Below are 230,686 nucleotides of genomic sequence, written 5' to 3'. Positions count from 1 at the left end.
CGTCACCCCGTTTTGCAAGCTCACGTGGCGCAAGCCGCTGAAACCGACACCTCTCAACGCCAGGGTATGCCCCATGCCCTGACCACTTCCGAGTAAGCCAACCATGTCTGATTACAAAGCTCCTTTGCGCGATATGCGCTTCGTACTCAACGAAGTCTTCAAGGTGTCCAGCTTATGGGCCCGGTTGCCTGGCCTGGCCGAGGTGATCGATGAAGAAACAGCCGCTGCAATCCTTGAAGAGGCCGGCAAAATCAGTGGCGAAGTCATCGCGCCACTGAACCGCAGCAGCGACGAGCAGGGCTGCACCTGGAGCAATGGCGCAGTCACGGCGCCAGATGGTTTTGTTGCGGCCTACCAGGCATTCGCCGAAGGCGGTTGGGTGGGTGTGGGCGGCGATCCACAGTTCGGTGGCATGGGCATGCCCAAGGCGATTTCGGCTCAGGTCGAAGAGATGGTCAACTCGGCAAGCCTGTCGTTCGGCCTCTACCCGATGCTGACCGCCGGTGCGTGCCTGTCGATCAATGCCCATGCCAGTGAAGCGCTCAAGGAACGCTATCTGCCAAACATGTACGCCGGCACCTGGACCGGTTCCATGTGCCTGACCGAGGCGCATGCCGGCACGGACCTTGGCCTGATTCGCACCCGTGCCGAACCTCAGGCCGACGGCAGTTTCAAGATCAGTGGCAGCAAGATTTTCATCACTGGCGGCGAGCACGACCTGACTGAAAACATCATTCATCTGGTACTGGCGCGGTTGCCTGATGCACCCGCCGGCCCCAAAGGCATTTCCCTGTTTCTGGTGCCCAAGGTGCTGGTCAATGACGATGGCTCGCTGGGCGAGCGCAACTCGCTGTCCTGCGGTTCCATCGAGCACAAGATGGGCATCAAGGCTTCGGCCACCTGCGTGATGAACTTTGACGGGGCGACCGGCTGGATTATCGATGCGCCGAACAAGGGCCTGGCGGCCATGTTCACCATGATGAATTACGAGCGTCTGGGCGTGGGTATCCAGGGTCTGGCGTTGGGTGAGCGTTCGTACCAGAACGCCGTCGAATACGCCCGTGACCGCCTGCAAAGCCGTTCGCCGACCGGTGCGCAGAACAAGGACAAGGCCGCCGATCCGATCATCGTGCACCCGGACGTACGGCGCATGTTGTTGACCATGAAAGCGTTGAACGAAGGCGGGCGGGCGTTCTCCAGCTACGTGGCGCTGCAACTGGACACTGCCAAGTACAGCGATGACGCCACCACCCGCAAGCGCGCGGAAGATTTGGTGTCGCTGCTGACCCCGGTGGCCAAGGCGTTCCTCACCGACATGGGGCTGGAAACCACGGTGCACGGCCAGCAGGTCTTCGGCGGCCATGGTTACATCCGCGAATGGGGCCAGGAACAACTGGTTCGCGATGTGCGCATCACCCAGATCTACGAAGGCACCAACGGTATCCAGTCACTGGACCTGGCCGGGCGCAAAATCGTCGGCAGTGGCGGGGCGCTGTACCGGCTGTTCGCTTCGGAAATCCGCACCTATACCGCCAATGCCTGCGCTGACCTCAGAGAGTTCACCCAACCGTTGAACGCCGCCGTCGACACCCTCGACGAACTGACCACATGGCTGCTGGACCGGGCCCAGGGCAACCCGAATGAAATCGGCGCGGCCTCGGTCGAGTACCTGCACGTGTTCGGCTACACCGCGTACGCCTACATGTGGGCGCGAATGGCCAAGGCGGCCATGAGCACGCATTCAAAAGACGATTTCTACGCCAGCAAACTGGCCACCGCGCGCTTCTACTTCGCCCGTCTGCTGCCACGCATCCACTCGTTGAGTGCATCGGCCAAGGCGGGCAGCGAATGCCTCTATCAATTGGACGCAGCGCAGTTCTGAGCCCACGTAAAAAGGACCGGGAACCACAACCATGATGGCGACAAAAATAATTCCGCCCGCCGACGGCGCCTATGCCTACCCCTTGCTGATCAAGCAATTGCTGCTGTCCGGCGTGCGCTACGAGCCGGGTCGGGAAATCGTGTATGCCGACAAACTGCGCTACAGCTACCAGACCCTCAACCAGCGGATCCGTCGGCTGGCCAACGCCTTGACCGCTGCCGGCGTCAAGGCCGGGGACACGGTGGCCCTGCTCGACTGGGACAGCCACCGCTACCTGGAATGCTTCTTTGCGGTACCGATGATCGGTGCGGTGCTGCATACCGTGAACATCCGTCTTTCGCCGGATCAGGTGCTGTTCACCATGAACCATGCCGAGGATGACCTGGTGCTGGTGCATGACGACTTCCTGCCTCTGGTAGAACAGATTCACGGGCAGCTCAAAACCGTCAAAGGCTACCTGCAGTTGACGGACGACACCGCCATCCAGACGTCGCTACCGGTGCTGGGGGAATATGAAAACCTGTTGGCCGGGGCGGCTGACCAGTACGACTTTCCCGATTTCGATGAAAACTCCGTGGCGACCCTGTTCTACACCACGGGCACCACTGGCGACCCCAAAGGCGTGTATTTCACCCACCGCCAACTGGTGTTGCACACCTTGAATGCCGTCGGCACGTTGGGCGTCTATCAGGGGTTGCCGCTGCTGCGCTCCGATGATGTCTACATGCCGATCACGCCGATGTTTCACGTGCATGCCTGGGGTGTGCCGTATGTCGCTACCCTGATGGGGATCAAGCAGGTCTACCCCGGTCGCTACGAGCCCAACAGTCTGGTCAGGCTGTATCGAGAGGAGAAAGTCACGTTCTCCCACTGTGTACCGACCATTTTGCAAATGATCCTGAACTGCGAAGAAGCTGAACGAACTCGATTCGATGGCTGGAAAATGCTCCTGGGCGGCAGCGCGCTGACATTAGGTATTGCCAGCGAAGCGAGTGCCAAAGGCATTCAGGTGCACAGCGGCTACGGCATGTCGGAAACCTGTCCGTTGCTGTGCCTGACTTACCTGCGTGACGAAGACCTCGCTCAATCCACACAAGCCCAACTGGCTATCCGCATCAAGACGGGCACACCTGTGCCGATGGTCGACCTGAAAATCATCGACGCCAGTGGCAATGAGGTTGCCCATGACGGCGAGTCTTTGGGCGAGATCGTGGTGCGCGCACCCTGGCTGACCCAAGGCTATTTCAAGGAGCCGGAAAAGGGCGCCGAGTTGTGGCACAACGGCTGGCTGCACACCGGTGACCTGGCCTCTATCGACCCGCTGGGAGGAGTGGAAATCAAGGATCGCATCAAGGATGTGATCAAGACGGGCGGGGAGTGGATCAGTTCTCTTGAGCTGGAGAGCCTGATCAGCGAACACGTGGCCGTCATGTCGGTCGCGGTGGTAGGCATCGCCGATGAGCAATGGGGCGAACGGCCGATGGCGCTGGTGGTGTGCGAGCCCGGGCAGTACCTGGACCGCAAGATCCTGGAGGCGCACCTTCAAGGGTTTGTCGAGCGTGGTCGCATCAACAAGTGGGCGATTCCCAAGCAGTTCAAGTTCGTTGCCGAGATCCCTAAAACCAGCGTCGGGAAGATTAACAAGAAGCTCATCCGGGAAAGTGAATTGGGCTGAAGCCTTGCCGATATCCCTCAGGGATTTGCGCGGCCAGTGCCCACAGCAACACGCGTGGTTCTGGCCGCTTCACTGATAACGATAGAAAAGCGCGCCCGGATCACTCCAGATGTTCTGGTTTGACCGGGTCGCCTGATTTCATATCCAGCTGCTCCCTCATGTCTTCGAACATCAAGTCGTAGAATTTGTGATTTGACCCAAGGCTGCTGTGCACTTTGGGGATACCGTGCTTTTCAAGAATTTTCGTGACATTCCTGGCGAAGTTGTAGGCTTGATCCTTGGGGAGGAAGAACGTTTCCGTCATCTCCTTGCCCTGGATCGAACCGTGCAATGTGAACTGCATCCCTTTGCCTTCCTTGGGATCCTTGAACACTTCATAGTCCAGGTGCAGGTTGTAGTTGACATCGTCCTTGGTCAGCGCGTGGCGCTCGATGTGCAGATGTCCGGGGTCGAACGTTGCCATTGTCGTCTCTCCTCACAAATAGGTAATGCCAGATGCCTTGGTGCTGATACGGGTGCCCGCTGTGCCCTGAACGATAGCCTCGATGTCCGCGAGTGAACCGATTACCGCGACTTTGCCGGTATGGCGGGCGAACTCGCAGGCGGCCTGGACTTTCGGCCCCATGGACCCAGCCGCAAAGCCGAGTTTTTCCATTTCGTCGGGGTGAGCCTGAGCGATGGCTTTCTGGGTGGGTTTGCCGAAATCGATGTAGGCGGCATTGACGTCGGTGGCGATCACCAGCAGATCGCTTTCCAGCTGTTCAGCCAGCAGCGCCGAGCACAGGTCTTTGTCGATCACCGCTTCCACGCCCTGCAGTTTGCCGCTGGCGCCGTACATCGTCGGGATGCCGCCCCCCCCCGCGCAAATCACAATACTGTCTTTTTCCAGCAGCCACTTGATCGGGCGAATTTCAAAAATACGCTTGGGTCTTGGGCTGGCGACTACGCGACGGAACTTGTCACCGTCCGGGGCAATCGCCCAGCCTTTTTCGGCCGCGAGTTGTTCCGCCTCAGCCTTGGTGTAGACCGGGCCAATGGGTTTGGTAGGGTTCTGGAACGCCGGGTCATTGGCATCGACTTCGACTTGAGTGAGCAGGGTGGCGAAGGGCACTTCGAAGTCCAGCAGGTTGCCCAGTTCCTGTTCGATGATGTAGCCGATCATCCCTTCGGTTTCGGCACCCAGCACGTCCAGCGGATACGGCGAAACCGAGGTGTAGGCCGCGGCTTGCAGCGACAACAGGCCGACCTGCGGACCATTGCCATGGGCGATGACCAGTTGATTGCCAGGATGAATCTTGGCGATCTGTTCGGTGGCGATCCGGATGTTGGCGCGCTGATTGTCCGAGGTCATGGGTTCACCACGGCGGAGCAGGGCGTTACCACCCAGAGCAACGACGATACGCATAATGCAGTCCTTCTAAACAGTGAGGCAACGGACGGCTCGGTCTCCTGTGGGAGCGTGGCTTGCCCGCGATACAGGCAAGCCACGCTCCCACAGAAAGGCAAACCGCATCAGCCGTTACAGGTCAGCCAGGGTCGACACCAGAATCGCCTTGATGGTGTGCATGCGGTTTTCCGCTTGCTCGAAGGCAATGCAGGCTGGCGACTCGAACACATCGTCGGTGACTTCAATACCGTTGCTAAGGTGCGGGTATTGTTCGGCGATCTGTTTGCCGATCTTGGTGTCGCAGTTGTGGAACGCCGGCAGACAGTGCATGAACTTGGTGCGCGGATTGCCGGTGGCTTTCATCAATTCCGCATTGACCTGGTATGGCAGCAGTTGTTTGATGCGTTCGGCCCAGGCTTCAACCGGTTCACCCATCGATACCCAGACATCGGTGTGAATGAAGTCCACGCCTTTGACGGCGGCTTTAGGGTCTTCGGTCAGGGTGATGCGAGCGCCGCTTTCCTCTGCGTATTTTTTGCAGCGAGCGACCAGATCGTCCGCCGGCCACAGGGCTTTCGGCGCGCAAATGCGCACGTCCATGCCGAGCTTGGCGCCGATCAGCAGCAGCGAGTTGCCCATGTTGTTACGGGCGTCGCCCAAATAGGCGTAACTGATCTCATGAATCGGCTTGTCGGCGTTTTCACGCATGGTCAGCACGTCGGCAATCATTTGCGTCGGGTGGTACTCATCGGTCAGACCGTTGAACACTGGCACACCGGCGAACTTGGCCAGTTCTTCGACGATTTCCTGCTTGAAGCCACGGTATTCGATGGCGTCATACATGCGACCCAATACGCGGGCGGTGTCCTTCATGCTTTCCTTGTGGCCGATTTGCGAAGAGTTCGGGTCGATGTAGGTGACATTGGCGCCTTGGTCATAGGCTGCCACTTCGAAGGCGCAACGGGTCCGGGTCGAGGTTTTTTCGAAGATCAACGCGATGTTGTTGCCTTTGAGGTGTTGCTGCTCGGTGCCGGTGTACTTGGCGCGCTTGAGGTCGCGAGACAAGTCCAGCAGATAGCGTAATTCGCGAGGCGTGTGGTGCTCCAGGCTCAGCAAATTACGGTTGTGAATATTAAAGGCCATTTTGGATCTCCTTGGATGTCGGTTATCCCAACGCCTGTGCTTTATAAGCGCAGGCGCAGGTGGGCAAATTAATAGTCGATAGGGTCGCGAATGATCGGGCACGTCATGCAGTGGCCGCCGCCTCTGCCGCGACCCAGTTCGCCGGCGCTGATGGTGATGACTTCCACGCCAGCCTTGCGCAGCAGCGTATTGGTGTAGGTGTTGCGGTCGTAACCGATCACCACACCCGGCTCCACAGCGACCACGTTGTTGCCGTCATCCCACTGCTCGCGTTCGGCGGCGAAGCTGTTGCCGCCGGTTTCGACGACGCGCAGCGCTTTGAGGTTGAGGGCTTTGGCCACGGTGTCGAGGAAGTTGGTCTCTTCGCGACGGATGTCGATGCCACCGGGTTTGCTTTCGTCAGGGCGAAGGGTGAAGGCCACGATCTGGTTCACCACTTCCGGGAAGATGGTCACTACATCGCGGTCGCAGAAACTGAACACCGTGTCCAGGTGCATCGCTGCACGGGATTTCGGCAGGCCGGCGACAATCACTTTCTCAACAGCTTTGTTCTTGAACAAATTGACTGCCAGTTGGCCGATAGCCTGACGAGACGAGCGTTCGCCCATACCGATCAAGACCACGCCGTTACCGATCGGCATGACGTCACCTCCTTCCAGGGTGGAATTGCCGTGGTCCTTGTCCGGATCGCCATACCAGATCTGGAAGTCGGCGTTGGTGAACTGCGGATGGAACTTGTAGATGGCCGTCGCCAGCAAGGTTTCCTGACGGCGCGCCGGCCAGTACATCGGGTTCAGCGTCACACCGCCGTAGATCCAGCAAGTGGTGTCGCGGGTGAACTGGGTATTGGGCAGTGGCGGCAGAATAAAACTGGAGTGGCCAAGGAAATCGCGGAACATTTCGATGGTCTTGCCACCGAAACTGGTCGGCAGGTCATCGGCAAACACCCCGCCAATCAGAAACTCGGCGATCTTGCGTGGCTCGAGGCTGCGCAGCCAGGAACCGGTTTCGTTGATCAAACCCAACCCAACCGAGTCGGCGGTGATCTTGCGTTCCAGGATCCAGTCCAACGCTTCGGGGATGGCGACGATATCGGTCAGCAGGTTGTGCATTTCCAGCACATCGACGTTGCGCTCGCGCATTTTGGTGACAAAGTCGAAATGGTCACGCTTGGCCTGGGCGACCCACAGCACATCGTCGAACAGCAGTTCGTCACAGTTATTCGGGGTTAGCCGCTGGTGAGCCAGGCCTGGGGAGCAAACCATGACTTTACGCAGTTTGCCGGCTTCGGAATGGACGCCGTACTTAACTTTTTCGGTGGTCATTGCAGTGATCCTCCAGATGACAAAACACTTAGGCGTTACAGGGTCAGGAAGCCGTCATACAGCCCGTAGGCTGCGACCAGGGCGCCGACGACGACTGCTGCGAAAATCAACTTCTCGACGTTGGTGAAAACCGGTTTATTGACTTCAAGTTTAGCCTTGGCGAACAGAATGACGCCGGGGGCGTAGAGCAGGGCGGAGAGCAGCAGGTATTTGACGCCGCCGGCATAAATCAGCCAGATCGCATAAATCACCGCAATGGCGCCGATGAACAAGTCTTTCCTGCGTTCGGCCAGAGCGTTTTCATAGCTCTCACCGCGCATCGCCAGCAGCAGCGCATAAGCCGCAGACCACAAGTACGGCACCAGAATCATCGAGGTGGCGAGGTAGATCAGCGACAGGTAGGTACTGGCCGAGAACAGCGTGATGATCAGGAACAGTTGCACCATCGCATTGGTCAGCCACAAGGCGTTGACCGGCACCTGGTTGGCATTTTCCTTGCGCAGGAAGGCCGGCATGGTGTGGTCCTTGGCGGCGGCAAACATGATTTCCGCACACAACAACACCCACGACAGCAGCGCACCGAGCAACGAAATGATCAGGCCGACGCTGATCAGTACCGCGCCCCACTCACCGACCACGTGTTCCAGCACCGCGGCCATGGACGGGTTCTGCAGTTTGGCCAATTCCGGTTGGGTCATGATCCCCAGCGACAGTACATTGACCAGCACCAGGAACAGCAGCACGGTGATGAACCCGATGACGGTGGCTTTACCCACATCGCTGCGTTTTTCCGCACGGGCCGAGAAGATGCTCGCGCCTTCGATGCCGATGAACACCCAGACGGTAACCAGCATCATGTTGCGCACCTGGTTCATTACACTGCCCAGATCCGGGTTTTTGAGCCCCCAGATATCAGCGGTGAAGATATCCAGTTTGAAGGCGAAGATCGCGATCAGGACGAACAGTAACAGCGGCACGACCTTGGCGACCGTGGTCACCAGGTTAATGAACGCGGCTTCCTTGATCCCGCGCAGCACGAGAAAGTGCACCGCCCAGAGCAGCACCGACGCACCGATTATCGCGGCCACCGTGTTGCCTTCACCGAAGATCGGAAAGAAGTAACCGAGGGTGCTGAACAACAGAACGAAGTAACCAACGTTACCCAGCCAGGCACTGATCCAGTATCCCCAGGCAGACGAGAAACCCATGTAGTCGCCGAAACCCGCCTTGGCATAGGCGTAGACACCGCCGTCCAGATCGGGCTTGCGGTTGGCCAGCGTCTGGAAAACAAAGGCCAGGGTCAGCATGCCAACGGCCGTAATTGCCCAACCGATTAGAACGGCACCGACGTCAGCACTGGCGGCCATGTTCTGCGGCAGGGAAAAGATCCCACCCCCGATCATGGAACCGACGACCAATGCAACCAGCGCGCCGAGTTTCAGTTTTCCCGGGGATTCAGACATTGCATGACTCCATTGCAGGGGAGGAGAAACAACATTGGTTTCGTTATGTTCTTTCGATTAATGCATATCTATATTTCATTGTTATTTAAAGACTTACGAAAATAAGGCTGTTCGTAATAATCTTGTTGTCGTGACTGTTTTTAAGCGGCCAGGGAGAAAATAATTGCTGACTTCACGCTAGTTGGTTTCCAGTGTTTGGCAAATTTTAATTGCTGTTTCATGGGTGCCCAATGAGGTGCTGATAATTACACTGCTGTTTTTATTGCGAAAAGTTATAAAAAATCCTTTGCCTGGCGTTAATCGGTAACCCCTATTACGCTTTGCCAATTGGTTAATACCGACTATGAAAGTCCCCGCGGGTAAACGGAGGCGCAAAAAAATGTCACAGACGACACAAAAGCTCCGCTTGAATGCGCTGATTGCCTTAGTAGTGGGATCGATGATCGGTGGCGGGATCTTTTCCCTGCCGCAAAATATGGCCGAGAAAGCCGACGTAGGCGCGATATTGATCGGATGGGCAATCACTGCCGTTGGCATGCTGACCCTGGCCTTCGTCTTTCAGACGCTGGCCAATCGCAAACCTGAGCTGGATTCCGGGGTGTACGCCTATGCCAAGGCCGGGTTTGGCGATTACATGGGTTTTTCTTCCGCCTGGGGTTACTGGATCAGCGCCTGGCTAGGCAACGTCGGTTACTTCGTGCTGCTGTTCAGCACCCTGGGTTATTTTTTTCCGGTTTTTGGCCAAGGCAACACGCCGATCGCCATCGGCTGCGCCTCGATCCTTCTGTGGTCGGTGCATTTTTTGGTGATGCGCGGAATCAAAGAGGCCGCCTTCATCAATCAACTGACCACCATCGCCAAGATCGTGCCGTTGATCATGTTTATCGTGATCGCTGCCGTGGCCTTCAAGGCTGACATCTTTACCCGGGATATCTGGGGCCGCAGCAATCCGGATTTTGGCGGTGTGATGGATCAGGTGCGCAACATGATGCTGGTAACGGTCTTCGTCTTTATCGGCATCGAAGGCGCCAGTGTGTATTCGGCCCGGGCGGAAAAGCGTTCGGATGTAGGTCGAGCGACGGTCATCGGTTTCCTCGGGGTGTTGGCGCTGCTGGTATTGGTTAACGTGCTGTCCCTCGGCGTCATGAGCCAGCCCGAATTGGCCAAACTGCAGAATCCGTCACTGGCGACGGTGATGGAGCATATCGTCGGTCATTGGGGGGCGCTGTTGATCAGCATTGGTTTGGCGATTTCGCTGTTGGGGGCGTTGCTGTCATGGGCGCTGCTCTGTGCTGAAATCCTCTTTGCCACGGCCAAGGACAAGACCATGCCGGCCTTCCTGAAAAAGGAAAACGCCAACCATGTACCGGTCAACGCCTTGTGGCTGACCAATGTGATGATCCAGATTTTCCTGCTGATAACACTGTTCTCTGCCGGCACCTACACCAGTCTGATCTACCTCGCGTCATCGATGATTCTGGTGCCCTACCTGTGGTCGGCGGCCTATGCAGTATTGTTGAGCGGGCGCGGCGAAACCTACGAACACGCATCGGCCGAGCGCACCAAAGACTTGATGATTGGCGGGATCGCACTGTGTTACGCGGTGTGGTTGTTGTATGCCGGCGGGGTGAAGTATTTGCTGCTCTCGGCATTGTTGTATGCGCCCGGAGTGATTTTATTTGCCAAGGCAAAACATGAGCAGGGCGAGCCTTTGTTTTCGCCTGTCGAGAAAGGGATTTTTGCCTGCGTTTTCGTCGGGGCCGGGTTGGCAGCGTATGGGTTGTACAGTGGATTGCTGTCGTTGTGAGATGTCTGGAGCGAAAAAGCCCGGCGCCAGGCCGGGCTCTTTATACACGTGGCCAAATCCCTTTGGCTGCCTGCAGTGTGCTTGGTCGGTGTGACGAAGGCATGACAGGCAGATACGAAAAGCCCGGCGCTGGACCGGGCTTGAACCCTGTCAGATAAATGATTAATGGGCCTGTGCTACCCCCCGCAGAACAGTAGCAGAAGCGGTTTGCGACCTGGCGCTGGCAATGTTCCCTAACGACACCACGCCAACCAGGCGCTTGTCCCGGTTGAGTACAGGCAAGCGGCGCAGTTGAATATCGGCCATGTTTTTGGCCACATGTTCAACGTCCTCATCCTCAAAGCAATAGCGGATGCCATCACTCATTATTTCGCTGATCGGGGTGTCCGCTGCGAGTCCTTTGGCTACGCCTCTGACTGCGATGTCTCGGTCCGTGATCATACCAACCAGGCGTTCTTGCTCCTCGATCATGATCGCGCCGCTGTCGATCCTGGCCATGAGGCTGGCGGCTTCCTGGATTGTGTGGCCGGGCTTGGCTGTTTTAACGTCCCTCGTCATTACTTCCGAAATCTTCATGAAAAGACTCCTCTCAAGTGATGATTCAGTGGGTAAGGGCTGCCATTAATTTCGACTGAAAGAGGACGAAAGGGGTTCAGACTGTTTCCCACCCACTGGTCGACACCTGGGCCGTGTGACGAAGGCATGACAGGTGCAAAGCCCGGCGTGGGGCGGTCAGCCAGCCATCGCAATTCTCAGCGCCACCGCAGCCTCAAGCAGCTTATTCGCCTGACTCGAGACCGCCGTCGCTAAGGCATCGTTTCCATCGTCTTTCAGCATTGCCGCCAAATCGAGCAGTTTTCCAATCTCAATCTCAACCACCCGAACGGATTCGGTTATCTGGTATTGAAGTGAGTGCGCCATGCCATCAACCCTCGATAAGATCGCCTACAGATCTCCGCCGCGCTTACTTAGCCTTTGCGTTCTTGATGTCGCTTATTATTTGCTGCGCAATAGCCTCTACTTGCTCTTGAGTCATCGCTGACATAACCCCCTCCCAAGCAGATGAAGAGGTGTCATACGTCCGGGTCCCGATCAAGCGTCCAGACTTCAGGTCGGAGTAATCGGCACTAGAGTTAATCCAAGCGTTGCCGACCATCACGCCAGCGGCATAGCGCGCACCTGATGTCAGATATCGGAAATTCGTAACGTTGATCTTGATGGCCACACCATCTTTCTCTGCGGGGTTCGCTACATGAGACTCAGTGAGGCGGTATCCAGCGCGGTCAGCTTCATTTTTCAGGGCTTCATTCCATTCTTGCCTCAGGCGAATCCAGTCAGTGTTCTGCCGGACCTTGCCGTTCCCCTGAATATTTACCACTAAGTTGTTCTTAGTGGACTCTTCAATCATCAGTGCTTCAGTGCCGCCGCTTTTTACGGAGGCCGCACAGCCGCTCAGCAGTGAAACTGCAACGGCGCACGAAAGGGAGATAAAAAACTGGGTGCTTTTCATTGAATTTCCATATCCAAAAAGGTGTGCATGCACACATAGAGTCAAAGGGTAATGTGTATGGGGCTTTCAATGAGTCCATGGGGGACTTCAATGAAGAGTCACAACCTTGCGGCTTTCACCAATCCTGATCCGGTCCAGCGCCCGGTTTAACGCATCCAAGGCATCGAGGAGGGCTTTCGCCTCGCTCTCTCGACCATCTCCCCAAAGGCGTTCAGCCATTTTGTTCAGGGCTTGGATCGATCTTTCGATATCTGCAGCACTGGCTGCAGTGTCGACTGGGCGCTTCTTTGGCATTGTCAGTGAGGGTCCTTTTAGCGAGAAGTCCAGACCCAGTAGGGACGGAGCTGATTCAGTTCGCACCGTGAACGCCGTCGCTGCCCTGCCGGGTCAATGAACTGCCGAAGACCTGGGAACCGGGACGTGATCAAATCTGGAAATTTCTTTGATCCAGAAGCGACGGTATTTGGTTTGGTCTGGTGACAACGGTTTGTGATTTGACCAGGGATGCTCAGCTTTCAAGCTGGCTCGGTAAACCTCCCACTCTTTCTCCTCGGCCACTTCCTTGGCCCTTTTCTCGTCATCGAACCAACCCAGTACGTAAACTTCGCCCTGATCCATACCATGCTCGATCAGTAGATAGATATCTTTCATAAGCCTGAACTCGCTACTACACGTTCTAAAATCCCATGATGCTGGGGCATTGTTTTGACTATCGGCAGGCACTTTCGATTATTTAGTTTTATCGATGAGTGGTGCGAAATCGATCCTGAGTCCGAATCGCTTGACCGATTGCTCGATCAGCCTTCGTCTCGGTCAAGGGGGGTGATGAGCTCCCGCCCCTGATTCCGTACGTTGCCGACAGCATTGTCAACCTTGAACCACTCGAAGGCCTCGGCAGGTTCTCCCTCAAGAAGGACCATTTGCTCGGCGCGCTCTTTCGGCAGGGCCGGGTCCAGCCATTCTCGGGCCAGCTCCGGGCTCAATGTCACCGGGCGTCGGTCGTGGATATCGACCATGCCTCCGGCGCTGTCGGCGGTGATGATCACGAAGCCATCGTGCTCGCCCGGTTCACGCTCAGCGATGGGGTACTGACCGATCGCGGCACAGAGGATCGGCGTCCGGTCACGGTGGCGAATGAGGTAAGGCTGTTTCTTTGGCCCGCCTTCATAAACCCACTCAAACCAGTTGTCGATCGCAATGATCGCCCGATGAGGCCAGATCGCTTTGAAGAACGGTCCGTGGGCAACTTTCTCAACCCGGGCATTGATCGGCGCGACGCGGTCTTTGGCCCAGTGCGGGCGCCAGCCCCAGCGAACCATGTCAGCGCGCAGAAACTGACCTTCTTGGTGAATGAGGGCAAGCTGAGTGGTCGGAGCGGCGTTGTAGCGCTCGAAAGGCTGGTCGCCGGCATAGTTGATCAGTGCATGGGGGATACTGAGCGCCGCGACGAAGTCGTGAATTCCCCGGTACTGTGAAAGGCGTCCGCACATGATTGAACCCTCCTGCTGTTCATTCAGGGTAGACCAGCGGGTGAAGGCGTCGTTACAAAACCTCTTCCAGCGCATGTCTGGCAATCTTCATGGCGGCGGGGCAGGCGTAGAACCTGGCCAAATCGAGACGCGGCTATCGCGGCGCGGACGAGGCGACGAGCTGTCGCTCCAGGTCACTCCGGGGTCATCAGCACTGCCAGTGTCAGCTTGATGAACTCCTCGTTCTTGTCGATGGTGTCCAATTCGGCGCGCACGTTGTCTGCAATGTCAGCCGAGCCGCGCGCCTCGACCCAGTTGGAAATTTCCAGGATGGCGGCCTCCAGGGCGAGTTGGTTTTCGTTGATCTTGTACAACAAGGAGGGGAGCAGGTCTGAATGTGGCATCGCGATTCCTCGGTTTTAAGGACAGCGTAGCATCGCGTTACCTGAAGGATGTTTAACGATAGGCAGGGCGCCAAACTGACTCACTTCCTGAGTTGGTAGTTGACAGGCGTCAGCACTGCTTTAGCAGTTTTTTCAATATCACTACCCGATTCTCTGTGAGCATAGGTCGAGACTGAGCGGCGTGGCATAGATGGCCGCCTTGGCGCAATCCAAGTGTAAAGGCTGAAAAGATCCATGCCACCGTTAGCTCACTGCAAACAGGCGTACACCACCATCTCAACCAGCATCTCCTCGCGTGCCAGCCCCGCCACCACAATGGCCGCGCGATTGGGGTAGGGCGCCTGGAAATACTGCGCATAGGCTGCGTTGACGGTGGCCAGGTAGCTGCGGTCGGTGACGTAGATCAACACCTGAGTCACCGCATCCAGCGAGGTGCCCGCCGCCTCCAGGGTATGGCGCAGGTTGGCAAGGGTCTGATGCGCCTGGGCCTCAATGCCGCCGGCAACCACTTGGCCTCTGGCGTCGATGGGGATCTGGGCGGTGTAGAGGGTGCCGTTGCCGACGACTGCCCATTCAAGCGGGGCTTTAGACGCGAATAGGTCGGTCTTGATCGCATATTTCATTGGGATGTTCCTGAATATGAAGGGACGGGTTTTCAATCGGCATCGCTGCCGCCACCTGCGCCATGGCGGCGCGAGGCTTCGGTACTTTCGACCAGTATCTGTTCGGCCAACTGCTTAAGCCGTTGCCAGGTGGCCTCGCCGACGGTAAGGCCCTGGGTAAGTGCAGCTTGCGCGCAGACCTGATGACGCGCAGGCACTGCCGGGCGACTGAAGGTTACGGTGATGCTTTGCTCCACATCCCTGGCGCAAGGTCGCTCGTCGACGTGCAATTCAGGGCGGCTGTTGCCGGCGCGGAAGGAGGCGATGCGAACCTGGCGGGCATCGCCCCAGCGCGCCTGGATGTCCATTCCTTGCTCTGCGGCCTGGCCCAGGTAACCGAGCAGTAGCAGTCGGTTGTGGCAATGATGAATCCGCAACACGGCCTGGCCGCTGCTCAGCGCTTTGCTCAGCGCCAGCTCCACCGCGGTCGCCGCGCAGCGCAGCACGCTCTGGCCCTTGGCATCGATGACCAGCAGGGCGCTGTCTTCGTAGCGCAAGGCAAAGGGTTGATCCGCTTCGCTCTGCAGATAGTCCAAGGCTTTTTCCAGCTCACCGACGCCGTCCAGCCCTTGCAGTTGCAGCCAGCCAACCATGTCGGCGGCATCCTCGCAGTCGCCGGCGGCGAAGCCCATGCCTTCGAAGGCCTTGCGGCACATCACCTGAAGTTCGTTGAGGGATACGCGCATTGTCACTGATCTCCGTTGGGCATGACCGCAAAGTTCCAGTCGTCGGCGAACGGCTGACCAATTTCGCCCACCAGCGGTGCGCCCTGGAACAGGGTAATGCGCACCCATCGGCTGGACTTGGGGTCGAATTTGCCCGCGCCGAAGAAAGCCAGTTTGCAGCGCAACAAATGGATGGGCAGCATGTCGCGGGCCAGCAGGTTGGCGCGGATCTCGCCATAGGCGCACTCAGCCATGCCCTGCAAGCGCCGGATCGTGCCCTTGAACGCCGGATGGGCAATCAGAAAGTGCGCGGTCAACTCATCGGGATGTGCGCCCAGGTGGTCGAGCAGTGCGCAATGGCAGCGCTGGATGTTGCGTGCGATGCCCAGTTGCATCTCCTTGTCGGCGCCCGGTTCTTCAGTACGCATGCCCAGGCGGGGCTCTTCCTTTTCGGCAGAGCGATACCAGAAGAAATGTTCGGCATCGGCGTTGCTGAAGTCGTAGGCCAGGGCCCAGGCATAGTGGTGTTCAATAAGCTCGCATAGCTGCGCCAAGGGCATTTGCGCATCCAGGCGCCAGCCTTCGACGACGCCCATCTGCTCAGCCAGCGGCGTCACGTGCTCGGGATACAGTTCCAGCAAAAGGCTGACCAACAGCTCTTGGCAGCCGATGCTCGCGTGCGCTTCGCTCCAAGCCAGCAAGCGTGACCAGAGATCGTCGCTGCAGGGCTGGCAGTTGAGCCATGTGGCCAATGTGGTGAGGTCAGCCAGGGTCTGTCGGTCTTGCTCGTGCTGGCGAAAGTCTTCCGTCTGGGTTTGCTGCACGTGCAGGTGTGCGCGATGCAGGAGTTCATGCAAACGCTGCAAGCGGACCGGGTCCGCCGGTTGTGTCAGGACCCGGGCCAAAGCGGTTTCCCGCGCCAGGATCCACTGGTCGATCAGTTGCGGATGATTGAGCAGGAAGGGTGCCATGCCTAGCCCGGTAGCGTTGCCGACGCCCAGATAACGCTGCAGATTCACGTCGAGTTTCGTTGCGCGCTGTGGATTGCGCACCTTTGCCATGTGCTCGATCTGTTCGATGCTGAAATGGCGCAACAGGTACACCGTGAACATCTGCGCGCTGAACGGCTGATTGAAGTCAGCGTTGTCCTGCAGGCAACCGAAGTCGGCGATGCCGAACTTGCCATTGCCGTAGACGGCGGTGGTGCGGTAAAGGTAGCCGACGTCGGCCAACTGGCGTGGGTCCGGCTGATTGCCTTCAGCCAGTGCCACGAGGAAGCGTTCGAAATTGCGCAGGCTGCGGTTGGCGCGGGACAGTACCAGCACCCGCGCATCGAAGCGGCCGGCTTCCTGTAACGGGACGTTGTGTTGCAGATCGCGCAGTTGCGCCTCGTCGACGTCTCCGGCTACCAGTACGAAACAGACGTCCCATTGATCGGCGATCACCCGGTCGCTGCGTTTCTCCGGCGGCAGGTAGGCCGATAAGATCACGCAATGGTAGTGCGCGGTCGGCGTGTCTATACGGTAGATGACGGTGCCGAAGCCTTCGTCGTCCAGATCGAACCGGCTACGCTGAATCCGCCACTGCTGGTTCATCATCCGGCGCATGCTGCTGCGCACGAAGCTCAATGGGCTCTGGAAGTGGCTGCCCAGCCGAGCCAGGTCCATGACCTGGCTGGCGGGGCGCAGCGTCGGCGCTGCAAACGGGGAGTCGGACATTGTTATTGTTCCTGGATGCATCATGTTCAAAGACCTTGCTCGCGGGCCATGTGCCGGGCAATGCGTACTGAATCCCACAGAGCCGGCAGGATCACCAGTGACACTGGCACCGCGGTGATGACAATGAAGGACTGTAGGGCTGTCACGCCGCCGGCACCGATGGTGATCAGCACCACCGCCGCGAGACCCATGCCGATGGCCCAGAAACCACATAGCCACTTCTTCGGCTTGTCGGTGCTGGACATCGCCAGCGCCACGGTAAAGGCCATGGCATCGCCGTTGGTCGCCACCGATATGAAGCTCAGAAACAGGAACAGTGCGCTGATCAGGCCACCGAGCGGCAGGTTCTGAGTCACGCCCAACAGCAAATCTTCAGGCTGGGTGCCATGGGCCGTCACAATTGCGGGTGACTGCAGCTCCAGGCCGATGCCGGTGCCGCCGACTACCGTGAACCAGAACATGGTCACCAGCGGGGCGATGATCGATAACGTCATGATGATCTCGCGAATAGTGCGACCCCGTGAGATCCGTGCGACGTATAGCGCGACCATGGGTGCATAACCGATGAACCAGCCCCAGTAGAACACTGTCCACCAATCCAGCCACTTGGGATCGGCACGGAACATCGTCAGCGGGATGAACTGTTCCACGTGCAAGGCAAAGGCCGACGGGAAGCCGCCGAGGATAAACAGCGTCGGCCCGAACACCACCATGAACACGGCCAGCCCCAGCATCAGCCAGACATTGATCTCGCTGACGAAGCGGATGCCCTTGAGCCCGACCAGGCATGACGTGGTGTACATCAGGGTGACCAGGACGATGGTGATCGACTGGGTTACGATCCCATTGGGCACGCCCCACGCCGCGTGCATCGCGCTGCTGATCTGCAGGCCGAGGAATCCGATCGGACCGATGGTGCCGGCGACCACGGCGATGATTGAGGTGGCGTCAGCGAAGATGCCAATCGGACCCTTCAAGGCGCGTTCACCAAACAGCGGGTAAAGCAGGGTTCGCGGTGCCAGTGGCAAGCCCTTGTCGTAGTGCAAGTGCATCAGCACGATCGCCAGCAAACTGCCGAGCACCGCCCAAGCCAGGAAACCCCAGTGTATGAAGGCCTGCGCCAATGCGGCAGTAGCCGCCGCTTCAGTGTGCGGCTGCACGCCGGCAAAGAACGGTGGTGGGCTGGCAAAGTGCATCAGCGGTTCAGCGGCCGCCCAGAAAGCGCCGCCGCCGGCGAGCAATGCGCACATAATCACGGCAATCCAGTTGAAGGTGCTGATGTCCGGACGCTGCTCGATACCTCCAAGGCGTACGCGCCCGCATTTCGAAAAACCGATGCCCAGGCTGACCACGAAGGTCGAGAACATCAGCACCTGCCAATACAGGCCGAAGGCCTTGGTCGACCAGGCGAATAGGGTGTTGACCAGTGCCGACACCGCGTCGATATCGACCAGTGCCGCGATTAGGAATGCCCCTAAGAACCCGCCACTGATCAGGAACAGGGGCCAGTCGATGTCTCGGGCGATTGGCAGGCTCACGGCCTCGCCGTCAGCCTGTAGGGTGCTTGGATTTTTCATGAAAGCCTCCGGAACCTGCGATTGTTTTTATTGTTCATGCTGTCCGTGCAGGGATGGTTCAGGTCTGCGCCGTGGTGGCGGTTTCCAGCAGGCGCAACCAATTCATTCCCATAATCTTGCTTACATCGTCTTCGGCAAATCCGCGGGCACGCAGGCCCTTGGCGATGTTGGGGAAGTCGCGGCTATCGCGGAACCATTGCAGCGGAGTCGGCCAGTTGGCGTTGTCCTTGGAACCTTCGCCATAGTCCTTCTCTTTGCTCCAGCGCCCGTTGCGCATCCATTCGAGTACTGACAACGGTTGCGACTGGCACAGGTCGGTGCCGATGCCGATATGATCGACGCCCATCAGGTCGGCGGTACGGGCAACCATGTCGCAGAAGCTCTCCAGGCGGCAGGCCGAAGCACCCTTGAGGTGAAAGGGATAGGTGCTGAAGCCCAGCAACCCGCCGGATTCGGCGATGCCGCGCAATACGGCATCGGACTTGTTGCGCTTGGCCGCATGGAAGCTCGATGGGTTGGCGTGGGAGATGATCACCGGCCGGGTCGACAATTCGATGGCCTCCAGGGTGCTGCGCTCAGCACTGTGTGACATGTCGATCAGCATGCCGACCCGGTTCATCTCGGCGATGACCTGGCGGCCGAAGCGGCTGATGCCGTTGTCTGCATGTTCATAGCAACCACTGGCGAGCAGGCTTTGGTTGTTGTAGGTGAGCTGCATGACGAATACGCCCAGTTGGCGAAAGATTTCCACCAGGTCAATGTCGTCCTCGATCGGCGAGCAGTTCTGGAAACCGAAGAACACACCCACTCGACCTTCCTCGTGGGCCAGGCGGATATCGCTGGCCGAGCGCACCGGGCGGATCAGCTCGGGCCAGGTTTCGAAGCGACGGTTCCATTCGCCCAGGCGGGAGAGGGTTTCACGCGCGTTCTCGTGGTAGGCGATGGTGGCATGTACTGCGCTCAAGCCGCCGGCCTGCATCTGCTGGAATATTTCCGGGCTCCAGTTGGAGTATTGCAGGCCGTCGATCATTAGAAGGTTGTGCATGGCGGGTTCTCCATCAAGGCCGGACGTAAGTGGTCTTGACCACGGTGTAAAAGTCGCGGGCGTATTGCCCTTGTTCACGTGGCCCGAAGCTTGAGGCTTTACGGCCGCCGAACGGAACGTGGTAATCGGTGCCGGCGGTGGGCAGATTGACCATCACGCAGCCCGTTTGGGCGCGGCGCTTGAATTCGCTGGCATGGCGCAGCGATTGGGTGATGATCCCGGCAGTGAGGCCGTACTCGGTGTCATTGAGGGTCGCCAGGGCTTCCTCGAAATCGCGTACACGGATGACGCAGGCGATCGGCCCGAACACTTCTTCGCGGTTGATGCGCATGTCATTGCGACTGTGGATGAACAACGCCGGACGCATGAAGAAGCCGTCGGTGTCCAGATGCAGGCGCTCGCCGCCTTCGACCAGTGTGGCGCCTTCGGCCTGGGCCAGGCGCAGGTATTCCAGGTTCTGTTCCAGTTGCCGTGCCTCGGCGACCGGTCCGATCTGCACGCCGGCTTCCAGGGCATGGCCGACCTTGAGCTGGCGCATGCGCCCGCGCAGCGCTTCGACAAAGCGGTCGTGGATACCCTCGCAAACAATCAGCCGCGAGGACGCCGTGCATTTTTGTCCGGTGCCAAAGAACGCACCGTTCAGGGCGCATTCCACGGCCACATCGAGGTCGGCATCGTCCATGACCACCAGGGCATTCTTGCTGCCCATCTCCAGTTGGCAACGCACCAGATTGCCGGCTGTGGCGACCGCGACACGACGACCGGTAGCCAGCGAACCGGTAAAGGTCAAGGCGTCGATGTCAGCTGACTGCACCAGCGTCTCGCCGACGCTTGCGCCGCTGCCCATGACCAGGTTGAACGTGCCATGGGGCAGGGCCTGGCGACTGATAATCTCGGTCAATGCCCAGGCACTCGCTGGCACCAGGTTGGCTGGTTTGAACACCACCGCATTACCGAAAGCCAAAGCCGGGGCGATCTTCCAGGCAGCGGTGGCCATGGGGAAATTCCAAGGGGTGATGATGCCCACCACACCTACCGGCTCGCGGTGTACTTCGATATCGATACCGGGGCGTACGGACGCGGCGGTCTCGCCCATCTGGCGCAACACCTCGGCGGCGTAGTAGTGGAAGAACTGGCCGCTGCGATTAACTTCGCCGATACCCTCGGCCAGTGGCTTGCCTTCTTCACGGGAGAGCAGTTGGCCGAGTTCTTCCTTGCGGGCGATCAGTTCGTCGCCGATGGCCATCAGTATCAGCTGTCGAGCTTCCAGGCCAGTGGCCGCCCACTGCGGCTGCGCGCTGCGGGCGGCCTGGATGGCCAGGTGGGTCTGTTCGACGCTGGCCTGGTGGTATTCACCGATCAAGTCGTGGCTGTCTGATGGATTGTGGTTGCTCAGCGTGGTGTGACCTTTGCACCACTGTCCATCGATGTAGTTTTTGTAGGGCGTGAGTGACATGAGGAGCCTCCATTTGCGTGGCTCTCATCTTGCGAGCAATATGGGGCAAATAAAAATTAATAATAAATATGATTTGATAAGGATTACTAACCATGCTGCCCGAACTGAAAATCGCCCAGTTGCGCTACTTTCTCTTGGTGGCCGAGCTCAAGAGTTTCCATGCTGCCGCCCGTCAGGCCTACCGCACACAGCCGGCAATGTCCCTGGCTGTGCGCGAGTTGGAGCAGAAGCTGGGCCAGGCACTGATCGAAAAGGGCGGCGGTCGGGTAGAACTGACACCTTTCGGCGAACATTGCCTGCCGCTGTTCCGCGGCCTGATCGATCAGCACGACCGCATCGCCCGCGAGGTCACTCTGTTGGTTCAGCATGAGATCGGCCAGGTCAGCATCGCCACCGTGCCTTCGGTGGCCAGCCGTTTGTTGCCCGGTCCCTTGGCGCGCTTCGTGGTCGAGCACCCGAACGTGCAGATCAGCATCCAGGACGGCACCGCTGACAGCGTCCAGCAACTGTTGGCCCAAGGGCAGGTGGACTTCGCCATCAGCAGCGTATGGCTGGCCGACGAGCAGATCGAGTTTTCACCGATCCTCAACGATCAGGTGGGTGTGGTGTGCCGCGCCGACCACCCGTTAGTGCACGTGGAAGGCGCGTTGCATTGGTCCCAGCTGCAAGGCGTGCCCATGATCCGTAACGGCACCTCACGACTTTTGGAAGGCACCGATGCCGAATGCTTGTTGGAGCACAGTCGGTTATTTATCTCCAACATGATTTCCCTTATCGCCATGCTGGAGGAGGGCGTCGGGATCAGCACCTTGCCGTATCTGGCGTTTCCACAGGAGAACAACAAGCTTGCGTTTCTGCCCTTGACTGAGCCAAAGGTCGAACGCCAGATTGGCATGCTCACCCGTAAAGGGCGAAGCCTGTCGCCAGCGGCGGGAGCGCTGATGAAGTTTTTGAAGGCGAATACGGCGCCTTGGGGGCCACAGTTATCCTAATGGCCTTCACTGCAACTATCGGTTGCAAGCGGACACCACATTGGGCGAACTGCACGGGTGTAAATAGTCCAACAGGCTGCTTTTGGCCCGTTTTCTGCCTGTGTCGATCGGATGAAAACAAGTCATAACAGCCTGTCTGTAACGGGCATCCATTGGGTGCCAACAGGCTCAGCGCATGTGCACGTAGGTTCCCGGCGCAGCCTCGGCAGCTGCATAGGCTCGGTTGCCCAGTCTACGCGGAGCTTTTTTGTGATCACCCGAGCGTGTCTGCAGCCATTCCAGCCAGTGGGGCCACCAGGAGCCGGCCTGTTGACTGGCGGCGTCCATCCATTCCTGAGCCTCGTCCGGCAGATGACTGCCGGTCATGAAGCGTGCCTTGGGGTTGCCCGGCGGGTTGAGGATGCTCTGGATATGCCCGCTGTTGGACACCACGAACTCGCCCTGGCCGCCAAACAGATGCATGGAGCGGTAGCAGGCGTCCCACGGGGTGATGTGGTCGCTCAGGCCGGCGATGCAGTAGAAGTCACTGGTGACCTGGCCGAGGTCTATCGATGTGCCGCAAACTTCCAGCGCACCGGCGCGGGCGAACGGATTGCTCTGGTACATATCGATGAATTCGCCGTGCAGCGTGGCGGGCAGGTTGGTGGTGTCGTTGTTCCAGTAGAGGACATCGAAGGCCGGCGGCTCGTTGCCGAGCAGGTAGTTGTTGATCCAGTAACTCCAGATGAGGTCATTAGGGCGCATCCAGGCGAAGACCTTGGCCAGCTCGCGGCCCTCCAGCACGCCCGCTTTCCAGGAACGACGCTTGGCTGCCTTGAGGGTCTTTTCGTCGGCGAACAGCCCGAGCTGGGTGTCGGGTTGTATGTCCAGCATACTGACACCCAGGGTAAAGGCATTGATCTTGTTCTCGTCCAGGGCGGCGTAGTGACCCAGCAGCGAGGACAGGGTGCAGCCCCCGGAACAGGCACCGAAGGTGTTCAGGTCGGCGCTGCCGGTTATCGCAAGCACCGCGTCGATTGCTTCCTTCAAGGCTTCCACGTAGCTGGACAAACCCCATTCACGCTGTGCCTTGCCCGGATTGCGCCAACTGATCGCGAAGGTCTGGATACCGCTGTCGAGGAGAAAACGGATCAGGCTCTTCTCCGGCGTCAGGTCAAACAGGTAGAACTTGTTGATTTGCGGCGGTACCACCAACAACGGACGCACTTGCACCTGCGCGGTACGGGGCTTGTACTGGATCAACTCCAGCACGTCATTGCGAAACACCACTGCACCTTCAGTGATGCCCAGATTGTGGCCCACCTCGAACGCCGTCTTGTCCACCTGGCTGGGCATGCCGCCGTTTTTGATCAGATCCCGGGTCAGCTGCGAGAAACCATCGAGGATGCTCTTTCCACCGGTTTCAAAGAAACGTTTGAGCGCTACCGGGTTGGCCAGGGTGTTGGTCGGCGCCATGGCATCGGTCAGCAGGCCGATGACAAACTGACCACGCTGAGCGTCCTGTTCGCTGAGGTTGCTGGTGCTGATCCAGTCGTTCATCTCCTGGCACCAGGCCAGATAAGTCTTCAGGTAGCGACGGTAGAGCGGGTTGCGCTGCCAGGCCAATTCGTCGAAGCGCTTGTCGCCCGCCGCCGGCTTGAGCGGCGAGCGGTTGAGCAAGACATTTTTCAGCTCGATACCGAATGCAGCCATGTGCCGCGCGCTATGCACCGGCTGCTTCAACACCTGTCGAAGGACCATGCGGGCGGTGCCGAGCAGGTCGCGCGCGCGAGGACTGACCGCCGGATTCAGGTTCAACGTGTGCGTTGCAGCTAGCTGGGACAAATCTTTATTTTTCTTGTTCATTGCGCCACTCCGGTAAGGCCCAAAAGACGGGCACTTTGCGGTTATAGGGCTACGAGCAAGTCGTGCATTGGGAAAATGCAGGGCTTGCCACGCAGATCTTGAGGAGCAGCTTATAGACGGGGGAGCGGTGGACATTACATTTGGCGACAACGCCTTTTCACTTCATGACAATCCCGTGACCTTTGATCCGCGATTGTGCGGCGAATATGACGCTTATCGCCCGGACGTGATGTTACAACCAGCCCTCCCGGAATTCACAAGTTCGATGCGGGCAAGATGAGGGCTTAGTTAACCATCACCTCGTCCAGTGCCTGCTCAAGGGTGCTGACCGTGCGCTCGATGTTGTGCAGCTTTTCGAGTCCGAACAGACCGATGCGGAAGGTCTGGAAGTCGGCCGGCTCGTCGCATTGCAACGGCACTCCGGCGGCGATCTGTAGGCCGTGGTTGGCAAATTTCTTACCGTTCTTGATGTCGGCATCATCGGTGTAGCTCACCACTACGCCAGGAGCCTGAAAGCCGGCTGCGGCCACGCTTTTGATGCCTTTGCCGGCCAACATTGCGCGCACCCGATCGCCCAGAGCCTGTTGGTCGCCGCGGACCTTGTCGAAACCGTAGGCTTGCGTCTCTTTCATCACGTCATTAAATCGCGCGAGGGAATCGCTGGGCATGGTCGCATGGTAGGCATGTCCGCCCTGTTCGTAGGCCTGCATGATCTGTAACCATTTTTTCAGGTCGCAGGCGAAACTGCTGCTTTGCGTCTGTTCGATGCGCTCGAGAGCCAGAGAACTGAGCATCACCAGGGCGCAGCAAGGGGAGGCGCTCCAGCCTTTCTGCGGTGCGCTGATCAGCAGGTCGACTGCGCATTTCTGCATATCGACCCAAAGCGTGCCTGAGGCGATGCAGTCCAGGACGAACAGACCACCCACCGCATGCACGGCGTCGCCGACGGCTCGCAGGTACTCGTCGGGCAGGAGAATCCCTGACGAGGTTTCAACGTGGGGGGCGAAGACAATCTGCGGCTTCTGCGCCTGAATGGCTGCCAGCACTTCGTCCAGAGGGGGTGGGGCGTAGGCAGCCTGACGACCCGTGTCGACCGGTCGGGCTTTCAGCACCGTGGTGGCCGCCGGGATGTTGCCCATCTCAAGGATCTGGCTCCAGCGATAACTGAACCAGCCGTTGCGTATCACCAGGCATTGCTGGTCGGTGGCAAACTGTCGCGCCACCGCTTCCATGCCGAATGTGCCGCTGCCCGGCACCACCGCAACAGCCTGGGCGTTGTAGACCTGTTTCAGGGTTTTGGAAATGTTCTTCATCACGTCTTGAAATGACTGTGACATGTGGTTGAGCGAGCGGTCGGTGTAGACCACTGAATACTCGACCAGCCCCTCGGGATCGACACTGGGATATAGCTTTGACATGGGGTGACTCCTTTGACAGAGATCTCAGTGGTATCGACCCTGCCCTAAGCCTTGGCAAATGACAAGATTGCTGGGGATTGAATGGCGACTTCTTTCGAGCGGCTGGCATCATCAGGTAGGTTAATTGGCTGGCCTGTGGGCGTCGTGTGGGTTAATTCAAGGGTCGCTAAACGCGCAGACCTGAGCCGTCGCCACCAGGTGCTCCGGCTGACGCGGAACAGCACGGCAAGGCGTGCTGTTCCCCCGTCACCTAGAAGTCCACGGATGCAGAAAGCTGCACGGTGCGAGGGGCGCCAAGCCCCAGCGTGGTCAATAGCGGCATGCCCCAGTAATCCTTGTTCGTCACGTTGTTCACTGTGCCGCGCAATGTCACGGGATGGCTGGCGACCCGCATCGCGTAACGGGCGCCGACGTCATAGATGGTGTAGCCCGGAATGGATTTGGAGTTGTCGGCATTGATGTACTGCTTCGACACGGAGGTCGCGTTGGCAGTAAGGGTCAAACCATCCAGGATCGGGGTGTCCCACTCGACTCCCAGCTTGCCTTGCAGCTTCGGCTGACCGGTGGCGAGCTTGCCTTCGTTGACGCCGCCGGCAGTCTTGGTGACCTTGGGGTCGACACGGGCAACACCGCCCATGAGGCGTACATCGGTTACCGGCGTGCCGAAGAAGCTCCACTCGACCCCACGGTTACGTTGCTCGCCGCCAAAGGAAAAGACGTTGGTGGCGGGGTCGGTATAGCTGTTGGGACGCTCGATCTGGTACAGGCTGAGGGTGTGGGCGAAATCACCCAGGTCAAGTTTTACCCCGACCTCTTTCTGCTTGGACTTGTAAGGCGCGAACACTTCGCCGGCGTTCGCTGCGGTCAGCGGCGCAGTGGCACCTTTACTCAGGCCTTCGATGTAGTTGGCATAAAGCGACACTTCATCGGTCACCTTGAGCAGCACCGCCGCGGCGGGTGTCGTGGCGCCCTCGTCATAACGCGAGGTGTGCGCGCCGGTAGTGACGCTGAACGTGTCGGTCAATACTTGCTGGCGACGAACACCGAGGGTGATCTGCAGCCGCTCATCGAGGAACGATAAGGTATCTGCAAAACCGTAGCTGGTCAGGCTCGACTCGGTGTGCAGCAGGGCAGGCCAGCTCTCCGGCGCCTCCGGCCCCCAAACCGGGTTATAGATGTTGGTAATCCAGTTCGCACCTGGCACCGAGCGACGGCCATAGTCTTTTTCCTCGTCGGAATAGTGCGTGGCGTTGATCGACCACTGGTGACCGATGCCGAAGGTGTCCATTTTCCCTCTAAGCCCGGTCTCGCCAGAAGTCTTCTTCAGGTCGATCTTCAGCTGGCCCATGGTGGTGGTGAAGTCACCGGCAGTATTGATCACCTGGGAAGAGATGGTGCCGTTGTAGGTGTAGTCGGTCTTGCTGGTGCCTGCCGCCGCATAGGCCGTGATGTTGTCGTTGAGATCGTATTCGCCCCGTACGATCACGCCTTTGTCCTTGGTCTCGACGTAGCCCCAGTCAGGGTTGAGCAGGGTGTCGGATTTAGGCGGCTTGGGGACCGGTACACCCGCGGCAAGGCCTACACCCCGGTTCTGGCCGTTGACGCGATCTTCACTCTGATAGAGGTCGACCGACAGGCGCGTCCGCTCACCATTCCAATCCAGGCCCAGGGAGTTGAGCTGGACTTTCATTTGCTGGTGCTCGGTCGCGGTATCGCCGTCGCGGTAGACGCTATTGAAGCGCACGCCGAACTGCTGCGCCTCACCGAAGCGGCGGCCGACATCCAAATGCCCGCCAATCTGTGCATCCGACATGTAGGTCGTGGTCAACCGTGTCAGCGGCTCGGCGCCTGCGCGTTTGGGTACCAGGTTGATGGTGCCGGCGACCGAACCTCCCGGCGGCATGCCATTGAGCAGGGCGGAGGGGCCCTTGAGCACTTCGATGCGCTCGTACATTTCGGGGGAGATTCGATAGTAGGGCGCCATGCCATACAGCCCGCCGAAGCTCACGTCGCTGATATTGGAGGTGAAACCGCGAATGGAGTAGTTCTCGCTGTGGGTCCCGGTCAATCCGTTGCTGAACACCGCAGGGTCGGTGGCGGCGATCACATCGGTGATGTTCTGGGCCTGGACGTCCTCGATGTACTTTTCGGTGTAGCTGATGGTGCTGAACGGGGTCTCCATGAAGTCCTTGTTGCCCAGCAAGCCGACGCGGCCGCCCGAGGCAACCTGGCCGCCGGCATAGACGGGAGGCAATGCGCCGGGGGCATCCAGCTTGCCTTCGATCATGGTTTCGGACAGCTCCAGTGTTCCGCCGCCTGAACCCTGTTGCTGCACCTTTTCAGCCGGTTCAGTCGCGTCGGCCTGTTCGTTGGATTGAGCAGCGGCCACCGTCATGCTTGCACTGCCCAAGCTGAGCAGCAGGGCCATGTGTACAGCGATGAAGGTGCGGTTGAATTCAAATGGCGACGCAGCGTGTGTTGGCGGGGGGCTGACGTGCTGTGTTTTACAGCGTTGCGACATGCTGGATTCCTTTCAATGCACAGAAAAGTGAAGAGTGTTCATAAAGGTCTCCGGCTCAGAAAGAAAAACCCTCAATAAAAATCATTAGCATTTACAAAAAAGGCCAGTGCTTTGATGGCACTGGCCCGGGGGGTAGCTGTGGAGCGAGGCGAGCTCAGCCCTTGTAGGCTTGCATCACCTCATCAGCCATGCGGTTCAGGCAGGTGACACTCGCAGTGCATAGGTACCAGGTTTGCGCATCGACGAAGATCACCCGGCCGTTGTTCCAGGCTTTGGTCTTGCGCAACAACGGGTTGTCCAGGCTGTCGAGTGTGAGCGCCGGGCGTCGTTCCATGACGGCGGTGCGGTCGATGACGTAGAGAATGTCCGGGTCGGCCTGCTGGATGAACTCGTTGGAGATCGGCTGGCCGTGCAACCCGGCGGCGGTGTCGCTGCTGGCTGACTTCACGCCGAGGGTGTCGAAAATGAAACCATAGCGCGACTGGACGCCATAGGAGGTGAACGCGCCGTTGTTGTGCAGCACGATCAAGGCCTTCTCCGGACGACCTTCAGTGACCTTGCGCGTCTGCTCGACCTTGCTTTGCATTTCGGCGACTTTCTGGCTGGCCAGCTCTTCCTTGCCGAAGATGCGCCCAAGCTGCGTCAGGTGATTCTTGGCGGTCTCGATGTAGTTGCCGTTCTTGTTGCTCAGGTCCACATCGTCGTAAACGGTTGGCGCGATCTGGCTCAGTTCCGCATAGCTCTGCGCCTGCAAGGGCGAAATGAGGATCAGGTCGGGTTTCAGTGCGTGCAGCCGTTCGAGGTTGGGCTGGATAGTCGTGCCGACATCGGCGACAGCGGGGTCGTCGCGGTATTTTGTGAGGAAATCGGCCACATAATCCTTGGCCATTCCCACCACCGGCGCGCCGAGCTGGTCGAGGCTATCGAGTTCGCTCATGTCGAACGCCACCACACGCTGCGGCAGTCTGTTGATTTCGGTGATGCCTAACGGGTGCTTCAGCGTAATCGGTTGGTAGGCGGTTGCGGACGCTGCTTCAGGTGGCGTCACGTTGGCTTCGGGCTGGGGTTTGTCGCAGCCTTGCAGGGCAGCGGTCACGGCCATGGCCAGCAGCGCGCGAGTGAGCTTGTTGCGGTAACCAGCATTCATATCAGTTCCCTTGAGGTCGATGGGTTGAAGTAGTTGCAGACGAACCCCGGCCCGCCGCGCAGGATCTCGAAGTCGAGGTCGAACAGTTCGCGCAGGCAGTCTTCGTTGACCACCTCTGCAACGGGGCCACTGCGGTGCACGGTGCCGCGTTTCATCGCGACGATGTGATCCGAGTAGTTGGCGGCGAAGTTGATGTCGTGGACCACCAGGATCACGGTGCGGCCTTGTTCATCGCACAGGCGACGCAAGGCACGCATGATCATCACGGCATGTTTCATGTCGAGATTGTTCAGTGGTTCGTCCAGGAGCAGGTAGTCGGTCTGCTGGGCGATCGTCATGGCCAGAAACGCCATTTGCCGCTGCCCGCCACTGAGTTCATCGATATAGGCGTGGCGCAGCTTCTGCAGCGACAGAAAGCAGATGGCGTCATCAACGGCCTTGTGGTCCGCGCTGGTCATGTTGCCCCGGCTGTAAGGGAAGCGACCGAATGCCACCAGTTCATCTACGGTGAGGCGCAGATTGAACTCGGGGGCCTGGCGCAGCGTGGCCACGCGTTTGGCGTAGTCGCGCACCGGGATCGTGCCAATGTCGCGCCCGTCGATACTCAGTTCGCCACCTGATGCAGCCTGCAGGCGGGCTATCAGCATCAGCAGGGTCGTCTTGCCGGCGCCGTTGGGGCCGATCAGCGAGGTTATCTGCCCGGACGGAAAGCGGACGCTGACATCGGTCAGCACCGGTTTGTTGCCGTAAGCCTTGTAAACGTGGCTGAGGGAGATCATGCGGTGCCCCGTGTGCGAGCCATCAGCGTGAGGAAATACACGCCGCAGACCAGGTTGATGAGGATGCTGACGGAGGTGTTGTAGTTGAACAGTTGCTCGACCAGGTGCTGGGCAATGATGAAGAGGCCGATCGCAATCGCGCTGGCGATCGGCAGCGTCACCCGGTGGCGGTTGGTGCGGGCGAGGCCATAGCTGATGTTGGCGACAAAAACGCCCATGAACGCGGTCGGCCCGACCAGGCTGGTGGACAGGGCTACCAGGATGGCAATCAGCGCCAGAAGCAGGCGCACGCTGGTCAGGTAGTCGATCCCGAGCGAAAGCGCCTGGTCACGCCCCAGCGCCAGCACATCGAGGGTCGGCAGCAAGCGCTGGATGGCCAGGCACACGGCAATCGCCAGCAGGCCTGAATACAACACCTGGGCGGGTTGTGCCTTGTTGAACGAGGTGTAGTTGAAGCCCTGCAGGATCGAGAATTCGCCAGGGCTGATTTTCAGTTGTATGAATTGCGTGAAGGTGGACATCACCATGCTCAGCACCAACCCGAGCAAGAGCAACAGGTAGACATTGTTGCGTCCGTCGCGCAGCAGCCAATGGTGAATCAGCCAGGAATAGCCGAGCATCAACGCTATCGACATCGCGACATTGGCATCGCGCCCCAGCAGCACCAGGCTTTGCGAGCCCAGCAGGAGGATCAACAACGCCTGGAACAGCAGATAGATGGCCTCATACCCCATGATGGCCGGCGTCAGGATGCGGTTACCGGCGATGGTCTGGAAAATTACCGAGGAATAGGCGATGCACAGGCCGGCGATGACCATCGCTGCGAGCCGGGTGAGGCGCTTGGGGATGATGTACTCGAAGTCCAGGCCCGAGCCCAACAGCAGGAATCCTGACGCCAGGAGCAGGACCAGCAGCCAGACGCCGTAACGGATGAAAGTGCTCATCGGTATTGCCTGATCAAAAGGATGAGGAAAAGAACGCCGCCCACACTGCCTGCGGTCAGGCCGATGGGGACCTCGAAGGGGTAGATCAGCAGGCGCCCGAGGATGTCGCAGGCGAGCAGTAGCGAAGCGCCGCACAAGGCCACGATGGGCAGGGTGCGCGCCAGGTTCTCGCCGTAGTGCAATGCCACCAGGTTAGGGATGACCAGGCCAACAAACGGAATGGCCCCCACGGTAATCACCGTGGCCGACACGGTGACAGCCACCAGCATCAGACCCAAGGTGGCGTTGGCCGTGTAGTTCAAGCCCAGACTGCTGGCCATGCCTTCACCCATGCCGAGCACGGTGAAACGCTGGGCAAAGAGGTAGGTAAGCAGGACGATCGGCAGGATCAGGTAGATGATCTCGTAGTTGCCCTGAACGATCTTGGAGAAGTCTCCCAATAGCCAGCCTTGCATGCTTTGCAGAAAGTTGTGGCGGTAGGCGTAGAACTCGGCAACCGCGCTGAGCACGCTGCCATACATCAGCCCCACCACCGGCACCAGCACGGTGTTCTTGAAGCGGATGCGGCGGATGATCGTCACATACAGCAGGCTGGCGACGAAACAGAAGGCCAGCGCGAACAGCATCTTGCCAGTGGTGCCCACTGACGGCAGCGTGGTGAGGGCGATCAGGATGCCCAGTTTCGCGGCATCCAGCCCTCCGGAAGTGGCCGGCTCGACAAAGCGATTGCGCACGATCTGCTGCAGGATCACCCCGCACACCGCCAAGCCGACACCCGTGAGCACCAGCGCGGCCAAGCGTGGCAAGCGGCTGGCGGTGAGGGTCAGCCAAGCGTCGCCGGAGAAACTGAACAAGGAAAGCCAGGATACTTGCTTGACCCCTATCACCAGCGACAGGCAACAGAGCACGGCGAACAGGCCCAACAAAGCTGCACGGTTCAAATACTGGCCTCACTCACGGGCTCGGCTGCAATCCGCCAGCCCTTCGCGGCGCGGCGTTGAGCGAGGAAGTGGGCGTACAGGCCGGGCGTTTCGCTCAGCTGAGCGGGTGAGCCTTGCTGGCAGATGCTGCCGTTGTCCAGTACCACGACCTGGTCGGCCATCGCCACCGTCGACAGCTGATGGGCGATCACAATCACCGTGCGCTTACCGTGCAAGCGCGCCAGGGTGTCGGTGATCGCTGCCTGGTTTTCGGCGTCGAGTGCGGCAGTGGCTTCGTCGACCAGGAGGATCGGTGCATCCTTGATCAGCGCCCGGGCGATGGAGATGCGCTGGCGTTCGCCTCCCGACAGGCGTGCGCCACCCTCGCCAACGGACGTATCCAGCCCTTTTGGCAGGCGCTCGATGATTTCCATGACACCGGCGGCCCGTGCCGCCTCCATGACTTCGGCCTCTGTGGCGTCGGCTTTGCCGATACGGATGTTGTCGGCAATGGTGCCCTGGAACAGGTATGCATCCTGGAAGATCTGGCTGATCTGCGCCGACAACTGCGCATTGGACAGTTGCCGCACGTCCACGCCGCCAATCAGTACAGCGCCTTGGGTGACGTCGAAGAACCGGGCAATCAGCCTTACGAGGGTGGTCTTGCCCGAGCCGGAAGCTCCCACGAGGGCAACCATGCTGCCGGGCAAGATCCGCAGATTGATGTTTTGCAGTACATCCGGTTGCTGTTCGGCATAGCGAAAGCTCACTGCCTGCAAGTCCACACTGCCATCGCCCGGCGCCCGTTTGCCTGGCGCCTGCGGCAATGGCTCGACTGCGAGCAACTCGCGCACTACCGCCAACTGGCTTCGTGCGCTGCGTAATACCTCGCTGTAGCTGGCCACCTCCAACAGCGGGTCGATAAAGCGGCTGATCAGCAGCAGCGCCAACACCACCGATACCAGCGAAGCCGGGGGCAGGGCGCTGCCCGACAGGTCGCCGAGCCACAGCGCGGCGGCGACCAGCAGTACGGCGAAAACCACCTGGACAGCCCAGCTGTTGACCACCACCGACATGGCGGAGACATGAATCAGGTGCCGGGTCGACTGTTGCTGGCGGGCAATGGCCTGTTCGAGAAAGTGGATGCCGCCGTCTTCACCGTTGAACGCGCGTAGCACCGATTGCGCCTGGGCGAACTCGACCATGCGCTGGCTGGCTTGCGCAGTGTGCGTGTGGTAGCGATCATCGGCGTTCTGGCCCAGGCGTGCTGTCAGGACGAATACGCCGAACAGGAACGGCAGGGCCAGCAGGGCGATCAAGCCCATCTGCAGGTTCAGCGTGAACAGTGCCGCGATGACCACAAGCGGGGTGATGACGCCGCTGATCAATGGAGTAAAGACGTGAGCCGGCAACTGCGCCAGGGCCATCATGCCTTGCGAGGTCACATGGCTCAGGCGCGCGGTATTGTGTGCGTTGAACCAGCCGACGGGCAGTTGCGCGATGTGGTCGCCAAGCCGGTGGCGGCCACGCTGGAGCACAGCGACGCCAACCCGAATGCCGGCTTTCTCCACCGTGCGTCGAAGCGCCCAGCACAGCACTACACCGACCAGCAACACCAGCAACCACTGTTTGCTGGTGTGAAGTTCGTTGTTCAGCAAGCTGCCGAGCACCGGCAGCACGCTGACGATGCTCAGCCCGCAGACCAGGCCGTACAGCACGGTCAGGCAGAGGTAACGCAACAGGATCGATGTGTCGTCACCTAGCAGTTGAGTAAAGGTTTTCAGCATGGCGACTGCGCCTCTTCCGTGGGCTGTTGGTAGCCACCCAGCGCCCACAGGCGGGCATAGTGGCCATTGCGCGCGAGCAATTGCTGGTGGTTGCCTTGTTCGCGGATGCGTGCGTTGTCCAGCACGATGATCTGATCGGCGTGCATCACCGTATCCAGACGGTGGGCGATGACCAGCACGGTCCTGCCCCGGGCGAAGCGCGACAGTGCGTGCTGGATCTGTACCTCGTTTTCGGCATCGGCAGACGCGGTGGCTTCGTCGAGCACTAGCACGGGTGGGTCGAGCAGCACCGCACGGGCAATGCTCACGCGCTGCAGCTCGCCACCGGAAAGCTGCGCATCTTCGCCGATGACCGAGGCGTAGCCTCGCGGCAAGGCCAGGATGCGCTCATGGATATTGGCGGTGCGCGCGGCGTGCTCGATTTCCTGCTGGCTGGCAGACGGGCGGCCCAGGGCGATATTGTCGCGCAGGCTGGCGTGGATCAGCCGGACGTCCTGGAGTACAAAGCCGATGTGGCGATACAGGCGGCTGCTGTCGATCTGGCGCAGGTCTGCTCCGCCAATACTGATGCGGCCGGCGCTCGGGTCGAAGAAGCGCAGCAGCAACCGCGCCAGCGTCGATTTGCCTGCCCCCGAGGCGCCGACAATGGCGGTGACCGTCCCAGGCTTGAGGCTGAAGTTAATGTCATCGAGTACCGGGGTGTCGCCGTCGTAGCTGTAGCTCAGGTGCTCGACGCGAATCTCGGCCTTTGCGTCCAGCTCCATCGGGCCGCCCATCAGGGTCTCAAGGACTGGCGTGTGCAATAGAGCGTGCACGCGCTGCGCGGCGCCGGTGGCGTTGTGCAAGTCATGCATGACGTAGCTGAGCAGCAGCAGCGGGGCGCACATGCCCGGCGCCACCAGGGCAAAGGGCAGTATGTCGGTGGGGTGGATCCAGCCCAGGCTGGTGAACAGGGTGCCGAACGCCAGGACCACCCCCAGCACCGCCACCGGCGTGAGCATGGCATGGGCATTGGCGATGGCACTGACCAGTGGCCGGGTGAAATCGGTGAACGCCGCGGCAAATGTGTCCACCGCCTCGCGGTAGCTGCCGTGCGCCTTGCCCTCGATGCCAAAGGCCTTGACCACAGGAATGCCATTGATGAATTCGACCACGGCATTGTTGATGCGCGTCATCCCCGCACCAAACGCTTGCATGTTTTCGCCGCTGGCCTTGGTGGCCCTGAAGAAGAACAGCAAGAACAAGGGGAAGGGCAGCAGCGAAACCAGCGCCATGCGCCAGTCCATGACAAGCATGTACAGCACCGAGACAACGACCGCGCCCAGGGTTCGGCCAAGGGTGGTGTAGAAGTGCGCAGTCAGGCTGTGCAAGGTGTTGATGTCATCTTGCATGGCCTGCTTGACCTCGCCCGAGGCTCTGCTGGTAAACCAGCCCAGCGGTACCTTGGCCAGGCGCCGGGTGATCGCCAGGCGCAAATGGCGGGTGATGCTGTTGTCTGCCAGGTGGGCAAGCATTTCGCCCAGCGAGACCAGGCTCATGCCGACGAACAGGCAGGCCAGGCTGATGCCCGCCACCTGCCAGATCTGTGCCTGGATCTGCGCGTCGGTGCCGCTGGCCTCCGGTGTCAGCAGCAGTTGTGCGACATGGGCGATTCCCGCCAGGGGCACCAAGCTCAGCATCGTGCCGAAGGCGGCGAGGGTGCCGGCGATCAGCAGGCGACCGCGAATCGGTTGCAATACCTCAGCCACGGTGCCGGCTGATGTGGGGGGGGACGTGCTTACATCTTCAACGCTCATTGAATCTCCTGAATTACCACGACAGGCAACCTGGGGGTGTGCCTGATGTCCTTAGCGTCCGGGCGTTCTACGCTGTGCGTACTGTGTATTCCGAACGTCCCGGCAAAATCCTCAATCCCGTGTGGTGTCACGCACCGTGCACGGAAGCGAATGGGGTGCAGGCGCGCACGCCTGAAGAGATGTACTTCTCGACGGACGACACCGATACCTTCAGTTCAGTCGCGATAGCGCGATGGCCCATGCCGTTCAATTTGTACAGCAGCAGTGCCTGGCGGGCCTTGGCGGGCTGGGCGTGCAGGGCGGCATCGATCTGCGCCAGTGCTTCGAGCATCAAGGAACGCGCTTCTTCGGAGGGGGCCAGCGGTTCGCACAGCTGCTTGAGGCCTTCGAGATGCCCAGCTTCAAGCTGGCGCCGGCGATAGAGGTCGATCACCAGACCCTTGGCAATCTGAGTCAGGTAGCAGCGGGACACTTCTGCAGCGGGAACACTGCCGCGCTTCAAAAGCCTGAGGTAGACGTCTTGAGCGAGGTCGGCGGCGTCGAAGGAGTTGCCCAGCATGCGCCGCAGCAGGTTATGCAGCCAATGGTGATGCTCAAGATACAGTCGCCCAAGTTGCTGCTTGAGCGCGAACGTTCCGTTGTCCACGACTTCTCCGATATCGGCATCAGTGCAATTTTGACTAATGCGAATAGTTATGATTAGTATTGGCAGCATACAGGCGTTTCTGCACCCCGTGCAATGCACCTGCTCGCACCTCACTCCGACGCTCAGAACACCTGGGCGTTACCACCAGACCGAGGATGGGTCTGTCGGCACTCGCGGCCGTGTCTACCACCTACTGTTTTGTTCGTTAAGGCGGGAAATTCCATGATGGAACGCAATCCAGATACAGCGACTCAGCTATCTGTCAGCGATTTTGAAGAGCATGCGTGGCTCTTGCAGCAGCAATACCCTGAACAAGCCCTCAAGCACTTTAGCGCATGGCGATTCACCGATGAGGTGGATCCGGCCAGGCTCGAGGCGGCGCTCAAGGCAGTCATTACCCACATACCGGAGCTCAACGTCCGCTATCGATTCAACGACGAGGGCGAGCTGCTCAAAGTGCGTGAAGATGATTGGCGGGCTTGCGTTGCGATGTTGCAGGCCGATGACGATAGTCAGGCACAAGAACTGTTGTTGGCGCACCAGTCCCAGCCGTGGGACGCTGAAAACCAGCCGCCTTTGGCTGCACTGATCGTGCAGATAAAAACCGATGTAATCCTGGCCTTTGTACTGCATCAAGTACTCGACCAGACCTGCCGCGAAGATGACCTGTACCGAATGACCCTGGATGCTTACGCCGGGCGCTCCGTGGGGGCTCCGCATTTGCCTTGGTTGCAGCGTCACGGCACAGCCGGCGCCGACGCAGCGGACACGGTCGCTGTGGCCCCGCCCGCTGATGCCGGTAAGGTGGTCACGGTCATCCTCGAAGAGTTTCGCAGTGCCCTGGGCGAGCCGACCATGGCGCAGGATGACGACTTCTTCGATTTTGGCGGCCACTCGCTGTTGGCCACCCGCATCATTGGCAAGCTGTTGAGCAGTCACGGCATTGAAGTCCAGTTCAACGACTTTTTCAGCACACCCTCGGCTGCGGCCCTGGCTTCGCGGGCTCAGGTCATTGGGACGGCGGGTGCATGTGCCTTGTCCGAGCAGGCTCACGAGGTGCAGAAAGCGCCGTTCGCCCTGGCCCAGGCTTCGCTCGGCCGCGCTTATGCCGCCTTTGAATTCGGTACCATTTTCAACTTGCCGTTTGCCCTGGATTTCCTCGACGAGGTCGATGAGCGTTTGTTCGAGCAGGCTTTTACCGACTTGATCGAGCGTCATGCCAGCCTGCGTACCACCTTCCATTTCGAGGCGGGCGAGGCTTATCAGCAAAGGATTGCGCCTGGTCAGTTGGGCCGCTTCAAGTGGTTCTGGTCCAGCGGTGAGAGTGAAGGGGCCTCACTGGCCAGCGAAGCAAGCTACCAATTCGACCTGTCCCGTGAACTGCCTATGCGCGTGCGGTTCTTGCGCGATCCGCAGAGTCAGCGGCAGACCTTGTCGCTGCTGGTGCACCACATGGCGATCGATGAATGGTCGCTCAACGTGATGATGGAAGAGCTGGGCAAGGCCTACCTGGCCCGTGCTGTCGGCAAGGCGCCTGTATGGGAAGCTCCAGCACCTTCGTTCCACGAATATTCGGTGCATGAGCAGGCCAAGGGGATGAATCAGCAGCATCTGGCCTACTGGACCGACATGCTTCGCCCTGCCACGCTCGGGCTGGCCCTGCCGGCTGTCGATGGCGCCTCCCGCGCAGCGGTGGGCGAGATTTCAACCAGGGCCGAGTGGTTCGAGATCAAGCCGGACCAAGCCCTGATCGACCACCTGTACAGTTTCGCCCGACAAAACAATTCGTCGCTGTTCGGTGTGGTGTACAGCGCGATTGCGTTGGCCTTGCACAAAGTCGGGGGATTGCAGGACCTGGTCATCGGCACGTCTGCTTCCGGGCGTACCGACCCTGCGTATTATGAAACGGTCGGCTACTTCACCACGATGGTGGCGCACCGTGTGCAGTTCGATTCCCGGCAGACCGTTGGCGCACTGATCGAAAACACCAGCCGCCTGATCAATGAGTCGATGGCCTATGCCGATGTGCCCATGGAGCACATCCAGCAAGCCTTGGGCATGACGCCCGCGGACGGCCTGTTGTTCGATGTCTACGTCCAGATCCACGCCAACAACGCGCTCAACGGTGCGTTGCCGACACCTGACGCGAGGTCGATCCGTTATCGGCACATTGACCCGGACAAGAACCAGTCAATGTTCGGTATCCAGTTCGAAATCATGGAAAACATGCTCGATGGCCAGCGCTCGTTGCGGCTGGTGGTGACTTACCGCTCGGACCGTTACAGCGCCGAGCAGATGGCACGCGTCAGCGCTGCCATCGAGCAGGTGTTCGCACTGTTCGTGAGCCCGGAAGGTGCTGCGGTGAAGGTTGAGCATGTGCGGGCCTGAAGCGTGATCGGGTAGCCGCTGCACGATAGTTTCCGGGGCGCCAGGCGCCCCGGATTTTTTTTGCGTGGGAGAAGAGCTTATTCCTCGTGCATTCCGTAACGCTGGAATGCCGAGCGCTTGGGCAGGCGGTAGTGCGATCGGCCCAGCAGTTGGTTGATTATCGTCGCATTGCGAATGGCGGCGATGCCCAGGTCGGGCGAGCCGACCCCATGCTGGAAGATCTCCGCGTTCTGCACGAAGATGCGCCCTTGACCGTTGTCGCAGCGCCGTGCGGTGAAGTCTTCCTCGACGATGCAGTCGCCGTGCTCGTCGGTCGCCAGCACGCTGCCCTTGAGGCGCTCGAACCATTGTGGCCAGGCATGTGCATACCCGGTCGCTGCAACAAGCGCATCCGCCTCGAAGCTGCTGGCCTGGCCCAGTTCGCGATGGCGATACATCACTTTCAGCTTGCCGGCGTTAGCCTCGACACGCTCGACCTCGCAATTGGACAGGAGCGTCAGCCCGGGGTTTGCGCCGCCGATCGAGCGCTCGTAGATCAGGTCGTAGAGGTCGCCGATGGTCGAGAAGCTGATGCCCTTGTACAGCAACCCTTGCCCAGCGACGATATCGCGGCGGCGCTCGCGGGGGATACTGTGGAAGTACTCCATGTAGGACGGGGTAAAGCACTCCTGGCCGAGCTTGGAATACTCCATCGGATGGAACCCGGGAGCACGGGTGATCCAGCGGATGGAAGCGCCAGCCGCGACCCGTTCCGGGGTCAACTCGTTGAACAGCGCCAGCACACATTCGGCAGCGCTTTGCCCGGAACCGATGACCGTCACTTGTTGGCACTGCGCCAGCTGCGCCTGGCGCTTGCCAAACTCCGCCGAATGCATGATTGGGGCCGAGCTCTTCACTTGTGCCCAATGTGGCAGGACCGGCGAGGTACCGATGCCCACCGACAGATGCCGGCTGTAGTAATGCCGTTTGAAGCCGGACACAGACTGGCTTTCGATCAGGAAACGGCCGGCATCGGCGTCATAGTGCACATCGCAGACTTCCTCGCCGAAGTGGCAGGCAGCCAATTGCTGAGACGCCCATCGGCAATAGTGGTCGTATTCCCGGCGCGGCACCTGGAAGTTGTCGTAGTAATAAAACTGGTAAAGGCGATCGTGCTGGTGCAGGTAATTCAGGTAGCTCAGTGGGTGAGTGGGGTCGGCCATGGTCACCAGGTCGGCCAGGAACGGCACCTGCAAGGTAGTGCCTGGCAATAGCAGCCCTTCGTGCCAGCGAAACTCGGTCTTGCGTTCAAGAAAGATGCCGCTCACCTCGGAATGGGTGGCGAGCAGTGCGGCGAGGCCCAGGTTGAACGGGCCAACGCCGACACCGGCGATATCTACAATGGGTGCATCCTTCATCCAGTACTTCTCCTTACATCCTGCTGTCAGAAAGCGGGCGTCACGTCGGCGCCCGCTCGGTTCATGGCAAAAAACAATCGGCTCAAGCGCCTGCTGCCGTAAGCAGTTGCGCCACCTCTTCGGAGTTGCGGCAACGCAACAGCTGTCCAGGCGATAGCGTCACGGCGAACTGCTCCTGCATCCGCGCCGATATGGCCTTCAAATGCTGTGGGCGCAGACCCAGGCTAATGAAGTCCGCTGGGGCAGCGTTATCGGTCCGCCCCAGCACCGTCAGGTAAATGTCCAGCACCTTGTCGTGCGCCGTTGGCAGGGCAGGGGCGTCGCCCGCGGGCTGAGTGCAGAGCAGCGCCCGTGCCCGCTGTCGGTCGACCTTGCCATTTTGCGAAAGCGGCAGCTCGGCAACGCTGATGAAGCGCGTGGGTACATGCGATTGCGCAAGGTGCAAGCGAGCGTAGTTGCGCAGCTCGGCTGCGCTCGGTGCTGCGCCAGCGGGGTCGCTGACGTAGAGCGCACCAAGGCTTACCTCGCCTTGGCGCGGGTCACCGAAATCAACCACCAGCACCTGTCGGAGCGAGCGATGCGTGCTCAATGTCATCTCGATATCCGGCAGCGAAACCCGGACCCCACGTACTTTCACGTAGCCATTGACCCGGCTGTCGAAGAGCAAGGTGCCATCGGTGCGATAACGCCCGCAGTCACCGGTTCGGAAAGCGCGGACCGGCAAACCTTGTAGGTCGTTGACGGTGATGAAGTCGGTTTGGACTCGCTCGCTACCTTGCAAGTAGCCCAGGGCCAGATTGACGCCGGCGGTGTGAATGCGCCCGACCACGCCCGCTGGGCAATGACGGCCCTGGTTATCCAGGACGTAATAGCTGTTGCCAGGCAGCGGTCGGCCATAAGGGATCTGCCCACGATCCTCCTCGCCGATTTCGTGCCAGATGCTCCAGATAGTGGTTTCGGTCGGGCCACCCAACGAGATCAACCGCGCGCCAGGCAGCAGGTCGCGCAATTGGGCAATCACCGTCGGTTTGAGGTAGTCCCCCCTTGGGCAATCAAGCGCAAGCTCTGCAATGCGTTGCCCGCGCGGCAGGCGAGGAGCATTTCCAGCATGGCCGGCACGGAGCACCACAAGCTGACCCGATGCTGGGCGATCAGCTGGTTCCAGCGCACTGCGTCCTTGTCCTCGCCCGGGCCAGGCAGCACCAGTGTGGCGCCAGCGGTGAGGCAGCCGAACACATCGAAAACCGACATGTCATGGTGCAACGGCGTGACCGACATGAATACGTCACTGGCGGTCACGGCCCAGTTGGCCAGGGTGCTGCCGATCACGTTGCTGGTGGCGCGATTGTTCAGCACGACGCACTTCGGTTGGCCTGTCGTGCCGGAGGTATACAGGTAGTACCCCGGGGCATCGTTCATGGACAGGTCGGCCAGCGTATCGGGTAGTGCCGCAGGCGTTGCAAGCAGCTCGCTGCTGGTGGCTGTTGGGTGCCCGACGGCTTCGGCATCGTTCAGCACCACCAGATCGGGCTGGCAATTGTCGAGCAGGTAGCGCCTTCTTTCTTCCGGCGCTGCGGCATCGATCGGTACCCACATCAGCCCCGCCAGTGCGCAGGCCAGCGTCAGTTGGGTGTGTTCGAAGCTACGCGGCAGGCAGATGGCGACCACCTGCCCCTGACGCAGCCCGCGGGCTTGCAGTGCGGCCATGATCCGGGCCACGCCGTCACCGAGTTCGTTATAGCTCAGTTGTCGGTCTGCGCAGATCAGGGCGATTTTGCGATTACCTGGCGTAAACAGATTGCGCGCTATCTGACCGAGGAACCCGTCACCGAAAGCCTCGCCAGGCGGGCTGTTCAAACGGTAATGGCTGGTGTCAATGATCGACGCTGCTTCCACCGCGAAATCGCTATTGCTAGCGATCCGTTCGATGGCGCGCCCCAGCGTATGCAGGATGTCGGTGACCAGCGGTTGCGCGAGCATCTGGCGGGCATAGTCGATGTCGAGCAGCAACGCCCCTTCGGCATTGGCGCAAAAGCGGATGTCCATGGCTACCTGAGGCGTCTGGGTCAGCCCGTCGTGCAGGCGCATGGCGCTGCTGGCGGGGGCCGAGGGCCAGGACAGGCCATTGGTGATGACCACGGGTAATACCGGGCCCGGACCGCACCTGTCGAACAGCAGGCGCGCCAAGTCCACACCGGAAAATGCCAGGTGCTGCAAGCCTTTCATCACGTCCACCTGCAAGCGGGTTGCACGCTCGATGAAACGCACGTCGTCCGCTGTCCAGTTGATCGCAATAAAGCTTGAGCGGTTGGCGAATGCAGCATCCGACAGTGGCGCAACGGGAATTGCCACGCACAGGTCACCTTCATTGACCCAGTGCGAAAGCACTTCGAGCACGACCGCCATCAGTGCGGAGTTCTTGAACAGCCCTTGGCGGGCGCCGACCTTGCACAGTTTTGCAAAGCTTTCCTTGGGTACAAGCAGGCTTTCTCGTGCGTAGCGCGAAGCGCCAACCCGGTCCAGGGCCACGAGCCAGGGCAGGCGTGGGGCGCCTGCGACGGGCGTCAGTTTGGTTGCCCAGTAGGCGGCGTCGACTTTTCGCTGCTCGCCCACATTCGCCTGTGCGGCTGTTGTCTCGCCCGACGGCTCTTGCGGTGTTAAGCCTTCGAACAATTCCAGCATCAACGTGGCGATCGAACGCCCATCCAGAATCAACGCATCCATGCGGGCGAATACCACCAACTGCCCCTCGGCCAGCTTGAATACGGTGATGTTCCACGGCGCACGGTCCAGATCGAAGAGGGCATGCGCAAAGTCGTCCCGCCGGGCATCGATATTGGCCAGCGCATCTTCGATCGAAAGGTGGCGAAGGTCGACTTCATCCAGATTCAACTGCACGTCTTCGCTGACGTACTGCACCCGTTTGTTCGGATCGATATGCGTGCGCAGGCCGGGATGGCGCCGGACCATTTCAGCCAGGCGGCTGTGCAGCAGGTCAAGCGCCATTTCGCCACGGTATTCGCGAAACTCTTGCATGGCCACGCCGCCGAGCGGCATCTGTGTGCTGCGCCCCAGGAGGTAGGCTTGTTGCAATGCATTCAGTGGCTGCTTCGATACCTTGCGGGGCAATGGCTGGTCGAAGGTAGCGGGGTTCCTGGCGATGTCGGTCACCAACGACAGGAATGCCTCGAACAGTCGCGTTACCCACGTCTGCGGCAGGGCGTCCAGGCGGATATCCCAATTGATCAGGATGCCGCCGTCGGCGCAGGCAAATTGTGCGTCGAGCGCGACCTGCGGACCTTGCGAGATCAGCCAGTTCATTGATCCAAAGCTACGTCGAACGCGTTCGGAAAGCAGCTCGCCACCGGGCATATCGAGGGCGGCGGTAAAGACCACGGGAGACAACTGTGGTGAGCCATGATGGCGAGAAAGGTCGCGCATGACGTTCACGCCGGAGTAGGCGCAATGCTCGAGCAGGCTCACCATCTTTTGTGCCAGCTGAGTGCTCAGCGCTGCCGGGCTGGTGTCGGTCTGGTTCTCCACGTCGAGGATCAGCACATTGGCGAAATCGCCAATGATCTGGTCGACGCCGTCCAGCAGAGGGGGGCGCCAGAACGTCGGTACGTTGAGGCGAAACCGAGGGTCGTCGGTGTGCGCGCCGAGCACGGCCGCAAACAACCCGAGCATCAGGTTGGACAGGGTGATCCTGCGCTGCCGTGCCAGCTGCGTCAGCGCCTGGCGTTGCTGCGGGTCAAGCCAGGTGCTCAGGCGTTCGCTGCGGGCATGTGCTGGTTGCTGGTCGAGCAACGGCAGGCTCGGCGCCGGTGCGATGTTGCCCAGGCGCTCGCGCCACCAGTGGCGATCGCGCTCATGGGCGGCCTTGAACAGGGCATCCGTGCCCGCACGGTCCCACCAGTCGAAGAAGGTCGGCCGGGCTCCCGCTGGCTGCTCGTGGTTTTCATACCTGTCGGCCAGGTCTTCCATTAATGTGCGGAAACTCGAGGGATCGACGCCGATCATGTCGGTATCTACGTGCAGACGGAACTGCTGGTCGGCGAGCAGGCTGATACTGAAACGCGCAGGATTGGCGTGCCGCAGGTCCAGCTGTTGATGGCTCCACTGTTCACGTTTGCGCAGCAGGTGCTGAGTTGCCTCCTGCGCGGTCATCGAGCGCAGGTCGTCGACCTCGAGCTGGGGTGCCTGGTCGACCGAGGCGACGCTTTGTCGGCCGTCTTCGCTGATTCGCAAGCGCAGCATGGGGTGCATCGAAGCGATTTGGGCCAAGGCTGTGCGCAGCCTTTGCAGGTCAATCGCATGGCCGTCGAACTCAGCGTACAGATGAGCTGAAACTTTCCCTAGTGCCGCATGAGCAGTACGCCCGATCCAACAGGCGGCTTGCATCGAAGTTAACTCTCTCATGGATCACTCATATCACGTCATTGACAAGCCACAAGAAATGGCGTCCTCTATTATTAAGAACGAGAATGATTAAGATTCAAGAAAAATTTTAACCAGCTAGCATGGAGGCTGATGCAAGATGAGAACAAACGTCCTCAGGGCGGATGACATCGACAAGGCACAACAGGAAACGAGTTTCTCTTTCACTTCAGGTGATCGGGAGTTGGTGGTCAGTGGTGCGATGCAGCGGGTTGAAACCCCTGCCGTTGGTGGCGATGACCCAGAAAGTGTGTTTCAGAAGGCGGTCGCGCGGGCTTTCGAACGTGCCCGCCAAGCAGGCCAGGCGAACCCGATCATGGTCGGCGCCGTTCCGTTCGATCCCGCCGAGGCTTCTTGCCTCTATATCCCCGAACACGCCGAATGGCGTACACGCAATGCAGTAGCGGAAGCAGAGGGCGCGAGCGCCGCATTGCCCGAGCTGCTCGAACAACACGACATACCCGGCGAACATGCCTTCAAGTGCTCGGTAGAGCATGCCATCGTCAATTTCCGCCACAGCGATGTGCGCAAGGCGGTGCTTTCCACTCAACGTGAGCTGGTGTTTGCACAGGACGTCGATGCTGAGGTTGTCGAGCGCAACCTGCGTGCGCAGAACCCAAGCGGCTACCACTTCCGCGTGCCGATGGACGATGGCGGGGTACTGCTAGGCGTCAGCCCGGAGCTGCTTGTGCGCAAGGAAGGGCCGAGCTTCATTTCCAATCCGCTGGCCGGTTCGGCCAAGCGCATGGCCGATGCCGAGGCTGACCGCCGTAATGCCGCGTGGTTGGCGGCCTCGGAAAAAGATCACTACGAGCATCAATTCGTTACCAGCGATATCGCCTCCCGGGTGGGCGAATGGTGCACCCGCCTGGAGGTGCCCGAGCGTCCCTCCCTGATCAGTACGCCGGCGCTGTGGCATCTGTCTACACGCATAGAGGGCAACCTGATCGACCCGGGCGTGACAGCCTTGCAGCTCGCCTGCCGGCTGCACCCTACACCGGCCGTATGCGGTTTCCCTACCGAGCGCGCGCGGCGTTTGATCCGCTTCGTCGAAGCGGCCGAGCGCGGGCTTTTCACCGGCATGGTGGGATGGTGCGATGCACAGGGTAACGGGGAATGGGTCGTGACCATTCGCTGCGGCACGATCAGACGCAATCGTGTCCGGCTGTTTGCCGGCGCAGGCATCGTCGAAGCCTCGCAGCCTGACATGGAATGGGCGGAAGTCCAGACCAAGCTACGCACCATGCTGCGTGCTTGCGGATTGCCCCACTGAACCGAAACTTCTGAAGTGTGAAACCTTATGACTCTTGAATTCAATCACTGGCCCCAGGACAGAGCGCAGCGCTATCGCAATCATGGCTACTGGATCGACCAGCCACTTACGCAGATTCTTCAGCAGCGTTGCCAAGCCCAGCCGAATGCGCTGGCGGTAATCTGTGGAGAGCGGAGTTTCACTTACGCCGAACTCGATCGCCTGTCCTCCAACCTGGCTTCGCGCCTGGCGGCGCGAGGGCTTGGCCAAGGCGATACGGCGCTGGTGCAATTGCCAAACGTTGCCGAATTCTATGTGACGCTGTTTGCCCTGCTCAAAGCCGGCATTGCGCCGCTCATGGCGTTGTACAGCCACCGCAAGCTGGAGCTGACCTCGTACGCCAGCCAGATTCTGCCGAAACTGTTGATTGCCTCCCGCGATCATGAAGTGTTTCGCGATGACAGCTACGTTGCGTTCTTTGAGCAAGCCGGCGCCCAGCCGCAGGTCACTTTATTCCTGGGCGAGCCCGAGGCGCAGCGAAGCCTTGCGCAGTGGCTCGACAGCCCCAGCGACCGCCCGGTGCACTACGCACCCACGGCCGCGGATGAAGTGGCGTTGTTCCAGTTGTCGGGCGGCAGCACCGGTACGCCAAAGCTCATCCCGCGCACGCACAACGATTACTATTACAACGCCCGCGCCTGCGCCGACGTCTGTGCACTGACGACCCGTAGCCGTTTCCTCTGCGCGGTGCCCGCGGCGCACAATTTCCTGCTCAGCTCCCCAGGCGCCCTGGGCGTCATGCATGCCGGAGGCTGCGTGGTCATGGCCGCGAACCCGGAGCCTTTGACGTGTTTCGAGCTGATCCATCGGCACGAAATCAATACCGTGGCCCTGGTCCCCAGCGCTGTCGCGCTCTGGCTGCAGGCTGCACCGCAGCACCGTGAGCAGCTGCAATCGCTGGAATACTTGCAGGTCGGCGGCGCAGTGTTCGCCGACTCTCTGGCGCGCCAGGTACCCGAGGTACTCGGTTGTAAGTTGCAGCAGGTGTTCGGCATGGCCGAGGGGCTGATCAACTACACCCGCCTGGACGATAGTGATGAACAAATCTTCACCACCCAGGGACGCCCGATCAGCGCGGCAGACGAAATCAAGATCGTGGACGAGGAGGGCATGCCCGTCGCACTGGGCGAAACCGGCATGCTCGCCACCCGCGGCCCTTACACCTTCTGCGGTTACTACAAGAGCCCGGAGCAAAACGCCAAGGCGTTTGATCAGGACGGTTTCTATTACTCCGGCGATCTGGTGCAGATGACTGCTACCGGCGACCTGCGAGTCGTCGGGCGGATCAAGGACCAGATCAACCGCGGTGGTGAGAAGGTGGCCTCGGAAGAGATCGAGAACCTGCTGGTGCTGCATCCGGAGGTCACCCATGCCGGGCTGGTGGCAATGCCCGATGAAAAACTGGGTGAGAAGAGCTGCGCATTTGTCGTGACGCGCAACCCCAACCTCAAGGCGCCGGCGCTCAGGCGTCACTTGCTGGATCTGGGCATCGCCGAATACAAGTTGCCGGATCGTATCCGCATGATCGAGGTCATGCCGCTCACTGCCGTGGGCAAGATCGACAAGAAACAGCTGCGTCACCTGTTGGCGGTGGACACCACTCGCCAGTGGCTGCAGTCGCGGCTGGTGCAATTGCTCGAGGATGGCGATGAGCTTGATCCAGAGGAAAACCTGATCTTCTACGGCCTGGACTCTCTGCAAGTCATGAAGCTGGCGACCGAGCTCAAGGAGCGTGGCATTGCGGTGAGCTTTGAAGAGCTGGCCAGCGCCCCCACCCTGACGGGTTGGTGGTCGCTGGTGGAGGCGCGCCAAAAGGCCGCCTGACAACCAGCAATGGGCCGCACCGATTATGGCGCGGCCTTTAAGGTCAGTTTAAAAGGAGTTGGATATGACTTTGTCTTTCGCCGATAAAACCCGGCTGGATGAATTTTGGCAGCATTGCCTGGAACATCAGTTTTTCAACATTGGCTACCCGGAGAACGCCGACTTCGATTACTCGGCGCTGCATCGCTTTATGCGCTTTTCCATCAACAACTGCGGGGATTGGGCGACCCCCAGCAACTATGTGCTGAACACCTTCAACTTCGAGAAAGACGTGATGGCGTACTTCTCCGAACTGTTCGACATTCGCCTGGAGGACAGCTGGGGCTACGTCACCAACGGCGGCACCGAAGGCAACATGTTCGGTTGTTACCTGGGCCGGGAGCTGTTTCCCGACGGCACCTTCTATTACTCCAAGGACACCCATTATTCGGTGGCAAAAATCGTCAAGCTGCTGAGGATCAAATGCCGCGCGGTCGAATCGCTGCCCAATGGCGAGATCGACTACGACGACCTCCTGGCGAAGATCGCTGCCGACAACGAGCGCCACCCGATCATCTTCGTCAACATCGGCACGACCATGCGTGGTGCGGTCGACAACATTGCAGTCATCCAGCACCGCCTGCAATTGGCGGGCATCGCCCGCAAGGATTACTACCTGCACGCCGATGCGGCACTGAGTGGGATGATCCTGCCTTTTGTCGATCAGCCACAGCCGTTTACCTTTGCCGATGGCATCGACTCGATCTGTGTCTCCGGCCACAAGATGATCGGCTCGCCGATCCCCTGTGGGATTGTCGTGGCCAAGCGCGACAACGTCGAACGCATCTCCGTCGACGTCGATTACATCAGCGCCAGCGACAAGACCATCAGCGGTTCACGCAATGGCCATACGCCGATGATGATGTGGGCGGCGCTACGCAGTTACTCGCCGGCGCAATGGCGCCGGCGCGTCCAGCATAGTCTGGTGATCGCCCGGCATGCCGTCGACCGGCTGCAGGCCGCGGGCATTGCGGCCTGGCGCAATGAGAACTCGATTACCGTGGTGTTCCCGTGCCCCTCTGCGCGTATTGCGAAGAAATACAGCCTGGCGACATCCGGTGATAGCGCACACCTGATCACCACGCCCCATCATCGAGATACCCGCATGGTTGACGCACTGATCGACGAGATCATTGCCGAAACACAGCCGCAAGCCTGGCGTGCAAAACGCGACGACAGCGATGATCCTACCGTCGGCATTCGGCTCCAGACGCACGTCCGCCTGCCTGATTCGCGCTTCGATGTCATATGAACATTCCCCGACGATTTCCACTTCTGCAGATTTGAGACACTCACAATGTTGCCACTGAAAAGCCCTGATGCCTGCACCAGCCTTAACGATATCCGGGCGGGTATTGACCACCATGACCGGCAAATCTTCGAGGCACTCGAAAAACGCCTGCGCTATGTCAAGGCTGCCACGCAATTCAAAACCAATGAGCAGGCCATTCCGGCCCCGGAACGGGTTGCCGCGATGCTTGAGCAACGCCTCGCGTGGGCCGCTGACGCCGGGTTTGACCCGGCCTTTATCAAAACGCTGTACGAACACATCATCCATTGGAACATCCAGCAGCAAATACTCCACTGGCGTTCGCTTCATCCTGCGCAATCCTGATTGCGCGGCAGCTTCGGGCCGTCAGGCGGCCCGATTCGAGAAATATTGGTTTGCGGTACGCCAGGGAGGCGTCAATGTACAGAGCGTTCGACTGCAGGAGCAGTAATGAACATATCCACGAGTTGCTTCAGCGCTACGGCTTACGCAGCAGTTTGCTGAGGCTCAAGATCATCGCCATCCTGCAAAGTGCGGTTGCGCAAGGCAGATCCATAAGCGTGCGGGATGTGCATGAAAAGCTCCATGCCCTGGAGCTGACGGTCATCAGTATCCGGGAGGCGCTCAAGCGGTTGTCTGCCGTCGGGGTGATTGTGGTCAACCCGGACAGGACTTACAGCCTGGCGGCCAAGGCGCTGCTCATGCTGGGAACGGGGCGGCAGCCGCAAGGCCGTGTGGCCGGGCTCGCAGAGGCTGATGCCTTCCCCACGTAACGCCAATCGGCACTGACCAGGTCGACGTCTTCCCAGCGCATCTGCACCAGTTCGCCAGGGCGGACCGGCAACATGACAAGCAGACGCATCGCGGTGGCAACGCTGCCGTCGTTGCAGTCATCCCGAGCGCCGAGATTTTCACCAAACCCCAGAAACGACAAAGCCCTGACTAATCAGGGCTTTGTCGGTACAAATATGGCGGAGGCGATGGGATTCGAACTCATGGACCTGTTACAGTCGACGGTTTTCAAGACCGTTGCCTTAAACCACTCGGCCACACCTCCGTTTGCGTTGCGGGCGCCATAATACCTGAATGAAACACACTGTCAAACTCTCCGCATAGCTTGTTACAGAGCGTCTGTTATGATCTTTGCGACTGAACGTTTCAAACCAACAGGAGTGTCGCCATGCGCGAACAGGATTACGCAGTTAATAACAGCGTGCAGGCTGAGCAGCTAGAGGTTAGCCGCGTCCTGCGCAACACTTACGGCTTACTCGCTCTCACCCTCGCATTCAGCGGCGTGATGGCGTATGTCGCTCAGCAGATGCGCGTCGGCTACCCGAACATTTTCGTGGTGCTGATCGGTTTCTACGGCCTTTTCTTCCTCACCAACAAACTCCGTGATTCGGCTTGGGGCCTGGTGTCGGCATTTGCCCTGACCGGTTTCATGGGTTTCCTGCTCGGCCCGATCCTCAACCGTTACCTGGGTATGCAGGGCGGCGCCGAGGTGGTCAGTTCCGCGTTTGCGATGACTGCGCTGGTGTTCGGCGGTCTGTCGGCCTATGTGCTGATCTCCCGCAAGGACATGAGTTTCCTCAGTGGCTTCATCACTGCGGGTTTCTTCGTGTTGCTGGGTGCGGTGGTTGCCAGCTTCTTCTTCCAGATCAGTGGTCTGCAACTGGCGATCAGCGCAGGTTTCGTGCTGTTCTCCTCGGTCTGCATTCTGTTCCAGACCAGCGCCATCATTCACGGCGGCGAGCGCAACTACATCATGGCGACCATCAGCCTGTATGTATCGATCTACAACCTGTTCGTCAGCTTGTTGCAGCTGTTCGGCATCATGAGTCGCGATGATTAATCGTCAGCCTTGAGGAAAAAACCCGCTTCGGCGGGTTTTTTCTTGCCTGCGATTTGAGTGAGAACTCACGCCATCGGTGGCAAGCGGCGCTTGACCGGGGTTTTCTTGACGATTGCAGTGTTGGTTTCGGCGTGGGTGTTGAGGCGGTCGAGCAGGGTGTCCAGTTGTTCCATCGAACGCACATGCAGGCGAGCGATAAAACAGTCGTCGCCGGTGACTTTATCGCACTCGGTAAATTCGGGAATGGCCTGGATCTGCCGTTCCACTTCCTGCAACTGGCCTGGCAGCGGGCGAATACGGACGATGGCCTGGAGTTGATAGCCAAAGCATTTGGGGTCGATCTCGACGGTGTAACCCTTGAGCACGCCACGCTCTTCGAGACGACGCAAACGCTCGGCGACGCTGGGCGAAGACAGGCCGCTGATTTGCGCCAGAGCCTTGAGCGAGCGGCGTGAGTCTTCCATCAATGCCGTGATCAGCACTTGGTCGATATCGTCGGTCATGACGAACCCCTATTAGGCAATTAATAAAAACCGCCTTGATAAAAAAGGCAGATTTCGAGTTTAGCCTGCTTTTTGCGCTGGAGAAGCCCCTCGGCGGATTGGCATACTTTGGGCTCAAACACAGGAGTCTGATGATGGACAAAACCATACGTCACGGGTCATTTGAAATGACCGCCGCCATGCTGATTTCCGGGACCATCGGCTGGTTCGTGCTGGTGTCCGGGCAACCGGTGCTGGACGTAGTGTTCTGGCGTTGCGTGTTCGGCGCCGGCACGTTGTTGCTGATCTGCGCGGCATTCGGCTTCCTCCGTCCCGGCATTCTTACCCGCACCACGTTCTTGCTGGCTGTGCTCAGCGGCGTGGCGATTGTCGGCAACTGGGTGCTGTTGTTTGCTTCTTACTCCCGCGCCTCGATTGCCATCGGCACCGCGGTTTACAACGTTCAGCCGTTCATGTTGGTGGGGTTGGCCGCGTTGTTCCTCAACGAGAAAATCACTCTGCAGAAACTGTTCTGGCTGGGTATTTCGTTTCTCGGGATGCTGGCGATTGTCAGCGCACATGGCGGGCAGGGCGAGAACGGTAATGATTACCTGATGGGCATCGCTCTGGCGTTGGGGGCGGCATTTCTTTACGCGATTGCCGCGTTGATCATCAAGCGCCTGACTGGCACACCGCCGCATCTGATCGCGCTGATTCAGGTCACCACCGGCGTGCTGTTACTCGCGCCGTTCGCGCACTTTTCGGCACTGCCGCAAGCGCCGAGTGCCTGGGCCAGTCTGGTAACCCTGGGCATTGTCCATACCGGCGTGATGTATGTGCTGCTCTATGGCGCGATCCAAAAACTGCCGACGGCACTGACCGGTGCGTTGTCCTTCATCTACCCGATTGCGGCGATTTTCGTTGACTGGTTTGCCTTCGGCCATCGCCTGGAGCCGCTGCAATGGATCGGTGTAGCCGCGATTCTGTTGGCCGCTGCCGGCATGCAACAGGGTTGGACCCTGAAATTTCGTCGGACGGTAACAACGCAGTAAGCCGTAAACAAACTTCAGATGTTCCAGCGCGGTGCCGTCTTGGCCAAGCGCTGGCGCATCTCGCCGATGTTGGCGGCTAGCTGTCGGACCAATAACTGATATCCGTCCAGCGGGTTGTAAACCGTTGCGGTCAGGCTTGAATCCGACGGCAGTTCGACGGGCCGGTTCAACCGCTGGGAGGCACCGGATTTCAGCGCCCTGGCCATACCGATCAGTTGCACCCGAATCAGCCGATGCTCGGCTTTCAACGCCAATTGAAGACGGGCCATCGCATCGGGGTCACTGGCGTCAGGTCGGGTGTTGCCGAGGATTTCCAGAGTGCTGACACACATGCGCAAGTGGCGCTGAATGGCATCGAGTTCGGTCATGGAAATCCGCACTTCCTTGGACACCGACGGCATCAACGAGCGCAGTTGCACCATCACTGTGTTCAGGCGGCCCACCAGTTTATGGTGTTCGTCATCGGTAACCGATTGGCCATTGATGATGCGGCCGTAGATCGTCGCGCAGTCGCGCAAGGCATCGGCCAGGTTGTAGCGCCAGGAATAAACCGCGTAGAGCGGCAAGGCGAAAGAAAACGCCAGGGCCAGGGCGATGCCGATCAGGATGTCCACCCCACGCCACAGCCCGTCGGTGATCGGGTTGTCGCCATGCCCCGCGACAATAAACACGGTAATCGCCGAGAGCAGCGCGGTGTAACCGCCCTTGCCGATGGCGTGGTAGGAGAAGAATCCGCAGACCACGGCCATCGCGAAATAGGTCAGCCACGGCATCCCGAGCCACGCCTGTTGCGCCACCAGCAGCAAGCCGACGCCGGCTCCGATCAAGGTGCCGATGGCGCGTTCGGCGGCTTTTTTGCCGATGTTGCCGTGATGCTGCAGGCCGCCGATCACCACCAGCATCGTCACCGACGCCCACTCACCGTGGGGCAGGTTGATGCCGGTGGTCAGCAGGATCGTTGCCAGCAACCCCAGCGACACACGCACCGCGTGGATCACCCGGGCGTGGCGATAGCGCCGATACGGGTCGAGTAACGGACGCAGCAGTCGGCGCAACAGAGGTGGCAGTCGATGGTCTCTGAATGTGCTCAGGCTCGGTTTCCTCAGAAAATGTAATCGGTGGTCAGGAAGCTCGAACTGCGTCCGCTGATGATCTCGCTGATGAGTTCTTTGTTGGTTTCCTGGAACTTGGTCGCCACAAGCGTGCGAATCGAAAATACCCGCAACGCATCATGCACCGATAGCGTGCCTTCGGCGGAGTTCTTGCGACCGTTGAACGGGAAAGTGTCCGGGCCGCGCTGGCACTGGGCGTTGAGGTTGATCCGGCCGACCTGGTTGGCAAAGGTATCGACCAGCCGGCCGACCGCCACCGGGTTGGTGCCGAAGATACTCAGCTGCTGGCCGAAGTCTGATTCCAGAACGTAATCGATCACCGTGTCCAGATGTCGGTAAGGCACGATTGGCACGACCGGGCCGAACTGTTCTTCCTGATAGACGCGCATCTGCGGCGTCACCGGGTACAGCACGGCGGGGTAGAAGAACGAAACGCGGGCCTCACCGCCATTGGGGTTGACCACGGCGGCGCCTTTGCTCACGGCATCCGCCACCAGCGAGTGCAGATAATCGACCTTGCTCGCTTCCGGCAACGGCGTCAGCGCCACACCGTTGTCCCACGGCATGCCGGGTTTGAGGTTGGCGAGTCTGGCGTTGAATTTGTCGATGAACGCTTCGACCACGTCTTCATGGACGAAGAGGATTTTCAACGCGGTGCAGCGCTGGCCATTGAAAGACAAGGCGCCGGTGAGCGCTTCGCTGACCGCGTTGTCCAGATCGACTTCGGGCAGCACGATGCCGGGGTTTTTCGCGTCCAGGCCCAATGCCGCACGCAAGCGGTGCGGTTTTGGATGGAGTTTTTTCAGGTCACTGGCGGCTTTGTTGGTGCCGATAAACGCGAAGATGTCGATTTTGCCGCTGGCCATCAGCGCGCTGACGGTCTCGCGGCCGCTGCCGTAGATCACGTTGATCACCCCGGCCGGGAAGCTGTCGCGGAACGCTTCCAGCAGCGGACGAATCAGCAGTACACCGAGCTTGGCCGGTTTGAACACCACGGTGTTGCCCATGATCAGCGCCGGAATCAGCGTGGTAAAGGTTTCGTTCAACGGGTAGTTGTAAGGTCCCATGCACAACGCCACGCCCAGCGGTACGCGGCGGATCTGGCCGAGGGTGTCCTGTTCCAGTTCGAAACGGCTGGAGCGGCGGTCGAGCTCCTTGAGCGCATTGATGGTGTCGACGATGTAATCGCAGGTGCGGTCGAACTCTTTCTCCGAGTCCTTGAGGTTTTTGCCGATTTCCCACATCAGCAACTTGACCACGGCTTCGCGCTGTTCACGCATGCGTGCGAGGAAGGCTTCGACGTGCTGGATGCGTTCGGCTACGCGCATCGTCGGCCACAGACCCTGGCCCCGGTCATAGGCGCGGACGGCGGCGTCGAGCGCGGTCAATGCGGTGTCGGCATCGAGCAGTGGCGTGCTGCCGAGGATTACTTGTTCGTCGCCATTTTCGCCGGTCAGGTACACCGGGCTGCGGACTTGGGCGAGGGGCCCGGACCAGGTTTTCAGCTCACCGTCGACCAGGTATTCACGCTGCTCGGTCTGGCCGTCGAGGCGGTATTTTTCCGGGATGTCGCTGGCGTCGGGAAACAGGTTGCCAAGGATGTGTGCTGTGGTCATGTCGCTACCCCGTCTGGATTGGGTGATGCAATTGATGAATCGTTTTAGCAGACCTCGGACTCGCTTGTCATGACTCATCTTAGGATTCTTTTAGCTCGACGTTGCGGATCGTCGTAGCGGCTACAGGGTTACGGGGCTGCGACCTTTTGCCCTGAAAACACACAAGTAACGATCCTGCGGTTAAACTTCGCGCTCTTTCTGAAGGAGTTCATATGAGTTACTACCAGCCGGGCATTCTCGCCACCCCAGTTCCGCCTCAAGCTCGTCATATGTTCTTCGCACTCGAATCCGCCGCTGCCTTGCCGGCCGCGCTGGAGAATCTCAAGGGCCTGGTGGACGGGAAGTCGGCCGTGGTCGGGTTCGGTGAGTCCCTGGTCAAGGCCCTCAAGGGCCAAATCGAAGGCCTGCGCGCTTTTCCAGCGTTGACCGGTGTCGGCCTCGACAACCCGTCCACCCAGCACGCGCTCTGGTGCTGGTTGCACGGTGTCGACCGTGGCGAATTGCTCAACCGTAGCAACGCCATCGAAGCCGCGCTGGCCCCGGCCCTGCGCCTGGTGCAGATGAACGAAACCTTCCGCCACCTTACTGGCCATGATCTGACCGGTTACGAAGACGGCACCGAAAACCCTCACGACGAAGCCGCCGTCGCCGCCGCGCTGGTGAGTAACGGCGCTGACGGAACGGTCGGCGGCAGTTTCGCCGCGATCCAGCAATGGCAGCACGACCTGAAGGGTTTCCACGCGATGCCGTCCGATGAGAAGGACAACATCATGGGCCGTCGTTTGAGCGACAACGAAGAAATCGACGACGCGCCGATCTCCGCTCACGTCAAACGTACCGCCCAGGAAAGCTTCGCCCCCGAGGCCTTCGTGGTGCGCCGTTCCATGCCGTGGATCGAAGGCGATCGCGCCGGCCTGATGTTCCTGGCCTTCGGTTTCTCCCTCGACGCCTTCGAAGCCCAACTGCGCCGCATGAGCGGTCTGGAAGACGGCATCACCGACGGTTTGTATCGCATCAGCCGGCCGATCACCGGCGGCTACTACTGGTGCCCGCCGCTCAAGGACGGGCATCTGGACCTGCGCGCACTGCGCGTCGGCTAAACATCTGGGAGTGAGTATGAACGTGGTGCGCTGGGGCATGATCGGGTGTGGCAGCGTCGCTGAACGCAAGAGCGGACCGGCCTTCTACAAGGCGCCCGGCTCGGCGCTGGTGGCGGTGATGGGCCGGCGTCTGGACGCGGTGTCGGATTACGCCGCGCGTCACGGCATCGCTCGGGTCTACACCGATGTCGACGCGCTGATCAATGATCCCGAAGTCGACGCGGTGTACATCGCAACGCCACCTGACAGCCATCACGCTTACGCCTTGAGAGTGGCCGCCGCCGGCAAACATTGCTGCGTCGAGAAACCCATGTCGTTGAATGCCGGGCAAAGCCGCGAGATGCAAAAGGCCTTTGCCGATGCCGGGCTGCACCTGTTTGTTTCCTACTATCGGCGTTCACTTCCCCGCTTCCAGCAAGTGCGGCAATGGCTGGAGGAAGGGCGGATCGGCGAGGTCCGGCATTTGACCTGGACCCTGACCAAAGCGCCATCCCCGACCGATCTTGGCGGTACCGATAACTGGCGCACCGACCCGGCTATTGCGGGTGGTGGTTATTTCGCCGACCTGGCCAGTCATGGCTTCGATCTGTTCCAGTACCTGCTTGGCGACATCGTCGAAGTCGCCGGGTTTACCGCGCACCAGGCCGGTTTGTATACCGCCGAGGATGCCGTCAGCGCCAGTTGGCGATTTGCTTCCGGCGCTCTGGGTATGGGCTGCTGGAATTTCGTCGCAGACCGCCGCGAAGATCGGGTCGAGCTGATTGGCAGCACAGGCCGGATCAGCTTTTCCGTATTCGATGAGCATCCGGTTCAGCTTGAAGCCGATGAAAGCCTCAGCCTGCACATCGAGAACCATGAGCACATTCAGTGGCATCACGTGCTGGGCATGAACGCGCATCTTCGGGGAGAAGCGCGGCATCCGGCGCTGGCCGAACAAGCACTGAAAACCGATTGGGTGATGGACCAGATCCTCAAGCGCGGATAACGCTCACTGAATGCCTCACCGATGTAGCAGTTGCCGAGCAGCGTGAGGCTGCGGTTCGGCGCATCTGAAAGTCGAAATCCCTTGCTCCGTTGAAACTCAATCCAAATGGAGAGCGAAGAGGCCGGCATAGCTTGCATCTGCATTGACTGAACGGTCGCCATCGCGAGCAGGCTCGCTCCCACAGGTTTCGTGGCGTAGGCAGGATTTGCGGCTGGCTTCGATCCATTGTGGGAGTGAGCCTGCTCGCGATGAGGCCGGCATAGCTTGCATCTGCATTGACTGAACGGTCGCCATCGCGAGCAGGCTCGCTCCCACAGGTTTCGTGGTGTAGGCAGGATTTGCGGCTGGCTTCGATCCATTGTGGGAGTGAGCCTGCTCGCGATGAGGCCGGCCCTGAGTAGTACGGAGCCTCATTCACCCTGTCGGCCTCCGCCGACACCGTAATTTGTGTTTACCTCAGGTTGTGTGATCGACCGCCAGCTGACTGGCGGTCCTTGCCAGGAAAAAACCAAAAGAGTACAAATGTACTCCATGACGACTTTAACTCCCCGCCGTACCGCCATCCTGACCTTTATCCGCGATCGAATCGCCGAGCAGGGCCAGTCCCCGAGCCTCGCTGAAATCAGCGAGGCGTTCGGTTTCGCCTCCCGTAGCGTGGCGCGCAAGCATGTGCTGGCGCTGACCGAGGCCGGTTTTATCGAGGTCAATGCGCATCAGGCCCGGGGCATTCGTTTGCTCGGACAACCGGCGCGGCCCGAGTTGCTGGACATTCCGGTACTCGGCCGAGTGGCGGCGGGTGCGCCGATCGGTGCCGATGCCGAGGTTCACAGCCGCTTGCTGCTCGACCCGTCGATCTTCTCGCGGGTGCCGGATTACATGCTGCGGGTCCAGGGTGACTCGATGATCGAGGACGGCATTCTCGACGGTGACCTGGTGGGCGTGCACCGCAATCCCGAGGCGGTCAACGGCCAGATCGTCGTCGCGCGACTCGACGGCGAAGTCACCATCAAACGTTTCGAGCGGGTCGGCGAGGTTGTCCGATTGCTGCCACGCAATCCGGCCTACAAGCCGATCATCGTCGAAGCCAGTCAGGACCTGGCCATCGAAGGGGTGTTCTGCGGCCTGGTGAGGCAAGGGTGATGGGCGCCGTCGTTGCGCTGGATACTCTGTTCAATGGCGGCCAGGTCTGGAAGGGCCGGCCTGCGCCACCGGCCGTCAGCCCGCAACCCACCGGGCATGCTGCGCTGGATGCGGCGTTGCCCACCGGTGGCTGGCCGGAAGCGGCGGTGACCGAAATCCTTTTGGCCGGGCAGGGTGTTGGCGAGTTGCAACTGGTGTGGCCGGCGCTGGCGCGGTTGTCCGCCGCGGGCGAGCGCATCGTGCTGGTGGCGCCGCCTTACGTGCCATATCCCCAGGCCTGGCAGAACGCCGGGGTCGATCTGCGTCAGTTGTCGATCATCCAGGCTTGCGAGCGCGATGCCTTGTGGGCAGCGGAACAATGCCTGCGTTCAGGCAGTTGTGGCGCAGTGCTGTGCTGGCCGCACAAGGCCGATGACCGGGCGTTGCGGCGCTTGCAGGTGGCGGCGGAAACCGGCTCGACCCTGGCGTTTGCCTACCGCTCGATCAATGAGGCGATCAACCCTTCGCCCGCGGCACTGCGCATCGCCATCGATGCCAGGCCTGCACAATTGCGCGTGCTCAAGTGTCGGGGCGGGTTGGCGCGTTCGGCGCCGATTGCCTTCCCCGTGGGACATTGAGGTTGCCATGCGCTGGGTGTGCATTCTCTTCCCGCAATTGGCGCTGGACGCGGTACTGCGTCAGCGTTCCGATCCCGATGAACCGCTGGCGCTGCTGACCGGCCCGGCCCAACGTCGGGTGTTGCAAGCGGTCAACGCTTCGGCCCGGGCGCTGGGCTTGCGTCCGGGCCAGTCGATGACCGCCGCCCAGGCCTTGAGCAAAGGCTTTGTCACGGCTGAATACGACGCTGCCGAGATCGAGCACTGGCAGCAGTTTCTGGCCGCCTGGGCTTATCGATTCAGTTCACAAGTCAGCGTGCATTACCCGCGTGCGGTGGTGTTTGAAATCGAGTCCAGCCTGGGATTGTTCGGCGCCTGGCCGCAATTCGAGGCGCGGTTACGCGCCGAACTCGGCGAGTTGGGGTTTCGCCATCGGATTGTTGCCGCGCCCAACCCGGTGGCGGCACGGGTACTGGCCAACGCTTATGACGGTCTGGTGGTGCCCGACGATCAAGCCTTGCAGCATCATCTAGGGCAGTTGCCTATCGACCGGATCGGGCTGGAAACCAGCGTGGCCACCGCGTTGTCGCGCATGGGGCTGCGCACCTTGAGCCAGGTTCAGGCGTTGCCTCGCCATAGTCTGGCCCGGCGTTTCGAGGCCCGGGTGCTCAAGCATCTGGACGCCTTGCTCGGGTTACGGCGGCTGGCGCTGGCGTTCTACCTGCCGCCGGACCGGTTCGATGTGCGCATCGAGCTCAACTTCGACGTGCAGTCCCATCAGGCGCTGCTGTTTCCGTTACGCCGGCTGACCGGCGACCTGTCGGCGTTTCTTTGCGGTCGGGACAGCGGCGTGCAGCGTTTTGACCTGCACCTGGAGCACGCCGGGCTGCCGGACACCGTCATCAAGGTCGGCCTGCTCAGCGCCGAACGTGATCCGGCGATGCTCTTTGAACTGGCCCGGGGCCGGTTGGAGCACGTCCAGGTCGAGGCCCCGGTGCGCGGTTTTCGCCTGCGCGCCGAAGACTTGCCGGCCTTCGTTCCCCAGTATCAGGAGCTGTTCGACGACCGCCCGCAGCAGTCCTTGCCCTGGGAGCAACTGCGCGAACGCTTGCGCGCGCGGTTGGGGGATGACGCGGTGCAGGGCTTGCGGTTCCAGGCCGATCACCGGCCGGAATGCGCGTGGCAGGCCAGTGTCGACAGTCAGCGCTGTGCAGGGCTGCCCGGCGTGCAACGTCCGGGTTGGCTGCTGACCGAACCACTGGCGGTGCACGAAGGTTCGGCGCGCATCCTGATGGGGCCGGAGCGCATCGAGTCCGGTTGGTGGGACGGCGCCGATGTGCGCCGTGATTACTTCCTGATCGAAACCCGTTCCGGCCAGCAGGGCTGGGCCTACCGTGCGGTCGGTGAGGACGGTCCGTTGTGGCTGCAAGGCTGGTTCGCATGAGCATCGACTATGCCGAGCTGCACTGCCTGTCGAACTTCAGTTTCCAGCGCGGTGCTTCCAGTGCCCTCGAACTCTTTCAGCGGGCGAAAAAGCACGGCTATCAGGCCTTGGCGATCACCGATGAATGCACCCTGGCCGGTATCGTCCGCGCCTGGCAAGCGGCCAAAGCCGTGGAGCTGCCGCTGATCATCGGCAGCGAAGTGCGCATCGAGAACGGTCCGAAACTGGTGTTGCTGGTGGAAAACCTCGAGGGTTATCAAGCGCTGTGCCGATTGATTACCCGAGCCCGACGCCGCACGCAGAAAGGCCAGTATCAAGTGCTGCGCGAGGACTTCAGCGAACCCTTGCCGGGCCTGTTGGCATTGTGGGTGCCGGACGCGGTCGATGACTTCGAACAGGGCCGCTGGCTGAAACAGACCTTCGCCAATTGCCTGTGGCTGGTCGTCCAGCTGCATCGCGGCCAGAACGATACCCGACGGCTGAACGAGCTGTTGATGCTGGCAAGGGAGCTGCGAATCCCGGCAGTGGCCAGCGGTGATGTGCACATGCACGCTCGTGGACGGCGCGCCTTGCAGGACACCATGACTGCGATCCGTCATCACGTGCCGGTGGCGGAGGCCGGGTTGCGTCTTCATCCCAATGGCGAGCGGCATGTGCGCAGTCTTGAGGCTCTGCAATCGATCTACCCGCAAACCCTGCTCGACGAAACGCTGAACATCGCCCGGCGCTGCACTTTCGATCTCGGTCAGTTGCGTTATCAATATCCCCGGGAATTGGTCCCTGAAGGCCAGACAGCCACCTCCTGGCTGCGGCATCTGACCGAAGAGGGCATCGCGTGGCGCTGGCCAAAAGGACCGCAGGCCAAGGTGCTGACGCAGATCGACAAGGAGCTGGAGCTGATCGCCGAACTGGGCTACGAAAGCTATTTCCTGACGGTTCACGACATTGTGCGATTCGCCCGTGAGCAAAAAATCCTGTGTCAGGGCCGTGGTTCGGCGGCCAACTCGGCGGTGTGCTTTGCCTTGGGCATCACGGAAATCGATCCGGATCGCACCACGCTGTTGTTCGAGCGCTTTCTCTCCAAAGAGCGCAACGAACCGCCGGACATCGACGTCGATTTCGAACACGAACGCCGCGAAGAAGTCTTGCAGTACGTGTTCCAGCGTTATGGCCGCAGCCGTGCGGCGCTGACGGCGGTGGTCAGCACGTATCACGCGGCCGGCGCGGTGCGTGATGTGGCCAAGGCCCTGGGTTTGCCGCCGGATCAGATCAACGCCCTGGCCGATTGCTGTGGCCACTGGAGTGATGAAACACCGCCCGTGGAGCGCCTGCTTGAAGGCGGGTTCGATCCCGAGAGTCCGGTGCTGCGCCGGGTGCTGAGCCTGACGGGGCAGTTGATCGGGTTCCCCCGACACCTGTCCCAGCACCCCGGCGGTTTCGTGATTTCCGAGCAGCCTCTGGACAGCCTGGTCCCGGTGGAAAACGCCGCCATGGCCGAGCGCACCATCATCCAGTGGGACAAGGACGACCTCGATGCCGTCGGGCTGCTCAAGGTGGATATCCTGGCGCTGGGCATGCTCAGTGCGATCCGCCGCTGTTTCGATCTGTTGCGCCGTCATCGTCATCGGGACCTCAGCCTGGCGACGATCCCGGCCGAAGACTCGCCGACCTACGACATGATCGGCCGTGCCGACACCATTGGCGTATTCCAGATCGAGTCCCGGGCGCAGATGTCGATGCTGCCGAGGCTCAAGCCACGGACCTTCTATGACCTGGTGATCGAGGTGGCAATTGTCCGTCCGGGGCCGATTCAGGGCGGGATGGTGCATCCGTACCTGCGCCGCCGAAACAAGGAAGAACCCGAGGTCTATCCGTCCCCGGCACTGGAAGTGGTGCTCAAGCGCACGCTGGGCGTGCCGCTGTTCCAGGAACAGGTGATGCAGATTGCGATCGTCGCCGCCGACTACAGCCCCGGCGAGGCCGATCAGCTGCGCCGCTCCATGGCGGCCTGGAAACGCCACGGCGGGCTGGAACCGCACAAGGATCGCCTGGCCGCCGGGATGAAGAAAAACGGCTACACGGCCGAGTTTGCCGCGCAGATCTTCGAGCAGATCAAAGGCTTCGGCAGTTATGGTTTCCCTGAGTCCCACGCCGCCAGTTTCGCCTTGCTGACCTACGCCAGTTGCTGGTTGAAATGCCACGAGCCGGCGGCCTTCGCCTGTGCGCTGATCAACAGCTGGCCCATGGGTTTCTACAGCCCGGACCAGATTCTGCAGGACGCGCGCCGGCATCATTTGCAGATTCGCCCGGTGGACGTGCGCGCCAGCGATTGGGATTGCAGCCTTGAGCCGATCACTGGGGCTCAACCGGCGATTCGCATGGGATTGCGGATGATCAAGGGCTTTCGCGAGGACGATGCCCGGCGCATCGAAGCCGCACGGTCGAAGGGGGCGTTTATCGACATTGCCGACCTCGGCGAACGGGCGCGACTCGACGCCCGCGCCCAGGAACAACTGGCCGATGCGGGTGCGCTGCGTGGCCTGGCGGGTGACCGTCATCGGGCGCGCTGGGAAGTGGCGGGTGTGCAGAAACAGCTTGGCTTGTTCGCCGGTCTGCCGAGTCAGGAGGAGGGCGCGGTGTCGTTGCCCAAACCCACTGTCGGCGAGGACCTGCTGGCCGATTACAACAGTGTCGGCACCACGCTCGGCCCGCATCCGCTGGCTCTATTGCGGGGTGAATTGAAAGCCCGGCGCTGCCGCAGTTCGAAGGAACTGCTGGAGGTCGAGCATGGACGACCGGTCAGTGTCGCCGGGTTGGTGACCGGCCGACAACGCCCGGGCACCGCCAGTGGCGTGACCTTTGTCACCCTTGAAGATGAGTTCGGCAACGTCAACGTCATCGTCTGGCGCGACCTGGCCGACCGGCAGCGCCAGGTGTTGGTCGGCTCGCAATTGCTCAAGGTCGACGGGCGTTGGGAAAAGGAAGGCGAGGTGCGGCATTTGATTGCCGGACGGTTGAGCGACCTGAGCCCATTGCTCGACGGCATCAGCGTACGCAGCCGGGATTTCCGCTGAACCCAACCTGATCGTTCCCACGCTCTGCGTGGTAACGCCTCCCGTGACGCTCTGTGTCACAGCGGACGCAGAGCGTCCCTGGCTGCGTTCCCACGCAGAGCGTGGGAACGATCATTTACCTGACGGCCAAAACCTTTCGCCGCCCCCCGGCGCATCCGTCCACGCCTGCAACGAGCGTGTCGGCAAATCGAAATAATCCCGCGTGCGCGCATACCCATGCCCACCCATCCGGCCAATCGCATCGAGCCCGAGTTGATCGATGTACAAGGTTTTCGGGTCGATCAATTCATCCCGCACATGCGCCATCAACACTTCGCCAAAGATAATCTCCCGTGACTGCCCGATGGACAGCGCCATCATCCGTCGACACTCCAACGCCACCGGGGCTTCGCCGATTCGTGGGCATTTGACCGTGGTGCCGGGAATGGCGGTGAGGCCGGCGGCCGTCAGTTCGTCGAAACCGGGGGCGAACGGCACGGCGCAGACGTTCATGGCTTCCACCAGGGCATCGCTGACGATGTTCACGGTGAATTCCTGGTTGAGCTGGATATTGCGCGTGGTGTCCTTGGGGCTTTGGTCGCCGTAGTTTTCCACGCCCAACGCGAGGATCGGCGGGTCGGCCGAGAGGGCGTTGAAGAAGCTGAAGGGCGCGGCGTTGATTCGGCCTTCGCCGTCGATGGTGGTGACCAGGGCAATCGGCCGGGGCACCACGCTGCCGATCAGAATCTTGTACTTGTCTCGCGGGCTCAATTGGCTGAAGTCAAAGCTTTGCATGGGCAGAATTCTCTAAAGAAGGGGATCAATCGCGCTCAGTGGCGCGTCTGCGCTGTAGTCGTCAGCGAACGGAATGGCCGGTTTGAACAGGCCTTTCCAGTCCGGTTGGCCGAAGGCCCGGTCGCTGTGGCTGCGCATCAGTTTTTCGAATTGTTGTTGCGCCTGGCGTTGCAGGGCGGGGTAGTCGACGCCTTGAACCTGACCGTCCTGCATCACACAGCGGCCGTCGATGTAGCTGGCGATGCAGTCGTCACCGCGCCCGGCCAGCACCAGGTTTTTCAGTGGATCGAACAACGGCCCCAAATGCAGGCCGCGAAGGCTGAACACCGTGATGTCGGCCTTGGCGCCCGGTGCCAGGCGGCCCAGATCATCGCGACCCAAGGCCTTGGCGCCGCCGAGGGTGGCGGCGTTGTACAAATCCAGGGTGCTGGTGAGCGAGTTTCCGCCCTCCATCAATCGCGCAATGTTCAGACCCTGGCGCATGTTTTCCAGCACATCCGCTGGCCAGGTGTCGGTGCCCAAGGCGAAGTTGATGCCCTTGGCCCGATAGCGACCGAAGGAGTTCAGCGCCTCACCGTCACGGGCAAACACCACCGGGCAATGCACCAGACTCGCGCCGCCATCCACCACGCGTTGCAGATCGTCATCGCCGCAGGTGTAGATGCCGTGGGGCAGCAGGCTGCGCGGGGTCAGCAGTTTCAATTGCTGCAACCAACCCAGCGGCGAAGTACCGCGCAGTTGTTCGACCATCGCCACCTCACCGAGCCCCTGGCAGCAATGCAAACGCATCGGCGCGTTCAGTTCCCGACTCAGCGCGGCAGTGCGTTGCAGCAGGGCCGGTGTGCAGGTCTGGATCCGGTCCGGCAGCAGCGCGCCACGAATCAAACCCTCGTGCGCACCGTCGAAATCACGGAAAAACCGCGCAGCCGCGTCGAGCCCCGCCATGCCCCGCGTTTCATCCCAGTGATGCCCGAGGCTTCCATCGGCGCGCCAGTAACTCATGCCGCTCATGTAGCAGGGACCAAGGTAAGTGCGCAGCCCCAACTCGGCAGCGACTCCGACCACCGCAGAAAACTCGTCGTAGGTCTCGGCCCATTCGCGGTAATACATCGAAGTGATCGGCATGGCGGTGGTGATGCCGTTGCGGATCAGCTGGGTGAAGGCGTAGCGGTATTTGAAGACTTCTTCATCGGGGCTGTAACTCTCCCGCGGACCGCTCGCCAGGTAATCCTCGGACCACATCCGGCCCATGTCGCGTTCATCGCCGTTGTCCAGCGTCAGCACCGTCGAATCAAGATCGCCGAGTGCATCCAGGTCGATGAAACCGGGTCCGATCAATGCGTTGCCGTAATCGACCCACTGGTCCACCGGCCCTGGATAGCCACGCCCGACAAACACAATGCGCGAACCTTCGAACACCACTTCGCCGTCGCGCCACAGCACATGCCGGGTGCCGTCGAACCCGACCACGCAACTGGCTTTCAATCCAATCCTTTTCACAGACGGCTTTCCAGCAGTTGGCCACCCGAGGCGATCAACTCACCGCCGCGATAAACCTGGCGCATCGGCCGCGACACCACCGCTTCACCCAGCGTCTGCACCGGCATCAGCAAAAAATCCGCCGGCTGACCGATCTCCAGACCATAACCCTCACAGCCCAACGCCCGAGCGCCATTCACTGTGGCGGCTTCAAACGCCGCCATCAGTTCATCGTCTTTGTTCAAATCGAAACGAAACGCCAGCAGCATCGCCCGTTCGAGCATGTCGCCGTTGCCCATGGGCGACCAGGCATCACGAATGCCGTCCGAACCCAGGCACACGTTCACCCCGGTCTCGCGCAATGCGAGAAACGGCGGCACCGCGCAATCGGCCGGCGCCGAACTCATCAGGGAAATGCCCAGGGCCGCCAAACGCTCGGCCACCGGTTTGACCTGACTCCACGGCAACATCCCAAGGCAGTACGCGTGGCTGATCATCACCCGACCCTGACGCCCGAAGCGTTCGGTGTAGTCGGCGATCAGTGCGATCTGCCACAGGCCCAGTTCGCCCTTGTCGTGCAGATGAATGTCGACGCCACGCTCGAATTCGCTGGCCAGCTTAAACACGAAGTCGAGCTGGGCGATGGGGTCATTGTCGATGCCGCAGGGGTCGAGTCCGCCAACGTTTTCCACGCCCAGGGCCATGGCTTCGCGCATCAGTTCGGCGGTGCCGGGGCGGCTGATCAGGCCGGTTTGCGGGAACACCACCAGTTGCAGGTCGATCAGGTCGCGGTAGGCTTCGCGCAGCTGTTGCATGGCCTCGACGTGGCGCAGGCCGAATTCCGGGTCGATGTCGACGTGACAACGCATCGTCAGCGAGCCACGGGCGATGCAGTTTTCCAGCAGGGCGCCGGCACGCTGGACAATCGGTGCCTGGACGTCACGCAGCACACGGCGCTCGTTGGCGATGTAGTCCTTGAGCGTCGGGCCGGCGCTGTTCGGGCGCCAGGGTTGACCCCAGAGGGTTTTGTCGAGGTGGACGTGGCTTTCGACCAGGGCCGGGGTGAGGAGCTGGTTTTGGCCGTCGATGTCGGTGGGGGCCGGCGGCGCGTTGGACGCGGGGCGTCGAGCCTTGAACAGGCCGTTTTCCAGAAGCAGGTCTTCGGCGGAGGAGCCGTAGGGGCGCACGTTGCGTAGCCAGCGGGGTTGGGTCATTGCATACCTCGAATTTTGTGGTGTTTGGGCGGGCCTCATCGCGAGCAGGCTCGCTCCCACATTGGATTAGTGGTGTTTACAAAATCCCTGTGGGAGCGAGCCTGCTCGCGATGGCCGCGACTCGGTCTCAAACCCAGCCAATCAACCCTTGAGCTTCGACCAGATCCGGTCCTGCAGCTCACGCGCCTTGTTGCTGCACTCTTTTTCCGGGCGCAGGCGCGAGGCGAACTCGTCGGGCATGTTGATCGCGTCCATCACCCGCCATTTGGCGTCGATCAGTTTGTCGCTCTGGATACCGTTGGCGTAGGCGATGGCGTTGGACACGGCGGCGGCGTTTTCCGGTTTCATCATCCAGTCGATGAAGAGCTTCGCGTTGCCAGGGTGCGGGGCGCTTTTCGGTACGGCGAAGTTGTCCTGGAACATCGCCAGGCCTTCGCGCGGGTACACGTACTTGATGGTGCTTTTTTGCAATGTGGCCCGGGCAGTGGAGCCGTTCCAGTTTTGCATCATGATCACTTCACCGGAGGCCATGCGGTCGACGGTGTTGTCCGAGCTGTACATCTTCAAGTGCGGTTTCTGTTTTTGCAGCAGCTCCAGAATGCGCTTGGCGTCCTGCGGGTTTTCGCTGCATTCGTCCACGTTCAGGTAATGGCTGGCCGCGTTGATCACACTGCTGGACGTATCGAGGGCGGCGAGTTGGCCTTCGAGTTCCTTGCGTGGTTCGAAGAACTCTTTCCAAGAGTCATCGAGCTTGCCGCCGGGCACCCGCGCGCTGTCATAGGAAAACCCGGTGGTGCCCCACAGGTACGGAGCGGAGAACTTGCGGCCCGGGTCGAAACTCGGGTCGCGGAACGCCGGTTTGACGTACTGGAAGTTGGGCAGGTTCGACGCGTCGATTTGCAGCAGCAGGTTCTGGTTGATCAACGTGCGCATGATCGACTGCGACGGCACGATTACGTCATACGCCGCGCCACCGGCCTGCAACTTGGCCAGCAGGGTTTCGTTGCTGTCGTAGCCGTCCATGGTGACCTTGATCCCGGTTTCCTTTTCGAACTTGGCCAGCAGTTCCACCGGGTAGTAGTCGGTCCAGTTATAGAAGAACAATTCCTTGGGTTCGGCGGCCTGCGCGGTGAAAACGCTGAAGCAACCGAGGGCCAGACCGGCGACGCCGTAACGCATGCTTTTGAAGATCGTGTTTTTCAACATCATGGTTTTACGCTCCGAAAGTACCGCGAAGGAAAGGGCTCATTGGTTTTTGCCGCGCTGTCCCAGCCAGAAGGCCAGCACCACCAGCACGATGGAAATCACCAGCATCAGGGTCGAGATCGCGTTGATCTCCGGCGTCACGCCGGACTTGATCGCCGAGAAGATGTACACCGGCAACGTCGTCGAACCGGGGCCGGCCACGAAGAAGGTCATGATGAAATCGTCGAGGCTGACCACGAACGCCAGCACCGACCCGGACAACACTGCGGGCCACAGCAGCGGTAGCGTCACTCGACGAAACACCTGCCACGGGTTGGCGTACAAATCGTTCGCCGCCTCCAGCAAGCTCTTGTCCAGATCATTGAGCCGCGCACGGATCGGCAGGTAGGCGAAAGGAATGCAGAAGCCAATGTGCGCGACGATCACCGTCAGCAAACCGAGCTTGATCCCCAGCGCCATGAACAGCAGCAGCGTGGCGACGGCGGTGACGATCTCCGGCAGGATCAGCGGCAGGTTGATCCCGCCCTCGACCATCTTCTGTCCATAGAACGGCCGGTACGTCGCCAACGCCGCGAGCAACGCAATGGCCGTGGCACAGACCGTAGCGATGCCGGCGACGATGATCGAGTTCAGCGCTGCCGTCTGGATCGACGGGTTGGCCAGAATCCTGCCGTACCAGGCGAACGAGAACTCGGTCCATACCGTGGCCGAACGGTTGGCGTTGAAGCTGTAGGCGATCAGCACGAAGATCGGCACGTACAGATAGGCCAGGATCAACAGGCTGACTTCGCGGGTCAGGGGCAGTTTTTTCAAGTGCAGGGCGATCATGCGGTGGCTCCCCGACGTAGAGTTTTGGCGGCGCTGCGGCTGTAGAGGGCGTAAAGCACCAGGGACAGCAGCAGAATCCCCAGCAACAGGAATGACAGCGAACTGCCCAGCGGCCAGTTGCGCGCGGTGCCGAACTGTTGCTGGATCAGGTTGCCGATCATCAGTGTCTTGCCGCCGCCGAGAATCGCCGGGGTAATGAACGCACCGAGACTCGGCACAAACACCAGCAACGCGCCGGCAATCACGCCGGGCATCGACAGCGGCAGAATGATCCGCTTCAGCGCGTGCCAGCGATTGGCGCCGAGGTCGTACGCGGCTTCCACCAGACGCCAGTCGAGTTTTTCCAGGGTCGAGTAGATCGGCAAAATCATGAACGGCAGGAAGCTGTAGACCAGCCCGACGCTGACGGCGAAGTCGTTGTAGAGCAGGGTGATGCCACCCGCCTGGGGGAACAGCGCGTTGAGGCTCTGGGCGACCCAGCCGTGCTCACGCAGGATGATCAGCCAGGCGTAGTTGCGGATCAGCAGGTTGGTCCAGAACGGAATGGTGATCAGCAACACCATGAGGTTGCGCCGCTGCGGTGTCAGGCTCGACATCCACAAGGCCACCGGGAAGCCGAACAGGAAACACAGCAACGTGGTGCCGCCGGCCTGGAACACCGAGCGCAACAGCGCCTGGGCGTAGACCCAGTTCAGCTCCAGTTCACCGTCGAAACCTTCCTGGAAAAACAGCTGCACGTAGCTTTGCAATTGCCAGTCGGCCTGCCAGTCGACGCCGCCGTACACATTGCGCGGCAGCAAGCTGATGTAGCCCATGATGCCGAGCGGAATGGCGATCAACGCCAGCAAAGTCAGAACCACCGGGCTGAGCAACAGCGCACGGCTGAGGGCGGGAGAAGTGCTGCTGACGCTCATCTCAGGCCTCCATCAACAGGCAGGCATGGGGCGGCAGGTTGACCGCGACGCGATCACCGACCACCCGGCCACGGTTCAGGCCTTCGTTGTTCTCGCGCAGCATGACCTTGATGTCGTTGTTCAACCGGCACTGATAGAGCGTGGCAGTGCCGACATACAACACCGCTTCGATCACGCCGCGCAGGTGATGCGGTTGCGCCAGGTCGACCAGTTGCGAACGTTCCGGGCGGAAGGCCAATTGCACGCTGGCGCCGTCGAAGCCTTGGGCCGGGCAGGGGATTTCCACCGGCATGCCGTTCGGGACGAACAGTTTTTCGTTTTGCTGGCCGCGCTTGATGTGGCCCGGGAGGAAGTTGATGTCGCCGATAAACTGGGCGACAAACTGATGCTTGGGTCTTTCGTAGATATCGTTCGGCGTGCCGATTTGCAGGATCTTGCCGGCGGACATCACGGCGATTCGATCGGACAGGGTCAGGGCTTCTTCCTGATCGTGGGTGACGAAAATGAAGGTGATTCCGGCTTCCTTCTGCACGCGCTTGAGTTCGACCTGCATTTCCTTGCGCAGCTTCAGGTCCAGCGCCGACAGCGGTTCGTCGAGCAACAGCACTTTGGGTTTCGGCGCCAGAGCCCGGGCCAGCGCCACGCGCTGTTGCTGGCCGCCGGACAATTCGGCCGGTTTGCGCTGGGCCAGGTGTTGCATTTGTACCAGCGCGAGCATCTCATCGACCCGTTGCGGGATGAGCTTGCGATCAAGACCCTGCATCTCAAGGCCGAAGGCGATATTCTGCGCGACGCTCATGTGCGGAAACAGCGCGTAGCTCTGGAATACGGTGTTGACCCGGCGCTTGAACGGTGGCAAATCATTGACCGGTTCGCCCGCCAGACGAATCTCGCCTTCGCTGACCTGTTCGAAGCCGGCGATGGTGCGCAGCAGGGTGGTCTTGCCGCAGCCGGAAGGGCCGAGCAAGGTGAAGAATTCATTGTCGGCAATGTCGACTGAAACGTTGTCGAGGGCTGGAGCCAGCCCCGGATCGTCGGAATACCGCTTGGAGACGTTACGCACTTCAATCGCAGTTGGATGACCCATATTGGTGCATTCCTCTAATTATTGTATGCAATATCTGGATGCAATCTACAAATAACCGGATTAATCTGCTCGTGCAACCCCCTTTTTCAAAGGCTGTTCATCGCCTGGGGCCGGTTGTTTAGCGCTAAAGGAGTGTTCAGATGACCGAGAAAAAACTCGAGACCACGGTCGACCGCGTCTACCAAGGGGTTTACGAGGCGATCAGCAAACGTTCATTGCGTCCCGGGATGAAGCTGGGCGAAGCGTCATTGGCCGAACTTTTTAATGTCAGCCGGACGTCGGTTCGTGCCGCGCTCAAGCAGTTGGAAGCCGATGGCCTGGTGACCACCGAGCCCAACAAAGGGGCGTCGGTGTCGTTGCCCAGTGATGAGGAAATTCGCTCGCTGTTTGAAACGAGGCGCCTGGTCGAGATCGGCATCGTCACCGAGCTCTGCCGCCGTCGTGATACTGCCGTGACCCAGGACCTGCGTGATCACCTGTTGCTGGAGGATGAAGCACACCGCAGTGGCGACCATGAACGGTTGATTCATTTGCTGGGTGAGTTCCACATCAAACTCGCGCAAAGCCTGAACAACCCGGTGTTGCTGGACTGGTTCCGCAAGCTGATTTCCCGCGCCTCGCTGTACGCCGCGGCACTGGATGACGACAGTCACGAAGCGTGCCGCGACGACGAACACCTGCGGCTGATCGAGTACATCGAAGCCGGTAACCAGAGCGCGGCGATCGAACTGACCTGCATGCATTTGAATGGCATCGAGAAGGCCATTCTCGACGTCGCCGCCACGTTGAAAACCGACTACCACCCGCTCAAGCACCTGATCGAGGTCTAACCACGCTGAAACCGTGTAGCAGCTGTCGAGCCTGCGAGGCTGCGTTCGGCTGCGCAGCAGTCGTAAACCCTGCATCCAAGATTGTCCTGACACACCGAGGTGTTTGTTTTCACGACTGCTTCGCAGCCGAACGCAGCCTCGCAGGCTCGACAGCTGCTACAAAGTCCTCAGGGAAAACCCACAAAAATCTGCAAGTCCAGAATCAGCTAACCTCTATGAAACCATTGGCGACGACGATGCTCGAAACAAACGGGCACGCACCGTCCTCATGCCGTTGCGATCCCTTAAGCCGGTCATCTACAGGGATACAGAGTCAGTCGATGCAGTTTCTAGACGATAGCCATGGGTGTGCAGGCTGGAACGGTGAAATGGCCGAGCGCATCCGCGCGTTCGACTGGAGCGTGACTGAGCTCGGGCCCATGCACGCCTGGCCCAGAAGCTTGTGCAGCGCGGTGCAGTTGATGCTCGCGTCGCCACTGCCGATGGTGATGTTGTGGGGCCGGCCGGGTTACATGATCTATAACGATGCGTACTCGAAATTTGCCGGTGGCCGCCATCCTTACCTGTTGGGTTCCCCGGTGGAACTGGGCTGGCCGGAAGTCGCCGAATTCAATCGGCATGTGGTCGACACTTGCCTGGCCGGCGGCACGCTGTCCTATCGCAACAAAGAGCTTGTGCTTTTGAGGGACGGCATACCCGAAGACGTCTGGCTGGATCTCTATTACAGCCCGGTGGCGGATGACGACGGGAAACCGGCCGGGGTCATGGCGATGGTGGTCGAGACCACTGAACATGTGATTTCCGAGCGCCGTCGTCAGGCCGCCGAGGACGCCTATCACGCCGACAACGAGCGGGTGCGCCTGGCGCTCAATGCCGGGGCTCTGCTCGGCTCGTTCGTTTGGGACATCAAGGACAATGTGCTCTCCGGCGATGAGCGTTTCGCCCGTACTTTTTCCTACCCGCCCGACCAGAACCTGGCCGACCTGCCAATGGACATCGCGCAGGCACGGATTCATCCCGATGACCGCATCTGGATGCAGGAGCAGATCAATCAGGCAATGAAAACCGGCGACCCCTTCAATGCCGAGTGTCGGGTCCTGCGCCCTGATGGCAGTTACCTGTGGGTACTGGCGAGCGGAGGCTGCGAGTTCAACGAGCAGGGCGAACCGTTCCGTTTTCCCGGGGTGTTGATCGATATCCACGAACGCAAGATCGCCGAAGAATCCCTGCTCAAGTTCACCCGTAATCTGGAGCAACGCGTTGCCGACGAAGTCGAAGCGCGACTGGCCGCTGAAGAACAACTGCGTCAATCGCAGAAGCTCGAAGCCATCGGCGGCCTCACCGGCGGCGTGGCCCATGACTTCAACAACCTGTTGCAGGTGATCGCCGGCAATCTGCACTTGCTGGCGCGGCATGAACCGGACAATGCCAATGTGCAGCGCCGGGTCAGCGCTTCGATTGCCGCGGTCGAACGTGGCGCCAAACTGTCTTCGCAATTGCTCGCATTCGCCCGTCGTCAGCCCTTGTCACCAGCGGTCTGTGATCTGCGCCAGGTCTTCGATGGGCTCGGGGAATTGTTGCAGCGGGCGCTGGGGGAAACCATCCAGATCAACGTCAGCGCGGCCGAAGCCCTTTGGCACATCTACGTGGACCGCAATCAACTGGAAAACGCCATCCTCAATCTGGCGATCAATGCCCGCGACGCCATGAAGGGCGAGGGGACCATTGACCTGAGCGCCGAGAACATTGTCCTTGATCGCAAGTTTTGTGCAGGCAAGGGCATCGTCGCCGGCGACTATGTCTGCGTGGCGGTGGCTGACAAAGGTATCGGCATGTCCCCGCAAGTACTCGCACAGGCTTTCGAGCCGTTTTTTACCACCAAGGCCGATGGCCAGGGCACGGGGCTGGGCCTGAGCATGGTGTTCGGTTTCGTCAAGCAGAGTGGCGGGCATATCGAGATTTCCAGCGTGATCGGGCACGGCACGCGGGTGCAGCTGTATTTCCCTCGCAGCTTGCGCCCGATGCTCAACGAAACGGTACGGCATGACCCACGACAGCGAGGCGGACACGAAACCATTCTGGTGGTCGAGGACAACGAGGCGGTGCGCAGCTCAGCGGTGGAGTTGCTGAGTGAAGAAGGTTATCGAGTACTGACGGCGGCCAATGGCGACGTGGCGATGCAGATGTTGCTGGAGGGCGCGGTGGTGGACCTGATTTTCACTGACGTGGTCATGCCCGGCCTGATCAAAAGCGCGGACCTGGCCGCCTGGGCCAAAGTGCAGACGCCGCCGGTGGCCGTGCTGTTCACCTCGGGTCACACCCGTGACATTATTTCGCGCAATCACCAGCTCAGTCCTGATACGCATTTGCTGAGCAAACCCTATGGTCCCCAGGCGCTGACCCGAATGGTGCGCACCGTCCTCAATGGCTAACTCGATTGATCGTTCCCACGCTCCGCGTGGGAATGCCTCTAGGGACGCTCCGCGTTCCAGCTCTCGAAAGGGACGCGGAGCGTCCCGGGCTGCATTCCCACGCGGAGCGTGGGAATGATCAGGTACAGGTGAACCGCATTTTTTTGAACCTTCCAATCAAGGCCGCTCATGACATCCAAGCGCACTTCCAATCCCCCCTCCGGCATGGTCAGGGTGCGTGGCGCCCGGGAACACAATCTGAAAAACGTCGATGTCGACATTCCCCGGGATGCCCTGGTGGTGTTCACTGGCGTGTCCGGTTCGGGGAAATCGTCGTTGGCGTTCTCGACCCTCTACGCCGAAGCGCAACGTCGCTATTTCGAATCCGTGGCGCCTTATGCGCGGCGCCTGATCGATCAGGTCGGCGTGCCGGACGTCGACTCCATTGAAGGCTTGCCGCCGGCGGTGGCGCTGCAGCAACAACGGGGTACGCCGAGCACGCGCTCTTCGGTGGGCAGCGTGACGACGTTATCGAGCCTGATCCGCATGCTGTACTCCCGGGCCGGCAGTTACCCGCCGGGGCAACCGATGCTGTATGCGGAAGATTTTTCGCCCAACACGCCACAGGGCGCGTGCCCCGAATGTCATGGGTTGGGGCGGGTGTATGAAGTCACCGAAGCGTTGATGGTGCCGGACCCGAGCCTGACCATTCGCCAGCGCGCGGTGGCCTCCTGGCCCACGGCCTGGCAGGGACAGAACCTGCGCGACATCCTGGTGACGATGGGTTACGACGTTGATAAACCCTGGCGCGATCTGCCGAAAAAACTGCGCGACTGGATTCTCTTCACTGAAGAAACCCCCACGGTGCCGGTGTATGCCGGGCTCACCCCCGAAGAAACCAGAGTCGCGCTCAAACGCAACATGGAACCGAGTTACCAGGGCACGTTCACCGGCGCCCGGCGCTACATCCTGCACACCTTCAGCCATTCCCAAAGCGCGTTGATGAAGAAGCGCGTCGCGCAATTCATGCTCGGCAGCCCGTGCCCGTTGTGCGATGGCAAACGGCTCAAGCGCGAGGCGCTGTCGGTGACCTTTGCCGGTTACGACATCGGCGAACTGTCGCAGATGCCATTGCTGCAAGTGGCCGAAGTCTTGAAACCAGTCGCCGCTCACAGCTACCTCGAACAGGCCGAGGCAGTGGGCGAAGTGCTGACGCACGACCAGACCCGCGAAGCCCGCGAGCAACGAGTGGCCCACGGCGCCAGTGGTCACGCCAATGCGCCGGATGTACGCCACACACCGAACTTGTCGGTGGAGAAACGCCTGGCCGCGCAGCGGATCGCTCAGGACTTGCTGGAACGGGTCAGCACGTTGACCGATCTGGGGCTTGGTTACCTGGCGCTGGACCGCAGCACGCCGACGCTGTCGTCCGGTGAATTGCAGCGCCTGCGCCTGGCGACTCAATTGGGTTCGCAGTTATTCGGCGTGATCTACGTGCTGGATGAACCGTCAGCCGGATTGCACCCGGCGGATGGCGAAGCCTTGTTCGAAGCCTTGCAACGCTTGAAAGCCGCCGGCAACACTTTGTTTGTGGTCGAGCATGATCTGGAAACCATGCGCCGCGCCGATTGGTTGATCGATGTCGGCCCGGCGGCCGGCGAGCATGGCGGCCAAGTCCTGTACAGCGGGCCACCGCCAGGGTTGGCAGGGATAACGAACTCCCAGACCCGCGCCTACCTGTTCGCCGAGCAAGTCACCCAATCACGTGTCAGCCGAAAGGCGACCGATTGGTTGCGACTCGAAGGCATCACCCGCAACAACCTGAACAACCTCAGCGCCGAGTTTCCACTGGGCTGTTTCACCTCGGTGACCGGTGTCTCCGGTTCCGGCAAATCGAGCCTGGTCAGTCAGGCGTTGCTGGAACTGGTGGGCGCGCATCTTGGGCGTGCGGCAAGTGACAGCGAGCCGCAAGAGTTGAGCCTTGAGGACGACGCACCGCAAGTCAGCGGCGGACAGGTCACGGCGGGGCTGGAATCGATCAAGCGCCTGGTGCAAGTCGATCAGAAACCCATCGGCCGCACACCGCGCTCGAACCTGGCGACCTACACCGGGCTCTTCGACAACGTGCGCAAACTGTACGCCGCCACGCCTCAAGCCCAGGCCGAGGGTTACGACGCGGGCCAGTTTTCCTTTAACGTCGCCAAGGGGCGATGCCCCACGTGCGAAGGTGAAGGCTTTGTCAGCGTCGAGTTGCTGTTCATGCCCAGCGTCTATGCCCCGTGTTCGACCTGCCACGGCGCGCGCTACAACCCCGAGACGCTGGCAATCATCTGGCAAGGGTTGAACATCGCCCAGGTGTTGCAACTGACGGTGGACGAGGCGGTCACGGTGTTTGCCGAGCAACCGGGTATTCGCCGGTCGCTGGAGGTGCTGCGCGATATCGGCCTGGGTTACCTGCGCCTCGGTCAGCCGGCGACCGAGTTGTCGGGCGGTGAAGCCCAGCGGATCAAACTGGCCACCGAACTGCAACGCAACCAGCGCGGGGCAACCTTGTATGTGCTCGACGAGCCCACCACCGGTTTGCACCCACGGGATGTCGATCGCTTGCTCGAACAGTTGAATACGCTGGTGACGGCGGGGCATACGGTGATCGTCGTCGAACATGAAATGCGCGTGGTGGCGCAGAGTGACTGGGTGATCGACATCGGCCCCGGTGCGGGGGATCAGGGCGGAAAGATTGTTGTGGCAGGCACACCCCAGAAGATCACCAAGAGTAAAAAGAGCCGGACGGCGCCCTTTTTGGCCAGAATCCTTTGATCGTTCCCGCGCGGGACGATCGGTTCACATACCGTCCCGCTTGCGCCGGATTTTGTCCAGCCGTTCACTCGAGCATAGGCGATTCATTCGATGGAACGTTGTTTGCGCAGCGGCTTCGAATCTTCAAGGCCCGACTGTTTCAGCCGCGCATGTGCAGTGATGAACGAGGTACTTATGAACGATGACAGTGATCTTGAGGAAAACGCAAAAACCCCCGAACCGGAAAGCGCAGACAAAGCGGTCGACCAGAAGCAACGCCACACCGATAACGACAACGAGTTCAGCCCGGGTTTCAAGCCGAATCCCGACCGGCCCAAACCCGGGGATGACACCGATGCCGATATCGATACTGATGGTGGTTAGTCAGGAACTGAAAAGGCCGCATCAAACGATGCGGCCTTTTCGTGGGAGGGTTATTTGTCTGGATGAGCAGCCTGGAGCTTTTTCGCCATTTGCAGATGTTTCTCCAGCGCCGGCAGCATTTTCTGCGCGAACCCTTTCAGATCAGTGGCGCCTTTGGTTTTGTCGTCCGTTACGGTGTTGGCTTCTTTCTTGAACAGCTCAATGGTGTCTTCATGGGCTTTCACCTGATTGTTGGCGTAGGCCGCGTCGAAAGATTCATCGCGCAAGTCGAGGATTTTCTCTTTCGCCTGTTTGACTATCGTCGTGCTGTCCGGTACCTCGATGTCGTGCTTTTTCGCCAGCGCCGCCAGTTCATCGTTGGCCTTGGAATGGTCGGTGATCATCATGTTGGCGAATGCCTTGATGTCCGCCGATGAGCTTTTTTCCAGGGCCAATCGGCTCGTTTCGACTTCCGCGATACCACCCGCGGCCGCCTTGTCGACGAAGTCATTGGAAGTGGCAGCGAAAGCCGTGCCCATGCTGGTGCTCAAGGCAACGGCCAACGTGAGGTAGCGCAGGGTAAATCCGTCCATTGGTTATTCTCCACACAGGTTTTCATGGGCGATCGATTGATCGTTAACTTGTGGATGCCGACGAGCGGGCAAAGGTTTTATTGCGTTTACGGCAGGGCGACGAACGGGCACCGCTGGTCTGATAGGCGGTCGACAGGAGGGGCTAACCGAGGCCATTCTGATAGTTGGTGAACGCCATTGATCGCGTTTGCCTCCGATCAACAAACGGAGGTGTTCCATGCCGGTGCCACACGACCTTTATCAGGATCTCAATCTTTCAAAGGAAGATATCCAGCAAAAACGCACCAAGGATCCATTACTGGATTCACTGATCAACAAGTATTCACAGGCGGATGCTGAGGTCGTAAAGGCCGAAACCGCCAAATCGGATGCGCCCAGCGATGACGCATTGAAGAAACTCAAGGAGAAGCGCGTGCAGGTTAAGCAAAAGATCGTTGATCGGCTCCAGACGCCGTCCTGACGCGCCCTGTCTGGTCACCGACGATCGGTGAATGAAAAATTGGAACGGCGATAAATACCGGCACCTCGAATGTTCAGGGTCCGAATCTACGGCTCCATGCGAGGTGCCCCATGAATCCAGGATTCGCCAGCTGCTACATTATTGAGCTTACTTTTGTAACGCCGTACTGAGTGGCAATCGCGCCATGTGTCTGGCCTTCAACGACCCGAAATACAACCAGTCTCCATACTCGCGAACGGTGGTGATCGGCGAATAGTTGTCGCGGCTACCGTCCTGCAAGTTGGCGATCACTTTGCCGTCCAGATCCAGGCCCAGGGCGAAGGCGCGTTTCTCCACCGGCTTAGGCAGGAAAGTCATGGCCCGCACAATCATCTTGCGCACGAATGGATGCGGCGCAGTGGCATCGAGCAAGGCATTGCGCGGCGCATAGAGCGCCACCCAGAAGCGGTCTCGACCATTGAACGCGAGGTTGTCCGGCAACCCTGGCAGGTTGTCGATGAACAGGTCCCGGGTGCCGGCTTTTGGCCCGCTCAACCAGTAGCGACTGATGCGATAGGCGCCCGTTTCGTTGACCAACACGAAGGCATCGTCCGGTCCCAACGTCACACCGTTGGCGAATTCCAGCTTATCCAGCAGGACCGCGGTCTTGCCGGTCTGGAAGTCATAACGCAGCAAGCGGCCATCGCCGCCGTGCTCGATGATCGCGTCGCCGTCACTGCCGTAGCCAAAGCGGCTGGAGGCATCGCTGAAATAGGCGTAGTGCCCGGACTTGTCGATTACCACGTCGTCGGTGAAACCGAAGGGCACGCCGTTGGCCGTGGTGGTCAATGGAATCAAGCGGCCCTGGACATCCAGAGACAGCAAGCCCTTGACTCCGTCGGCAATCACCAGCATCCCGTTGGGATGACGGGCCAGCCCCAAGGGTCTGCCGCCCGTATCGGCCAGGACCTTGGTGACCTTGCCGTCGAGGCTGGTATGGATCAATCGGCCGTCATGCAAACCCGTGATGAGCGCGTCTTCCTCCAGCAGCAACGCTTCCGGGCCGTCGATATCAGCGGCGCCAACGCGCTCCACACCTTTGAGGCGCTGATTGTCGGCATAGATGCCGCTGGTGAGGGAGGGCGCCGGTGACGGTGTCCAGGCCACCGGTTGTACCTTGGTCGGCATCAGTAGCAAAAAGGCGCCGATGGCAATGATCAGCAGCAATACCACATGGCGAAACCTGGCGGTTCGACTCACGCGCTGACTCCTGCCGGGGCTAGCTGTTTTTGCGCCATCTCGCGCAATGTCAGCATCGACGCTGCCGATTCACGATCGATGCGGCGCTTGAGCAGCAGTCGATTGGCAATGCGCATCGCCAGGCTTCTGAACTGATACTCCAGGGTGCGGACAAAGCGTGTGCTATCGCCCCGGGCCTCGCATTCGTAAGTCACTACCAAAGACAACCCGTGATCGTCATGGGCCCAGGCACTCCAGCGGCGTCCTGGCAGGTATTCGTTAACCTCCCAGTGCAGGTGTCCCTCACGCCCGCCGGCCTTGATGTCTTCCTCGAATCGCCCTCCGGCATGCAGCGGACCGCCCTGGCCATTGACCTTCAGAGACGAGGGATGCCACTCCGGCCAGCGGGTCACAGTGCAGGCATAGGCGAGCACGTCAATCGGGTCTCCAGCAATGTCGATGTGATGCTGCATGCAGGTCATGGGCGTTCTCGTCGAGTGCAGGTCAGTCGGCTCCGGTTCCCAATAGAGGGTGCCGAACAGGTAGTCCATCAGCGGCAAAACGATATTGAAATTGCGCTCCTGCATCAGCTCACGACGGTGATGCAGTTCGTGCAGGCGGCGCATCTGGCAGATCCACGGCAACCGTGTGAGGAGATTTTCCGGCGGCAGGTGCTCGCAGGCATGGAACACTTCGTAGGCCAGGTAGCCGAGGACCAGGCAGCCGCCGATCAACCCGGCGACGTTGGCATCGAACTGCTTGAACAGCCACCAGACGGGCAGGGCGATGACGAGCGTGTGCAACACGATCAGCCAGGCTGGAAACAGAACCACCCGCCAGTCTCGCGCCGTTTCGTAGGTCATATGGCCAGGGGCGAAAAAGCTGTGATGGTCGCCGGCATGGCGGGCGTAGAACATTCGCGCGAAGTTCTTTTTGTGATGCCCCAAGTGCCGATGGACCATGTACACCCCGAAGTTGAAAAACAACAACGTCAACGGCACAGCCAGCCATTGCAGTGGCTGAACCTGGTGCACCGTGCTCCAGAATCCGCCGATGGCCAGCAAGCCGAACAGCAGCACAAAAGTGCCGTGCAGCCATGGGTTGTAGAGTGGATGAATTGCAGCGCGGTAGCGGGCGCGGAATGCTTCGGTGGTCTGCCTCACTGCAATCACCTGTCGTTATTGTTATCTCCAGCAGAGTAGCCGATCCCGGCGTTTTGGCTGGCGCAACCTTGAGGACTTAACCGCCATGCTTCGGTGCAAACCGGATTCAGGTCAGCGGGTTCCAGCGTTGCGACCAGTCATCGTCGGATTTGATCACTTCGCGAAGCAGGTCGAAGGCTTGTTGCAGGGTCGCCGAGTCGCGGTCGCGGGAGTAAACCAGATAGGTCGGGTAGCTGAATTCGGGGGCTTTGGGCACTTGCTCCAGCACACCGCTTTGCAGATAACTCTGGACCACCCGGGTGCGGAAGTAGCCGCTGCCGCCGTTTTCCAGGATGTACTGCAAGCCCAGTGGGCCAAGGTTGAAGCTCAACGCGGCCTTGGCTTTTTCCGGCAGGGCCGCATCGTGTTGACGGCGGAAGTCCGGGCCCCAGTCGATGTACACGTAGGGATCAGGTCTTGCGGCCAGGCGGATGAGGACCAGTTTTTCTTCCAGTACCTGTTCGACTTGCAAGCGTGGCCAATACTCGGGCTGGTAAACCAGCGCCGCATCCAGAACCCCCAGTTCCAGCTGTCGCAGCAGATTTTCACCGTCACGAATTTCCATGCGCAGGGCATGGCTGGGGATCTTCTCGCGCAGCGCTCCGGCCCAACTGAGCATCAGCGGATTGCACAGGCTGACCTCGCCACCGATGTGCAACACGTCGCGATAACCTTCGGGTAACGGCAAGTCCCGGCGCGCCGCTTCCCAGGTTTCGACCAGTTGATTGGCGTAGACCACGAAGGCTTCACCGTTCGGCGTCAGGCGCGCACCGGCTCGGTTGCGCACGAACAGGGTGCTCCCAAGTTGGCTTTCGAGTTTTTGCACGCGCGCGGTGATCGCGGTCTGGGTGACGTGGAGTTTTTCGGCGGCTGCGGCAAGGCTGCCGTGGCGGACGATTTCCAGAAAGGTGCGGGCGAGATCGATATCCATGGGGCGGCCGGAGGGGGAGGTGCGCCATTGTAAGAGCACCGCTCAGCTGTGGCGAGGGAGCTTGCTCCCGCTGGGGCGCGAAGCGGCCCCAAAACCTGTTGCCACGATTCTCCAGATACGCTCCCGGTCGGATGGTTTACGGCTGCTGCGCATCCGAACGGGAGCAAGCTCCCTCGCCACAGTTTCCCCTTTCACTTGGCTATTCGTTCAAAACGCAAAACACGAACAACCAAACGCGCCCCAGAAACCGGCGAAATCGCTGACGGGCGCCGACGACAGCCGCGCCCGTTCATGGCGATGGGCATGCACCGCGCAAGCCCCGACACATTGATGAACCTGCGCCGTCAGCGGCGCCAGGGGTTTCCAATGGCCCGGCACTTTGGCAACGGGCGACCACTCCGGTACCACCGGGATGGGAGGCGGCCCGAGTTTTTCAAACTCGACGCTGCCGTAGACAATCTTGCCGTCAACGATGGTCAGGACCGATTCGATCCATTTGACCGCTTCATCCTCGATGTGGAAATAGTCCGCCGACAGCGCAATCAGGTCCGCGAGTTGCCCGACCTTGATCTGGCCTTTTTTACCCTGCTCGGAGGAAAACCAGGCGCTGCCGTGGGTGAAGAGTTCCAGCGCGGTATCGCGGCTCAAGCCTTGCGGGTACAGCGCCAGACCACCGACGGTGCGACCGCTGATCAGCCAGTACAGCGAAGTCCAGGGGTTGTAGCTGGAAACGCGTGTGGCATCGGTGCCAGCGCCGACCGGAATGCCTTCGGCGAGCATACGAGCGATGGGCGGGGTGGCTTCGGCAGCCTTGGCGCCGTAACGGTCGACGAAGTATTCGCCCTGGAAGGCCATGCGATCCTGGATCGCGATGCCGCCACCCAGGGCTTTGACCCGTTCGATGTTCTGCGGGGTGATGGTTTCGGCGTGGTCGAAGAACCACGGCAAACCGTCGAACGGAATGTCGCGATTAACCTTCTCGAACACGTCGAGCATGCGGCTGATGGACTCGTTGTACGTGGCGTGCAAACGGAACGGCCAGCGCTGCTCCACCAGATGGCGGACCACCGGTTCCAGTTCCTGTTCCATGGTTTGCGGCAGGTCGGGGCGGGGTTCGAGAAAGTCCTCGAAGTCGGCCGCCGAGAACACCAGCATTTCCCCGGCACCGTTGTGCCGTAGAAAATCATCGCCCTGACCGTAGTGGGAGGTGCTGGTCCAGTTCTTGAAATCGGTCAGTTCTTCTTTCGGCTTCTGGGTGAACAGGTTGTAGGCGATCCGCACTGTGAGTTGCTGGTCTTTGGCCAGTTGCTGGATGACTTGATAGTCGTCCGGATAATTCTGATAACCGCCGCCGGCATCGATGGCGCTGGTGACACCCAGGCGGTTGAGTTCACGCATGAACTGACGGGTCGAATTGACCTGGTATTCCAGCGGCAGTTTCGGTCCCTTGGCCAGGGTCGAGTAGAGAATCATCGCGTTGGGGCGGGCGATCAGCATGCCCGTCGGGTCACCATTGGCATCACGCTGGATTTCGCCACCCGGCGGATTTGGCGTATCGCGGGTATAGCCGACCACCTTCAACGCGGCGCGGTTGAGCAGGGCACGGTCGTAGAGATGCAGGACGAACACCGGGGTATCCGGCGCGGCCTTGTTCAGTTCATCAATCGTCGGCAGGCGTTTTTCGGCGAACTGGAACTCGTTCCAGCCACCGACCACCCGCACCCATTGCGGCGTGGGCGTGCGGTCGGCCTGATCCTTGAGCATGCGCAGCGCGTCGACCAGGGATGGCACGCCTTCCCAGCGCAGTTCAAGGTTGTAGTTGAGGCCACCACGGATCAGGTGCAGGTGCGAGTCGTTTAGGCCGGGAATCACCGTGCGACCGTGCAGGTCGACAATTTGTGTGCCGGGGCCTTGCAGGGCCATGGCCTGGGCGTCGCTGCCAACCACCACAAAGCGTCCGTCCTTGATCGCGACGGCACTGGCCTGAGGTTTCTTGCGATCGACGGTGTGCAGGCGTCCGTTGTACAGGATGAGGTCGGCGGGGGCGTCGGGCATGGTTTTACTCCCTGCGATTAGCGGGCTGATCCAGGCACCGACGGCGCCTGCCGTAAGGCCTTGCAGTACACGTCGGCGGTTAAATCCGTCGTGGTCGTCAGGTGGGCTCATGGGCAGTGCTCCGCGCAAAGGTTCTTGATAAAAAAGCGAGGCAAGCAGCCGATGTCTGACGCATGCGGCCAGAAGGAATATAGACGGCAAATCCACAGGTAGCCGTTTTCCAATGGCGAAAAACGACGAATCCCGCCACGAGGGGCGGGATTCATTTGCAGCCAGGCGTGCCCCCGAAGGTCGGGGGCGGCACGCTTAGGCCGGGAACAGCTCGGACAGTTTCATGGCCAGCATCATGTCGCCTTCGGCGCGCAGCTTGCCGCCCATGAAGGCTTGCATGCCGTCGGTTTCGCCGCTGACGATGCCTTCCAGGGTTTCGCCGTCCATCACCAGAGTCACCTGGGCGTCCGGGTTTTCGCCTTCCTGCAGCTCGCAGGTGCTGTCCTTGACGATCAGCGAGAAATTCTTGGTGTCGTCGATGCGGAAACCGAATACCAGGTCCAGACCGGCAGCAGCGGCTGGGTTGAACTTGGCTTTCATTGCTTGTACGGCGTCAGCTACGGAGGTCATGGTTTGATCCTTTCTTGGGTAATTAGAGCTGGGTGAATACAGCCAGGGTCACAATAGTCCGGACTCAGCGAAACGTGATGAGATCCGGGGCCTTCAACAGTTGCAGGTGCGCATGACTGTTGAAAGAAGACAGCGCCACTTCGCGACCGCGAAACTTCAGCAGGTTGAGCGAGGTGTTGACGATTTGCCAGTTCAGTTCAAACGCCTGCTTGGCGGGCATTTGCGTAATGAGATGGAGCAGGGCCGTGATAGTGCCGCCGGAGGTGAACACGGCGATTTTCTGGGTGTTGTCGGCGCTTTCGAGGATCCGCTGCAGACCGGCTTGCACCCGTTCGACAAACCCCAGCCAGCTTTCCAGGCCCGGAGTGTCATAGGTGCCAGCCAGCCAGCGTTCGATGATCAGGGCGAAGATGCGCTGGAACTCGCCGCGGTTTTGCGCGGCATTGCGCAGGATGTGCAGCGCTTCGGGTTCGTCCGGTAACATGGCCGGCAGCAGCGCGCGGATTACCGCGTCGGCGTCAAACTCATTAAAAGCGGAATCGATTTCCAGGACGGGAACCGGCAGGCCTGCCGCAGCGAACTGTTCCAGCGCGCTGTTGGCCGTGTGCTGCTGGCGGCGCAGGTCGCCCGAGAGGCAGCGATCGAAGCTGATGCCCAGCTCGGCGAGGTGCTGGCCGAGGACTTCTGCCTGGCGAACACCGGTCGGCGACAGGACGTCATAGTCGTCTGCACCAAAGGAGGCCTGGCCATGTCGAATCAAGTAGATACTGCCCACGTCCGCGTCATCCCGGTACGTTGAAGGTTCGGCGAGGTTATGAGGATGACGGTAAGCTGTCAATGAAAAAACATACGCTTGTTTGAAATGCCCGATACAGGGCTGTTGCCAGAGGTTTCACGGCTGGCCGCCAGGGCGGCGCATGGGTATGCTGGAGGCATCCCGCGCGCGTTCATGCAGCGCATCGTATTAAAGGAGTCCCTGTGGAGTTTTTTGCCGAGTACGCAGTTTTTCTGGCTAAGACCGTGACACTGGTGATCGCCATTCTGGTGGTCCTGGCCAGTTTCGCGGCGTTGCGCAGCAAAGGTCGACGCAAGTCGGTCGGCCAGTTGCAAGTCAGCAAACTCAATGATTTCTACAAAGGGCTGCGCGAACGCCTGGAGCAAACCTTGCTCGACAAGGACCAGCTCAAGGCCTTGCGCAAGGTCGAAGCTAAATCCGAGAAAAAGCAAAAGAAGAAAACCGAAGCCAAGCCACGGGTGTTTGTGCTGGATTTCGACGGCGACATCAAGGCCTCGGCCACTGAAAGCCTGCGCCATGAAATCACCGCACTGCTGACCCTCGTCACGCCCAAGGATGAAGTGGTGCTGCGCCTGGAAAGCGGCGGCGGCATGGTTCACAGCTATGGCCTGGCGTCCTCGCAACTGGCGCGTATCCGGGATGCCGGCGTGCCGTTGACCGTGTGCATTGACAAGGTCGCGGCCAGCGGCGGCTATATGATGGCGTGCATCGGCGAGAAGATCATCAGCGCGCCGTTCGCGATCCTCGGCTCGATTGGTGTTGTGGCGCAGTTGCCTAACGTCAACCGTCTGCTGAAAAAGCACGACATCGACTTTGAAGTGCTGACCGCCGGCGAGTACAAGCGCACGCTGACGGTGTTTGGCGAAAACACCGAGAAGGGCCGCGAGAAGTTCCAGGAAGACCTGGACATCACTCACCAGTTGTTCAAGAACTTCGTTTCGCGCTATCGCCCGCAACTGGCCATCGACGAAGTGGCCACCGGCGAAATCTGGCTCGGTATCGCCGCGCTGGACAAGCAACTGGTGGACGAACTCAAGACCAGCGATGAATACCTCGCCGAACGAGCGAAGAAGTCCGAGCTGTACCACTTGCACTACGCCGAACGCAAAAGCCTGCAGGAGCGCATCGGCATGGCGGCCAGTGGCTCGGTCGATCGTGTGCTGCTGAGCTGGTGGAGCCGGTTGACCCAGCAACGCTTCTGGTAATACTCGACAAGCATCACCGTTAAAAAATGAAACCGTGGATTCTTCCCCGGTTTCATTTTTTTTGGGCGGGTTTCAAGTCCATCCATTTTCCTTACGGTGTTTGCGAATTTTCCTGAGATATGTGTCGATCGCTCCCGCTTCCGGTTGATCCGTGGTCGGTTAGGCTGGTGTTCCTGAAATGCTTGCAATGGAATGCACCATGATCGACCACCCTCAAAAAGCCGACGATGTACTGACCTCTCCCGGCATGCGCCAAGTGTTGAAGTCCGCCATGGATGCTGCGCTGCCACTCACTCCCAGCCAGTTTGGCGAACACCTGATCAAAGAAAAGTGGGGTCATGATATTGATCCCGCCACCGCACAGCTGGTGACCCTCGATTACGACTACAAAGGGCATCCCGCGCAGAACGGCATCCACCAGGGACGGGTGGCGAGTGCCATGTCGCTGGTGCAGGTGCTGATTTCCAACTATCAAACCGTGGGTGACGGGCGCTTCGGTGAAACAGCGTTTGGGTTGTATACGCCGCCTGACATCGGGCCATCCATACAGATCGTGGAGCACGTCGACGAGTTTGCCGATAGTGGCGATGGCAACCACGACAGTTATGAAGGCCTCTATCGCCGAAACGTCGGGCAAATCTTCGGGCCAGCCAACCAGATCGCCGTGCGACCGGCGGACTTCAAAAAGTGGGTCTGGGAGCTGGCTCTCAAGGATCTGTATCAGGCCTATCTTGATCAAGCCTGGCCATCGGACGAAGTGATCGTCGCACCTGCCCCCCATGCACTGAAAACCTCGGCCAAAGCCGCCTTCGTCATGGCCGCTTTACTGCAGCGGGGTGAGAACAGTCTGGACCCGGAAGGGCTCGCACTGGCCATGCAGGCGGCAGGGCTGCCGTCGGATCAAGCATGGGCAACACTCACATTCGAACAATTACAGGCCCCCACCAGGGTGCCTGCGATGCTTGTTACGGGACGCTTGAAGCTTTATCGCTACACATCGAAAGACATCTGGGGCTTCCGTGAACCTGGCGGCAGGATTGTGTTGTACATCCCCGGCAACTCGTCGCCCCTGCATGCGTTTGAGGACTCCGGGCAATTGCACCAGTGGGTTGTAGAGCAGGGCCGGCGTGACGATACGAAACAGGCCTTGGCCGCTCACTTCGCCGAGGATGATCGCAAGGACGGCACTTTCCATGCCGGAGTGTTGACGGCGATGGACGGCATGGCGGTCTACCCGAGGGAACACCGGCTGACCAAAGAGGCGGGGTTCTTCAACGATGACGGCTTTTGGGAGCCTGCCCGATACATCGGCTTCGATGACTCGCCATCAGGCACCGATCCGTTTGCCCAGTTGGTCCTGACCATGAAGGAGGCCTCCCTGGCCGGGGTCAACACCATTCGTGACGATGCGCAGGTCAACCGGGATAACTTGAGTGCCGTCACCGAACCGGTTGTGCAATGGATCAACCGTTTCGGTCCTTTGGCGTTGTTCGTGCCCGGCGGAGAAGGGTTGTTGGTGCTGGCCGGTATCATCGATGCCGGGTATGGCCTTGATCAGGTTGTCAACGGTGCGACATCGAGCGATAGAGCGGCGGGCGTGACGCGCACGGTATTTGGCTTGCTTAATGCGCTGCCGCTGGCCGGCGCAGGTGCGGCGCTCAAGGGTGAAGCGGCCGAGGCCGGTGCCATTGCCGAGAGCGCTCGTGAACCTGGCGCAGCGCCGGGGGAGGAGGTTGCCAGACCGACGCCGGACCAGGCCGTTGCTCCGGCTGCCGAATTACCCAACCGGGTGCCGTCGACCCGCTTGGAGCTTCTGCGCGGACTCGGCCCGTCGGTGGCGTCTTTCAGCGATGAAATGCTGGCGCAGATCGCCAAGGTCAGTGCTGTCGATGATGACATGCTGCGACTGATGCAGGCCGGGCGTCCGCCGACGCCTTTGCTGGCCGATACCATCAGCCGTTTCAGGATCGATCAGGAACTCGAGCAAGCCGCTGTGGCCCAGGGCGAGCGAGTTGAACAGTTCAACAGCCGTTACGAAGCGCTTCAGCACTCGGAACATGAGTGGGTCCGGTTGTTTCAGCGCCAATACCCCGGCCTGCCCAAAAGCGCCATTGAGCAAATGCTTGACCGTTATGGCGTGGATATCCAGAGCCCTTCCGACGCAGTCCAGCTCCGGCAAATGTTCAGCCGTCTCGACAGCAAGGCTCGGCAATACCAACAGCATGTACGGCTCAATCGTGCGTATGAGGGGGTGTACCTTCCCTCGGTGGTCAACCCGGCGTCCGACACGCTGGCCCTGCATTCCCTCAAAAATCTGCCCGGATGGCCAAAGAACCTTCGTATCGAAATCCAGGACGGTTCTCTCGCAAGCCGAGTTCTGGACCGTAGCGGTGCGTTTGACGCCCCCGATGTTCGACGGTTGATCAAGGTGGGGAGCCGTTACCTGAGTCGCGGTGTGCAAACGGACTTTTATGCGGCACTCCTTGACGTTCTGTCCGTGGACGAACGCGAGGCGCTGCAACTTTCATCGCTTGATCCAGCCCACGAATTGCGGCTGAAACTCGGGGATCAGGCAATGCAGCGTTCCGAATTCATGCTCGGTCTGGGCAGGATGGACTCCGGCCTGTCCTTCGAGGCGCAAGGGCTGCGTGGCGGCGGTTTTCCCGGTACGCCTCAGGCCGAAGAGCTGACGCACGAGATGATGAGGTTGCAGCTCAAGGAGCTTTATCCGGATTTCTCGGATGCTGAGGCCGATGAAGTCCTACTGCGTAGCGGTGGCAGGGCCCAGGCTCATATCGACGCGCTGAAGCAGGCGTTTCAACAATTGAACATCGACCTGAGCGGCTGGATCGATCAGGTGGCGCAAGACATTGTGGAAATGGACATTCCCTTCCTGAACGAAGCTGACAACGAGGCACAGGGGCTAACTGAAGAGCAGATTGAAGTACATAACGAGAACATGGTTCAGAGCGCCATGGACTACGAGCGTGAAACCAGGATCGAGCTGGCTGACGAGCTGATCACCCTCTGGCGAAAGCGGGCATCGCAAGATCAGCGCGTCTATTCAGGCGAACAGCTTGTCGGGTTCAAGCTCGACATGGCGGGCGAGGACTATCATCGATTGCCGGTGATGAACATCCGCTTCAACGAGGTCGTCGAGTTGTCGATGCCGCACTTCCACGTGACCGAGCGTGAATCCTTGAATGGGTTCCTGGAGTGTTTTCCGAATCTGCAGACCTTGAATCTTGAGGGTGTCGAGTTGACCCAATTCGACCCCGAGGGTGAGGTGCAGGCTGTTCTGCCGACGGCCATGTTCAGCCTGACTCATCTCACGTCGCTGAATCTCAAGGCTACCGGCCTGGTCTTCACCGAAGAGACGGCGTCACAGCTGAGCGGGTTGACCAGGCTTCAAACGCTGGACCTGAGTGAAAATCCCTTGGGCGTACCCCCCATGTTGCTCGGGATGAATGACTTGCGTCGGCTGAATCTCAGCGACACCCGGATTACCCGGTGCCCGATCGGCATCAGGGATGAGCCCTATATGACCTCTCTGGACTTGCGTGATAACCGGATCACCCGCGTTCCCCCCGCGGTGATAAATCAGGCCGTCTCGGTGGATCGGGTGCTGCTTTGGGGCAATCCACTCACAGACGAGGACACGCTCCGCCGACTGATCAGCCATCGTGAACAAACGGGAATCAATTTATGGCTGAGCGCGCCAGGTGCTGACTATGGACAGCCGATTGTGTGGCTACGAGACTGCGATGAACCGCTGCAACAGTCCCGAAAAGCCCTTTGGCAGCGGCTGGTAGACAAACCCTCCGGTACGCGGTTCTTAAGCGCAATCGACAGGCTGAGCCTGACCGCCGACTTTCAGGTCAGTTATCTGTCGCTTCAGGCGCGAGTCTGGCGACTTTTGGAGGCGGCAGATGCTTCGGACGAAGTATTGAGTCGATTGAGCGCAGTGCTAGGCCGGCTTGAAAACCCATGGGTGGCGTTCAGGGCATTGGAACAGCGCGCAGGTTTTTGAACGGATTTGTTCGTGGCGTGACTGTACTAGGAGGGAGCCTTGAACCCCGCGAAGGGGTTCAAGGTTTGACGATCAGCGGCGACGGAACAGCGGCAGCGGTTCGTCGGTGGCGGCCTGATAGGTCACCGAGAAGTCCCTGAGACCTTCCAGGGCTTCGTACGGGTCTTTATCGGCGCGAATCGCAAAAGCGTCGAAACCGCAGCGGTGCAGGTAGAACAGCTGGTCGCGCAGCACATCGCCAATCGCTCGCAGTTCACCTTTGAAACCATAACGGTCACGCAGCAGGCGGGCGTTGGAGTAGTTGCGACCATCAGTGAAGGCAGGGAAATTCAGGGCGATCACCTGGAAATTTTCCACGTCGTCACCGATTTCTTCCGCTTCTTCATCGGCATCCAGCCACACGCCCAGGCCGCCATCGCGGGCCTTGAGCATACGGCTGTGTTCGCGCCACAGCTGCAACGGGACGATGTAGTCGTCGCAGTTGCTGATCTCGTCGATGTTGAAGTCCTTGGGCAGCAAGTGCCAGGTCTCGTCGACGACTTCGTTGTTCTTAATTATTCGCTGCATAGACGCGCTCCTTGAAGAGGTCGATGCCAATACGCTGATAGGTGTCGATGAAACGCTCGTCTTCGGTACGTTGTTCGATGTACACGTCGATCAGCTTTTCGATCACGTCAGGCATGGCGTCCTGGGCGAAGGACGGGCCGAGAATTTTACCCAGGCTGGCGTCGCGACTTCCGCTGCCACCCAGGGAAACCTGGTAGAACTCTTCGCCTTTCTTGTCCACCCCGAGAATGCCGATGTGGCCGACGTGGTGGTGACCACAGGCGTTCATGCAGCCGGAGATGTTCAGGTCCAGTTCGCCGATATCGAACAGGTAATCCAGGTCTTCGAAGCGACGCTGAATCGACTCGGCGATCGGAATCGATTTGGCGTTGGCCAGGGAGCAGAAGTCGCCACCCGGGCAGCAGATGATGTCGGTCAGCAAACCGATGTTTGGCGTGGCGAAGCCCTGCTCACGCAACTCGCCCCACATCGCGAACAGTTGGGTCTGCTCAACGTCGGCCAGAATGATGTTCTGCTCGTGGGAGGTGCGCAGCTGACCGAAGCTGTAACGATCGGCCAGGTCGGCAACGGCATCGAGCTGCTTGTCGGTGATGTCGCCCGGTGCAACACCGGTCGGCTTCAGGGACAGGGTCACGGCCACATAACCCGGCTTCTTGTGGGCCATGGTATTGCGGGTGCGCCAGCGCGCGAAGCCCGGGTGCTCTTTATCGAGTTCGGCCAACGCCTGGGTCTGGTTGTCCAGAGCCTTGTACTCGGGGTCGACGAAGTGTTTGGCTACACGATGCACTTCGGCTTCGGTCAACGTGGTCTGGCCACCGCGAAGGTGCTCCATTTCCGCGTCGACTTTTTGCGCGAAGACTTCAGGGGTCAAGGCCTTGACCAGAATCTTGATCCGCGCCTTGTACTTGTTGTCACGACGGCCATAGCGGTTGTAGACCCGCAGGATGGCGTCGAGGTAGCTCAACAGGTCTTGCCACGGCAGGAATTCATTGATGAACGCGCCCACCACCGGGGTACGGCCCAGACCACCACCCACCAGCACACGGAAACCCAGCTCGCCAGCGGCGTTGTGCACCGGCTCAAGGCCGATGTCATGGACTTCGATGGCCGCACGGTCGGAAGTCGAACCGTTGATGGCGATCTTGAACTTGCGCGGCAAGTAAGCGAATTCAGGGTGGAAAGTGGTCCATTGGCGGACGATCTCGCACCACGGGCGCGGATCGATCAGCTCGTCGGCAGCGACACCGGCGAACTGGTCGGTGGTGACGTTGCGCAAGCAGTTGCCGCTGGTCTGGATTGCGTGCATCTGCACGGTCGCCAGTTCGGCAAGGATGTCCGGGATGTCTTCCAGCGCCGGCCAGTTGAACTGCACGTTCTGCCGGGTGCTGATGTGGGCGTAGCCCTTGTCATAGTCGCGGGCAATTTTGGCCATCATTCGCGTCTGGCGCGAAGTCAGTTGGCCGTAAGGCACCGCCACCCGCAACATCGGCGCGAAGCGCTGGATGTAAAGGCCATTTTGCAGGCGCAGGGGGCGGAATTCTTCTTCGCTCAGCTCGCCTGCCAGATAGCGTCGGGTCTGATCACGGAACTGCTTGACGCGGTCCTCGATGATCCGCTGATCGTACTCGTCATATACGTACATATAAGTCCTGTTCTCAGGCTTGGGCCGGTCGGATCCAGTTGCGTTTTTCGCCTAGAAGTTTCCGATACTGCCTCGGCAATTCTGCGCGCACGGCCGCGCACTCCCAACGGAGCCGGGGCAAGATACCAGTTTGCAGTTATGCGCAAAAGTGATGTTTGAGTATATGTAAAGAACCAAAACGACTAATGAATACCAATTAGCCAGAACCCACATTTGTGGTGCGGGCAATCATCGTCTTAACTGTGCTCGAGTCTTTATGCAATCACCGATAAAACCGACAAGAGGCGATGCAATGAGCAACCCTACCAAAACGTCAAAACCCGATAGCACGGTCGATGCTTGGGCCATTCTGTTCCTGATCATCCTGGTCGTGGGCACAGCGGTATTTTGGGTCAGCCATCAATAACCGACCCCGTCCGGGCCCCATTCCGACGTTTGTCGGACAATAACCGGGGCAAGCGCCGTTTCCCGGGGCTTCGCTGGCTATGATGCGCGGCGAATCGCCGGGGGCTCGAACGATTAATGTTGAAAGTTTTCTACTCGTTCCTGCTGATGTGCGGCGCGGTTTACGAGCCCGGTGCACGAGCGCAATTGCGTTAAACCCCGGTCAGATGCACCACCAGTTGCACGATGCCGTACAGCGTCAACGCAAACACCGCGGTGAACAAAATCCCCAGAATCACGAAATGACTGGGCTTGCCGTGAGTGAAATCCCGGGCCCGGTTCTTCCCGCTCTGCACCCCGAACGCCGCCGCCATGACGCTGTGCAGCATTTGCCAGAAAGTAGGCGGCTTGTTGTCGGCTGGATCGTCCATAAACCCCTCGTCACCAATGTGTGAGAAGTAAGCATAGACAATGTTGCAGTGATTGATCGTTCCCACGCTCTGCGTGGGAACGATCGGGCACTCGACCGAGTTGCCTCTATTAGTTGTCGTAACCCAGGTTCGGCGCCAGCCAGCGCTCGGTTACGCTCAATTCCTGGCCTTTGCGCGAGGTGTAGCTCTGCACCTGGTCCTTGTCGATCTTGCCCACGGCAAAATATTGCGCCTGCGGGTGAGCGAAGTACCAACCGCTGACCGCTGCCGCCGGGAACATGGCGTAGTGCTCGGTAAGGAACACACCACTGCGGCCAGCTTTCATTTCCGAGGCCTCGGGGTCCAGCAACTTGAACAATGTGGATTTCTCGGTGTGATCCGGGCAGGCCGGGTAGCCCGGGGCAGGGCGGATACCGGTGTATTGCTCTTTGATCAGGGCCTCGTTGTCGAGCGTCTCGTCCTTGGCGTAACCCCAGTACTCTTTACGGACCTGCTGGTGCAGCCACTCGGCGCACGCCTCGGCCAGACGGTCGGCCAGTGCCTTGACCATGATCGAGTTGTAGTCATCGCCGGCATCCTGATAGGCCTTGGCCACTTCTTCGGCACCGATCCCGGCGGTGGTGATGAAACCACCCACGTAGTCGGTCACTTCGCTGTCTTTGGGGGCAACGAAGTCAGCCAGGGAGAAGTTCGGCTTGCCGTCGGTCTTGATGATCTGCTGACGCAGGTGATGCAGCTTGGCAATCGGCTTGCCGTCATCGCCGTAGACTTCAATGTCATCCTCGCGCACCTGATTGGCCGGCCAGAAGCCGAACACGGCACGGGCGCTGATGAGTTTCTCGTCGATCAGCTTGGCGAGCATTTCCCGGGCGTCAGCGTACAACGCCGTGGCGGCTTCACCGACCACTTCATCCGTGAGGATGCGCGGGAATTTGCCGGCCAGGTCCCAGGAGATAAAAAACGGCGTCCAGTCGATGTATTCGGCCAACACCTTCAGGTCGATGTTCTCCAGCACCCTGGCACCGGTAAACGTCGGTTTGACCGGCTCGTAAGTGCTCCAGTCGAACTGCGGCTTCTTGGCGATGGCCGCCGGGTAGCTCAGGCGCTCGGTACGGGCGCTGCGGTTAGCGGTGCGCTCGCGGACTTCGATGTATTCCAGGCGAGTCTTCTCGATGAACGCCGGCTTCAATTCCTTGGACAGCAACTGCGTCGCCACGCCCACGGCGCGGGAAGCGTCGGTGACGTAGATCACTGCGTCGTTGCTGTATTTCGGCTCGATCTTCACGGCCGTGTGTGCTTTGGAGGTGGTCGCGCCACCGATCATCAGCGGCAGATGGAAGTCCTGGCGCTGCATCTCGCGGGCTACGTGGACCATTTCATCCAGCGAAGGGGTGATCAGGCCGGACAGGCCGATGATGTCGCACTTCTGCTCCTTGGCCACTTGCAGGATTTTCTCCGCCGGGACCATTACGCCGAGGTCGACGATGTCGTAGCCGTTACAACCCAGCACGACGCCAACGATGTTCTTGCCGATGTCGTGCACGTCGCCTTTTACCGTGGCCATCAGGATTTTGCCCTTGGCTTCCGGTTTGTCGCCTTTTTCCAGTTCGATGAACGGGATCAAGTGGGCCACGGCCTGCTTCATCACGCGGGCGGATTTCACCACCTGCGGCAGGAACATTTTGCCGGCGCCGAACAGGTCGCCGACGATGTTCATGCCGGACATCAGCGGGCCTTCGATCACTTCGATCGGGCGGGCGAACGACTGACGGGATTCTTCGGTGTCTTCAACAATGTGCGTGGTGATGCCTTTGACCAGCGCATGCTCCAGACGCTTGTTGACGTCCCAGCCGCGCCATTCCTCGGTCTCGGCTTCCTTGACGCTGCCGTCGCCCTTGTACTTGTCGGCAATGGCGAGGAGGGCGTCAGTGCCTTCCGGGGTGCGGTTGAGCACGACGTCTTCAACGGCGTCACGCAGTTCGGCCGGGATCTGGTCGTAGATCTCCAGCTGGCCGGCGTTGACGATACCCATGGTCAGGCCGTTGCGGATCGCATACAGCAGGAACACCGAGTGAATCGCCTCGCGCACCGGATTGTTGCCACGGAACGAGAACGACACGTTGGACACACCGCCCGAGGTCAGCGCGTACGGCAGTTCGTCACGGATGTAGGCACAGGCGTTGATGAAGTCCACAGCGTAGTTGTTGTGTTCTTCGATGCCGGTGGCGATGGCGAAGATGTTCGGGTCGAAGATGATGTCTTCCGGCGGGAAGCCCACTTCGTTGACCAAAATGTCGTAGGAGCGTTTGCAGATTTCTTTCTTGCGCGCTTCGGTGTCGGCCTGGCCGGCTTCGTCGAAGGCCATCACGACGACGGCGGCACCGTAGCGCTTGCACAGTCTGGCGTGATGAATGAACTGCTCGACGCCTTCCTTCATGCTGATGGAGTTGACGATGCCCTTGCCCTGGATGCACTTGAGGCCGGCTTCGATCACTTCCCACTTGGAGGAGTCGATCATGATCGGTACGCGGGAGATGTCCGGCTCACCGGCAATCAGATTGAGGAAGGTCACCATGGCCTTCTTCGAATCGAGCATCCCTTCGTCCATGTTGATGTCGATCACCTGGGCGCCGGCTTCGACCTGTTGCAGGGCGACTTCCAGGGCTTCGGTGTAGTTGTCTTCACGGATCAGGCGGGCGAACTTGGCGGAACCGGTGATGTTGGTCCGCTCGCCGACGTTGATGAACAACGAGTTGCGATCGATGGTGAACGGTTCCAGGCCCGACAGGCGGCAGGCCTTTGGAATGTCCGGAATTGCACGCGGCGCGTAACCGGCCACGGCGTTGGCGATGGCTTCGATGTGGCCCGGCGTGGTGCCGCAGCAGCCACCGACAATGTTGAGGAAGCCGCTTTGGGCGAATTCTTCGATGACTTTTGCAGTTTCGGCCGGCAGTTCGTCGTACTCGCCGAATTCGTTCGGCAGGCCGGCGTTCGGGTGCGCGGAAACGTGGGTGCTGGCCTTGTTCGACAGCTCTTCCAGGTACGGGCGCAACTCGCTGGCGCCGAGGGCGCAGTTCAGGCCGACCGAGATCGGCTTGGCGTGGGCCACGGAGTTCCAGAAGGCTTCGGTGGTCTGACCGGAGAGCGTGCGGCCGGAGGCGTCGGTGATGGTGCCGGAGATCATGATCGGCAACTCGACGCCGAGTTCTTCGTACACACCTTGCACCGCGAAGATCGCCGCTTTGGCGTTCAGGGTGTCGAAAATGGTCTCGATCAGAATCAGGTCGGCGCCGCCTTCGATCAGGCCTTTGGTGGCCTCGGTGTAGTTTTCCACCAGTTCATCGAAGGTCACGTTGCGATAGCCGGGGTTGTTCACGTCAGGCGACAGCGAGCAGGTGCGGCTGGTAGGGCCGAGCACGCCAGCCACGAAGCGTGGTTTGTCCGGGGTTTCCAGGGTTTTGGCGTCTGCGACCTTGCGCGCCAGACGCGCGCCTTCTACGTTTAGCTCGTACGCCAGGCCTTGCATGCCGTAGTCGGCCTGGGACACCTGGGTGGCGTTGAAGGTGTTGGTTTCCAGAATGTCGGCGCCGGCATCCAGGTAGGCTTTCTCGATGGCGCCAATCACGTCCGGACGCGTCAGGATCAACAGGTCGTTGTTGCCCTTGACGTCACTTGGCCAGTCGGCGAAGCGTTTGCCGCGGTAATCCTGCTCTTCGAGCTTGTAGCTCTGGATCATCGTGCCCATGCCGCCATCGAGAATCAGGATGCGCTCTTTGAGGGCGTGCTTGAGAGCTTGAAGGCGAACGCTGCGATCGGACATTTGGACTACTCGGTAAGGCCATGACGAAGGGGCGGAATAATAGCAAACCTGTGCGGTTTTAGAGCATGTCCCGATTTTGCATGAATATCGCTCATGTTGGGGCGGGGTGCAGACCGGTAGAATCGCGGCGTTTTTTCATGATCGGGACCAGGGATATGTCTTATCGCGTCATCAGCATGGTTTTGCTGTTTTTAAGCTGGGGCGCTGCCGCGCAGGATCCGGCCATTTCCTCTGTCATTTCCTCTGCTATTTCCTATAGCCGCGACATACAGCCGATCTTCACCGAAAAGTGTGTGGCCTGCCATGCCTGCTATGACGCCGCCTGTCAGCTCAATCTGGGCAGTGGCGAAGGGGCGGCCCGCGGTGCGACCAAGACCCTGGTCTACGACGGCGAACGCCGCCAGGCTGCTGCGCCGACCCGGCTGTTTTATGACGCCTTCGATAAGCGCGCCTGGCAGCAAAAGGGCTTCTATTCGGTGCTCGACGCTCAAGGCAGTCAGGCCGCGTTGATGGCGCGGATGCTTGAGTTGGGCCACAAGACCCCGTTGCAACCCAATGCCAAGTTGCCGGAGGACATCGTCCTTGGCCTGAACCGGGAAAACATGTGCGCCTTGCCGGCCGAGTTCGATAGCTATGCCAAATCACATCCCCACGAAGGCATGCCACTGGCGGTCACCGGCCTGACCGATCAGCAGTACCAGACACTGCAGCGCTGGCTGGCCTCCGGTGCGCCGATTGACGAGCAAGGCCTGGTACCGAGCGCCAAGGAGGCGTTGCAGGTGGTTCTGTGGGAAAACCTGCTCAACGCCCCAGGTGCACGGCAAAGCCTGGTGGGGCGGTGGTTGTTCGAGCATTGGTTTCTCGCTCATCTCTATTTCAAGGACGGCGAGCCGGGGCATTTCTTTCAGTGGGTACGTTCGCGCACGCCGACCGGCCAGCCCATTGATTTGATCAACACCCGTCGTCCCAATGACGATCCGGGCACTCAGGTCTATTACCGTTTATGGCCGGTGCAAGGCGTGATTGTGCAGAAGACCCACATCACTTACCCGCTGAGCCCGGCGAAGATGGCGCGGATCAAAAGCCTCTTCTATAACGGCAACTGGCAAGTCGACGCCTTGCCGGGATACGGGCCGGAACGTCGGGCCAATCCGTTCACCACGTTCGAGGCGATCCCGGCCCAGGCACGTTATCAATTCATGCTCGATAACGCCGAATACTTCGTCCGTACGTTTATTCGCGGGCCGGTGTGCCGCGGCCAGATCGCCACTGACGTGATTCGCGATAACTTCTGGGCACTGTTCCAGGCGCCTGAGCACGATCTCTACATCATTGATCCGAATTACCGCGGCCAGGCCACGCCTTTGTTGGCGATGCCGGGGCAGAACGACGATGTCGGCAGCATCCTGAGCCTGTGGCATGACTACCGCGACAAGCGTAACGAGTACGAGGTGCTGCGCCGTGACAGTTACGCCGATGCGCCAGCGCCGAGCTGGTCGACGTTATGGGCTGGCAACGATAACGCCTTGCTGACGATCTTCCGGCATTTCGACAGTGCCTCGGTGAACAAAGGCCTGATCGGTGACGTGCCGCAAACGATGTGGCTGTTCGACTTCCCGCTGCTGGAGCGCACGTATTATCAGTTGGCGGTCAACTTCGACGTGTTCGGCAACGTCTCCCATCAAGCCCAGACCCGCCTGTATTTCGACCTGATCCGCAACGGCGCCGAGCAGAACTTCCTGCGCCTGATGCCGGCCGATTCGCGCGACGACTACCTCGACGACTGGTACCAGAGCGGCGGCAAATTCAAGATGTGGCTGAATTACGAGGCCATCGATAACGACAAAAAGACAGCGCTGGTGCTGGACGAAAAGGACCCGAAACGCGATTTCGCCCAGCAATTGCTGGCCCGCTACGGCGACCTCAACGCCAGGCCGGACCCGATCAACCGTTGTACTGGCGCTTATTGCTCACGGCCGAACATCGACCCGGTCTTGCAGAGTGCCGAACAGGCGTTGAGTCGCCTGACTTCGCGTCCGGCGGCCGGGCTGAAGGTTATCGATCAACTGCCGGAAGCGACCCTGCTGCGCATCGAAACCGCGAGCGGCAAGCGTGAGGTCTACAGCCTGCTGCGCAACCGCGCGCACAGCAACGTTGCGTTCCTGATCGGTGAATCGCTGCGGTATCAGCCTGGGCTCGACACCGCGACTATTTACCCGGGCGTGCTCAGCAGCTATCCGAACTTCATATTCAACATCCCGGCCGAGCAAGTGCCTGAGTTCGTGGACGAGATGGAAAACGCCAAGGACGCCAATCGCTTCGAGAAAATCGTCGAGCGCTGGGGGATTCGCCGCAGCCATCCGCAATTCTGGTTCTACTTTCATGACCTGAACCGGTACGTCCACGAGACCGATCCGGTGGAAGAGGGCGTGCTGGACATGAACCGCTATCAGAATCTCTGAGGTGTCTGTGATGCAGTGTGCTTTCCCGACAAAAATACTAGGACTTTGTGCGGCGCGTTGATTGGCGTAAACTGCGCCCAAGCCTGCGAGGAGTTTCCATGACCGCTATTACCATTACCGACGCCGCCCACGATTATCTGGCTGATCTGCTCTCCAAGCAGAACACCCCAGGCATCGGCATCCGCGTCTTTATCACCCAGCCTGGCACCCAATACGCCGAAACCTGCATTGCATATTGCAAGCCGGGCGAAGAAAAACCCGAAGACACGGCGCTGGGGCTCAAAAGCTTCACCGCTTACATCGACTCGTTCAGCGAAGCGTTCCTGGACGATGCGGTTGTCGACTACGCCACCGACCGTATGGGCGGCCAGCTCACCATCAAGGCGCCAAACGCCAAAGTACCGATGGTCAACGCTGACAGCCCGATCAACGAGCGTATCAACTATTACCTGCAAACCGAGATCAACCCGGGGCTGGCCAGCCACGGCGGTCAGGTCAGCCTGATCGATGTGGTCGAAGACGGCATCGCCGTGCTGAAGTTCGGCGGCGGTTGCCAGGGCTGCGGCCAGGCAGACGTCACCCTTCGCGAAGGTATCGAGCGCACCTTGCTCGAGCGCATTCCCGAGCTCAAGGGCGTTCGTGACGTCACCGACCACACGCAGAAAGAAAACGCCTACTACTAAGTAAGGTGTTCGCTGCAGACATAAAAAAACGGCGCTGTGGCGAGGGAGCTTGCTCCCGCTCGATTGCGAAGCAATCGCAAAGCAGCTAATGCATTTTCCCGTGATGAATGCGTTGGCTGATGTTGGGACCGCTCTGCGGTCCAGCGGGAGCAAGTACTTCAGGGTCTGTAGAGATGCGCGTGCCCCGCGCGATACAGCGACGATTCACTGAAGTGATCGCTACCCAAAACCCGACCCACCAGAATCAACGCCGTGCGCCGAAACCCCTTGGCTTCAACCTTCGCGGCAATGTCCGCCAACGTCCCCACCACCCAATCCTGATCCGGCCAGGTCGCCCGGTGAATCACCGCGATCGGGCAATCCGCGCCGTAATGCGGCAGCAATTCGGCCAGGATCTTCTCCAGATGATTGACCCCCAGATGAATCGCCATCGTCGCCCCGTGCTGCGCCAGGCTGCCAAGCTCTTCGCCAGCGGGCATCACGGTTTTGTCGGCATAGCGGGTCAGGATCACGCTTTGCGATACGTCGGGTAACGTCAGTTCCGCACCCAACAGTGCCGCGCAGGCCGCCGTGGCCGTGACGCCGGGAATGATTTCAAACGGGATGTCGAGTTCGCGCAGGTAGCGGATCTGCTCGCCAATTGCACCATAAAGACTCGGATCGCCGGAGTGCACCCTGGCCACGTCCTGGCCCTTGGCGTGGGCGGATTTGATCAGCTCGATGATCTGTTCCAGGTGCAGTTCGGCGCTGTTGACCACCTGTTCGGCGCAATGGCCTTCCAGCACGGCGGCGGGCACCAGGGAGCCGGCGTAGATGATCACCGGGCAGCTGCGAATCAGCCGTTGGCCTTTGACGGTGATCAGTTCCGGGTCGCCGGGACCTGCGCCAATGAAGTAGACGGTCATCGTCGGTTCCTGTGAAAAAAGGGGCTGGGCAAGGCTTCAGATGAAGATTGCTCATGATCGAGACGGGGATTATCGAAGATTTCAGGCAGCGCCGGCCAATGCCAAGGTGGCCTGGGCAAATTTTTGTCGCGAAATCAGCAGTTTTGCCGGTGCCTGGGCCAGGTGTTCAGCCAGGGCCAGGGCGGCACTTTCCGCTACGCCGTAGCAGCCGGTGCGTTCGAACGCGATGTCGGAGCGGTGGCTGAGTTGCGGTTGATAGACAGCCAATTGTTCGCAGCTGAAATACTGCAACGGCAACGCAAGCTGTTCGGCCAATTCGATCAAGCCAGGTTCTTCGCGCTTCAGGTCGATGCTGGCCAGGGCCTTGATCTGGTGAAGTTCGATCTTATGAGCCTGCAATGCCTGATCGAGCAGCGCCCGCAGCGTGCTGACGGGGCAGCCGCGCTGGCAGCCCAGGCCGACCACTAAAGTCGGCGCTGTGCTGATCTTACTCATGCGTGGTACTGACCATCGCTTTTGCGGCGGAACAACCAGGCACTGATCAGGCCCAGGGCCAGCCAGAATGCCACGTTGGTCACCTGCGAAGCGATTTTGAACTGAGCTTCCAGGGCATCTGGAGCCAGCATCGAGTGGACTTCCGGTTGTGGTGCGCCGATCACGTGAGGCACGGCCAGGATTGCCACGCCGAGCACTTTCATCAGCCAGTGACGGCTGAACACGATCAATGCGATGCCGACTGCGGTGGAGGCCGCCGTGCCGATCCACCAGACCTGTCGTTGCGCCAAATCAGCGGCGGCAGTGCCCGGCAGTTCGGGCGGCAGACCGAGCGTCGGTGCCAGTACGAACGTCGCATAACCGGCCAGGCCCCAAAGCAGGCCCTGGGAGGTTTTGGTCGGTGCGCGCAAGGTGTAGAGACCGGCCAGCATCAGGGCGAAACCGACCGCTATCACCAGGTTGCCGCCGGTGGTGGACAGCACGCGCTGCCAGCCGTCTGCCGGTTCCCAGGCCTCGGCATCGTGGGTGTGAGCGGCGACAGCACCTGCGGCGTGTTCGTGAACTTCAACCACGGCGGGCTCGGATTTTTCGTAAGTCTCGGCCTGCAGAATCAACGGCGCCACCCAGAAGCTTTGCAGCAGGGTCAGCAACAGGGCGGCCAGCAGCCCGGTGAACCCTGCGGTTTGCGCAATACGCTTGATCATGTCAGCAGGTCTCAATGGCACGGGAAGGCAGAGCTGTGGCGGGTATCGTGCGCGGCATTGTGCACCGCTTCGATGTGCGAGAAACCGGCGAAATACACAAGGCTGGCACCCAGGATCGACGCGCATACGGCGGCGGTCAGGCGTTGGGTCAGGGTATGGGTGGTGCTGGCGGTGCTCTTATCGGTGTTGCTGCCGGTGCTGCTGATGATCGACATGGCGCTTCCCTCTGGTCTGTCAGCGGGGTGATATAGAGCGCATGGAAGACCCCTGCGAGTCGGGCACGCAGAGGTTCAAACAGCGCCCGCCCACCGCGGGTTTGTTATTCAGTGATCGTAATGGTCACTTCGTGTTGCGGGCCGGTCTCCGGGCTCACGAGGGGCACTGGCTTTCGCCTTGACCTGCAAGCATCACCTTCCCATGCCGAACTGCTGGCACAGTGGATCTGACGCTTCGCTCGCTTACCGTTGCGGGGGCAGCACCGGACTGACATGGCTTTAGAGTAAAGCACATGATTCACCGGTTTCCCGTTTCACCCTGTGAAGGGCACCCGTAACAAGGCGTGTAGGAGAGCATGGGCGGGGGTTGGGCGTCAATTGGCAAGGGTTCTCGTTTGAGTTGATCGTTCCCACGCTCTGCGTGGGAATGCAGCCCGGGACGCTCCGCGTCCCTTTCACAGCCGAACGCGGAGCGTCCGTTGAGGCATTCCCACGCAGAGCGTGGGAACGATCATCAAAGGGGGCACCACAGAATTCAGGTCAACATTGACCCGCCCCCACACGATGCGTAGCCTTGCGCTTTCGAGGTTCTTCGGTGTCTGCCGAAGCTAAGAAGGGAACGCGGTCGATGCCGCGGCTGCCCCCGCAACTGTGAACGGTGCTGTTCGCTGCCACGCCACTGCAAACCCTGTGCAACGGGTTCGCGGGAAGGCGCAGCGAATGCCAGGCCCACAAGCCCAGCACACCGTCAGCCAGGAGACCTGCCTCGACACAGATTCTCACTACAACCGGGCGGGGTGATCCGGTGGCGGAACTCTTGCGCGCGTGCATCCGCCGCTGCGATTGTCGTCCCGTATGCCCGCCACCTTGCCAAAGGGCATCCGATGAAAACACTGGCCAAACTCCCCGTCACCATCGTTACCGGCTTCCTCGGCTCGGGCAAAACCACGCTGCTGCGGCACATGCTCGACAACGCTCAGGGCCGTCGCATTGCGGTGATCGTCAACGAGTTCGGCGAGCTGGGTATCGACGGCGAAATCCTCAAGCAGTGCTCCATCGGTTGCACTGAAGAAGAAGCCAACGGCCGCGTCTACGAACTGGCCAACGGCTGCCTGTGCTGCACCGTTCAGGAAGAATTCTTCCCGGTGATGCGCGAATTGGTCGCCCGTCGCGGCGACCTCGACCACATCCTCATCGAAACCTCGGGCCTGGCCCTGCCAAAACCGCTGGTGCAAGCCTTCCAGTGGCCGGAAATCCGCAGCGCCTGCACCGTTGACGCGGTCATCACTGTGGTCGACAGCCCTGCGGTCGCCGCCGGCACCTTCGCGGCGTTCCCGGACCAGGTCGATGCCCAGCGCAAACTCGACCCGAACCTGGATCACGAATCGCCGCTGCACGAACTGTTCGCCGACCAACTGGCCAGCGCCGACCTGGTGATCCTCAACAAGGCCGACCTGATCAGCGCCGCAGACCTGGCCCGCGTGCGCCTGGAAGTCGCCGAAGAACTGCCGCCAGCGGTGAAAGTCATCGAAGCCAGCAGCGGTCGCGTGCCACTGGACGTGCTGATCGGCCTCGGCGCCGGTTCCGAAGAACACATCGACAGCCGTCACAGCCATCACGATCACCACCATGAAGATGAAGACGGCCATCACGATGAGCATGACCACGACGCATTCGACTCCATCTCCATCGAACTGCCGCAAGCCGACGAAAGCCTGCTGCTGGACGCGCTGACTCAACTGGTGGTCCAGCACGGCATTTTGCGCGTCAAAGGTTTCGCGGCGATTCCGAACAAGCCGATGCGCCTGCTGATCCAGGGCGTGGGCACGCGTTTCGACAAGCATTTCGACCGTCAGTGGGGCGCCGACGAAGCGCGTACCACGCGTCTGGTATTGATCGGCCAGAAGCTGGACGCCACTTTGCTTGAAGCGCAATTGCGCGCTGCGCTCAGCGTTTAAGCCATGCACCTGCTCAGGACCCAGCCCGGCGGTTTCGTGTCGGATGACAACATTGCCGACCTTGGACAAACCCCCGCCGAGCTGGTGATCCTGTGCAGCGGCGACTCCAGCCTGGCGCTGCTCGCTGAAGCCGCGCAGCAGTTGCCCGACGATTACCCCAGCGTGCGTCTGGCCAATCCGATGCAGGTGCAGAATCACGCCTCGGTCGACTTGTATGTCGACGAAGTGCTGCGCCACGCCAAGGTGATTCTGATCTCGCTGCACGGCGGCATCGCCTATTGGCGTTACGGCGTCGAGCGTCTGGTGCAACTGTCGGAGCGCGGCGTGCAGCTGATTCTGGTGCCCGGCGATGACCGCCCGGACCCGGAACTCAGCGACCTGAGCACGGTGGACGCGCAAGACCGCGACCGGCTCTGGCAGTTTCTGCGTCAGGGCGGCATGAGCAATGCCCTGGATTTTTTCCGCTGCCTTGCCAATCGTTGGCTGGAACGCGACTACGCTTGGGCCGAGCCGCAAACCCTGCCGCGCACGGCGATCTACCACCCGCACAAAAGCCCCGCTGAACTGAAGGATTGGCAAGCCGACTGGCAGGCCGGTCAACCGGTGGCGGCGGTGCTGTTCTACCGCTCGCATTTGCAGGCGGCCAACACCGGTTTCATCGATATTTTCTGCCAGCGTTTGCAGGCGGCGGGGTTGAACCCGTTGCCGATTGCCGTGGCCAGTCTGAAAGAGCCCGGCTGCCTGACGGTGGTCGAGGACTGGCTGGATGAAGTCGAGGCCGGCGTCATTCTCAACACCACCGGTTTCGCCCAATCCAGCCCCGAAGCGCCGCATTTGCGACCGTTTCGCCGCAATATCCCGGTGATCCAGGCGATCTGCGCCCAAGACAATGAACCCGGTTGGCGCGCCAGCGAACAAGGCCTCGGTCCCCGCGACTTGGCGATGCACATCGCACTGCCGGAGCTGGACGGGCGGATCATCAGCCGGCCGATCAGTTTCAAGGACCTGGCCTGGCGCAGCGAGCGCAGTCAGTCAGATGTGGTCTGCTACCGGCCGCAACCTGAGCGCATGGATTTTGTCGCTGAGCTGGCGCGACGCTGGATTGATCTGGCGCGAGTGCCCAACGCTGAAAAACGCATCGCCCTGATCCTCGCCAACTACCCGACCCGCGACGGGCGCATCGGCAATGGTGTCGGCCTCGACACTCCGGCCGCGGCGCTGAACATCCTGCGTGCGCTGCATGAAGAAGGTTATCCGCTGCCGGCCGAGTTGCCTGATAGCGGCACCGCGTTGATCCAGCAATTACTCGGCGGCGTCAGCAATGACCTCGACACCCTCGACCAGCGCCCGTGTATGCAAAGCCTCGCGCTGGACGACTACAACCTGATGTTCGACGCCTTGCCCGAATCCAATCGCCAAGCCGTGCTGGAACGTTGGGGCTCGCCGCAAAGCGACCCGATGTTCCGTGGCGGGCGAATGATGATCGCTGGGCTGCGCTTTGGCCTGACCTTCGTCGGGATTCAACCGGCGCGGGGGTATCAGGTCGATCCGAGCGCGGTGTATCACGACCCGGACCTGGTGCCGCCACACGGTTACCTCGCGTTCTATTTCTGGTTGCGCAACACCTACGGCGCCCACGGGGTGATCCACGTCGGCAAGCACGGCAACCTCGAATGGTTGCCGGGCAAAGGCGTCGGGCTGTCGGAGCATTGCTGGCCGGATGCGCTGCTCGGTCCGCTGCCGAACATCTATCCATTTATCGTCAACGACCCGGGCGAGGGCGCACAGGCCAAGCGCCGTACGCAAGCGGTGATCATCGATCACCTGATGCCGCCGCTAACCCGCGCCGAAACGTACGGCCCGTTGCGCAACCTCGAATTACTCGCCGACGAGTATTACGAAGCGCAATTGCTCGATCCGCGCCGTGCCCGGGAATTGCAGCGCGACATCCTGCAACTGGTGCGCGAGACGCACATCGACCGCGAACTGCAACTGGACGAAAAACTCGACAGCGAGGCCGATGCGGCGATCTGGTTGCCGCGTCTGGACACCTATTTGTGCGACTTGAAAGAGTCGCAGATTCGCGACGGCCTGCATGTGTTTGGCGAGTCCCCGACCGGGCGCTTGCGCATCGACACCTTACTGGCGTTGTTGCGCATTCCGCGAGGCGATGGGCGCGGTGCACAATCGAGTCTGCTGCGAGCCCTGGCCAAAGCGTTCACGCTGGGCTTCGATCCGCTGGATTGCGCGCTCGCCGAACCTTGGACCGGGCCACGTCCGACTGAACTGCAAACCCTCACCGATGAAGTCTGGCGCACAGCCGGTGATACCCGCGAACGTCTGGAACTGTTCGCCGCTCATCTGATCTCCCAAACGGTGAACCAACCTCAAGCCAAACCCGACCCCTGTGGGAGCGAGCCTGCTCGCGATATCGGTGTGACAGCTAACATTGATATGACTGACCCACCGCTATCGCGAGCAGGCCCGCTCCCACAGGAGGTAGGTTGGTCTGACGTGAGCGCGATCATCGACAACCTGCGCGAAGTCGTCGCGCCACGGCTGGACGCCTGCGGTCCGGCGGAAATGCGCGGTCTGCTCGACGCCCTCAGCGGCCGCTTCGTGCCGGCCGGCCCCAGCGGTGCGCCGAGTCGCGGACGGCTCGACGTGCTGCCGACCGGGCGCAACTTCTATTCGGTGGACGTGCGTAACCTGCCGACCACCACCGCATGGCGTATCGGTTTCCAGTCGGCCAACCTGATTCTTGAGCGACACCTGCAAGACCACGGCGATCACCTGCGCCAGCTCGGCCTGTCGGTGTGGGGCACCGCGACCATGCGCACCGGAGGAGACGACATCGCCCAGGCCATGGCGCTGATGGGCGTGCGGCCGGTCTGGGCCACCGGCAGTCAACGGGTCGACGACTTCGAGATTCTGCCGCTGAGTCTGCTTGACCGTCCGCGCGTGGACGTGACCTTGCGCGTCTCCGGATTCTTCCGCGATGCCTTTGCCAACCTGATCCGCCTGTTCGACGCCGCCGTGCAAGCGGTCGCCGCCCTCGATGAGCCGGACGACCTCAACCCCTTGGCCGCCAAGGTGCGTGCCGAGCGCGAAGCGTTAATGCAATCGGGGCTGGATGAAGAGGCAGCCAAGCGTCAGGCCGGTTGGCGCATCTTTGGTGCCAAACCCGGTGCTTACGGCGCGGGCGTGCAGGGCGCCATCGATGGTCGTCTGTGGCAAAGCCGCGACGACCTGGCCGAGGTATATCTGAACTGGGGCGGCTACGCTTACGGCGGTTCTGACGAAGGCACCGCGGCGCGAGCGCAGTTCGCTCAGCGCTTGAGCCAGGTTCAGGCTGTGCTGCAAAACCAGGACAACCGCGAACACGACTTGCTCGATTCCAACGACTACTACCAGTTCCAGGGCGGCATGCTCGCGGCGGTGGAAAGCCTCAGCGGTGAAGCGGCGGCCAGTTACCATGGCGATCACAGTCAGCCGGACCTGCCGAAGATTCGCACGTTGAAGGAAGAGCTGAACCGGGTGATTCGCTCGCGGGCAGCCAATCCGAAGTGGATAGACGGCGTGAAGCGCCACGGCTATAAAGGCGCGTTTGAACTGGCGGCGACGGTCGATAACCTGTTTGCCTTCGACGCTACCACGCAGCTGATCGACGATCACCAGTACGCGTTGCTGGCGGATGCGTATTTGCTGGACCCCGCGACCCGGGATTTTGTTCGTGAGCATAATCCGCATGCGTTGCGTGACATGACCGAGCGGATGCTGGAGGCGCAGCAGCGGGGGATGTGGAAGGCGCCTGGCGAGTATCGCGAGGCTCTGGAGAATTTGTTGCTGGACATCGAAGAAGACAGTTAGCCGGATCGTTCCCACGCTCCGCGTGGGAATGCCTCAACGGACGCTCCGCGTTCGGCTCTTGGGACGCAGAGCGTCCCGGGCTGCATTCCCACGCAGAGCGTGGGAACGATCACATTACCGACCACAAACGAGACCCGACATGACCGACACCCCCCATTTCCCGCTTTCCGCCGTGGTCGGCGCCGACGATCTGAAACTCGCCCTCTACCTGACCGCCATCGACCCGAAAATCGGCGGCGTGCTCATCGAAGGCCCCCGCGGCATGGCCAAGTCAACGCTGGCCCGTGGCCTGGCGGACTTGCTCGCCAGCGGCCAATTCGTCACCTTGCCGCTTGGCGCCACCGAAGAACGACTGGTCGGCACCCTCGACCTGGACGCCGCCCTGAGCGAGGGTCGTGCACAGTTTTCCCCCGGTGTACTGGCCAAGGCCGACGGCGGCGTGCTCTATGTTGATGAGGTCAATTTATTGCCCGATCACCTGGTGGACCTGCTGCTGGACGTGGCCGCCAGCGGCACCAACCTGATCGAGCGCGACGGCATTTCCCATCGGCATTCGGCGAAGTTCGTGCTGATCGGCACCATGAACCCGGAAGAGGGTGAGCTGCGTCCGCAACTGCTCGATCGTTTTGGCCTGAACGTCGCCCTCAGCGGTCACACAGCACCGGTCGAGCGCGGCCAGATCATCCGGCGGCGGCTGGATTTCGACAGCGATCCCCACAGCTTCTGCGCCGAATGGGAACGCCAACAGCAGTCGCTGCGCGAACGTTGCCAGAAAGCACGCAGCACGCTGGCCAGCATCCCGCTCGACGATCTTGCGCTGGCGCAGATTACCGAGCGCTGCTTTGCCGCCGGGGTCGACGGCTTGCGCGCCGACCTGGTCTGGTTGCGCGCGGCACGGGCCCACGCCGCGTGGCGCGGGGCGAGTGCCATCGCCGAGGAAGACATCGACGCCGTTGCCGAGTTTGCCTTGCGCCATCGCCGTCGCGAGTCATCGCCACCGGCGCCGCAACAAAATCAGCCGCCCTCTACGCAACATTCCAACCCGAGCGAAGGCCAGGGCCAATGGGGTGAAATGCCCGCTCAGGCGCTCCCGGTGGGTGCCCGACGTGACGTGCCGAGCTGGCCAAAAAAGCCCTAGGCATTCGCCCTCGATCTGACGCGGGGGCGAATGCCAGACCCCGGGCCGGACGGCTGGACAACGGCAAACAGGGTAAACGTCACGCAGCGCGCAGCGGCTCGATCAATTGGCCCGGCACCTTGCTGAACGGTCGTCCGCGTCAACGCGACGATGTCTTGTTTCACCTGCGCACTCGCTCGCCCCACGAACTGTGGCTGGTGATCGTTGATGCCTCGGCTTCAACTCGCCGCCATCAGGCGTTGAGCGATGCCAAGGGCTTGCTCGCGCAATTGTTCGACGATGCCTATCGGCAGCGTGTACGTCTGGCGTTGCTCACGGCCAGTGGACATGTGCCGAAATGGCAAGTGCAAGGGTTGAAAGCTTCCGCGGGTTTGCGCAATTGGTTAGATGGGCTGGGAGCCGGCGGGGGTACGCCGTTGCTGGCGGCGCTGGGTGAGGCGGGGCGCTGGCTGGCGGTCAGGCAGAAACGTTTTCCGGCGGAACGGCAGCGCTTGTTGCTGGTGACCGATGGCCGGTTGAAGGACTGGTCGATGTTGCCGGCGCTTGATTGTCAGGGGCTGCTGATCGACATCGAACGCGGGCCGATCCGGCTTGGGCGGGCTAAGGTGATGGCTGCCGAGTTACAGGCCGAATATCGACATATCGATGATATGGAGTGATCCGAAAAGATCTTCACAGGAGTGAGTCATGCGCGTTCTAGCCGCCAACCTTCAGGACGATTTTCGTGTCAAAGCCTACGCCGGCACCAATGGCGTGCTGTTGGCCATGGACCTGGCCGAACACCGGCGCAAAGGCCTCTTGGGGTTCGCCATCGAAAAGCAGCAAGGCGCCAAACCCTGGCTGTTCCTGTTCAACAGCCTGACCTTCCCCGGCAAGGCGCATACCTTTCCCCAGTTTCACGCCACCCCCAGCGATATCGCGCCATTACAGAAATTTCGCTGGGCCGATTACGCGGTCAATCCGGGGATGACGATCCATTACCGAATCCACCTGGCCTATGGCAGCGTTGATGCGCCGCAACTGGGTGAATTTCTGGAAGTGACGGTCACCTCCGACAATGGTCAACCGAACAACCAAAGTGTCATCTTCAATCGCGCAGTGGCGGCCAGCCAGGCGTTCCAGCGCAAGTTTCCCGAGCTCGACGCGCTGATCAGCGCCAACAAGAACCTGCCCATCGAAGCCTGGCCGGATGCCCCGCGGCAATGGCTGGAAAACGGTTTGCTCGGGCGTTTGCTGGGGTTTATCGAGCGTGCGGTGGATGGCCAGTGGGCGCTGGACATTGCCATCTACGAGTATGAATTGCAGGCCATCGTCGATGCGGTCAATGCCGCGTTTGAACGTGGGGTGAACGTTCGAGTCTTGTATCACGCCCAGCCGGGCGATGAAGACACCGCCATGAACGAGGCCAGCCTGGAAAAAATCCCGGCAGAGAACAAACGCGGACGGGTCACCCATAACATCTTCCACAACAAGTTCATGGTACTGAGCCGGCTCGACGCTGCGGGACAGCGTCAGCCCGAAGCGGTGCTTTGCGGCAGCACCAACTTCACGCCCAACGGCGTTTACCGCCAGGCCAACGTGGTGCATGTGCTGGACGACACACGCGTCAGCACCCGCTATCTGCACACCTTCGAGCAGGTCTGGGCTAACCCTGCGGATGTCGGTGCCACCCGAAACTGGCTTACGCAAAACAACCCGATGGATTCGCTGCAGCCGATGTTCACCGGTTTCTCACCCCGCTCGGGCAAAGGGGACCTGCAAGCGTTTGTCGAGATCATCAACGCTGCAAAAAAAGACGTGCTGTTCGTCACCGCGTTCGCCTTGCCCGACGACATCCTGAACGCTTTGCTCGGCTTGCCCCACGACGACATTTTGCGTTACGGCCTGCAAAACACCGCCAGCCGCATCACCGGTTTCCACGCCGACCGCAGCGCCGAATTCGCCGCCACCGCGCTGCTCAACACCGGGCTGGAAGGCTGGCTTCGAGAGAACATGAAAGGCCAGAAGGGCAACCTGCTGGTGCACACCAAAGCCGTGGTCACGGACTTCACCAGCGATGCGCCGACGATCATCAGCGGCAGCCATAACCTCAGTGCCGCGGCCAGCAATGGCAATGACGAGAACTACCTGATCATTCGCGGTGATACCGACCTGGCAGACCGTTATGGCCTGGAACTGCTGCGGTTCTACGAGCATTACCGCTTTCGCTACTTCGCCAGAAAACTCGCGCTCAAGCAGGTCCATCCGTTGGCGGCGGATGACAGCTGGACCGATGACTATTACCTCGACGGGGACTTGCGTCAGCTGTCCCGATTGCGTTTTTCCGGACGGTAAACACACTCGCAGCGCAAACGCCGCCCTTGTGGGAGTGAGCCTGCTCGCGATAGCGGTGTGTCAGGCGATATCAATTTTTGACTGATGGGGCGCTATCGCGAGCAGGCTCGCTCCTACATTGGATTACTTCATTTCCATCGCCTGCCGGTACTGGCGAGTCCGCCGGGCGATGTACACGCGGTCGAGAATCAACGCCCATAGCGCCGAAACATCAGGGCGGGTCTTGCGTCCACGGCTCAGGCGATCGAGCTGGAATTTCACGACGGCCATGCTCGCCAGGGCTGCCAGGGGTTTGCGCTTCCAGCGAATCGGCGGCAGTTGCGGGTGGCTGTTCTGACCTTCGCGCCAGCGTTTGACCAGTTGCGGTTCAATCGCCAGCGCTGTGCCGATTCCGGCCATGGCGATGCCGCTGTCGAGCACCTGTTCGACGATCGCCAGGCGTCGAATCCCGCCGGTCACCATCACCGGCATATTCGCCACCCGGACCAATTCCCCGGCCATCTCCAGAAAGTACGCCTCACGCGCCAGGGTCCGACCATCCCGGGCCTCGCCTTGCATGGCCGGTGCTTCGTAGCTGCCGCCGGAAAGTTCCAGCAGATCGATCGATTGATCGTTGAGCCACTGGATCACCTGCCGGGCATCGTCTGCGTCGAAACCGCCGCGCTGGAAATCCGCGGAATTGAGCTTCACCGCCACGCAAAACTGCGGCGATACAGACTTGCGCACGGCGCTGACCACCGCCAACAACAAACGCGCGCGATTTTCCAGGGAACCACCCCAGCGATCGGTTCGGCGGTTGGTCAAGGGCGAGAGGAACTGGCTGATCAGATAACCGTGTGCGGCATGAACCTGCACCCCGGTGAACCCGGCCTTTTCCGCCAGGGCAGCGCTGGTGGCGAAGCGTTGGATGACCTCTTCGATGTCGTGCTCGCTCATGGGCTTGGGCTCGGCAAACATCTTCGAGAACCCACCCAGATCCAGTGCCACTGCGGATGGCGCCCACGCTTGCTGGCCGAGGTTGGCCATGGTCTGACGGCCAGGATGATTGAGCTGCATCCAGAACTGCGCGCCACCGGCCCGACCAATAGTGGCCCATTGGCGAAAGCGTTCCAGGTGCCGCTCATCTTCGAGCACCACGCCACCGGGGCCGGTCATGGCGCGGCGGTCGATCATCACGTTGCCGGTCAGCAACAGGCCGGCTTCGCCTTCGGCCCACGCCTGATACAGCCGGAACAAGGCCTCCGCCGGTGCCTGCCCGCGGTCGGCAAGGTTCTCTTCCATCGCGGCTTTGGCGATGCGGTTGCCGATGGTCTGGCCGTTGGGCAAATTCAACGTTTGGAAGGGCGACATAGTTGACTCCTCATCAGTGATGAGCAGAGGCTAAGCTTAAAGTTAACTTTAATGTCAAGCGCGCAAATGAGACCGGGATGAAGATTGGTGAATTGGCGCAGTTGAGTGGGTGGGAATGGGATTGCGCATCAGCGTGCCCACCACCAGCGCACCCAGCAATGCCAACAACCCCGCGACCCACAGCAACAGACTGAAGCCGCCGACGAAGGCTTGCCGGGCCAAAGGTTCGACCACCGTGCGCGCGGTTTCCGGCAACAGGCCCATCGCCGCCGTCATGTCACCGGCCACCACCCGCGAGGCGATGTCCTGGGTTTGGCCGAGCCATTGCGCACCTTGTGCGGTCAGGCTCGTACGCAGCAATAGTTCGGTGTGACTGGACAGCAATGCGCCGAACACGCCAATGGCCAGCACGATTGCGCTGAAACGCATGGTGGTGCTCATGCCTGACGCCATGCCGGTACGCTCCCGTGGCACGCAGGCCATGATGTTCTTCTGCGTATCGCCATTGAGCAGCCCTGCACCGGCACCCGTCACGGCAATCGCCAGGGCGAAGGGCAGGTAGCCGCCACTACTGACCGCCCAGGCACTGAGCAGATTGCCGCTGCCGACCAGGGTCAAACCGGTGGCCATCAACGTGGCGGGGGCAAATCGACGCGCAAGACGTATACCGATGCGCGGGCAAATCAACATCGTCAGGGCAAACGGCAACATCCCCAACCCTGAAGCGATGGCCGAGAAGCCCAGGCCGTTTTGCAGGTAGAACGGCAGCAGGGTCATCATCACCTGGGCGCAACCGGCGTAGGCAAACATGCCCAATAGCGCGCCGATGAAACGCGGATGCTTGAACAGTTGCAGGTCGACCATCGGCCGCCGCTGCATCCGTTCAATCACCACGAACAGCCCCAGCAACAAGGCGCCGCCGATCAGCCGAGCGTAGGTCAGCGGGTTGCTCCAGCCAATCCGGTTTGCCTCGATCAGCCCCCAGATCAGGCACAGCAAACTGGCACTGAACGCCAGGCTGCCCCAGGGATCGAGGCGTGCGGACTGAGTGTCGCGGGACTCTGGCACGGCGCGCCAGACCATCACCATCAGGAACAATCCGACGGGCAGGTTAAGGTAAAAAATCCAGCGCCAGCCCAGGTATTCGGTGATCAGCCCGCCGACTGTCGGCGCAGCGGTCATCGCCACTCCCATGCATGCGCCCCAGAATGCCCAGGCCCTGGCCCGTTCCACTTCGTCGTGAAAGGTGTGGCCGATGGAGGCGAGGGCCGAGGTCAGCAGCAAGGCCGCGCCGACACCCTTGATCGCCCGGGCGATGTCGAGGAACAGCGCGTTGGGCGCGGCACCGCAACCAATGGACGCGAGAATGAAGATGGCCAACCCGCAGAGCAGGGTTTTCTGCCGACCAAAGCGGTCGGCGATGCTGCCAGCCGGCAACAAAAGGGCCGCGAAGGCCAGCATGTAAGCGCTGACCACCCATTCGATGTCGGCGAAGTTTGCGCCCAGGTCGCGGGCGATCGCAGGCAGGGTGACGGCGACGATGTTGGTGTCGAGAACGATCAGCGAGCAAACGCCTGAGGCTGTGAGTAATGTCAGGCGCGGGCTCACCTTGGGTTTGACGGGCATGGCAGCGTTTCTCTACTGTGGAAGTCTGTGCAGCTTATCGTCTGTTGGCGTTCCCCTTGTTAGGCGTGCCTTGTCACTTCATTACCTTTGAGCTAACGCACCGATGGATATACGGCATTTCCGCTATTTTCTGGCCGTTGCCCGGCAAGGCAACTTCACCCGCGCCGCTGAACAACTCGGTATCGCACCGCCGACTTTGACTCGACAGATCCAGGACATGGAGAACGAACTCGGCACGCGATTGTTCGTGCGCCAGACACGTGAAGTCAGCCTGACCGAGGCCGGCGCCGCGCTGCTGATCGAGGCCGAGGCGACGGTGCGGCAATTCGAATACGCTCAGTACAACGCCCAGCGCGCCGGGCGCGGGGATATTGGCCATATCGAACTGGGTTACGTGGCGTCGGCGGTGTATTCGGGCGTGCTGCAGAAACAGGTGCAAGCTTTCGGCCGCGAGTGTCCTGACGTCAGCCTGAACGTGCGGGAAAGTCCCATGGCTTCATTGCCGATGATGGTGCTCGAGGGGCGTTTCGATATTGGCTATGTCCGCTCACCCATGACCTTGCCAGAGGGCCTGGAAGCCATTCGCCTGGACGCAGAAGGCTTTGTGCTGGCGCTGCCGGCCGAGTCCTGGCTGTGCCGACTGCCAGAGATTGGCCCGGAACATTTGCAGAACGAGACGTTCATCCTGCCGGAGCAAATCAGCGGCACCTTGCAAGTCGCCGCCGAGGGCGGATTTGCACCGAAACTGGGGGCGCAACCGGGCGGGCTGGTGGCGGTGATTGCGTTGGTGTCGTTGGGGCAGGGCGTTGCGGTGGTGCCCGAATCAGTGGTGGGGCATGTGGGTTTGCCCGGGGTGTTGTACCGGGCAATCAAGGGTTGCGAGGCGAGCTCGTGGTTGTCGTTGATTTATCGGCGGTTCGAAAAATCACCGGCAGTGGCGAGGTATATCGAACAGGTCAAAAATCGCTGATTACAGATTTTGTAATGATTTCCAGCTGTAGGAAATGTCGCTTTCGCCTGTACGCTCCAAGGCCTTTTTCCTTTCAGGACCTGCATGAACACCCTCTTGGAGCCTCCCGGTTATCCTTTCTCCTCGCGCGACTGCGCGGTCTTGATGCACGCGAAACACCCAGTCTTTCGACTTCTGAAGACCTTTGACATTGCAGTTCCACGGCCTCCGCGCCGCGCCTTGCCGTGCCCGGCATTCTGAATTCACTGAAGAGATCGAGACGTTTTTATGGAATGGATAGCTGACCCCACCGCGTGGCTGGGCCTGTTGACGTTGATTGTGCTGGAGCTGGTGCTGGGCATCGACAACCTGGTGTTTATCGCCATCCTCGCCGACAAACTGCCGCCCGAGCAGCGCGACCGTGCGCGGATCATCGGTTTGTCCCTGGCGTTGCTGATGCGCCTGGGCCTGCTGGCGAGTATTTCCTGGCTGGTGACGCTGACTCAGCCGCTGTTCGAGGTGTTCGACAAGAGCTTCTCGGGCCGCGACCTGATCATGCTGTTCGGTGGGGTGTTCCTGTTGTTCAAAGCCACCATGGAATTGCACGAGCGGCTCGAAGGCCATATCGGCCAACGCTCGTCCAACGCCGGTTATGCGCTGTTCTGGCCGATCGTGGCGCAGATCGTGGTGCTCGATGCGGTGTTCTCTCTGGACGCGGTGATTACCGCTGTGGGCATGGTTGATGAGCTGGCGGTGATGATGATCGCCGTGATTATTTCCATCGGCCTGATGATCGTCGCCAGCAAGCCGCTGACCCGTTTCGTCAACGAACACCCGACGGTGATCATGCTGTGTCTGGGCTTCCTGATGATGATCGGTTTTGCGCTGACCGCTGAAGGCCTGGGGTTCCATATACCGAAGGGTTACCTGTACGCGGCCATCGGCTTCTCGATCCTGATCGAGGTCTTCAACCAGATCGCCCGGGCTCGCCGCAAGAAATCCTTGCAGGGCCTGCGACCGATGCGTGAGCGCACGGCCCACGCCGTGCTGCGTTTGCTCGGTGGCCGCAAGCTGGCGGCGGAGGAGGTCGGCGAGGAGATTGCCGACATGCTGGACAACGGTGAAGCGCCGAGCGCAGAACTGTTCGATCGTCGTGAGCGAGTGATGATCAGCGGTGTGCTGCAACTCGCCGAGCGGCCGATCCGCACCTTGATGACCGTGCGCGCTGACGTCGACTACATCGACCTGTCCGACAATGCCGAGGCCATTCGCACGCGCCTGATGCATTCGTCCTATTCACGCCTGCCACTGATTCGCGATGGCGCCGTGGATGAGCCGCTGGGCTTCGTGCACAAGAAGGAATTGCTCAAGGAGCACCTGGCCGGCCACTCGCCCGGTCTTGAGCAGTTAGCGCGCAAGACCATCAACTTGCTGGACAGTTACTCGATCCTCAATGCCCTGGAGCAGATGCGCAAAGCCTCGACGCACATTGCGTTTGTGGTCAATGAATTCGGTGACTTCGTCGGTGTGTTGACCATGACCGACATTCTCGAATCGATTGCCGGCGAGTTACCTGACGCCAGCGAAATCGAGGGCCCGGATGTGGTCGAGCAGAAGGGTGGATTCATGGTCAGCGGCGCGTTGAACCTGGCGCGCGTGCGACAGCGGACCGGATTTGCGGCAGAACCCACCGACGACTATCAGACTCTGGCCGGGCTGGTGGTGAGCTTGCTGGATCGCCTGCCGATGATCGGTGACAGCCATGAGTGGGAAGGCTGGCGGATGACCGTGGTGGCGATTGAAGAGCGGCGGGTCACACGTGTGTTGCTGGCGCGTATCGACGGGTAATTCTCGCCGGATTTGAGGGGCTTTCGCGGGCTTGCTCGCGAAAGCGCTCAATCCGGCGACAGACAACTCAAGCCCTGCCCACCAGACGTGCCCGAGGTACGGTGCACAAAGTCCGCAGAGTTTGATGCAACCAGGCCAGGTCATGGCTCGGTTTGCGAGCTACGTATCTGGGTTTGACCTTGCCAATGTGCCTGGCGAAGTCTTCTTGCAGGGTTTGCTCGGTGCCGATTCCCTTGAGCTTCTTCAGCAGCTTTCCCTCCTTGTAAAACAGCACGGTGGGTGTGCCGGTGACGTCCGGGTGCCGGGGGACTCGCTGGTGGTCAGCATGTAGATCTGCGCGTGATGCCGATACGGCTCGGCAATCTGGCGAAACACCGGTCCGGCCATTTCGCAGGCGGGACAGTGTTCACTGCCGAAGTACAGGATCACTGGGCGCCAGGTTTTCAAGGCCTTGCGATAGACCGGGGCCAGCGTTGAGTGGGGGGCTGTCGAGTTCATTAAAAAACACCTTCCTCTTGGGATACATCGGCGGCGTGTTCAGGCGAAACATAACGCGAGTCCTCGCCATGCGATAACTCACGTGTCAGGCCTCCGCGGTGTACTAGAGAAGCTTCGATAACGTCACATCGCCGAAATAAGAGCCCAAAGTGCCGGAATCACCATCATTAGCTTCCAGTGTGACTTTGAACTTGATCGTTGAGATCTGGACCTCGAATTTTTTGGATAATACTGTCCAGTCTTGATTGCCATGGAGGTCAAGGTAAACCGGCTCGCCTGTGGGAAGTGGCTGCACTTGAATCCGGGCAGCAGAGCTGGGGAGCGTTTTCATTCTTGCGGACAGCATGAACTGTCCGCCGGCGCCGGGACCGGTGAGGACGTCCTGACTGATTGAATCCGGGTAACCGATAATGCAATGACCCGTTACATAGCGCACGTTATCTGAATTGGTCGCCGTCCACTCATTGCCTTGCTGAGAAAAGTCACCGTTCTTAATCAAATTAGCCATTGCAAAAATCCTTTTCGGAATCGTTCGTTTTTAGGGGGGGCACCGCATTGAGGTGCTGAGTAATTAGGCAATTCGAATAGGCATTCCACAACTGTCACTTCTGACAGGTAAGGCCGTATATCCGATGAGCGGTCACTTGCAGCAAAGAGCCTCGCGGCGTCTGTATCCAGCACACAGATGCACCTGAATGTGGCGTTACTTCCCAATGGGTTGCGTTCGGTAGCGAACGCATTGCCAGGAGTCGTGCGAGATAGTCCAAGCCGTTTTTTCTAACCAACTGAATCAACTGGATTTTCCATAACCCAGGATTTTCTGCCGATCCTGTGGCACACTTTCTGCTGTCTATTCCGTTGTTACATACCAACATCCGGTATAGCGGAATAAACATCACCCTGGAGTGCTTGCCATGCATCGCCGACCTTCCTTGTTTAAAGCGTGTGTTTTTGTTTTCGCGGCTTCGGCTGCTGTCATGGGCGTGGCCCAGGCGGCGGACAGCAAGCTCGATAACGTGCTGGCCCGCGGGAAACTGATTGTGGGCACGGGCAGTACCAATGCGCCGTGGCACTTCCAGGGAGCGGATGGCAAGTTGCAGGGTTTTGATATCGATATCGCGCGGATGGTGGCCAAGGGGTTGTTCAACGATCCGAGCAAAGTCGAGTTCGTGGTGCAGTCGTCCGATGCGCGAATTCCCAACCTGCTGACCGACAAGGTCGACATGAGCTGTCAGTTCATTACCGTCACCGCCAGCCGCGCCCAGCAAGTGGCGTTCACGCTGCCGTACTACCGCGAAGGCGTCGGCCTGCTGTTGCCGGCCAACAGCAAGTACAAGGAAATCGAAGACCTGAAAGCCGCCGGCGACAGTGTGACCGTGGCGGTGTTGCAGAACGTGTACGCCGAAGAACTGGTGCATCAGGCCTTGCCCAAGGCCAAGGTCGATCAGTACGACAGCGTGGACCTGATGTATCAGGCGGTGAACTCCGGCCGTGCCGACGCCGCTGCGACCGATCAGTCGTCGGTGAAATACCTGATGGTGCAGAACCAGGGGCGCTATCGCAGCCCGGCGTATGCCTGGAGCCCGCAAACCTACGCCTGCGCGGTCAAGCGCGGCGACCAGGACTGGCTGAACTTCGTCAATACCGTCCTGCATGAAGGCATGACAGGCGTTGAGTTCCCGACGTATGCCGCGTCGTTCAAACAGTGGTTCGGTGTAGACCTTCCAACACCTACGATCGGTTTCCCTGTCGAATTCAAATGATCCTGTGAGAGCGGGACGGTGATGTATCGCCCCGCTCAAGGTATTGCTGACCATGAACTATCAGTTGAATTTTGCCGCCGTGTGGCGCGATTTCGACACCTTGCTGGCGGGGCTCGGTCTGGGCCTTGAGCTGGCGCTGGTGTCGATCGCCATCGGTTGCGTGATCGGCCTGATGATGGCGTTTGCTTTGCTGTCAAAGCACCGCGCATTGCGGGTGCTGGCGTCGGTGTATGTGACGGTGATCCGGAACACGCCGATTCTGGTGTTGATTCTGTTGATCTACTTCGCCTTGCCCAGTCTGGGCATTCGTCTGGACAAGATCCCGTCGTTCATCATCACCCTGTCGCTGTATGCCGGGGCCTACCTGACCGAAGTGTTCCGCGCTGGGCTGTTGAGCATTCCCAAAGGCCTGCGCGAAGCCGGGTTGGCGATCGGTCTGGGCGAGTGGCAGGTCAAGGCGTACATCACCGTGCCGGTGATGCTGCGCAATGTGCTGCCGGCCTTGTCGAACAACTTCATTTCGCTGTTCAAGGACACTTCGCTGGCCGCGGCGATTGCCGTGCCGGAACTGACCTATTACGCACGCAAGATCAATGTCGAGAGCTACCGGGTGATTGAAACCTGGCTGGTGACCACCGCGCTCTATGTGGCGGCCTGTTACCTCATTGCCATGATGCTGCGCTACCTCGAACAGCGTCTGGCGATTCGCCGATAGGAGGCCCACATGTACGAATCCCCCAGTTGGTTGCATGAGTTATGGGTTGCCCGGGAAGTGTTGTGGCAAGGCTTTTTGACCAGTGTGCAGGTCTCGGCCCTGGCGATTCTGCTGGGCACGATGGTCGGCATCGTCGCCGGCCTGGTGCTGACCTACGGCAAATTCTGGATGCGCGCGCCGTTTCGGTTTTACGTCGACATCATTCGCGGCACGCCGGTGTTTGTATTGGTGCTCGCCTGCTTTTACATGGCGCCGGCGCTGGGCTGGCAGATCGGTGCCTTTCAGGCGGGCGCGTTGGGGCTGACGCTGTTCTGCGGCTCCCACGTCGCCGAGATTGTGCGCGGCGCGTTGCAAGCGCTGCCCAGTGGTCAGATGGAAGCGAGCAAGGCCATCGGCCTGACGTTCTTTCAGTCTTTGGGCTACGTGTTGCTGCCTCAGGCGTTGCGGCAAATCTTGCCGACCTGGGTCAACTCGTCCACCGAGATCGTCAAGGCTTCGACGCTGCTGTCGGTGATCGGGGTTGCTGAATTGCTACTCAGCACGCAACAGATCATCGCCCGGACCTTCATGACCCTCGAGTTTTACCTGTTCGCCGGATTGCTGTTTTTCGTCATCAACTACGCCATCGAATTACTCGGCCGGCACATTGAAAAGCGGGTGGCCTTGCCATGACTCCATCTAATAACGCTCACAACGATCAGCCCCTGCTGGACATTCGCGGGTTGCACAAAAAGTACGGCGAGCTCGAAGTGCTCAAGGGCGTTGACCTGAGCATGCAGCGCGGCAACGTCGTCACGCTGATCGGTTCCAGTGGCTCGGGCAAGACCACGCTGCTGCGTTGCGTGAACATGCTCGAAGAGTTCCAGGGCGGGCAGATCATGCTTGATGGCGAGTCCATCGGTTATGACGAGGTCAACGGCAAGCGCGTGCGTCACGCGGAAAAAGTCATCGCGCGGCATCGGGCCATGACCGGCATGGCGTTCCAGCAATTCAACCTGTTTCCGCACCTCACGGCGTTGCAGAACGTCACCCTCGGTTTGCTCAAGGTCAAAAAGCTGCACAAGGATGAAGCGGTGGCCCTGGCGGAAAAATGGCTGGAGCGGGTCGGCTTGCTGGAACGCCGCGATCACTATCCCGGTCAGTTGTCCGGTGGTCAGCAGCAGCGTGTGGCGATTGCCCGGGCGATTGCGATGAACCCGAGTTTGATGCTGTTCGACGAAGTCACTTCGGCCCTCGACCCGGAACTGGTGGGCGAAGTGCTGAGCGTGATCAAAGGCCTGGCCGAGGACGGCATGACCATGCTGTTGGTGACCCACGAAATGCGCTTCGCTTTCGAGGTTTCGGACAAGATCGTTTTCATGAATCAGGGGCGGATCGAAGAGCAGGGGCCACCCAAGGAACTGTTCGAACGCCCGCAATCACCGCGTCTGGCGGAGTTTCTCAAGAACACGCGGTTCTGATTTTTTTCAAAAGCATTTTCACTTTTCAACCAGGAGAAACACTCATGAGCATTACTCGTTACGGCACCGGCAGCACCGCCGGTGGCGGCCAGCCCCGACCTTTCGCCCGCGCCGTTGAAGCCGATGGCTGGCTGCATGTGTCCGGGCAAGTACCGGCGCTGGATGGCGAAATCATTGTGGGTGGCATCGTCGAACAGACTCACCAGACCATGAAGAACCTGATCGCGATTCTCGAAGAGGCAGGTTACGGCCTCGAAGACGTAGTGCGCACCGGTGTGTGGCTGGAAGACCCGCGGGATTTCTGGAGTTTCAATAAGGTGTTCTCCGAATACTTCAAAAGCGAACACGCACCGGCCCGAGCCTGTGTGCAGGCGAACATGATGGTCGATTGCAAGGTCGAGATCGATTGCATCGCGTACAAGAAAAAGGCCTGAACCGAGTCGCGCCATCGCGGGCAAGCCACGCTCCCACAGGGGAATGCAATCTAATGTGGGAGCGTGGCTTGCCCGCGAAGACGGCCTAACGGTCGTCGCTGCACTCTGGTTAAACTCCCGGCACTTTTATGGGAACCAATGAAATGACCGAAGACACCATCAAGCGCCGGGCTCGCGGTCTGGACCGGGCGTTCGATATCCTCGATTTCCTCAAGGAAGTCGGCAAGCCCCTGCGCCCGAACGAAATCGCCAGCGGCATCGGCAGCCCGAAATCCACTGTCTACGAATTGGTTGCTTCCCTGCTGGAGCGACGGATTCTGGAGGCCGTGGGCAAGGACGGTCACGTCTACCTCGGCCGTCAGCTGTACTTCCTCGGACAGGCACATTTACGCCATTTCGACCTGACCCGCGAGGCCGATCACGCCTTGCAGGAGATCGTCAGCCAGACCCGCGAAACCGCGCAGATGTGCCTGCTCAACGGGCGCAAATACACCGTGGCCTTGATGAAAGAGGGCGAGCGGCATTTCCGCATTTCCTCGGACATCGGCGAGAACGCGCCGATCCCCTGGACCGCTTCCGGGCGCCTGCTGCTGGCGCACTTGAGCGACCAGGAAATCGTCGACCTGATTGATCACGACGACTTCATCTTGCCTAACGGCGAGCGTCTGCCGTTGGAGCAGTTTCTCGGTGAAATCCGTCAAGCCGCTATCGATGGCTTCTTCTCTTTCGATAGCGTCGCGGACACCTTTACCCATTGCTTCGCCGCCCCGGTCAAAGACCCGAACGGCGTGGCCATTGCGACCCTGTGCATCGTCGCCCCACGGGCTGATGCCAAGAACAACTACAACGACTACCGCCGGGTGCTGATCGACAGTGCCAACAGCCTGGCCCGTCGCATCAACGAATAACAGCGGCTGCCCTGCGGCCGCGAATGTGAGGAGTTCGAGTATGTTTTCTGTGAAAAATACTGCCACCGTGGAAAAGGGCTTTGCCCACACAGGCGCCAATCTGGTGCGCGATGTCAGCCTGCCTGCGCTGGTGCTGCACCGCGACGCGTTGGAACACAACATTCGCTGGATGCAGGACTTTGTCAGCAACAGCGGCGCCGAACTCGCCCCCCACGGTAAAACCAGCATGACCCCGGCGCTGTTTCGCCGCCAACTGGATGCCGGTGCCTGGGGCATCACCCTGGCCAGTGCCACCCAGACTCGTGCGGCTTACGCCCACGGCGTGCATCGGGTGCTGATGGCCAACCAACTGGTCGGTACGCCGAACATGGCACTGATCGCTGATCTGCTGACAGACCCTGCCTTCGATTTCTATTGCATGGTCGATCACCCGGACAACGTCGCTGACCTGGGCGCGTATTTCGCCTCCCGCGGTGTGCGCTTGAACGTGATGATCGAGTACGGCGTGGTCGGCGGTCGTTGTGGTTGCCGCACGGAAGACGAAGTGGTCGCGCTGGCCAACGCCATTGCTGCACAACCTGCCCTGGCACTGACCGGGATCGAAGGTTACGAAGGGGTGATTCACGGCGATCACGCGGTGAGTGGTATTCGTGCATTCGCTGATTCTTTGGTGCGTCTGGCCGTGCAGTTGCAGGACAGCGGCGCGTTCGCCATTCCCAAGCCGATCATCACGGCATCGGGTTCGGCCTGGTATGACCTGATCGCTGAATCCTTCGAAGCGCAGAACGCTGGCGGGCGTTTCCTCAGTGTGCTGCGTCCCGGCAGCTACGTGGCTCACGACCATGGCATCTACAAAGAAGCGCAATGCTGCGTACTCGACCGCCGCAGCGACCTGCACGAAGGCCTGCGCCCGGCGATGGAAGTCTGGGCGCATGTGCAGTCGTTGCCGGAACCGGGCTTTGCGGTGATCGCCCTGGGTAAACGCGACGTGGCCTACGACGCTGGGTTACCGGTGCCGCTGTTGCGTTACAAGGCGGGCGTGGTGCCGGCGACGGGCGACGACGTCAGCGCCTGCAAGGTGACAGCAGTGATGGACCAGCATGCGTTCATGACCGTGGCGCCGGGGGTTGAGTTGCGGGTGGGGGACATTATTTCCTTTGGCACTTCGCACCCGTGCCTGACGTTCGACAAGTGGCGTATCGGGTGTCTGGTGGATGAGCAGCTGAATGTCATCGAAACCATGGAAACCTGTTTCTAAGGCTCCAGATCGCGGCGCGGCCATCGCGAGCAGGCTCGCTCCCACATTGGATCTTCAGTGTCCACAAATCCTGTGGGAGTGAGCCTGCTCGCGATGACGGCCGGCCAGACAACACAGAAACACCAGAGACTACAAAAACAATGAACACCATCAGCACCCTCGGCCCCAACACCCCGCGTATCGCCCTGATCGGCGAGTGCATGATCGAGTTGCAGCAACGCGCCGACGGCAGTCTGCAACAGAGTTTCGGTGGCGATACCTTGAACACGGCGGTTTACCTGTCCCGGGAGTTGGGCGAGGGCGGCATGGTGGATTACGTCACCGCCCTGGGTGACGACAGTTTCAGCGATGCCATGTGCCAGAGCTGGGCTGATGAAAACATCGGGCTTGATATGGTCCAGCGCTTGCCCGGCCGCTTGCCCGGTTTGTATTGCATCCAGACTGACGCTGCCGGCGAGCGGCGTTTTCTTTACTGGCGCAACGAGGCGGCCGTCCGCGACTGTTTCACCACCCCGGCTGCCGCGCCGATCCTGGCGGCACTGCCGGATTACGATGTGCTGTATTTCAGCGGCATCACCCTGGCGGTACTCGGTGCGCAAGGTCGGGAGAAGTTGTTCGAAACCCTGGTCGAAGCCCGGCAGCGGGATGCGCGGATCGTGTTCGACAACAACTACCGACCACGTTTGTGGGCATCGATCGAGGAGGCACGGGCGGCCTATCGCAGCGTTCTGCCGTATGTTGACCTGGCGTTGCTGACCGTTGATGACGAGCAGGCGCTGTTTGATTTTTCCGATTGTGAGGCGGTGTTTGCCGCATACGAGCAGATTGGCACGCCTGAAGTGGTACTCAAGCGTGGTGCCGAGGCGTGTTTGATTCGTTGTGATGGCGAGTCGTTTGAAGTGCCGGCGCAGGTGGTCGAGCGAGTGGTGGACACCACGGCGGCGGGGGATTCGTTCAGCGCAGCGTATCTGGCCAGTCGCCTGAAAGGAGGCAGCCCGGTTGAGGCGGCTGAAGCAGGGCATCGGTTGGCGAGTCGGGTGATTCAGGTGCCGGGAGCACTTATTCCGAAAAACTGAAATGCAATCCCTGTGGCGAGGGGATTCTGTGGCGAGGGGGCAAGCCCCCTCGCCACAGGGCCCTCAGCCAACCGATCAATCCCGGTAAAACACCTGCACCAGGTGATAGCCAAACTTGCTCTTGATCGGGCCATGCACCACCCGCAATGGTTTTTTGAAAATCACCGCATCGATAACCCCGACCATCTGCCCGGGCCGCACTTCACCCAGGTCGCCGCCGCGCTTGCCGGACGGGCAGGTGGAATACTTCTTGGCCAGCACATCGAAGGCTTCACCCTTGGCGATGCGTTGTTTGAGCTGTTCGGCTTCTTCCGAGGTTTTCACCAGAATATGGCGGGCTTGAGCTTTCATTCGCAGTACCTTGCAACGGTGGTGGCTATGTGGGTGCCAGCGTGAGGCGCGCGATTATGCCTGAACTCAGTCCGGTTGGCCGATCATCGCGCGAATCTTGTTGGCCATCAGGTCAATGGAAAACGGCTTGGCCACCATGTCCATGCCTTCCTCCAGGAAGCCCTGGCGCTCGGCGGCTTTTTCCGCATAACCGGTCATGAACAGCACTTTGAGCTCAGGGCGGTGCTGGCGGGCAATCTCTGCCAGTTGCCGACCGTTCATGCCCGGAAGCCCGACATCGGTGACCAGCAAATCGATCCGCAGGTCGGATTCCAGCAGGGGCAGGGCGGTCTTCGCGTCTTCGGCTTCATGGGCGTGATAACCCAACTCCTTGAGCAGATCGAGCACCAGCATGCGCACTGCCGGGTCGTCCTCCACCAACACCACGGTTTCACCGGCAATCGCGGCCGGGGCTTCGCTGGTGACCGGCATCAAGACGTTTTCGGGCTCTGCGTTGTGCAGCCGCGGCAGGTACAGACGAACGCTGGTGCCCTGACCCGGCAAGCTGAACAGGCTGACATGCCCGCCCGACTGCTGGGCAAAACCATAGATCATCGACAACCCAAGACCGGTGCCCTGGCCGATGGGTTTGGTGGTGAAGAATGGGTCGAAGGCCTTGGCCAGCACCGACGGGGTCATGCCGGTGCCATTGTCGCTGACGGCAATCATCAGATAATCCCCGGCCTTGACCGGTTCCAGGGTGTTGATGTCACTGCTGTCGAGGTACACGTTGGCGGTTTCGATCCGCAACTCGCCGCCGTCGGGCATGGCGTCCCGGGCGTTGATCACCAGATTGAGCAGGCCGTTTTCCAGCTGGCTGACGTCGGTGCTGACCGGCCAGACGTCATCGGCCAGTTGCAGTTTGAGCTCGATGTGATCGCCCGTGGTCCGACTGAGCAGGTCTTCCAGGGAGTGGATCAGATCATTGGCGTTCAGCGGCCTGCGGTCCAGTGACTGGCGCCGGGAAAACGCCAGCAGGCGATGGGTCAGGGCGGCGGCGCGGTTGGCCGAGGACACTGCCGCCTCGCTGAAACGCCCTACCTCGGCGGCGCGCCCGTCGGCGATGTAGCGCTGCATCAAGTCGAGGCTGCCGATAATTCCGGTGAGCATATTGTTGAAGTCATGGGCGATGCCGCCGGTAAGCTGGCCGAGGGCTTCCATCTTCTGGGCATGGCGCAACGCCTCTTCGGCCCGTTCGCGTTCGAACATCTCGTTCTGCAGTCGCTGGTTGGCTTGCGCCAATTGTTGAGTGCGGGCGGCGACTCGTTCCTCAAGGGTTTCGTTGAGATTGCGCAGGGCTTCTTCGGTCTGTTTGCGCTCGGTTTCGTCAATCACAAAGATATAGAAACCATTGACCGCGCCATCCGCGCCGTGGCGCGGCAAGTAGTTCATCAGGGCATGGCGGATGCTGCCGTCACGGTGCGGGGTGCTGATACTGAAACAACAAGGCTTGCCGGACAGTGCCTGTGCGATGTATTCGGCGCGCAAGGCATAGGCTTCTTCACCCAGTACTTCGCGGATGGTTTTGCCAAAGAGCTCCTGAGGCGTCAGCCCGTACCAGTCGAGGTAGGCCGCATTGTTCAGGCGAAAGCGTTCCTCGCTGTCCACGTAGCTGATCAGGATCGGCATGGCGTTGATGATCAGTTGCAGCTCGGTCTGACTTTGCCGCAAGGCTTGTTCTGTATGTTTACGTTCGGTCAGGTCCAGGGCTGCGCCGAGGAAGCGGATTGGCCGTCCATGGTGGTCCTTGTAGCAACGACCCCGGGCAAACACCCAGCGCAACTGACCGTCGGCTTGCAGCAGGCGATATTCCTCGGCGTACTCGGTGCCGTGGGTGATGGAGTGCTTGATGCTGCGGGCGACCATGGCGCGGTCTTGCGGGTGCACGCCTTGAAGGTAGGCGCTGATGGGCAACTGATTGGCGAGCAGCGGGTCGATACCGTGTAACTGGGCGAAGTGAGCGTCGGCGATGAAACGGTCTTCGTTGATGTCCCAGTCCCAGGTGCCCACGGCGTCGGTGGCCGCGAGGGCCAGTTGCAGGCGTTCCTCGGTTTCGTGCTGGGCCTTGAGGCTGGCAGCCGAACGCTGCTCGAGTTCGAGGGCGATGCGTCGGCGCTCGTTGGTTTCGATGGCGGTAACCAGAATCCCGGCGACCTGGGCGCTTTCATCGCGGATGGGGCTGTAGGTCAGGTCCAGCCAGAAGTCGGAATCCTGGCCATTACGCTGCAAGGTGAAGCGCTGTTCGCTGTAGGTCCGTACCTGTCCTTGTAGGACGGCGCTGTAAATGGGGTCGGTAAAGTCTTTTAACTCTGGCCAGACCAGGTGTGTCGGTTGTCCGAAAGCATGTGGATGTTTGCTGCCGGACAGCAGGGCGAAGCCGTCGTTGTAGATCTGGGTGAGCTGCGGCCCCCACAGCAACAGCATGGGCATCGGCGAATGAATCACGATATCCACGGCGGTGCGCAGGCTTTGCGGCCAGGTACTGGCAGCGCCCAGTGGGCTGAGTCTCCAGTCCAGTCGGGCAATCAAGGCCTGGGCATCGCTGCCGGTCGGTGTTGCGTTCATCAAGATGTCCTGCACTTAAGTCGGTGTGGCGGTGTCGACTATCCTTGTACCGCAGTAGATGCTGGCTGATCCATTTGGGTCATTTTTGTTCATTGAATGCTTCGCGGGTGCTTTTTGCCATGGAAATCGATGCACTGTTAGGGCTCCTGGCCAGCCAGAATGGCTCCGATCTTTATCTGTCCACCGGTGCGCCACCCAGCGCACGCTTCGAGGGTGTGCTTAAACCCTTGGCTGATCAGCCGTTCAAGCCGGGAGAAGTCGCGGCCATTGCCGCGTCCATCATGGACGCCGAACAGCGTCTTGAGTTCGATCGGGAACTGGAGATGAACCTGGCGATTTCCTTGGCCGGCATCGGACGCTTTCGGGTCAATATCTTCAAACAACGCAACGATGTGTCAATCGTGGCGCGCAACATCAAGCTCGACATTCCGCGTTTCGAAAACTTAAAACTACCGCCGGTACTGCTCGAGACGGTGATGCTCAAACAAGGACTGATGCTATTCGTCGGCGCTACCGGCTCGGGCAAGTCTACCTCGCTGGCGGCATTGATCGACTACCGCAATCGCCACAGCAGTGGCCACATCATCACCATCGAAGACCCGGTCGAATACATCCATCGGCACAAGAAATCGATCATCAACCAGCGCGAGGTCGGCGTCGATACCCGCAGTTTTCACGCCGCATTGAAGAACACCCTGCGCCAGGCACCGGACGTGGTGCTGATCGGCGAAATCCGTGACCGCGAAACGATGGAGCATGCACTGGCGTTTGCCGATACCGGTCATCTGGTGATTTCCACCCTGCATGCCCACAACGCCCATCAGGCGCTGGACCGCATCATCAACTTTTTCCCCGAGGAACGGCGGACACAGCTGCTTCACGACCTGGGCAACAACCTCAAGGCATTCGTGTCCCAACGGTTGGTGCACACCCGGGATGGTCAGCGACGGGCGGCGGTGGAAGTGATGATTGGCACGCCAACCGTCGGCGATCTGATCCGGCGCAATGAGTTATCCGAACTCAAGGGGATCATGGAGAAGTCTGTGGAGCTGGGGATGCAGACGTTCGACGGAGCGCTTTACGCATTGGTCGTCGAGGGGGCGATCAATGAGGAGGAAGCGTTGAAGTATGCGGATTCAGTGAACAATTTGCGTCTACGGCTGAAGCTGCACGCCGAGGCGTCACCGCAATCCCCCGCACCACCGGGTGAATGGGGATTAATGGACTGACATAAATCCCATGTGGGAGCGAGCCTGCTCGCGATGGCTGCGGGTCAGTCAGTATTGATGTCGACTGACACACCGCTTTCGCGAGCAGGCTCGCTCCCACAGTAGATCCCCGGCGTTCAGTCGTTGAGTTCGGGGCGGTTTCGGAATTGCTCAAGCGCCTCGGGATTGGCCAAGGCATCAGTGTTTTTGACCTTCTGCCCATGCACCACATTCCTCACCGCCAGTTCAACGACCTTGCCGCTGATAGTGCGCGGTATATCGGTCACCGCGACAATCTTCGCCGGCACATGCCGCGGTGTGGTGTTGGCGCGGATGACCTGGCGAATCTGTTGTTGCAGCGCTTCGTCCAGTTCGACGCCCTCGCGCAACCGCACGAACAGCACCACCCGCACGTCATCCTGCCACTGCTGACCGATGGCCACGCTGTCCAGGACCTGTGGCACTTTCTCCACCTGACGGTAGATTTCCGCGGTTCCGATGCGCACGCCGCCGGGGTTGAGCACAGCGTCGGAGCGTCCGTGGATCATCATCCCGCCGTGGGGCAATTGTTCTGCGTAATCGCCTTGGGCCCAGACACCGGGGAACTGACTGAAATACGAAGCGCGGAGCTTTTCCTGCCGAGGGTCATTCCAGAACCCGATGGGGATGGCCGGGAAGTGCCGGGTACACACCAGCTCACCTTTTTCGCCGACTACCGGCTGGCCATTGTCGTTCCAGACTTCCACCGCCATGCCCAGGCTTTTGCCTTGTATCTCGCCACGGCGTACCGGTTGCAACGGATTACCGTTCACAAAACACGAGACGATGTCGGTGCCACCGGACATCGAGGCCAGGCACAGGTCAGGCTTGAGATCGCGGTAGACGTAGTCGTAACTTTGCGGCGATAACGCGGAGCCGGTGCACAGCAGGGTTTTCAGGCTGCTCAGGTCATGGCTTTCGCGAGGTTTGATGCCGCTGCTTTCCAGGGTTGCCAGGTACTTGGGGCTGGTGCCGAAGACACTGATGCGTTCGTCGTCGATCAGGTCGATCAGGCGCTCCGGGTCCGGATGAAATGGTGAGCCGTCGTACAGCACCACCGTGCTGTCCACGGCCAGCGCCGAGACCAGCCAGTTCCACATCATCCAGCCGCAGGTGGTGTAGTAGAACAACCGGTCGCCGGGGCCGAGGTCGCAATGCAATCCGTGTTCCTTGACGTGTTGCAGCAACACGCCGCCGGTGCTGTGAATGATGCATTTCGGCACGCCGGTGGTGCCGCTGGAATAGAGGATGTACAGCGGATGCGCGAACGGCACGGGGACGAATTCCGGCTCGCCGCCCACGTCGTAGAAGTCATCCCAGAGCGTCACGTTGGCCGTGGTGTGGAAGTGTTCGATGCGCGCTTGCGGCCGGGCGTAAGGCACGACAATCAACTGCTGCAAGGACGGCAAGCGCTCGAGGATTTCATTGACCTTGGCGGTCTGGTCGATGTCCTTGCCGGCATAGCGGTACCCGGCGCAGGTGAGCAGCACTTTCGGTTCGATCTGGCCGAAGCGATCGATCACCCCTTGGGTGCCGAAATCCGGCGAAGAGCAAGACCAGATTGCCCCCAGGCTGGTGGTGGCGAGCATGGCCACCAGGGTTTGCCAGGTGTTCGGCATGCAGGCGGCCACTCGATCGCCAATGACGACGCCAGCGGCGATCAAGCTGTTTTGGAAACCGGCGACATGCTCGGCCAATTCTGCCCAGGTCAGGTGTTCGCGTTGGCCGTTTTCGCCGATGGCAATGACCGCCACGCCATCGTCGCGACGGCGCATCAGGTGTTCGGCGAAGTTCAGGGTGGCGCCGGGAAACCATTGGGCGCTGGGCATTTGCGTGCCCTCGACCAGTACTGCGTCCGGTTGATCGTGGAAACGGATGTCGAAGAAATCGACGATGGCCTGCCAGAACGCTTCACGCTGATCGATGGACCATTGATGCAGGGCAGGGTAGTCGTCGACGTGGAGGTTGTGTCGCTGATTGATGAAGCGCCGAAAGGCCTCCATGCGGGTCTTGCCGATGCGCTTGGCGCTGGGTTGCCAGAGGATGTCGGACATGGCTTGCCTCTTCTTGTTGCTCTCTCGTTCAGATCGTTCCCACGCTCTGCGTGGGAATGCCTCAGCGGACGCTCCGCGTTCGGCTCTTGGGACGCAGAGCGTCCCGGGCTGCATTCCCACGCAGAGCGTGGGAACGATCAGGGTCCGGTTGGTTACTGCGCCAACCACCCACCATCAATATTCCACGCCGCGCCACGCACCTGGCTACCGGCCTCGCTGCACAAGAACAGCACCAGTTCGCCCAATTGTGGCGGCGTTACAAACTCCAGGGAAGGCTGCTTCTCGGCCAGCAAATCATGCTGCGCCTGTTGCGGGTCGATGCCTTTGGCGATGCGGTCATCAATCTGTTTTTGCACCAGAGGCGTCAGCACCCAACCCGGGCAGATGGCGTTGCAGGTGACATTGGTGGTGGCCGTTTCCAGCCCGACCACTTTGGTCAAACCGATCACCCCATGCTTGGCTGCCACATAGGCTGCCTTGCCCACCGACCCGACCTGGCCGTGCACCGAAGCGATATTGATGATCCGTCCCCAGCCTTTGGCGCGCATGCCTGGCAGGCTCAAACGGGAGCTGTGGAATACCGACGACAGGTTGATCGCAATGATCGAATCCCAGCGCTCCACCGGGAACTCTTCCAGCGGCGCCACGTGCTGGATGCCGGCATTGTTGACCAGGATGTCCACGCCGCCGAACTCACGCTCGGCGTAGGCGATCATGTCGGCGATCTGCTCAGGGTTGCTCACGTCAGCCGGGTGATGGCCGACCTTGCCGCCGAATTGTTCAACCTCGGCGATTACCTTGGACGCATCACCGAAACCGTTGAGGATCAGATTGGCGCCAGCCTTGGCCAGGCTGAGGGCTATCCCTAAGCCGATGCCGCTGGTGGACCCGGTGACCAGTGCAGTCTTGCCCGAAAGAGTTGTCATGAATACCTCACACAATGCCAGTGGCGTAGAAAACACCGATCACCACAAAAACTGCCAGGGTCTTGATCAGCGTAATACAGAAAATGTCTTTGTAGGCTTCGCGATGGGTCAGGCCGGTGACCGCCAGCAAGGTAATCACCGCGCCGTTATGCGGCAGGGTGTCCATGCCGCCACTGGCCATCGCCGCCACCCGGTGCAGCACTTCCAGGGGGATGTTGGCGGCGTGGGCCGCTGCGATGAAGTCATTGGCCATGGCCGCCAGCGCAATGCTCATACCGCCCGACGCAGAACCGGTGATACCGGCCAGCAGGGTCACGGTGATCGCTTCGTTGACCAGCGGGTTGGGAATGCTTTTGAGCCAGTCAGCCAGCACCAGGAAGCCTGGCAACGAGGCGATCACTGCGCCGAATCCATATTCCGACGCGGTGTTCATCGCCGCCAGCAACGAACCGCTGACCGCACTTCGACTGCCTTCGGCCAACTTGCCGCGAATCGCCTGGAAGCCGAACACCAGCACCATAAGGATGCCGACCAGCAAGGCTGCCTGAACGGCCCAGATCGCCGTCAGCTTGGCAATTTCAGTGGTCACCGGCGCGGCCATGCCCGGCAGCGCGAGGCTGTGGGTCTTGCCGTACCATTGTGGAATCCACTGGGTAAACAGCAGGTTCATGATGCCCACCGCCAGCAGCGGCGACACAGCAATCCACGGATTAGGCAGTTTGATGTCGGCAGCGGTTTCCGGCTCGTTGCGCAGTTCGGTGCCATAACCTTCACCTGTGCGCTGGGCCTTGTTGCGCTGGCGTTGCAGAAACAGCATGCCGGCGCAGACCACGAAGATCGAGCCGATCAGGCCCAGCCAGGGCGCGGCCCAGGCGGTGGTGTTGAAGAAAGTGCTGGGGATGATGTTCTGGATCTGCGGGGTGCCGGGCAGGGCGTCCATGGTGAAAGAGAACGCGCCGAGGGCGATGGTCGCCGGGATCAGGCGCTTGGGAATATTGCTCTGGCGGAACATTTCGGCAGCAAACGGGTAGACCGCGAACACCACCACGAACAGCGACACGCCGCCGTAAGTCAGCAGGGCGCAGACCAGCACGATCACCAGCATCGCCTGACGGGTGCCGAGCAGGCGAATCGCCGCAGCGACGATGGAGCGGGAGAAGCCCGACAACTCGATCAGCTTGCCGAACACTGCACCGAGCAGGAACACCGGGAAATACAGTTTGATGAAACCGACCATTTTCTCCATGAACACCCCGGTGAAGGCGGGGGCGACGGCGGAAGGGTCGGTGAGCAGCACGGCGCCGAGGGCGGCAATCGGGGCAAAGAGGATAACGCTGTAGCCACGGTAGGCCGCGAGCATTAGCAGCGTGAGGGCTGCCAAGGCAATGATCACACTCATGGTGTGTCTCCTGGATTGTTATTTTTGTAGGGTGGAACTGTTGTGGGAGAGGGCTTTAGCGAGTTTCGTGCCAGATGATTAAGGCATTGAAATATATGGATTTTTTTCAGGTTTTCATGACGCGCTTGAGGTTGTTGTCTCTATTCGGAGACGTGTGTCGATTTTGAAGGCCTCTTCGCGAGCAGGCTCGCTCCCACAGGTTGACTGAGTTGCGCGCAAGAACACGGTCAAATGTGGGAGCGAGCCTGCTCGTGAAGGTCATTCTATAGATGGAGATTTGTGTCTCGTTACAGAGACTCTGCAATCCCCAACGCCACCATCTTCTTGTACAACGTCGACCGCCCCAACCCCAACCGCGCCGCCGCTTCAACCACCTTCCCGCCGCATTGCGCGAGGGCCGCTTCAATCAACTGCCGATCAAACCGCTCCCGAGCCGCACTGAACGTCTCCTGAGCAACCGGCTCAATCGTGACAGGCGCCGCGCGCTCTACCGGCGTAAACGTACCAATCGCCGCTCGGATATCTGTGGCATTCAGCATCAAGTCATCACTGAGCAGCGCCGCCCGCTCCAGCACGTTGCGCAGCTCGCGAATGTTCCCCGGCCAGGCATGTTGACCCAACAGTTCCAAGGCTTCGCGGTTCAATTCGTGCTGACTGCGCAGCTCCTCCAGAATCGCTTCACTGAGGGCCGGCAGGTCATCGAGTCGATCACGCAGCGGCGGGACCTGGATTGGCAGCACGTTGAGGCGGTAATACAGATCGGCGCGAAACTCGCCGCGTTTGATCGCCGCTTCCAGATCCGTGGAGGTCGCGGCAATTACTCGCACATCGCTCTGGATCACTTCGTTGGACCCCACCGGCTCGAATTCTTTCTCCTGCAGTACCCGCAGCAGTTTGCTTTGCAGGGGCAGCGGCATGTCGCCGATTTCATCGAGAAACAAGGTGCCGCCCTGGGCGATCTGCAACTTGCCGGCACGGCCCTTGCGATCAGCACCGGTAAACGCGCCTGGCGCGGTGCCGAAGAATTCCGCTTCCAGCAACGATTCGGGAATCGCCGCGCTGTTGATGCTGACAAAGGCTTTGTGCGCACGCGGCGAAGCCCCATGGATCGCCTGAGCCAGCAGCTCTTTACCGGTGCCGGTTTCACCCAGCAGCAACACTGGGGATTCCGCGCTGGCGCTGCGTCGGGCACGGCGCTTGACTTCGAGGCTGGCGGCGCTGGTGCCGATAAAGTGCGCGAAGTTGTACTTGGTCTGCCGCGCTCGCAACAGCGAACGGGTGGACGCCAGTTCTTCCTGCATGCTCATGTAGCGCTTGAGCATCGGCGAGAGGCTGCGCAATTCATCGAACAGCGCAAACCCGATGGCGCCGATCACCACGCCAGCATCGTCATGAATCGGCAGGCGCATCACCACCAGCGGTTCTTTGGGGGTGTCCTGCATATCGAGCAGGATCGGCCGACCGGTGCGCACCACCTCGCGCAACAGACTGCCGGGGATCACGCTTTCGCAGGCCTTGCCGATCGCCACTTCCGCCGATTCCAGGCCGAAGCGCCGGGCATAGCGCTCGTTCATCCAGACGATGTTCGCATCGCGGTCGACAATCACCGTGCCTTCACTGGACTGCTCGATGATCTCGAACAACGAACGGATGGCCAGAAGGCGAACGCGCTGGTAGTCCTTGAGGCTTTCGGTGGTGTTCATCGGATGGCCTCAGGATGCGCCGCCGCCAACAGCTCCTTGGTATACGGATGCTGCGGCGATTCGAACACGTCATGGCTGGCACCGCTTTCCACCACTTTGCCGTCCCTGATCACGATCATGTCATGCGCCAGGGCGCGCACCACCGCCAGGTCGTGGCTGATGAACAGGTAGGTCAGGCCATGTTTTTCCTGAAGTTGGCGGAGCAGGGCGACCACTTGTTTTTGCACCGTGCGATCCAGTGCCGAGGTCGGTTCGTCCAGCAGGATCAGCGCCGGTTTCAGCACCAGCGCCCGGGCGATGGCGATGCGTTGGCGTTGGCCGCCGGAAAACTCATGCGGGTAGCGATGACGGCTTTGCGGGTCGAGGCCGACTTCCTCCAGTGCCCGAATCACTTCGGCCTTGCATTCGTCAGCCGTCAACTGGCTATGCACCTCAAGGCCTTCGCTGATGATCTGCGCCACGGACATTCGCGGGCTGAGGCTGCCGAACGGATCCTGGAACACCACCTGCATTTTCTTGCGCCACGGCCGCAGCTGTTTTTGCGTCAGGCCATCCAGCGCTTCACCTTGAAAGCGGATGCTGCCTTCGGAATCGAGCAAGCGCAGGATCGCCTGACCCAACGTCGACTTGCCGGAACCGGACTCGCCGACAATGCCCAGCGTCTTGCCGCGCTGAATGTTGAGGCTGATGCCGTCCACGGCCTTCAGGTAGGTCTTGCGCTGAAACAGCCCGCCACCGACGACGAACCGCACCCGCAAGTCATCGACCTCAAGCACGTTCTCGCGCTCGTCCCGGGGCAACGCTTCACCTTCCGGTTCGGCATTCAGCAACACGCAGCTGTAAGGATGTTTCGGTTCGGTAAACAGTGTTTCGCAAGGTGCCTGCTCGACGATTTCCCCGGCCTTCATTACGCAGACCCGTTGGGCAATGCTGCGCACCAGATTGAGGTCGTGGCTGATCAGCAGCAGCGACATGCCGAGACGCTGTTGCAGGGATTTGAGCAGCAGCAGGATCTTGCGCTGCACTGTCACGTCCAACGCTGTGGTCGGCTCGTCGGCGATCAGCAGCTCCGGTTCGCAGGCCAGGGCCATGGCGATCATCACCCGTTGCCGTTGGCCGCCGGACAGTTGATGGGGATAGGCCTTGAGCCGCTCTTGGGGCTTCTGAATGCCGACCAGATGCAGCAACTCAAGTATCCGCGCTTGCGCCGCTTTACCGGCCAGGCCCTTGTGCAGCAGCAGGGTTTCGCCGATCTGCTTTTCGATGCTGTGCAGCGGATTGAGCGAAGTCATGGGCTCCTGGAAGATCATCGCGATGCGGTCACCCCGCAGTTCTCGCAACACCTTGGCCGATGCGCCGACCAGCTCCTGGCCACGGTAGCGAATACTGCCGGTGGTTTCGGTACCGGTCTCGGGCAGCAGTTGCAGGATCGAGTGAGCGGTCACCGACTTGCCGCAGCCCGACTCGCCCACCAGCGCCAGGCATTCACCGGGGCGGATGTCCAGGCACAGATTGCGCACCACGGTCTGGCCGCTGAAGGCCACATTAAGGTCACGGATTTCGATCAGGTTGTTACTCATATCAGCCGTCCGCTTCATGATCGTGGATCGAAAGCGTCACGTAACGCCTCCCCGATAAACACCAGTAAAGAAAGAATCAGCGCCAGGGTAAAAAACGCCGTCAAACCCAGCCACGGCGCTTGCAGATTCTGTTTGCCCTGACCGATCAACTCGCCCAGCGATGCACTGCCGGCAGGCATGCCGAAACCGAGGAAGTCCAGCGCTGTGAGGGTCGAGATCGCCCCGGTCAGAATGAACGGCAGGTAACTCAGGGTCGCGTTCATTGCGTTAGGCAGGATGTGCCGGACGATGACTTTACGGTCGGTCAGGCCCAACGCCCGGGCGGCTTTGACGTATTCCAGATTGCGTCCCCGGAGAAACTCGGCGCGCACCACATCCACCAGGGCCAGCCAGGAAAACAGCGCCATGATCCCCAGCAGCCACCAGAAATTGGGCTCGACAAAACCCGACAGGATGATCAGCAGGTACAGCACCGGCAGTCCCGACCAAACTTCCAGCAACCGTTGACCGATCAGGTCGACCCAGCCGCCGTAATAGCCTTGCAGGGCGCCGGCAGCGATGCCGATCAGTGCGCTGACAAAGGTCAGCATCAAGGCAAACAGGATTGACACCCGCGCACCGAAAATCACTCGGGCCAACACGTCCCGCGCCTGGTCGTCGGTGCCCAGCCAGTTGACCTTCGTCGGAGGGCTGGGCGCGGGTTGATTGAGGTCATAGTTCGGCGTGTCGTCGCTGAAGGGGATTGGCGGGAACAACATCCAGCCACCGCCCTGGTGAATCAGCTTCTGTACATAGTCACTGCGGTAGTCGGCCTGGAAGGGCAGCTGTCCGCCAAACTCCTGTTCGGTATGACGCTTCAGAACCGGGAAGTAGAGTGAGCCCTGGTAGCTGACGATCAGCGGTTTGTCGTTGGCGATCAGCTCGCCACCGAGGGTCAACAGGAACAGGCCGACAAACAGCCACAGCGACCACCAGCCGCGCCGGTTTTTCTTGAAGCGTTCGAAACGACGACGACCTAACGGCGAGAGCTTGAACATCAGGCGTTCCTCGCGGCGAAGTCGATACGCGGGTCGACGAGGGTGTAGCACAGGTCGCCGACCAGTTTTATCAAGAGACCGAACAGCGTGAAGATGAACAGCGAACCGAATACCACCGGATAGTCCCGGGAAACCGCGGCTTCGTAACTCATGCGACCCAAGCCGTCGAGGGAGAAAATCACTTCGATCAGCAGGGAGCCGGCGAAAAATACGCTGATGAACGCTTGGGGAATCCCCGAGACCACCAGCAGCATGGCGTTGCGAAACACGTGACCGTAAAGCACTTGGCGTTCACTCAGACCTTTGGCCCGGGCGGTGACCACGTACTGGCGCGTGATTTCATTGAGAAAGGAGTTCTTGGTCAAAATGGTCAGCGTGGCGAACCCGCCGACCACCAGCGCTGTCACCGGCAAGACCAGGTGCCAGAAGTAATCGGCGATTTTGCCCACGGTCGACAGCGAGTCGAAGTTGTCCGAGACCAGCCCGCGCACCGGGAACCAGTTTAGCGAAGTGCCACCGGCGAAGACCACGATCAGGAACATGGCGAACAGGAACGCCGGCATGGCGTAGCCGATGACGATCGCGGTGCTGCTCCAGATATCGAAATGGCTGCCGTGGTGCACGGCCTTGCGGATACCCAGAGGGATCGACACCAGGTAGGTGATCAGCGTTGCCCAGAGCCCGAGGGAAATGGTCACCGGCATTTTTTCCAGGATCAGGTCGGTGACGGTCACCCCACGGAAAAAGCTCTTGCCGAAGTCCAGGCGCGCGTAACTGGTGAGCATCAGCCACAGGCGCTCATGCGCCGGCTTGTCGAAGCCGTATTGCTTTTCGATGTCCTTGATCAGTTGCGGGTCGAGGCCGCGACTGGATCGGGAGGTGCCGGACATGCGTTCGCCGGAACCGCCGCCGACACCCGCGCCGCCGATGCCTTGCAACTGCGCGATGGCCTGTTCCACCGGGCCGCCCGGCGCGGCCTGGACGATGATGAAGTTGACCAGAAGAATGATCACCAGCGTCGGAATGATCAGCAGCAGACGCCGCAGTATGTAAGCCCACATCAGTGCGGCCCTCCGGGTCTGCCACGGCTGATTTGCTCAGCGGTCATCTGTTGATTGGTCAGCGGCGTGGTGCTGATTTCCCACCAGCTCTCGATGGCTTCGTCATTGCTGGCTTGCTCGTTGGGCCTGCCGAAACGATTCCACCACACGGTGGAGCTGCCCGGCGGGTAATAGTTGGGAATCCAGTAGTAATTCCATTGCAGCACCCGGTCCAGCGCGTGGGCGTAGCGCAGCATTTCGGGTTGGGTGGTGGCGCGAATCAGTCCGGCGATCAATGTGTCGACCGCTGGATTTTTCAACACCATGTAGTTATTGGCGCCAGGGTCGTTGGCCGAGACCGAGCCGAAGTAATTGAGCAGTTCACCTCCGGGCGACGTCGTGACCGGGTAGCCGGTGACAATCATGTCGTAGTCGCGGCTCATCAGGCGATTCACGTACTGGGAGGAGTCGATGCGGCGAATGTTCATGTCGATGCCGATCTGTTTCAGGGTGCGTTTATACGGCAACAGCAATCGGTCCATGCCGTTCTGGCTGACCAGGAAAGTGAAACTCAAAGACTGGCCTTCGGCGTTGACCAGTCGATCGCCATCGGGTTTCCAGCCGGCCTGTCCGAGCAAATCGAGTGCCTGCAATTGTTTGTCGCGTATCACGCCACTGCCATCGGTTTTCGGAGCCTGGAAAACCTGGCTGAACACCTCGTCGGGGACCTGCCCGCGCAGCGGTTCGAGAATCGCCAGTTCGCCGGCGTCCGGCAGGTGTCGGGCGGCGAGGTCGGTGTTGGAAAAGTAACTCTGCTGGCGGATGTACATGTCGCGCATCATCTGCCGGTTGCTCCACTCGAAATCCCAGAGCATGGCCAGCGCCTGACGCACTCGACGGTCCTGGAACAGCGGGTTTTGCAAGTTGAACACAAAGCCCTGAGCCGGTTGCGGGGCTTGGGTTGCCAGGTGCGCCTTTTGCAGACGCCCGTCACTGAGGGCCGGGCCTTCGTAGCCGATGGAGTAAGCGGTGGCGGAGAATTCCCGGTTGTAGTCGTAGGCACCGCCGCGCAGCACCTGGCGGGCGACGTCGGTATCGCCGAAGTACTCGATACTGAAATGATCGAAATTGTAGAGGCCGCGGCTGACCGGTAGATCCTTGCCCCACCAATCGGCATTGCGCTTGAAGGTGATGCTGCGACCGGAGTCGACCTTGCCTACCCTGTAGGGGCCGCTGCCCAACGGTGGCTCGTAACCGCCGCCATTGGCGAAGTCACGAGTCTTCCACCAATGCTCGGGAAACACCGGCAAGGTCGCGATATCAAGGGGGAGGGTACGGTTTTCATTGCTTTTAAAGTCGAACCGAACCGTTAGCGGTGATTCCACTTCGACGCCTTTGACGTCGGCAAATTGGGTGCGATAACGCAGGCTGCCCTGGGTCATCAACAGGTCAAAGGTGTAGCGCACATCTTCGGCCGTGATCGGTTTGCCGTCGGCGAAACGGGCCTTGGGATTGAGGTAGAAGCGCAGGGACAAACCGTCATCCGAGCGCTCCATCTTCTGGGCCACCAGGCCGTACACGGTGTAAGGCTCATCCAGCGAACGCTGGGCAAGGGGCGAGTAAAGCAGGCCGTCGACCTGTGTGACGCCAATGCCTTTATCGATGTAGGGCAACATATGATCGAAATGACCGATTTCGACGGCCGAGCGGCGCATTGTGCCGCCCTTGGGGGCTTGCGGGTTTGTGTAGGCAAAATGACTAAAGCCGGCAGGATACTTTGCCGGTTCACCGTACACGGTCAACGCATGTTGCGGTGCTGCGGTCACGCCGGTGACGCTCAACAACAGAGCCACGGCCGTGAACAATAAAGTAGGGAACGCCAGTCGCATTGTCAGCCTTAGAGCCGGGTGGTCAGTAACCGCAATTTGTACGCTAGCGGCGCGTCCCTCGCCACCCGTATCACGTATCCCAAACACAACGGCCCACCAGAAGGCGGGCCGTTATGCAGAAACTTAAAGGCTGATCAGTCCTGGCGGCTGGTCACTTCCAGCAGGTGGTAACCGAACTGGGTCTTGACCGGGCCTTGCACCACGTTGATCGGTGCGCTGAATACCACGGCGTCGAATTCCTTGACCATCTGGCCTGGACCGAACGAACCCAGATCACCGCCCTGGCGGCTGGATGGGCAAGTGGAGTTGGCTTTGGCGACTTCGGCGAAATCAGCGCCGCCTTCGATTTGAGCTTTCAATTCGTTGCACTTGGCTTCGCTGGCAACGAGGATGTGACGGGCAGTGGCTTTAGCCATGGTGAAATACTCCTTTCAATGTTCAGTAAAGTGCGGAGCCTACCGGATTCAGTGGTCTATTTCTTCTCAAAGTTCCGTCCATATTATGCAGGCCGGCACGGTGTTCCTTTATAAGCCGGCATTTCTCAGACGCTCTGCATGCTGCACATACAAGACAATCGGGTCGATGCCCTTGTGCCGCGGACCGACGGTCTGGTTGAGGCTGTCCAGATGATCCAGCGGGTAGTCGGACCGGATGACTTTGCCCAAATGGGAGCTATAGCGGCCAACCAGGCCATCGTTCTGCTCGGCTTCGGTGGTGAAGTAGTGGGAAAAGGCGCGGAGGAACCCGTGCAACGGACTCAGTGCATCAAGTCCTTTGTCGAGGAGGTCGCCCTGCAAGGTGCCGCTCCAGGAGTAATAACGCACACCGTCGACCAGTTCGCGACCCTTGCCACCCCAGGTTTTCGGCAACCCCTGGGGATATTTGTCGTTGAACGCGCCCACGCCTTCGGTGGTCAGGGCATTCAGTGCGGCGATGGCGTTCTGCGGCAGGTGACTGTGGCCGCTGAGCAACGATAGAAAGTCTGCAAACAACGTTGCGACTGTCGAGGCAACGTGTTCCGGCAGGCGCCCGGGCGTCAGCGCCTTGCGCAAGAAGTCGGCCAGTTCCGAACCGTGATTCGGTCCGCTGACGGAGGTTACCGAAGCAATTATTTGCGGCGCTGCCGCCGCCGCATAACGTGCAGCGAGTGCGCCCTGGCTGTGGCCGATCAGGTTGACTTTGTTCGCACCGGTTCCCTCCAGTACGCGTTCGATTTGCGCCAGAAGTTGGTCGCCGCGGACTTCATTGCTATGGGTAGCCGACAAGTGCGGGATAAATACTCTTGCGCCTGCACTTCGAAGTGCCTGCTTGACGTCATGAAAGAGTTCGATCTTGCCGATGCGGTCGAAGCCGAACAGCCCGTGGACCAACAGAATCGGATACTGAGTAGTTGCATTCCGTAGCATGTTCTTTCCTTTTTCGCAGTCGTTCAGAGGTGTGTTGATGGGCTCACTCTAATGCACACCCGCTGTTCGGCGTTGTATGAAGAAGCCGCTGTAACCTGATGAAAACGGAATAGAAAATGTACGAAAGTTCGAAAGTGGATGAGGTCTCGTTCGGAATATTTGGACATCTTTTGATCTGTAACAGAGGATTTTTCAGCAATGGCCTACTTCGGCAACACCCTTTGCCTGTGAGTCGTGTCTCGATTCCGACGTCCGGCCCTCAATGTGAGGGCTGGACGTTGGGTGTGTGGCTCACGCCGATTGTTGATCCCTGTTCCGAGCTCTGAGCCGATCGGTTGCCTGGCGCAGCAACAGTTCTGTTGCGCTCCAGCCAAGGCAACCGTCCGTGACTGACACGCCGTAACGCATGGACGGGCCCAGCGATTGGCAGCCTTCGAACAGGTGACTCTCGATCATCATGCCGATCAGTGATCGATCGCCTTGCAGGCGCTGTTCAAGCACATCGTTAAACACCGCCGGCTGACGCAACGGGTCTTTGCCGCTGTTGGCATGGCTGCAGTCGACCATGATCCGGGCCGGGATCTTCAGTTTGATCAAGTCGCTGTTCACCCGAGCGACGCTGTCGCGGTCGTAGTTCGGTCCGCGGTGTCCGCCACGCAGTACCAGGTGGGTGTCGGGGTTGCCCGGTGTCTGAATGATTGCCGGGTGACCCTGGCTGTCGACACCGAAATGGCGATGCGGGTGAGCGGCAGAGCGCATGGCGTCGCTGGCCACACCGACACCACCATCGGTGCCGTTCTTGAAGCCGACCGGCATGCTCAGGCCACTGGCCATTTCACGATGGATCTGCGATTCGGTGGTGCGGGCGCCAATGGCAACCCAGCTCAGCAGATCGTCGAAGTAGCCAGCAGCCATCGGTTGCAGCAGTTCGGTGGCAATCGGCAATCCCAGGCGGAGCATTTCGCGCATCAACTCGCGGGACAACGTCAAACCGCCGGCCATGTCATCGCTGCCATCCAGATGAGGATCGTAGGTCAGGCCTTTCCAGCCAACGGTGGTGCGGGGTTTTTCGACGTAGGCGCGCATCACCAGCAGCATTTCATCGCTGACGTCGGCGGCGAGGCGGGCGAGGTTGCCGGCGTATTCGAGGGCGGACTGAGGATCGTGAATCGAGCAGGGGCCGACGATGACCAGCAGACGGGAATCTTCACCATTGAGGATCGCGCGAACCGCTTGGCGGTGGGCGGCGACTTGCTGGGTCAGGACGTTGCTGAGAGGCAGTTGCTGTTTGAGTTGCAATGAGCTGGGCAGACGCAGGGTCAGCGCTTCATTGGCAGGGCTCAAGGTGGACAGCGGCAGAGCAGAGACGGACGAGTTCATATTCGGGCTTCCTGGGCTGGCGGCGGGTTCGTTCCCGCGCGCTCGGCCCTACTGGGGTGTTCGACAATTGGCCGGATTGGCTGCGTGTGTGTGCTTGCCACCTGTGGGTGACCGATCGGAGGCGGCAGGCTGTCCCGAGCGGAGGCTGCTAAATCGCCAGGCGGAAAAACTGTCGTAACGGTAATAAGTGGCGTAGTTCATTGTTGAATCCTCTGGTTGTCTGGTGTGTCGCTAAAAATGTGCGGGGCTGAAAAAACAAAACCCCCGGTCGGGAAGCCGACCGGGGGTTGAGAAATCTCTGGTGGCGACCCGTTTAAAGTGGGCGCCGTGTGGGTATCAGGCGCGCCAGTGGCTAAACCAATACCCAAAATAAAAGCTGACCGGAGCACAAACGTCATTCACCCGGGCAGCCGCCACCGAGCGCAGGGCGCTGACGGTACGAAGCTGTGAGAGGGTGCTGGACATGGTCTTTCTCCGATAAGTGCGCCGAGCTTACGCGAGGCCGGTACGTGGTTTCAATCAGAAAATGCTATCGATCGCCGACGGCATTTTCTATCGCTTGAGTGCGTCGCCGGTTGTGACACACTTTGTGCTTCACATACATGAACGTCACAAGGACGAACCATGACGCCACTGATCATCGCCGCTGCTCAATCGATCTCCATCGCCGGTGACCTTGCTGCAAACATTGTGTGGCACCAGCGCTTCATGCAGGTTGCTGCTGAGCAGGGCGTGCAATTGCTGGTGTTCCCGGAGTTGTCCCTGACCGGGTACGAGCGTGGACTTGCGGCTGAATTGGCCATTGCGCCAGACGCCAGGGTTCTGCAACCGCTACGGGATCTCGCTCGGGAAGTCGGTGTGACGGCTGTCGTCGGGATGCCGATTCGCCTGTCGGAGGATTCGCCCGTATTGATTGGCGCGCTGGTGTTGGGCGCTGATGGATCGCTCGGGATCTACAGCAAGCAACATCTGCATCCAGGCGAGGAGGTGGCATTTGCACCGGGAACCGGCGGTCCGACCCTGACCGTAGGTGCCGATACGGTCGCGTTGGCGGTGTGCGCGGATTTCTCCCATCCCAGTCATGCCGCCGCGGCGGCGCAGCAAGGTGCCGGTCTCTATGCGGCGGGCGTGCTGATCACGGAAAACGGCTACGCCCCGGATACCGCTTTGTTACAAGGCTACGCCAGCCATCATTCGATGGCGGTCCTGATGGCCAACCATGGCGGTGCGACGGGGGGCTGGGAATCGGCAGGACGCAGCGCGATCTGGGCGTCGGGCGGTTCGCTGATTGCGGCCGCACCGGGTACAGGCAACCTGATGGTCGTGGCTCGCCGCGATGCTGAGGGTTGGCAGGGGCAAATAGTGACTGTCGAGGAGGCTTGATGGCATTCGAATTACGCCCGGCGACGCACCGGGACCTCGCCTTCGCTCGTGAACTGACCCGAAAAAACATGCTGCGCTATTACATTCAGCACGATCTGCTGTGGCAGGACGAAGGTTTTGATGTTGGCTGGGCAGGGCGCGAAAACTGGTTGATTGTGCGCAATGAGACCTTGCTAGGCTTCGTCAGCCTGAGTCGTGACGCCAAAGCCCTGTACATCCGCGAGTTGCATGTCATTGAAGCGTTTCGAGGGCAGGGCGCCGGTTCCTGGACGATTGATCAGGTATTCGCCATGGCGTGCAAGGAGCGGCGTCCGGCATTGCGCTTGACGGTTTTTGAAAATAATCCTGCGCAAGCGTTGTATGCGAGAAAGGGCCTCAAGGTAGTCGGCACGGACGAGTGTTTCCTGAGAATGCAGCGTGATATCAACGCCTCGCCTGGCTGAAACACGCATACGGCAAGCCTTTCAAGATGTATTGAAACTTTTTATATGACGCTTGCCGCTAGGTCTGCCAGTTGCTTTTTGCTAAGGTGTCGGCAACCCAATAAGACCATATCGCGAGGTGTCTGCTTGATTAGGGTGCTAGTAGTCGATGACCATGATCTCGTTCGTACAGGCATTACACGAATGCTGGCTGACATCGATGGCCTGCAAGTAGTCGGCCAGGCTGAGTCAGGCGAAGAATCCCTGCTCAAGGCGCGTGAGTTGAAACCCGATGTGGTCCTGATGGACGTCAAGATGCCCGGTATCGGCGGTCTTGAAGCCACGCGCAAATTATTGCGCAGTCACCCGGATATCAAAGTCGTCGCGGTCACCGTGTGCGAAGAAGATCCGTTTCCGACCCGGTTGTTGCAGGCCGGTGCCGCGGGCTATCTGACCAAGGGCGCCGGGTTGCCGGAAATGGTCCAGGCCATCCGCCTGGTGTTTGCCGGGCAGCGCTACATCAGCCCGCAGATCGCGCAACAACTGGCGATCAAATCCTTCCAGCCGACCAATGATTCACCTTTCGATGCCTTGTCGGAGCGGGAAATCCAGATCGCGCTGATGATTGTCGGCTGTCAGAAGGTCCAGATCATTTCCGACAAGCTGTGTCTGTCGCCAAAAACCGTCAACACTTACCGTTACCGCATTTTCGAGAAGCTTTCGATCAGCAGCGATGTCGAGTTGACGCTGTTGGCGGTTCGTCACGGCATGGTCGATGCCAGCCTCTGAAAATGACTGAAGTCTTCGATCCAAGCGCCTTTCTGTCGACGGTCAGTGGGCGTCCCGGTGTGTATCGCATGTTCGACAGCGAGGCACGCCTGCTCTATGTCGGCAAGGCCAAGAACCTCAAGAATCGCCTGTCGAGTTACTTCCGCAAATCCGGTCTTGCGCCCAAGACTGCGGCCCTGGTCGCTCGTATCGCTCAGGTCGAAACGACGATTACGGCCAATGAAACTGAAGCCTTGTTGCTTGAGCAGACGCTGATCAAGGAATGGCGTCCGCCCTACAACATCCTGCTGCGCGACGATAAATCCTACCCTTATGTCTTTCTCTCGGATGGCCAGTTCCCTCGCTTGAGCATCCACCGCGGTGCAAAAAAGGCCAAGGGCAAGTATTTCGGCCCTTATCCCAGCGCCGGCGCCATTCGTGAAAGCCTGAGCCTGCTGCAGAAGACGTTTTTCGTTCGCCAGTGCGAAGACAGCTATTACAAGAACCGTACGCGTCCTTGTCTGCAATACCAGATCAAACGTTGCAAGGCGCCCTGTGTCGGATTGGTGGAGCCCGAAGTGTATGCCGAAGACGTCCGGCACTCGGTAATGTTCCTTGAGGGGCGCAGCAATGCGCTGACGGACGAGTTGTCCGCTGCCATGGAAGAGGCGGCGATCAACCTCGAGTTTGAGCGTGCGGCTGAGCTGCGGGATCAGATTTCATTACTGCGCCGGGTCCAGGACCAGCAAAGCATGGAAGGCGGGACGGGCGACGTCGACGTGATCGCAGCGTTCGTCAATCCAGGTGGTGCCTGCGTTCATTTGATCAGTGTGCGGGGCGGGCGGGTGTTGGGGAGCAAGAACTTCTTTCCGCAGGTGGGTATTGAAGAGGACGTTTCTGAAGTCATGGCGGCGTTTCTCGGCCAGTACTTCATCAGCAGTCCCGAGCGCGACCTGCCGAGCGAACTGATCGTCAACGTGGTTCACGAAGACTTTCCGACCCTGATCGCGGCCATTGATGAACTGCGTGGTCGCGAATTGACCATCAGTCATAGGGTTCGTGGTACGCGAGCACGCTGGCAACAGTTGGCGGTCACCAATGCCGAGCAGGCACTTGGAGCGCGACTGGCTAACCGTCAACACGTTGCTGCACGTTTCGATGCGCTGGCGGAAGTGCTGAACCTGGACGAACCGCCACAGCGCCTGGAGTGTTACGACATCAGTCACTCCAGCGGCGAAGCGACCGTGGCTTCTTGTGTGGTGTTCGGCCCCGAAGGTCCGATCAAGTCCGACTACCGTCGCTACAACATTGAAGGCGTCACCCCGGGCGATGACTACGCCGCGATGCATCAGGCCCTGACCCGGCGCTTCAGCAAACTGAAGGACGGGGAGGGCAAGCTGCCGGACATCTTGCTGGTGGACGGTGGCAAGGGACAGCTGTCCATGGCCCGCGACGTGCTCAATGAATTGGCCGTGCCTGATCTGATTCTGCTGGGCGTCGCCAAGGGCGCCACGCGCAAGGCCGGTTTCGAAACCCTGTACCTGAACGATGCTGCCCACGAATTCACCTTGCGCGGTGATTCCCCCGCGCTGCATTTGATCCAGCAGATACGCGACGAAGCTCACCGTTTCGCGATTACCGGGCACCGCGCCCGTCGTGGCAAAACCCGCCGCACGTCTACGCTTGAGGGCGTTGCCGGTGTCGGGCCGACACGTCGCCGCGATTTGTTGAAACATTTTGGTGGATTGCAGGAGCTGTCTCGTGCCAGCATCGAAGAGATCGCCAAAGCACCCGGGATCAGTAAAAAGCTCGCAGAGTTGATTTATGCCAATCTGCACAGCGAGTAGAATGCCCCCTCACCTCGTAGCCAGTTGTGCCGATGAATATCCCTAATCTGATTACCGTACTACGCGTCCTGCTCATTCCGATCTTCATTTTGCTGTTCTACCTGCCGTATCAATGGAGCTACCTGGCGTCCGCCTCGGTGTTCGCATTTGCCGCTGCCACAGACTGGCTGGACGGGTATCTGGCCCGCCGACTGGAACAAAGTACGCCGTTCGGGGCTTTCCTTGATCCCGTGGCTGACAAGCTGATGGTCGCCGTTGCGCTGGTATTGCTGGTGCAAGAACACGGTAACCTGTGGCTCACGCTGCCGGCCGCCGTGATCATCGGTCGCGAGATTGTCGTTTCGGCACTTCGCGAGTGGATGGCCGAACTCGGCGCCCGCGCTCACGTCGCGGTGTCTAACCTGGGCAAATGGAAAACCGCCGCGCAAATGCTGGCGCTGGTGATCCTGCTGGCCAATCCGTCGGATTTCACGTTCTGGGTACTGCTGGGTTACGCCTTGCTGCTGATATCCGCGGGCCTGACGTTGTGGTCCATGGTCCAGTATTTGCGGGCTGCCTGGCCGCATCTGAAGACCGACGTGGAAAAGAAATAAACTTTTTTGAATCAAGGGGTTGACGGGGCTTCTGGAATCTATAGAATGCGCCACACCAAGACGCGGGAATAGCTCAGTTGGTAGAGCACGACCTTGCCAAGGTCGGGGTCGCGAGTTCGAGTCTCGTTTCCCGCTCCAAGATTCACAAAAAACGCCACTCTATGAGTGGCGTTTTTTTGTGCGTGATATTTACACGAAGCGTTGAAAATAGAGGCTTAGGCCTCTTTTTTTGTTCCGCCGAGTTCTGCTGAAAATTACTACCAGCCATGCTTTTCTTGTACGTTAAAACGTACGTCGAGGTCCTGGCTGAAACGTCAGTACTACGTTGCTCATTGATCGTGCGTTCACAGAAGCGAATTCGCTACACTGAGAAGCCTTCCTATACTTCACCCTTCTCGGAGCGCCGGTTCAACTGACAGGAGTAGCGACGGCATCAGTTATCAACGGCATCCTGCCCATAGCAATCACCATTTTGGGCCGGACAGAGCACGATTCGCTTCCACGCAAACAACTGAAGATGCTCCATTCTGGTCGCCGCCGGTAGCCGGACGCTGTGGTGCAACCTCTCAAGTACGACGTCGACCGTTGAGAGCAATTCTTCACCAGCCGTGGTCAGCGCGACACCATTCGGTTTCCTTTCGAACAGCGGCATCTCCAGGCTTTCTTCCAAGGCATGCATCTGCTTACTCACTGCGCTTTGCGTGAGGAACAGCTCGGTGGCGGCCTGGGTAAAACGGATAAGGGTGAGTACCTGGTTTCCCTGCGACACAGGCAGCTCTCTCCACTGGCCCAAGTTTTCCATGATTGGATACTAGATAATACGTATAAGAGCGCCCCAGCAATGAGCAACACCGAGTATCGTCGAGGCGCTATTCCAATCGATCAGGTGGATAAGAACGCTTACTGAGCGATGCCCCCCACCCAGCGTACGGAGATGGCCAGGACTTTGCGCTGAGTTCACCTGCTTAGCTCTACGATTTGACTTGCCCACATGGGCGGTGTATCAGCCGCCGAAGGTGCAACGTGTCCCGGCCGCCTCGCGGGCAAGCCAGCTCCGACAAGGTGTTGACCATAGGTTTGTATCTCTCTGTATCTAACCGGACTCTCGATACAGTCCCTATAACTCAGGCGCATGGTCGAACACAGACCAGATACAAATCTGCGCTGAACTATGCAGGCCACCTTCCTTGGCCGCATTCATCGACGGCCGTTCGCTCCTGACTCTGTTCCGCGCCTGATGCGGTCAAGGGGACCACAATGACAACATTTGTGCCTGAAACCAGTCTCAATGCCACGCCGGTCCATCGCCTACGGGTCGATCACTACACCAACGGCATCATCGGCCCAAGCCAGCCGATGCTCGGGCCACTGGCCGACGGCGGCACCTTGATCACCGGTACACCGCCGGGCTGTTGGGGGCCGATGATCACGCCGGCCTTCGAGGGTGGCCATGAAGTGACGCAACCGGTGGCCATTGCCGGTGCGGAAATCGGCGACGCGGTGGCGATCAAGATCAAACGCATGCGCGTCACCTCGCTGGCCACTTCGTCCGGGGTGATGAGCTTCGTTGAAGGTCGCTACCACGGCGATCCGTTCGTCTCCAAATTCTGCGCCAAGTGCGGCACCGAACATCCAGCCAGCCATGTCGAAGGCATTGGCGAGGATTCGATTCGCTGTAACACCTGTGGCGCAGAGGTCAGCGCGTTTCGCTTCAGCCATGGCTATGTGATCGTGTTCGATGCGCAGAATCAGGTCAGCCTTACCGTCAATCAGGACGTCGCCAATCAACTGGCCGGTAACGCAGCCGAGATGTCGGCGTTGCCGGAATTCGCCGCGCAACATTCGATCCTGTCCCTGGCGCGCGCAGACATTCCCGGAGTGGCGGCGCACATGCGGCCATTCCTCGGCAACATCGGCACCACGCCGTCCCGTGATTTGCCCGACTCGCACAACTGCGCCGATTTCGGCCAGTACCTGATCGGCGCGCCGCACCGTTTCGGCATGACCCGCGAAGAATTGCACGCGGCCAAGACTGACGGTCACATGGACACCAACTCGATCCGCGAGGGGTGCGTGTTGATCTGCCCGGTCAAAGTGCCAGGCGCCGGCGTGTACATGGGCGACATGCACGCCCAGCAGGGCAATGGCGAGATCGCCGGGCATGCCACCGACTGCTCCGGGGAAACCGAAGTGGTGGTGGAAGTGGTGAAGAACCTGACGCTGGAAGGGCCTATCCTGCTGCAAAACCTCGACGACTTGCCGCCCATGGCTCGGCCGATGAATGCCAGGCAGCTTCAGAAAGTCCGCGAGCTGGGTGAGCGCTGGGGCCAGCACGAGATCGAGCAGAGCGGGCCGATCACGTTCATTGGCAGTGGCGAAAACCTTAACATTGCGGTCGAAAACGGCTTGCAGCGTGCGGCTGCCGTCACCGGCTTGCCTTATGACGAAGTGCTCAACCGCGCCACGATTACCGGCTCCATCGATATCAGTCGCTTGCCGGGCACCGTGCGCGTGACGTTCCTGTGCCCGATGATTGTGCTGGATCGCATCGGCATCGGCCATTTTGTGCGCGAGAAGTACGACTTGGCGTAACGCGCACCGGCGGGGCTGTACCGCAATGTGTACAAACCCGCCGGCGATACAAGTCCTGCGGTTTTCCAGCGGTGCGCAACACAGGGCCGATACACGGTTACGGTTAACTGTGAGCCCGTACCGATAACTTTGAGATCGATACCATGCACACCCTCATCTCTTGCGCCAAAGCCAAAGCCAAAGCCAAAGCCAGCGCCGGGCTCGGCTTGCGACGCGGTTTAATGAATGACCTATTGGCTGCTCCGGCCGGTCATTTCGACTTTCTCGAAGTCGCGCCGGAAAACTGGATCGGCATTGGCGGTGCCCATGGCGCAGCGTTACGCAGATTGGCCGAGCGTTATCCGTTGTCGTGTCATGGCTTGTCGCTTTCACTGGGCGGGCCGTCGCCGCTAGATATCGGTTTTGTGCAAGAAGTGAGGGGTTTCCTGGATCACTACAACGTGCCGCTATACAGCGAGCATTTAAGTTACTGCAGCGACGACGGTCATCTCTACGATCTGTTGCCGCTACCCTTTACCGAAGAGGCAGTGCATCACGTCGCCGCTCGCATCCGTCAGGCCCAGGACATTCTCGGCCGTCGGCTGGCGGTGGAAAACGTCTCCTATTACGCCGTGCCACAACAGGACATGGACGAAGTAACGTTCACCAATGCGGTGCTGCGCGAGGCCGATTGCGACCTGTTGCTGGACGTCAACAACGTCTACGTCAATTCGATCAACCACGGCTTCGATCCACATGCATTCCTGGCCGGCATCGATGCCGGGCGCGTGGTGGCCATGCACATCGCTGGACACTTCGATCAGTCGGACACTTTGAAAATCGATACCCATGGCGCCTCAGTCAAACCGGCGGTGTGGTCGTTGCTGGCTGAGGCCTACGCCCGGTTTGGTGCGCAACCGACTTTGCTGGAGCGGGACTTCAACTTCCCGGCATTTTCCGAATTAATTGCCGAACTGGACACCATTCGCCATTTGCAGGTTGGGGAGATGAACTGTGCCTAAACGTTCACTGCACGAGCAGCAAAACAGCATGGGCCTCTACCTGCGCGATCCCGACCACTGCGCGCCACCACCCGAGATGGACCCGGCGCGGGCGCAGATTTATCGCGACCTAGTATTCGCCAACCTGTCGACGTTGATCAGCGGCACTTTTCCGGTGCTGGTGAAGATCCTCGGTGACCAACAGTGGCGGGCACTGGTGCGGATTTTCCTGCGTGACTACCGAGCTCACACGCCGAAATTCGGCGAGATCGCTGAGGAGTTCGTGGAGTTTCTCGCCTCTGAGCCTGCAGCACTGGCCGGTGGGTCGTGGCCACCGTTTATGGTGGAGCTTGCGCACTACGAATGGGTGGAAATGGCTTTGCAACAGTCCGAGGCCGAGCCATTGTTATCCGGTGAAAGCGAGTCGTTGTTGGATAGTCCGTTACAGGTCTCGTCATTGGCGTGGCCGTTGGCGTATGTCTGGCCGGTGCAGTTGGTGGGGCCGGATTTTCAGCCCGATGCGCCGCTGGATCAGCCAACTTTGCTGTTGGTGCGTCGTGATCTGGACTTCAGTGTGAAATTTTCTAGCTTGAGCCCTTGGGCCTTTCGATTGTTGCAACGCATCGAGCAATTCCCCAGGTTGGATGGACGGGCGCATTTGCAAGCATTGGCAGGCGAGGCGGGAATGACCGAATCACCGGAGTTCTTCAATAACGGATTGTCAATGTTGCAGCAGTTGCATGAACAACGAGTGGTGGGATTTGGCTGATAGCCCCCGTGACGTAAGGACAGATCCTACGGCGCGTTTTGCTTTTAGCGAAACGTCCTACAGCAATCTATCTGAAAATGTAACGACCTTGATGGGCTTCACGCAGGCATCGACGAGTACATTCAGTATTCAGACTGAAGTTCAACGACCTAAGCCCTGTCGAAAACAGAAATCAGGACGCTCAGGCATAGATGAGTAATCATCCAACTTTGTTAGTCAGTTCAAATCAGGTGGACACCGTCGCCTTTGGTGCCAAGCCCAGGAAGGAGCGTTGGTAACGGTTGATGACCGAAGAAGGCTAGGTCGGGTCGTTCGACTGCGGTCGATTTATTGGCGGACTCTGCATGCACATGTCGGCGATCCGAATTGCGTCATGCGGGTTTTAACTGATGAACCTGGTAAATTCGACATCCTGTTTCGCCGAGCAACATATTGTCACCACGTGCAATCATGCTCTCACCGGCGCTTGGTGGACTGATCGCTACCCACGCCGGAGGGTGGCGCGCGGTTGTGTTCGCGACTGTATTGTTTGGCGCGCTTGCACTGATCGCCTCGCTGTTCTACAAGGAGACCAATTTGCAACGCGACCCACAAGCGGGTCGGTTAAAAACGCTTCTGAGCAACTACGCCCTGTTACTTAAAGGCTCATCCTTGCGCAGCTTTTCCATTGCCATTGCCTGCACCTACGGCGCGATGTTCTGCTTTATCGCCGCTTCCTCGCGAGTGTTTGTTGGTCAACTCGGCTTGAGCCCGACCCAGTATGGCCTAGTTTTCGGCGGCATCGTTTCGGGGATGATCGCTGGCGCGATCTTTACCAACCGTACCATCATGAAGTTTGGTCCGGAAAAAATCGTGGGTATCGGCACCAGCCTAGTTGCGGTCGGCGCCAGCCTGGTCCTGGTATTTCATGAACTTATTGGCCCATCAGTGATTGGTCTAATGCTGCCAAAGATGGTGCTGACTTTGGGCGCGGGCATGGTCTTGCCGGGGGCGGTCGCGGGCGCGGTGATTCCCAACCCGAATCGCGCAGGGCTGGCGGCGGGCTTTATCGGCTTTGCCCAGATGGCTGGCGCGACTATTTCCGGCCTATTGCTCAGTCGACTTCAGGACGTTTCTTAGCCTTCCGAATCATGCGCGCGCGCAGGACTCACACTGCGAAGGTCACACTTGCGGAGTAACCTCACCAGTCGCGCTCAATTCAGATAGATCGTTCGGCCCGAAGGATAAAGCCAGCTAATTATTGACTAATCAGTTCACAGAAAACCCGGAGTCTACATCAGGCTCCGGGTTATTTTGGAGACGCCAGGCATTGTGCTTATTTGTCCGAGGCAAACATTGGCGGGCGCTGCAACATCCAATTCAGCGGCTCTTGAGCGGGAACAGTCAGCGGCCGTCCGGATTTCACCAATAGTTTTGCCTCAACGCTTAGAAATATCGAATAGTCGATAGGAACGGCTACCAAACTTCCCATTGCAACCTCGCGATAGGCGTAACCGTCCGGCCAACACATCTTCCTGATCCCCGTGTTTAAGGCTACGGGGTCTGCCTTTGTCGATGTCAGCTACGCGGATCGAGCTTCGGCTCTAGATAGATCTACGGAAGCTCTGATGGCATCAATTACGTCTTGAGCGAGCGCCATAACTGTCGTTGTACTGATTTCAATCCGACTGATAATGTCTTCTCTCGGGCCCTGTTTCCAGGCATCGCTTGCGTAAAAAACATCTTGAGATACTTGGCGATGGCTCTCGCTTTCATAGGAACGAATCAGGTGATAGCTGTCACAATCATGTAATGAGCTGCCATAAGAAACGACATCTATGCCAGCTTCTAGGTGAAGCGGAACACTTACATTCTGCATTATTTGATGAAAGTCCAATCCCGATCCTGGCTTTAAGGTGTACATCAGGATTTCAATAATTCGAGTCATTCCAAGTCTTCCATGTGGAGTTTCAACGTGAGCATCCGTACATTCCCAGCTTACGTTATTAGGCGGGAGTCCAGCTATGCGGCAGCAGTTGCGTAATCTCACTCGCTCGCTGCGTCGGCAGGCGCGTAAGGACGTCCTTCAAATAAGCATACGGTTCATGCCCGTTGAGCCGCGCCGATTGGATCAGGCTCATGATCGCCGCCGCCCGTTGTCCGCTGCGTAGCGATCCTGCGAAGAGCCAGTTCTTGCGTCCAAGAGCCCACGGCCGGATCTGGTTCTCTGCCCAATTATTGTCAATGGGTACGGTCCCGTCATCAAGGTAGCGCGACAGCGCTGCCCAGCGTTTCAGGCTGTAATCCAATGCTCTGCTGATGGCTGAGCCTTCAGGCACGAGATCACGCTGGGCAATCATCCAAGCATGCAGCATATCCATCACCGGTACCGCTTTTTCTTGCCGTTTTCGGCGCCGTAAATCCGGCTCTAGGTCGTAGACTTCACGTTCGATTTCGTAAAGCAACTGGATATAACGCAGGGCCTGTTCGGCGGGCTGGCTCTTGTTGGTGGCGTGCAGCTCAAAAAACTTGCGCCGCGCATGGGCCATGCAACCGATCTCGGTGAAGCCGAGTTCAAAACTGGCTTTGTAGCCGCCAAAATCGTCGCACACCAGCTTGCCCTTCGAGTCTTGCAGGAAGTTACGTGCATGTTCTCCGGCGCGGCTGGGGCTGAAGTCGTAAACCACCGCTGCCAAGTCCGAGAACTGGCTGGTGGCGTAGGCTCAAACATAAGAACGGTGGGTTTTCTTTGAGCCTGGAACGAGCATCTGCACGGGTGTTTCATCGACATGGATAACCTGCTGCCCGAGCACTACGTCCCGCAACGCATCCACCAGAGGCTGTAACTGCAAGCCAGTCACGCCAACCCATTGAGCCAAAGTTGAACGTGGAATCGCCAAGCCAGCTCGACCGAAAATCGATTCCTGACGGTAAAGAGGCAGATGGTCAGCAAACTTCGCGATCATGACGTGGGCTAGCAACCCTACGGTCGGGATGCCCTTGTCGATGACCTGCGCCGGAACGGGTACCTGGATCAGCGTTTCGCAGTCATCGCATACCCATGTGTCACGGACATGGCGTTCAACGGTAAACACGCCGGGCGTGTAGTCCAGCTTCTCGCTGACGTCTTCACCGATACGTTTCAGTGCGCAGCCACATGGGCAGTAGGTGTTGTCCGGTTCGTGATGGATCAGCGTGCGTGGAAACTCTGCCGGCAACGCAGTGCGCTTGGCTGTTTTTTTCTGACCAGCGATAACATATTCATGGATTGCCTTATCCGCTGACGGCGGAACCTGAAATGGACAAGGCAGGGTAGGGGTTGCCCCAAGGGACAGAGTCAAGCGCTGGCGACAGGACCAGGCACTTTAAAGGTCATCGTTTTTGTGAAATCACACCACCCATGTATTGATTCAAATCGCGCAGATCCTTAACGCTCCATGAGTGCGGCAAAAGCTTTACACCATTCTCACGCAAGGTTCTTGGAATCAAGTCGCCATTTGGGCGAAGTATTATCGAAGAGACAATCACGCCCGGATAATCATTCAATCGCTTTTTGAAAGCGGACGTTGTTAGATCAGGCGTAGGCGGATTGCTTTTATTGGCCAGTGGTCCTGTTGCCTTGAGATCTGTTCCGTGGCACATGCTGCATCGCTGTAGATAGAGATTTTTTCCATTGGCATTATCCGCGAAGCCTATTGAAGTTTGAGTCAGCGATAAAATTCCTAGCGAAGCGATGAATAGTATTTTCATTGTTTTTATCTTCCTTGATGGGCTCAGCGTCGATCGGACGCGATCTGGTGCGCGGATAAGATATCAGCCGTCGCGTCGGCACCCACGCGGTCTGATCGACCCTTGGCTTGGGTCGATCAGGGGAGTGTCCTAAAAACTCCATTCCTCAGCCTGAACGACTCGGCAGAATGGCCCCGCCAAGGTTGCATTGTGGTGGGCAATGATGGCCTTTGCATTAAGCGTTGGAGTATCAGAGCAGGTATGTCCATCGGCGATGAGTACAGCATCGAAACCTAAATCGCGGGCAGCACGGCAAGTACTGTCTACGCAGTATTGAGTTTTCATTCCTGTCACGACGATGCCTTCACAGTCGCGTTCGCGTAGCTGACCGGCCAACCCGGTCGCCACAAAGGCGTTGGGACGATTTTTCTCAAAAATCACTTCGTCACCCATTAGCTGCAACTCTGGGACAAGCTCGGTGAGCGGACTGCCCGGCTCAATAGGAGATCCGGCCGGACCCAGGTGGCGAGCGAGAAAGATTGGGGCGCCGGCCTCCCGTGCGTTTCTGATTAGCCTGTTCAATGTATCGAGAAGCGCTTCACGGCCCCAGGGCCTGTCCGGGCCGTGAACGAGCCCTACCTGCATGTCGAGAATCAGTAGTGCATACATGTGCGTTTCCTTACGTTTGTGCCAATAAATCCGGGGGCAAAAAAAAGACCCGGTCCATCACTGGCGGGTCTTCGGGGTTATGCGTTGTTTTAACTCACACAACCTCCCACGACCCGCCTGTGGCGGTCGTGAAGGTTGTGGTCGATTCGATGCGTGGCGTAGTCATGACGCAGACCTTAACGTTGACGCGCTGGCCTTGCAAGTGAGCATACCCGGGATGGAAGTAGTTTCATGCCTGCTCTCAGGCCCGTTTGTGTGTCCCGGGCCGAGCGGCCAATTGCGAGCGGGGCGTCAAGATGGCCAAGGCAACCGTCACGATGAAGAGCGCCGGCACGTCACCTGCCAAGTGCCCCATTTGCCCCGGTTGGGTGACCGTCTGGACGGCCATGATTGCTCCGTGTACGGCGCTAGACCACACGGTGAACCAGATCAGGCTCAGATTGGCTAATGGATCACGTGCGGCCAGGATCAAGAACACGCCAAGTGTGGCGTAGATGCCAACGATCATCATCGGGTAGTCCGAGTGACCGACGTGCCAGGCCCAGCCGGACGGCCAGAACAACATAAGTGGGTAGAGAGCAAGGCAGGCGAGGCCAGCCAAAATTAGAACGACACGTAAATACCTGAGGCGATCGACTAAGGTCATGGCGGACTCCTCTTTGGGCCTGACTCTAATTGGACCCCAAGTGGGGTAATAACGCCTTCACGGGCTTGGTGGATAACAATCGGCTCAATCAGTTTCGGCAGTAGACCAAGCATAGCTACTCATTTGCTATCGCTCCGTCCACCGTCCACCGTCCGCTTCTGGCCGATTTCTGTCGGTGCTCACCGGCAGCTATGGGTCGATTTTTTCCTTTCGCCACCCTCAGATATGTGGTTTGGGGTTGGCGACAAGTTAAACATTGATAGTGGGATGGGGTGATGGTTTTAAATCCAATCCGGGATACGACTAACGCCCCTAATATTTGAGGCTTCAATCGACACAAATCTGTTGGGTGACCCGCGGTAAAGTGTCTACTTAAGCTGGGGCGATTCAGTTATTGGAAGCTTGACTAGAAAAGTGGTGCCTCCACTTGAGTCAGAACTGACATCGATTGAACCGTTATGTGATGCCACGATCTCTGACGCGATGAACAGGCCCAAGCCCAGCCCCTCTGTCGGCCCGTGATCAATTGCAGATCGCTGAGAGAAACGACCCATAGGGTTAAATATAAACGGGAGAACGTCCTCTGGTATGGGCTCTCCACTGTTATGGACGGTAAAAATAGCGCAGTCTTCTGAGGTCTCTAACTCCACCTTGATAGGGAGTTGATTATCTCCATGCTGTACAGCGTTGCTGATTACATTCGAGAAGACTTGTTCCATTCTGGCGCCATCGAATTGCCCTTGAACTGGAGTCTTCGCGTCGAACAAGACAATCGCCTCTGGATGAGACGCTCGGATTTCTTCGACAACACGTTCGCAAACGTGCGAGAGATCTAGATCCGTCGTTTTGACAGGAATGCCTGGGCCCATTTGGCAGCGTGTTAAATCAAGTAGGTCTCCAACAATTTGGCTCGCTCGCCGCACGCTTGTATATATCTGATTGGCAACCTTGGTAGCCCGGGCTCCGGCCCCTTCTGAGCGCCTCAACATATCGGCACCCAGCAAGATTGCTCCAAGCGGGGTGCGCAGGTCGTGGCCGAGAATGCCTAAAAATACGTTGCGTGACGCCTCCACCGCGCGTGAGTAACTGGCAATGGATTCGGCGAGAGCCTGATCGATGGCCTCATGGAATCGGGTCATGTCGTCGACATTAATCGGCGTGCCATCCTTCACTTGCCTCATCCACTGACTGACGACACTCGTTCTTAGTGCTCGATATTCCGACACCATTTGATCGATCGTGAAACCTGCCATTAGCCGCGTCATTGCATGCGTTTCAGCTGCGGTTTCTTCATCATCTGAAGGGGCTTGGCCTTGAGACTTGGCCGCTTGCTCTCGCTTCGTCTGCTTTGTTCGCAGGTCACTTACAATTGCCCGCAACATCTGTTCGGCATGATCTCGCAGAGCTTCACTATCGAGGTCCGCACCCGGCGTCTCAATGGTTCTGGCGAAATCTTCCCAGGCCTGCAGAATCGGCTCAAGGTTCTCAAGAATAAAATCGGACAGGCGCATGTCGGTGATCCTAATGTGAGGGCGATGCAGAGGCCGGCAGGAAAGCGAGGCTGCGCAGATACGGTGTGAGCGGGTGTTCAGCAGTGTAGGAGGTTGTTTATAGCTTTTAAAGCTCAGTGCGTATGAGGCCCGCTTTGTCGATACGCATGATCAAGGCGTCGCCAGCTTTGACACTGACCCTACCTTGATGGCTATCTTGCCGGCGTTCAAAGCCCAGAACGGTTGGCATCGTTGGGCGAGAGTTGGCACGCCACCGTGCATGAGGCAGAGAAGCGCAATGCCTTCAAAACGTTGGGTCTGGGTGGTTATTTCGATCTCAGCGACAACCCGGATCAGCCATTCCAGCGCATCCAAGGTGGCTTCCGGGCGGGGCGCAACGGCCTGCTCAATTACCTGGAACAAGCGCAATCTGCCGGTGTCTCGCATATCGCGCTCAACCCCAAGGTCAGCCGTCAACCCTATGGCGAAATCCTCGACGAACTCGGCGAGTACGTTCTGCCGTACTTCCCGTCACATTCCTGAAGTCACGCGGAGGAATCACTAAATGTCATCACTTTTTGAGTCTCGAAATTCATGCCGGTAACGGGTATCTGTTTGAACAGTTCATCAACGGCGGCTTCAACACACGTGAAGACCGTTACGGTGGTGCACCGATTGCGAGTCGCTGCTTGAGACGGTCGATGGGGTGAGTGCGCAGATCGGTAGTTCGAAGGTGGGTGTCCGCGTGTCGCCTTTTGCCCACCTGGCTGATCTGCAGCCGTTCGATAGGACCCACCGTGCAGGTTCCTTATTTTGTCGAATTACGAGGGTCGTCATGACTATCAATATACTCAAGACCTAACGGACCTGTTCCATACACTTGAGAGATGTACTCTCCTGACTTGGCCCAATGAAAATGCGGTGTATTGGCCGGGAGTACTACAACACTGCCAGGGCCGTAAGCCACTAACTTGTCTGGATCAAATACAGACCCGAAACCAATATAAAACACACCGGACATTACGGTGTAGATACGGTCTTCAGGGTGTGTATGGGGCATTAATTTAATGCCGTTAGGCACTTTGACTCGCACAACGTATGGGCCAGGCTTACTAGGGGCACCGACAAGAACTGCCAGCTTCACTTCTTTCGGGAACGCTGGAAAGTTGCGCCACTCCACGTCTTCATTATGCAAAGCCCCGGGTTCGCCGAGCGGCAAGGGTTGCGCTTGAACGAGCGACACTGTTGCACACGCGACAAGAAGGGTGGTCAGGCTAGCAGTTTTCATAATGCTCTGAATCATGAGAGACACCTTGGTTACGTCATAAATAAATCGGCGTCGTCATCTGGTTCTCTGATAAACAAGTCAAGTCGAGTCGCCGCTGAAGACACAAAATTCCTGCCAAATCTAAAGGTAGAGCACGCTTGTGATAATGCCGCTGACGCGCATTTCAGTTGATACGTAATGTAATCAATGGGTTGCGAACCCGATGTCGGACATACCGATTGCCACCCCGAGACCTCGAATTCGCCACATCTCCCTGTGGGAGCGGGCTTGCCCCCGATGGCGTCAGACCCGACGCGATCGATTTCAGCCAAGATATATTCGCCCGACGTTTGATGTCTTAAACAGGTTTCAAGGCCCCCGTCACTCGGTGTTACGTCCTAACGGTTCCAGCGCCTTGCGTCGTTACCTACGCGTGCGCCACGCCCAACCCACCAGACACCGATCCAGTGTCCCCTACGAACCCGATTCAAAAAAACTCAACGAAGCCGCCGATCGCGCCCTCGACTTCCACTTCCCATCAAACGCCGATATCAAAGCCCCCCCGCGTACCTCCAGCAGGCTGTTTTCCGTGGACCCAGAAGCTACGGCCGAAACCCTGGCGGTTTTTTGGTCGAGACGCTGGCGTCGGTCGCTGACCTGTGGTGAGGAGGATTGTTTCCACTGAGCGGCGAAACGGGTTCAACAGATGGGCCTGCTGCGCAGGCCAGCGAGAGCGAGCGCCCTCGCGACAGGTTGCTTGTTGTTTGTGCTATCTGTTTTCGCAAAAACGGGACGCTTGGCGTCCCGTTTTTTATGGTGGTGGTATCAGCCTCCAGTGCGTTTATTCAACGCCTCTGCCGCCGCAGCGATTTCCGCCCGGCGCCTGCGCGAGCCCGCAGGCAAGCAGCGGCAAGCCCGCCATCAATCAGGTAGATCGCAAAGGAGAACGTCACGATCGACAGCACGGTGCTGACCAGAATGGAGGTCGCGGCTTCGCTTTGCGCATAGCCGGCACTGGCGGCGGTTGATAAGGGGGGCTGGTTGCGCAAGCGGCCGGGTCCAGGCGCCGAACGGGCGGGGCTCAGGTCAGGCACTCGACACTCCTGTACCAGACGCAAACATCGGCAAGCGCTGCAACATCCAGTTCAGCAGCTCTTGAGCAGGGGCGGCCAACGGTCGACCGGATTTCACCAACAGTTTTGCTTCAACCCCAAGAAGCAACGGATGGTCGATCGATACCGCCGCCAGGCTGCCGTTGGCGATTTCCCGATAGGCCGCGAATTCGCCGAGCAACGAAGCAAAACCGCCGTCCTCCACCATGCGCTTGAGCGCCGCGAGGGAGTTGCTGACGAGTACCGGGCGGATCTCGATTTTCTCGGCATACTCGAGCATCTTGATCGCATGACCGATACCGAATGTCGTGGGCGTCAGGACCAGTTGGCAGGCGAGGATATCCTCGACGGTTGCCGCCGCGCCTCGCAATGCCAATGGATGATCCGGGCGAACCAACAGCATCACCGGTTGCGAAAACGTCGCGCGATAGTCGATGTGCGGATGCGGCGGCGGATTGTACGCAAGGCCGATGTGCGCACGGTTTTCGGCGACTTCGTTGAGGACGTCGTCGACGGGCAGGATGTCCAGCCGCACATCAAGCTTGGGGTACTGCTTGCAGAACGGCGCGAGCACGTTGTCGACCAACGCATCGACATAGCCTTCGCTGATGACGACGCGCACATGGCCTTGCTGCAGGCCCTTGATCGCTTGCAACTGATCTTCGAGTTTCTCCTGGTGCGAACGATAGCCGCGCCAGAACTCCAGCAGGTGCGCCGCGGCCTCAGTGGGCTGAACACCACGTGCCTGGCGCTCGAACAGTTTTGCGCCGATTTCCTCTTCTAGCAGCTTGATCTGGCGTGTGATGACCGAGGGCGACGTATTGATGCTGTCGGCCGCGCCACGAATGGATCCGTGCGTCAGCACCTCATGAAAATACCGCAGCCGTTGTTGATTGATTTCGCGCATGCCGGGGAACTCTCTCCAGAGACGTAGCGTTGCCTGTAGAGCAACACTACACGAACTTAGTTGCTCTTGCTGGTCCTGAGGTGCCGGTGCAACATTCTTGGGGACGAACGCAGACCAACAAGAATAACGGGAGATTCGCATGTCAATTCTTCAGACGCCGGCACGAAGTGATGCCATTTCAGCCCTTTACCGCAAGCTCAACTGGCGGCTGCTGCCACTCCTGTTCATCTGTTATGTATTTGCGTATCTGGACCGGATCAACGTCGGCTTTGCCAAACTGCAGATGCAAAATGACCTTGGGCTTTCCGATGCGGCCTATGGCGCGGGCGCCGGTATTTTCTTTCTGGGGTATGTATTGTTCGAATTGCCGAGCAACCTGATGCTGCCGAAGGTCGGCGCACGGAAAACCTTCAGCCGTATTCTGGTGTGTTGGGGTATCACCTCGGCCTGCATGTTGTTCGTGCGCAACGTGCCGATGTTTTACGCCATGCGCTTTCTGCTGGGGGTGTTCGAAGCCGGTTTTGCACCGGGCATGATTTATTACCTGTCCTGCTGGTACGGTCCGAAACGTATGGCGCGGGCCATTGCGATCGTGTTTATCGCCGGCCCCATTGGCGGCATTGTAGGCGGCCCACTGTCTGCGTGGTTGATCACCACGTTCGAAGGCGTTGGCGGTCTGGCCGGCTGGCAGTGGATGTTCTTGATTGAAGGCTTGCCGTGTGTCTTCCTTGGTGTGCTGACCTTCTTCATCCTTTCCAATCGACCCGCTGAGGCGCGCTGGCTGAGCCATGAAGAAAAGGCCTTGCTGGCCAGTGAGCTGGGTGAATCGACCGGGCGTGTCCATTCGTTCCGTGCGGTGTTGCGCGACCCGAAAATCTACATTCTCGCCAGCGCCTATTTCTGCATCATCTTCTCGATCTACGCCATGAGTTTCTGGCTGCCGGCAATCCTCAAGGCCCAGGGTGTCAACGACACCATGCAACTGGGTTGGTACGCCGCGATTCCCTATGTCGCCGCCGCTTGCGGCATGTACTGGATAGGGCGCCGGTCGGACCGTGTCGGTGAAAGACGCTATCACTGTGCAGTGCCTGCGGGGATCGGCGCGATCCTGCTGCTTGTGTACCCCTTTGCCGACGGCAATCTAATGGCCGCGCTGGCCCTGCTGACCCTGGCAACCGCCATGATGTTTATGGCCTACACCGTGTTGTGGGCGATGCCCTCTGAACACATCAAGGGCGAGGCGGCGGCGGGCGGCATTGCCTTGATTAATACCATCGGTCTTTCCGGCGGCTTCTGGGGGCCGGCCATGATCGGCTGGGCAAAAACCGCAACCGGCAGCGCGAATCTTGGCATCGTTATCGTGGGTTGCGTATTTTTGTGCGCAGCGTTGGTGATCCTGTCGACCAAGCCGAAAACCCGTGACGGCGCGATTCCGGAATACAGTGCGGGTTGATCTGTTGCCACCCGCGCCTTTGTCATGTTCCGCAAGGAACCCTTTAAAAGTGAGAACTCAAATGCTTTTACACCTGTCGACCTGGGCCGAGATCGGTCAATTTCTTCAACGCAGCCGCACCATCGTGATCCCTATCGGTTCGAACGAACAACACGGTCCAACCGGTCTTCTGGGGACCGACTGGATGTGCCCGGAAATCATCGCCGGTGAAGCGCAAAAAAACGCAGACATCCTGATTGCACCGACCTTCAATATCGGCATGGCCCAGCACCATCTTGGGTTCCCTGGAACCATCTCGCTGCGTCCGTCGACCTTTATTGCGGCGATCGGAGATTGGGTGCGTTCGCTGGCCGCTCACGGGTTTGAAAAAATCCTCTTCCTCAATGGCCACGGTGGCAACGTTGCATCGATCGAGGCGGCGTTCTCTGAGCTCTACGCCGAAGCCAGCTTCGCTCGACGCCCAGCAGGGTTCGCGCTGAAGTTGTGCAATTGGTGGGACCTTGAGGGGGTAGGGGAGCTTGCGCGCGAGCAGTTCCCTACGGGGCACGGCGTGCACGCCACGCCGTCCGAGATCGCGGTCACACAATGGGCCTATCCGGATTCGATCAAATCGGCTGAATACTCGCCGCAGATCGCCCCTTGGGGCCCGATCCGCGAAGCGATGGACTTCCGCGCACGCCATCCCGATGGCCGTATGGGCTCGGATCCGGCGCTGGCGACGCCAGAAAAAGGTCGTGAACTGGTGATGTTGGCAGCGCAGAGCCTGGTGCGGGAGCTGGACGCTTTCAGCCGCGAATCAATGCCTGGCTGAACCTGCGGCTTCTCAACTTGACCAACGCCCGGTAGAACCGGGCGTTGGTGCGTCCTGTTTGAGGGGATTTCATGATTGAACATGACGTTTATGCCCGCTTGACGGCAAGGTTATGCAAACAGGTTTCTTCCTGAACGAATTAATGCAACCGGTGCAGACCTTCATCGCGGCGGGTCAAACCGTCGTATTTGCCACCCCTAGCGGCAAGGCGCCAACCGCGGACCAGAAATCCAATGACGTGAGCTTCTGGGGCGGCGATGAAAAGGCCCGTCAGGAAAGTCTCGCGCTACTGGCCACGCTGAAGCTGACCTCGAAGAGCGACTCGCCGGCAATCAGCTTCGCGCAGGTTCAGAAAATCGGCTACGACAAGTTCGATGCCGTATTCGTGCCTGGCGGCCATATCCCGATGCAGGATCTGCTGAAGGACAAGCAACTGGGCCAACTGCTGACCAACTTCCATGAAAAAGGCAAGGTCACCGGCTTCACCTGCCATGGCACCATAGCCATGTTGTCGACGATCCCGGATGCGCGCGGTTTTGTCTCCGCGCTGGAATCGGGCAAACAGCCGGCAGCGCCAGCCAATTGGATTTACAAGGGCTACAAAGTCACCGCCTTCACCGACGCGGAAGAGGAGCAGGCCAAAGGTTTCCTCGGCGGTGGCCATATGAAACTGTTCCCACAGGATGGCCTGACAGCAGCCGGTGCTAACTTCTCCGAAGCCAAGCCATGGAGCGAGAACGTGATCGAAAACCGCGAAGTCATTTCCGGCCAGAACCCACAGTCGGCCAAGGCAGTCGCCGTGGCCATGCTGGCGAAACTGAAGTAATCCTGGGCGGCCGGCGAGCCGGGCCGTAGGTGCTGGGGGGCGAGCTGCTTTGGCTCCAGCACCACCGTCTATCCCGTCACACTGCAAGCTTATGTGTCGGAAGACGACACTCGCACATTACGTCCAGGCCCAAGGGCGGCTTCGTAATGCCCTCGTTTAGAGATTTAAGCCCGATAGCTTTTGTTTCCGTCTTCCAATGCCCTGCTTCAAATTCTTGTGCCAACGACGTTATCGCTTGGTAGAGGGCCTCGTACAAAGTACCGGATTGGTCCGAGCTGAAGTCAAGATGTGATCGATATCTGCTAAGTCGCATCTGGCCTAACTACTTATATGCGTTCGACCTGACCCATTATTTGCATTGCACCTGACTAACCAGATACCAAAGTTGTAAGCGGCGGGAATCGACCGGTGAGGCTGGCGACAGACAGAAATCGGCCAAAAGCAGTCATTGCGACGATGCAGTACGATACACGTCTACCGGTAGATCATTAGGGCTTACCCATGCAATTTCATGGTTTCGAATTCGGGCATATTGAGGTTGAGATTCAACACCGTGCGTTTGACCTTCATAACTTCTACCAAGCCAGCACCATTAATTACGACATCGTGGATAGGTCGGCAGTACTTATCTTTACTCGACGGACTGAAGCTTGGGTGCCGACCGAAGAAGCACGCAAGATTACTATCAGCTTCCATGAGGTCGATTACTTTTCATCAAGTGGGCGGGATGATTACCCAATTGATGGCGACGATAGTGTTATTCATTCGATCGGAGCCGTGGAGTCCAACGCAGAGACACGAGCCTTTTACCTGACGGATAACATCCAACCAGATCACCACCTTGTTATGTGCTTCGAGTCTGGTCTGACATTACGAATACAGGCCGTTGAAGCACGGTGCAAAATCGATTTTTAAACGGCATAAAATTTGGTGTTCGACGTCTGCTTTGGGTCGTTTTCTGCCCATCGCGAGAGGCAGAAAGAAACCATCACCCGCTCTGGATGATATGCAACAAAAAGAGTAATAACAGTGGCATTGGAAAACGCAAGGATAGTGAGGCTTCTATGGAATTGATTGAAGAAATTGAAAAAGCGTGGGGTTGGGCCGGGATCAAACCTGCAGAAGTAGTTGGCGATAATGATTTTGGCAACCTCATCATCAAAGATGTAGCGGGTAGCTATTGGCGCCTGTGTCCTGAAGATCTGTACTGCAATCGTATCGCAAATGATCGCGCGGAGCTTGACGCTCTCTCTCAGAACCAGGATTTTTTGCATGATTGGTACATGGAAACATTGGTCAAACAGGCAAGGGATAGACTTGGCCTGCTTCGCCCAGGATACAGGTATTGCCTGAAAATCCCTGCCGTGTTGGGTGGGCAGTATGAAGAGAGCAATCTGGCGACAATCTCACTTCACGAATAGGTGGCAATTTCAGGCTACCTTGCCAAGGAAATCGACGATTTACCAGATGGTGCACAAATCCGCCTTAAAGTTACGGAGTAGCAATTCATGCGCATTCCTTGCTGGATGTTGGACTGCTGTTGGCCGAAGGCGGCTATTTGCAGATTGCTTCTGAGCATCTGAGAAATTCCATAACCGGCAGCTTTGGGTCGACTGCTCCCCTTCGAAATAGGCAGCAATCGGCCAAAAGCAGACGTTCGTGAGTAACCGTATCCAGATAGATGCGTCTTTCGCAAAAGGCCACTAAATCGGCCAGAAGCGGTCGTTCAATCTCGAGTTGCTCGCGCTCGACATGAATTTTCGTATTGGACAATTAAAAACCTAAACTCACTTTTCCTCACACCACTTATGTTCTTTCAACTGTTTTGCTAGGCTCACACTGACCGATTTTGACGAATGGCTCGATGGCGCTGTGCAGACGGACGTAGAGGACGTGTACGCCCTCCATGAAGCCGGACTCAAAGAATGCAGTGTCTCCGCGACGATCCCAACCGGTTCGGCTAAGAATTCGGAATCACTTGCAGAAGCCCATGAGTCAGACCTATTAAAGTTGATCCACGGAAGCCCGACAGTTCCCGAAGATGCACAGCTAAAACGACTGCTTAAAGACGTTGAACGGCTGAACTTCTGGCAAGCGCATGACTGGTATGTGGGGGCGCGGACTCTCGACGGCGAATGGAGATTTTGATGCTGATGGAAACTCCTGCAAGGGCGCTAGCCTGCGCGAAGCGCTGGACCAGCTCAAGGTCATCCAGCCAGATTTGCGCGGTAAGAGGAGTGACGATGATGCCTGGGAAGATTGAGCATTCAGATCGAGGAAAAGTAGGCCCCAATCCTCGACCGGAAGCGTTGAAAAGAGACGCTTCGGCTTCTTTTTTGCTCCAGCGAGTTTTGCTGAAAACAACTACCAACCACGTTTTTCTTGTGCGTTAAAACGTACATCGAAATCCTGCCTAAAACGTCAGTACTGCGTAGCTCTTAACGTCCTGTCCTGGGGCGAGACGTTTCTGCTTCCTGATTGAGGAGGCTGCCCGAAATCAGTGATCTCTAGATCCGCCGCATCCTCTATCTCATGCCGAATATCCCTACATTTTTCCTTCTGCGCATTTGCTATGCGTCCATAACGAGCGCGGTGATTTGTTGCAGTTGAGCGCCATTGGGCGTTCAAGGTCATAGGCGAACCGTCAGCCGCGCGTCGGGTCTGGCCACGGCCGGGGAACCAACGGTATTCACCGCTCTTATGTCTGAGTCAGCGCCTCTCAGTCCGTGAAATTGAAGTCAAAGGTTATAACGAGGCTTGCCGGGCTTCGCTAAAGTGGTGCATTGCCAGGCAGACTGCCGAGCGGTCAGGGCGACAATGCCTTGAGGTCGAAGGATGTTGCGCCTGGCAAGGTTGGCCACGTCTGTGGACCTTTCATGATCTCTTGCGGGGTCAGCAGGCAGGCGTCCAGTTGCCGCTTCAACATATCCAGGTCGAGACCCTGACCGATGAAGACGATTTCCTGCCGGCAATCCCCGGTGATCTCGTCCCATTTGGCCATTATCCCTCCGCGGCGATAGTCATCCTGAGGCCATTGTGATTGCGCGATGAATGTCCACCAGCGCCCGACATAGTCCCAACGAAATTGCCCGCCACTTTGCACCAGCATGCCGATGTCCAGATGCCGACTGGCAACCCAGAAGTAGCCTTTGCAACGCAGTAGTCGCCCGTTTTGCCAGGGCAACTGCAGGAACTCCAGCAGCCGTTGCGGATGGAATGGCGCACGCTCCTGATACACCCAGGAAGCAATTCCATAGGTGTCCGACTCGGGTGGATGCTCGTCACTGGCTTCCAGGCTTTTCATCCAGCCGGGTGACTGCACCAGACTCGGCAAATCAAAGCGGCCAGTGTCGAGGATCTTCGACAGATCGACGGCACCGTGGGTCATGGGCAGGATTTCCGCCTTCGGATTGAGGCCCGCGAGGAGGGCGCTCAGTTCCAGAAAGCCTTTCTCGCCTATCAGGTCCAACCGGCTGACGAGGATGACGTTGGCGTACTCCACCTGTTCGATCAGCAGATCGGACAAGTGGCGTAATGGCGTGCCCGTTTCGTCCTCGCCGCCAACGGTGTCCCGCGAGGCCAACAGCGCCTGGAAGTTGCTACCGTCGACGACGGTGACCAAGGTGTCGAGCCGCGCCAGTTCGCTCAGACTGAAACCTTGCGAGTCGAGGAAGGCGAAGGTCTCGGCGACCGGCATCGGCTCGGAGATTCCGGTGGACTCGATCAGCAGGTAATCGAAGCGCTGCTGACGCGCCAGCAGGCTGATCTGCTCAAGCAGGTCAGCGCGCAGCGTGCAGCAAATGCAGCCGTTGCTCATCTCGACCAGTTCATCGCTGCCGCGGTGCAGCGACACATTGCGCGCTACGTCCTCGGCGTCGATGTTGACTTCGCTCATGTCGTTGACGATGACCGCCACCCGCATGCCTGCGCGATTGCGCAGGATGTGGTTGAGCAGGGTCGTCTTGCCGGAGCCGAGGAAGCCCGAAAGGACCGTCACCGGCAGCCGGCCCGACAGGGCCCCGTCAATCATGCGGCCACCGTTTTCGCATCGACGGCCTTGTCCAGGTAGCTTTCGAACAGGTCGACCACCACCAGACCATCATCCGCAGCATCGCCCCACAGATCCTTCACCTGGAATTCAACGTGGTAGGTGGGCTGATGCGCTGCGCTCAAATCGCCGTGTCCGATGGCATCCGGGAACGGCCATTTTTCCGAGGTGCGGTGTCGGACGATGCCTTCCTTGCCGCGCACATAGGCCGGCATGCGCACGTGGCCGGCCACGTATTCGTCGCGAACCACTACCCGGTCGCCCACTTCAAATGGCGGGCGGCCAGTGATGGCGGGGCGGCCCTTGTCATGGGGAGGATTGGCCAATTTGAAGGTTGAACCCAATGCCAAATCGAGTTCTTCCTGGGTAATGACGCCGGTTTCGACCAGCAACGTGGCCGTGGCGATGACGTAGCGTTCGTAATATTGCGTGCCAACGTGCTGGCGGACATCGAGTCGTTCGACGGCGTGACGTATTTCATCGACGCTGAATTTTTTCAACTGGTCGGCACCGATAAACATCAGGCTGTAAGCCAGGTGCTCCCATTCCTGTTTGAAGACTTGTTTGTAATCCTGGCTATTGATGACATGGGGAACCTTGCCAAAGCCTTGAAAACCACCGAGATCGTGAAAGCCATCCATAATAAAAACCTCCGAAAGTTAGAAGATGAAGAGTCTTTGGGTCAACGTACGCGGGGCAGGGCAACCCCGATCAGCACATCCTTGGTCACCAGTTTCTGAAGCTCTTCTTCACTCATGTGCTCGGAGCCTTCGGGCCTTAAGGGCAGGACCAGGTAGCGGCTTTCCGCGCTGGTATCCCAGACTTTGACGATCACATCGCTTGGCAACTCTGTGCCCATCTCACGCAGCACGGTGCGTCCTTCACGAACCAGGCGTGCACGGAACTCAAAACCCTTGTACCACTCCGGCGGCAACCCCAGGACCGGCCAGTTGGTGCAAGAGCACAGGCTGCAGACGATGACATTTTTCAGCAGGGGCAAATCCTCCAGGGCCACGATGTATTCGCCTTGCGGGCCGGTGAAACCGAACTGCGCGCACGCTGCAGTACCGTCTCTGAGCAACAGCTCCCGGAACTGTGGATCGACCCAGGCCTTGGCGACTACACGGGCGCCGTTTTCCGGGCTCCATTGGTGCTCCATCAAATCGGTCAGCTGCTCGATATAGCCCTCTGGAATCAGTTCCTTGTCTTTCATAACCTTGAACAAGGCCCAGGCCCGCTCGCCGGGCGTCGAAGTGGATGCTGGGGATACAGTGGCGCTCATGGTGTAACTCCTCATCGATTTAATACGGTCAAAAAAGTGAAGAACAGTCCCCGGTTTTTTATTGATGTCCGGGAGGTTTGGGGGGAGGCAGCCTTACAACGTCTTCCAGTCGACATCGGCCTCGAACGCTGCCGCCGCCTGGTAAATCGTGCCTTCGGCATAGTGTTTGCCAACGAACATCAGCCCGACGGGCAGGCCGTCCACCAGACCGCACGGGATTGACATGGCCGGATGGCCGGTAATGTCCTGCGGCGCGGTGTTACCGATCATTTCCAGTGCCCGGGCCACGTACTCAGTGATCGAACAATCGGGTTCGGGGTGGGGCTGGGCGATGATCGGCACGGTCGGCATGACCAGCAGGTCGTAGGTCTGCAGTGCCTTGTCGTAACCGGCCCGGGCGAAGCGTGCGATGTTCTGAGCCTTGGCGTAGAAACGACCGTTGTAGCGTTCCAGACCGTACTGGCCGACGAACATGCACAGCTTGAGCGATGCGGATAATGCGTCCGCTTGTTCGCGCCAACCGGCCTGTTTATCCAGCAGACCGACGTCGTAGAGCCCCTTCCAGTTAAAGCCTGCGCCATTGCCATGCATCATCTGCATGGTCAGGCCTTCGCAGCCGATGGGGTGCCACAGCGAACCTGCCAGGTTGTGCTCGGGAACGGAGACCTCTTCGACGCGAGCTCCCAAGGCTTCGAGTCGGGCGATGGCGCCGCGTACCTTGTCGGCAACGCGTGGATCCTGGTTGGCCAGCTGGAAGCCTTCCTGCAGGATGCCGATCCGCAGTCCGCTCACACCTCGCTCCAGATAGTCGCAATAGGCGTCGACTTGAGGGGCGGCCTGACGAGGATCGAGCCCGTCGGCACCGGCCATGACTTCCAGCATCAGCGCATTGTCACGCACGTTGCGGGTGATGGGACCGGCATGGTCGATGGTGGCCTCGATCGCCATGATTCCGGTGTAGGGCACCAGACCGTGGGTCGGCTTCATGCCATAGGTGCCGCAGAACGCTGAAGGGATGCGGATCGAGCCGCCTTGATCGCCGCCAACCGCCAGGTCCACCTCGCCGGCTGCCACCAATGCAGCGCTTCCGGAGGAGGATCCGCCGGCAGCGAAACCGTGCCGGTATGGGTTGTGTACGGGCGCCGGATCAGAAGTGTGGCTGCCACCGGAGAGGCAGTAGTGCTCACAAGTCGCCTTGCCCAGGATGGTCGTCCCGGCGTCTAGCAAACGGGTCACCACGGTTGCGTCAAACGACGGTACAAACCCTTCCAGGATTGAGGCGCCGTTCATCATCGGGACGCCAGCCAAGGAGATGTTGTCCTTGAGCGCAACAGTCTTGCCTACAAGCTTGCCCTCACGGGCACCATTTACTTCAGTCCTGTAATACCAGGCGTTGAGCAGGTTTTGCGGGTTAGACGGGCGGTAGCCGGAACTGCGGTCGTAGCGCACCGGTGGGGTGAAATCCGGCAACTCGTCGACCAGGTCATAGGCTTCGAAACTTGGCTGCATAAGTGCCAGGTATTCCGCTGCCTGCTCATGGGTCAGCTGCATATTCAGCCGGCCAGCGATGTCTTGCAGTTGGTCGAGGGTAGGGCGAACAATGGCCATGATTTTCCTATTCTTTTGTCTGTGATCGACAACGGCTCGGTCAGTACGGGAGCGTTCGAAGGTGTTCGTAAAACACCTCGCGCCGGGCACCTGGGGCGACATCAATCGAGTGGGTAACTGGGTTCAAGTTAGGCATCCCTCTCAACCTTTGCTTGGCTGAGAAGGACAGCCATTTGGTTGAAAAGGACAATCTGCCAAGCGTGGCGCGCTCAGAACACTTTCAAGACGCGCAGGTTCAGGCGTGCGCCTTCCTTGAAGCCTTGTTCGACCTCGATGTCGGTGCCGATCTGGGCTTGAATCTGCAGCGTGGGTTCGATGAAGTGCGTGACGGTGAAACGCCCGTAGGAGGTGGAGACCCCGTCGTGCTGATCGACACCGTTGACGGTGGTCGCCGAGCCGGTGATGTAGCCGCCGCCCACGGCGAAGGTGGTGCTCGGGGTCCAGTTGTAGCGCACGGCGGCCTGGTACTCGTAGCGGGTGTTTTCTTCCAGCTTCGCCCCGGTCGAGCCGAAGTCATTGTTGGCCGACACCCATGAGGCTTCGGCCACCGTGTCCAGCGCCCATTTCGGGGAGAAATGGTGGATGTACGCCGCCTGTAGCGTGGCGCGCCAGCGGTTCTCGCCGAGGTTCAGGGCATCGTTTTTGTCGTAGCTCCCCACCGGAAAGGACAGGTAGGGTGCCAAAGCGAAGATGTCCTTGTTCGCAGTGGGCAGCGTCCACTTCAGCGGCGCGGTGATGATCGGGTCGCCGATGCCGCGGGTATCGCCCAAGGCACCGATATCTCCCGAGGCGTTCATCTGGCCGAAAGGCAACAGAATCTGCGGTTCCCATGAGAGGTTTTCTGACAGGCCGATGGCGTGCACATACCGCAGGATGCCGATGTCCGAACTGAGCCTGGCGTCGTCGGATACCTTGTGGCCGTTGTGGTACAGATCCGAGCGGTCGGTGTGCTGGTAGTAGAGCAGCAAGGCGTTGGCGCCGGCCGGCAATGGTTCGAAATCACCGGGAGCTATCTCGATGGCCTGGCTTTTGACAAAGGGCAGCATGCACAGCACGAGTAAAGAGTGACTCAACTTCATGATCGATTTCCTGACAAAAGGCCCCCCAACCCCATGCGCTGGGGGGCCAAAAGTTGTTTGGACGCGAGATCTGTGTCAGGGCGGAATTTGGATCAAGTCCGCCCGTGGACGCCGGGTAGCGTCAGACGTCAGGTTTTAGGGATTACCGCGTCACGCAACATGCCCGTCTGCGGGTGGCAGTTGATGTACTCGAACACTTGATCCTTGGCGTCGGATACCGAGACTTCGTGATAGAGGCGTAGCTTCGACAGGCTGGTAGCAACCCGAAAGAAGGTCACGAAGATCCGCAGATGGGTTGGATGCGATTCGGCCCAGCGCTCGAGTTTTTCCAGGGAGCGCCAGTGGCCGATGTTGTAACTCAGGTTCAGAAGATTGCCGTCCAGGTCGATGTAATTCACGAAGCGATTGCTGTAGCAACCCAGGTCCTTGCCACTGTCGCGAAGGAAATCCATACCCGCCTGCAGCGTCGGCAGAATTTCGTTGAGATAGAGCGATCTTTCTTCTTCGCCGGCATCCGCCCAGTCCTGGCCGGAGCGGATCAGCGCGATATTGTCGTGGCCTTGCACGACCACGCGCCCACCTTTGGCCGGGTCACCTGCGATGACCGTCAGTTCGCCGGAAGGAGCCATCCAGTCGGTCTGGGAAATCGGGAAGCGGTCCCGCATCGATCCCCAGTAACCGTGTTCTTCGATGTCGTCACTGATGGTGTCCATGACGGCACCAACGCCGGGCAACTCATCGCGAAAGCCATACAGCGTCTCGAACTGCTCGGCCCGCGGCGCGACGATCTCCCGAAAGTAACCGAGACCGTCGTTCAGGCGATCCTCTGACGACCACCATTGGCTTACCTCGGGCGTGCGCAGCCAACGGCAATACGCGGCGGGGTCTTTCCAGTACCCGACGATCATCAGGTTGTCGTAACCGCTGTTGTCGGTGTGGTGGGTCAGGTCATGGCTCAGGGGGCCGTCGGGCAGACTCAGGCTCGCGGCGATGTGGCGCATGGCGTGCAGGGCCGCTGCACGCTGGTCCTCCCCGCGGTATTGCACTCCCAAATATCCCATCACCACCTGTTCCAGTTGCTCATCGGCGCGCCCAACCCACATGGGGAAGGGGGGCTGGTATTCATCGGGGACGCGACGAGACAACGTCCGCGGGCATTTGAGGTGCTTATCGATCGCAGATTCCATGGGGGACTCCTTGGTTTTATTTTTGGTACGCGGTTATCTGTTCAACGTTTCGACGGGCGCGGGTGGCTGCGGCTGGCGCAACCAGTCGACGCTGCAGCACCAGAGTCCCCAGCTCTAACAGGTAGGTGGCGAACTCTTCAGGTGCCAAGTCGCGCCTCTGCAAAAGCCAGGATGGATCGGACTGTCGCTGCTGCTCTGGCGGTTGCATGGGACACCTCATCAGTTGTGGTTGAAGGGGCACGGTGTGGGGTAGAAGTTAGGCGGGGACGGCACGGTACGCTTGGCTCGTACGGACAACCGTTTGGCTAGAAAGGACAGGCCCTGAATACAGGATCACGATGAGCTGAATTGGTGCGCGCACTCCGAATGCATGTATCGATAATGGGCAGGAGTCGTCCGTGTGACAGCCCCTTCCCGAGCGCAAGGGTCTGATATTTCAGGCGCACATAACCTTGGCAGTACAAAAGTGGAGTGGCCTGCTATTTGCTAAAAAGGGAGCTAACGTTACCGTCACCCTTATTGTTCAGCTGCCGCCGTGAGGTGAATGCCATGAGTCATAGCAATCAGTATTCAACCCTCGCCGTTGCGGCTCCACGTCGCTTTGATTACTGGAAAGAAGTGGTATGCCGTCACTGCCTGGCGGCGGACAGCAAACCATTGACGCAGAGCGATTTCGACGGGGCGCTGGAGGTGCACGGCATGGGGCCGCTGGAGATCTGTACGCTGTCCTCGCCACTGCATTTTTGGGAGCGTTCGCCCCAGCATTTGCGCAGTGGTCCTGATGAAGATCTATGGCTGGGTTTCACCCGGCGAGGCTATGGTGAATTGGAGCAGGGAGGGCGCAGGGCAACGCTGGCGGCGGACAATTTGTTTCTTTATGACGCATCCCAGACGTTCCGATTCAGCCTGGGTGGTACCGAAAACCACCTGGTCCGCATTCCGAGACAGTTGCTCAGCCAGCGGTTGCCAGGTATTGCAGGCTGCACAGCCGTGGTACTGGACGATCGCCGTCCAGGGGTGATTCCATTGCGCGAGATGTTGCACCAAGCGGCGAGCATTCCTGCAAGCTTTCAAGACGAGGGGCTTTCCAGCCGCTTCTCCAACACCTTGCTGGATCTTCTGGCGATCAGCCTGGAACTCCAGGATCTCAAGACGACCCATGAGGAGCTGGATCTTTATGGTCGGATCATGAACTACATCCAGCAGAATCTGACCGATCCGGACCTGTCGATCGAGCGCATCGCTCAAGTGCATTATGTGTCCACGCGAACCGTCACGCGCGCTTTCGCCCGTTACCAGAAAACGCCGGTTGCGGAGATCTGGAAAGAGCGCCTGATCGCCAGTCGTGAGGCTATAGAGCGCGGCCAGGTACGCAGCATTTCCCAAGCTGCACTGGATTTCGGATTCTCCGATTTTTCCCATTACAGTCATGCTTTTCGCAAGGCCTTTGGTGTGGCACCTCATACACTCCTGCGCCGAACTTGAGAAAGGCCCCAGGATTCACAAAAAACGCCACTCAATGAGTGGCGTTTTTTGTGCATGAGATTAATGTTCAGCGTCCGGCCATTAGCCCGGCTTTGACGAGAGTTCAGAGCCTGAGGTATGAGTCGCCTGCAACGCACCCTGGAGGGTACTCATCACCATGTCATGCAGCAACTTGCGGCGTACTCCCTTGCTTGCGTGCGGCTCCCCAACCCAGGCTGGCAGTTGGTTGAGGAGGGACACGATGCCGCTCAAGGTGGCGCGCCGGGTGGCATTGGTCGGTTTACCGGTGAGCTGCTCTATAGTTTCCACCAGGTGCTCCTCGTAGCGTCGGCGCAGGGTCAGGATCAAGGCCTGCTGTTCGCTGCTCAGGCAATGGAGGTCGTACTCTGCCAGGCGGAAATGCGCCCCCATGCGCTCGTGTAGCAGGAGGTGCGCCTCAAGCAGGCCATGCAGTCGTACCGCCGGTGCGGATTTGCGACGATTCACCAGGCTGGCGCCGTGAAGCAACTGTTCGTAGAGTTCCTCGATCAGCTCGAACAACAGTGCTTCCTTGCTATCGATGTGGTTGTAAATGGAGCCGACATTGATCCCCAGATAAGTGGCGAGGTCGCGCATGCTTACCCGGCTGAAGCCACACCTGGCGAACAGCTCGAGAGCCTTGTGGCGGGTTTCCAGGTAGCGCGAGTGGTGCCCTTGTTCGACAGGTAGCGCCATCACCTTCATACGCGAAACTGCCCCAACAGCCGATTCAGCTGACCCGCCAGTTGGCCCAGTTGCTGGCTGGCCTCGTTGGACCGGCCTGCTGCCTGGGCATTTTCGTGGGCCAGCGAAGCTGCACGGGTGACATTCTGGTTGATGTCCTCGACCACATGGGACTGCTCCAGGGTGGCGCTGGCGATCGAGGCGTTCAGTTCGGTGAGATTGCGCAGCGCGCTGAGAATCTGGTGCAGGCTTTCACCGGTTCGGCGGGCCTGTTCCACGGTTTGTTGAGCGGCTTGGCTGCTGGTATTGATGACCTTCACCGCCGCTTCCGAGTTGCCCTGCAGGCGCTCGATCATGCCTTGGATCTGTGCGATGGACTGCTGAGTGCGCTGGGCCAGCAGGCGCACTTCGTCTGCTACCACGGCGAAGCCGCGGCCCTGTTCGCCAGCGCGCGCCGCCTCAATGGCGGCATTCAGCGCCAACAGGTTGGTCTGCTCGGCGATGGCGCGAATGACTTCCAGCACACTGCCGATCTGGGTGCTTTCCTGGGCCAGGCTCTGGATCACCTCGACAGCCTGGCCGATGGTCTCGGACAACTGGTCGATCTGGCTCAGGCTGTTGTCAATATTGTGCTGACCCTGGCGTGCCTGCTCATCGGCCTGGCGTACTTCGTTGGCGGCGTGTTCGGCGTTCTTCGCCACTTCCTGCACGGCGTAAGAAACCTCGTGAATGGCGGTGGCCACCAACTCCATCTGCTGGGACTGTTGCTGGCTGTGGCGCTGGCTATCGCTGGCAATCTCAGCGAGTGATTGCGAGGCCTGGTCCAGGCTGCCTGCGGTCTGCATAGACTGGCCGATCACCGTGCGTAGCTTGTTGGTGAACACGTTGAAGTGGACGTTGAGGGCAGTGAGCTCGTCGCGCCACTGGCTGTCCAGATTGCGGGTCAGGTCGGCATCGCCGCTGGCGATGTTCTGCATGGCATCGACCGCTTGCGCCAGTGGCGAGGCGATGCTGCGGGCAATCAGCAGGATCAGCGCGCTGAGCAGCAGCGTGATCATTATCAGGATGACGAAGGTGTGTACCAGCTGGCGGCGGAACTCGACTTGCACGTCGTCAATGTAGATACCCGAGCCGACGATCCAGCCCCAGGGCTTGAACAGTTCGACGTAGGAAACCTTCTCCACTGGCGCGTCGGAACCCGGCTTGGGCCAGCGGTAACTCACCAGGCCTGAGCCGTCGCGTTTTGCCACGGCCACCATCTCGTCGAACAGCGCCTTGCCATCAGGGTCGAGGGTGCCTGTCATGCGCTTGCCTTCAAGCTTGGCATTGGGATGCAGGATCATGCGCGTGTCGAGGTCTTCGAGCCAGAAGTAGTCCCCGTGGTCATAGCGCAGATCGCGTATGACCGCGATAGCCTGCTGCTGCGCCTGTTCACGACTGAGCCCGTGTTCTTCCAGGTTTTGGAAGTGGCGCAGGATCCCGCTGGCCGTCTCGACCACATGACGGGTTTTCAGCGCCTTGGCTGCATACAGGTTGTCATAGCTCTGCTTGAGCATCATGCCGGCAAGAATCAGCAGCATCAGGATGGACGTGAGCAGGATCAACCACAGTCGGCGGTTGATGGGAATATTGCGCAAGCGGGGCATGGGCAACTCCACAAGGAGGGGCAGAAAAGAGGGCGTCCGGACGCGGCAGGCGCGTCCGGACGGGGGACTCAGAGCGCGTAGTGGGCCAGCTCGCGGGCGATCAACAGGCGTTGGACCTCGCTGGTGCCTTCGTAGATCTGGGTGATGCGTGCATCGCGGTAGTAACGCTCAACCGGATAATCCTCCAGGTAGCCGTAGCCGCCATGGATCTGCATGGCGCTGGAACAGACGCGCTCGGCCATTTCCGAGGCGAACAGCTTGGCCTGCGAGGCTTCTGATAGACACTGTTGCCCGGCGCTTTTCAGGCGTGCGGCATGCAGCACCAGCAGTCGGGTGGCATTGAGCCGGGTGTGCATATCGGCGAGCAAGTTGGATACGCTTTGGTGTTCAATGATCGGCTTGCCGAATTGGACGCGTTCGCGGGCATACCCCAGCGCGGCTTCGAAAGCGGCGCGGGCGATGCCCAAGGCCTGGGCGGCGATACCAATGCGACCACCTTCCAGGTTGGACAGGGCAATGGCCAGGCCCTTGCCGCGTTCGCCCAGCAGGTTAGCCTCGGGGATCATGCAATTGTCCAGGGTCACTGCGCAGGTATCCGAGGCCTTGATTCCCATTTTGTGCTCACGGCGGTCGACCACGAAACCAGGGTTGTCGGTCGGTACCAGGAAGGCCGACAGCCCCTTCTTGCCCTGTTCCGGATCGGTGACGGCGAAAACGATGGCCAGCTTGGCGCGCTCGCCGTTACTGACGAACTGCTTGGCACCGTTGAGCACCCACTGCCCATCATGCAGCTCGGCGCGGGTGCGCAGGTTGTGTGCTTCGGTGCCGGCCTGAGGCTCGGTCAAGCAGAAGCAGCCTATGGCCTGGCCGCTGGCCAGAAGCGGCAACCAGTCGTCTTGCTGAGTCGGGCTGCCATATTTCAGCAGGGGGCCGCAGCCCACTGAATTGTGGATACTCATCAATGCGCCGAGGGCACCGTCGCCGGCCGAGATTTCCTCCACGGCCAGGGCGTAGGCCACATAGTCTGTGTAACTGCCACCCCAAGTGTCCGGCACTACCATGCCCAGCAGGCCCAGCTCACCCATCTGCGCCACCACGGCGTCATCGATCCAGCCGGCCTTCTCCCAGGCTTGGGCATGCGGGCCGACTTCGCTGCGGGCAAAGTCGCGCGCCATGTCGCGGATCATGCGTTGTTCTTCGGTCAATTCGATATCGTGCATTGCGGTGTCTCCTGCCGATCAGGCGGTGCGAAGAGGGTTTGCAGAGGCCGGGCGGAAGCCGCTGAAAAAGGATTGCACCCGCGGTGGTGCCAGTCCCGCCAGGGTTGGCGGGTTCCAGCGCGGGGTTTTGTCCTTGTCGATGATCAACGCGCGCACGCCCTCGATCAGGTCACCTTTGTCAAACCACTGATAGTCCAGGTGCAACTCCAGGGCAAAGCAGTCGGCCAGGCTCAGGTAACGGCCGCGACGCAGCAACTCCAGGGTCACGGCCATCGCCAGTGGCGAACGGCTGTCGAGCAGTTTGGCCGTCTGCTCGGCCCAGTCGCGCAGCTCGGGACGTTGCTCGCGCTGCAGGGCGGTGAGAATGGCCGGCACATCGGGCAGGGAAAAATATTCATCGATCACCTGGCGATAGGCCTTGAGTTCCGATCCCGCAATACGTTCGGTGGACATGCGGGCGAGCAGGTTTTGCAGGTCTTCGTCGGGCGCACCGGTCCAGTTCAATTGATCCAGGGCGGCATCCAGTTCGGCCAGTTGTTCACTGGGCAGGCAGTAGTCAGCCAAGTTGGCATAGAGGGCATCGGCGGCACGTACCTGGCAACCTGTGACCCCCAGATAGATACCCAGCTCACCCGGAAGGCGCGGCAGGAAATAGCTGCCGCCGACATCGGGGAAAAAGCCGATGCCGACTTCCGGCATGCCCATCCGCGTGCGCTCGGTGATCACCCGTAACGAGGCGGCCTGGGCCAGGCCCATGCCGCCGCCGAGGACGAAACCATCGAGCAGCGCCAGCACCGGTTTGGAATAGCCGTGCAGGTACTCATCCAGGGCGTACTCTTCCTCGAGAAACAGTTCGTGCAGGTTGTCGCCGGCCTTGTGACTGTCGTACAGCATGCGGATGTCGCCACCAGCACAGAAGGTTTTTTCCCCGGCGCCACGAAGGGTCACGGCGACGATCTCCGGGTCCTGTTCCCAGACCCACAGGTACCGGCACAACAGTGTCACCATGGGCAGGTCCAGGGTGTTCAACGCACTTGGTCGATTCAGCGTCAGGTGCCCGATGCGGTTGCGCACACTGGCCAGCACCGGGGCTTGCTGCTCGCTCATGCTTTTGCTTCCCCACGGAACAGTTTGATGATGGCGGAGAAGTCCAGGCCGCCATTACCTTGCAGGCTGAAGGTCTGGTACAGCTGCTGGGCGGCAGCACCGAGCACCACCGGCTGACGCACATGTTTTGCTGCTTCGGTGGCGAGGCCGAGATCCTTGAGCATCAGGTCGGTACCAAAGCCGCCACGGTAACCACGCGAGGCCGGAGCGTTTTCCAGCACGCCCGGGAACGGATTGTTGATCTCCGAGCTCCAGCACCGACCGGTGGAGGTGCCGATGACACCGGCCAGCACCTTGGCGTCCATGCCCAGGGCCACACCCAGGGCCATGGCCTCGGCGACGCCGACCATGGAGATGCCGAGCAGCATGTTGTTGGCGATCTTGGCCACTTGGCCGTTTCCTGCTGCGCCGCAGTGCACGATGTTCCTGCCCATGGCCGAGAGGATTGGCAGGGCCTGGTCGAATACGCTGACCGGGCCGCCGACCATAAAGGTCAGGGTGCCTGCCGTCGCGCCACCGGTGCCGCCGGATACCGGCGCGTCGAGCATCGGGTTGCCTTGGGCAAGGGCGAATTTGGCCACCTCGCGGGCACTGAGCGGGTCAATGGTTGAACTGTCGATCAACAGCACGCCCTGGCCAATATTGGCCAACAGGCCGTCCTTGCCGCGATAGACCTGCTTCACATGGTCGGCGGTCGGCAACATGGTGATGATCACCTCAACCTTGGCTTTGGCCACGGCGGCGGGTGAGTCAGCGGCGCTGGCACCGGCCTCCACCAGGGTCGCGACCGCCTGCGGGAAAGGATCGAAGACGGTCAGGCTGTGTCCAGCCTTGAGCAGGTTGCGGGCCATTGGGCCGCCCATGTTACCGAGGCCGAGAAATCCGATATGCATGATGACTACCTTTTGCGAGTGGGGATCAGCGGTGCAGGAAATTCGGCACGCGCTTGTCGACGAAGGCTTGCATGCCTTCCTTTTGGTCGTGGCTGGCAAACAGCGAATGGAACAGCCGCCGCTCGAAACGTACGCCCTGATTGGCCGGCGCTTGGCGCCGGCCAGCAAAGGTCATTTCAGGGTGATGGTGGTGTTGACCGCACCGCTGGTGTCGTCTTCATCGAACCAGCGCTGGGTGACCGTCTTGGTCTGGGTGTAGAAGGTCACCACTTGCTTGCCGTAGGGGCCCAGGTCGCCCAGCTTGGAGGCGCGGGAACCAGAGAAGGAAAACAGCGGGACCGGCACCGGGATCGGCACATTGATGCCCACCTGGCCGACGTCGATCTCTTCCTGGAAGTGCCGGGCCGCAGCGCCGGAGCGGGTGAACAGGGCGGTACCGTTGCCATTCGGGTTGGCGTTGATGATCTCGATCGCCTCGCTCAGGTTGGCGGCATGCATGACGCACAGCACCGGGCCGAAGATTTCTTCGCGGTACACGGACATTTGTGCCGTGACGCCGGAGAAGATGGTCGGGCCGACGAAGTTGCCGTCCTGGTAGCCAGGCACACTCGGGTTGCGCCCATCCAATTCGAGCCTGGCGCCTTCTTCGATGCCGCTGGCGATCAGGCTGTTGACGCGATCCAGAGCCGCGCAGGAGATCACCGGGCCGATGTCGGTGCCAGGTTCGGTGCCGCCATTGATCTTGAGGGTTTTGGTCCGCTCGATCAGGTCCGGCAACCAGGTCTGCGCTTCACCCACCAGAATGACCACCGGCAGGGCCATGCAGCGCTGACCGGCGGCGCCGAAGGAGGCGCCCAGCAGGTTGTTCAACGTCTGCTGTTTGTTGGCATCGGGCAGGACGATGGCGTGGTTCTTCGCGCCCATCATGCACTGTGCACGCTTGCCATTCTGGGTCGCGCGGTTATAGACGTGGGTGCCGACCTTGGTCGAACCAACGAAGGACACGGCTTTGATGTCCGGGTGGTCACAGATCAGGTTCACCGCGTCGACGCCACCGTGGATGACGTTAAGCACACCCTTGGGTACACCGGCCTCCAGCGCCAGTTCGACCAGGCGCATGGTCACCAGCGGGTCTTGCTCGGACGGCTTGAGGATGAAGGTGTTGCCGGTGGCGATGGCCATCGGGAACATCCACAGCGGGATCATCGCCGGGAAGTTGAACGGGGTGATGCCGGCACACACACCCAGCGGCTGCATCAAGGTGTAGGTGTCGACGCCATTGGCCACGTTATTGGCCAACTCACCCATCTGCAGATTGCCGATGGAGGCGGCGTGCTCGACCACCTCCAGGCCGCGGAACACATCACCTTCGGCATCCGGCAGGGTTTTGCCCTGTTCAGCGGTGAGCAGAGCGGCCAGTTCCTTGATGTTCTCGCGGATCAGTTGCTGGTATTTGAAGAAGATCCGGGAGCGGGCGCCGATCGGAGTCTTGCGCCAGGTCTTGAAGGCTTCCTTGGCGCTGGCCACGGCGGCGTCCATTTCCTCGGCGGTGGCGAAGGGCACGCGGGCCAGGACTTCCTGGGTAGCCGGGTTGATCACGTCGCGCCATTGGGTGCTGCGCGATTCGACGAATTCGCCGTTGATGAGAAGCTTGACGCTAGGAATGCTGGAGGAGGTCATTTTCGGGTCCTGTCTACTTTTTTTGAGTCGAGTGAGACCCCTCGGCCGGATTGGCCGAGCGGTCGCGTTTGAATTCAGGAGGGCCGGCGTACCGGCCCGGGTTCAGCCCTTGAGCTGTGGGAAGTCTTCTTCGAAGTACTCTTGCGCGCCGCGTGCATCGCTCTGGCGGCGCTGCACTTCCATCTGTCGCAGTTCCACCCGGCGAATCTTCCCTGAGATGGTCTTGGGCAGTTCGCTGACGAATTCGATACGCCGTACCCGCTTGTAGGGCGCCAGATGCTCGCGAGCGAAGGCGAGGATGTTGCCGGCCAGTTCAGCACTGCCGGGTTCGTCATGTGCCAGGATCAGGAACGCCTTGGGCACGGCCAGGCGTAGAGGGTCCGGGCTTGGCACCACGGCCACTTCCATCACCGCCGGGTGCTCGATCAGTGCGCTTTCCAGCTCGAAGGGACTGATGCGGTAGTCGGAGGCTTTGAACACATCGTCGGCACGGCCGACGAAGGTGATGTAGCCCTCTTCATCGATCTGTGCGGTATCGCCGGTGCGGTAGTAACCGTCGCGCATTACTTCTGCGGTTTTTTCCGGGCTGTCCTCGTAGCACAACATTAGGCCGAGCGGACGCACATCCAATGGCAGGGCTACTTCTCCCTCGTTGCCGGGTACGCCGTCGGGGTCAAGCATGGTCACCCTGTAGCCCGGCAGAGGACGGCCCATGGAGCCGGGTTTGAGCAGTTGGCCGGGTGTGTTACCGACCAGGGCGGTGGTTTCCGACTGGCCGAAACCATCACGCAGCGGCAAGTCCCAGGCATGCAGGATCTGCTCGATGATCTCCGGGTTCAGTGGCTCACCGGCACCCACCAGTTCGCGAAGGTTCAGGCGCTCCTTGTAACTGGCCAGATCCTCCTGAATCAGCATGCGCCACACGGTGGGCGGGGCGCACAGGCTAGTGACGCCATAGCGCTCCAGCGCGCCAAGCAGGGCCGGGGCGCTGAAGCGCGCGACGTTGTGGATGAAGATGCAGGCGCCGGCGTTCCATGGTGCGAAGAGGCAGCTCCAGGCATGTTTGGCCCAGCCCGGTGACGAGATGTTCAAGTGCAGGTCACCCGGCTGCAGGCCAATCCAGTACATGGTTGACAGGTGGCCGACCGGGTAGCTCTGGTGACTGTGCAGCACCATCTTTGGCTTGGAGGTAGTGCCAGAAGTGAAGTACAGCAGCATCGGGTCGGTGGCTAGCGTGCGGTCCTCGACCTCGAACTGCTCGGAATATTCGCTGGCTGCGCTGTGCGCGGTCCAGCCGGCGGGGGCCGGGCCGACGCAGATGCGGCTGCAGCCTTCTCCCAGGCCGACGAACTTGTCGACATGGGCGCTGCCGACCACCAGGTGACGAACCTGGCCGCGCTCGATGCGGTCGCCCAGGTCATCGGGGGTCAGCAGGGCGGTGGCGGGAATGACCACGGCGCCGATTTTGAAGGCGGCCAGCATGGTTTCCCACAAGGCGACATCATTGCCGAGCATCAGCAGGATGCGCTCGCCGCGGCGCACGCCGAGGGCACGCAAGTGGTTGGCCACCTGGTTGGAGCGCGAGGCCAGTTGCTGGAAGCTGTAGCGCTGTTCGCTGCCGTCTTCTTCGACGATCCACAAGGCGTTGGCGTGATTGTCCTCGGCCATGGCATCGAAGTAATCCAGTGCCCAGTTGAACTCGTTCAGTTGCGGCCAGCGGAAGTCACGCACGGCAGTGGCGTAGTCGGTACGGTGGGCCAGCAAGAAGTCTCGAGCGGCGAGGAACGGTTGGCAGTTGCTGTTCATTGGAGTCTCCATCGATCGTGGTGACGATCGGCGCGGGTACAGGTACGGGATGGTCAGGCGGCGAGGGGGGCTTCGCTGCGGGCAGCAATGCGTACTAGACGCATGCAGGTACCTGAGAGCGGGGAGACGGCGGCAAGCATGGATGTCTTCACGGTGTATGCCCTTGTTTGTTTTTGTTGGGTCTGGCGCGGTTCATGACCAGGCGCTTGAGCCCAGTATATGCATGCAAAAATCAATTAAAAATGCTCATAAAAACCGGTGCGTTGTGCAAAAAAATCATAGAGGTGGCGCGTTGGATGGAGGGCCGCTCGCACTCTCAGGCGATGCGAGCGGCCCCCGTCTGGCGGGGGGATTTACCAGAGCGCCAGGGTATAGCTGACGATCAGGCGGTTTTCATCCAGGTCGCTACCGAAGTGGGTCGAGCGAACTGTCGCGTTACGCCACTTCACGCCGACATTCTTCAGCGGCCCGCTCTGCACCACATAACCAATGTCGGTATCACGTTCCCATTCCTTGCCTTCCGGGCGATTGCCGCCCAGATCGATGTTGTCACCGGTGAGGTAGCGGGTCATGAAGGTCAGACCCGGAATGCCGATGGCCGCAAAGTTGTAGTCGTAGCGCGCCTGCCAGGACTGTTCGTCCTTGCTGGCGAAGTCGCCGATCTGCACGAAGTTCACCAGGAAGGCGTCGGTGCCGTTGACGTAGGCGTAGCCGGTGTCGCCGCTCATGCCTTGATAACCCAGGCCCACCGCATGCCCGCCGAGGTTGTAGGTGAACATCGCGCCGATGGCGTTGTTATCGACATTGCTGCCGCCATCGTCCGTGGAGCGGGCGAAGCGCAGATCGGTCTTCAGCGACTGGCCGGTGGTGACTGGCAAGACGTAGGTCAGGTTGACCAGGTGCTGGCTGTAGAAGTTGTCGAGGTGGCCGTAGCTGTAGCCGGTGGCGAGGTTGCTGGTCCATTTGTAGTTCAGGCTGGCGAAATCGAAGCTGTCGCTGTCGAGATGACGCGTGGTGATGCCCTTGGCTCCGGTGCGGGTGATGCCCATGTCCTCGTAGTCCGAGGAGTCGCGCTGATTGACTTGCGTCAGTCGCCCGGCATCCACGGTCAGGCCTTCGAGTTCCAGCGACGTCAGCTGACCGCCCTTGAAGGTTTGTGGCAACAGCCGTGAATCATTGGCCAGTACCGTCGGCAGTTTCGGCAGCAGCGTGCCGAGTTTCAGTGTGCTTTTTGAGGCGCGAACTTTGGCGGTCAGGCCCAGTTCGCCGTACTCGTCCTGCGCCCCTTTGCTCGTGTCACGGTGGCGTTTAAGCAGGCCGGAACCTGCGCGATCAGGGCTGGAATCGAGCTTGACGCCGAGCAGGCCGATGGCATCGAAGCCGACACCGATCAACCCGTCGGTGTATCCCGATTCGTAGCGCAGCAGGAACCCCTGGGCCCATTCCTCTTGTTTGGATTGGGCGGCGTTGGTCTGACGATAATCTCGGTTGAAGTAAAAGTTGCGTAGTTCCAGGCTGGCTTTGCTGTCTGCGAGGAAGTCCGCGTGGACCTGGGTGGCAACGCTGCTGCTTGCCAGGAGCAGGGTAAAAAGGGTGGGTTTCATTGCATGCCTCTTGTTGTTATAAGCAAGCCTTTCCCGCACTGGCCGGGGCCGGTGGAGGGAAGACTCGTTGGAGGTGCCCTGCGCCGGGCGGCGCAGGACGGGAGTAAAAAAGCGCGACGCTAAGGGGCGAACTCGCGCTCGGGGCATAGACCCCGGGAAGCTGCAGCGTTAGTGACTGCTGGCCATAGCAGCGCCCAGGCCAGTCTGGGCGCGGACGAACTGATCGGCATAGGCAGCGCGCTCGCGGTCGGCACGCTCGCTACGGTCCAGTTTGGACGCCACCACGATGACCAGGAAGGCCAAAGGCATGGAGAACAGCGCCGGCTGGTCGTAGGGAAAGATTGCCTGGGCATGGCCCAATACGCCGACCCATACCGACGGAGAGCCGATGACCAGGGCCAGGGCGCTGATCAGGCCAGTCATACCGCCATAGAGGGCGCCACGGGTGGTCAAGCCACCCCAGTACATGGCCATGATCAATACCGGGAAATTCGCCGAGGCTGCTATGCCAAACGTCAGGCCGACCAGGAAGGCGATGTTCTGGCCCTCGAACAGAATGCCGAGGGAAATCGCGACGATGCCCAGACCGACAGTGGCGATGCGCGACACTCGCATTTCCTGCTTCTCGTCGGCCTGGCCCTTCTTCAGTACCGAGGCATAAAGGTCGTGAGAGATGGCCGAGGCGCCGGCCAGGGCCAGGCCGGCCACCACTGCAAGAATGGTGGCGAAGGCCACGGCGGAGAGGAATCCGAGAAACAGGTTGCCGCCCACCGCTTTAGCCAGATGCATGGCAACCATGTTGCCGCCGCCGATCATGGCGCCGCCGAGCTTGCCGTCGACATAGTACTGCGGGTCTGTGCCGACGATGACGATGGCGGTGTAGCCCAGGATGCAGACCACCAGAAAGAAGAAGCCGATGAACACCGTGGCGAATAGCACCGATTTGCGCGCCTCCTTGGCGTTGGGCACGGTGAAGAAGCGCATCAGAATGTGCGGCAGGCCGGCGATGCCGAAGACCAGTCCGAGGGACAGGGACACCGCGTTGATCGGGTCGGCCAGCAACGTGCCCGGGCCCATAATCTGCACGCCGCTGGCATGCACCGCCACGGCTTGGGCAGCCAGCGTCTCGAAGCTGAAGCCGAAACGGCTCAGGGCCATCAGCATCAGGGTCGTGCCGCCCGCCAGCAGCAGGACCGCCTTGGTGATCTGCACCCATGTGGTGGCGAGCATGCCGCCGAAGATCACGTAGACCAGCATCAGCAGGCCGACCACCACCACCGCCGTGCGATAGTCGAGGCCGAACAGCAGCTTGATCAACTGGCCAGCACCGACCATCTGTACCACCAGGTAGCAACACACCACCGTCAGCGAACCAAGGGCGGCAAAGCTGCGCACGCGAGTTTGATCCAGGCGGAAGGAGACGATGTCGGCGAATGTATAGCGGCCCAGGTTGCGCAGGCGCTCGGCCATCAGGAAGGTGACGATGGGCCATCCGACGAAGAAGCCAATGATATAGATGAAGCCGTCATAGCCCTTGGCGAACACCAGGCTCGAGAGGCCCAGCAAAGTGGCCGCCGACATGTAGTCACCGGCGATCGCCAGGCCATTCTGAAAGCCCGTGATACCGCCGCCGGCACTGTAGAAGTCAGCAGCGGAGCGCGTGCGACGGGACGCCCACCAAGTGATCAGCAAAGTGGCGAGGACGAAGATGAAGAACATGCCGATGGCATGCACATTGAGCGGTTGCTTCTCTGCGGTGATGGGTGCGGCGTTGGCCAGCAGGGGGCTGAGGGCGAGAAGGGCGAGTAGGCGTTTCATGCGCGGGTCTCCTGGAGGATCTGCGCGCTGAGCGCGTCGAAACGTGTGTTGGCGGTGTTCACGTACCAGGCGGTAAGCAGCCAGGACAGCAGGATAATTGCCACGCCGATTGGCATGCCGAGGCTGAGATGACTGCCGTCGTACAGCGGCAGGTGCAGCCAGGCAGGTGCGAAGGCCACTACCATGATGAAGCTGTAATAGACAGCGAGGACCGCGGCGCTCAGTGACCAGGCCAGCAGTGCGCGCTGGCGGGTGAGTCGCTGGAACTTGGGATTGGCCCTGACCTGGGCGCAGGTCTGGGCGTGGTTCGGATGGTCAGTCGTCATGATGAGGCTCCGCTTTTAATTGTTGTTGTATGTCGCCTTTTGAGAGGCGTACGGGTACCCGGGCGACGTCCCGAAGCGGAGCGTCACCTGAATGCTGCTGGAGTCGTATCTGCCCTGGCGATCTTCCGGAGGCGAGGGTTGAAATGGCAGGTGTGGCGCCGAAAAGAAACCCGCCGTATTAGCCCTCGGCGGGCGCGATGGTGGCAGTGATTGCGCGGTCGCGCAGCCGCCTGTTTTCGGCTTGAAAGCAGTGTTTTTTACCCTGCATTCATGCCGTTAGCCCTGGTTGAAATCGGGGCCTTTCCGGTTGAGAAACGATGCTGGTCAAACCAGGCTGAATGCGAGTATATGTTGGCTAATTTCCAATATGTATTGGCAGAAAAGCCTGATGAATATGCAAAAACGCACAACCCAAAGTCATGTGAATTGGGACGATATGCGCTTCTTTCTCGAAGTCGCCCGTGCTCACACCGCGAGTGGCGCAGCACGCCGTTTGGGAGTGGACTACACCACGGTGTCGCGGCGCATCCGCGCCCTTGAGCAAAGCCTTGGTGCGCTGCTTTTCGAGAAGTCCCGAGCGTCGGGCTTCGTCATGACCATCGAGGGGCAGCGCCTGGTCAGTCACGCCGAAACTCTGGAAAGTACGCTGCTGGCAGCCTGCGAGCAGGTTTCCGGAACCACCGGGGGGCTCGCCGGGCACCTGCGTATTGGCTGTACCGAAGCTTTCGGCTCCTGTTTCGTCACCACGCAGATGAGCCATTTCATCATCCACTATCCGCATATCTCCGTGGACATCCTGCCGGTCCCGCACTTCGTCAACCTGTCACGGCGTGAGGCAGACATCGCCATCACTCTGGAGCGGCCTGAGCGCGGTCCGTACGTGTGCTCGCGGCTGTGCGACTACCGTCTGCGTCTGTATGCGACACCGGAGTACCTGGCCAATCATTCGCCGATTGCCAGTCGCGAGGACCTGGCCGGTCACCCATTCGTGACCTATGTCGAGGATCTGGCCTTCAGCTTCAAGTTGCTCTACCTGAACGACCTGCTGCCCGGCGCGCACAGCCGCCTGCGCAGCACCAGCGTAGTTTCCCAGTACCATGCGGCCTTGGAAGGGCGCGCGCTGGCCATCCTGCCCTGCTTCCTCGCCGGTCCCGACCCGCGCCTGTGCGAAGTGCTACCGGATCAGGTGGAGGTCACTCGACAGTTCTGGATGTACTACAGCGAGGACCTGCGCAAGCTCAAGCGGATCACCTTGGTAGCCGACTATTTGCGCGCCTGCGCGGATCTCAATCGCCCGCTGCTGATGGGCGAGTCGCAAGCGATGGCCTACTTGCCATCGCCCTGAGGTTGCTACTCTGATCAGCGGTTCACCCTAAAATAATAAAAACAGGTGTCTCCATGCGTCTCGACCATGCGTTGTTAACCGATGTCAGCGGCAAACCGATACGTCAGCAGCACAAAATTTTTTCAACCGATTGGGATGAAATCAGCGACTGGTCGGATCGCGTTTACATGCCCTATCGTGTGGCCCCCATCGGGCATGCCATCAAGCCGCACGCAACCATGCATTCGTCCAGGATTGGCGAGTTGACGCTGACTCGTTTTGCCTATGGAGTCGCCGTGAGCGTCGATGAATTTTCGCCCGAGTCGGGGAATGCATTACTGCTGACGACCATTCGCGGCAATGCCCGGCACTGGGCTCAACGTTCGGTCACTGAGGATACGGCAGTAGGTCAATCCTTCATTGCCAATTGCAGTCGTGTCGATTACCGGATCGACCTCGACCCGGATCACCTGCAACTGAATCTGACTATTCCTCATGCAGTTCTGGAACGGATGGCGCAGCAGTGGTTTGGGTTCGTGCCCGATGATCGGTTCTGGAGACATAAATGCATTATCGGCGGAGTCGGTTCTAGCTGGCTAAGCCTGCTGGAGTACACGGTTCGTTGTGTTTCCGAGGCTTCCGAGCACATGGCTGAAGGACGTATGGGGGCTCACTTGGAACAAAGTCTTTGCGTTCATTTATTACGAGAGTGGGCTGGCCGCGCCGAGCAAGCAGGGCTTGATTTCAATAGTCCAATGAACCGGATTGCACCGCGTTATGTCAGGGCCGCTGAAGAGTTCATGAGTGCCAACGCAGCGAGCCTGCCGACGATGGCAGAGGTTGCCAGTGCCGTCGGGACCAGTGTGCGGGCATTGAGTGGAGCCTTCTCGCGTTTTCGCGGCATGACGCCCGGTGCGTTCTTGCGCGAGCAGCGGTTGCAGGGTGTGCGCCGCGATTTATTGGCAACGGGTCCGGAGTCGGGGACAACTGTTTCCACCATCGCCTTTCGGTGGGGTTATCTAAACCTGGGTGAATTTGCGGGAATCTATCGCAAGCGTTTCAGTGAATTACCCTCCCAAACCTTGCAGCGCCGACTGCGTTAGCGATGCGAGGCAGAAAAGGGCACCGAGAGTGACGTCCAAGACGCTCTCGGTGCCCAGGAAGCCAACCACTTGCTGTGGGTCAGAACACCCACAACAGCCGGAGGTTAACCCGCTGCTTTTCCTTGAAGCCGTTGTCGACCGATACGTCCTGGCCGTAATTGAGCAGGGCCTGGAACGTAGGGGTCATCCAGTACGATCCCCCGACACGGTACTTGCTGGTGTTGGGTTCATCGTTCAGATCCTGACCGTCAACGCGCGTCTCACCACCCCAGAGTTGAGACGCGCCGACATGCACCGACAGCTTGGGTGTCACGGCGTATCTCAGGTAGGACTGGGCTTGCCATAGAGGCTTCTGTCGCAACGTCAGGCCTTGACTCGTGAGGTCATCATTTTTGCCAAACAGGGTTACATCGGCGGTGAGGTCCAGAGACAACTTTTCAGTGAGGCCGGTCACATAGCCTGTCTGCAACGTCATCTTCCAACGATTTTCGCCAAGGTTGAGTGCATCGTTTCGGTCATAGTTACCGGTCGGCACGAACAGGTAGGGCGCAATGCCCCAATATCGGTTCTTCGCCGGATCATTCACGAGCCACAGAGTGGACGCCAGGACCAAGTCGCCCACGCCATTGGTTTGTCCCAACGAGTCGTTATCGCGTGTTCCTTCCAGGCGCCCGAATGGCAACAGGAACTGCGTATTAATCGTGTAGTCACCCAACTGCTGGTAATTCGCGACGCGCAATATGCCGATATCCGAGTCGAGTCCCGCTTTTATCGCAACCTTGTGACCATTACCGTAAAGTGACCGCCGTTCGGCATGCTGGAGGTAAAGCAAGCCGATATTGCTGCCGGCTGGAAGCGCAGCGGCGTATTCGCCGGCGTCCACATCGACGGCTCCGGCGTTGCCCGCCAGAGTCGCCAGCAGGATGCCGGCACTGATTGTTGAAGTGCCAAATGCGCATTTTGTGGATCGAGCGCGCGCAGGGGTACGTGTGGAGATCTCCATGAGTCACCTGTTTTGTTTTTGTTGTTTTCGGAGAAGGGGATAGTTTTCTTGCGCCATCGCCTGGAGCCCTTGGGGGGCTCTCATGCGAATCGAATCAGGTACGGGTTCAGGTGGTCAGATTGCGGTAGGCCGCCGTTTCAAAATCCAGATATCCATTGGTCGAAACAGGGTCTATGAATGGCAATATCTGAGTGGCCCAAAAACCACCGATGCCATTCTTGCGATCGATCCAATAGAAAAGATTGGCCAACCCAGCCCACGCCAAAGAGCCCGCAGGACGACCGGTGGGTGCGTCTTGTTCGTTGATCATGAAACTCAACGCCCATGACTTTGGCATGCCAGGGAAGAATTCCGCAGTGTGGGAGATACTCGGAATCACGCAGGGAAGGGCTTTTATTTTCAGGTTGTCGAGCCCGTTTTTTTCAGCGAAACGAATCGTCTCAGGCTTCAGAATTCGTCCGTGATCACCCTGTCCATCGTTTAGCCAGGCCCGGATGAACAGGCAATAATCCTTCACTGTCGAGAACAGGCCATGGCCTCCCATGTGCACTTCTGGTTCCTCTGGAAGGAGGGAGCCCTCGACCGCGGTCAGCGATCCATCTTCTTCACGCTGATGCATTCCAGCCCGTCGCTGGATCATCGATGCGCTCATGCTAAAGGCGGTATCGGTCATGCCCAGCGGCTCAAAAATACGCTGTCGCATGACTTCACCCAGACGTTTGCCGGTAATGGCCTCGACCACCAGACCGGCCCAATCCATGTTGGAACCGTATTCCCACTGTTCACCAGGCTCAAACAGCAAGGGCGTTATAAGTGCCGCCAACGATCCACTGATGATGCTGGGTTGGCGTCCTTCCTGGACTAGCCGGTTGTAGTTTTCGTTAAAGAATTCATAACCCAGGCCTGCTGTATGAAGCAGAAGCATCCGCGTGGTGATGTGTTTTTTGGGCGCGCGAAGCCGCGGGGTGCCGTCGGTATCAAACCCGTCAAGCACCTTAAGTTCGCCGATCATCGGCACATAGTCCCTGGCAGGCGCATCGAGATCCAGTCGGCCGTCCTCGACCAACTGAAGCACCGCCGTGGCGGTGATCGCTTTAGTCGTCGAAAACATAGCGAAAACACTGTCGGTCGTCATTGCATCAGTTTGACCGAGCGTTCGTTGTCCTGAAGCTCCCTCGTAGAGCAAACCATCTCGCCCGGTTATTGCTGCAACTACGCCTGGCACGCGCTGTTGTCCCGCGGTGACGGTATCGAGCAGGTTATTGATTGATGAAGTGAAAGCCGGATTCATTATTCTTATTCTCCTTGAACCCATCCCTGGTGCGCTCGGCTAGAGCCTATGGCGGGATGTGCAGTGGCAAGACTGGTTAAGCCGACGTGAAGCGTTGAACGTCGGTCCAGGGGAGACTAAGAAAACAAGTTCGGAGCGTCTGTCGTCTGCCGGCAAGGGGTGTCGGAATCAGGCACATATTTAAGTACTGCGCAGGAGGGCGACGAGTAAACAGAGATAACGAGCGCCTAGAGAGTGAGGCTCGCCAGCAGAGCAAAGCGGTCACAGATCCGCTTGGAGGGAAGTTTGCGCGTATCCGTACTGCGTTGCTCATTGAAGCCCTTAAGCGCCAGTACAGACCAATCGGTTAGCTCATCGATATGTAGCGTCGTCATTTGAGCGTAACAACGACCTTGCCCTTGGCTCGTCCCTGCTCGACGTACTTCAACGCCTCTGCCGTTGATTCAAAGGTGAAGGCGCGATCAACCACAAGGTTGATGATGCCGTCCTCAACGAGCGCGGTGATTTGTTGCAGTTGAGCACCATTGGCCCGCATGAACACGAATGCATAGCTGACATCCTGCTTGCGCGCTTTGCGACGAATGCCAAGGCTCAGCAGGCGCATGACTTGCTGCAATGGCCAGGACAGTCCTTGCTCCTGCGCGAACCGTGCAGTGGGTGGCCCTGAGATGGAAATGAGTTGGCCGCCGGGCTTGAGGACCTTGAGTGACTTCTCCAGTACATCGGCGCCAAGGCTGTTCAACACCACGTCATAGTCGTGCAAGACACTTTCGAAGTTCTGCTGTGTGTAATCGATCACTGCATCGGCCCCGAGTGCCTTCACCCATTCGACATTCGCGGTGCTGGTGGTGGTCGCGACAAAGGCGCCGAGGTGTTTGGCGAGCTGGATGGCGAGAGTGCCGACGCCGCCGGAGCCGGCGTGGATCAGTATTTTCTGGCCCTTTTTCAGTTGGGCGGTTTCGACCAGCACTTGCCAGGCGGTCAGTGCAACCAAGGGGAGGGACGCGGCTTGTGCCATGGTGGTATTGGCGGGTTTGCGTGCGACCGCGTTTTCGTCCACTGCGATCAATTCGGCGAACGTTCCGATCCGCGCTTCAGGCGGGCGAGCGTAGACCTCGTCTCCCGGCTTGAACCCCGTCACCTGTGCTCCAATTTGAACCACTACGCCCGCCAGGTCATTGCCCAGCACCAGCGGAAATGCATAGGGCAGGATCAGTTTGAATTCGCCTTTCCTGATCTTCGAATCCAGAACGTTGACGCTGCTGGCGTGTACCTCAATCAATACGTCGTGGGCGCCCACTTCAGGGACGGGCACTTCTCCAATGCGCCCAGTGTTCTTGCCATAGCGATCAATTAGAAATGCCTTCATCATGGTGCGGCTCTTGTCGGTTGGAGGGAGGGAGGGCGGTACGTATTCGGCGTTGATGTGCGGCGTTGTCAGGCATCGAGGAACGCCAGTGCCTTGGCCACGAAGTCAGCGTAGTTCTGGAAAATTCCGCCGTGCCCGGCATCTTCATAAATAACCAACTGTGCGCTCGGGACGCGGTTGGCCAGTGCCAGCGAGTTTTCACTGGGCACCATGATGTCGTTGTCGCCGTTGACGATCAGCGTCGGCGTCCGCAAGCGATCGAGGTCTTGCGGTGCCTGATTGCCCCACGCGGTGATGGCTTTCAACTGCCGCAGGAAAGCGTAGGGCGTCGGGCCTTTGTCGCGATTTTTTTTCCGCGCTTTCAAGCGTTGCAAATACTGCGAGGCGGATCGACGGCCGTTGGGCGTCGAAGTAAAGAACAGGTAGAACTTGGGATGCTGGCGCTTTCAGGGCGATGTCTTGAGCAACGAAACCGCCGAGCGAAAAACCGAGCATATCAACGGTGTCGAACCCCAGCGCATGCATCAGTTGGATGGCATCGTCAGCCATTTCGCCGACCGTCAGTGGTGCGGTTCCACCTGAGCCGCCAATACCACGATAGTCGGTGGTAATGACGCGCCTGGTTTGTGCTAGGCCATCGATGATCGCGGGATCGAAGTTATCCAGCACCGCGCCCCAATGGTTGAACAGTACGAGAGGCACACCGGTTGTGGGACCGGTATCGCGGTAGGCGAAGGGAATGCCGTTGACCGTGATCGACTGGTTCGCCGCGTTGATGAACGACGTCTGCGAACCCGAGGGGGTATTTGTCTTCGTTGGATTCATTTCTACTCCGGACAGCGAGCCTGACGCGCCTGCATCGAATCCGGCGCGAATGCTCGCTACCAAAAGATCACTGTTGGGTTAGGTAGCGCTGGGCAACCGCAGCCTGGCGGATTTGCCCCAGCAAGCCCTGACGTGCGCTCTGCAGGTCATCCCAGCGTTCAGCTTCGTGCAGCGGCGGGATCGTCACCGGTTCGCGACGATCGAAACCGACCAGTGCGGCATCCACCAGATCGTCCACTTCCATGATTTCGCTCAAGGTGTTGATGTCGACGCCGGAGCGATCCCAGATCTCCGTGCGGGTGGCCGCCGGCAGCACGGCCTGCACGTAGACGCCCTGAGGCGAAAGTTCCAGGCTCAGGCCTTGGGAAAGAAACAGCACAAACGCTTTGGTTGCACCATAGACCGACATGCCGAACTCTGGCGCCAGGCCCACCACCGAACCGATGTTGATGATCGCGCCTTCGCCTGCTTTGGCCAGGCGTGGGGCAATGGCGCTGGCCAAGCGCACCAGCGCTGTGGTGTTGAGGGCGACCAGTTGCGCAACGCTGTCGGTGCTTTGGTCGATAAAGTTACCGGACAGCGCGGCACCGGCGTTATTGACAAGGATGCCGATACGGGCGTCGTCGCGCAGGCGGGTTTCAACAGTTGTCAGATCGCCGAGTTGGGTCAGGTCCGCCGGAATGACATCGATGGTGACGCCGTGTTCGCTGCGCAATCGGGCTGCAAGTGCGTCCAGACGTACCTGGTCTCGGGCGACCAGTACTAGATCGTGGCCGCGTTGCGCGAAGCGCTCGGCGTAGACGGCGCCAATGCCGGTGGAGGCGCCAGTGATGAGAACAGCAGGGCGAGTGCTCATGGGTTATCTCTCTTTGAGGATGTGTGAAACAGAAAGCGCGATCACTGATTGCTCAGCTTGCGGTAGCGTTCGATTCAGCCAACGTCGGGTAGTCGATGTAGCCTGCTGCACCGCCGCCATAGAGCGTGGCGGGATTGAAGGCGGACAATGGCGCGCCACTTTTGAGGCGCTCTACCAGATCCGGATTGCCAATGAACGGGCGACCGAATGCGATCAGATCGGCTTGGTCTTCGGCGAGCCTTGATGTCGCCAGATTCAGGTCATAGCCGTTGTTGGCGATGTAGGTGTTTTTGAAGCGCTGGCGCAGGGCGCCGAAATTGAATGGCGCCACGTCACGCGGGCCACCGGTCGCGCCTTCGACCACGTGTAGATAAACCACGCCGAGCGCGTCGAGTTGGTCGACGACGTAATCGAATTGCGCCTGCGGATCACTGCTGGAAACGCCATTGGCCGGCGACACCGGCGATAAGCGCACACCAGTGCGATCCGCGCCGATTTCATTGACGACGGCCGCCGTCACTTCGAGCAACAGACGCGCTCGATTTTCAATCGAACCGCCGTAAGCATCAGTACGCAAATTGGCGCTGTCCTTGAGGAATTGATCCAGCAAATAGCCGTTTGCACCGTGAATCTCTACACCATCGAACCCAGCATCGAGCGCGTTTGCCGCGGCCTGGCAGAAATCTGAGACGATCCCTGGTAGTTCACTGATGTCCAGTGCGCGCGGCTCGGAGACGTCTTCAAAGCGGTTGTTGACGAATACTTTGGTGGCGGCGCGCAGCGCAGAAGGGGCCACGGGTGCGGCGCCGTTTTCTTGCAGATCAACGTGCGACACGCGGCCGACATGCCACAGTTGCAGAAAGATTTTTCCGCCCTTGGCATGGACGGCATCGGTCACTGTGCGCCAGCCGTCTATCTGCGCCTGCGTGTAGATCCCGGGGGTGTCCTGATAGCCCTGGCCCTGTTGGGAAATCTGCGTGGCTTCGCTGATCAGCAAGCCTGCGCTGGCACGTTGGCTGTAATAAGTGGCCGCGAACTCGCTGGGGACAAAGCCTTGACCGGCGCGGTTACGTGTCAGCGGCGCCAGGACGATGCGGTTCGACAGCGTGAGGGCGCCAAGCGTGTAAGAGGTGAACAGATTCTGATCGGTCATCTGGTATTTCTTCCGTGCCCGTTGATGGAGGTCGGTGGTGTGTGCAATTAGGATGATGATCTTAATCTAAGCTGTCAACGGCTTTGATTATGACCAGCATCTATGTATGCTTGGCCGCATGATTTCCCAGTGAACATGAGGTATTGCACGTGAGAGTGACCAAGGCCCAGGCGCAGGCCAATCGAGAGCACATCGTCGAGACAGCCTCTGAGCTGTTCCGTGAGCGTGGCTTTGACGGCGTCGGTGTGTCGGATCTCATGGCGGCTGCCGGTTTCACCCATGGAGGTTTCTACAAGCATTTCGGTTCGAAGGCCGACCTGATGGCCGAAGCCTCTGCTTGCAGTCTTGCCAAGTCGCTGACAGGCGCCAAAGCTCTCGACGTTCCCGGCTTCATCGACGTCTATGTGACGAGGGAACATCGGGACGGACGTGGCAGCGGTTGCACCATGGCCGCGTTGTGTGGCGACGCGGCGCGTCAATCGGATGATTTGAAAGCGACGTTTGCTGAAGGGATCGAACACACTCTCCAAACGCTGGGGGAAAAATACCCGACGGGGCCGGACTCCGCGGCGGGTGAGGGAAGAAAGAAAATGATTGACCTGCTGTCACGTGCTGTCGGCGCGATTATTTTGTCGCGTGCCTGCCCGGATGATTCCGCGCTGGCGGATGAGATCCTTGAGGTGTGCCGCGCTGAAATGTTTGCTTCGTTGCCGAACGATGATGTGGAAGCGGTTTAGAAGGGCGGATTATTCAAAGCGTAGTTTTCGGATGAAGTTCAATTTTATGCTCGGACCAGAAAGTCAATTTTGGGTCGAAAGCTGCGGCTCACGAATGACGGCTTTTGGCCTAGAGTGTGTAAAAAAACTCGTGACCTTATCGCTTTCGATTATCGACGTTCGTTGACTGAGCGATTGCGCAGTCAATGCCGCGGCTCGCACTAGTCACGACCTGGAACACGTCAACCCTGTTTTTATAACTTCTGGGATGGTCAAAAACTGGCCTTTTTAGGACGACAGAGCCTTCATCAAACTGCGTTGGTTGTGGTGGTGTGAGCACCGATGATGTTCATGACCCGCTTCAAGTGTCGAACTTGTAGTTCCGTGCTTGGTGTGCACTGCGATTTCAACGCACAGCCTTGGCAGTTTTAACTCCAGTAACGGTGCAACTTCAGGCCTTTTTCAGCGTTGGAGTAACGCCAAATGAGCGTTTCACCAGCCGGACAAATGTACTCGTTTTTGGCCGTTCATAGATAAACGCATCATTATTTAAACGCCCGTCAGCGTTACTGGATTTGCTGCTAACGACTGGCCGTCGAAAGTGAAAACAATGCTGCGAAAGCATTTTTATTTATATATCTATGATCGAGTTAAGTTGTGTCGTGATTGAGTTGAAATGTAAAGAGGGGGTGGGAATGGGGTGTAAACAATTCTTATTGATCGGCGCAACGGGGTGAGCGCGAAACAAGATAAAAGTTGCGTCTGATGTTGTTTCTCATGTGCGAAGTTATTTCGGAATCGTCTGATGGTGGCTGGCCGAAGTGCCAACTTAAACTATTTAGTGGAGGGGAGGTTTCGTTTTAATAGTGAGCGCTATTTTATTTTAAATGCGAACCCCCCTGTGGACACTCTGCCGGCCACAGTGAGTAAACATGAATACAGACGACACTTTTTTGAAAATCAACCGCAGGCGCCTGCTCGGACTTGCAACCGGAGCCGGTTTGGTTAGCCTTCTGCCCAGGCAGGCGCTTTCGGGCTCGCCGGACTCGGCCATTGCAGGCCAGACTGCATCGAGGGAACAGGTGCGCTACCCGGAAAAGACCGGGATGATTCTGATCACCGATCGACCGCCGCAACTGGAAACCCCGCTGCATTTCTTTCGTCAGGACCTGACACCCAATTCGGCACATTTTGTGCGCTGGCACTTGTCTGGTTACCCGACTGAAGTAGATACGCGAACCTTCCGTTTGCGTCTCGACGGCCTCGTCGACAAACCGCAATCGTTCACTCTCGAAGAACTGGTCAAGGGTTTCGATCCGGTCACGTTGGTGGCGATGAATCAATGCTCCGGTAACGCACGTAGTTTGTTCAGTCCGCAACCGCCTGGCAGCCAATGGCAATTCGGCGCGATGGGGAATGCGCAATGGACAGGCGTGCGGCTCAAAGATGTGCTGGCGCGTGCCGGGGTCAAGTCCGGCGCAGTGGAAGTGGCGTTTTCCGGGCTGGACGAGTCGCCCATGCCGGGGCTACCCAAAGTAGTCAAATCGTTGAAGTTCGATCATGCCGTCGACGGTGACGTGATGATCGCTTACGCCATGAATGGTGAGCCGTTACCTATGCTCAACGGCTTCCCGCTACGCTTGGTGGTGCCGGGCTGGTACGCGACGTACTGGATCAAATCGCTGGCACACATCGAGGTGCTCGAAAAGCCTTTGAGCAATATCTGGATGGACGTGGCCTACCGCATTCCCGATAACCCGGAAATCAACGAAGAGCCGGGCAATCTGGCGAAGAAAACCGTTCCGATCAATCGCTTTGCTACCCATTCGATTTTCGTGCGCCCCGAGCCAGAAGAGCAGTTGTTGCTTAATCATCCGATGATGCTCGAAGGATTGGCCAATGACGGCGGCGACGGCATAGCCCGCGTCGAGGTGTCGGTGGACAACGGCCGCACTTGGGTCGACGCACTACTGGATCCTGAGATCGGGCGCTTTTCCTGGCGGCGCTGGCGTTACCTTTGGACGCCACGCGAGAAGGGTCGTTACACCTTTCTGGTTCGCGCGACTAATCGCGCAGGCGAGGGGCAACCGGTCACACAGTGGAATCGTGGCGGCTTTGCGCGTCGCATGATCGAGAGCACCAGCGGAATGGTGGTCTGACATGGCCCGCCATTATCTGCCGTGCCTATTGGCATGCGCACTCAGTCCGACGCTCCACGCGCAAGAGTCGCCGGATGTGAATTTCGGCCAGGCGGTACATAGCATTACCGTGCCGCACAACGAGCCGTACCTGCTGGACGGGCCGGGACGTGCAGAATTTCTTCAGCAATGCGTGATTTGTCATTCGCCACGCTACGTCGTCATTCAGCCTACCTATCCCCGCAAAACCTGGGCGGCGGAAGTGGCGAAGATGCGCGACGAATACGGCGCGCCGATTCCCGATGCGGCGGTTGAGCCGATCCTCGATTACCTAATGTTCCTGCAAGGTAAGCCCGCGCCATGAGTGATGTTGAAACAAACGCCAGACACTCGAGCATCTCACGCGCGGCGCTGGTCATGCTGGTCGGCGTGTTGAGTCTGGGTACCGTTATCGCCTGGAGCGTGGTGCGCATGCCCGCGAGTTCGACCATTAGCCCGCGTGGCGACACCTTGCCCGGCGTGCCCCAAGGGACGGCGTTCGACCCGGGCCGCGCGTCTGCTCTGATCCAAACCGGCAAAGTGGTGGTTCGCCAGCGTTGTGCCGGTTGCCATGACGCGCAGCAACGGCTGGAAGGGCCGTCCTGGCAAGCGATTGTGGCGCGCTACCAGCAACATGTTGGCGCAGATCCCATGGGTGCCGATGCCTTGGCGCTGATGAATACCGCCATTAGCCACCCGCGTCCGGGATGGGACGGGTATACCCCGGGACCTTCAGCCATTGCTCTGACACCCGATGCACAACTAGGCGTGGCCGCCTGGATATTGAGTCATGCACGAGAAGAAAATAAATGAGAAGTCTTGATTCGGCATCGACCGGAATTGCTCAACGACCGCTGGAATATCTACCGCGCACCGACTACGACCTGATCAAGGCGCACAGTTACGCGGCGGTCATCACGCTATTTTTGTCCGCCATTGCCGGCCTGCTGGTCGCGCTCAAACTGACCCTGCCGGAGTTGCTGGGTAACCACGCGGCATTATCGTGGGGCAGGCTGCGATTCGATCACACCCAAGGCATCTTCTTCGGCTGGTTGGGTAACGCATTTTTCGCGTTCTGCTACCACATGGTGCCTCGACTGGCTGATCGTCCGGTGTACAGCCGCAAGCTTGGCTGGGGGATTTTCCTGCTCTGGAACTTCGGTGTGCTCTTGCCGGGATGGGCGTTGATTTCGCTGGGCCTGGATAACCAGTGGCTCGCGGTGCAGTCGCTGGAATGGGCAGAGTTCCCGATGCTCATCGATCTGTTCGCGGTGCTCGGCTTGCTGCTGATCTGCGTGCAGTTCGCCGGACCTTTCGTGCTCAAGCGTCAGTCCGGGGGGGTCTATATTTCCGTTTGGTACCTGGTAGGCGGCGCAGTCTTCAGTTTGCTGGCCTATCCAGTCGGGAACTTCGTCCCGGCCTTTATACCGGGGGCGCAGGGAGCGGCCTTCAGCGGACTATGGATTCACGATGCGGTCGGGCTGTTTGTCACCCCATTCGTGTTGGCGATTGCCTATTACATTATCCCGGCGACCACCCAGCGACCGATCTACAGCCATTTTCTTTCGATGATCGGATTCTGGTTTCTGTTTTTCTTCTATCCCTTGAATGGCACCCACCATTACGTCTATTCGGCAGTGCCGATGGATGCGCAGAAGGCGGCGATCATTGCCTCGGTGTACCTGGGGATGGACGTAATCCTTGTGGTATTCAACCTGTTGATGTCGCTGCGTGGGCAGGCGGCGAAAGTCGCCAGTGACGTGCCGTTGCGGTTCGTCTGGACCGGCATCATTTTCTACCTGCTGGTCAGCCTGCAAGGCGCTTTCCAGGCTTTGATGCCAGTCAATCGCTTGACGCACTTCTCGGATTGGGTCATCGGCCACTCGCATCTTGCGATGCTCGGTTTCGCCACCTTCATCGCTGCCGGCGGCATTGCCCATGCGTGGCAGCGGATACCGCATGCGCGCTACAACGACGCCGCCATGAACTGGGCCTTCTGGCTGATTACCGTTGGCCTGTTGCTGATGTTCGTCACGTTGACGGCCGGAGGGCTGGTTCAGGCGCACCTTTGGGCGAGCCCCGCGCCGTGGATGGATTCGGTTCGCGCATCACTTGCCTACTGGTGGCTGCGAGACATATCGGCAGTGCCGCTGCTGGCAGGTTTTGTATTGTTTTTCTTCGGGCTGATCACGGGGCCGCGATCGGCTTCGTGCAACGTTGCAGACCCTCGCTTCCACAGTGCAATGGCAGGAGCCTGATCCATGAAAACGGCTAATAGACACCGTGTTTTCAACAGCGTTTACCTGGTCATTTTTGTTGCCGGCATTGGTTTTTTTGCGTTGTCGTTCTACTTGCTGGGGATCTTGCCCGGTCAGGAACTGCAAAAGGAAATTGACGCGCGCGTACCCGCTGACATGGCCGATTACACGGCACAGGAAGAGCGGGGTAGAACTGTATATGGCCGTGAGGGTTGCGGTTATTGCCATACTCAACAGGTCCGTTTTGTTGCTGAGGACGTTGCCCGTTGGGGCGCGCCAACGCAGGCCTGGGAAACCCGTTTTGATTATCCGCAGCTGTGGGGCACGCGGCGTATCGGCCCGGATCTGGCGCGCGAGTCGGGTGTGCGCAGTAACGATTGGCAGCTTACCCACTTGTTCAACCCGCGCTTCGTCGTAGGCGACTCGGTGATGCCAGGGTATCCGTGGTTGTTTGACGGTGATGCTGCAAAACCCACAGCCGATGCGGTGAGTCTGGTGGCTTATCTACAAGCGTTGGGGCGGCCACGGATTGTCTCCGGTTACCACGATGAAACGGCGCCAGCGTCTTCGCCAATGGCCGCGGGACATGCCGACAGCATGGACACATCCACGCTGGCGGCGCGGCGCCAGGCGATCTCGGCACAAGCGCGGCTAGACGCAGCGGTGCCGCAATTCTCTCTGCCAGACAATCCGGAAGATTACTCGGTCGCTTTGGCCGCCGGGAAAACCGCCTTCGAGCAAAATTGTACGGCGTGTCACGGTGTGACGGGGGCCGGTGACGGACCAGGAGCCGCATCGCTTCTCCCGCGACCGGCAGATTTGCGCGCCGCCAGCTTCACCTCGGGGCGCATAGCAGATGCACTGTGGAATGGTCGCTATGGCAGCTCCATGCCGGCGTGGCGCGATCTCGACAACTCAACGCTTGCCGCGTTGACGGTGTACGTTCAGAGCCTGCACACCTCGCAAGCCTTACCAGAGACCGCTATCGGCGAAAGCGCTGTGCAGACCGCCACACTCTTCGAGAAAAACTGCAGCAGCTGTCACGGCGCAACTGGGCAGGGCGATGGCCCGGCAGCTCGCAGCCTGGCTCCGCGCCCGGCTAACTTTCAGCTCAAGCAAGGCAACCCTGACTATCTGGAAATGGTCCTGCGCAACGGCATCCCCGGCACCGCCATGCCACCATGGGAGGAAGTCTTGACCGATCAACAACGCCACAGTCTGGTGCGTTACTTGCGTTCTCTTTATCAACCTTCTGCTCAGGAATAACCCATGTTCGCTTTTATGGTCATCACCATGACGTTGATTGTCTTTGCCTGCACAATCGCCTGGCTGTCCAGCAAGGCAATGAGGAATTGGTCGGAGGTGCCCAAATACCAGATGCTCAAGCGAGAGCAGACCTACGAACGGGCGCAACGGCGTGACGTCGCCTTACTCGGTTACGAAAGCGCTGCGAAGAAAGCGACTGTTTGAATAGATTGATTGCGATCTGATAGTCCGATGTCGGCGTTCACGCTTATCCAGGTGAACGCTTTTTTTGATTGAATTCGGCTGATAAATCAGCCTCAGCTAAACACGTTGTTTTCCAGGCAATACGTCAGCAGATCCTGATCACTCGCAACATCCAGCTTGCGCATGGCCGCAATCTTTTGCGTGCTGATGGTTTTTGCACTTCGGGAAAGGTTGCGGGCAATTGTGGTTACGCTCTGCCCGGCGACAAACATGCGCAATATTTCGAACTCCTTGGGCGACAGCCGAGAGAGCCTTTCATCCAGCGCTACATTGGGCTCCTTCACACACGTCGGCGCCGGCTTGGCGCTGTTGAACGAACGACCTTGCGCCACGGCCATCAATGCCAATTGAATCTCGTCATGCAACTGGCTTTTCTGAATGACCCCAACGACGCCCAATTCATGTAGTCGCGTCAGGATCAACGGGCTGGAGATCATGGTCAGGACCAGGACTTTCACATCGGCAAAATGCCTGAGCAGGTATTCCACCAGCTTCAGGCCATCTCCATAAGGTGAATCAGCGGGCATGTTGAAGTCAGTGATCACAAGATCAACGGATTGACGCTTGAGCAACTCGATCAGCTCGTTCGAGCACATCGCTTCACCCACGACGCTAAAGCGTTCATCGCGCTCTATCAGCTCACGTACACCCAATAACACGATGGGGTGATCATCGGCGATCACGACGTTGAGTTTTGCCATGTTCGGCTTTCCCTGATTTATTGTTGAATGCATACGGATTACGCCAGCGCGTCGAGCATTGCTGCCAGTCGCCCCAGCATAGCGCCGATCTCGGTGGCCAAAGCCGGAGTAAGAGGCCGACCATCCAGGCGACTCTCGAGGCTGACGCACTCGTCCGCCAAACTGTCGGCCCGCACGGCGCCCAAAGCTCCGGCCATGCTGTGCAGATGGCGACCAAGTGCAGCCGCGTCGTTGTCTTGAAGTGAGGCCGTGACCTTGCCAATGTCCTGTTGCATGGTGCTGAAGAACAACGCACGCATTTTCGGCGAAAACTGCGGCTGATCAGTGCGAGGAACATCAGGTGCACGCTGGCCGGGATCAACAGCAGGTAATGGATCGGCAACTTTGCAATGTTTGAGCAATTGCGTGCGCAGCATGTGCAGGTTCAATGGCTTGACGAGCCAAGCGTTCATGCCCACCGCCGCACAATGTTCGCCTTCATCGCGCAGGGCATTGGCCGTGACGCCGATGATCGGCAAATCAGCATCGTTCCTGCGCAGCGCCCTGGCCAATTCATAGCCATTCATGACGGGCATGTTGACGTCGGTCAGCACCATGTCGAACAAGCCTGGCAGCCATTGGTTCAGGGCTTGTTCGCCGTTGGCCGTGGCGACCACTGTGCAGCCCAGCGCCTCAAGTTGCTCTTTGATGATTGCCCGATTGATCGGGTTGTCTTCGGCAATCAGAATGTTCAGATCCAGGCGTCGGACCTGCTCCGTGAGCGCCGTTCGGCTTCGTTTATCCGCACCTTGTTGCGCGAAACTGACCGCCCAAGCCATCGCCCGGATGTCATGCGCATCGACCGACCAACCCTCGGCCGTGTATTCCGCCGGGTTTGCTCCCGCGGTCGTGGCGATGACGCGCGGGCCGGCCCAGGCAAGTTTCGAGGACGGCAGCACATCCAGCAGCAGCGCTGAAGAGCCCGGCAAGTGTTTTGCGTCCGGCCCGAGGATGCGGGTTTCCTGGCCCAGTCGGTTGAACCATTTGCAGACATGCTGTGCCAGTTCGGGCGCCGGTGCCTGTACGTAAATCGGCGGCGCATCAGGCGCGAACTCAGGGCAGTCGCTCAATTGGCCTTCTGCGCAAGCCACATGCAAATGCAGAGAGAAACTACTACCCAGTCCGGGTTCGCTGACCACTTTCAATTGTCCGGCCATCAGTTCACACAGCCACCAGCAAATCGCCAGACCGAGGCCGGCGCCGGCTTCGCTGGACGCATCGCGCACTTGATAGAACGGATCGAACAGCTGCGTTTGCTGCGCTTGGGAAATGCCGATTCCGGAGTCGCTGACCTGCCATTGCAGGTTGGCGCCACCGGCGTTTTGATCAAGCAGCCGTAGTCGCAATACCACGCGGCCGTTGTCGGTGAACTTGATCGCATTGCTCAGCAGATTATTGAGAATCTGCCGGATGCGCAGCGGATCGCCTTGCACCCGGTCCGGGACCGACGAATCAATGCAGGCATAAAGCTGCAGGCCTTTGGCCTCGGCGAACGCACTGTAGGCGCGCAAAGTATCTTCGGTAAGCTCCAGCGGGCAGAAGTCCTGAGCTTCAATGGTCATCTGCCCGGATTCGATTTTCGATACATCGAGTACGTCGCTGATCAGCTGAAACAGGGTGGCCGACGAACGATGAATGGTGCGCAAGTATTCCTGTTGACGCGGCTTGAGATCGGTCAGGCCCAACAGTTCGAGCGTGCCTAGAACGCCGTACAACGGCGTGCGGATTTCATGACTCATGGTCGCCAGAAAGCGCGTTTTCGCCTCGTTCGCCGAATCGGCCGCACGCAATGCCTGCTCCAGTGCCGCGGCATCATTTATATGCCGGGTCACGTCATGGAATGCGCAGATCCAGACATCCTCGCCATGGTAGCGAGCGCCCACCACCCCCGCGTGCAGATGGCGCCCATCGATTTCGAGGTCGGTCTGCCCGGGGCTGGTCAGCGGGTGTTTCTGGTTGAGGACCGCGATCAGTCGGTCGCTTTGATGCCACTCCTGAATACGCTGGTTTTCCAGCAATATTTGATGATCACTGCAATGCACCACACACAGCCCGGTGGGCGCAGCGTCGATCACCGCGCGGCTGAATGCCTCGCTTTCGGCAATGCTCTGATGCGCTTGATGCGCGGGCAGCACCACGCGGGTTTTGTACCACCGGTTGAAGGCCCGGCCACCACCAACAGTGGCAATCATTAACGTCAAAACGCCGAGCAGTGGCCACCATGCGTAATCGATAAAGCTCTTGAAGCCGACTACGTAAACCGCTGCCCAGCGTTGCGGGCCTTCATTGGAAATCTTGAACACCAAACCGTCGAGGCGAACATTCAGCCCTTCGCTCAACGTCCGGTCGGGCGGCTCGGTGCCGACCAACAGATTGCCGTTGGGCGCGGTGAGTGTGAAGCGGTCGTAGATCGACCATTTCATGATGCGCTCGATATCGTTGATCTGGCTCAGGTTCAACAGCGATGCCACGACTACCCACGGACTGGCACCGTCAATGTCCAGTTGGCTTGCCGGCAGGTCGACATTGATGTAAGCCAGTACCCTCGGAGCGACGTCTTTATCCACTTCAGCGCCATAGCGAACCCAGTGAACCCGGCTGTCCAATGGTTGCGGATTTTTCTCTTGCAGGCGCTGCAATACGTGCGTCAGTACTTGCTGGAAGCTGACCCCCTGGATCTGCCCGGCGCCGCGTAATTGCCCGGCGGCGGGCACGGCGATATCAAAGTTGTCCGGGACGTTGAATAGAAATACCTGGGGCGACTGAAAGTGCGAGGCCGACCAGAATGCGCTGTAGTAACTGGCCAGGTGCGCGCCCAGCGCGAAGACCTTGGCGCGCTCTGCCGTTTCAATCGCTGCCGGGTTGATCTTGACGCTGAAGGGTAGGGAAAAAGATAGCTCTTGAGCCCGGTAAATCCCGCTGCCATGCTCGGGCATAGGTTCTTGAACAGACATGCTCATCCGCTGCGTATTCAGCGTGAGTCCCTTGGCACTCTGCTTGGCGATAGCGCTGAGGAAAGTGTCTTGTTCGCCAATGTTCTCCATCAGTCGGGCGAAGTGATAATGCACCGCATCACGCTGTTCGGCGACCATACGATTCAGGCCCCAGACGCTGAGACCAACCAACACTGATGCCAGACCGCACAGCATCACGACACCTTTATTCATGCGCAGCGAGCTACTGGCCAGTTTGTGCAGTAGCACATTGGGATGAGTCATTGGACCAGCCTGTTGGAGACGCTTGTATAAGCCTTGGACACCGCTACCTCTGATGAAACAAAATCTGTGCGCCAGGGATTCAATCCGCCACAGCCGGGCCGTCCTGGGTCAGCAGTTGCTGAAATTCGGATGATGACACCGCATGGGAAATGAGAAACCCCTGAACCTGAGTGCAGTTGATTCTACGCAATAGTGCCAGCTCCTGTGCTGTTTCCACGCCTTCGGCCACCACTGTGAGACCCAACTGACGTCCAAGTGCGACGATGCTGGTCAGGGCCAGAGTCAACTCTTCATTTTCGCCGCAGCCGTGCACCAGTGCCCGGTCAATCTTCAGTTCGGTGAACGGCGTTGACACCAGATTCATGTACGAACTGTAGCCCTGACCGAAATCATCCTGCGAAAGCCCGAATCCCTTCATGCGCAATCGGCACGCACCGGCGTAGAAGTTGCTGATGTCGTCTGGCATCGAACACTCCATCAGCTCGAAACAGATCATCGCCGGGACGCCATGGTGTTTGAGGACAAATTGCAGAATCCGGTCCGGCAGGTCCGGACTGTTAAGCAAGTGGGTGGGCAAGTTGATTGACACGGGAATCGCGTAGCCTTGAACGTCCCATAGTTTCTGCGCCTTCATCGCTTGCTCGAGAATACACCAGAGCAGGCTTTCCTCCAGGCCAAACGCCTTGAAGGCGGGCAGAAACATACCCGGCAACAGCACGCCATGCTCAGGATGGATCCAGCGCACCAGCGCCTCTGCTGCGACGATACGGCCGTTGACCAGCGACTTTTTTGGCTGGAACCAGGCTTGCAATTCACCGTTGTCCAGACCCGCGAGTATCGCCAGGTGATCAATTTCCGGTCCGGGCGGAGGCTGGGTGGCTTGATGCATTTTTCTCAACTGCTCGGTTAGCTTACGTAGTGCACCGCTCTTGACCGGTTTGGAAATAAGGCCGATGACGCTGACGCCTAGATTGCGCGCGGCGAGGCTGGCGCTGGTCAGCATGCGTCGGGAGGCGACGCTCATGATCGCCAGCGCGGGCCTTGAACCTGATGCTGCCAAACCCTGAATGAACTGGACGCCGTCCATCCCCGGCATCAGCAAATCAGTCAGCACCAGATCGAAGTCGTGCCTTTTCAGGAAGTCCAGCGCTACGCTGCCTTCTTGAGCGAACTTAAGATCAAAGTCTCCCAGCTCGCTGAACAGATTCCGTAAATACAGTTGCTGGAAAGGGTGATCTTCAACGATCAGGATACTAAGTGGTTTCATTAGAAGTTCTTTCGTAAGGCGCCAGTTGGTTGTGCAAGGCCTGCAACGTGAAAGGTTTGACCAGGCAATGGTTCATTCCAGCAGCCAGACACAGGGCTTCTTCGCCGCGCATGGCGTTGGCGGTTGCGCCGATGATCGGTACGTTGCAACCCATACGGCGCAACTCTCGCGCCAGTTCGTAGCCATTTTTGCGCGGCATGTTGACGTCGCTCAGAATCATGTCGAAGCGACCTCTGCGCCACATCGTCAGTGCCTCCTCACCATTGCCGGCAAGTTCTGCCGTACACCCTAGTTCCTGCAATTGGTCATGCAGGATCAACCGGTTGATGACGTTGTCTTCAGCCACCAGTATGTGCAAATGCAACTTTTTCAGCTGCCATTGCAGGTTGTCATTTTCCAGTTTGATTGCCGAAAGCCCTTGGGCCCGGCTGACAGCCTGATGAATGGCCTCCAGATAGTTGATGTTGACGACCCAGCCGCCGGAACCTGCTTGGGGTTCTTTGTAGCCCTCGCCGGTGGCCATCACCAGCGGCCCCGTCCATTCAGGGGCCAGGCGCGCTTCGTAGCAACCGGGATGCAGCTCAAGCAGCACGCTGTCTGGCGTATCGGTGCCGCGCGAAGGGCGCTCGAGTTGCGGGCGTGCGCCCCATCGACGTAACCAGCCGCTCATGGCTTCCGCGAGTTCGCGAACGGGTGAAAGCACAAACACCACTTTTGGCAACAACGGCGTGAAACTGTCATTCAACGCGGGGCTTGAGGGCTGTTCCAGAGAGAGAGTCAGCGAAAAACTGCTACCCAGTCCGGGTTCGCTGACCACGCGGATACTGCCATTCATCAAGTGAGTGAGGCGCTGGCAAATGGGCAGACCGAGGCCAGTACCGGCGATCACGTTGGCGTGGCCGCGAGTTTGGTAGAAGGGTTCAAAAATTCGTGTCTGGTCCTCCTGGGTGATGCCTTTTCCAGTGTCCGAGACTTGCCAGAACAAGTTGGCGCGCTCGCCGTCGCGGCCAATCAAACTCACGCGCAGGACGATATGGCCTGCGTCGGTGAATTTGACGGCGTTGCTCAGCAGGTTGTAGAGAATTTGGCGGATGCGCGACACATCGCCGATCATCCGTTCCGGCAATTTCGGATCAATCACCGCGTATAGATCAAGGCCCTTGCCGTGGGCTGCTGCTGAGTATCCCTGGATCACTTCGTGAATCAGTTCGAGTACGCTGAACTCTGTGAGTTCGAGTGCCAGTTGCCCTGCTTCGATTTTCGATACATCGAGTACGTCGCTGATCAATTGCAACAGCGTCGCAGATGATCCTTCGATGGTGCGCAGATAGTTGGTTTGTTGCGCATCCAGTTCGGTTCGGGCCAGCAATTCCAAGGTGCCCAACACGCCATATAAAGGCGTGCGGATTTCATGGCTCATGGTGGCCAGGAACAGGGTTTTTGCTTCGTTCGCTGCATCGGCCAGTTGCCGCGCCTGATCCAGCGCATCTTCAATCTGAGTGCGGGTGCTGATGTCACTGAAGGCGCAGAGCAACACGTCTTCGCCCTTGTAACGGGTGGGCGCGCAACTCAGGTACAGGTGACGACCGTCGGCGGCTTCGAAGTAGTCAGTGACTTGCGGGTTCATCTCATCGAATGCCTGGTAGATCCAGCGCGGACTGAGCCGTTCACGCTCACCACTCTGGCCCAGCCATTGCTGTGACAAGGTGTTTTCCAGCACCACCTGGCCGTTGGCGCGCCTCAGCACACACAGCGCAACGGGTGCGGTCTGAATCACGTCGCTGCTGAATAGTTCGCTTTCGACCAGCGCCTGGATCCGACTGATGGTGGGCGTGATAAACCGGTATTCGAGGCGTCGAATCACAATCCACACCAGGCTGATGCTGAACAGGCAGAACAGTAGGGCGCCGCCAAGTCGTGGCCATAGAGCAATGAGCACATCCCGCAAATCGATGGAGTAGACCAATTGCCAGTCGGATGACTTCAATTGTTTGCGCATCACCAGATTATCGGGCAGAAAATTTTTTCCAACAAAGCCAAAGAAATTCTGACGCTGCATTTGCATGAGATTTTTACAGATCTGTGCAGGTTGGCTGTTGCTGAACAGCAGCATGCCGTCGGGGTTGAACATCATGAACTGCCCGGCGCTTTGATCATCCAACGCATGGGATACTTCGCGACCGTCCATCTCTAGTCCCAACCACCCGGAATCGAGGTCGTGCGCATCAAGGCGAATGAATATGTATAACTGAGAATGGCTGGACGATTGATTGGTCAGCCATAACTCGTCCATCGCACTGGAATTCTCACCTTTCAACGCTTGCAAGCGTTCGAGCATTGCCTGGGGAAAATCGGCCACGGTCGGTGTTGCCGTATAAAGCCTTTTCACCTGAAGATTGTTGCCACTGCTGACGTACAGCAAGTTGACCTGCTTGCTCGTCAGATATTGCCGAATCCGCTCGCTCAGCCAAATGCTCCATTGCTTGCCGCGCGTATTGCCCAGCAGTAAATGGATTTCTTCCGGTGATACTTGCGGCTTTACGCCATCGGGCTTGCGAATCGCCGACAGGCTAAGGCTTTCGAGCAGCGCTTCGCGGGTGGTGAAAAAGGTATGGGCTTCAGCAATCGCACTGCTCATGTGGCTGCGTCTGCGCGACACTTCGGCGTTGAACGTCAGCAGCAGGAAACTGTAGACGCCGCTTAGTATACCGACGAGCAAAACCACGCCAAAAATACGCAACAAACGTCTTGCGGCGTTTGGCGTAGAGAGGAGGGGATTGATCTGGTAAAGGTAGTTCTTCAGTTTCATCCGAATACCCTATCGATAGGATATTTGAGCGGGTATCAGGCGATTCCTAAAACTGGCGCTCTTTGTCTTTATTCGCTGGCGTAGCGGTCACATCGTTTTAGTTTAGTGTCGTAAAAACTTATAAGCCGCAGAGGACTGTCTGGCTCGGTAAGGCTTTTGTGTATTTTCATATGGCGATTTTCATTGGTTGATCAAGCTGACTCACACGGCTATAACGATAGGAACATAAGACGATTCCTAAATATCAATAATTTTTTCTTTGCAGTGCTATGGCAGCTTTCCGGGACAAGGGTTGTGTGTTCGTATATAGGACGATTCTTATATACATTTGCTAGTATATTTCACGAAATTGCGTAAAGACTGTCGCGTAGACTAGGCTTCGCAAGATTAGCCGTGCTAGGCGGCGAGTTGAATTATGTTGTAGGAGGCTATGTGAGTAACCGTGTTGAGCAGACAATGCTCAAACAATCGACCGCTCTGATGTTTGCTGTGGCAATTGCCGCTATCATCACGGGGTTTTTTTCTGGCTCCCAATCGATTTTGTTCGATGGGTTTTTTTCGTTGGTCGCAACCTTCATCAAAGTTCTAATGCTGATCACCGCCAAGTTGATTGCCAAGGAAAGCAACCAGCGCTTCCAGTTTGGCTTCTGGCACCTGGAGCCGATGGTACTGCTCATCGAAGGCAGCTTTCTGTTATTGATTGCAATTTACGCCTTCCTCAGCGGTATGTTCGGCATAGTCAATGGTGGGCGCGAGGTCGAATTGAGCATCGTGATCCCTTTTGCGGCAGTACTTAGCGTCGTCTGTTTGGGCTATTTCTTCTACGTCCGCTATCGCAATCGTACGTTGAAATCTTCGCTGATCCAGTTCGACAATATCAGTTGGCTGGTGGATGCAATGCTTTCGATCGGCTTGCTGGTTAGCTTTCTCACCGCGTTGGTGCTCAAGTCGCAAGGCTATGGCGCATGGGCCGCTTACGTCGATCCATCTGTCCTGATCCTGTTGGGGCTGAGCATGCTCGCGCCGGCGCTTAAGATCTTAAGGCCAGCGTTACGCGATGTACTTGGGATCGTCCCCGATCAGCTAGATGAAAAAGTTCGCCGAGTGATGGACGAGGTTAAAGCTAATCAGGGTTTTTCCGAATACGTCTCGTATGTTCAGAAGCATGGACGTGCGCGGTTTATCGAAATTCATGTAGTGTTGCCGATGGATTATCAATTGCAGGATGTGGGAAAGCTAGATGCACTCAGGGAACAGATTTCCGCCAAGCTTGGCAAGCCAGACACAACACGATGGTTGACCATCTGTTTTACCGGAGATCGAAAGTGGATTGCCTGATTTTCTTAAGGATCAAACGAGAGCGCGCATGACCGCATGCGACTACCAGTAGTAAGTGAGTGAACAGCGTTTTGGCCTTGCCGCGCATTTTTATTCGTGAAGATAAGTGGTGTTTAAGAATCGTCTTATGGGGTAGGCGCATGTTGCAGTGCATTATTGAATCACCTGCTACGGCAAGCCGTGGAACAGGGACGTTAAATGATGAAATTGCACATCTACTACAGCTAAGGGTAACTTTCATGGTTAAGAATATCTGTAAATGCACCGCTCTGTGTGGTTCCTCATTGTTGATCCTGATGGCCGCCGTCAGTGCACAAGCATCGGACGGCCAAGTTGAATTCACGGGTTCGATCAATGACAACGCTTGTACCATCAGTACCGAGAATGTGAAGAAGTCGGTTGATTTGGGGCAGGTCCGCGTGGGGGACTTCGCCAACACGGTCGGTGCCACCGCTGGATCCGTTCCGTTTTCAATCTCGCTGGAAAACTGCAGCAGTGCCACATTGAAAAATGCGGCGATCACCTTCCGCGGACAGCAATCGTCTTCCGATCCAACGATCCTGGGCATGACCGGTGCCAATCAGGTAGCGGGGGTCGGTATTCAAATCAACGATGCCCGCACCGGAGCCAAACTACCACTCAACACCGCCAGCACGGATTACGTGTTGCGCCCGCAGTCCAATACCTTTGATTTCACCGCATCTTATGTGCGCCTGGTTGCAGACACAGAGGGTGCTGATGGTAAGCCTGGTGTTCGCGGTATCGGCACCGGCCAGGTAAATGCACTGGCCAGTTTCGATGTGACCTACAAGTAATCATGATATTAACGCCAGGGGTCGAATTCAGTAGCGAGCCCTGGTGTTAACCGAGGACTATTTATCATGCGCTTAAAAGTTGCGGCCTTTACGGCTCTGGCGGCGTGTTTTTGGTTGCCCCAGCTTCAGGCGGGCGTCAACGTGGGCACCACACGCGTGGTTTATCAAGGTAAAGACAAAGAGGCGAATCTCTCTCTGGCCAACACCGATGATGATTCTCCTTATTTGGTTCAGTCTTGGATAAGTCCTTATGATAATCGCGATACCAGTGCCGATGAGTTTATTGTTACTCCGCCGCTGTTCAGGCTCGATGCGAAAAGTCAGAACATTCTGCGAATAATCGCGACCAACGTACAGAACTTGCCTGGCGACAGGGAGAGTCTGTTCTTTGTCAACGTCAAGGCTATCCCGGCGGTGAGCGCCGAGCAGCACAGTCAGAACGTACTGCAGATTGCATTGAAAACAACGATCAAGCTTTTTTATCGCCCGGAAAACTTGAAGGGGTCACTGAAGGATGCTGTTGATCAACTGCAGTGGAGCGTTGATGATGGCAAACTTAGTGTTCGTAATCGCTCAGGTTTTAATGTGGTGGTGAGTGAGGTATTGGTTAATAACACTATTAACAAAGATTTGCCTGAGGTCATTAAGCCAGTTAGTACGCTGCAGTCCGCACAAGCACTTAAAACGGGCGATACAATTGTACTGAGTTACATAAATGAATACGGCAGCACCGTCAAGGCAGCCCCCGTTACAGTTCACTGAGCATTAAGGTTCTAAATTTTAAAGAAAGGACTCTCTCATGCCTCGTTTGCGCATGTGTGCTTATGCGCGCCTACCAAAGTATTGGAGTTGCTTTGCCCTGATTACTTCAGGACTGACAACCCCAGTGGTTTACGCGGATTACAGCTTCGATGCTTCATTTTTGGAAATTGGCGGAGGTAACACTTCGACCGAAGTGGCCGAGCAAGTCAAGACCATGAGCAAGGGGCAATTGCCGGGCGTGTACCGTGTCAATGTGACCGTCGATAATCGGAAGGTAGAGCAACGTGACTTGCGATTCGTTCAGGAAGCAGCGGATCAGAAACCGACTCCCACGGGATTGTTCCCCTGTTTCAGTGTTGATGACCTGGCAGCGTTGGGGGTTGAATCGAGTCGGCTTGCCCAGGCCGATATCAGTGCCGACCAATGTGTCTACTTCAACAGTGATTTGGCTGATATCACCTATAGCTACGACTTTCATAAGCAGCATCTGGATCTGCAGATTCCGCAGGCGTACATCGGCAGCGTTCCGTTTGCAATCAGGCGCAAAAGCTGGAGTGACGGGGAGCAAGTAGCCTTCTCCAACTATAATTTTTCCGGTAGCCATTACGAAGCGTCATACGGCAATCGTCAGTCACAGTTCGGTAGTTTGCGCAGCGGTATCAATACCGGTGCCTGGCGCTTGCGTAATTTTTCGACCTGGCAGAAAAGCACCAACGTCGAGGGCAATTGGAAATCGGTAGATACCTATGCCCAGCGCGATCTGGGCGACATGATGGCCATTGCCACAATCGGCGAGAGCTCTACCGATAGCGAACTATTCGACTCCATTTCCTTTCGCGGTGTCGGCATCGAGTCGGACCTGGACATGCTGCCTGAAGACTCGCGCAACTTCGCGCCCGTCGTGCGTGGCGTGGCAAACGGTCGATCATTGGTCACGTTACGCCAGCGCGGTTACGTGATCAGTGAACAATGGGTGCCTTCCGGTCCGTTCGCGTTAAAGGATCTTTATTCAACCTCCAGTAACGGCGATATCGAGGTGAGTGTCGAAGGCCCCAATGGCGAGCGTCAGGTCTACACCCAGTCGTTTTCTTCGGTGCCCTACATGATGCGTGAAGGCCAGCAAAGCTACTCGTTGACGGCAGGGCAGTATCGACCGGCTGATGGGGCGATCAGTCAGGAAAAACCAGCCTTTGTGCTGGGCACGTTGCGCCGCGGATTGAGCGACGGCACGACGCTGTTTGGCGGCGCCATAGTCAGTGATCAATACAAGTCATCGCTATTGGGTTTTGCTTACGATTTTGCCGGCGTCGGTGCGATTTCCGTCGACGTGACCCACGCGGTGAGCGATGACATGGGGGTTGAGGCTAAAACGCTTTCGGGTCAGTCCTATCGTTTTCGCTATTCCAAAACGTTAGACCTGACAGATACCAACTTCAGCCTGATTGGCTATCGCTATTCCACGAGCGGTTATTACAGCTTCAATGAGGCGGTCAATGCGCGCAGTAATCGTTCGTTAACCCCCTATGTCGATGAGGCCCTGGACAGCAGCCGGGCATTTTCGCCGTACCTGCAAGGCCATATGAAAAGCAGCTTCACTGCCAGCGTATCGCAGCAATTGGGCGGTTACGGTGGCATGTTCGCCAGCCTGACCAAGACGGATTACTGGAATATGGCCAAGAGCAACACGTCGTTGCAGCTGGGTTACAGCTTCAGCGTGGGCTATGCCTCTTACAATCTGGGGTTGGCGCAGAACAGCAGCAGCGGTGACGACACCCGCAGCCTGTCCTTGAGCGTGAGTATTCCTCTGGGACAGCCTGGCAGCAGCAGCCGTATTGGTTTCAGCAGCAACCAGGATTCCAACGGCGGAGCCACTCGTTCAGCCACCTTCAGCGGCTCCAAGTTCCAGGACGATGCGCTGTCCTACACCTTGGGCGTCAACCAGCAGGTCAGTAATGATGAACGGGTCGTGGGAGGTTCGGTTGCCGCACGTTACAACGGTGCCAATGGAATTTGGCACGGTTCGTATAACAGCGATAAAAACAATCGGCAATTGGACTATGGCGTAGAAGGGGCTGTCGTCGCCACGCGGGATACTGTGATGTTTTCTCAGCCGCTGGGGGAAACGAATATTATCGTGGCCACACCCGGTGCCGCCGATGTCGGCGTGTTGACCCGAAGCGGCGTTAAGACCAACAGCAGTGGCTACACGATTATTTCGTCGGCCCAGCCTTATCGTAATAACCGAGTGTCGCTCAACACTGACTCGTTATCCGATGATGTCGATATTCCTGGACTGGTCCAGGAAGTCACGCCTAACCGCGGCGCTTTCGTGTTGGCTAATTTTCAGACCCATAACGGTCGTCGCCTTCTGGCCAGCGTCACCACACAGCAGGGCACGCCCGCACCGTTTGCAGCACAAGCCCAAGTATTCGATCTTGAAGGCAACTTGCTGAGCGACGCGATGATTGCAGACAAGGGCAGGGTGTTCCTGACCGGTGTGCCAGACAAGTTCCGACTGGTCATCAAGGTTAACGACAAACTTTGGTGTAGCGAGAACCTGGACTTAAAACAATACAACCTGCCGCCAACGGGCATTGGTCAGTTTAAGGTCACTTGCACCCCCCCTCCAAAAAAATAACGGCTGACGATAACGAATGAGGTGTTCCTGTGCACGATCTGACAATGGGGAAATTTACCTGGATAAGAAAATTCCAGTGCTGCTTTTTTATTGTTTTTTTCAGCCTTGTCAGCCAATACGCTCTGTCTGCTGACCCGAAACTTAGTTTAACTTGCAGCAACACCGAGAAGACCTTGAGTCTAAAAGAGGTCATTCCACTTAGTCCTTTTCAGACCCGCTTTGCAGGAACTTGCAAAGTCAACTCAATCATTGCGGTAGGTGGATACTACACCCAAGCCCAGTATGGGCAGTCCAACACGGGGCGAGACTTAACGGTAGTGGCAGCGGCAACTGGTTATGACGTGCCCTATGAGAGTGCTCCAGCAAATACTACTTGCTTTGAACCGGGCAATTGTGACGGTTACCTAGCAGTCGGTGATACTTTTTCATACGATTTCATCATCTCTGGAACCACTAGGACCACGCCAGGATTATATTTTGGGGGGGTGACCTTATATGGAATCGATACGGCTTTCGCGGGTAAAGTCGTCATCGGGGCGGTGAATGTCGCCTACACGGTTGTTCAACCTACTTGCTCCATCAGCTCAGCGTCCCATCTTGCCCTTGGGTTCGGTGCGCTTACGAGCAACGACTTCGCCTCGTCGCAGCAGGTGGCTGAAATTAGCTTGAGCTGCACCAAAGCCACGCAGGTCAATGTCACGCTTGTACCTACTCAAAACGCGGTCACTGGCTCCCCTGGTGTATCCGCAACCACCCTTAGCGGTTTATCCATGGCCGCCACATGGGTCGACAGCCGCACCGCCGTTGTTTTTAACACGCCACGCAGTCTTGCAATGAGCGCGGGTACAAACCTCATCCAACTTGGGTTCCGGCCCCAACTCAATGCTGGCAGTTCCCCTGTCGGGGAATTTTCCAGCCAGTACACACTGAACATTGTCTATCCCTGATCTTACAAAGGAACTTGATCATGAAATTGCCTCTGTCGCTGACCGCTGCCGTTGTCGTGATGCTGACCTGCCGGTCTGCACTCGCGATTACCGATACTGTCACCATTAATGTATCTGGCACTCTCACCAGGCCGCCTTGCACGGTGACCAGCAGCAAGACGTTGAGCGTGAATTTCGGCAGCCTGCGTTATGACCAAGTCTCCTCCGCGCCAGTGATCCCTGTGCCCATTACGCTGTCTTGTCCGGCGAACTCTTCCTTGAGTGTCAGCGTCAAGGCCTCGAGCGCCACGGCCGGCTCGACCACCCGGGCGGCAACGAACAAGGCCAATCTGGCGTATACGCTGACGCTGGACAGCGACAGTTCGGAAGTTGATATCACGGGGGCGAAACGTACGCTGACCGCGCAAAGCGGCACCGTAGACTTGAGCATGAAGGCAAAGCTCGTTGCGACGGGTGCGCTCACCGAGGGTGATTTCAGTGCTTCGACGATGATCAGTATCGAGTACTTGTGATATGTCAATGGTCGTCAGAGTGATGCTGTGGGGGACGTTATTGTCTGCGGTCATGCTTTGCTCCACCAAGACCATAGCCGCCAATACCACCCGTCTCGACATCAGCGGCAGCCTTATCAAGCCACCCTGTACCGCCAACTTTGGGGCGACGCAAAGCGTTGATCTTCCCAGCGTGAGTCTCAACTCATTGAAAATGGGGCTTAACGAGTGGACAGACGTTGCCCTGGGTTTCCAATGTACCCAAGGCAGTAAGGTGCAATTGCGCTTCACTGCCGGCAACGGCGCTTACGACGCCGCTACGTTGCGTACTACGTTGGACAAACTGGGATTGAAAACCCGTCTGAGCGACGTGACAGGCACTGTCCGCGAAGTGGATTTTAACTTTGGCGAGCCACTGACGTTCTTGGTCGAGGCGACAGCGCTCAATCTCAAGCTTTCGGTCAAGCCGGTACTCGGCGCACAGGAGTTACCTGCGGTTGGCAGTTATAACGCAACCCTGATGATGGAGATCGTTTACCTGTAGCGCCAGGCTTTAATTAATGAAATAGGTTGGTCGTTTTTTCCGAGAAACTGCACCTCTTCCCTCCGTTAAAGAGCCCTAATACCGGCGTGCTCGAAAGAAAAAATGTCCCGAACTTTGTAATAGTCTCGGGCGTTTACCCTTGTCAGCGATTTAGCCTCGATTTTATATACGCACTCCGTTCGCCATACTGCTGAGTTAATCGAGCCTCGATCACCCATGGGTCATGATTCTCGACAGCTGTTTGTACCTTGTAGCATCGCCCTGATAAATGTTGCGTTAAGCATCATGTTCACGACAGAGTTGCCGCGTCAAAAGCCTTATCGGTAAAATCGATAAGGCTTGCCGATAATACGGTAAAAAGCCGATAAGAAAATGACTTAAACTACACACCTTCACATCAGGAGGATTGCTATAACGCGTAATCACGCATAAGAAGTATGAGCATCATACGGGTCGTAGTTGTTCTTAATGGCTTTGCTGAGCTCCATTCCTATCGTTCTTGGAAAAATCGAACGTGGGGGTTTTATGGGGCGTCAGTCTCGCGTGGTTTAACACTTATTCACGGGGCGGAGTCTTTAAGTCAAGACTCACCGTGCTCCAATGATTTGCGTGTTGTATTCAGTTCTGGTGGTTGAAGTTTGGTTAATGATCTTTTGCTGATTTAAAAGATTTGAGCCGGCTTACCTTCCGTGATTCTGCGTGCCATCTCGGCAGAGAAAGTACATCGGTAATGTAGAGCGCAGTCACTTATTTAAAAGTGCGGGCGCAGTCATGCTTTATCTGCATACAAGAGGGCAGTTATGTTTAACCTACAGGCATTAGACTTGGCGCGAATGCAGTTCGCATTTACGGTGTCGTTCCATATTCTGTTCCCGGCTATCACCGTCGGTTTGGCTGGTTACCTGGCCGTTCTTGAGGGGTTGTGGCTCAAGACTCGTAACGACACCTACCGTGATCTATACCACTTCTGGTCGAAGATTTTTGCGGTCAACTTCGGCATGGGCGTGGTGTCCGGCATTGTGATGGCCTATCAGTTCGGTACCAACTGGAGTCGTTTTTCGGACTTCGCCGGTCCCGTCACCGGGACTCTGCTTACCTATGAGGTGCTTACAGCCTTCTTTCTTGAGGCGGGCTTTCTGGGCGTAATGTTGTTCGGCTGGGGCCGCGTCGGGCGCAGACTGCATTTTTTCTCGACCGTAATGGTGTCTCTTGGAACGCTGATTTCGACCTTCTGGATTTTGGCGTCCAATAGCTGGATGCAAACCCCTAATGGCTTCGAAGTCGTTAACGGGCAGGTGATTCCGACGGATTGGCTGGCGGTCATTTTCAACCCGTCGTTACCGTACCGCCTCGTACACATGTCGATCGCTGCGTTTGTTGCCACCGCCTTCTTTGTCGGTTCATCGGCTGCCTGGCATCTGTTGCGCGGCCGTGATAACCCGGCGATCCGCACCATGCTGTCGATGGCCATGTGGATGGCGTTGATCGTCATGCCCATTCAGATCATGGTCGGTGATATGCACGGCTTGAATACGCTGGAACATCAGCCGGCAAAAATCGCTGCGATTGAAGGTCATTGGCAAAACCGTGGTAACGAACCGACGCCGCTGATTCTGTTCGGCTGGCCGGACATGAAAGCCGAGAAGACTGGATACACCGTCGAAATTCCGTACCTGGGCAGTCTGATATTGACCCATAGCCTGGAGAAGCAGGTTCCCGCACTGAAATCGTTTGCCCCTGAAGATCGCCCAAACTCGACCATTGTGTTCTGGTCGTTCCGGGTCATGGCTGGCCTCGGCATGTTGATGCTCTTCACCGGATTGTGGAGCTTGTGGTTACGCAAACGCGGAACGCTTTACCAGTGCCGCCCCTTTCTGTACTTGGCGATGTTCATGGGGCCGTCCGGTTTGATCGCGATTCTCGCCGGTTGGCTCACCACTGAAATCGGTCGTCAACCGTGGGTGGTGTATGGCCTGTTGCGTACTGCCGATGCTTCCTCAAACCACAGCGTGGCACAGATGAGCCTTACCCTGGTGCTGTTTGTGGTGGTGTATTTCGCGCTGTTCGGTACCGGTTTCGGCTACATGATGCGTCTGGTGCGCAAGGGTCCGAAGACCAACGAAGGCGCAGAAATCAGCCACGCAGGTCTTGGTCTTTCCGCTACCGACGACACCGTTGAAGGCGATCACCGCCTTAGCCCGAACAAGAAGGGGAACTGAGTGATGGGTATTGATCTTCCATTGATTTGGGCCGTGGTCATCATTTTCGGCATCATGATGTACGTGATCATGGACGGCTTCGACCTGGGGATTGGCATTCTCTTTCCGTTCATTCCGGGCAAGACCGATCGTGACGTGATGATGAACACAGTCGCCCCCATCTGGGATGGTAACGAGACCTGGCTCGTACTGGGTGGTGCGGCGCTGCTCGGTGCCTTCCCGTTGGCTTACTCGGTGGTGTTGTCGGCGTTATATCTGCCGCTGATTCTGATGCTGTTCGGGCTCATATTCCGGGGCGTGGCCTTTGAGTTCCGCTTCAAGGCCAAAGAACATAAACGTCATATCTGGGACAAAGCTTTTATCGGTGGTTCGCTGGTCGCCACATTCTTCCAGGGCGTGGCGCTGGGGGCGTTCATCGATGGTATACCGGTGGTCAATCGACAGTTCGCTGGTGGTGAGCTGGACTGGTTGACACCCTTCAGCCTGTTCTGTGGCGTGGCCTTGATCGTTGCGTATGCCTTGCTGGGTTGTACCTGGCTGATCATGAAAACCGAAGGCAAGTTGCAAGAACTGATGCATAACCTGGCTCGGCCGCTGGTTCTCGTGCTGCTGGCGGTAATTGCTATCGTCAGTATCTGGACGCCACTGACCCATCCCGAAATTGCCGCTCGCTGGTTCACCCTGCCGAACCTGTTCTGGTTCCTGCCGGTGCCGATCCTGGTGCTGGTCACAACCTGGTGCCTGCTCAAGGCGGTGGCGCGTAACGCACACTACACGCCGTTCCTGCTGACCCTACTGCTGGTATTCCTCGGCTACAGCGGTTTGGGCATCAGTCTGTGGCCGAACATCGTGCCACCGTCCATTTCAATTTGGGAGGCTGCTGCCCCACCGCAAAGCCAGGGCTTTCTCCTGCTGGGTACCTTGTTCACTATCCCGTTCATCTTGGGTTACAGCTTCTGGAGCTATTACGTGTTCCGCGGCAAGGTCACCCACGAAGACGGTTACCACTAGCGGAGGGCTGCTCCAATGGACAGTAAGACAATTGTTGAACCGGCCGAGCATAAGCCACTACTGCGGCAGAAGTTGGGCTGGATGCTGGTGATTTATGTGGGCAGTGTGGCGGCACTGGGTGTGTTTGCCATGCTGATCCGACTGTTCATGCAGGCGGCGGGGATGAAGTCGCACTGACCAACATTCTGATACCAGATACAGCCTCTTCAAAGGTCGAGCGTTGCCCGAAGAGGCTGTTATTAGCCGAGCTGCGAAATTGCGATAAGCAACTCACCCAAAAAATGAGCGCACGCTCAGTCACACATACATCAGGAAGATTGTCATGTCGTTTAAAGATCTCGCAACTATCAATGCGGGAGCCAAACCCCTTAGCCATTTGAGTCGACCTCGCGATGCGATACGCCTATTCACGCCGAACTGGTTTGCAGCGACCATGGGCACCGGCATTCTTGCCTTGGCCCTGGCTCAGTTTCCTCTAGCCATCCCTGGCTTGAGGTCCATTGCCGAAGGGCTCTGGATGTTCAACATCCTTCTGTTCTGTACCTTCAGTGCCCTGTACATGGCTCGGTGGATCATGTTTTTTGACGAGGCCAAGCAGATCTTCGGGCACTCCACGGTCTCGATGTTCTTCGGCACTATTCCGATGGGGCTTGCGACCATTATCAATGGTCTTTTAGTGTTTGGCGCTCCTCGCTGGGGCTCAGCTGTCATACCGTTGGCTGAGGCCCTATGGTGGATAGATGTGGTCATGGCACTCGCTTGCGGTGTGCTGATTCCTTACATGATGTTCACCCGTCAAGAGCACAGCATCGATCAAATGACGGCCGTCTGGTTGCTGCCAGTTGTCGCGGCGGAAGTCGCGGCCGCAAGTGGTGGGGCGCTGGCTCCGCACCTGCTCGATACCGGCGCGCAATTCGTTATGTTGATTACCAGCTATGTACTGTGGGCCTATTCGGTTCCTGTCGCGCTGAGCATTCTGGTCATCCTGCTGTTGCGCATGGCGTTGCACAAACTTCCCCACGAAAGCATGGCTGCATCCAGCTGGTTATCCCTGGGGCCTATCGGTACGGGTGCGTTGGGCATGCTGGTCATAGGCAGCGACGCTCCCGCGATCTTTTCGGTGCAGGGATTGCAAGGGATTGGCGAGGTTGCTCAAGGCATTGGCCTGATTTCCGGCATTCTTTTCTGGGGCCTGGGGTTGTGGTGGATGGCAATGGCCACCCTCATCACGGTCCGTTACTTTAAGACGGGTGTTCCTTTTAACCTGGGGTGGTGGGGGTTCACTTTTCCTATCGGCGTCTATGCCCTCACGACTCTCAAGTTAGGCGCTGTTCTCCATTCCATCTTTTTCAATATTTTTGGCGGATGCTTGGTGTTGGTGTTGGCGGTCCTGTGGTTGATCGTGGTTTCCAGGACAATTGCTGGTGCGTATCGAGGACATCTTTTCGTCTCGCCATGCATCGCTTCTTTGGCTAAATAGTCAATTCATCAATAGCTGCCTCAGGCTTGCGAGCCTGAGGTCAGCGACCAACTTGGCCTATTGTATTAACTATCTGACGAACGACGGACGCGTAGAGCGGGCCAGTGGCAGCGCTTGGGAAATAAAGTAAAGAGTTTGATCTTCAATCCTTATTCGTGTTGAGAGTGCAGAATTTATGTCTATTGATAACAGAAACACTATTAAGCGCCGTGTTTTTCTTCAGGGGGCAAGTCTGGTAGCTGCGGGGCTTGCATTTAAACCGTTGCATAGTCGAGCGGCAGAAACTGAGGCTCAGGACTTTGCCAATGGAACCCGAGAGTTGGTGGCTTATCCGCAGAAAAGACCGCTGATGCGTGTCACGGCTCGTCCACCGCATCTGGAAACACCGTTTTCAGTGTTCAACGAGTCGCTACTGACGCCCAATGACGCTTTTTTTGTTCGCTATCACCTTGCTAATCTTCCTACCTCGATTGATGCGGACAACTATCAACTACAGATCAAAGGCCTAGTGGACAAACCGCTCAGCTTGAGCCTCGCTGAACTCAAGGCGTTGGGAAAGACCGTCGAGGTAGTGGCTGTCAACCAGTGTTCCGGTAACAGCCGAGGTTATGGATCGCCGCGGGTATTTGGTGCGCAGCTGGGTAACGGCTCGGTAGGTAACGCGCGGTGGACGGGCATCCCGTTAAAAGCAGTGCTTGAGCAGGCTGGGGTGCAGGCGGGGGCTAAACAAGTTACCTTTCGCGGTCTGGACCACCCGGTATTGCCGACAACACCAGAGTTCATCAAGGCCCTGGGTATCGATCTGGCGCTAAGCGATGAGCCGATGATTGCCTGGGCCATGAACGGCACCGATATCCCTTTTCTTAATGGCTACCCCATTAAACTGATTGTTCCTGGCTACTTCGGTACTTATTGGGTCAAGCACTTAAGTGAAATTGAGGTCATCGACCATACCTTCGAAGGCTACTTTATGGAAAAAGCCTACCGTGTTCCTGACAATGATTGCCAATGCGTACCGCCAGGAACGGTACCAGACAAAACCCGTCCGATTGGCAAGCTGAAAGTACGATCCTTTATTACCAGTTTGCAGCCTGGCGCCAAGGTGAAGCTTAACGTGCCCATTACCTTGAAAGGCTTTGCATTTGATGGTGGGCACGGCATCCAGTCAGTTGAAGTGTCTGAAGATGGCGGCAGAAATTGGCAGTTGGCTGTATTGGGTGAGAACCTAGGCAATTACTCATTTCGCGGATGGACACTGCAGTGGATACCTCGAGAAAAGGGCAAAGTAGGTTTGCAAGTTCGTGCCACGAACGGGCAGGGCGAACAACAGCCAGTGAGAGCTTTGTGGAACCCGGCTATCTATGTAAAGAACAATATTGAAACCACCCCGGTCACGGTTGTATAGGACTCCAGGATGAAAAGTGTATTTGGACACATCAAAGCGTTGCTGTTCGCATTTTGTACCTTTCCGATTTGCGCAGTAGCTTCTCCATTAACAATTGATTTGCCTATTGAGACTATCAGCCTCCGCCCCTCGGACTTGCCGGGTTACTCCATTGCTCAGCAGAAGTGCGGAATATGTCATTCAGCCGATTATATTGAATATCAACCTCCTGGCTTCAGCCCGAAACAGTGGACAGGGTTGGCCAGAAAAATGAAAGAATCCTATGGCGCCCCACTTTCAGAGAGCGAAGTAGGTCAGGTGGGTGAATACCTGGCTGCTACTTATTCAGGTCAACCTGCTGTCGAGAGTAAATCTGCAATCAAGACCATCGAGCGTGTGGCGCCTATAGTGGATAACCCTAAAGTTGCCGATGCGAAGACGCTTCTGGAGCAGAATGGCTGTCTCGGCTGCCATGCGATTGATCGAAAGATTGTTGGCCCCGCGTACCATGATGTTGCAGTGCACTACAAAGGCGATGCCCAAGCCATTTCACAAATTATTGATCGCATCAGTCACGGTGGCGCTGGACGTTGGGGGGCGATACCTATGCCGCCATTCCCAGGTTTACAGCCGGCCGAGCTGAAACAGTTGGCGGACTTTGTTCTGGCGCAGTGACGGTCACAAATACACTTCGATTCATAAAATGAGTGAGATGCTTTGATGCGTAAGTTCTGCTTGGCTTTGGTTATGCCCGCGATATTTTATATTCCAATGGGGATGGCGGCCCCGGTTATTTCATTACAGGCTGGAAAGAATTATACAGTGACGGATGAGCCGGTAAGCCAATCGCCAAAAGTGCTCGAGTTTTTTTCGTATGCCTGTCCTCACTGTCGGCAACTCGATCCGAGCATAACCCAATGGGCTGCCAGGGCTGGAAGCGACGTAACCCTGACTCGTGTCCCTGTCACTTTTGGCAGCAAGCAATGGGAAGGTTATGCAAAAGCCTTTTATGTTGGTGAAGCCCTTGATATTCAAGTCGTCACGAATCATGCGCTATTTGAACTGGCGCATCGCGGCGGGAAGCTGGAGACTGCTGAGGAGATTGCTGACTTTTTTGTTGGGCTCTGCATAGAAAGAAAAGTTGCCGAGCAACAAATCAACTCATTCGCAGTTAAAAGTCGGATGGCTCAAGGCGATAAACTTACCCAGCGCTATAAAATCCAGGCGGTGCCCAGTTTTGTGGTGAATGATAAATACTTCACCGACGCCAGTATGGTGGGTTCCCCAGAGGCAGTGCCTGCCGCTCTCACGCAATTGGTAAAGTTGCACGATTAGATTGTACAGCCTCCAGCATCGTTTGCTTTTTGTTGGGGGCTGTCTGACTGAAGTGGCTGACCAATCACAACGAGATTCCGCTCATTTGTTTGGGCACGGAGCAGCTACAGATCTCATGACCGAATTATTCAGGACAAACACAGCACCATAACGTGCTGGTTTAACAATAACTTATCCGTCCAGCCTGTAAGGCAATGCTTCATCGGAGATGATGGCTGAGCGTTACAATACGCAAGGTTCAGAACAGTTTGCGTAGTTCCGTCAGAGCCACGGACAGGTTCTGGAGACGCTAAGGCAGCAGCATCCCGATCTGGAATCGCTCGCGCCTGATGTCGAGTTGTACGCATCCGCGCAGCAGATAGTGGATTGGCGTGGCTGTTACTTTAACTCCACAGCTATCGGAGTTGGTACCGTGGATAAAATCTGGGGTCTGGTCTGCCACCAAATCCGGGACAGACAAGCTGGGCTTGCGTTATGTCCTCGAGAGGTAATGTCGTAAACACCGTATGGTGCAAGCCAGTGAGACCATTGCGTCAAAGCTTTTTCCCAGTTTGTTGTGGCGTGCACCAATTTGATGTCCAGGAAGTAGCGAATAGGATAATATCATGCACTTATTTAACTTGCTTAGCCATGGTGCCAAGTCAGCGCTGCCCCGTCACTTAGCGCTGACTGCATCGTCCAGATATTGGATAGACTGAGTATCCGCTAGCATTCGCTCATAACTATTCTTTTTTCCCATATATGAACCTTCATCACCTCTTAGTCTTTCATACGATTAGCAAAACTGGCAGCATTACCGCCTGCGCAAAGGCGTTGCACATCTCGCAACCGGCTTTGTCTCGCGAATTGCGCAAACTGGAGGAGCGATTCGGTCTGACACTGTTTGAACGACAACCACGTGGTATGCGTTTGACGCACGCCGGCGAAGTTCTTGCCGAATATGCCGATCGACTCTTTGATATTGTCAGAACAGCTGACCTGGCGATGAAGGAGCTCGCATGCGCCAACATTGGGCACTTATCCATAGCGGCAAGCAGCACCATCGGTACATATGTATTGCCGCGCGTTCTCGCACGTTTTCGGAATAACAATCCAGGTGTAAAGGTAAGTCTTTTCGTGAATAACACGGAACAGGTATCTCAGGCCGTTGCAGATATGCGCTACTCGTTGGGGTTCATTGAAGGTCCTTTGCATATAAACGGTTTGACCGCGACCAGTTTTCGCCAGGACGATTTGTTGCCGGTAGTAGCTGCATGGCACCGGTTGGCCGATGCTACAACCATTAAACCCCGGGATATCAATGACGAGCCATTACTGATGCGCGAGGTCGGATCGGGAACGCGCGAATTGGTCGCGGCAGTACTCGAAGATCTTGGTGTGCAGCAAGGATCGATCATGGAATTTGGCAACACCGAGGCCATCAAGCAGGCAGCCATTCATGGCGGCGGCATTGCCTGGCTACCCTCCATCAGTATCACCGATGAATTGGCCAATGACGTACTCATCCCTCTACCCTGTGCGCAGCTCACGCTTCGCCGAACGTTGAGTATTGTGCGTCGCGCGGCCGTACCTGATGGGCCGGCCGAGCGCGAATTACTTTCCTTGCTCGAGCAGTAACTGCAAACGGCGGGCAAAGGTTCTGCATGAAAAAGATTCTCTATCCCGATAACCATAAGCTATCCGCTTGATCGGTTGTTTATCCCTTCCAACTGCCTTGTGTGCATTGCCAGCGACTCCGACTTACCTTGTCCTGCCGGTAAGTTTTTTGCCGTTTGGTGAACTGGATGAGAACACCTTTTTTTAGATGTGTTGTATGCGTCCGGCCAAGTCATCTACCCAGCCCCGCAAGGCCAAGACATGGTGTGCACTTAAATTTAAGTGGGCACCAGTTCTAGCCTTTTAAGCGGGTATTTCATGCAGCCAACACGCCGTTTCTATTCCAAATCCTTCAAGGCCCAGGTCATTCAAGAGTGTGTCCAGCCCGGCGCTTCGATTGCCAGCATCGCATTCAGCCATAGCCTCAACGCAAACCTCGTCCACAAATGGATTCGAGTGCACGCGCAGAAAAGCACTGCGCTGCAACCTGCATTTATTCCGTTACCCATGCTGCTGGCCGGAGCAAATTCGCAAGCGACATCGTCGAAT

Annotated in this window: 193 protein-coding genes, 2 tRNA genes, 6 pseudogenes and 2 riboswitches (2 of these 203 running past the window's edge); of the genes and pseudogenes, 88 read left to right on the top strand and 113 right to left on the bottom strand. The window is 58.9% G+C overall.

Going from position 1 to position 230,686, the window contains the following annotated elements; genetic code table 11:
• The 3 genes in view from BLW70_RS22530 to BLW70_RS22520 are tightly spaced (at most 31 nt apart) and all read left to right on the top strand, a layout consistent with a single transcriptional unit that may run on beyond the window.
• Window positions 1-96, top strand: partial view of an efflux RND transporter permease subunit gene (locus tag BLW70_RS22530; RefSeq protein WP_074877730.1) — the 3' portion only. Its footprint begins 2,421 nt before the window's first position; the window shows 96 of its 2,517 coding nt (coding positions 2,422-2,517); the start codon falls outside the window, past its left edge; its stop codon occupies window positions 94-96.
• A 7-nt stretch (window positions 97-103) separates the two neighbouring features.
• Window positions 104-1,882, top strand: a complete 1,779-nt coding sequence (locus BLW70_RS22525; protein WP_074877728.1) for an acyl-CoA dehydrogenase C-terminal domain-containing protein — start codon at window positions 104-106, stop codon at window positions 1,880-1,882.
• A 31-nt stretch (window positions 1,883-1,913) separates the two neighbouring features.
• Entirely contained in the window at window positions 1,914-3,557 is a 1,644-nt protein-coding gene (locus BLW70_RS22520; protein ID WP_074877726.1) for a fatty acid--CoA ligase, read from the top strand.
• A 100-nt stretch (window positions 3,558-3,657) separates the two neighbouring features.
• Here the strand turns inward: BLW70_RS22520 and BLW70_RS22515 are convergent, their stop codons facing one another.
• From BLW70_RS22515 to arcD (BLW70_RS22495), 5 genes are all read right to left on the bottom strand, one after another.
• Entirely contained in the window at window positions 3,658-4,020 is a 363-nt protein-coding gene (locus BLW70_RS22515; RefSeq protein WP_074877724.1) for a DUF5064 family protein, read from the bottom strand.
• A 12-nt stretch (window positions 4,021-4,032) separates the two neighbouring features.
• Window positions 4,033-4,962 carry a carbamate kinase gene (arcC, locus tag BLW70_RS22510; RefSeq protein WP_074877722.1) on the bottom strand — a complete coding sequence of 310 codons (930 nt, stop codon included), beginning with the start codon at window positions 4,960-4,962 and terminating at the stop codon, window positions 4,033-4,035.
• Window positions 4,963-5,076: 114 nt separating this feature from the next.
• Window positions 5,077-6,087 (bottom strand): ornithine carbamoyltransferase, encoded by a 1,011-nt coding sequence (locus BLW70_RS22505; RefSeq protein ID WP_074877720.1) that lies wholly within the window; start codon window positions 6,085-6,087, stop codon window positions 5,077-5,079.
• 68 nt (window positions 6,088-6,155) lie between these two features.
• Entirely contained in the window at window positions 6,156-7,412 is a 1,257-nt protein-coding gene (gene arcA, locus BLW70_RS22500) for an arginine deiminase (protein WP_074877718.1), read from the bottom strand.
• Between the two features lie 35 nt (window positions 7,413-7,447).
• Entirely contained in the window at window positions 7,448-8,875 is a 1,428-nt protein-coding gene (arcD, locus tag BLW70_RS22495) for an arginine-ornithine antiporter (protein WP_074877715.1), read from the bottom strand.
• A 379-nt stretch (window positions 8,876-9,254) separates the two neighbouring features.
• Between arcD (BLW70_RS22495) and arcD (BLW70_RS22490) the strand changes: the two genes are divergently transcribed.
• Complete coding sequence (gene arcD, locus BLW70_RS22490) at window positions 9,255-10,682, top strand: arginine-ornithine antiporter (protein ID WP_074877713.1); 1,428 nt, start codon at window positions 9,255-9,257, stop codon at window positions 10,680-10,682.
• A 162-nt stretch (window positions 10,683-10,844) separates the two neighbouring features.
• Here arcD (BLW70_RS22490) and BLW70_RS22485 read toward each other — a convergent pair whose 3' ends face one another.
• The 13 genes from BLW70_RS22485 to BLW70_RS22425 all read right to left on the bottom strand — a co-directional run bounded on the left by BLW70_RS22485 (window position 10,845) and on the right by BLW70_RS22425 (window position 21,188).
• Window positions 10,845-11,258, bottom strand: a complete 414-nt coding sequence (locus BLW70_RS22485) for a CBS domain-containing protein (RefSeq protein ID WP_074877711.1) — start codon at window positions 11,256-11,258, stop codon at window positions 10,845-10,847.
• Between the two features lie 156 nt (window positions 11,259-11,414).
• Window positions 11,415-11,603 (bottom strand): hypothetical protein, encoded by a 189-nt coding sequence (locus BLW70_RS22480; RefSeq protein ID WP_074877709.1) that lies wholly within the window; start codon window positions 11,601-11,603, stop codon window positions 11,415-11,417.
• A 43-nt stretch (window positions 11,604-11,646) separates the two neighbouring features.
• Complete coding sequence (locus BLW70_RS22475; protein WP_074877707.1) at window positions 11,647-12,192, bottom strand: DUF4410 domain-containing protein; 546 nt, start codon at window positions 12,190-12,192, stop codon at window positions 11,647-11,649.
• A gap of 87 nt (window positions 12,193-12,279) precedes the next feature.
• Complete coding sequence (locus BLW70_RS22470) at window positions 12,280-12,486, bottom strand: hypothetical protein (RefSeq protein ID WP_074877705.1); 207 nt, start codon at window positions 12,484-12,486, stop codon at window positions 12,280-12,282.
• A gap of 93 nt (window positions 12,487-12,579) precedes the next feature.
• Entirely contained in the window at window positions 12,580-12,843 is a 264-nt protein-coding gene (locus BLW70_RS22465) for a hypothetical protein (RefSeq protein ID WP_074877703.1), read from the bottom strand.
• 146 nt (window positions 12,844-12,989) lie between these two features.
• Window positions 12,990-13,682, bottom strand: a complete 693-nt coding sequence (locus tag BLW70_RS22460) for an SOS response-associated peptidase (RefSeq protein ID WP_074877701.1) — start codon at window positions 13,680-13,682, stop codon at window positions 12,990-12,992.
• A gap of 173 nt (window positions 13,683-13,855) precedes the next feature.
• Window positions 13,856-14,065 (bottom strand): hypothetical protein, encoded by a 210-nt coding sequence (locus BLW70_RS22455; protein ID WP_074877699.1) that lies wholly within the window; start codon window positions 14,063-14,065, stop codon window positions 13,856-13,858.
• A gap of 248 nt (window positions 14,066-14,313) precedes the next feature.
• The gene (locus BLW70_RS22450) at window positions 14,314-14,688 is read right to left on the bottom strand and encodes a RidA family protein (RefSeq protein WP_074877697.1); all 375 of its coding nucleotides are present in this window, start codon (window positions 14,686-14,688) and stop codon (window positions 14,314-14,316) included.
• Window positions 14,689-14,720: 32 nt separating this feature from the next.
• On the bottom strand, window positions 14,721-15,413 hold the full coding sequence (locus BLW70_RS22445) for a DUF3726 domain-containing protein (RefSeq protein WP_074877696.1): 693 nt from the start codon (window positions 15,411-15,413) through the stop codon (window positions 14,721-14,723).
• A 2-nt stretch (window positions 15,414-15,415) separates the two neighbouring features.
• A complete protein-coding gene (locus BLW70_RS22440) occupies window positions 15,416-17,110 on the bottom strand; it encodes a hypothetical protein (RefSeq protein ID WP_074877695.1) in 1,695 nt (564 codons plus the stop codon).
• Between the two features lie 26 nt (window positions 17,111-17,136).
• Window positions 17,137-18,687, bottom strand: coding sequence for a BCCT family transporter (locus BLW70_RS22435; protein WP_074877693.1), 1,551 nt, complete (start codon window positions 18,685-18,687; stop codon window positions 17,137-17,139).
• Between the two features lie 58 nt (window positions 18,688-18,745).
• Window positions 18,746-19,732, bottom strand: coding sequence for a dipeptidase (locus BLW70_RS22430; protein ID WP_074877691.1), 987 nt, complete (start codon window positions 19,730-19,732; stop codon window positions 18,746-18,748).
• Between the two features lie 13 nt (window positions 19,733-19,745).
• Window positions 19,746-21,188 carry an aldehyde dehydrogenase family protein gene (locus BLW70_RS22425; RefSeq protein WP_074877689.1) on the bottom strand — a complete coding sequence of 481 codons (1,443 nt, stop codon included), beginning with the start codon at window positions 21,186-21,188 and terminating at the stop codon, window positions 19,746-19,748.
• A 92-nt stretch (window positions 21,189-21,280) separates the two neighbouring features.
• Here BLW70_RS22425 and BLW70_RS22420 point away from each other — a divergent pair, with 92 nt between their 5' ends.
• Complete coding sequence (locus BLW70_RS22420) at window positions 21,281-22,180, top strand: LysR family transcriptional regulator (protein ID WP_074877688.1); 900 nt, start codon at window positions 21,281-21,283, stop codon at window positions 22,178-22,180.
• 168 nt (window positions 22,181-22,348) lie between these two features.
• On the opposite strand, the gene phaC is transcribed toward BLW70_RS22420, so the two are convergent.
• The 10 genes from phaC to BLW70_RS22370 all read right to left on the bottom strand — a co-directional run bounded on the left by phaC (window position 22,349) and on the right by BLW70_RS22370 (window position 35,983).
• Entirely contained in the window at window positions 22,349-24,025 is a 1,677-nt protein-coding gene (gene phaC / locus BLW70_RS22415; protein ID WP_074877686.1) for a class II poly(R)-hydroxyalkanoic acid synthase, read from the bottom strand.
• A 284-nt stretch (window positions 24,026-24,309) separates the two neighbouring features.
• On the bottom strand, window positions 24,310-25,443 hold the full coding sequence (locus BLW70_RS22410; RefSeq protein ID WP_074877684.1) for an aminotransferase class V-fold PLP-dependent enzyme: 1,134 nt from the start codon (window positions 25,441-25,443) through the stop codon (window positions 24,310-24,312).
• A gap of 250 nt (window positions 25,444-25,693) precedes the next feature.
• Window positions 25,694-27,964 carry a TonB-dependent receptor gene (locus BLW70_RS22405; protein WP_074877682.1) on the bottom strand — a complete coding sequence of 757 codons (2,271 nt, stop codon included), beginning with the start codon at window positions 27,962-27,964 and terminating at the stop codon, window positions 25,694-25,696.
• A 154-nt stretch (window positions 27,965-28,118) separates the two neighbouring features.
• A complete protein-coding gene (locus BLW70_RS22400; protein ID WP_074877680.1) occupies window positions 28,119-29,111 on the bottom strand; it encodes a siderophore ABC transporter substrate-binding protein in 993 nt (330 codons plus the stop codon).
• On the bottom strand, window positions 29,108-29,890 hold the full coding sequence (locus BLW70_RS22395; RefSeq protein WP_074877678.1) for an iron ABC transporter ATP-binding protein: 783 nt from the start codon (window positions 29,888-29,890) through the stop codon (window positions 29,108-29,110). Before BLW70_RS22395 ends, BLW70_RS22400 begins: the two co-directional genes overlap by 4 nt.
• Window positions 29,887-30,834 (bottom strand): iron chelate uptake ABC transporter family permease subunit, encoded by a 948-nt coding sequence (locus tag BLW70_RS22390; RefSeq protein WP_074877671.1) that lies wholly within the window; start codon window positions 30,832-30,834, stop codon window positions 29,887-29,889. Before BLW70_RS22390 ends, BLW70_RS22395 begins: the two co-directional genes overlap by 4 nt.
• Window positions 30,831-31,775 (bottom strand): ABC transporter permease, encoded by a 945-nt coding sequence (locus BLW70_RS22385; RefSeq protein ID WP_074877668.1) that lies wholly within the window; start codon window positions 31,773-31,775, stop codon window positions 30,831-30,833. The genes BLW70_RS22390 and BLW70_RS22385 overlap by 4 nt, the downstream gene beginning before the upstream one ends.
• Window positions 31,772-33,541: an ABC transporter ATP-binding protein gene (locus BLW70_RS22380; protein WP_074877666.1), complete on the bottom strand. Its 1,770-nt coding sequence runs from the start codon at window positions 33,539-33,541 to the stop codon at window positions 31,772-31,774. The genes BLW70_RS22385 and BLW70_RS22380 overlap by 4 nt, the downstream gene beginning before the upstream one ends.
• On the bottom strand, window positions 33,535-35,337 hold the full coding sequence (locus BLW70_RS22375) for an ABC transporter ATP-binding protein (RefSeq protein ID WP_074877664.1): 1,803 nt from the start codon (window positions 35,335-35,337) through the stop codon (window positions 33,535-33,537). Before BLW70_RS22375 ends, BLW70_RS22380 begins: the two co-directional genes overlap by 7 nt.
• Before the next feature lie 127 nt (window positions 35,338-35,464).
• Window positions 35,465-35,983 (bottom strand): sigma-70 family RNA polymerase sigma factor, encoded by a 519-nt coding sequence (locus tag BLW70_RS22370; RefSeq protein ID WP_074877662.1) that lies wholly within the window; start codon window positions 35,981-35,983, stop codon window positions 35,465-35,467.
• 225 nt (window positions 35,984-36,208) lie between these two features.
• On the opposite strand from BLW70_RS22370, the gene BLW70_RS22365 reads away from it, so the two are divergent.
• Window positions 36,209-38,371: a condensation domain-containing protein gene (locus BLW70_RS22365; RefSeq protein WP_235865017.1), complete on the top strand. Its 2,163-nt coding sequence runs from the start codon at window positions 36,209-36,211 to the stop codon at window positions 38,369-38,371.
• A gap of 77 nt (window positions 38,372-38,448) precedes the next feature.
• Here the strand turns inward: BLW70_RS22365 and basC are convergent, their stop codons facing one another.
• The 3 genes and pseudogenes from basC to BLW70_RS22355 all read right to left on the bottom strand — a co-directional run.
• Window positions 38,449-39,768: a putative histamine N-monooxygenase gene (gene basC / locus BLW70_RS22360; protein ID WP_074877658.1), complete on the bottom strand. Its 1,320-nt coding sequence runs from the start codon at window positions 39,766-39,768 to the stop codon at window positions 38,449-38,451.
• An 82-nt stretch (window positions 39,769-39,850) separates the two neighbouring features.
• Window positions 39,851-40,363 (bottom strand): phosphopantetheine-binding protein, encoded by a 513-nt coding sequence (locus tag BLW70_RS31190; protein ID WP_235865049.1) that lies wholly within the window; start codon window positions 40,361-40,363, stop codon window positions 39,851-39,853.
• A gap of 243 nt (window positions 40,364-40,606) precedes the next feature.
• Window positions 40,607-44,169, bottom strand: a pseudogene (locus tag BLW70_RS22355) (AMP-binding protein); the annotation flags it as partial.
• Window positions 44,170-44,305: 136 nt separating this feature from the next.
• Between BLW70_RS22355 and BLW70_RS22350 the strand changes: the two are divergent.
• The 5 genes from BLW70_RS22350 (at window position 44,306) to BLW70_RS29845 (ending at window position 49,423) form a co-directional block, all read left to right on the top strand.
• A complete protein-coding gene (locus tag BLW70_RS22350) occupies window positions 44,306-45,478 on the top strand; it encodes an isochorismate synthase (protein WP_074877656.1) in 1,173 nt (390 codons plus the stop codon).
• A 27-nt stretch (window positions 45,479-45,505) separates the two neighbouring features.
• Window positions 45,506-47,341, top strand: a complete 1,836-nt coding sequence (locus BLW70_RS22345; RefSeq protein ID WP_074877653.1) for a (2,3-dihydroxybenzoyl)adenylate synthase — start codon at window positions 45,506-45,508, stop codon at window positions 47,339-47,341.
• A 64-nt stretch (window positions 47,342-47,405) separates the two neighbouring features.
• Window positions 47,406-48,632 (top strand): histidine decarboxylase, encoded by a 1,227-nt coding sequence (locus BLW70_RS22340; RefSeq protein WP_083383385.1) that lies wholly within the window; start codon window positions 47,406-47,408, stop codon window positions 48,630-48,632.
• Between the two features lie 45 nt (window positions 48,633-48,677).
• A complete protein-coding gene (locus BLW70_RS22335; protein WP_074877651.1) occupies window positions 48,678-48,995 on the top strand; it encodes an isochorismate lyase in 318 nt (105 codons plus the stop codon).
• Between the two features lie 74 nt (window positions 48,996-49,069).
• Window positions 49,070-49,423 (top strand): fe2+ zn2+ uptake regulation protein, encoded by a 354-nt coding sequence (locus BLW70_RS29845; RefSeq protein ID WP_174553773.1) that lies wholly within the window; start codon window positions 49,070-49,072, stop codon window positions 49,421-49,423.
• Between the two features lie 196 nt (window positions 49,424-49,619).
• Here BLW70_RS29845 and BLW70_RS22325 read toward each other — a convergent pair.
• Window positions 49,620-49,707: transfer RNA gene (locus tag BLW70_RS22325), tRNA-Ser, on the bottom strand.
• Window positions 49,708-49,830: 123 nt separating this feature from the next.
• Between BLW70_RS22325 and BLW70_RS22320 the strand changes: the two genes are divergently transcribed.
• On the top strand, window positions 49,831-50,502 hold the full coding sequence (locus tag BLW70_RS22320) for a Bax inhibitor-1/YccA family protein (RefSeq protein ID WP_045057637.1): 672 nt from the start codon (window positions 49,831-49,833) through the stop codon (window positions 50,500-50,502).
• Window positions 50,503-50,567: 65 nt separating this feature from the next.
• Here BLW70_RS22320 and BLW70_RS22315 read toward each other — a convergent pair whose 3' ends face one another.
• A complete protein-coding gene (locus BLW70_RS22315; protein ID WP_008155029.1) occupies window positions 50,568-51,005 on the bottom strand; it encodes an Lrp/AsnC family transcriptional regulator in 438 nt (145 codons plus the stop codon).
• A 134-nt stretch (window positions 51,006-51,139) separates the two neighbouring features.
• On the opposite strand from BLW70_RS22315, the gene BLW70_RS22310 reads away from it, so the two are divergent.
• Complete coding sequence (locus BLW70_RS22310; RefSeq protein ID WP_074877648.1) at window positions 51,140-52,036, top strand: DMT family transporter; 897 nt, start codon at window positions 51,140-51,142, stop codon at window positions 52,034-52,036.
• A gap of 14 nt (window positions 52,037-52,050) precedes the next feature.
• On the opposite strand, the gene BLW70_RS22305 is transcribed toward BLW70_RS22310, so the two are convergent.
• The gene (locus tag BLW70_RS22305) at window positions 52,051-53,094 is read right to left on the bottom strand and encodes an FUSC family protein (protein WP_074877646.1); all 1,044 of its coding nucleotides are present in this window, start codon (window positions 53,092-53,094) and stop codon (window positions 52,051-52,053) included.
• A 44-nt stretch (window positions 53,095-53,138) separates the two neighbouring features.
• Complete coding sequence (locus BLW70_RS22300; RefSeq protein WP_074877644.1) at window positions 53,139-54,764, bottom strand: NADP-dependent glyceraldehyde-3-phosphate dehydrogenase; 1,626 nt, start codon at window positions 54,762-54,764, stop codon at window positions 53,139-53,141.
• 212 nt (window positions 54,765-54,976) lie between these two features.
• Between BLW70_RS22300 and BLW70_RS22295 the strand changes: the two genes are divergently transcribed.
• From BLW70_RS22295 to BLW70_RS22270, 6 genes are all read left to right on the top strand, one after another.
• Window positions 54,977-55,864, top strand: a complete 888-nt coding sequence (locus BLW70_RS22295; protein ID WP_074877642.1) for a Dyp-type peroxidase — start codon at window positions 54,977-54,979, stop codon at window positions 55,862-55,864.
• Window positions 55,865-55,880: 16 nt separating this feature from the next.
• On the top strand, window positions 55,881-56,849 hold the full coding sequence (locus tag BLW70_RS22290; protein WP_074877641.1) for a Gfo/Idh/MocA family protein: 969 nt from the start codon (window positions 55,881-55,883) through the stop codon (window positions 56,847-56,849).
• A 522-nt stretch (window positions 56,850-57,371) separates the two neighbouring features.
• Window positions 57,372-57,989: a transcriptional repressor LexA gene (gene lexA / locus BLW70_RS22285; protein ID WP_074877639.1), complete on the top strand. Its 618-nt coding sequence runs from the start codon at window positions 57,372-57,374 to the stop codon at window positions 57,987-57,989.
• Window positions 57,989-58,606 (top strand): translesion DNA synthesis-associated protein ImuA, encoded by a 618-nt coding sequence (gene imuA / locus BLW70_RS22280; RefSeq protein ID WP_074877635.1) that lies wholly within the window; start codon window positions 57,989-57,991, stop codon window positions 58,604-58,606. The genes lexA and imuA overlap by 1 nt, the downstream gene beginning before the upstream one ends.
• 7 nt (window positions 58,607-58,613) lie before the next feature.
• Window positions 58,614-60,029 carry a Y-family DNA polymerase gene (locus BLW70_RS22275; protein WP_074877633.1) on the top strand — a complete coding sequence of 472 codons (1,416 nt, stop codon included), beginning with the start codon at window positions 58,614-58,616 and terminating at the stop codon, window positions 60,027-60,029.
• Window positions 60,005-63,103: an error-prone DNA polymerase gene (locus BLW70_RS22270; RefSeq protein ID WP_162493958.1), complete on the top strand. Its 3,099-nt coding sequence runs from the start codon at window positions 60,005-60,007 to the stop codon at window positions 63,101-63,103. Before BLW70_RS22275 ends, BLW70_RS22270 begins: the two co-directional genes overlap by 25 nt.
• Before the next feature lie 111 nt (window positions 63,104-63,214).
• Here BLW70_RS22270 and BLW70_RS22265 read toward each other — a convergent pair whose 3' ends face one another.
• From BLW70_RS22265 to BLW70_RS22235, 7 genes are all read right to left on the bottom strand, one after another.
• The gene (locus BLW70_RS22265; RefSeq protein ID WP_074877629.1) at window positions 63,215-63,877 is read right to left on the bottom strand and encodes a flavin reductase family protein; all 663 of its coding nucleotides are present in this window, start codon (window positions 63,875-63,877) and stop codon (window positions 63,215-63,217) included.
• Between the two features lie 12 nt (window positions 63,878-63,889).
• Window positions 63,890-65,377 carry an amidohydrolase family protein gene (locus BLW70_RS22260; RefSeq protein ID WP_074877627.1) on the bottom strand — a complete coding sequence of 496 codons (1,488 nt, stop codon included), beginning with the start codon at window positions 65,375-65,377 and terminating at the stop codon, window positions 63,890-63,892.
• Window positions 65,374-66,570, bottom strand: coding sequence for an amidohydrolase family protein (locus tag BLW70_RS22255; RefSeq protein WP_074877625.1), 1,197 nt, complete (start codon window positions 66,568-66,570; stop codon window positions 65,374-65,376). The genes BLW70_RS22260 and BLW70_RS22255 overlap by 4 nt, the downstream gene beginning before the upstream one ends.
• 141 nt (window positions 66,571-66,711) lie before the next feature.
• Window positions 66,712-67,776, bottom strand: a complete 1,065-nt coding sequence (locus tag BLW70_RS22250; protein WP_074880752.1) for an extracellular solute-binding protein — start codon at window positions 67,774-67,776, stop codon at window positions 66,712-66,714.
• A 39-nt stretch (window positions 67,777-67,815) separates the two neighbouring features.
• On the bottom strand, window positions 67,816-68,604 hold the full coding sequence (locus BLW70_RS22245) for an ABC transporter permease (RefSeq protein WP_046048507.1): 789 nt from the start codon (window positions 68,602-68,604) through the stop codon (window positions 67,816-67,818).
• Window positions 68,601-69,518 carry an ABC transporter permease gene (locus BLW70_RS22240; protein WP_074877623.1) on the bottom strand — a complete coding sequence of 306 codons (918 nt, stop codon included), beginning with the start codon at window positions 69,516-69,518 and terminating at the stop codon, window positions 68,601-68,603. The genes BLW70_RS22245 and BLW70_RS22240 overlap by 4 nt, the downstream gene beginning before the upstream one ends.
• Before the next feature lies 1 nt (window position 69,519).
• Window positions 69,520-70,605: an ABC transporter ATP-binding protein gene (locus BLW70_RS22235; RefSeq protein WP_074877621.1), complete on the bottom strand. Its 1,086-nt coding sequence runs from the start codon at window positions 70,603-70,605 to the stop codon at window positions 69,520-69,522.
• Window positions 70,606-70,745: 140 nt separating this feature from the next.
• On the opposite strand from BLW70_RS22235, the gene BLW70_RS22230 reads away from it, so the two are divergent.
• From BLW70_RS22230 to BLW70_RS22215, 4 genes are all read left to right on the top strand, one after another.
• Window positions 70,746-71,435 carry a GntR family transcriptional regulator gene (locus BLW70_RS22230; RefSeq protein ID WP_074877619.1) on the top strand — a complete coding sequence of 230 codons (690 nt, stop codon included), beginning with the start codon at window positions 70,746-70,748 and terminating at the stop codon, window positions 71,433-71,435.
• Window positions 71,436-71,755: 320 nt separating this feature from the next.
• Entirely contained in the window at window positions 71,756-73,867 is a 2,112-nt protein-coding gene (locus tag BLW70_RS22225; RefSeq protein WP_074877617.1) for a hybrid sensor histidine kinase/response regulator, read from the top strand.
• A gap of 168 nt (window positions 73,868-74,035) precedes the next feature.
• Entirely contained in the window at window positions 74,036-76,663 is a 2,628-nt protein-coding gene (locus tag BLW70_RS22220) for an excinuclease ABC subunit UvrA (RefSeq protein WP_074877615.1), read from the top strand.
• Window positions 76,664-76,837: 174 nt separating this feature from the next.
• The gene (locus BLW70_RS22215) at window positions 76,838-77,026 is read left to right on the top strand and encodes a hypothetical protein (protein ID WP_074877613.1); all 189 of its coding nucleotides are present in this window, start codon (window positions 76,838-76,840) and stop codon (window positions 77,024-77,026) included.
• Window positions 77,027-77,076: 50 nt separating this feature from the next.
• Here the strand turns inward: BLW70_RS22215 and BLW70_RS22210 are convergent, their stop codons facing one another.
• Window positions 77,077-77,598 (bottom strand): DUF4142 domain-containing protein, encoded by a 522-nt coding sequence (locus tag BLW70_RS22210; RefSeq protein ID WP_074877611.1) that lies wholly within the window; start codon window positions 77,596-77,598, stop codon window positions 77,077-77,079.
• 217 nt (window positions 77,599-77,815) lie between these two features.
• Between BLW70_RS22210 and BLW70_RS22205 the strand changes: the two genes are divergently transcribed.
• Entirely contained in the window at window positions 77,816-78,058 is a 243-nt protein-coding gene (locus BLW70_RS22205) for a DUF465 domain-containing protein (RefSeq protein WP_074877609.1), read from the top strand.
• A 147-nt stretch (window positions 78,059-78,205) separates the two neighbouring features.
• On the opposite strand, the gene BLW70_RS22200 is transcribed toward BLW70_RS22205, so the two are convergent.
• The 6 genes from BLW70_RS22200 to BLW70_RS22175 all read right to left on the bottom strand — a co-directional run bounded on the left by BLW70_RS22200 (window position 78,206) and on the right by BLW70_RS22175 (window position 84,860).
• Window positions 78,206-79,297, bottom strand: coding sequence for an SMP-30/gluconolactonase/LRE family protein (locus BLW70_RS22200; protein WP_074877607.1), 1,092 nt, complete (start codon window positions 79,295-79,297; stop codon window positions 78,206-78,208).
• Entirely contained in the window at window positions 79,294-80,439 is a 1,146-nt protein-coding gene (locus BLW70_RS22195; protein WP_074880751.1) for an SRPBCC family protein, read from the bottom strand. The genes BLW70_RS22200 and BLW70_RS22195 overlap by 4 nt, the downstream gene beginning before the upstream one ends.
• A gap of 106 nt (window positions 80,440-80,545) precedes the next feature.
• Complete coding sequence (locus BLW70_RS22190; protein ID WP_074877605.1) at window positions 80,546-81,409, bottom strand: LysR family transcriptional regulator; 864 nt, start codon at window positions 81,407-81,409, stop codon at window positions 80,546-80,548.
• A 207-nt stretch (window positions 81,410-81,616) separates the two neighbouring features.
• On the bottom strand, window positions 81,617-83,464 hold the full coding sequence (locus BLW70_RS22185) for an amidohydrolase (protein WP_074877603.1): 1,848 nt from the start codon (window positions 83,462-83,464) through the stop codon (window positions 81,617-81,619).
• A gap of 306 nt (window positions 83,465-83,770) precedes the next feature.
• Entirely contained in the window at window positions 83,771-84,085 is a 315-nt protein-coding gene (locus BLW70_RS22180) for an SCP2 sterol-binding domain-containing protein (protein ID WP_008154977.1), read from the bottom strand.
• Window positions 84,086-84,149: 64 nt separating this feature from the next.
• A complete protein-coding gene (locus BLW70_RS22175) occupies window positions 84,150-84,860 on the bottom strand; it encodes a histidine phosphatase family protein (protein ID WP_074877601.1) in 711 nt (236 codons plus the stop codon).
• A 203-nt stretch (window positions 84,861-85,063) separates the two neighbouring features.
• Between BLW70_RS22175 and sohB the strand changes: the two genes are divergently transcribed.
• On the top strand, window positions 85,064-86,086 hold the full coding sequence (gene sohB, locus BLW70_RS22170; protein WP_074877598.1) for a protease SohB: 1,023 nt from the start codon (window positions 85,064-85,066) through the stop codon (window positions 86,084-86,086).
• A gap of 199 nt (window positions 86,087-86,285) precedes the next feature.
• Window positions 86,286-90,116: a leucine-rich repeat domain-containing protein gene (locus BLW70_RS22165; protein WP_074877596.1), complete on the top strand. Its 3,831-nt coding sequence runs from the start codon at window positions 86,286-86,288 to the stop codon at window positions 90,114-90,116.
• Between the two features lie 72 nt (window positions 90,117-90,188).
• Here the strand turns inward: BLW70_RS22165 and BLW70_RS22160 are convergent, their stop codons facing one another.
• The 4 genes from BLW70_RS22160 to metH all read right to left on the bottom strand — a co-directional run bounded on the left by BLW70_RS22160 (window position 90,189) and on the right by metH (window position 96,960).
• Entirely contained in the window at window positions 90,189-90,683 is a 495-nt protein-coding gene (locus BLW70_RS22160; RefSeq protein WP_074877594.1) for a DUF934 domain-containing protein, read from the bottom strand.
• On the bottom strand, window positions 90,667-92,325 hold the full coding sequence (locus BLW70_RS22155; protein WP_074877592.1) for a nitrite/sulfite reductase: 1,659 nt from the start codon (window positions 92,323-92,325) through the stop codon (window positions 90,667-90,669). Before BLW70_RS22155 ends, BLW70_RS22160 begins: the two co-directional genes overlap by 17 nt.
• Before the next feature lie 596 nt (window positions 92,326-92,921).
• On the bottom strand, window positions 92,922-93,140 hold the full coding sequence (locus tag BLW70_RS22150) for a DUF2970 domain-containing protein (protein ID WP_074877590.1): 219 nt from the start codon (window positions 93,138-93,140) through the stop codon (window positions 92,922-92,924).
• 109 nt (window positions 93,141-93,249) lie between these two features.
• Window positions 93,250-96,960 carry a methionine synthase gene (metH, locus tag BLW70_RS22145; protein WP_074877587.1) on the bottom strand — a complete coding sequence of 1,237 codons (3,711 nt, stop codon included), beginning with the start codon at window positions 96,958-96,960 and terminating at the stop codon, window positions 93,250-93,252.
• A 155-nt stretch (window positions 96,961-97,115) separates the two neighbouring features.
• On the opposite strand from metH, the gene BLW70_RS22140 reads away from it, so the two are divergent.
• Complete coding sequence (locus BLW70_RS22140) at window positions 97,116-99,422, top strand: fatty acid cis/trans isomerase (RefSeq protein ID WP_074877585.1); 2,307 nt, start codon at window positions 97,116-97,118, stop codon at window positions 99,420-99,422.
• 98 nt (window positions 99,423-99,520) lie between these two features.
• Window positions 99,521-100,105 carry a Fe-S biogenesis protein NfuA gene (nfuA, locus tag BLW70_RS22135; RefSeq protein WP_046048486.1) on the top strand — a complete coding sequence of 195 codons (585 nt, stop codon included), beginning with the start codon at window positions 99,521-99,523 and terminating at the stop codon, window positions 100,103-100,105.
• A gap of 158 nt (window positions 100,106-100,263) precedes the next feature.
• Here nfuA and cobM read toward each other — a convergent pair whose 3' ends face one another.
• From cobM to BLW70_RS22115, 4 genes are all read right to left on the bottom strand, one after another.
• Window positions 100,264-101,010 carry a precorrin-4 C(11)-methyltransferase gene (gene cobM, locus BLW70_RS22130; protein ID WP_074877584.1) on the bottom strand — a complete coding sequence of 249 codons (747 nt, stop codon included), beginning with the start codon at window positions 101,008-101,010 and terminating at the stop codon, window positions 100,264-100,266.
• Window positions 101,011-101,091: 81 nt separating this feature from the next.
• Window positions 101,092-101,505, bottom strand: coding sequence for a cobalamin biosynthesis protein (locus BLW70_RS22125; RefSeq protein ID WP_074877582.1), 414 nt, complete (start codon window positions 101,503-101,505; stop codon window positions 101,092-101,094).
• Window positions 101,502-102,209 (bottom strand): CbtA family protein, encoded by a 708-nt coding sequence (locus tag BLW70_RS22120; protein ID WP_074877579.1) that lies wholly within the window; start codon window positions 102,207-102,209, stop codon window positions 101,502-101,504. The genes BLW70_RS22125 and BLW70_RS22120 overlap by 4 nt, the downstream gene beginning before the upstream one ends.
• Before the next feature lie 11 nt (window positions 102,210-102,220).
• Window positions 102,221-102,424: a CbtB domain-containing protein gene (locus BLW70_RS22115; RefSeq protein ID WP_074877577.1), complete on the bottom strand. Its 204-nt coding sequence runs from the start codon at window positions 102,422-102,424 to the stop codon at window positions 102,221-102,223.
• Window positions 102,425-102,546: 122 nt separating this feature from the next.
• Window positions 102,547-102,775, bottom strand: a riboswitch (cobalamin riboswitch).
• Window positions 102,776-102,992: 217 nt separating this feature from the next.
• A riboswitch (cobalamin riboswitch) is annotated at window positions 102,993-103,207 on the top strand.
• A 101-nt stretch (window positions 103,208-103,308) separates the two neighbouring features.
• On the opposite strand from BLW70_RS22115, the gene cobW reads away from it, so the two are divergent.
• The 5 genes from cobW (at window position 103,309) to BLW70_RS22090 (ending at window position 111,724) form a co-directional block, all read left to right on the top strand.
• Entirely contained in the window at window positions 103,309-104,382 is a 1,074-nt protein-coding gene (gene cobW, locus BLW70_RS22110; protein ID WP_074877575.1) for a cobalamin biosynthesis protein CobW, read from the top strand.
• A 3-nt stretch (window positions 104,383-104,385) separates the two neighbouring features.
• Entirely contained in the window at window positions 104,386-108,252 is a 3,867-nt protein-coding gene (cobN, locus tag BLW70_RS22105) for a cobaltochelatase subunit CobN (protein ID WP_074877573.1), read from the top strand.
• A gap of 139 nt (window positions 108,253-108,391) precedes the next feature.
• Window positions 108,392-109,390 carry a magnesium chelatase ATPase subunit I gene (locus BLW70_RS22100; RefSeq protein ID WP_074877571.1) on the top strand — a complete coding sequence of 333 codons (999 nt, stop codon included), beginning with the start codon at window positions 108,392-108,394 and terminating at the stop codon, window positions 109,388-109,390.
• Between the two features lie 119 nt (window positions 109,391-109,509).
• Window positions 109,510-110,049 carry a vWA domain-containing protein gene (locus tag BLW70_RS22095; RefSeq protein ID WP_167837241.1) on the top strand — a complete coding sequence of 180 codons (540 nt, stop codon included), beginning with the start codon at window positions 109,510-109,512 and terminating at the stop codon, window positions 110,047-110,049.
• Window positions 110,050-110,077: 28 nt separating this feature from the next.
• A complete protein-coding gene (locus tag BLW70_RS22090; RefSeq protein WP_074877567.1) occupies window positions 110,078-111,724 on the top strand; it encodes a phospholipase D-like domain-containing protein in 1,647 nt (548 codons plus the stop codon).
• A 123-nt stretch (window positions 111,725-111,847) separates the two neighbouring features.
• Here BLW70_RS22090 and BLW70_RS22085 read toward each other — a convergent pair whose 3' ends face one another.
• Window positions 111,848-113,074 (bottom strand): NADH:flavin oxidoreductase/NADH oxidase family protein, encoded by a 1,227-nt coding sequence (locus BLW70_RS22085; protein ID WP_074877564.1) that lies wholly within the window; start codon window positions 113,072-113,074, stop codon window positions 111,848-111,850.
• Window positions 113,075-113,128: 54 nt separating this feature from the next.
• A complete protein-coding gene (locus BLW70_RS22080; protein ID WP_074877562.1) occupies window positions 113,129-114,700 on the bottom strand; it encodes an MFS transporter in 1,572 nt (523 codons plus the stop codon).
• Window positions 114,701-114,803: 103 nt separating this feature from the next.
• Here BLW70_RS22080 and BLW70_RS22075 point away from each other — a divergent pair, with 103 nt between their 5' ends.
• Window positions 114,804-115,670 carry a LysR family transcriptional regulator gene (locus tag BLW70_RS22075; RefSeq protein ID WP_074877560.1) on the top strand — a complete coding sequence of 289 codons (867 nt, stop codon included), beginning with the start codon at window positions 114,804-114,806 and terminating at the stop codon, window positions 115,668-115,670.
• A gap of 267 nt (window positions 115,671-115,937) precedes the next feature.
• A complete protein-coding gene (locus BLW70_RS22070; RefSeq protein ID WP_074877558.1) occupies window positions 115,938-117,497 on the top strand; it encodes a TerC family protein in 1,560 nt (519 codons plus the stop codon).
• 67 nt (window positions 117,498-117,564) lie between these two features.
• Here the strand turns inward: BLW70_RS22070 and BLW70_RS22065 are convergent.
• Window positions 117,565-117,995 (bottom strand): annotated as a pseudogene (locus BLW70_RS22065) (thioredoxin family protein).
• 103 nt (window positions 117,996-118,098) lie between these two features.
• The gene (locus BLW70_RS22060) at window positions 118,099-118,503 is read right to left on the bottom strand and encodes a hypothetical protein (RefSeq protein ID WP_074877552.1); all 405 of its coding nucleotides are present in this window, start codon (window positions 118,501-118,503) and stop codon (window positions 118,099-118,101) included.
• Between the two features lie 406 nt (window positions 118,504-118,909).
• Between BLW70_RS22060 and BLW70_RS22055 the strand changes: the two genes are divergently transcribed.
• The 8 genes from BLW70_RS22055 (at window position 118,910) to BLW70_RS22020 (ending at window position 125,609) form a co-directional block, all read left to right on the top strand.
• Window positions 118,910-119,758: a transporter substrate-binding domain-containing protein gene (locus tag BLW70_RS22055; RefSeq protein ID WP_074877549.1), complete on the top strand. Its 849-nt coding sequence runs from the start codon at window positions 118,910-118,912 to the stop codon at window positions 119,756-119,758.
• A gap of 52 nt (window positions 119,759-119,810) precedes the next feature.
• On the top strand, window positions 119,811-120,473 hold the full coding sequence (locus tag BLW70_RS22050) for an amino acid ABC transporter permease (protein WP_074877547.1): 663 nt from the start codon (window positions 119,811-119,813) through the stop codon (window positions 120,471-120,473).
• Between the two features lie 9 nt (window positions 120,474-120,482).
• The gene (locus BLW70_RS22045; RefSeq protein WP_074877545.1) at window positions 120,483-121,145 is read left to right on the top strand and encodes an amino acid ABC transporter permease; all 663 of its coding nucleotides are present in this window, start codon (window positions 120,483-120,485) and stop codon (window positions 121,143-121,145) included.
• Window positions 121,142-121,933 carry an amino acid ABC transporter ATP-binding protein gene (locus BLW70_RS22040; protein ID WP_074877543.1) on the top strand — a complete coding sequence of 264 codons (792 nt, stop codon included), beginning with the start codon at window positions 121,142-121,144 and terminating at the stop codon, window positions 121,931-121,933. The genes BLW70_RS22045 and BLW70_RS22040 overlap by 4 nt, the downstream gene beginning before the upstream one ends.
• 44 nt (window positions 121,934-121,977) lie before the next feature.
• Entirely contained in the window at window positions 121,978-122,367 is a 390-nt protein-coding gene (locus BLW70_RS22035; protein ID WP_007898265.1) for a RidA family protein, read from the top strand.
• A 143-nt stretch (window positions 122,368-122,510) separates the two neighbouring features.
• Window positions 122,511-123,275, top strand: a complete 765-nt coding sequence (locus BLW70_RS22030) for an IclR family transcriptional regulator (RefSeq protein ID WP_033061664.1) — start codon at window positions 122,511-122,513, stop codon at window positions 123,273-123,275.
• A gap of 40 nt (window positions 123,276-123,315) precedes the next feature.
• Window positions 123,316-124,533: an amino acid deaminase gene (locus BLW70_RS22025; protein WP_074877541.1), complete on the top strand. Its 1,218-nt coding sequence runs from the start codon at window positions 123,316-123,318 to the stop codon at window positions 124,531-124,533.
• A gap of 140 nt (window positions 124,534-124,673) precedes the next feature.
• The gene (locus BLW70_RS22020; RefSeq protein ID WP_074877539.1) at window positions 124,674-125,609 is read left to right on the top strand and encodes a sugar kinase; all 936 of its coding nucleotides are present in this window, start codon (window positions 124,674-124,676) and stop codon (window positions 125,607-125,609) included.
• A gap of 75 nt (window positions 125,610-125,684) precedes the next feature.
• Here the strand turns inward: BLW70_RS22020 and BLW70_RS22015 are convergent, their stop codons facing one another.
• On the bottom strand, window positions 125,685-125,960 hold the full coding sequence (locus BLW70_RS22015; RefSeq protein ID WP_007898282.1) for a peptidylprolyl isomerase: 276 nt from the start codon (window positions 125,958-125,960) through the stop codon (window positions 125,685-125,687).
• A 66-nt stretch (window positions 125,961-126,026) separates the two neighbouring features.
• Window positions 126,027-128,564 (bottom strand): PAS domain-containing hybrid sensor histidine kinase/response regulator, encoded by a 2,538-nt coding sequence (locus BLW70_RS22010; RefSeq protein ID WP_074877536.1) that lies wholly within the window; start codon window positions 128,562-128,564, stop codon window positions 126,027-126,029.
• A gap of 119 nt (window positions 128,565-128,683) precedes the next feature.
• Here BLW70_RS22010 and BLW70_RS22005 point away from each other — a divergent pair, with 119 nt between their 5' ends.
• A complete protein-coding gene (locus tag BLW70_RS22005; RefSeq protein WP_074877534.1) occupies window positions 128,684-129,793 on the top strand; it encodes a PilT/PilU family type 4a pilus ATPase in 1,110 nt (369 codons plus the stop codon).
• Window positions 129,794-129,909: 116 nt separating this feature from the next.
• Here BLW70_RS22005 and BLW70_RS22000 read toward each other — a convergent pair whose 3' ends face one another.
• From BLW70_RS22000 to BLW70_RS21950, 11 genes are all read right to left on the bottom strand, one after another.
• Window positions 129,910-131,865, bottom strand: coding sequence for an acetoacetate--CoA ligase (locus BLW70_RS22000; protein WP_074877533.1), 1,956 nt, complete (start codon window positions 131,863-131,865; stop codon window positions 129,910-129,912).
• Window positions 131,866-132,017: 152 nt separating this feature from the next.
• On the bottom strand, window positions 132,018-132,791 hold the full coding sequence (locus BLW70_RS21995) for a 3-hydroxybutyrate dehydrogenase (protein ID WP_074877531.1): 774 nt from the start codon (window positions 132,789-132,791) through the stop codon (window positions 132,018-132,020).
• A gap of 7 nt (window positions 132,792-132,798) precedes the next feature.
• Window positions 132,799-134,190: a GntP family permease gene (locus tag BLW70_RS21990; RefSeq protein ID WP_074877530.1), complete on the bottom strand. Its 1,392-nt coding sequence runs from the start codon at window positions 134,188-134,190 to the stop codon at window positions 132,799-132,801.
• A 287-nt stretch (window positions 134,191-134,477) separates the two neighbouring features.
• Window positions 134,478-135,893, bottom strand: a complete 1,416-nt coding sequence (locus BLW70_RS21985) for a sigma-54 interaction domain-containing protein (protein WP_074877528.1) — start codon at window positions 135,891-135,893, stop codon at window positions 134,478-134,480.
• Window positions 135,890-137,473, bottom strand: a complete 1,584-nt coding sequence (locus BLW70_RS21980; RefSeq protein WP_074877525.1) for an ABC transporter ATP-binding protein — start codon at window positions 137,471-137,473, stop codon at window positions 135,890-135,892. Before BLW70_RS21980 ends, BLW70_RS21985 begins: the two co-directional genes overlap by 4 nt.
• 14 nt (window positions 137,474-137,487) lie before the next feature.
• Window positions 137,488-138,510 carry an ABC transporter permease gene (locus tag BLW70_RS21975; protein WP_074877523.1) on the bottom strand — a complete coding sequence of 341 codons (1,023 nt, stop codon included), beginning with the start codon at window positions 138,508-138,510 and terminating at the stop codon, window positions 137,488-137,490.
• Window positions 138,510-139,571: a microcin C ABC transporter permease YejB gene (locus tag BLW70_RS21970; protein WP_074877520.1), complete on the bottom strand. Its 1,062-nt coding sequence runs from the start codon at window positions 139,569-139,571 to the stop codon at window positions 138,510-138,512. Before BLW70_RS21970 ends, BLW70_RS21975 begins: the two co-directional genes overlap by 1 nt.
• Window positions 139,571-141,439, bottom strand: coding sequence for an extracellular solute-binding protein (locus BLW70_RS21965; protein ID WP_074877518.1), 1,869 nt, complete (start codon window positions 141,437-141,439; stop codon window positions 139,571-139,573). The genes BLW70_RS21970 and BLW70_RS21965 overlap by 1 nt, the downstream gene beginning before the upstream one ends.
• 134 nt (window positions 141,440-141,573) lie before the next feature.
• The gene (locus BLW70_RS21960) at window positions 141,574-141,855 is read right to left on the bottom strand and encodes a peptidylprolyl isomerase (protein WP_046048458.1); all 282 of its coding nucleotides are present in this window, start codon (window positions 141,853-141,855) and stop codon (window positions 141,574-141,576) included.
• Between the two features lie 108 nt (window positions 141,856-141,963).
• Window positions 141,964-142,845: an esterase/lipase family protein gene (locus tag BLW70_RS21955; RefSeq protein WP_074877516.1), complete on the bottom strand. Its 882-nt coding sequence runs from the start codon at window positions 142,843-142,845 to the stop codon at window positions 141,964-141,966.
• Window positions 142,846-143,136: 291 nt separating this feature from the next.
• Window positions 143,137-144,225, bottom strand: coding sequence for a 3-deoxy-7-phosphoheptulonate synthase (locus tag BLW70_RS21950; RefSeq protein ID WP_074877514.1), 1,089 nt, complete (start codon window positions 144,223-144,225; stop codon window positions 143,137-143,139).
• Window positions 144,226-144,849: 624 nt separating this feature from the next.
• On the opposite strand from BLW70_RS21950, the gene BLW70_RS21945 reads away from it, so the two are divergent.
• The 6 genes from BLW70_RS21945 (at window position 144,850) to BLW70_RS21920 (ending at window position 149,376) form a co-directional block, all read left to right on the top strand.
• On the top strand, window positions 144,850-145,608 hold the full coding sequence (locus tag BLW70_RS21945; RefSeq protein WP_074877513.1) for a carbon-nitrogen hydrolase family protein: 759 nt from the start codon (window positions 144,850-144,852) through the stop codon (window positions 145,606-145,608).
• The gene (locus BLW70_RS21940; protein ID WP_074877511.1) at window positions 145,608-146,051 is read left to right on the top strand and encodes a GNAT family N-acetyltransferase; all 444 of its coding nucleotides are present in this window, start codon (window positions 145,608-145,610) and stop codon (window positions 146,049-146,051) included. Before BLW70_RS21945 ends, BLW70_RS21940 begins: the two co-directional genes overlap by 1 nt.
• 126 nt (window positions 146,052-146,177) lie before the next feature.
• Window positions 146,178-146,819, top strand: coding sequence for a response regulator transcription factor GacA (gene gacA / locus BLW70_RS21935; RefSeq protein ID WP_008015884.1), 642 nt, complete (start codon window positions 146,178-146,180; stop codon window positions 146,817-146,819).
• A gap of 2 nt (window positions 146,820-146,821) precedes the next feature.
• A complete protein-coding gene (uvrC, locus tag BLW70_RS21930; RefSeq protein ID WP_074877509.1) occupies window positions 146,822-148,645 on the top strand; it encodes an excinuclease ABC subunit UvrC in 1,824 nt (607 codons plus the stop codon).
• 32 nt (window positions 148,646-148,677) lie between these two features.
• The gene (pgsA, locus tag BLW70_RS21925) at window positions 148,678-149,238 is read left to right on the top strand and encodes a CDP-diacylglycerol--glycerol-3-phosphate 3-phosphatidyltransferase (RefSeq protein ID WP_008150904.1); all 561 of its coding nucleotides are present in this window, start codon (window positions 148,678-148,680) and stop codon (window positions 149,236-149,238) included.
• Between the two features lie 62 nt (window positions 149,239-149,300).
• A tRNA-Gly gene (locus BLW70_RS21920) sits at window positions 149,301-149,376 on the top strand.
• 295 nt (window positions 149,377-149,671) lie between these two features.
• On the opposite strand, the gene BLW70_RS29840 is transcribed toward BLW70_RS21920, so the two are convergent.
• Window positions 149,672-150,040 (bottom strand): helix-turn-helix domain-containing protein, encoded by a 369-nt coding sequence (locus tag BLW70_RS29840; protein ID WP_083383384.1) that lies wholly within the window; start codon window positions 150,038-150,040, stop codon window positions 149,672-149,674.
• Between the two features lie 455 nt (window positions 150,041-150,495).
• On the opposite strand from BLW70_RS29840, the gene BLW70_RS21910 reads away from it, so the two are divergent.
• The 4 genes from BLW70_RS21910 (at window position 150,496) to BLW70_RS21895 (ending at window position 154,698) form a co-directional block, all read left to right on the top strand.
• Entirely contained in the window at window positions 150,496-151,830 is a 1,335-nt protein-coding gene (locus tag BLW70_RS21910) for an acetamidase/formamidase family protein (protein WP_074877507.1), read from the top strand.
• A 143-nt stretch (window positions 151,831-151,973) separates the two neighbouring features.
• Window positions 151,974-152,831 (top strand): HvfB family MNIO-type RiPP peptide maturase, encoded by an 858-nt coding sequence (locus tag BLW70_RS21905; protein WP_074877505.1) that lies wholly within the window; start codon window positions 151,974-151,976, stop codon window positions 152,829-152,831.
• A complete protein-coding gene (locus BLW70_RS21900) occupies window positions 152,824-153,579 on the top strand; it encodes an HvfC family RiPP maturation protein (protein ID WP_074877503.1) in 756 nt (251 codons plus the stop codon). The genes BLW70_RS21905 and BLW70_RS21900 overlap by 8 nt, the downstream gene beginning before the upstream one ends.
• Before the next feature lie 450 nt (window positions 153,580-154,029).
• Entirely contained in the window at window positions 154,030-154,698 is a 669-nt protein-coding gene (locus BLW70_RS21895; RefSeq protein WP_139273411.1) for a multidrug effflux MFS transporter, read from the top strand.
• Window positions 154,699-155,140: 442 nt separating this feature from the next.
• Here BLW70_RS21895 and BLW70_RS21890 read toward each other — a convergent pair whose 3' ends face one another.
• From BLW70_RS21890 to BLW70_RS21860, 6 genes and pseudogenes are all read right to left on the bottom strand, one after another.
• Entirely contained in the window at window positions 155,141-155,506 is a 366-nt protein-coding gene (locus tag BLW70_RS21890; protein ID WP_074877499.1) for an NIPSNAP family protein, read from the bottom strand.
• 58 nt (window positions 155,507-155,564) lie between these two features.
• A pseudogene (gene tnpC / locus BLW70_RS21885) lies at window positions 155,565-156,788 on the bottom strand (IS66 family transposase); the annotation flags it as partial.
• Window positions 156,789-156,930: 142 nt separating this feature from the next.
• Window positions 156,931-157,308: a c-type cytochrome gene (locus BLW70_RS21875; protein WP_074877497.1), complete on the bottom strand. Its 378-nt coding sequence runs from the start codon at window positions 157,306-157,308 to the stop codon at window positions 156,931-156,933.
• 129 nt (window positions 157,309-157,437) lie between these two features.
• Window positions 157,438-157,956, bottom strand: coding sequence for a cysteine hydrolase family protein (locus BLW70_RS21870; protein WP_074877496.1), 519 nt, complete (start codon window positions 157,954-157,956; stop codon window positions 157,438-157,440).
• 241 nt (window positions 157,957-158,197) lie between these two features.
• Window positions 158,198-158,602, bottom strand: coding sequence for a DUF6632 domain-containing protein (locus BLW70_RS21865; RefSeq protein ID WP_074877494.1), 405 nt, complete (start codon window positions 158,600-158,602; stop codon window positions 158,198-158,200).
• Window positions 158,603-158,970: 368 nt separating this feature from the next.
• Window positions 158,971-160,113, bottom strand: a complete 1,143-nt coding sequence (locus BLW70_RS21860) for a sensor histidine kinase (RefSeq protein ID WP_074877491.1) — start codon at window positions 160,111-160,113, stop codon at window positions 158,971-158,973.
• A gap of 231 nt (window positions 160,114-160,344) precedes the next feature.
• Between BLW70_RS21860 and BLW70_RS21855 the strand changes: the two genes are divergently transcribed.
• Together BLW70_RS21855 and BLW70_RS31555 are read left to right on the top strand one after the other, a co-directional pair.
• Window positions 160,345-160,635, top strand: coding sequence for a hypothetical protein (locus BLW70_RS21855; RefSeq protein ID WP_235865016.1), 291 nt, complete (start codon window positions 160,345-160,347; stop codon window positions 160,633-160,635).
• A gap of 35 nt (window positions 160,636-160,670) precedes the next feature.
• Window positions 160,671-160,802 (top strand): oxidoreductase, encoded by a 132-nt coding sequence (locus BLW70_RS31555; protein ID WP_250637977.1) that lies wholly within the window; start codon window positions 160,671-160,673, stop codon window positions 160,800-160,802.
• A gap of 98 nt (window positions 160,803-160,900) precedes the next feature.
• Here BLW70_RS31555 and BLW70_RS21845 read toward each other — a convergent pair whose 3' ends face one another.
• Window positions 160,901-161,395, bottom strand: coding sequence for a cupin domain-containing protein (locus BLW70_RS21845; protein WP_074877489.1), 495 nt, complete (start codon window positions 161,393-161,395; stop codon window positions 160,901-160,903).
• Window positions 161,396-161,826: 431 nt separating this feature from the next.
• Here BLW70_RS21845 and BLW70_RS31180 point away from each other — a divergent pair.
• Window positions 161,827-162,010, top strand: a pseudogene (locus tag BLW70_RS31180) (DUF6124 family protein); the annotation flags it as partial.
• Window positions 162,011-162,204: 194 nt separating this feature from the next.
• On the opposite strand, the gene BLW70_RS21835 reads toward BLW70_RS31180, so the two are convergent.
• Both BLW70_RS21835 and BLW70_RS21830 read right to left on the bottom strand, forming a co-directional pair.
• Window positions 162,205-162,408: a hypothetical protein gene (locus BLW70_RS21835; protein ID WP_139273410.1), complete on the bottom strand. Its 204-nt coding sequence runs from the start codon at window positions 162,406-162,408 to the stop codon at window positions 162,205-162,207.
• A gap of 37 nt (window positions 162,409-162,445) precedes the next feature.
• A complete protein-coding gene (locus BLW70_RS21830) occupies window positions 162,446-163,378 on the bottom strand; it encodes a LysR family transcriptional regulator (RefSeq protein ID WP_074877485.1) in 933 nt (310 codons plus the stop codon).
• Window positions 163,379-163,517: 139 nt separating this feature from the next.
• Here BLW70_RS21830 and BLW70_RS21825 point away from each other — a divergent pair, with 139 nt between their 5' ends.
• The 5 genes from BLW70_RS21825 to BLW70_RS21805 all read left to right on the top strand — a co-directional run bounded on the left by BLW70_RS21825 (window position 163,518) and on the right by BLW70_RS21805 (window position 167,889).
• Complete coding sequence (locus BLW70_RS21825; protein ID WP_074877483.1) at window positions 163,518-164,831, top strand: MFS transporter; 1,314 nt, start codon at window positions 163,518-163,520, stop codon at window positions 164,829-164,831.
• Window positions 164,832-164,892: 61 nt separating this feature from the next.
• Window positions 164,893-165,642: a creatininase family protein gene (locus BLW70_RS21820; RefSeq protein WP_074877481.1), complete on the top strand. Its 750-nt coding sequence runs from the start codon at window positions 164,893-164,895 to the stop codon at window positions 165,640-165,642.
• Window positions 165,643-165,754: 112 nt separating this feature from the next.
• Complete coding sequence (locus tag BLW70_RS21815) at window positions 165,755-166,468, top strand: type 1 glutamine amidotransferase domain-containing protein (protein ID WP_235865015.1); 714 nt, start codon at window positions 165,755-165,757, stop codon at window positions 166,466-166,468.
• A gap of 501 nt (window positions 166,469-166,969) precedes the next feature.
• A complete protein-coding gene (locus BLW70_RS21810; protein WP_074877480.1) occupies window positions 166,970-167,383 on the top strand; it encodes a hypothetical protein in 414 nt (137 codons plus the stop codon).
• A gap of 149 nt (window positions 167,384-167,532) precedes the next feature.
• Window positions 167,533-167,889 carry a T6SS immunity protein Tdi1 domain-containing protein gene (locus tag BLW70_RS21805; RefSeq protein WP_074877478.1) on the top strand — a complete coding sequence of 119 codons (357 nt, stop codon included), beginning with the start codon at window positions 167,533-167,535 and terminating at the stop codon, window positions 167,887-167,889.
• Between the two features lie 1,385 nt (window positions 167,890-169,274).
• On the opposite strand, the gene BLW70_RS21800 is transcribed toward BLW70_RS21805, so the two are convergent.
• The 6 genes from BLW70_RS21800 to oxdA form a co-directional block, all read right to left on the bottom strand.
• Window positions 169,275-170,498, bottom strand: coding sequence for a GTP-binding protein (locus tag BLW70_RS21800; RefSeq protein WP_074877477.1), 1,224 nt, complete (start codon window positions 170,496-170,498; stop codon window positions 169,275-169,277).
• Window positions 170,495-171,157, bottom strand: coding sequence for a nitrile hydratase subunit beta (nthB, locus tag BLW70_RS21795; RefSeq protein ID WP_074877475.1), 663 nt, complete (start codon window positions 171,155-171,157; stop codon window positions 170,495-170,497). The genes BLW70_RS21800 and nthB overlap by 4 nt, the downstream gene beginning before the upstream one ends.
• A gap of 41 nt (window positions 171,158-171,198) precedes the next feature.
• The gene (nthA, locus tag BLW70_RS21790; protein WP_074877473.1) at window positions 171,199-171,798 is read right to left on the bottom strand and encodes a nitrile hydratase subunit alpha; all 600 of its coding nucleotides are present in this window, start codon (window positions 171,796-171,798) and stop codon (window positions 171,199-171,201) included.
• A gap of 93 nt (window positions 171,799-171,891) precedes the next feature.
• Window positions 171,892-173,406, bottom strand: coding sequence for an amidase (locus BLW70_RS21785; RefSeq protein ID WP_074877471.1), 1,515 nt, complete (start codon window positions 173,404-173,406; stop codon window positions 171,892-171,894).
• Between the two features lie 209 nt (window positions 173,407-173,615).
• Window positions 173,616-174,485, bottom strand: coding sequence for a transporter (locus BLW70_RS21780; protein ID WP_074877469.1), 870 nt, complete (start codon window positions 174,483-174,485; stop codon window positions 173,616-173,618).
• 128 nt (window positions 174,486-174,613) lie between these two features.
• Entirely contained in the window at window positions 174,614-175,672 is a 1,059-nt protein-coding gene (gene oxdA, locus BLW70_RS21775) for an aliphatic aldoxime dehydratase (protein WP_074877467.1), read from the bottom strand.
• A gap of 549 nt (window positions 175,673-176,221) precedes the next feature.
• Between oxdA and BLW70_RS21770 the strand changes: the two genes are divergently transcribed.
• Window positions 176,222-177,157: an AraC-like ligand-binding domain-containing protein gene (locus tag BLW70_RS21770; RefSeq protein WP_074877465.1), complete on the top strand. Its 936-nt coding sequence runs from the start codon at window positions 176,222-176,224 to the stop codon at window positions 177,155-177,157.
• An 81-nt stretch (window positions 177,158-177,238) separates the two neighbouring features.
• On the opposite strand, the gene BLW70_RS21765 is transcribed toward BLW70_RS21770, so the two are convergent.
• The 11 genes and pseudogenes from BLW70_RS21765 to BLW70_RS21720 all read right to left on the bottom strand — a co-directional run bounded on the left by BLW70_RS21765 (window position 177,239) and on the right by BLW70_RS21720 (window position 189,959).
• Window positions 177,239-177,880, bottom strand: coding sequence for a TetR/AcrR family transcriptional regulator (locus BLW70_RS21765; RefSeq protein ID WP_074877463.1), 642 nt, complete (start codon window positions 177,878-177,880; stop codon window positions 177,239-177,241).
• Window positions 177,877-179,505, bottom strand: a complete 1,629-nt coding sequence (locus tag BLW70_RS21760) for a methyl-accepting chemotaxis protein (RefSeq protein ID WP_074877461.1) — start codon at window positions 179,503-179,505, stop codon at window positions 177,877-177,879. The genes BLW70_RS21765 and BLW70_RS21760 overlap by 4 nt, the downstream gene beginning before the upstream one ends.
• A gap of 68 nt (window positions 179,506-179,573) precedes the next feature.
• Window positions 179,574-180,725, bottom strand: a complete 1,152-nt coding sequence (locus BLW70_RS21755; protein WP_074877459.1) for an acyl-CoA dehydrogenase family protein — start codon at window positions 180,723-180,725, stop codon at window positions 179,574-179,576.
• An 18-nt stretch (window positions 180,726-180,743) separates the two neighbouring features.
• Window positions 180,744-181,832: an enoyl-CoA hydratase/isomerase family protein gene (locus BLW70_RS21750; RefSeq protein ID WP_074877457.1), complete on the bottom strand. Its 1,089-nt coding sequence runs from the start codon at window positions 181,830-181,832 to the stop codon at window positions 180,744-180,746.
• Window positions 181,829-182,725, bottom strand: a complete 897-nt coding sequence (gene mmsB, locus BLW70_RS21745) for a 3-hydroxyisobutyrate dehydrogenase (RefSeq protein WP_074877455.1) — start codon at window positions 182,723-182,725, stop codon at window positions 181,829-181,831. Before mmsB ends, BLW70_RS21750 begins: the two co-directional genes overlap by 4 nt.
• 25 nt (window positions 182,726-182,750) lie before the next feature.
• A pseudogene (locus BLW70_RS30420) lies at window positions 182,751-182,864 on the bottom strand (enoyl-CoA hydratase); the annotation flags it as partial.
• Between the two features lie 32 nt (window positions 182,865-182,896).
• On the bottom strand, window positions 182,897-184,405 hold the full coding sequence (locus tag BLW70_RS21740; RefSeq protein ID WP_074877452.1) for a CoA-acylating methylmalonate-semialdehyde dehydrogenase: 1,509 nt from the start codon (window positions 184,403-184,405) through the stop codon (window positions 182,897-182,899).
• Between the two features lie 102 nt (window positions 184,406-184,507).
• A complete protein-coding gene (locus BLW70_RS21735; RefSeq protein WP_074877450.1) occupies window positions 184,508-186,211 on the bottom strand; it encodes an AMP-binding protein in 1,704 nt (567 codons plus the stop codon).
• A gap of 353 nt (window positions 186,212-186,564) precedes the next feature.
• Entirely contained in the window at window positions 186,565-187,815 is a 1,251-nt protein-coding gene (locus tag BLW70_RS21730) for an OprD family porin (RefSeq protein WP_074877448.1), read from the bottom strand.
• Between the two features lie 168 nt (window positions 187,816-187,983).
• Window positions 187,984-189,633 (bottom strand): cation acetate symporter, encoded by a 1,650-nt coding sequence (locus BLW70_RS21725; RefSeq protein WP_074877446.1) that lies wholly within the window; start codon window positions 189,631-189,633, stop codon window positions 187,984-187,986.
• Entirely contained in the window at window positions 189,630-189,959 is a 330-nt protein-coding gene (locus tag BLW70_RS21720; RefSeq protein WP_074877444.1) for a DUF485 domain-containing protein, read from the bottom strand. Before BLW70_RS21720 ends, BLW70_RS21725 begins: the two co-directional genes overlap by 4 nt.
• Before the next feature lie 394 nt (window positions 189,960-190,353).
• Here BLW70_RS21720 and BLW70_RS21715 point away from each other — a divergent pair, with 394 nt between their 5' ends.
• Window positions 190,354-191,304 carry a LysR family transcriptional regulator gene (locus tag BLW70_RS21715; protein ID WP_074880749.1) on the top strand — a complete coding sequence of 317 codons (951 nt, stop codon included), beginning with the start codon at window positions 190,354-190,356 and terminating at the stop codon, window positions 191,302-191,304.
• A 53-nt stretch (window positions 191,305-191,357) separates the two neighbouring features.
• Entirely contained in the window at window positions 191,358-192,386 is a 1,029-nt protein-coding gene (locus BLW70_RS21710) for an AraC family transcriptional regulator (protein WP_074877442.1), read from the top strand.
• 79 nt (window positions 192,387-192,465) lie between these two features.
• Here the strand turns inward: BLW70_RS21710 and BLW70_RS21705 are convergent, their stop codons facing one another.
• From BLW70_RS21705 to BLW70_RS21680, 7 genes are all read right to left on the bottom strand, one after another.
• Window positions 192,466-193,389: a transporter gene (locus tag BLW70_RS21705; RefSeq protein WP_074877440.1), complete on the bottom strand. Its 924-nt coding sequence runs from the start codon at window positions 193,387-193,389 to the stop codon at window positions 192,466-192,468.
• Between the two features lie 106 nt (window positions 193,390-193,495).
• A complete protein-coding gene (gene acmB / locus BLW70_RS21700) occupies window positions 193,496-194,680 on the bottom strand; it encodes a methyl acetate hydrolase AcmB (protein WP_074877438.1) in 1,185 nt (394 codons plus the stop codon).
• Window positions 194,681-195,050: 370 nt separating this feature from the next.
• Complete coding sequence (locus BLW70_RS21695) at window positions 195,051-196,049, bottom strand: NADP-dependent oxidoreductase (protein WP_074880747.1); 999 nt, start codon at window positions 196,047-196,049, stop codon at window positions 195,051-195,053.
• Between the two features lie 68 nt (window positions 196,050-196,117).
• Entirely contained in the window at window positions 196,118-196,354 is a 237-nt protein-coding gene (locus BLW70_RS31365) for an alpha/beta fold hydrolase (protein ID WP_328586406.1), read from the bottom strand.
• A complete protein-coding gene (locus BLW70_RS21690; RefSeq protein WP_328586405.1) occupies window positions 196,248-196,874 on the bottom strand; it encodes an alpha/beta fold hydrolase in 627 nt (208 codons plus the stop codon). Before BLW70_RS21690 ends, BLW70_RS31365 begins: the two co-directional genes overlap by 107 nt.
• A 67-nt stretch (window positions 196,875-196,941) precedes the next feature.
• On the bottom strand, window positions 196,942-197,730 hold the full coding sequence (locus BLW70_RS21685; protein WP_074877436.1) for an SDR family NAD(P)-dependent oxidoreductase: 789 nt from the start codon (window positions 197,728-197,730) through the stop codon (window positions 196,942-196,944).
• A gap of 52 nt (window positions 197,731-197,782) precedes the next feature.
• Complete coding sequence (locus BLW70_RS21680; protein WP_074877435.1) at window positions 197,783-198,883, bottom strand: alkene reductase; 1,101 nt, start codon at window positions 198,881-198,883, stop codon at window positions 197,783-197,785.
• A gap of 149 nt (window positions 198,884-199,032) precedes the next feature.
• Between BLW70_RS21680 and BLW70_RS21675 the strand changes: the two genes are divergently transcribed.
• Window positions 199,033-199,620: a TetR/AcrR family transcriptional regulator gene (locus BLW70_RS21675; protein ID WP_174553772.1), complete on the top strand. Its 588-nt coding sequence runs from the start codon at window positions 199,033-199,035 to the stop codon at window positions 199,618-199,620.
• Window positions 199,621-200,030: 410 nt separating this feature from the next.
• On the opposite strand, the pseudogene BLW70_RS31175 reads toward BLW70_RS21675, so the two are convergent.
• Window positions 200,031-200,164, bottom strand: a pseudogene (locus tag BLW70_RS31175) (hypothetical protein); the annotation flags it as partial.
• A 436-nt stretch (window positions 200,165-200,600) separates the two neighbouring features.
• On the opposite strand from BLW70_RS31175, the gene BLW70_RS21665 reads away from it, so the two are divergent.
• Genes BLW70_RS21665 through BLW70_RS21640 form a run of 6 tightly spaced genes read left to right on the top strand, consistent with a single transcriptional unit; the run spans window position 200,601 to window position 205,504 of the window.
• On the top strand, window positions 200,601-201,758 hold the full coding sequence (locus tag BLW70_RS21665; protein ID WP_235865014.1) for a molybdopterin-dependent oxidoreductase: 1,158 nt from the start codon (window positions 200,601-200,603) through the stop codon (window positions 201,756-201,758).
• Window position 201,759: 1 nt separating this feature from the next.
• Window positions 201,760-202,101, top strand: coding sequence for a hypothetical protein (locus tag BLW70_RS21660; protein WP_074877428.1), 342 nt, complete (start codon window positions 201,760-201,762; stop codon window positions 202,099-202,101).
• Window positions 202,098-202,589 carry a c-type cytochrome gene (locus tag BLW70_RS21655; protein WP_074877426.1) on the top strand — a complete coding sequence of 164 codons (492 nt, stop codon included), beginning with the start codon at window positions 202,098-202,100 and terminating at the stop codon, window positions 202,587-202,589. The genes BLW70_RS21660 and BLW70_RS21655 overlap by 4 nt, the downstream gene beginning before the upstream one ends.
• The gene (locus tag BLW70_RS21650; RefSeq protein ID WP_074877423.1) at window positions 202,586-204,034 is read left to right on the top strand and encodes a cbb3-type cytochrome c oxidase subunit I; all 1,449 of its coding nucleotides are present in this window, start codon (window positions 202,586-202,588) and stop codon (window positions 204,032-204,034) included. Before BLW70_RS21655 ends, BLW70_RS21650 begins: the two co-directional genes overlap by 4 nt.
• Window positions 204,035-204,037: 3 nt before the next feature.
• A complete protein-coding gene (locus tag BLW70_RS21645; protein ID WP_074877421.1) occupies window positions 204,038-205,300 on the top strand; it encodes a cbb3-type cytochrome c oxidase subunit II in 1,263 nt (420 codons plus the stop codon).
• Between the two features lie 3 nt (window positions 205,301-205,303).
• A complete protein-coding gene (locus tag BLW70_RS21640; protein ID WP_074877419.1) occupies window positions 205,304-205,504 on the top strand; it encodes a hypothetical protein in 201 nt (66 codons plus the stop codon).
• A gap of 92 nt (window positions 205,505-205,596) precedes the next feature.
• Here the strand turns inward: BLW70_RS21640 and BLW70_RS21635 are convergent, their stop codons facing one another.
• The 4 genes from BLW70_RS21635 to BLW70_RS21620 all read right to left on the bottom strand — a co-directional run bounded on the left by BLW70_RS21635 (window position 205,597) and on the right by BLW70_RS21620 (window position 213,577).
• Window positions 205,597-206,244, bottom strand: a complete 648-nt coding sequence (locus BLW70_RS21635) for a response regulator (RefSeq protein ID WP_074877417.1) — start codon at window positions 206,242-206,244, stop codon at window positions 205,597-205,599.
• 38 nt (window positions 206,245-206,282) lie between these two features.
• A complete protein-coding gene (locus BLW70_RS21630; protein WP_074877416.1) occupies window positions 206,283-209,501 on the bottom strand; it encodes a hybrid sensor histidine kinase/response regulator in 3,219 nt (1,072 codons plus the stop codon).
• A 79-nt stretch (window positions 209,502-209,580) separates the two neighbouring features.
• On the bottom strand, window positions 209,581-210,768 hold the full coding sequence (gene pvrR, locus BLW70_RS21625; protein ID WP_074877414.1) for a response regulator cyclic di-GMP phosphodiesterase PvrR: 1,188 nt from the start codon (window positions 210,766-210,768) through the stop codon (window positions 209,581-209,583).
• Complete coding sequence (locus BLW70_RS21620; RefSeq protein ID WP_074877412.1) at window positions 210,755-213,577, bottom strand: ATP-binding protein; 2,823 nt, start codon at window positions 213,575-213,577, stop codon at window positions 210,755-210,757. Before BLW70_RS21620 ends, pvrR begins: the two co-directional genes overlap by 14 nt.
• Before the next feature lie 432 nt (window positions 213,578-214,009).
• On the opposite strand from BLW70_RS21620, the gene BLW70_RS21615 reads away from it, so the two are divergent.
• The 16 genes from BLW70_RS21615 to tnpA form a co-directional block, all read left to right on the top strand.
• Window positions 214,010-214,915 carry a cation diffusion facilitator family transporter gene (locus BLW70_RS21615; protein WP_074877410.1) on the top strand — a complete coding sequence of 302 codons (906 nt, stop codon included), beginning with the start codon at window positions 214,010-214,012 and terminating at the stop codon, window positions 214,913-214,915.
• A gap of 239 nt (window positions 214,916-215,154) precedes the next feature.
• Entirely contained in the window at window positions 215,155-215,730 is a 576-nt protein-coding gene (locus BLW70_RS21610) for a fimbrial protein (RefSeq protein ID WP_008041702.1), read from the top strand.
• A 66-nt stretch (window positions 215,731-215,796) separates the two neighbouring features.
• Entirely contained in the window at window positions 215,797-216,492 is a 696-nt protein-coding gene (locus BLW70_RS21605; protein ID WP_074877408.1) for a fimbrial biogenesis chaperone, read from the top strand.
• Window positions 216,493-216,529: 37 nt separating this feature from the next.
• Window positions 216,530-219,130 (top strand): fimbria/pilus outer membrane usher protein, encoded by a 2,601-nt coding sequence (locus BLW70_RS21600; protein WP_074877406.1) that lies wholly within the window; start codon window positions 216,530-216,532, stop codon window positions 219,128-219,130.
• 29 nt (window positions 219,131-219,159) lie between these two features.
• Entirely contained in the window at window positions 219,160-220,077 is a 918-nt protein-coding gene (locus BLW70_RS21595; protein ID WP_074877404.1) for a spore coat protein U domain-containing protein, read from the top strand.
• 20 nt (window positions 220,078-220,097) lie between these two features.
• Window positions 220,098-220,589: a fimbrial protein gene (locus BLW70_RS21590; RefSeq protein ID WP_074877402.1), complete on the top strand. Its 492-nt coding sequence runs from the start codon at window positions 220,098-220,100 to the stop codon at window positions 220,587-220,589.
• 1 nt (window position 220,590) lies between these two features.
• Complete coding sequence (locus tag BLW70_RS21585) at window positions 220,591-221,112, top strand: fimbrial protein (protein ID WP_074877401.1); 522 nt, start codon at window positions 220,591-220,593, stop codon at window positions 221,110-221,112.
• Window positions 221,113-221,912: 800 nt separating this feature from the next.
• On the top strand, window positions 221,913-223,331 hold the full coding sequence (locus BLW70_RS21580; protein ID WP_074877399.1) for a cytochrome ubiquinol oxidase subunit I: 1,419 nt from the start codon (window positions 221,913-221,915) through the stop codon (window positions 223,329-223,331).
• Between the two features lie 3 nt (window positions 223,332-223,334).
• A complete protein-coding gene (gene cydB / locus BLW70_RS21575) occupies window positions 223,335-224,342 on the top strand; it encodes a cytochrome d ubiquinol oxidase subunit II (protein WP_074877397.1) in 1,008 nt (335 codons plus the stop codon).
• A gap of 15 nt (window positions 224,343-224,357) precedes the next feature.
• Window positions 224,358-224,519: a DUF2474 domain-containing protein gene (locus BLW70_RS21570; RefSeq protein WP_008041684.1), complete on the top strand. Its 162-nt coding sequence runs from the start codon at window positions 224,358-224,360 to the stop codon at window positions 224,517-224,519.
• Window positions 224,520-224,664: 145 nt separating this feature from the next.
• The gene (locus BLW70_RS21565; RefSeq protein ID WP_074877395.1) at window positions 224,665-225,822 is read left to right on the top strand and encodes a TDT family transporter; all 1,158 of its coding nucleotides are present in this window, start codon (window positions 224,665-224,667) and stop codon (window positions 225,820-225,822) included.
• A gap of 175 nt (window positions 225,823-225,997) precedes the next feature.
• Entirely contained in the window at window positions 225,998-227,227 is a 1,230-nt protein-coding gene (gene sorA / locus BLW70_RS21560) for a SorA family sulfite dehydrogenase catalytic subunit (RefSeq protein WP_074877393.1), read from the top strand.
• Window positions 227,228-227,236: 9 nt separating this feature from the next.
• Window positions 227,237-227,881, top strand: a complete 645-nt coding sequence (locus tag BLW70_RS21555; protein WP_139273408.1) for a c-type cytochrome — start codon at window positions 227,237-227,239, stop codon at window positions 227,879-227,881.
• Between the two features lie 45 nt (window positions 227,882-227,926).
• Window positions 227,927-228,541, top strand: coding sequence for a thiol:disulfide interchange protein DsbA/DsbL (locus BLW70_RS21550; protein ID WP_074877390.1), 615 nt, complete (start codon window positions 227,927-227,929; stop codon window positions 228,539-228,541).
• Window positions 228,542-229,282: 741 nt separating this feature from the next.
• Complete coding sequence (locus BLW70_RS21545; RefSeq protein WP_074877388.1) at window positions 229,283-230,158, top strand: LysR family transcriptional regulator; 876 nt, start codon at window positions 229,283-229,285, stop codon at window positions 230,156-230,158.
• A 297-nt stretch (window positions 230,159-230,455) separates the two neighbouring features.
• A protein-coding gene (gene tnpA / locus BLW70_RS21535) for an IS66-like element accessory protein TnpA (protein ID WP_074877385.1) crosses the window boundary here: on the top strand, window positions 230,456-230,686 show its 5' portion. The gene runs 102 nt beyond the window's last position; 231 of the gene's 333 nt are visible here — the first part of the coding sequence; its start codon is at window positions 230,456-230,458; the stop codon falls past the right edge of the window.

Source organism: Pseudomonas frederiksbergensis (genome assembly GCF_900105495.1).
Taxonomy (GTDB): Bacteria; Pseudomonadota; Gammaproteobacteria; order Pseudomonadales; family Pseudomonadaceae; genus Aquipseudomonas; species Aquipseudomonas frederiksbergensis.
This window is presented reverse-complemented; position numbering and strand designations above follow the sequence as displayed.

What these genes read in the sequence shown, in the direction of transcription:
- BLW70_RS22525 (WP_074877728.1), top strand. Translation starts at nt 104, where the DNA reads ATGTCTGATTACAAAGCTCCTTTGCGCGATATGCGCTTCGTACTCAAC.
- BLW70_RS22520 (WP_074877726.1), top strand. Translation starts at nt 1,914, where the DNA reads ATGATGGCGACAAAAATAATTCCGCCCGCCGACGGCGCCTATGCCTAC.
- BLW70_RS22515 (WP_074877724.1), bottom strand. Translation starts at nt 4,020, where the DNA reads ATGGCAACGTTCGACCCCGGACATCTGCACATCGAGCGCCACGCGCTG.
- arcC (WP_074877722.1), bottom strand. Translation starts at nt 4,962, where the DNA reads ATGCGTATCGTCGTTGCTCTGGGTGGTAACGCCCTGCTCCGCCGTGGT.
- BLW70_RS22505 (WP_074877720.1), bottom strand. Translation starts at nt 6,087, where the DNA reads ATGGCCTTTAATATTCACAACCGTAATTTGCTGAGCCTGGAGCACCAC.
- arcA (WP_074877718.1), bottom strand. Translation starts at nt 7,412, where the DNA reads ATGACCACCGAAAAAGTTAAGTACGGCGTCCATTCCGAAGCCGGCAAA.
- arcD (WP_074877715.1), bottom strand. Translation starts at nt 8,875, where the DNA reads ATGTCTGAATCCCCGGGAAAACTGAAACTCGGCGCGCTGGTTGCATTG.
- arcD (WP_074877713.1), top strand. Translation starts at nt 9,255, where the DNA reads ATGTCACAGACGACACAAAAGCTCCGCTTGAATGCGCTGATTGCCTTA.
- BLW70_RS22485 (WP_074877711.1), bottom strand. Translation starts at nt 11,258, where the DNA reads ATGAAGATTTCGGAAGTAATGACGAGGGACGTTAAAACAGCCAAGCCC.
- BLW70_RS22480 (WP_074877709.1), bottom strand. Translation starts at nt 11,603, where the DNA reads ATGGCGCACTCACTTCAATACCAGATAACCGAATCCGTTCGGGTGGTT.
- BLW70_RS22475 (WP_074877707.1), bottom strand. Translation starts at nt 12,192, where the DNA reads ATGAAAAGCACCCAGTTTTTTATCTCCCTTTCGTGCGCCGTTGCAGTT.
- BLW70_RS22470 (WP_074877705.1), bottom strand. Translation starts at nt 12,486, where the DNA reads ATGCCAAAGAAGCGCCCAGTCGACACTGCAGCCAGTGCTGCAGATATC.
- BLW70_RS22465 (WP_074877703.1), bottom strand. Translation starts at nt 12,843, where the DNA reads ATGAAAGATATCTATCTACTGATCGAGCATGGTATGGATCAGGGCGAA.
- BLW70_RS22460 (WP_074877701.1), bottom strand. Translation starts at nt 13,682, where the DNA reads ATGTGCGGACGCCTTTCACAGTACCGGGGAATTCACGACTTCGTCGCG.
- BLW70_RS22455 (WP_074877699.1), bottom strand. Translation starts at nt 14,065, where the DNA reads ATGCCACATTCAGACCTGCTCCCCTCCTTGTTGTACAAGATCAACGAA.
- BLW70_RS22450 (WP_074877697.1), bottom strand. Translation starts at nt 14,688, where the DNA reads ATGAAATATGCGATCAAGACCGACCTATTCGCGTCTAAAGCCCCGCTT.
- BLW70_RS22445 (WP_074877696.1), bottom strand. Translation starts at nt 15,413, where the DNA reads ATGCGCGTATCCCTCAACGAACTTCAGGTGATGTGCCGCAAGGCCTTC.
- BLW70_RS22440 (WP_074877695.1), bottom strand. Translation starts at nt 17,110, where the DNA reads ATGTCCGACTCCCCGTTTGCAGCGCCGACGCTGCGCCCCGCCAGCCAG.
- BLW70_RS22435 (WP_074877693.1), bottom strand. Translation starts at nt 18,687, where the DNA reads ATGAAAAATCCAAGCACCCTACAGGCTGACGGCGAGGCCGTGAGCCTG.
- BLW70_RS22430 (WP_074877691.1), bottom strand. Translation starts at nt 19,732, where the DNA reads ATGCACAACCTTCTAATGATCGACGGCCTGCAATACTCCAACTGGAGC.
- BLW70_RS22425 (WP_074877689.1), bottom strand. Translation starts at nt 21,188, where the DNA reads ATGTCACTCACGCCCTACAAAAACTACATCGATGGACAGTGGTGCAAA.
- BLW70_RS22420 (WP_074877688.1), top strand. Translation starts at nt 21,281, where the DNA reads ATGCTGCCCGAACTGAAAATCGCCCAGTTGCGCTACTTTCTCTTGGTG.
- phaC (WP_074877686.1), bottom strand. Translation starts at nt 24,025, where the DNA reads ATGAACAAGAAAAATAAAGATTTGTCCCAGCTAGCTGCAACGCACACG.
- BLW70_RS22410 (WP_074877684.1), bottom strand. Translation starts at nt 25,443, where the DNA reads ATGTCAAAGCTATATCCCAGTGTCGATCCCGAGGGGCTGGTCGAGTAT.
- BLW70_RS22405 (WP_074877682.1), bottom strand. Translation starts at nt 27,964, where the DNA reads ATGTCGCAACGCTGTAAAACACAGCACGTCAGCCCCCCGCCAACACAC.
- BLW70_RS22400 (WP_074877680.1), bottom strand. Translation starts at nt 29,111, where the DNA reads ATGAATGCTGGTTACCGCAACAAGCTCACTCGCGCGCTGCTGGCCATG.
- BLW70_RS22395 (WP_074877678.1), bottom strand. Translation starts at nt 29,890, where the DNA reads ATGATCTCCCTCAGCCACGTTTACAAGGCTTACGGCAACAAACCGGTG.
- BLW70_RS22390 (WP_074877671.1), bottom strand. Translation starts at nt 30,834, where the DNA reads ATGAGCACTTTCATCCGTTACGGCGTCTGGCTGCTGGTCCTGCTCCTG.
- BLW70_RS22380 (WP_074877666.1), bottom strand. Translation starts at nt 33,541, where the DNA reads ATGCTGAAAACCTTTACTCAACTGCTAGGTGACGACACATCGATCCTG.
- BLW70_RS22375 (WP_074877664.1), bottom strand. Translation starts at nt 35,337, where the DNA reads ATGAGCGTTGAAGATGTAAGCACGTCCCCCCCCACATCAGCCGGCACC.
- BLW70_RS22365 (WP_235865017.1), top strand. Translation starts at nt 36,209, where the DNA reads ATGGAACGCAATCCAGATACAGCGACTCAGCTATCTGTCAGCGATTTT.
- basC (WP_074877658.1), bottom strand. Translation starts at nt 39,768, where the DNA reads ATGAAGGATGCACCCATTGTAGATATCGCCGGTGTCGGCGTTGGCCCG.
- BLW70_RS31190 (WP_235865049.1), bottom strand. Translation starts at nt 40,363, where the DNA reads ATGACATTGAGCACGCATCGCTCGCTCCGACAGGTGCTGGTGGTTGAT.
- BLW70_RS22350 (WP_074877656.1), top strand. Translation starts at nt 44,306, where the DNA reads ATGAGAACAAACGTCCTCAGGGCGGATGACATCGACAAGGCACAACAG.
- BLW70_RS22345 (WP_074877653.1), top strand. Translation starts at nt 45,506, where the DNA reads ATGACTCTTGAATTCAATCACTGGCCCCAGGACAGAGCGCAGCGCTAT.
- BLW70_RS22340 (WP_083383385.1), top strand. Translation starts at nt 47,406, where the DNA reads ATGACTTTGTCTTTCGCCGATAAAACCCGGCTGGATGAATTTTGGCAG.
- BLW70_RS22335 (WP_074877651.1), top strand. Translation starts at nt 48,678, where the DNA reads ATGTTGCCACTGAAAAGCCCTGATGCCTGCACCAGCCTTAACGATATC.
- BLW70_RS29845 (WP_174553773.1), top strand. Translation starts at nt 49,070, where the DNA reads ATGTACAGAGCGTTCGACTGCAGGAGCAGTAATGAACATATCCACGAG.
- BLW70_RS22320 (WP_045057637.1), top strand. Translation starts at nt 49,831, where the DNA reads ATGCGCGAACAGGATTACGCAGTTAATAACAGCGTGCAGGCTGAGCAG.
- BLW70_RS22315 (WP_008155029.1), bottom strand. Translation starts at nt 51,005, where the DNA reads ATGACCGACGATATCGACCAAGTGCTGATCACGGCATTGATGGAAGAC.
- BLW70_RS22310 (WP_074877648.1), top strand. Translation starts at nt 51,140, where the DNA reads ATGGACAAAACCATACGTCACGGGTCATTTGAAATGACCGCCGCCATG.
- BLW70_RS22300 (WP_074877644.1), bottom strand. Translation starts at nt 54,764, where the DNA reads ATGACCACAGCACACATCCTTGGCAACCTGTTTCCCGACGCCAGCGAC.
- BLW70_RS22295 (WP_074877642.1), top strand. Translation starts at nt 54,977, where the DNA reads ATGAGTTACTACCAGCCGGGCATTCTCGCCACCCCAGTTCCGCCTCAA.
- BLW70_RS22290 (WP_074877641.1), top strand. Translation starts at nt 55,881, where the DNA reads ATGAACGTGGTGCGCTGGGGCATGATCGGGTGTGGCAGCGTCGCTGAA.
- lexA (WP_074877639.1), top strand. Translation starts at nt 57,372, where the DNA reads ATGTACTCCATGACGACTTTAACTCCCCGCCGTACCGCCATCCTGACC.
- imuA (WP_074877635.1), top strand. Translation starts at nt 57,989, where the DNA reads ATGGGCGCCGTCGTTGCGCTGGATACTCTGTTCAATGGCGGCCAGGTC.
- BLW70_RS22275 (WP_074877633.1), top strand. Translation starts at nt 58,614, where the DNA reads ATGCGCTGGGTGTGCATTCTCTTCCCGCAATTGGCGCTGGACGCGGTA.
- BLW70_RS22265 (WP_074877629.1), bottom strand. Translation starts at nt 63,877, where the DNA reads ATGCAAAGCTTTGACTTCAGCCAATTGAGCCCGCGAGACAAGTACAAG.
- BLW70_RS22255 (WP_074877625.1), bottom strand. Translation starts at nt 66,570, where the DNA reads ATGACCCAACCCCGCTGGCTACGCAACGTGCGCCCCTACGGCTCCTCC.
- BLW70_RS22250 (WP_074880752.1), bottom strand. Translation starts at nt 67,776, where the DNA reads ATGTTGAAAAACACGATCTTCAAAAGCATGCGTTACGGCGTCGCCGGT.
- BLW70_RS22245 (WP_046048507.1), bottom strand. Translation starts at nt 68,604, where the DNA reads ATGATCGCCCTGCACTTGAAAAAACTGCCCCTGACCCGCGAAGTCAGC.
- BLW70_RS22240 (WP_074877623.1), bottom strand. Translation starts at nt 69,518, where the DNA reads ATGAGCGTCAGCAGCACTTCTCCCGCCCTCAGCCGTGCGCTGTTGCTC.
- BLW70_RS22235 (WP_074877621.1), bottom strand. Translation starts at nt 70,605, where the DNA reads ATGGGTCATCCAACTGCGATTGAAGTGCGTAACGTCTCCAAGCGGTAT.
- BLW70_RS22230 (WP_074877619.1), top strand. Translation starts at nt 70,746, where the DNA reads ATGACCGAGAAAAAACTCGAGACCACGGTCGACCGCGTCTACCAAGGG.
- BLW70_RS22225 (WP_074877617.1), top strand. Translation starts at nt 71,756, where the DNA reads ATGCAGTTTCTAGACGATAGCCATGGGTGTGCAGGCTGGAACGGTGAA.
- BLW70_RS22220 (WP_074877615.1), top strand. Translation starts at nt 74,036, where the DNA reads ATGACATCCAAGCGCACTTCCAATCCCCCCTCCGGCATGGTCAGGGTG.
- BLW70_RS22215 (WP_074877613.1), top strand. Translation starts at nt 76,838, where the DNA reads ATGAACGATGACAGTGATCTTGAGGAAAACGCAAAAACCCCCGAACCG.
- BLW70_RS22210 (WP_074877611.1), bottom strand. Translation starts at nt 77,598, where the DNA reads ATGGACGGATTTACCCTGCGCTACCTCACGTTGGCCGTTGCCTTGAGC.
- BLW70_RS22205 (WP_074877609.1), top strand. Translation starts at nt 77,816, where the DNA reads ATGCCGGTGCCACACGACCTTTATCAGGATCTCAATCTTTCAAAGGAA.
- BLW70_RS22190 (WP_074877605.1), bottom strand. Translation starts at nt 81,409, where the DNA reads ATGGATATCGATCTCGCCCGCACCTTTCTGGAAATCGTCCGCCACGGC.
- BLW70_RS22185 (WP_074877603.1), bottom strand. Translation starts at nt 83,464, where the DNA reads ATGCCCGACGCCCCCGCCGACCTCATCCTGTACAACGGACGCCTGCAC.
- BLW70_RS22180 (WP_008154977.1), bottom strand. Translation starts at nt 84,085, where the DNA reads ATGACCTCCGTAGCTGACGCCGTACAAGCAATGAAAGCCAAGTTCAAC.
- BLW70_RS22165 (WP_074877596.1), top strand. Translation starts at nt 86,286, where the DNA reads ATGATCGACCACCCTCAAAAAGCCGACGATGTACTGACCTCTCCCGGC.
- BLW70_RS22160 (WP_074877594.1), bottom strand. Translation starts at nt 90,683, where the DNA reads ATGCAGCGAATAATTAAGAACAACGAAGTCGTCGACGAGACCTGGCAC.
- BLW70_RS22155 (WP_074877592.1), bottom strand. Translation starts at nt 92,325, where the DNA reads ATGTACGTATATGACGAGTACGATCAGCGGATCATCGAGGACCGCGTC.
- BLW70_RS22150 (WP_074877590.1), bottom strand. Translation starts at nt 93,140, where the DNA reads ATGGACGATCCAGCCGACAACAAGCCGCCTACTTTCTGGCAAATGCTG.
- metH (WP_074877587.1), bottom strand. Translation starts at nt 96,960, where the DNA reads ATGTCCGATCGCAGCGTTCGCCTTCAAGCTCTCAAGCACGCCCTCAAA.
- BLW70_RS22140 (WP_074877585.1), top strand. Translation starts at nt 97,116, where the DNA reads ATGTCTTATCGCGTCATCAGCATGGTTTTGCTGTTTTTAAGCTGGGGC.
- nfuA (WP_046048486.1), top strand. Translation starts at nt 99,521, where the DNA reads ATGACCGCTATTACCATTACCGACGCCGCCCACGATTATCTGGCTGAT.
- cobM (WP_074877584.1), bottom strand. Translation starts at nt 101,010, where the DNA reads ATGACCGTCTACTTCATTGGCGCAGGTCCCGGCGACCCGGAACTGATC.
- BLW70_RS22125 (WP_074877582.1), bottom strand. Translation starts at nt 101,505, where the DNA reads ATGAGTAAGATCAGCACAGCGCCGACTTTAGTGGTCGGCCTGGGCTGC.
- BLW70_RS22120 (WP_074877579.1), bottom strand. Translation starts at nt 102,209, where the DNA reads ATGATCAAGCGTATTGCGCAAACCGCAGGGTTCACCGGGCTGCTGGCC.
- BLW70_RS22115 (WP_074877577.1), bottom strand. Translation starts at nt 102,424, where the DNA reads ATGTCGATCATCAGCAGCACCGGCAGCAACACCGATAAGAGCACCGCC.
- cobW (WP_074877575.1), top strand. Translation starts at nt 103,309, where the DNA reads ATGAAAACACTGGCCAAACTCCCCGTCACCATCGTTACCGGCTTCCTC.
- cobN (WP_074877573.1), top strand. Translation starts at nt 104,386, where the DNA reads ATGCACCTGCTCAGGACCCAGCCCGGCGGTTTCGTGTCGGATGACAAC.
- BLW70_RS22100 (WP_074877571.1), top strand. Translation starts at nt 108,392, where the DNA reads ATGACCGACACCCCCCATTTCCCGCTTTCCGCCGTGGTCGGCGCCGAC.
- BLW70_RS22090 (WP_074877567.1), top strand. Translation starts at nt 110,078, where the DNA reads ATGCGCGTTCTAGCCGCCAACCTTCAGGACGATTTTCGTGTCAAAGCC.
- BLW70_RS22085 (WP_074877564.1), bottom strand. Translation starts at nt 113,074, where the DNA reads ATGTCGCCCTTCCAAACGTTGAATTTGCCCAACGGCCAGACCATCGGC.
- BLW70_RS22080 (WP_074877562.1), bottom strand. Translation starts at nt 114,700, where the DNA reads ATGCCCGTCAAACCCAAGGTGAGCCCGCGCCTGACATTACTCACAGCC.
- BLW70_RS22075 (WP_074877560.1), top strand. Translation starts at nt 114,804, where the DNA reads ATGGATATACGGCATTTCCGCTATTTTCTGGCCGTTGCCCGGCAAGGC.
- BLW70_RS22070 (WP_074877558.1), top strand. Translation starts at nt 115,938, where the DNA reads ATGGAATGGATAGCTGACCCCACCGCGTGGCTGGGCCTGTTGACGTTG.
- BLW70_RS22060 (WP_074877552.1), bottom strand. Translation starts at nt 118,503, where the DNA reads ATGGCTAATTTGATTAAGAACGGTGACTTTTCTCAGCAAGGCAATGAG.
- BLW70_RS22055 (WP_074877549.1), top strand. Translation starts at nt 118,910, where the DNA reads ATGCATCGCCGACCTTCCTTGTTTAAAGCGTGTGTTTTTGTTTTCGCG.
- BLW70_RS22050 (WP_074877547.1), top strand. Translation starts at nt 119,811, where the DNA reads ATGAACTATCAGTTGAATTTTGCCGCCGTGTGGCGCGATTTCGACACC.
- BLW70_RS22045 (WP_074877545.1), top strand. Translation starts at nt 120,483, where the DNA reads ATGTACGAATCCCCCAGTTGGTTGCATGAGTTATGGGTTGCCCGGGAA.
- BLW70_RS22040 (WP_074877543.1), top strand. Translation starts at nt 121,142, where the DNA reads ATGACTCCATCTAATAACGCTCACAACGATCAGCCCCTGCTGGACATT.
- BLW70_RS22035 (WP_007898265.1), top strand. Translation starts at nt 121,978, where the DNA reads ATGAGCATTACTCGTTACGGCACCGGCAGCACCGCCGGTGGCGGCCAG.
- BLW70_RS22030 (WP_033061664.1), top strand. Translation starts at nt 122,511, where the DNA reads ATGACCGAAGACACCATCAAGCGCCGGGCTCGCGGTCTGGACCGGGCG.
- BLW70_RS22025 (WP_074877541.1), top strand. Translation starts at nt 123,316, where the DNA reads ATGTTTTCTGTGAAAAATACTGCCACCGTGGAAAAGGGCTTTGCCCAC.
- BLW70_RS22020 (WP_074877539.1), top strand. Translation starts at nt 124,674, where the DNA reads ATGAACACCATCAGCACCCTCGGCCCCAACACCCCGCGTATCGCCCTG.
- BLW70_RS22015 (WP_007898282.1), bottom strand. Translation starts at nt 125,960, where the DNA reads ATGAAAGCTCAAGCCCGCCATATTCTGGTGAAAACCTCGGAAGAAGCC.
- BLW70_RS22010 (WP_074877536.1), bottom strand. Translation starts at nt 128,564, where the DNA reads ATGAACGCAACACCGACCGGCAGCGATGCCCAGGCCTTGATTGCCCGA.
- BLW70_RS22005 (WP_074877534.1), top strand. Translation starts at nt 128,684, where the DNA reads ATGGAAATCGATGCACTGTTAGGGCTCCTGGCCAGCCAGAATGGCTCC.
- BLW70_RS22000 (WP_074877533.1), bottom strand. Translation starts at nt 131,865, where the DNA reads ATGTCCGACATCCTCTGGCAACCCAGCGCCAAGCGCATCGGCAAGACC.
- BLW70_RS21995 (WP_074877531.1), bottom strand. Translation starts at nt 132,791, where the DNA reads ATGACAACTCTTTCGGGCAAGACTGCACTGGTCACCGGGTCCACCAGC.
- BLW70_RS21990 (WP_074877530.1), bottom strand. Translation starts at nt 134,190, where the DNA reads ATGAGTGTGATCATTGCCTTGGCAGCCCTCACGCTGCTAATGCTCGCG.
- BLW70_RS21985 (WP_074877528.1), bottom strand. Translation starts at nt 135,893, where the DNA reads ATGAACACCACCGAAAGCCTCAAGGACTACCAGCGCGTTCGCCTTCTG.
- BLW70_RS21980 (WP_074877525.1), bottom strand. Translation starts at nt 137,473, where the DNA reads ATGAGTAACAACCTGATCGAAATCCGTGACCTTAATGTGGCCTTCAGC.
- BLW70_RS21975 (WP_074877523.1), bottom strand. Translation starts at nt 138,510, where the DNA reads ATGTTCAAGCTCTCGCCGTTAGGTCGTCGTCGTTTCGAACGCTTCAAG.
- BLW70_RS21970 (WP_074877520.1), bottom strand. Translation starts at nt 139,571, where the DNA reads ATGTGGGCTTACATACTGCGGCGTCTGCTGCTGATCATTCCGACGCTG.
- BLW70_RS21965 (WP_074877518.1), bottom strand. Translation starts at nt 141,439, where the DNA reads ATGCGACTGGCGTTCCCTACTTTATTGTTCACGGCCGTGGCTCTGTTG.
- BLW70_RS21960 (WP_046048458.1), bottom strand. Translation starts at nt 141,855, where the DNA reads ATGGCTAAAGCCACTGCCCGTCACATCCTCGTTGCCAGCGAAGCCAAG.
- BLW70_RS21955 (WP_074877516.1), bottom strand. Translation starts at nt 142,845, where the DNA reads ATGCTACGGAATGCAACTACTCAGTATCCGATTCTGTTGGTCCACGGG.
- BLW70_RS21950 (WP_074877514.1), bottom strand. Translation starts at nt 144,225, where the DNA reads ATGAACTCGTCCGTCTCTGCTCTGCCGCTGTCCACCTTGAGCCCTGCC.
- BLW70_RS21945 (WP_074877513.1), top strand. Translation starts at nt 144,850, where the DNA reads ATGACGCCACTGATCATCGCCGCTGCTCAATCGATCTCCATCGCCGGT.
- BLW70_RS21940 (WP_074877511.1), top strand. Translation starts at nt 145,608, where the DNA reads ATGGCATTCGAATTACGCCCGGCGACGCACCGGGACCTCGCCTTCGCT.
- uvrC (WP_074877509.1), top strand. Translation starts at nt 146,822, where the DNA reads ATGACTGAAGTCTTCGATCCAAGCGCCTTTCTGTCGACGGTCAGTGGG.
- pgsA (WP_008150904.1), top strand. Translation starts at nt 148,678, where the DNA reads ATGAATATCCCTAATCTGATTACCGTACTACGCGTCCTGCTCATTCCG.
- BLW70_RS29840 (WP_083383384.1), bottom strand. Translation starts at nt 150,040, where the DNA reads ATGGAAAACTTGGGCCAGTGGAGAGAGCTGCCTGTGTCGCAGGGAAAC.
- BLW70_RS21910 (WP_074877507.1), top strand. Translation starts at nt 150,496, where the DNA reads ATGACAACATTTGTGCCTGAAACCAGTCTCAATGCCACGCCGGTCCAT.
- BLW70_RS21905 (WP_074877505.1), top strand. Translation starts at nt 151,974, where the DNA reads ATGCACACCCTCATCTCTTGCGCCAAAGCCAAAGCCAAAGCCAAAGCC.
- BLW70_RS21895 (WP_139273411.1), top strand. Translation starts at nt 154,030, where the DNA reads ATGCTCTCACCGGCGCTTGGTGGACTGATCGCTACCCACGCCGGAGGG.
- BLW70_RS21890 (WP_074877499.1), bottom strand. Translation starts at nt 155,506, where the DNA reads ATGACTCGAATTATTGAAATCCTGATGTACACCTTAAAGCCAGGATCG.
- BLW70_RS21875 (WP_074877497.1), bottom strand. Translation starts at nt 157,308, where the DNA reads ATGAAAATACTATTCATCGCTTCGCTAGGAATTTTATCGCTGACTCAA.
- BLW70_RS21870 (WP_074877496.1), bottom strand. Translation starts at nt 157,956, where the DNA reads ATGTATGCACTACTGATTCTCGACATGCAGGTAGGGCTCGTTCACGGC.
- BLW70_RS21865 (WP_074877494.1), bottom strand. Translation starts at nt 158,602, where the DNA reads ATGACCTTAGTCGATCGCCTCAGGTATTTACGTGTCGTTCTAATTTTG.
- BLW70_RS21860 (WP_074877491.1), bottom strand. Translation starts at nt 160,113, where the DNA reads ATGCGCCTGTCCGATTTTATTCTTGAGAACCTTGAGCCGATTCTGCAG.
- BLW70_RS21845 (WP_074877489.1), bottom strand. Translation starts at nt 161,395, where the DNA reads ATGATTCAGAGCATTATGAAAACTGCTAGCCTGACCACCCTTCTTGTC.
- BLW70_RS21830 (WP_074877485.1), bottom strand. Translation starts at nt 163,378, where the DNA reads ATGCGCGAAATCAATCAACAACGGCTGCGGTATTTTCATGAGGTGCTG.
- BLW70_RS21825 (WP_074877483.1), top strand. Translation starts at nt 163,518, where the DNA reads ATGTCAATTCTTCAGACGCCGGCACGAAGTGATGCCATTTCAGCCCTT.
- BLW70_RS21820 (WP_074877481.1), top strand. Translation starts at nt 164,893, where the DNA reads ATGCTTTTACACCTGTCGACCTGGGCCGAGATCGGTCAATTTCTTCAA.
- BLW70_RS21815 (WP_235865015.1), top strand. Translation starts at nt 165,755, where the DNA reads ATGCAAACAGGTTTCTTCCTGAACGAATTAATGCAACCGGTGCAGACC.
- BLW70_RS21810 (WP_074877480.1), top strand. Translation starts at nt 166,970, where the DNA reads ATGCAATTTCATGGTTTCGAATTCGGGCATATTGAGGTTGAGATTCAA.
- BLW70_RS21805 (WP_074877478.1), top strand. Translation starts at nt 167,533, where the DNA reads ATGGAATTGATTGAAGAAATTGAAAAAGCGTGGGGTTGGGCCGGGATC.
- BLW70_RS21800 (WP_074877477.1), bottom strand. Translation starts at nt 170,498, where the DNA reads ATGATTGACGGGGCCCTGTCGGGCCGGCTGCCGGTGACGGTCCTTTCG.
- nthB (WP_074877475.1), bottom strand. Translation starts at nt 171,157, where the DNA reads ATGGATGGCTTTCACGATCTCGGTGGTTTTCAAGGCTTTGGCAAGGTT.
- nthA (WP_074877473.1), bottom strand. Translation starts at nt 171,798, where the DNA reads ATGAGCGCCACTGTATCCCCAGCATCCACTTCGACGCCCGGCGAGCGG.
- BLW70_RS21785 (WP_074877471.1), bottom strand. Translation starts at nt 173,406, where the DNA reads ATGGCCATTGTTCGCCCTACCCTCGACCAACTGCAAGACATCGCTGGC.
- BLW70_RS21780 (WP_074877469.1), bottom strand. Translation starts at nt 174,485, where the DNA reads ATGAAGTTGAGTCACTCTTTACTCGTGCTGTGCATGCTGCCCTTTGTC.
- oxdA (WP_074877467.1), bottom strand. Translation starts at nt 175,672, where the DNA reads ATGGAATCTGCGATCGATAAGCACCTCAAATGCCCGCGGACGTTGTCT.
- BLW70_RS21770 (WP_074877465.1), top strand. Translation starts at nt 176,222, where the DNA reads ATGAGTCATAGCAATCAGTATTCAACCCTCGCCGTTGCGGCTCCACGT.
- BLW70_RS21765 (WP_074877463.1), bottom strand. Translation starts at nt 177,880, where the DNA reads ATGAAGGTGATGGCGCTACCTGTCGAACAAGGGCACCACTCGCGCTAC.
- BLW70_RS21760 (WP_074877461.1), bottom strand. Translation starts at nt 179,505, where the DNA reads ATGCCCCGCTTGCGCAATATTCCCATCAACCGCCGACTGTGGTTGATC.
- BLW70_RS21755 (WP_074877459.1), bottom strand. Translation starts at nt 180,725, where the DNA reads ATGCACGATATCGAATTGACCGAAGAACAACGCATGATCCGCGACATG.
- BLW70_RS21750 (WP_074877457.1), bottom strand. Translation starts at nt 181,832, where the DNA reads ATGAGCGAGCAGCAAGCCCCGGTGCTGGCCAGTGTGCGCAACCGCATC.
- mmsB (WP_074877455.1), bottom strand. Translation starts at nt 182,725, where the DNA reads ATGCATATCGGATTTCTCGGCCTCGGTAACATGGGCGGCCCAATGGCC.
- BLW70_RS21740 (WP_074877452.1), bottom strand. Translation starts at nt 184,405, where the DNA reads ATGACCTCCTCCAGCATTCCTAGCGTCAAGCTTCTCATCAACGGCGAA.
- BLW70_RS21735 (WP_074877450.1), bottom strand. Translation starts at nt 186,211, where the DNA reads ATGAACAGCAACTGCCAACCGTTCCTCGCCGCTCGAGACTTCTTGCTG.
- BLW70_RS21730 (WP_074877448.1), bottom strand. Translation starts at nt 187,815, where the DNA reads ATGAAACCCACCCTTTTTACCCTGCTCCTGGCAAGCAGCAGCGTTGCC.
- BLW70_RS21725 (WP_074877446.1), bottom strand. Translation starts at nt 189,633, where the DNA reads ATGAAACGCCTACTCGCCCTTCTCGCCCTCAGCCCCCTGCTGGCCAAC.
- BLW70_RS21720 (WP_074877444.1), bottom strand. Translation starts at nt 189,959, where the DNA reads ATGACGACTGACCATCCGAACCACGCCCAGACCTGCGCCCAGGTCAGG.
- BLW70_RS21715 (WP_074880749.1), top strand. Translation starts at nt 190,354, where the DNA reads ATGCAAAAACGCACAACCCAAAGTCATGTGAATTGGGACGATATGCGC.
- BLW70_RS21710 (WP_074877442.1), top strand. Translation starts at nt 191,358, where the DNA reads ATGCGTCTCGACCATGCGTTGTTAACCGATGTCAGCGGCAAACCGATA.
- BLW70_RS21705 (WP_074877440.1), bottom strand. Translation starts at nt 193,389, where the DNA reads ATGGAGATCTCCACACGTACCCCTGCGCGCGCTCGATCCACAAAATGC.
- acmB (WP_074877438.1), bottom strand. Translation starts at nt 194,680, where the DNA reads ATGAATCCGGCTTTCACTTCATCAATCAATAACCTGCTCGATACCGTC.
- BLW70_RS21695 (WP_074880747.1), bottom strand. Translation starts at nt 196,049, where the DNA reads ATGAAGGCATTTCTAATTGATCGCTATGGCAAGAACACTGGGCGCATT.
- BLW70_RS21690 (WP_328586405.1), bottom strand. Translation starts at nt 196,874, where the DNA reads ATGAATCCAACGAAGACAAATACCCCCTCGGGTTCGCAGACGTCGTTC.
- BLW70_RS21685 (WP_074877436.1), bottom strand. Translation starts at nt 197,730, where the DNA reads ATGAGCACTCGCCCTGCTGTTCTCATCACTGGCGCCTCCACCGGCATT.
- BLW70_RS21680 (WP_074877435.1), bottom strand. Translation starts at nt 198,883, where the DNA reads ATGACCGATCAGAATCTGTTCACCTCTTACACGCTTGGCGCCCTCACG.
- BLW70_RS21660 (WP_074877428.1), top strand. Translation starts at nt 201,760, where the DNA reads ATGGCCCGCCATTATCTGCCGTGCCTATTGGCATGCGCACTCAGTCCG.
- BLW70_RS21655 (WP_074877426.1), top strand. Translation starts at nt 202,098, where the DNA reads ATGAGTGATGTTGAAACAAACGCCAGACACTCGAGCATCTCACGCGCG.
- BLW70_RS21650 (WP_074877423.1), top strand. Translation starts at nt 202,586, where the DNA reads ATGAGAAGTCTTGATTCGGCATCGACCGGAATTGCTCAACGACCGCTG.
- BLW70_RS21645 (WP_074877421.1), top strand. Translation starts at nt 204,038, where the DNA reads ATGAAAACGGCTAATAGACACCGTGTTTTCAACAGCGTTTACCTGGTC.
- BLW70_RS21640 (WP_074877419.1), top strand. Translation starts at nt 205,304, where the DNA reads ATGTTCGCTTTTATGGTCATCACCATGACGTTGATTGTCTTTGCCTGC.
- BLW70_RS21635 (WP_074877417.1), bottom strand. Translation starts at nt 206,244, where the DNA reads ATGGCAAAACTCAACGTCGTGATCGCCGATGATCACCCCATCGTGTTA.
- BLW70_RS21630 (WP_074877416.1), bottom strand. Translation starts at nt 209,501, where the DNA reads ATGACTCATCCCAATGTGCTACTGCACAAACTGGCCAGTAGCTCGCTG.
- pvrR (WP_074877414.1), bottom strand. Translation starts at nt 210,768, where the DNA reads ATGAAACCACTTAGTATCCTGATCGTTGAAGATCACCCTTTCCAGCAA.
- BLW70_RS21620 (WP_074877412.1), bottom strand. Translation starts at nt 213,577, where the DNA reads ATGAAACTGAAGAACTACCTTTACCAGATCAATCCCCTCCTCTCTACG.
- BLW70_RS21610 (WP_008041702.1), top strand. Translation starts at nt 215,155, where the DNA reads ATGGTTAAGAATATCTGTAAATGCACCGCTCTGTGTGGTTCCTCATTG.
- BLW70_RS21605 (WP_074877408.1), top strand. Translation starts at nt 215,797, where the DNA reads ATGCGCTTAAAAGTTGCGGCCTTTACGGCTCTGGCGGCGTGTTTTTGG.
- BLW70_RS21600 (WP_074877406.1), top strand. Translation starts at nt 216,530, where the DNA reads ATGCCTCGTTTGCGCATGTGTGCTTATGCGCGCCTACCAAAGTATTGG.
- BLW70_RS21590 (WP_074877402.1), top strand. Translation starts at nt 220,098, where the DNA reads ATGAAATTGCCTCTGTCGCTGACCGCTGCCGTTGTCGTGATGCTGACC.
- BLW70_RS21585 (WP_074877401.1), top strand. Translation starts at nt 220,591, where the DNA reads ATGTCAATGGTCGTCAGAGTGATGCTGTGGGGGACGTTATTGTCTGCG.
- BLW70_RS21580 (WP_074877399.1), top strand. Translation starts at nt 221,913, where the DNA reads ATGTTTAACCTACAGGCATTAGACTTGGCGCGAATGCAGTTCGCATTT.
- cydB (WP_074877397.1), top strand. Translation starts at nt 223,335, where the DNA reads ATGGGTATTGATCTTCCATTGATTTGGGCCGTGGTCATCATTTTCGGC.
- BLW70_RS21570 (WP_008041684.1), top strand. Translation starts at nt 224,358, where the DNA reads ATGGACAGTAAGACAATTGTTGAACCGGCCGAGCATAAGCCACTACTG.
- BLW70_RS21565 (WP_074877395.1), top strand. Translation starts at nt 224,665, where the DNA reads ATGTCGTTTAAAGATCTCGCAACTATCAATGCGGGAGCCAAACCCCTT.
- sorA (WP_074877393.1), top strand. Translation starts at nt 225,998, where the DNA reads ATGTCTATTGATAACAGAAACACTATTAAGCGCCGTGTTTTTCTTCAG.
- BLW70_RS21555 (WP_139273408.1), top strand. Translation starts at nt 227,237, where the DNA reads ATGAAAAGTGTATTTGGACACATCAAAGCGTTGCTGTTCGCATTTTGT.
- BLW70_RS21550 (WP_074877390.1), top strand. Translation starts at nt 227,927, where the DNA reads ATGCGTAAGTTCTGCTTGGCTTTGGTTATGCCCGCGATATTTTATATT.
- BLW70_RS21545 (WP_074877388.1), top strand. Translation starts at nt 229,283, where the DNA reads ATGAACCTTCATCACCTCTTAGTCTTTCATACGATTAGCAAAACTGGC.